Annotated in this window: 149 protein-coding genes, 3 tRNA genes and 1 pseudogene (1 of these 153 only partly in view); 107 read left to right on the top strand and 46 right to left on the bottom strand. The window is 43.2% G+C overall.

The genetic code is table 11. From position 1 onward, the window contains the following. Nucleotides 1-184: 184 nt before the first annotated feature. From EOD41_RS20730 to EOD41_RS10800, 17 genes are all read left to right on the top strand, one after another. Nucleotides 185-346, top strand: coding sequence for a hypothetical protein (locus EOD41_RS20730; protein WP_164849920.1), 162 nt, complete (start codon nucleotides 185-187; stop codon nucleotides 344-346). Between the two features lie 99 nt (nucleotides 347-445). Continuing rightward, nucleotides 446-640, top strand: a complete 195-nt coding sequence (locus tag EOD41_RS10875; RefSeq protein WP_127704822.1) for a hypothetical protein — start codon at nucleotides 446-448, stop codon at nucleotides 638-640. A 19-nt stretch (nucleotides 641-659) separates the two neighbouring features. Further along, nucleotides 660-3,629, top strand: coding sequence for a primase-helicase family protein (locus EOD41_RS10870; protein ID WP_127704821.1), 2,970 nt, complete (start codon nucleotides 660-662; stop codon nucleotides 3,627-3,629). A 74-nt stretch (nucleotides 3,630-3,703) separates the two neighbouring features. Continuing rightward, entirely contained in the window at nucleotides 3,704-3,988 is a 285-nt protein-coding gene (locus EOD41_RS10865; protein WP_127704820.1) for a hypothetical protein, read from the top strand. After that, nucleotides 3,976-4,386 carry a DUF2528 family protein gene (locus EOD41_RS10860; protein ID WP_127704819.1) on the top strand — a complete coding sequence of 137 codons (411 nt, stop codon included), beginning with the start codon at nucleotides 3,976-3,978 and terminating at the stop codon, nucleotides 4,384-4,386. Before EOD41_RS10865 ends, EOD41_RS10860 begins: the two co-directional genes overlap by 13 nt. Further along, a complete protein-coding gene (locus EOD41_RS10855; protein ID WP_127704818.1) occupies nucleotides 4,383-4,670 on the top strand; it encodes a hypothetical protein in 288 nt (95 codons plus the stop codon). Before EOD41_RS10860 ends, EOD41_RS10855 begins: the two co-directional genes overlap by 4 nt. After that, on the top strand, nucleotides 4,667-5,101 hold the full coding sequence (locus EOD41_RS10850) for a hypothetical protein (RefSeq protein ID WP_127704817.1): 435 nt from the start codon (nucleotides 4,667-4,669) through the stop codon (nucleotides 5,099-5,101). Before EOD41_RS10855 ends, EOD41_RS10850 begins: the two co-directional genes overlap by 4 nt. Before the next feature lies 1 nt (nucleotide 5,102). Then, complete coding sequence (locus EOD41_RS10845) at nucleotides 5,103-5,738, top strand: J domain-containing protein (protein ID WP_127704816.1); 636 nt, start codon at nucleotides 5,103-5,105, stop codon at nucleotides 5,736-5,738. Further along, on the top strand, nucleotides 5,735-5,992 hold the full coding sequence (locus EOD41_RS10840) for a hypothetical protein (RefSeq protein WP_127704815.1): 258 nt from the start codon (nucleotides 5,735-5,737) through the stop codon (nucleotides 5,990-5,992). The genes EOD41_RS10845 and EOD41_RS10840 overlap by 4 nt, the downstream gene beginning before the upstream one ends. A 480-nt stretch (nucleotides 5,993-6,472) precedes the next feature. Then, nucleotides 6,473-6,775 (top strand): hypothetical protein, encoded by a 303-nt coding sequence (locus tag EOD41_RS10835; RefSeq protein ID WP_127704814.1) that lies wholly within the window; start codon nucleotides 6,473-6,475, stop codon nucleotides 6,773-6,775. Between the two features lie 101 nt (nucleotides 6,776-6,876). Next, nucleotides 6,877-7,410 (top strand): hypothetical protein, encoded by a 534-nt coding sequence (locus EOD41_RS10830; protein ID WP_127704813.1) that lies wholly within the window; start codon nucleotides 6,877-6,879, stop codon nucleotides 7,408-7,410. A gap of 119 nt (nucleotides 7,411-7,529) precedes the next feature. Further along, nucleotides 7,530-8,006 carry a hypothetical protein gene (locus EOD41_RS10825; protein WP_127704812.1) on the top strand — a complete coding sequence of 159 codons (477 nt, stop codon included), beginning with the start codon at nucleotides 7,530-7,532 and terminating at the stop codon, nucleotides 8,004-8,006. 40 nt (nucleotides 8,007-8,046) lie between these two features. Continuing rightward, nucleotides 8,047-9,231 carry a head maturation protease, ClpP-related gene (locus EOD41_RS10820; protein ID WP_127704811.1) on the top strand — a complete coding sequence of 395 codons (1,185 nt, stop codon included), beginning with the start codon at nucleotides 8,047-8,049 and terminating at the stop codon, nucleotides 9,229-9,231. A gap of 5 nt (nucleotides 9,232-9,236) precedes the next feature. Continuing rightward, complete coding sequence (locus EOD41_RS10815; protein WP_127704810.1) at nucleotides 9,237-10,328, top strand: hypothetical protein; 1,092 nt, start codon at nucleotides 9,237-9,239, stop codon at nucleotides 10,326-10,328. A 2-nt stretch (nucleotides 10,329-10,330) separates the two neighbouring features. Continuing rightward, entirely contained in the window at nucleotides 10,331-10,759 is a 429-nt protein-coding gene (locus tag EOD41_RS10810; RefSeq protein ID WP_127704809.1) for a hypothetical protein, read from the top strand. 3 nt (nucleotides 10,760-10,762) lie between these two features. After that, a complete protein-coding gene (locus EOD41_RS10805; RefSeq protein ID WP_127704808.1) occupies nucleotides 10,763-11,317 on the top strand; it encodes a hypothetical protein in 555 nt (184 codons plus the stop codon). Further along, nucleotides 11,317-11,517 (top strand): hypothetical protein, encoded by a 201-nt coding sequence (locus EOD41_RS10800; RefSeq protein WP_127704807.1) that lies wholly within the window; start codon nucleotides 11,317-11,319, stop codon nucleotides 11,515-11,517. Before EOD41_RS10805 ends, EOD41_RS10800 begins: the two co-directional genes overlap by 1 nt. 62 nt (nucleotides 11,518-11,579) lie before the next feature. Here the strand turns inward: EOD41_RS10800 and EOD41_RS10795 are convergent, their stop codons facing one another. Continuing rightward, nucleotides 11,580-12,320 (bottom strand): hypothetical protein, encoded by a 741-nt coding sequence (locus EOD41_RS10795; RefSeq protein WP_127704806.1) that lies wholly within the window; start codon nucleotides 12,318-12,320, stop codon nucleotides 11,580-11,582. Nucleotides 12,321-12,417: 97 nt separating this feature from the next. Here EOD41_RS10795 and EOD41_RS10790 point away from each other — a divergent pair, with 97 nt between their 5' ends. After that, a complete protein-coding gene (locus tag EOD41_RS10790) occupies nucleotides 12,418-12,816 on the top strand; it encodes a hypothetical protein (protein ID WP_127704805.1) in 399 nt (132 codons plus the stop codon). A 63-nt stretch (nucleotides 12,817-12,879) separates the two neighbouring features. On the opposite strand, the gene EOD41_RS10785 is transcribed toward EOD41_RS10790, so the two are convergent. Together EOD41_RS10785 and EOD41_RS10780 are read right to left on the bottom strand one after the other, a co-directional pair. Next, entirely contained in the window at nucleotides 12,880-13,800 is a 921-nt protein-coding gene (locus tag EOD41_RS10785; protein ID WP_127704804.1) for a hypothetical protein, read from the bottom strand. Between the two features lie 61 nt (nucleotides 13,801-13,861). Further along, the gene (locus EOD41_RS10780; RefSeq protein WP_127704803.1) at nucleotides 13,862-14,590 is read right to left on the bottom strand and encodes a hypothetical protein; all 729 of its coding nucleotides are present in this window, start codon (nucleotides 14,588-14,590) and stop codon (nucleotides 13,862-13,864) included. A gap of 93 nt (nucleotides 14,591-14,683) precedes the next feature. On the opposite strand from EOD41_RS10780, the gene EOD41_RS10775 reads away from it, so the two are divergent. The 4 genes from EOD41_RS10775 to EOD41_RS10760 are packed head-to-tail and all read left to right on the top strand — an operon-like array spanning nucleotide 14,684 to nucleotide 18,723. After that, entirely contained in the window at nucleotides 14,684-15,343 is a 660-nt protein-coding gene (locus tag EOD41_RS10775; RefSeq protein ID WP_127704802.1) for a hypothetical protein, read from the top strand. A 10-nt stretch (nucleotides 15,344-15,353) separates the two neighbouring features. Then, entirely contained in the window at nucleotides 15,354-15,965 is a 612-nt protein-coding gene (locus EOD41_RS10770) for a hypothetical protein (protein WP_127704801.1), read from the top strand. Next, entirely contained in the window at nucleotides 15,955-17,700 is a 1,746-nt protein-coding gene (locus EOD41_RS10765) for a hypothetical protein (RefSeq protein WP_127704800.1), read from the top strand. The genes EOD41_RS10770 and EOD41_RS10765 overlap by 11 nt, the downstream gene beginning before the upstream one ends. 36 nt (nucleotides 17,701-17,736) lie before the next feature. Next, the gene (locus EOD41_RS10760) at nucleotides 17,737-18,723 is read left to right on the top strand and encodes a HEPN domain-containing protein (protein WP_127704799.1); all 987 of its coding nucleotides are present in this window, start codon (nucleotides 17,737-17,739) and stop codon (nucleotides 18,721-18,723) included. An 85-nt stretch (nucleotides 18,724-18,808) separates the two neighbouring features. Here EOD41_RS10760 and EOD41_RS10755 read toward each other — a convergent pair whose 3' ends face one another. Continuing rightward, the gene (locus EOD41_RS10755; protein WP_127704798.1) at nucleotides 18,809-19,096 is read right to left on the bottom strand and encodes a hypothetical protein; all 288 of its coding nucleotides are present in this window, start codon (nucleotides 19,094-19,096) and stop codon (nucleotides 18,809-18,811) included. 114 nt (nucleotides 19,097-19,210) lie between these two features. On the opposite strand from EOD41_RS10755, the gene EOD41_RS10750 reads away from it, so the two are divergent. The 15 genes from EOD41_RS10750 to EOD41_RS10680 all read left to right on the top strand — a co-directional run bounded on the left by EOD41_RS10750 (nucleotide 19,211) and on the right by EOD41_RS10680 (nucleotide 35,037). Then, nucleotides 19,211-19,444, top strand: coding sequence for a hypothetical protein (locus EOD41_RS10750; RefSeq protein WP_127704797.1), 234 nt, complete (start codon nucleotides 19,211-19,213; stop codon nucleotides 19,442-19,444). 255 nt (nucleotides 19,445-19,699) lie between these two features. Beyond that, nucleotides 19,700-19,987: a hypothetical protein gene (locus EOD41_RS10745; RefSeq protein WP_240663341.1), complete on the top strand. Its 288-nt coding sequence runs from the start codon at nucleotides 19,700-19,702 to the stop codon at nucleotides 19,985-19,987. After that, on the top strand, nucleotides 19,965-21,350 hold the full coding sequence (locus EOD41_RS10740; RefSeq protein ID WP_127704796.1) for a hypothetical protein: 1,386 nt from the start codon (nucleotides 19,965-19,967) through the stop codon (nucleotides 21,348-21,350). Before EOD41_RS10745 ends, EOD41_RS10740 begins: the two co-directional genes overlap by 23 nt. Then, nucleotides 21,331-22,296, top strand: a complete 966-nt coding sequence (locus tag EOD41_RS10735) for a DUF6712 family protein (RefSeq protein WP_127704795.1) — start codon at nucleotides 21,331-21,333, stop codon at nucleotides 22,294-22,296. Before EOD41_RS10740 ends, EOD41_RS10735 begins: the two co-directional genes overlap by 20 nt. A gap of 2 nt (nucleotides 22,297-22,298) precedes the next feature. Next, entirely contained in the window at nucleotides 22,299-22,772 is a 474-nt protein-coding gene (locus tag EOD41_RS10730; RefSeq protein WP_127704794.1) for a DUF5675 family protein, read from the top strand. A gap of 10 nt (nucleotides 22,773-22,782) precedes the next feature. After that, nucleotides 22,783-23,007 (top strand): hypothetical protein, encoded by a 225-nt coding sequence (locus tag EOD41_RS10725; RefSeq protein ID WP_127704793.1) that lies wholly within the window; start codon nucleotides 22,783-22,785, stop codon nucleotides 23,005-23,007. Next, nucleotides 23,004-23,459 (top strand): hypothetical protein, encoded by a 456-nt coding sequence (locus EOD41_RS10720; RefSeq protein WP_127704792.1) that lies wholly within the window; start codon nucleotides 23,004-23,006, stop codon nucleotides 23,457-23,459. The genes EOD41_RS10725 and EOD41_RS10720 overlap by 4 nt, the downstream gene beginning before the upstream one ends. A gap of 133 nt (nucleotides 23,460-23,592) precedes the next feature. Beyond that, the gene (locus EOD41_RS10715) at nucleotides 23,593-24,378 is read left to right on the top strand and encodes a hypothetical protein (protein WP_127704791.1); all 786 of its coding nucleotides are present in this window, start codon (nucleotides 23,593-23,595) and stop codon (nucleotides 24,376-24,378) included. Nucleotides 24,379-24,382: 4 nt separating this feature from the next. After that, nucleotides 24,383-24,907: a hypothetical protein gene (locus EOD41_RS10710; protein WP_127704790.1), complete on the top strand. Its 525-nt coding sequence runs from the start codon at nucleotides 24,383-24,385 to the stop codon at nucleotides 24,905-24,907. A 1-nt stretch (nucleotide 24,908) separates the two neighbouring features. Then, complete coding sequence (locus tag EOD41_RS10705; protein WP_127704789.1) at nucleotides 24,909-26,516, top strand: hypothetical protein; 1,608 nt, start codon at nucleotides 24,909-24,911, stop codon at nucleotides 26,514-26,516. A 2-nt stretch (nucleotides 26,517-26,518) separates the two neighbouring features. Beyond that, the gene (locus EOD41_RS10700; RefSeq protein WP_127704788.1) at nucleotides 26,519-28,636 is read left to right on the top strand and encodes an SGNH/GDSL hydrolase family protein; all 2,118 of its coding nucleotides are present in this window, start codon (nucleotides 26,519-26,521) and stop codon (nucleotides 28,634-28,636) included. A gap of 102 nt (nucleotides 28,637-28,738) precedes the next feature. Next, nucleotides 28,739-30,784 carry a hypothetical protein gene (locus tag EOD41_RS10695; protein WP_127704787.1) on the top strand — a complete coding sequence of 682 codons (2,046 nt, stop codon included), beginning with the start codon at nucleotides 28,739-28,741 and terminating at the stop codon, nucleotides 30,782-30,784. A gap of 2 nt (nucleotides 30,785-30,786) precedes the next feature. Beyond that, entirely contained in the window at nucleotides 30,787-31,209 is a 423-nt protein-coding gene (locus EOD41_RS10690) for a hypothetical protein (RefSeq protein WP_127704786.1), read from the top strand. Then, entirely contained in the window at nucleotides 31,209-33,926 is a 2,718-nt protein-coding gene (locus EOD41_RS10685; protein WP_127704785.1) for a tape measure protein, read from the top strand. Before EOD41_RS10690 ends, EOD41_RS10685 begins: the two co-directional genes overlap by 1 nt. A gap of 853 nt (nucleotides 33,927-34,779) precedes the next feature. Further along, nucleotides 34,780-35,037 carry a hypothetical protein gene (locus EOD41_RS10680; protein ID WP_127704784.1) on the top strand — a complete coding sequence of 86 codons (258 nt, stop codon included), beginning with the start codon at nucleotides 34,780-34,782 and terminating at the stop codon, nucleotides 35,035-35,037. Nucleotides 35,038-35,262: 225 nt separating this feature from the next. Here EOD41_RS10680 and EOD41_RS10675 read toward each other — a convergent pair whose 3' ends face one another. The 3 genes from EOD41_RS10675 to hscB all read right to left on the bottom strand — a co-directional run bounded on the left by EOD41_RS10675 (nucleotide 35,263) and on the right by hscB (nucleotide 37,217). Beyond that, nucleotides 35,263-36,477: a site-specific integrase gene (locus EOD41_RS10675; protein ID WP_127704783.1), complete on the bottom strand. Its 1,215-nt coding sequence runs from the start codon at nucleotides 36,475-36,477 to the stop codon at nucleotides 35,263-35,265. Between the two features lie 120 nt (nucleotides 36,478-36,597). After that, nucleotides 36,598-36,681: transfer RNA gene (locus EOD41_RS10670), tRNA-Leu, on the bottom strand. 11 nt (nucleotides 36,682-36,692) lie between these two features. Then, entirely contained in the window at nucleotides 36,693-37,217 is a 525-nt protein-coding gene (hscB, locus tag EOD41_RS10665) for a Fe-S protein assembly co-chaperone HscB (protein WP_127704782.1), read from the bottom strand. A gap of 57 nt (nucleotides 37,218-37,274) precedes the next feature. Between hscB and EOD41_RS10660 the strand changes: the two genes are divergently transcribed. Next, a complete protein-coding gene (locus tag EOD41_RS10660) occupies nucleotides 37,275-37,538 on the top strand; it encodes a hypothetical protein (protein WP_127704781.1) in 264 nt (87 codons plus the stop codon). A gap of 206 nt (nucleotides 37,539-37,744) precedes the next feature. On the opposite strand, the gene EOD41_RS10655 is transcribed toward EOD41_RS10660, so the two are convergent. The 11 genes from EOD41_RS10655 to spt all read right to left on the bottom strand — a co-directional run bounded on the left by EOD41_RS10655 (nucleotide 37,745) and on the right by spt (nucleotide 49,618). Further along, entirely contained in the window at nucleotides 37,745-38,245 is a 501-nt protein-coding gene (locus EOD41_RS10655) for a CAP domain-containing protein (protein ID WP_205780541.1), read from the bottom strand. A gap of 99 nt (nucleotides 38,246-38,344) precedes the next feature. Beyond that, the gene (locus EOD41_RS10650) at nucleotides 38,345-39,025 is read right to left on the bottom strand and encodes a hypothetical protein (RefSeq protein WP_127704779.1); all 681 of its coding nucleotides are present in this window, start codon (nucleotides 39,023-39,025) and stop codon (nucleotides 38,345-38,347) included. A gap of 150 nt (nucleotides 39,026-39,175) precedes the next feature. Further along, the gene (locus EOD41_RS10645) at nucleotides 39,176-40,105 is read right to left on the bottom strand and encodes a phosphatase PAP2 family protein (protein ID WP_127704778.1); all 930 of its coding nucleotides are present in this window, start codon (nucleotides 40,103-40,105) and stop codon (nucleotides 39,176-39,178) included. A gap of 1 nt (nucleotide 40,106) precedes the next feature. Next, nucleotides 40,107-40,727: a sterol desaturase family protein gene (locus EOD41_RS10640; RefSeq protein ID WP_127704777.1), complete on the bottom strand. Its 621-nt coding sequence runs from the start codon at nucleotides 40,725-40,727 to the stop codon at nucleotides 40,107-40,109. A 216-nt stretch (nucleotides 40,728-40,943) separates the two neighbouring features. Further along, nucleotides 40,944-41,708 carry a CDP-alcohol phosphatidyltransferase family protein gene (locus EOD41_RS10635; protein WP_127704776.1) on the bottom strand — a complete coding sequence of 255 codons (765 nt, stop codon included), beginning with the start codon at nucleotides 41,706-41,708 and terminating at the stop codon, nucleotides 40,944-40,946. 18 nt (nucleotides 41,709-41,726) lie between these two features. After that, entirely contained in the window at nucleotides 41,727-44,291 is a 2,565-nt protein-coding gene (locus EOD41_RS10630; RefSeq protein ID WP_127704775.1) for a DUF5686 and carboxypeptidase-like regulatory domain-containing protein, read from the bottom strand. A 15-nt stretch (nucleotides 44,292-44,306) separates the two neighbouring features. Beyond that, nucleotides 44,307-44,678, bottom strand: coding sequence for a GtrA family protein (locus tag EOD41_RS10625; protein ID WP_127704774.1), 372 nt, complete (start codon nucleotides 44,676-44,678; stop codon nucleotides 44,307-44,309). Between the two features lie 200 nt (nucleotides 44,679-44,878). Continuing rightward, nucleotides 44,879-46,204 (bottom strand): inositol-3-phosphate synthase, encoded by a 1,326-nt coding sequence (locus EOD41_RS10620; protein ID WP_127704773.1) that lies wholly within the window; start codon nucleotides 46,202-46,204, stop codon nucleotides 44,879-44,881. A gap of 30 nt (nucleotides 46,205-46,234) precedes the next feature. Next, nucleotides 46,235-47,221, bottom strand: a complete 987-nt coding sequence (locus EOD41_RS10615; protein ID WP_127704772.1) for an NAD-dependent epimerase/dehydratase family protein — start codon at nucleotides 47,219-47,221, stop codon at nucleotides 46,235-46,237. Then, nucleotides 47,218-48,333: a hypothetical protein gene (locus EOD41_RS10610; protein ID WP_127704771.1), complete on the bottom strand. Its 1,116-nt coding sequence runs from the start codon at nucleotides 48,331-48,333 to the stop codon at nucleotides 47,218-47,220. The genes EOD41_RS10615 and EOD41_RS10610 overlap by 4 nt, the downstream gene beginning before the upstream one ends. 79 nt (nucleotides 48,334-48,412) lie before the next feature. Beyond that, nucleotides 48,413-49,618 (bottom strand): serine palmitoyltransferase, encoded by a 1,206-nt coding sequence (spt, locus tag EOD41_RS10605; RefSeq protein WP_127704770.1) that lies wholly within the window; start codon nucleotides 49,616-49,618, stop codon nucleotides 48,413-48,415. A gap of 353 nt (nucleotides 49,619-49,971) precedes the next feature. Here spt and EOD41_RS10600 point away from each other — a divergent pair, with 353 nt between their 5' ends. The 4 genes from EOD41_RS10600 (at nucleotide 49,972) to EOD41_RS10585 (ending at nucleotide 56,607) form a co-directional block, all read left to right on the top strand. After that, a complete protein-coding gene (locus EOD41_RS10600) occupies nucleotides 49,972-51,297 on the top strand; it encodes a TolC family protein (RefSeq protein ID WP_127704769.1) in 1,326 nt (441 codons plus the stop codon). 11 nt (nucleotides 51,298-51,308) lie between these two features. Next, nucleotides 51,309-52,445, top strand: a complete 1,137-nt coding sequence (locus EOD41_RS10595; RefSeq protein WP_127704768.1) for an efflux RND transporter periplasmic adaptor subunit — start codon at nucleotides 51,309-51,311, stop codon at nucleotides 52,443-52,445. Between the two features lie 61 nt (nucleotides 52,446-52,506). Then, a complete protein-coding gene (locus EOD41_RS10590) occupies nucleotides 52,507-55,686 on the top strand; it encodes an efflux RND transporter permease subunit (RefSeq protein WP_127704767.1) in 3,180 nt (1,059 codons plus the stop codon). 387 nt (nucleotides 55,687-56,073) lie between these two features. Further along, nucleotides 56,074-56,607: a hypothetical protein gene (locus EOD41_RS10585; RefSeq protein WP_127704766.1), complete on the top strand. Its 534-nt coding sequence runs from the start codon at nucleotides 56,074-56,076 to the stop codon at nucleotides 56,605-56,607. A 68-nt stretch (nucleotides 56,608-56,675) separates the two neighbouring features. Here EOD41_RS10585 and EOD41_RS10580 read toward each other — a convergent pair whose 3' ends face one another. Then, on the bottom strand, nucleotides 56,676-57,869 hold the full coding sequence (locus EOD41_RS10580) for a pyridoxal phosphate-dependent aminotransferase (RefSeq protein ID WP_205780540.1): 1,194 nt from the start codon (nucleotides 57,867-57,869) through the stop codon (nucleotides 56,676-56,678). Between the two features lie 93 nt (nucleotides 57,870-57,962). Between EOD41_RS10580 and EOD41_RS10575 the strand changes: the two genes are divergently transcribed. The 4 genes from EOD41_RS10575 to EOD41_RS10560 are packed head-to-tail and all read left to right on the top strand — an operon-like array spanning nucleotide 57,963 to nucleotide 61,254. Next, nucleotides 57,963-58,940: a cation diffusion facilitator family transporter gene (locus EOD41_RS10575; RefSeq protein WP_127704765.1), complete on the top strand. Its 978-nt coding sequence runs from the start codon at nucleotides 57,963-57,965 to the stop codon at nucleotides 58,938-58,940. Beyond that, nucleotides 58,937-59,398, top strand: coding sequence for an NUDIX domain-containing protein (locus EOD41_RS10570; protein WP_127704764.1), 462 nt, complete (start codon nucleotides 58,937-58,939; stop codon nucleotides 59,396-59,398). The genes EOD41_RS10575 and EOD41_RS10570 overlap by 4 nt, the downstream gene beginning before the upstream one ends. Further along, a complete protein-coding gene (bioA, locus tag EOD41_RS10565) occupies nucleotides 59,379-60,644 on the top strand; it encodes an adenosylmethionine--8-amino-7-oxononanoate transaminase (RefSeq protein ID WP_127704763.1) in 1,266 nt (421 codons plus the stop codon). The genes EOD41_RS10570 and bioA overlap by 20 nt, the downstream gene beginning before the upstream one ends. Before the next feature lie 4 nt (nucleotides 60,645-60,648). Beyond that, nucleotides 60,649-61,254 (top strand): hypothetical protein, encoded by a 606-nt coding sequence (locus EOD41_RS10560; RefSeq protein ID WP_205780539.1) that lies wholly within the window; start codon nucleotides 60,649-60,651, stop codon nucleotides 61,252-61,254. A gap of 177 nt (nucleotides 61,255-61,431) precedes the next feature. Here the strand turns inward: EOD41_RS10560 and EOD41_RS10555 are convergent, their stop codons facing one another. The 4 genes from EOD41_RS10555 to EOD41_RS10540 form a co-directional block, all read right to left on the bottom strand. Next, nucleotides 61,432-63,243, bottom strand: coding sequence for an LTA synthase family protein (locus EOD41_RS10555; RefSeq protein ID WP_164849919.1), 1,812 nt, complete (start codon nucleotides 63,241-63,243; stop codon nucleotides 61,432-61,434). Nucleotides 63,244-63,372: 129 nt separating this feature from the next. After that, entirely contained in the window at nucleotides 63,373-64,014 is a 642-nt protein-coding gene (locus EOD41_RS10550; protein ID WP_127704761.1) for a DUF4412 domain-containing protein, read from the bottom strand. Nucleotides 64,015-64,075: 61 nt separating this feature from the next. Then, a complete protein-coding gene (locus EOD41_RS10545; protein ID WP_127704760.1) occupies nucleotides 64,076-66,157 on the bottom strand; it encodes a ComEC/Rec2 family competence protein in 2,082 nt (693 codons plus the stop codon). A gap of 47 nt (nucleotides 66,158-66,204) precedes the next feature. Continuing rightward, nucleotides 66,205-66,540, bottom strand: a complete 336-nt coding sequence (locus EOD41_RS10540) for a MerR family transcriptional regulator (protein ID WP_127704759.1) — start codon at nucleotides 66,538-66,540, stop codon at nucleotides 66,205-66,207. 518 nt (nucleotides 66,541-67,058) lie between these two features. Here EOD41_RS10540 and EOD41_RS10535 point away from each other — a divergent pair. The 15 genes from EOD41_RS10535 (at nucleotide 67,059) to EOD41_RS10470 (ending at nucleotide 87,673) form a co-directional block, all read left to right on the top strand. Then, complete coding sequence (locus EOD41_RS10535; protein WP_127704758.1) at nucleotides 67,059-70,184, top strand: SusC/RagA family TonB-linked outer membrane protein; 3,126 nt, start codon at nucleotides 67,059-67,061, stop codon at nucleotides 70,182-70,184. A gap of 19 nt (nucleotides 70,185-70,203) precedes the next feature. After that, nucleotides 70,204-71,577, top strand: coding sequence for a RagB/SusD family nutrient uptake outer membrane protein (locus EOD41_RS10530; RefSeq protein WP_127704757.1), 1,374 nt, complete (start codon nucleotides 70,204-70,206; stop codon nucleotides 71,575-71,577). A 33-nt stretch (nucleotides 71,578-71,610) separates the two neighbouring features. After that, on the top strand, nucleotides 71,611-72,945 hold the full coding sequence (locus EOD41_RS10525) for a DoxX family protein (RefSeq protein ID WP_127704756.1): 1,335 nt from the start codon (nucleotides 71,611-71,613) through the stop codon (nucleotides 72,943-72,945). 3 nt (nucleotides 72,946-72,948) lie between these two features. Further along, on the top strand, nucleotides 72,949-74,238 hold the full coding sequence (locus EOD41_RS10520; RefSeq protein ID WP_205780538.1) for a hypothetical protein: 1,290 nt from the start codon (nucleotides 72,949-72,951) through the stop codon (nucleotides 74,236-74,238). After that, the gene (locus EOD41_RS20920) at nucleotides 74,214-74,360 is read left to right on the top strand and encodes a hypothetical protein (protein ID WP_205780537.1); all 147 of its coding nucleotides are present in this window, start codon (nucleotides 74,214-74,216) and stop codon (nucleotides 74,358-74,360) included. The genes EOD41_RS10520 and EOD41_RS20920 overlap by 25 nt, the downstream gene beginning before the upstream one ends. 13 nt (nucleotides 74,361-74,373) lie before the next feature. Beyond that, entirely contained in the window at nucleotides 74,374-75,897 is a 1,524-nt protein-coding gene (locus EOD41_RS10515; RefSeq protein WP_240663339.1) for a hypothetical protein, read from the top strand. Between the two features lie 47 nt (nucleotides 75,898-75,944). Further along, the gene (locus EOD41_RS10510) at nucleotides 75,945-77,192 is read left to right on the top strand and encodes a YeiH family protein (protein ID WP_127704755.1); all 1,248 of its coding nucleotides are present in this window, start codon (nucleotides 75,945-75,947) and stop codon (nucleotides 77,190-77,192) included. A gap of 5 nt (nucleotides 77,193-77,197) precedes the next feature. After that, entirely contained in the window at nucleotides 77,198-78,676 is a 1,479-nt protein-coding gene (locus tag EOD41_RS10505) for a phytoene desaturase family protein (RefSeq protein WP_127704754.1), read from the top strand. Between the two features lie 52 nt (nucleotides 78,677-78,728). Further along, nucleotides 78,729-78,800, top strand: a tRNA-Cys gene (locus EOD41_RS10500). 200 nt (nucleotides 78,801-79,000) lie between these two features. After that, nucleotides 79,001-79,600: a TetR/AcrR family transcriptional regulator gene (locus EOD41_RS10495; RefSeq protein ID WP_127704753.1), complete on the top strand. Its 600-nt coding sequence runs from the start codon at nucleotides 79,001-79,003 to the stop codon at nucleotides 79,598-79,600. A gap of 108 nt (nucleotides 79,601-79,708) precedes the next feature. After that, nucleotides 79,709-80,896 (top strand): efflux RND transporter periplasmic adaptor subunit, encoded by a 1,188-nt coding sequence (locus tag EOD41_RS10490; RefSeq protein WP_127704752.1) that lies wholly within the window; start codon nucleotides 79,709-79,711, stop codon nucleotides 80,894-80,896. Between the two features lie 77 nt (nucleotides 80,897-80,973). Further along, entirely contained in the window at nucleotides 80,974-84,153 is a 3,180-nt protein-coding gene (locus EOD41_RS10485) for an efflux RND transporter permease subunit (RefSeq protein ID WP_127704751.1), read from the top strand. Continuing rightward, complete coding sequence (locus EOD41_RS10480) at nucleotides 84,140-85,579, top strand: efflux transporter outer membrane subunit (protein ID WP_205780536.1); 1,440 nt, start codon at nucleotides 84,140-84,142, stop codon at nucleotides 85,577-85,579. Before EOD41_RS10485 ends, EOD41_RS10480 begins: the two co-directional genes overlap by 14 nt. A 170-nt stretch (nucleotides 85,580-85,749) precedes the next feature. After that, on the top strand, nucleotides 85,750-86,865 hold the full coding sequence (locus tag EOD41_RS10475) for a Zn-dependent alcohol dehydrogenase (RefSeq protein ID WP_127704750.1): 1,116 nt from the start codon (nucleotides 85,750-85,752) through the stop codon (nucleotides 86,863-86,865). A 1-nt stretch (nucleotide 86,866) separates the two neighbouring features. Beyond that, complete coding sequence (locus EOD41_RS10470; RefSeq protein ID WP_127704749.1) at nucleotides 86,867-87,673, top strand: alpha/beta hydrolase; 807 nt, start codon at nucleotides 86,867-86,869, stop codon at nucleotides 87,671-87,673. Between the two features lie 66 nt (nucleotides 87,674-87,739). Here the strand turns inward: EOD41_RS10470 and EOD41_RS10465 are convergent, their stop codons facing one another. The 6 genes from EOD41_RS10465 to EOD41_RS10440 all read right to left on the bottom strand — a co-directional run bounded on the left by EOD41_RS10465 (nucleotide 87,740) and on the right by EOD41_RS10440 (nucleotide 97,478). Next, on the bottom strand, nucleotides 87,740-88,642 hold the full coding sequence (locus tag EOD41_RS10465; protein ID WP_205780535.1) for a glycoside hydrolase family 16 protein: 903 nt from the start codon (nucleotides 88,640-88,642) through the stop codon (nucleotides 87,740-87,742). A gap of 98 nt (nucleotides 88,643-88,740) precedes the next feature. Further along, on the bottom strand, nucleotides 88,741-89,778 hold the full coding sequence (locus EOD41_RS10460) for a family 16 glycosylhydrolase (protein WP_127704748.1): 1,038 nt from the start codon (nucleotides 89,776-89,778) through the stop codon (nucleotides 88,741-88,743). A 7-nt stretch (nucleotides 89,779-89,785) separates the two neighbouring features. Beyond that, nucleotides 89,786-90,694, bottom strand: a complete 909-nt coding sequence (locus EOD41_RS10455; protein WP_127704747.1) for a PKD domain-containing protein — start codon at nucleotides 90,692-90,694, stop codon at nucleotides 89,786-89,788. A 17-nt stretch (nucleotides 90,695-90,711) separates the two neighbouring features. Continuing rightward, entirely contained in the window at nucleotides 90,712-92,793 is a 2,082-nt protein-coding gene (locus tag EOD41_RS10450) for a hypothetical protein (RefSeq protein ID WP_127704746.1), read from the bottom strand. Between the two features lie 27 nt (nucleotides 92,794-92,820). After that, complete coding sequence (locus tag EOD41_RS10445) at nucleotides 92,821-94,335, bottom strand: RagB/SusD family nutrient uptake outer membrane protein (RefSeq protein ID WP_127704745.1); 1,515 nt, start codon at nucleotides 94,333-94,335, stop codon at nucleotides 92,821-92,823. A 20-nt stretch (nucleotides 94,336-94,355) separates the two neighbouring features. Beyond that, nucleotides 94,356-97,478: a SusC/RagA family TonB-linked outer membrane protein gene (locus tag EOD41_RS10440; RefSeq protein ID WP_127704744.1), complete on the bottom strand. Its 3,123-nt coding sequence runs from the start codon at nucleotides 97,476-97,478 to the stop codon at nucleotides 94,356-94,358. A 389-nt stretch (nucleotides 97,479-97,867) separates the two neighbouring features. On the opposite strand from EOD41_RS10440, the gene EOD41_RS10435 reads away from it, so the two are divergent. Next, nucleotides 97,868-100,795 carry a triple tyrosine motif-containing protein gene (locus tag EOD41_RS10435; RefSeq protein WP_127704743.1) on the top strand — a complete coding sequence of 976 codons (2,928 nt, stop codon included), beginning with the start codon at nucleotides 97,868-97,870 and terminating at the stop codon, nucleotides 100,793-100,795. Nucleotides 100,796-100,892: 97 nt separating this feature from the next. Then, nucleotides 100,893-103,319, top strand: coding sequence for an outer membrane beta-barrel protein (locus tag EOD41_RS10430; protein ID WP_127704742.1), 2,427 nt, complete (start codon nucleotides 100,893-100,895; stop codon nucleotides 103,317-103,319). Nucleotides 103,320-103,323: 4 nt separating this feature from the next. On the opposite strand, the gene EOD41_RS10425 is transcribed toward EOD41_RS10430, so the two are convergent. Next, the gene (locus tag EOD41_RS10425) at nucleotides 103,324-104,193 is read right to left on the bottom strand and encodes an AraC family transcriptional regulator (RefSeq protein ID WP_164849918.1); all 870 of its coding nucleotides are present in this window, start codon (nucleotides 104,191-104,193) and stop codon (nucleotides 103,324-103,326) included. Between the two features lie 268 nt (nucleotides 104,194-104,461). Here EOD41_RS10425 and eat point away from each other — a divergent pair, with 268 nt between their 5' ends. From eat to eutC, 3 genes are read left to right on the top strand one after another with little or no spacing between them, the layout of a single operon-like run. Next, nucleotides 104,462-105,811: an ethanolamine permease gene (gene eat / locus EOD41_RS10420; protein WP_127704740.1), complete on the top strand. Its 1,350-nt coding sequence runs from the start codon at nucleotides 104,462-104,464 to the stop codon at nucleotides 105,809-105,811. A 3-nt stretch (nucleotides 105,812-105,814) separates the two neighbouring features. Next, entirely contained in the window at nucleotides 105,815-107,191 is a 1,377-nt protein-coding gene (locus tag EOD41_RS10415; RefSeq protein WP_127704739.1) for an ethanolamine ammonia-lyase subunit EutB, read from the top strand. Next, the gene (gene eutC, locus EOD41_RS10410; protein WP_127704738.1) at nucleotides 107,188-107,943 is read left to right on the top strand and encodes an ethanolamine ammonia-lyase subunit EutC; all 756 of its coding nucleotides are present in this window, start codon (nucleotides 107,188-107,190) and stop codon (nucleotides 107,941-107,943) included. Before EOD41_RS10415 ends, eutC begins: the two co-directional genes overlap by 4 nt. A 2-nt stretch (nucleotides 107,944-107,945) precedes the next feature. On the opposite strand, the gene EOD41_RS10405 is transcribed toward eutC, so the two are convergent. Then, nucleotides 107,946-108,449: a DUF4251 domain-containing protein gene (locus EOD41_RS10405; RefSeq protein ID WP_127704737.1), complete on the bottom strand. Its 504-nt coding sequence runs from the start codon at nucleotides 108,447-108,449 to the stop codon at nucleotides 107,946-107,948. Nucleotides 108,450-108,772: 323 nt separating this feature from the next. On the opposite strand from EOD41_RS10405, the gene EOD41_RS10400 reads away from it, so the two are divergent. The 8 genes from EOD41_RS10400 to EOD41_RS10360 all read left to right on the top strand — a co-directional run bounded on the left by EOD41_RS10400 (nucleotide 108,773) and on the right by EOD41_RS10360 (nucleotide 124,210). Continuing rightward, nucleotides 108,773-110,302, top strand: a complete 1,530-nt coding sequence (locus EOD41_RS10400; RefSeq protein ID WP_205780534.1) for a hypothetical protein — start codon at nucleotides 108,773-108,775, stop codon at nucleotides 110,300-110,302. Between the two features lie 18 nt (nucleotides 110,303-110,320). Next, entirely contained in the window at nucleotides 110,321-111,649 is a 1,329-nt protein-coding gene (locus EOD41_RS10390; RefSeq protein ID WP_127704736.1) for a GDSL-type esterase/lipase family protein, read from the top strand. A gap of 257 nt (nucleotides 111,650-111,906) precedes the next feature. Then, complete coding sequence (locus tag EOD41_RS10385) at nucleotides 111,907-115,011, top strand: SusC/RagA family TonB-linked outer membrane protein (protein ID WP_127704735.1); 3,105 nt, start codon at nucleotides 111,907-111,909, stop codon at nucleotides 115,009-115,011. Between the two features lie 4 nt (nucleotides 115,012-115,015). Next, nucleotides 115,016-116,803, top strand: a complete 1,788-nt coding sequence (locus tag EOD41_RS10380; protein WP_127704734.1) for a RagB/SusD family nutrient uptake outer membrane protein — start codon at nucleotides 115,016-115,018, stop codon at nucleotides 116,801-116,803. A 12-nt stretch (nucleotides 116,804-116,815) separates the two neighbouring features. Further along, the gene (locus tag EOD41_RS10375; RefSeq protein WP_127704733.1) at nucleotides 116,816-117,526 is read left to right on the top strand and encodes a DUF3823 domain-containing protein; all 711 of its coding nucleotides are present in this window, start codon (nucleotides 116,816-116,818) and stop codon (nucleotides 117,524-117,526) included. 152 nt (nucleotides 117,527-117,678) lie between these two features. Next, nucleotides 117,679-118,707: a GntR family transcriptional regulator gene (locus EOD41_RS10370; RefSeq protein ID WP_127704732.1), complete on the top strand. Its 1,029-nt coding sequence runs from the start codon at nucleotides 117,679-117,681 to the stop codon at nucleotides 118,705-118,707. Between the two features lie 140 nt (nucleotides 118,708-118,847). After that, a complete protein-coding gene (locus tag EOD41_RS10365) occupies nucleotides 118,848-121,514 on the top strand; it encodes an alpha-L-rhamnosidase (protein ID WP_127704731.1) in 2,667 nt (888 codons plus the stop codon). A 44-nt stretch (nucleotides 121,515-121,558) separates the two neighbouring features. Continuing rightward, nucleotides 121,559-124,210 (top strand): glycoside hydrolase family 78 protein, encoded by a 2,652-nt coding sequence (locus EOD41_RS10360; RefSeq protein WP_127704730.1) that lies wholly within the window; start codon nucleotides 121,559-121,561, stop codon nucleotides 124,208-124,210. A 16-nt stretch (nucleotides 124,211-124,226) separates the two neighbouring features. On the opposite strand, the gene EOD41_RS10355 is transcribed toward EOD41_RS10360, so the two are convergent. From EOD41_RS10355 to rhaT, 4 genes are all read right to left on the bottom strand, one after another. Then, nucleotides 124,227-125,612: an FGGY-family carbohydrate kinase gene (locus EOD41_RS10355; protein ID WP_127704729.1), complete on the bottom strand. Its 1,386-nt coding sequence runs from the start codon at nucleotides 125,610-125,612 to the stop codon at nucleotides 124,227-124,229. Nucleotide 125,613: 1 nt separating this feature from the next. Then, a complete protein-coding gene (locus tag EOD41_RS10350) occupies nucleotides 125,614-126,888 on the bottom strand; it encodes a TIM barrel protein (protein ID WP_127704728.1) in 1,275 nt (424 codons plus the stop codon). Nucleotides 126,889-126,950: 62 nt separating this feature from the next. Beyond that, a complete protein-coding gene (locus EOD41_RS10345; RefSeq protein WP_127704727.1) occupies nucleotides 126,951-129,071 on the bottom strand; it encodes a bifunctional aldolase/short-chain dehydrogenase in 2,121 nt (706 codons plus the stop codon). Nucleotides 129,072-129,096: 25 nt separating this feature from the next. Further along, nucleotides 129,097-130,176, bottom strand: a complete 1,080-nt coding sequence (gene rhaT, locus EOD41_RS10340) for an L-rhamnose/proton symporter RhaT (RefSeq protein ID WP_127704726.1) — start codon at nucleotides 130,174-130,176, stop codon at nucleotides 129,097-129,099. Nucleotides 130,177-130,433: 257 nt separating this feature from the next. On the opposite strand from rhaT, the gene EOD41_RS10335 reads away from it, so the two are divergent. Next, nucleotides 130,434-130,507 (top strand) — tRNA-Pro (locus tag EOD41_RS10335). 299 nt (nucleotides 130,508-130,806) lie between these two features. Further along, on the top strand, nucleotides 130,807-131,667 hold the full coding sequence (locus EOD41_RS10330; protein WP_127704725.1) for a site-specific integrase: 861 nt from the start codon (nucleotides 130,807-130,809) through the stop codon (nucleotides 131,665-131,667). Between the two features lie 34 nt (nucleotides 131,668-131,701). Here the strand turns inward: EOD41_RS10330 and EOD41_RS10325 are convergent, their stop codons facing one another. After that, on the bottom strand, nucleotides 131,702-132,598 hold the full coding sequence (locus tag EOD41_RS10325; RefSeq protein WP_127704724.1) for a helix-turn-helix domain-containing protein: 897 nt from the start codon (nucleotides 132,596-132,598) through the stop codon (nucleotides 131,702-131,704). Nucleotides 132,599-132,731: 133 nt separating this feature from the next. Between EOD41_RS10325 and EOD41_RS10320 the strand changes: the two genes are divergently transcribed. Next, a complete protein-coding gene (locus EOD41_RS10320) occupies nucleotides 132,732-133,715 on the top strand; it encodes an aldo/keto reductase (protein WP_127704723.1) in 984 nt (327 codons plus the stop codon). A gap of 146 nt (nucleotides 133,716-133,861) precedes the next feature. Here the strand turns inward: EOD41_RS10320 and EOD41_RS10315 are convergent, their stop codons facing one another. Together EOD41_RS10315 and EOD41_RS10310 are read right to left on the bottom strand one after the other, a co-directional pair. Then, the gene (locus EOD41_RS10315; protein WP_127704722.1) at nucleotides 133,862-134,992 is read right to left on the bottom strand and encodes an FAD-dependent monooxygenase; all 1,131 of its coding nucleotides are present in this window, start codon (nucleotides 134,990-134,992) and stop codon (nucleotides 133,862-133,864) included. 32 nt (nucleotides 134,993-135,024) lie between these two features. Then, a complete protein-coding gene (locus EOD41_RS10310; protein WP_205780533.1) occupies nucleotides 135,025-135,921 on the bottom strand; it encodes a helix-turn-helix domain-containing protein in 897 nt (298 codons plus the stop codon). A 61-nt stretch (nucleotides 135,922-135,982) separates the two neighbouring features. On the opposite strand from EOD41_RS10310, the gene EOD41_RS10305 reads away from it, so the two are divergent. The 6 genes from EOD41_RS10305 (at nucleotide 135,983) to EOD41_RS10280 (ending at nucleotide 140,789) form a co-directional block, all read left to right on the top strand. Further along, nucleotides 135,983-136,855 (top strand): helix-turn-helix domain-containing protein, encoded by an 873-nt coding sequence (locus tag EOD41_RS10305; RefSeq protein ID WP_164849917.1) that lies wholly within the window; start codon nucleotides 135,983-135,985, stop codon nucleotides 136,853-136,855. 72 nt (nucleotides 136,856-136,927) lie between these two features. Beyond that, nucleotides 136,928-137,467: a YbhB/YbcL family Raf kinase inhibitor-like protein gene (locus tag EOD41_RS10300; protein ID WP_127704720.1), complete on the top strand. Its 540-nt coding sequence runs from the start codon at nucleotides 136,928-136,930 to the stop codon at nucleotides 137,465-137,467. A 1-nt stretch (nucleotide 137,468) separates the two neighbouring features. Beyond that, entirely contained in the window at nucleotides 137,469-138,389 is a 921-nt protein-coding gene (locus tag EOD41_RS10295) for a ketopantoate reductase family protein (protein ID WP_127704719.1), read from the top strand. Between the two features lie 3 nt (nucleotides 138,390-138,392). Next, nucleotides 138,393-139,856, top strand: coding sequence for an amino acid permease (locus EOD41_RS10290; protein WP_127704718.1), 1,464 nt, complete (start codon nucleotides 138,393-138,395; stop codon nucleotides 139,854-139,856). An 11-nt stretch (nucleotides 139,857-139,867) separates the two neighbouring features. After that, nucleotides 139,868-140,461 carry a DUF1572 domain-containing protein gene (locus tag EOD41_RS10285; protein ID WP_127704717.1) on the top strand — a complete coding sequence of 198 codons (594 nt, stop codon included), beginning with the start codon at nucleotides 139,868-139,870 and terminating at the stop codon, nucleotides 140,459-140,461. Then, entirely contained in the window at nucleotides 140,436-140,789 is a 354-nt protein-coding gene (locus EOD41_RS10280) for a nuclear transport factor 2 family protein (RefSeq protein WP_205780532.1), read from the top strand. Before EOD41_RS10285 ends, EOD41_RS10280 begins: the two co-directional genes overlap by 26 nt. Nucleotides 140,790-140,914: 125 nt before the next feature. On the opposite strand, the gene EOD41_RS10275 is transcribed toward EOD41_RS10280, so the two are convergent. Together EOD41_RS10275 and EOD41_RS10270 are read right to left on the bottom strand one after the other, a co-directional pair. After that, nucleotides 140,915-141,124, bottom strand: coding sequence for a hypothetical protein (locus tag EOD41_RS10275; RefSeq protein WP_127704716.1), 210 nt, complete (start codon nucleotides 141,122-141,124; stop codon nucleotides 140,915-140,917). 676 nt (nucleotides 141,125-141,800) lie between these two features. Continuing rightward, complete coding sequence (locus tag EOD41_RS10270; RefSeq protein WP_127704715.1) at nucleotides 141,801-144,566, bottom strand: substrate-binding domain-containing protein; 2,766 nt, start codon at nucleotides 144,564-144,566, stop codon at nucleotides 141,801-141,803. A 320-nt stretch (nucleotides 144,567-144,886) separates the two neighbouring features. Between EOD41_RS10270 and EOD41_RS10265 the strand changes: the two genes are divergently transcribed. From EOD41_RS10265 to EOD41_RS10220, 10 genes are all read left to right on the top strand, one after another. Continuing rightward, on the top strand, nucleotides 144,887-146,215 hold the full coding sequence (locus EOD41_RS10265) for a sugar porter family MFS transporter (RefSeq protein WP_127704714.1): 1,329 nt from the start codon (nucleotides 144,887-144,889) through the stop codon (nucleotides 146,213-146,215). Between the two features lies 1 nt (nucleotide 146,216). Beyond that, nucleotides 146,217-147,128 carry a carbohydrate kinase family protein gene (locus tag EOD41_RS10260; protein ID WP_127704713.1) on the top strand — a complete coding sequence of 304 codons (912 nt, stop codon included), beginning with the start codon at nucleotides 146,217-146,219 and terminating at the stop codon, nucleotides 147,126-147,128. A 33-nt stretch (nucleotides 147,129-147,161) separates the two neighbouring features. Next, complete coding sequence (locus tag EOD41_RS10255; protein WP_205780531.1) at nucleotides 147,162-148,748, top strand: glycoside hydrolase family 172 protein; 1,587 nt, start codon at nucleotides 147,162-147,164, stop codon at nucleotides 148,746-148,748. Nucleotides 148,749-148,793: 45 nt separating this feature from the next. After that, nucleotides 148,794-151,760, top strand: a complete 2,967-nt coding sequence (locus EOD41_RS10250; protein WP_127704712.1) for a SusC/RagA family TonB-linked outer membrane protein — start codon at nucleotides 148,794-148,796, stop codon at nucleotides 151,758-151,760. Between the two features lie 8 nt (nucleotides 151,761-151,768). Beyond that, complete coding sequence (locus EOD41_RS10245) at nucleotides 151,769-153,331, top strand: RagB/SusD family nutrient uptake outer membrane protein (protein WP_205780530.1); 1,563 nt, start codon at nucleotides 151,769-151,771, stop codon at nucleotides 153,329-153,331. 10 nt (nucleotides 153,332-153,341) lie between these two features. Beyond that, nucleotides 153,342-154,895 (top strand): DUF4185 domain-containing protein, encoded by a 1,554-nt coding sequence (locus EOD41_RS10240; protein ID WP_127704711.1) that lies wholly within the window; start codon nucleotides 153,342-153,344, stop codon nucleotides 154,893-154,895. 37 nt (nucleotides 154,896-154,932) lie between these two features. Then, the gene (locus EOD41_RS10235) at nucleotides 154,933-156,537 is read left to right on the top strand and encodes a DUF4185 domain-containing protein (protein WP_127704710.1); all 1,605 of its coding nucleotides are present in this window, start codon (nucleotides 154,933-154,935) and stop codon (nucleotides 156,535-156,537) included. A gap of 229 nt (nucleotides 156,538-156,766) precedes the next feature. Further along, the gene (locus EOD41_RS10230; protein ID WP_127704709.1) at nucleotides 156,767-157,246 is read left to right on the top strand and encodes a DUF4385 domain-containing protein; all 480 of its coding nucleotides are present in this window, start codon (nucleotides 156,767-156,769) and stop codon (nucleotides 157,244-157,246) included. Nucleotides 157,247-157,293: 47 nt separating this feature from the next. Beyond that, nucleotides 157,294-157,827 (top strand): 2'-5' RNA ligase family protein, encoded by a 534-nt coding sequence (locus EOD41_RS10225; protein ID WP_205780529.1) that lies wholly within the window; start codon nucleotides 157,294-157,296, stop codon nucleotides 157,825-157,827. Continuing rightward, a complete protein-coding gene (locus EOD41_RS10220) occupies nucleotides 157,802-158,218 on the top strand; it encodes a DUF5655 domain-containing protein (RefSeq protein WP_127704708.1) in 417 nt (138 codons plus the stop codon). The genes EOD41_RS10225 and EOD41_RS10220 overlap by 26 nt, the downstream gene beginning before the upstream one ends. A gap of 24 nt (nucleotides 158,219-158,242) precedes the next feature. Here EOD41_RS10220 and EOD41_RS10215 read toward each other — a convergent pair whose 3' ends face one another. Both EOD41_RS10215 and EOD41_RS10210 read right to left on the bottom strand, forming a co-directional pair. Next, nucleotides 158,243-158,689 carry a DinB family protein gene (locus EOD41_RS10215; RefSeq protein ID WP_127704707.1) on the bottom strand — a complete coding sequence of 149 codons (447 nt, stop codon included), beginning with the start codon at nucleotides 158,687-158,689 and terminating at the stop codon, nucleotides 158,243-158,245. 1 nt (nucleotide 158,690) lies between these two features. Next, nucleotides 158,691-158,924: a hypothetical protein gene (locus tag EOD41_RS10210; protein WP_164849916.1), complete on the bottom strand. Its 234-nt coding sequence runs from the start codon at nucleotides 158,922-158,924 to the stop codon at nucleotides 158,691-158,693. 213 nt (nucleotides 158,925-159,137) lie between these two features. On the opposite strand from EOD41_RS10210, the gene EOD41_RS20725 reads away from it, so the two are divergent. Further along, nucleotides 159,138-159,296, top strand: a complete 159-nt coding sequence (locus EOD41_RS20725) for a hypothetical protein (RefSeq protein ID WP_164849910.1) — start codon at nucleotides 159,138-159,140, stop codon at nucleotides 159,294-159,296. Nucleotides 159,297-159,303: 7 nt separating this feature from the next. Here the strand turns inward: EOD41_RS20725 and EOD41_RS21035 are convergent, their stop codons facing one another. Continuing rightward, nucleotides 159,304-159,867 carry a helix-turn-helix domain-containing protein gene (locus tag EOD41_RS21035; RefSeq protein WP_240663335.1) on the bottom strand — a complete coding sequence of 188 codons (564 nt, stop codon included), beginning with the start codon at nucleotides 159,865-159,867 and terminating at the stop codon, nucleotides 159,304-159,306. Between the two features lie 760 nt (nucleotides 159,868-160,627). Further along, nucleotides 160,628-161,056 (bottom strand): annotated as a pseudogene (locus EOD41_RS21160) (SDR family NAD(P)-dependent oxidoreductase). A 431-nt stretch (nucleotides 161,057-161,487) separates the two neighbouring features. On the opposite strand from EOD41_RS21160, the gene EOD41_RS10195 reads away from it, so the two are divergent. Then, nucleotides 161,488-163,122 (top strand): RICIN domain-containing protein, encoded by a 1,635-nt coding sequence (locus EOD41_RS10195; protein ID WP_127704705.1) that lies wholly within the window; start codon nucleotides 161,488-161,490, stop codon nucleotides 163,120-163,122. Nucleotides 163,123-163,255: 133 nt separating this feature from the next. Further along, the gene (locus EOD41_RS10190; protein WP_127704704.1) at nucleotides 163,256-164,908 is read left to right on the top strand and encodes an RICIN domain-containing protein; all 1,653 of its coding nucleotides are present in this window, start codon (nucleotides 163,256-163,258) and stop codon (nucleotides 164,906-164,908) included. A gap of 106 nt (nucleotides 164,909-165,014) precedes the next feature. On the opposite strand, the gene EOD41_RS10185 is transcribed toward EOD41_RS10190, so the two are convergent. Further along, the gene (locus tag EOD41_RS10185) at nucleotides 165,015-168,953 is read right to left on the bottom strand and encodes a hybrid sensor histidine kinase/response regulator transcription factor (RefSeq protein WP_127704703.1); all 3,939 of its coding nucleotides are present in this window, start codon (nucleotides 168,951-168,953) and stop codon (nucleotides 165,015-165,017) included. Nucleotides 168,954-169,392: 439 nt separating this feature from the next. Here EOD41_RS10185 and EOD41_RS10180 point away from each other — a divergent pair, with 439 nt between their 5' ends. Together EOD41_RS10180 and EOD41_RS10175 are read left to right on the top strand one after the other, a co-directional pair. Then, complete coding sequence (locus EOD41_RS10180) at nucleotides 169,393-170,154, top strand: SGNH/GDSL hydrolase family protein (RefSeq protein WP_205780527.1); 762 nt, start codon at nucleotides 169,393-169,395, stop codon at nucleotides 170,152-170,154. After that, nucleotides 170,154-172,301: a glycoside hydrolase family 31 protein gene (locus tag EOD41_RS10175; protein WP_127704702.1), complete on the top strand. Its 2,148-nt coding sequence runs from the start codon at nucleotides 170,154-170,156 to the stop codon at nucleotides 172,299-172,301. Before EOD41_RS10180 ends, EOD41_RS10175 begins: the two co-directional genes overlap by 1 nt. Nucleotides 172,302-172,584: 283 nt before the next feature. On the opposite strand, the gene EOD41_RS10170 is transcribed toward EOD41_RS10175, so the two are convergent. Further along, nucleotides 172,585-172,860, bottom strand: a complete 276-nt coding sequence (locus EOD41_RS10170; RefSeq protein WP_127704701.1) for a hypothetical protein — start codon at nucleotides 172,858-172,860, stop codon at nucleotides 172,585-172,587. A gap of 75 nt (nucleotides 172,861-172,935) precedes the next feature. Here EOD41_RS10170 and EOD41_RS10165 point away from each other — a divergent pair, with 75 nt between their 5' ends. The 9 genes from EOD41_RS10165 to EOD41_RS10125 all read left to right on the top strand — a co-directional run. Then, nucleotides 172,936-174,720 carry a RagB/SusD family nutrient uptake outer membrane protein gene (locus EOD41_RS10165; RefSeq protein ID WP_127704700.1) on the top strand — a complete coding sequence of 595 codons (1,785 nt, stop codon included), beginning with the start codon at nucleotides 172,936-172,938 and terminating at the stop codon, nucleotides 174,718-174,720. 6 nt (nucleotides 174,721-174,726) lie between these two features. Then, nucleotides 174,727-175,182, top strand: coding sequence for a DUF5004 domain-containing protein (locus EOD41_RS10160; protein WP_127704699.1), 456 nt, complete (start codon nucleotides 174,727-174,729; stop codon nucleotides 175,180-175,182). A gap of 9 nt (nucleotides 175,183-175,191) precedes the next feature. After that, complete coding sequence (locus EOD41_RS10155) at nucleotides 175,192-176,202, top strand: DUF4961 domain-containing protein (RefSeq protein WP_127704698.1); 1,011 nt, start codon at nucleotides 175,192-175,194, stop codon at nucleotides 176,200-176,202. A gap of 20 nt (nucleotides 176,203-176,222) precedes the next feature. Continuing rightward, complete coding sequence (locus EOD41_RS10150; RefSeq protein ID WP_127704697.1) at nucleotides 176,223-177,323, top strand: glycoside hydrolase family 43 protein; 1,101 nt, start codon at nucleotides 176,223-176,225, stop codon at nucleotides 177,321-177,323. Nucleotides 177,324-177,424: 101 nt separating this feature from the next. Beyond that, complete coding sequence (locus EOD41_RS10145; protein ID WP_164849915.1) at nucleotides 177,425-180,460, top strand: SusC/RagA family TonB-linked outer membrane protein; 3,036 nt, start codon at nucleotides 177,425-177,427, stop codon at nucleotides 180,458-180,460. A 4-nt stretch (nucleotides 180,461-180,464) separates the two neighbouring features. Then, a complete protein-coding gene (locus EOD41_RS10140) occupies nucleotides 180,465-182,225 on the top strand; it encodes a RagB/SusD family nutrient uptake outer membrane protein (RefSeq protein WP_240663323.1) in 1,761 nt (586 codons plus the stop codon). A gap of 41 nt (nucleotides 182,226-182,266) precedes the next feature. After that, nucleotides 182,267-185,317, top strand: a complete 3,051-nt coding sequence (locus EOD41_RS10135; RefSeq protein WP_127704695.1) for a SusC/RagA family TonB-linked outer membrane protein — start codon at nucleotides 182,267-182,269, stop codon at nucleotides 185,315-185,317. A 75-nt stretch (nucleotides 185,318-185,392) separates the two neighbouring features. Next, on the top strand, nucleotides 185,393-186,877 hold the full coding sequence (locus EOD41_RS10130; RefSeq protein ID WP_127704694.1) for an SGNH/GDSL hydrolase family protein: 1,485 nt from the start codon (nucleotides 185,393-185,395) through the stop codon (nucleotides 186,875-186,877). Nucleotides 186,878-187,049: 172 nt separating this feature from the next. Continuing rightward, nucleotides 187,050-187,110 carry the 5' end (the start) of a sialate O-acetylesterase gene (locus EOD41_RS10125; RefSeq protein ID WP_164849914.1) on the top strand. It continues 1,331 nt past the right edge of the window, so the window shows 61 of its 1,392 coding nt (coding positions 1-61); its start codon is at nucleotides 187,050-187,052; its stop codon lies beyond the right edge, outside the window.

The following is a 187,110-nucleotide window of genomic DNA, read 5'->3' as shown; positions in this document are numbered from 1 at the left end:
ATGCTTTATCAAGTTGCGGGATAATGTTTACATCTGCACTGTTCTGTTCTTTCATAAATGTCCTCCTTTTTTATAGAGAAGACATTTTTATAAGCCTGGGTGTTTCTTGAATCATATCACTTAGGTTGAATGCCGGTGCGCGCGATGCAATCCGGCATTTATTAAACGCTAATTGTAAATCGAAATGGAAATCAAACATGTGATCATCGTTTTTACCGTTGCCGGCTTATTTGCCCTTTTTGGCAGCATCATGAAGGCTCAGGACAACATGCGCCGCAAACGCCACTATCATCAGTTTAAAAAGACGCAAAATGAGAAAGCTGCTTTGCTTGATCGGCCTGCATAGCTGGACCGATGTACGCCGATACTTCAGGCGCTGCGCCTATTGCCCACACAAAGAAATGAGAGTACCATATAGTATGAAGTGGTTTAAAATATAACTGCTATGCCTAAAATCACCGCCAACCACGAAATTGATATCACGCCTGAGCGCTTTTTAAAAGCGTGTACAGATATGGAACTGTTTGAGCTTGACCTGCTATTGCAAAGCCCTCGCTTTGCTAATCGCATCAGCAAGCTAACAAACGACCTTAAGCAGGAAAACGCTGAGTCGCCTGCATTACCCTCGCCTAATAACTAAAACTATATAAACCCGCTAAATGCAATCTAACAACTACATCGAGGCCCAGGATATTTTGAACGCTACAAATGGCGGCCTTGATATCATCCTTGAGCTGTATCCGCAAGCTCTCGGAAGCGACACCGATAGGCGCCGCAAATTCAAACTGAGGGATGACGAAAAAACAGCCTCGGCCAGCCTCAAAAAAGCTGATGATGGCAACTGGCTCGTTACCGACTTCGGCGGTGATCAGCAGCCGCGTAACGCCGTCCAGTGCTACATGCTCGAGCGCAACCTGGACTACGTGGCCACGCTGAAAGAACTTGCCGCAAAGTTTAACCTTACAACAGATCGCCCTGCTTCAGCAATCACCGCGACCTACAGCGAAGCGCCGGCCGGCCCGGATGATGCTGAGGGTACCTGGAGTTGGGACGTTCGAAAAGAGTTCACGGACGTAGACATTGAAACCATTGTCAGCAAGAAAGTACTTGATCACGTTGGCTGGACAATCAAACCGCCGGCTGACAAATCAAAAGCCGAGCTTAACAAAGAAGCCTACGCAAAGATTCGCGGTGCGTTTAACCGGTACCGGTGGCATTCCCTGGTAAGCTATTCTATTGTAAAGAACCGCAAGAAGATGACGTTCTCAGCCACTGATCAGTATCCCATCTATCTGATCGACGAAGGAAGCCACCAAAAGCTTTATCAGCCAAAGCATCCCGATAAAGGCAAGCGCTTCCTTTACATGGGTACCAAGCCTAAAGACTTTATTCACGGCTATGAGCAGCTAAATGATGAGTACAAAAAAAAGAAAGCCGCAATCGAGGCCCAGAAAAATGAAGCGGCTGAAGACGAAGATCGCACCGGCGAAAAGAAAGAGAAATCAGGCAAGAATGATCCCAAACACGACGAGATCATTATCTGCTCAGGCGGATCTGATGCCATAAACGTCGCGTTGCTCGGCTACAAGGTGATTTGGCTTAACAGTGAAACCGCAGGCCTGCCGCAATACCGGTACGATAAGCTGATGATCATCTGCAAAAAGCTTTACCAGTTGCCGGATATCGACAACACCGGCAAACGAGCAGCGCACGAGCTCGCCATGAAATATCTCGACCTATACACGATCGAGCTGCCTGAAGAGCTAAAGAAGCACCGCGACGCGCGTGGGAACCCTTGCAAGGATGTGCGCGACTACCTTAATCACTACGACTATAAAGGCTTTAAAAAGCAGTTCGATTCGGCATTGCCATACCGGTTCTGGGAGCGCAAAGCCCGGTATATTGGCAGAGGTGATGACCGCGTGCTTGCCGGTTGGGATTATGATTTCGACAACGTTCAGGCATACAACTTCCTTGCTAAAAATGGCTTTGGCCGGTTACGTGTCGGCGATAAAACATCCGATTATATATACATCCGGAAACAAGGCAACGTGGTTACCGAGGTTGATTCGAACGATGTGAAAAACTTTGTTCACGGCTTCCTGCGGGAACGGATGCACGATAAAGATCTGCGTAACGCTATGTACCGTACCACGCAGCTCAGCGAGGGTTCGCTGAGCAATATGGATGTGATGGACATAGATTTTTGTGACAACACCCGCGAATCGCAGTTTGTATTCTTTTCAAATATTACTGCCGAAGTAAGCGCAGCGCAAATTAAGCTACACAAACCAGGAGAGATTGACCGCTTCATTTGGGCGGAGTACCGCTTGCCTAACCGCCTGGAAACAAATGAAAAGCCGCCGTTCACCATCACGCGGGACGAGTTGGGCGAATATGATATCGAGATCCACGATAAGAACTGCTTTTTTTTAAAGTACCTGGTACAAACCAGCCGCGTACATTGGCGTAAGGAACTTGAAGAGCGCCTGGCGCCAGCTGAGGCTGAAGAGTACAAAAAGAAACATCATATCGATATCGCCGGGCCAAACCTTTTGCCCGAAGAAATTGAAGAGCAAAAGCAGCACCTGATCAATAAAATATTTGCCATTGGCTTTCTGATGCACCGTCACCGGATTCGTGAAAAAGGATGGTTTGTGTGGGCTATGGATAACAAGATCAATGAAGACGGTAAAAGCCACGGCGGTTCAGGTAAGTCTATATTGTTCGATGTGGTGATGCGGGCCATGCTGCCAAAGAACTTTTACATCAAAGGCCGGAACCCGAAGATCAATGAAGACGCGCACATTTACGAGGGTGTTACAGAGCATCATCAGTACATCCTGATTGATGACGCTTACGAGTTTTTTAAGATCGAGAACTTTTATACCGACTTCACCGGTGATATCAAGGTTAACCCGAAAGGTAAAAAGCAGTACACCATACCGTTTAAGAACGCTCCGAAATTCGCTATCACCAGTAACTATACCCCGCGCGATATCAGCCCGAGTGCTAACCGCCGGATGATCTATACCGCTTTTAGTGATTATTTCCACGATAAGGGCGAGAACGATGATTACAACGAACAGCGCGATCCAAAGAACGACCTGGGCGTATCATTCTTTGATGACTTCGATCCGTCAGACTGGAGCCGCATGTATAACACCATACTGCACTGCCTGCATTTTTACCTTGGTGTGCCTGAGAAGATCAAGCCGGCAATGGAGAACGTCAACAAACGGCAGCTGCTTACGGTGATGGGTAACCTGCACGATTGGGCGCTGGTGTATTTCAGCGAAGAGAGCGGGCGCCTTGATACATTCTTTGTACGTGAAGTAGCCTATACCGATTACATACGCTACAACGGCAGCAAAGTATCCGCTCAAAACTTCCTGGGCAAAATGAAGGCGTTTTGCCGTTACTACGGCTATGTATTAAATCCGAAAGAATTCCAGGATAAAAAAGGCAAGATCATTAAAAAGGTCGAGGTGAAAACCTACAACTCAAAAACCGAAGCCTGGGAAGCTGTGCCCGGTGTGCCTAAAGAAGCTAAAGAGGTATTTTATATACAAACCAAGGATGAGCTTGATCCGCAGCCACCGCAAACGGATGAGAAGCTGCCCTGGTAAAAATAAACCACCCCGGCGCTGATTCCGGGATGGCTCAATAAGTAATAAATAGAAATCAAACAAAAGTAAAGATCATGGACAACATCAGAGAAAAAATTTTATCCGATGCAAAATTCAACACCGAAAATGCCGCCGCCGGCTATCCGTTAATTGACGAAACCACCGACGAAATAGGTCAGCGCTGGACGCGCCTCGAAAGCTTCGGCGACCTGGTGAGTATGACAGACGTCATGCACCCGGTGTACGTCGATATTTTAAACGACGCTGCAGACAAGCAACGTGTCGCGAGGGATATTGCCGACGGTGTAACGTTTGCATTTTGGTTTGACGCTAATGGTAAATTGTTATGGGAACGATAAAAACCTACACAATTAATCACGGCCCAACCTGGTGGGAGTGCCAAGTGGCCATTGATCACAGTTTCATTGTAAAAGTGCCTGTACCGGAAAGCGATCAGCCCGAAGACTGGACAATGGAAAAAACAATGCGTGAAATGATAATGCATTGGACTGGAGGCGCCGGTTGGTTGAAAGAAAACGACGGTGATATCACGAAAACATTTCTTCAACAGCTTGCAGCAGAAATACAGCAGATACAATGCGAAAATAATTATACCCTGGAAGGTGTAATAGAAGAGTTTGTCAACCGTGAAGGCTGGTGGCCAATGGATGGCAGCTGCGGCGTACAAATACTGGAAGTAGAAGATTTTGAATTTTTAATGAACGAGTACGAGGTAATGGAGGAACAGCAATTATGAAAAAGCTTAAGAAAACCACACATAAGCCGGTACCGGTACCGCATAATGCACCGCTATGGCAGGACTGGTACGGCTTGTTTAAAGAGTTTTTCACCGAAAATCCTGATAACCTGGTTACCTACGTACCCGACGCGAAGTCGCTTGTCTGCAACCTTGAGGCACGCTTCAAAGGCAACTACGATGTCTATGAGATACAAAAGAAGCTTGATGCCTGCTATAAAAAGGTAAAGGACAAAGGTTACGAATTTTTAAGGTCGGATTTTATTAAGGAGGTTGAACCATGACAGCAGACGAAATAAAAAATTTCTTTTCAGGCATTGACCTTAAAGTTTCAGTGACTGAAATGGCAGGCGACAGCAACCTGCACACCATCGAATACCAGGAAGGCCGCATGCCGGCGCACCGGTTGCCGGCATTGCTCGAGCATTACTTCGGTACCGTCGAGCCTATTGAATTTGGCGCATGCGTTGTTTTTCTGGATGATTTTCAATCAGAAGGTTATGGTTATACCGGTGTTTGTGAGCGCTGCGGCTGCTCACAGCACGACGTTTGTATTGACGAGCATAGCGATCCGTGCTATTGGGTAGACGGGAACCTTTGCAGCGCGTGTGCTACCAATCACGAGCTGCAGCAGGTATATGCTGATGCAGCCAGTGATTCAGCTAAATTTTGGACTGGCCAATTATTAAGAATTAGAAATCCAAACATAAATTAACATGGAACGCTACCCATTAAATTGGCCGGCCAACAAACCGCGTACGGCCGCAGCTGAGAGAAAGTCGGCTGCATTTAACAAAGCAGGAAAGCCGGTATCGGTTGCCGAGGGCGTAAAACGTGTCGAAGCTGAACTCGATAGTTACACAAAGGTCGGCCGACCATATCGTGTACCACTGGATACCGTGATCATAAGCACAAACTTAAGTACCGGCGTAAAAGGCAAGCCGCTTTCGAGCCTTCCAGAGCCGGCAGATCCTGGTGTAGCTGTGTACTTCCAGTTGGATGGCCGCGACTATTGCCTGCCATGTGATAAATGGAACCGTGTCGGTGATAACCTAGCCGCTATTGCTGCACACATTAACGCGCTGCGTGGTATCGAACGTTGGGGCGTTGGTCAGCAACATGACGTTTACACCGGCTTTAAAGCATTGCCTGAAAATGCCAGTCCTGGTAACGGTAATCACTGGACACTGGTATTCGGCCTTGATGCAGATGCCATGATCGATGTGGTTAAAGACTGCTTTAAACAAATGGCGCAGCGCTACCATCCAGACAAGCCGCACGGCAATGAGAATATCTTCAAACAGGTTAATGAAGCATGGAATCAGTTTAAGAAGGAACGTGGATTGAAATGATCACAGAATTACCAATGGAGGTGAGGTTGCATAGCTGGTGGAAGACGAATGACGACACCGACCGGCTGTTTGTGATCACATCCATCCCTATAAACTGGACAGTAAGCAACCAGGTGTTTTACCCACGTGTAGAGCTGCTTGAATATGGCTTCGACGAGCCGAACAAAATTGACACCGGTATATTTATCGAACAATTTAAATCAGGCCGCATAAAGCCTGTAAATGTGTTTCCCCGGGCGTTATCCGAACGCTGACATTTGCATATAACCGGCCATTGTCCCGGTCGCACAGATCTACGCTATTCTCAGCGCGTCAAAACCTCCCCGCACCCCTCCAATCATCGTACTTAACAACAACGTACAGCCGGCATAGTCCGGCTGTACACCTTTAAGGGCACCCGCCGCCGCTGCGGCCATGGTTTCCTTTGCAAACCTGTAGGTAAAAACTGAATATTTTTTATTAACTTCTTAACTTATAAGAGTTACGACTATTAAACTCCAAAAAATCAGCGTTTTATAAGTTAAAGAGTTAATAAATTTTTCTTAACTAAAGATTAGAGTTAATAAAAATTATTAACCATAAGGCCGGTTAATAAAATTGATTTTGCCCGGTTAATCTTTTTTTGAACTTGGTTAATAAATTAACTGGCTGTAAATGTGTGAGTTAATAAGTTAAAAATAAGTTTGCGGTTTGCCGCGCCTCAGCCTTGGTGAGAAAATTATTTACATTTGAATATGCGTCTTCGTGTGATAAAAGAAGCCAGTTCAAACCGCGACCTGATTGTCAATAAAGAAGGTACGCTCGAGATTGCCGTTTACCACCTCGTTATTGAGCAGCTGCACCAAGCGCCGGACCTTGTTTACCTTTTTGGCGATGATCATGGCGACCATTTAGCGTTTGAGATCCGTAAAGGAAATTTTGATGATGAATCGCTTGCTGATGCGATTACCTGGTATGCTGCCGAGCGTCTTGATCACCCTGGAATGGAAGTTTTGCTCGATGATCCTCGGCCAAATCACAATCGTTTATTTAATTAACCGGGTTAAACCTTTGATAACCTGTAAATTCTAAGCCGTAACATTTCTATTACGCAAATTTTTGTATTATATTTAAGCTCCCTTTTTTAATTAAATAAACTATGATCCTAAAGGTACAGGTAAAGCCGTACGTTAAGAAGTTTATTGTCTCAAGATATCGCCAGGAGATCTGGGAAATAAGCAGACAAGACAGAATTGGTAAAATGTTCTATCACCTCCTGGAGCCGATGCCAAAGCTCTACAAAAGAACAAACCTCGAGCTGGGCGACCTGCTGCTGGTGGAGATCAGCGATGAGTACGCAACCCGCCAGGGCTGTCATCTACCTGTCGACTCGATTTTAGAATTCAACGATTCGATATATCTCGAGCTCATTGAGGAGATTGCCATCTATGCATTCCAGGTAAAAAACAAAGTGGGCCTGAAGAAATACAAGGAACTCTATGTAAAACATAAAACCTCGACCAGGAATCGCACCTACGTTTTACAGGATCCTGATATCTCTCAATACTTCGAAAAAAGAGAGGTTATTTATGACATTTTGAAACTTTATGGCATCACGGAAGACGATCTTCCCTTTGATACAGTAAAAAAAGCCTGGCAGCGCCTAAAGTTGCCGATGTTAAACGCTTCATAATGAACTATTTAATACCATTTTTGGGAAAAGTGTCCCGTAATACAACCGTTTTTATACCCTAATCAGGCACTTTTTTGCATGTCCTTTAATACAAACCCGCGTCATGGCACATTTACACCATGGCAATTAAACGCTTTCTCGGCGAGAATTACGGTTCCCTTCACTATATAGAATATGTACCTGCGTGGCAGGTATTGTCGTTCACTCCATCTTCTGATCGCAAGATACCGGCAGCCGGCATCCAGTTTTATCCTGGATACGGTTGGCAAAGCATTTATTGCACCCGTGATACGATGGGATACCGGCAAGTGCAGGAAAATAGCGTCAACGGTGAAAGCTATAGTCATTCAGTGGTCGGTTTTGTTCCTGGTGATGAAGAGTCCGTCGACGAAGGCCTCGCAGATCTGCACGGCCGGCAGCGCTACCTGCTCCGGATCACCCGTCCAAACGGCCTGGTCAAAATAATCGGGACGCCTAACGAGCCGCTCGAGGTTGTGCAGGATGCAAACACCCAAACCACCGTACCCGGCCGCGCCGGTACCGCGCTCACTTTCTCCGGTAAGACACTGCGTCGCGCGCTGATCGTGACGCCGTAGCTGTCCTTTAAAGCAATTTTTCAGCCTGTAGAATTGTATCGTGGCAAAGAAATTCATACCCGTTTATAATATAGCGCCTAAGAACGCTAAAGAAGTCGACATCATGATATATGGTGTGATCGGCGCTTCCTATTGGGAAGAAGGCAATACCGGCCGCAAGTTCGTAACGGACTTTAAAGAGCTGGAGAAAACTTATGACAGGATAAATGTCAAGATCAATTCTCCGGGTGGCTCCGTATGGGACGGCCTGCCGATGTTCAATGCTATTAAGGCATCTAAGAAGGATGTTCATACCTATGTTGATGGTATAGCTTACTCCATGGGCGCAATGATAGCGCTGGCCGGCCACACGGTACATGCCGCCAAAGGATCACTCATTTTATTGCATAATGTATCAGGCGTAGCATTCGGCAATGCCAGGGATATGCGCAAAACCGCTGATGAGATGGATATATACGATGATGTATTAAGCCAGCTGATCGCAGATAAAACCGGTAAAACGCTCGAAGCGGTAAAAAAAGAGTGGATGAACTACGATGACAACCTGATGTCGGCTCAAACTGCTTTTGACGCCAAGTTGGTTGATGTTCTTGAAACTTACGAGGCTGATAATGTGCCTGAAGACGTCCGCAATATGAAGCATGAAGATCTGATGGCTTATTACACACCTCAAAATGCCATTCTATCGCCGATAGATCTTGGCGATATCGCCAACCAGGTAAGCGAAATTCTCGCAAAACAACAACCTCAAAATCAACAAAATCAACAAAATACAGACATGGACATTTTCGGATCGAAATTCAAGAAGCTGAATGCTTTAAAGAATAAGAAAGCGGAAGATATCACTCCTGAAGATATTCAGGATGTCGCCGATGAGTTGGAAGCCAATGGCATCACTAACGTGGTGATCATTTCGGCCGCTCACTTTACCCAGGCGAACGATAACGCTGATACAATCAGCAACGCTTTAGAAGCTGCTAACAAGGCATTGGGTAAAGAAAAACAAAAAACTAACCTGGCCGAGGCTATTACCGCGCTTATCACTGAGCGTGATGAAGCTAACGATCGCGCTGAAGAGTACGGCGAGCAACCAGGTGAAAAACCTTCAAACGCCAAATCAAAAAAAGAAAGCGAAGGCGATGCTGGTAAAGAACCGGTAGGGGATGAGCGCTTCCTAACCGATGTGGATGACGAGGTAGACGCATTAGACAACTTACTTAAATAATAAAAATGGCAAGAAACCCCGTTTTAAGTGCTTTAGCCGCGTATGGTGGTGAGTACGAAAAGAAACTTTTTGGTAAGCTGTACCGTGGCCTGACAGCTGCAAAACAGCTTACCCTGGTTGAAGATGTTAAAAATAAGGTAACCTTAACCGGCTTAAGGATTGGTAACGGAGCGAAACCTGGTACCGGTGTCTTTAAACCTAAAGGTGATGATATCATCTTCGAACCTCGCGTACTGGAAGTACAGGAGTTCCAACGCGATATCCAAATATTTCCAAAAGATTTCCGCACCAGCTTCATGGCTGCGATGCGCGGTCGTGGCGAGAACGCAAAAAATAAAAAGGTTCCGTTTGTAGATTACATCTGGGATCAGGTTGTAGCGCAAATAGGCTCCGAAATAAACCGCCGCGCGATTTATTTCGGCGTTGGTAAAGAGGCTTTCACCACTTTTGATGCCGGTGCTACTTATGCCATTGGTGACCGCGTTAAAATAGCGCATGCTGACGGTGAGATCGAATATTTCCGTTGTAAAGCAGCTACAACTGCCGGTCAAACACCTTACACGCATCCTGCGAAGTGGGTAAACAACAATGTCGAGGCAATATGCGAAGGTTTCGGTCCTAAAATCGTCGCCGGTATTAATGCAGGCGATATTAATCCTGTGACTACCGGTGCTATAACCACATCTTCAGGCGCGTATGCTCAATTCAAAAAAATGTGGCGCGCTCAGGACGAAGAGATCCGTGACAATGATCAGATCCTTTGCCCTACATTCTGCTCATTCACCGATTACGACCTGTTGGTTGATGATCATGAAGAAAAAGTTGGTAAATACACCGATGTAGATCCGGAAACCGGTTTAAGGTTCTTGAAAGGTACCGACCGTCGCAACCCGATCATTCCTGCTCTTTGGTTAGGTGGTGCCCGCCGTCTGATCAACGTACCGACTGCAGAAATGCTTGTAGGTACCGATCTGTTGAGCGACATGAATAACATTAACACCATCGAGCAGATGTACCATCTGGACGCTGGTATCACCGGCTTAATAGGTACGCAGATCCGCGACCTAAGCAAACTAAGGGTTTCAGACCAATCATAACCATGTCGAAAACAAAAATATTAACCTTCGCCGTCCTGGGGGCGGCGTTGGTTGAGTTGATTAATAAAAGCGAAGGGGATGTTAAAAAAGGCCTTGAAGCATTTAAGGTTGATTTTGATAGCCTTGATTCACTGTATGTTCTAAAAACTGATTACGATGGTAAGCTCTTGCTTATCGATCAGCTGGAGAAAACGTTGGGCGAAGAGCGCGAGCAAAGCTTAACTGTAATCGATGGTTTGAAAGAGCAGCTTGAAGCCGCTTTAGAGCAAAAAGCCGTGAAGGAAAACTTCCTGACTGTTAAAGTCAAGAATGTAAACTACCGTATCAACCATGGTAGCCATCCCCACACTGCAAAGGATCTGTCGGAAAATCCCGAACTGGCAGCCGAGATCCTTAAAATTTCGGGACAAAACGCTTTAACTAAATTGTAAGCTATGCCATCGCTAGATATAGTTGATATGGTATACCAGGACGGTGTGCCAAATCCCTCAGGCCTTGCTACAATGCACGGTATTGCTTTGATGAGTTACTTTGCAGCTGCAGGTATTAAAACACCTGATGCAATTAACGATGGTGACGCTACAGCAGCATCTGTCGGCGCTATCAGCACTCCTCACGTCTTTGCCGTCGGTAAATGCATGAAAAAGCTTTACGGTACACAAAACAAAGGTGAGGCTAAAGAGGAAGCAGTAGGGGATGAGGATAGCACGGCAACAAAATCGTCTATTACCATCATGGTACCAGGTTCGACCGCTGAAATGAACGCTATGAAGAAAAAGCTGAACGCTTCACACGGTTTGTTATTCGTATCTCAGGCTGATGGCCAGGTTAGGCAGTACGGTTCTGAATTATTCCCATGTCACTTCCGTGTAAGTTGGGGTACTGGTACCAACGAAAGTTATCGCGGTTACACTATCACCGCAACCTGCTACGGTGACTCGGTGATCTATACACCAGGCTTAAACTTTACACCTGCAGAAGCTCCATAATGAAAAAGCAGCTGCAAAACGATGTTGCCGGCAAATACCAGGTACTGGAAGGCCACGGCGTTGGTGAGTACCAGTACAGAGGCGAAACAGTGCATCTTGATGCGCTGAGCCTGCCGGAAGCTGATAGGCTTGTGTCCAAAGGCTTCCCGTACCTGGTAACGCTGCCGGTTAAAACTAAAGCAGTTCGCAAAAGAAAATAATCTTTTCTCTTTTAATAATTGGTTATTAAATCCCCAAAGCGCGAGTCTGAGGGGATTTTTTTTTATTCAAACTTAAGATTTGAAATCTTCAAACTTTGAAGCGTAAGTGAATCGTTAGTTTCTACAAATATGACTTTGTCGCTAATAATTCCAGTTTTAGGAGAAAAAGGCTTACCAATTAATTTCTCGCCAGATTTGCCAATGATTAGAATATCGCGAGCTTTTCCAATGACGAAATAATCACTCTTAATCTTGGCATTTATCCTCGCTGCAAGTATGCTTACCCCAGCCAAAGTGACTACTAATGCTGATGCTATAATGAAATTATTAAGTTGTTTCCAAGACACCGCCTTCATCACAACTTGTAAAGGATCATCAATACCTGGTAACATTCCTTTTTTTATAACATAGATTAATAAAAAAAACATTGGGTTAAAGCACATCAAAAAGATGTAATAACCTTGCGATTGTAGATCCTCAGCAGGAGATAATATAATCCAAATTATATTCATAGAATTGAGTAAGAAATAAATTAGAATAGAGGTGTCGCTGATAAGCAAAAAATGCTTGAATAGATAGAAGATTATACAATATACCAATAACGGAATAAGCAGCAAGCCAATCATAGTTTGCGCAAAATTGACAAGATCTGAAGTGGATGTTTCAATGAAAATTGTCGGGTACTTATAAAGACGTGCCGTCTCGTACCCGTAAATCTGACTACAGATATAAAGAAGTGCCGTTGCTAAAGCTAATGCGACTCCGTTATCTAAAATTTTTGATATAAGGTTTTGGTTGTTCATGTTTAAAGCTAATAACAATTGTCCTTTTATACAAAGCTGACTTTTCGAGTTTTATGATCACTTAATTAATCATAAAACGAATGAAAATTTAAACCACATGAAACGCTACATCGCAATTATCGCGTTAGGCGCCGCCATTGGCTTGTCAGCATTATGCTGCACGCCGGCGCTGGCTTCACCAGGTGAGGCCCCGCATTACAAAGAAGTAAAAGCAAAATCATTACTTGAGATTGATGCACCAGGTGCTGTACAGGAAACAATTTCACTACCGGTAATTGCAATCAGCCTGGAGGCCGCTGCGCCTGCAATGTTGCCTGCTCGACAACCGCAGGTACCTGTTACCAGGTTATTTTATATCGACCGAACTTTCGGTATGAATACGCTGCATAAAATACAGCCAAACGAAGCAATAAATCACATTAGGAGTTGGCAGGCACAGCGCATACTACGATATATTAACACTGAAGCATTATCCCGTTACGGATCGCCTAATTAATACAACCAGATAGATGTTCTAAATCCCGACACGACGCCGGGATTTTTTGTTTTATATCTTGCTCTAATTTAATTCTTTGATTTCCGTTCCTCCAAAAACAAGCTCGGCTAAGATCATTCCGTCATATTGTGTTGTTTTTATGCCATCACTATGAACCTCTATTTTAAACGTTTTACTTTCGGCCGTTCCAATCTTGTTAAGATAATTTATCTTCAATTTAGCTTTTGGAAAAATATCGAAAAATTTTTCTGTTGGTAATTGTGTAGATAGGGTGCCACTTTTGTTTTTTTCTGTCCAGTGTTTAAACCCATAAACTAAACAATATAAATAAGCCAACGGAATATTAATAAAATGACCTTCTGAACCGGTATTATAGGGTAGTAATAGTTCAATCCTGCCTGTTAAGTGCTTTATTTCAAATTGCTTATTTATGTATTTATCGTAAAATATAATCTTATCCTCTTTAATGTGATAAGATAGAGTTGAATATGTCTTTAGAAAGTTATCGATAGCAACCATATCGAGAATCCAGGTGTACTGCAATTGTTTCGCTGCCCCATTGCCGGGGTTGACAATCAGAATACTGTTGTCATGATGACTAGTTATAGTAGGATAAAGATTGCCATCTGAATTATTTACGTAAGCTAAAACGGACCAAAATGTATTTTTTATAACTAAATCAGCCCTGTAACTTAGTTTTATTTGCTCATCAAGTAGCTCGCGTGTGGCAATCAATTCTTCCTTTTGCGATTCGAATGTGAGAAAAACAACCCATAAAGTTACACCAGCTAACAGAGTTCCGATTAAGCCGCCTACAAAGGTGCCAAATGCAGATAATGCATCCGCGTTTATTTCGCCATTGGTATTAAGTCGACCGTCGATTACGTAAACGGCAACTGTCGTAAAAAGAATTGCAATCGAAATAAGAAAAGTGATTATAACGACATGTTGGATTTTGATTGATTTAATTAAAAAGCGCTTCATTATCAGTTTTATCTGTTTGTATCCCTTTATCTGTAATCGAATTGCAGTCAAAAAATTAATTTTATTGCCGTAACTTACCTATATCCACAGTTATACCTCCTCCGCGTTGTGCCAATATGACGAAGCCCTTAATAATGTTTGATGATGCAGGTATGACTTGGCCAAAACCAACCCGGTATCCTCTTTTCGTTAAAAAATCATGTATTTGTTCCGCGACTTTTGGTGCATCACAATAAGGCAGTTGGCTTATTGTGACCCCCTTATAGGTCGCACTATCTACGCGAAGTTTTTCAATCTCATAAAAAATTTCGGTTAAATCGGCGTCAGTGAGCAAAAAGTCCTTGTTTATATTGACATCTCCATTTACACCATTATTATCGCCGTAGACAATATGACCTTTTTCACCCATTATGCCATTATTTACACCATTGTTGGTGTAAGCTTCATTTTTTCCATTTATATTTTGCTGAACATTCGAAGTTGAAGGTGTAAAGAACGGAATTTTTTTATCCTTTAGTTGAACTATTGGGGTGATTCGTGAAGTATCAGCCAGCGAAAATTGCGATTGCCTTTTCTTTACGATTTTCGACGAATCGGCCATTTTTTGATCCAAATTTGTCTCCCACCATAGAAACTTATAATGGTCGGTTGTACAGCAGTCTTTATATATAAACTTACCACCAACAATTAACGTAATTGTCGCGAATACGAAAACGATAGCGAAGATCATCCATTTTAGAAACTTAGGAAGCTGCGTATAAATAGTACTTAGAAAGTCTGGTTGACCCATATATGATAAAGTATTAAGTTGGTTAGATAAACTATTGTAAATATCAATATTCCTGTCCTTTAATGCAACTGGCAACCATGGCAACTTTATACCATGGCAAAAACGGCAACCGCCTGGTTATCCGGCGACCAGGATTACCACGAAGGACTTGAAATATTAAAACTTACTGGTGCATCCGCTTTCATGCTCGGGCTACTCAACTCCGGGCCTGACAATTACAATACACCTAAATTAAAACAGGAACTTGAGATAATAGCCGGCAACGAGGTAATCGAATCATTGATTGAGGTAACGCCGGTACCGCCGGTGACAGAACCGCCTGCAGCGTCAGAGCAATACACTCCGAATAACAACCTGGAGAAAAAGCTGCGCATTGACGGAATGATCAGACAGTTATTTAAAGAGATCACCCATTTGCATGGCAAACTTTCCGTAGTGCCTGAAGGTGATGAGCTCTTTCAAATAGCCAAGCAGATCAAAATAAAAAAGCTTAAAAAGCAGGATCTGTTCGATCAGCTGCACTACTTCAATGAAAACGGTGTGTGGTTTGATAACAAGCCACAAGATGATCCAGACCCTGAGAATCTCGAACAGGCAATCAAAAATTTGATGTCTCAGCGTTCAAAAGTTAAGCCGCATTTAAAAAAACCACTGCCGGCCGATGTAAGAGAACGTTACGAAAAGAAAATAGCTGCATTGACTGCCAAGATCGAGGCGCTAATTAAAAAACGTCCTGATGGCCAAGAAGCGTGACGCATTGAGAATGTTGCCGGCATACGATCCGGATAACAATATCGGCGCCGTCGACCGGGTGCGATTTGCTATGATGCATAATCGCATGGAAGCACTGCACGCCGACGAACGCGAGCAGTATAACCGCTGGTGCCAGATTGATGACTGGTTTCGAAGCAAACGGTTTGTCAATGATCAGGGCAAAGAGGAAGTTGTTGTCGGCCGGCGCAAGATCCGTAACCTGGTAATGGTTAAATACAAAGTTAGTTGGGATACAGCTGAGCGTGCCATTCAAAATGCCATTAAGCTATTTACGCCTGCCGACGACGAAAAGGAATACAAGCGTTCTGTTTACCTGGAAGATCTTGAGCAAAAGGCCGAGGAGGCCGCAGGAGCGGGTGAATATGGTGCCTACGCCTCAATAATGAAACTTGCCGGTGACTGGCGGAAGTTTGATAAAGAGCCAGTCGAAGAGCAGCTGGATAAGTTCCAGGCCTTCCAATTTATTATCGAATATAATCCGGAAGCGATCGGCCTTAAAACCATTGAAAATAAGGATCAAATTTTTGCTCGTTGGCAGAAACGGAAAGCAACCGAGAAGATGGCACTGGATGCCGAGGAGGTAGAGTACGATGATATCTAATGAGCTGAAGGAAAAACTTGTTCACGAGGTTCAGCAAAAGATCACACACTTTAACATTCCGCAGCAAAAGGCGATCATAGTCAACGCAAATATTATCGTTGCAATTGTAGGCCGTGCCGGTGGTAAAACGCATGGATTCATTTCACCTACCGCGATCCGGAATGTAAAAGGTATGCCGCGCGGTGGTACCGGCTTTGTCGGGCCTACGTATATAAAGCTTGAGAATGACCTGATACCGGCGCTCACAAAAGCCCTGGAAAAATTTGGTTTCTATGAAGGTGTTGATTATTGGGTAGGCCAGTCAATTCCTAAAAGTGTAAAGCACGAAGATCCTTTCGAATGTCCCCGCAATCCTCAATACTCAATCTTTTGGCGCAATGGACACATATTCCGGATCATAGGCCTTGACAGAAAAGACAGTGGTAATGCGCAATCAAACGATTTTATAATCAATGACGAGGCAAAATTTACCAATAGGGACGCGTTCAATTCTCGTATAGTACCGACTAACCGTGGTAACGAGGATGTTTTCGGGCACCTGCACTACCATCACGGCATACTGTTCTGTTCAGACATGCCGACGAGCCCGGAAAGCCAGTGGCTGTTCGAGTATGAGGAGAAGATGGATCCGGAGCAGATCGACCTGATCGTAAGCTATGATCATGCCCTGCGCGAATACATCAAGCAAATAGTTGACGAGCTGCTTGCTGCTGAGCCTGGACTATCCCAACAGGTAAAGTTTAACCGTGAATTACTGCTATCAGAAATGCGTAACCTGGTAGCTAAAGGAAAGCTTCATGAGGCACTTGAGAAACGCTTCAGGAAAGAGCTGCAACGCCTGGATGGAATTTTATTCGAATTGCGCAGGGAGGCCGTTTACTTCGTTGAGGCTTCAACCCTTGATAACATTGACGTAGTAACTGAACGGTACCTGCGCCAAATGAAGCAAGTTCTTACTCCCCGTCAATTCAATGCTTCGATACTGAATATCCGCGAAGTTGGTGCCGAAGATAAGTTTTACGCCAACTTCGACGAGGTAAAGCACACTTATGTGTCTGTTAACTACGAGTACACGGATAACTACCGAGGCAAAGAACTGCCGCAGCCCTGGAGGAAAGATAAAGATGTCGATATCACCCGGGGGCTCGACATTTCCTGTGATTGGGGCGGAAAGATAAACTGCGCGGCGATCGGGCAGGAGTTCCCGAAAGAGTTCCGTGTGTTGAACGGTATCTTCGTGAAAAAACCTAAACGAATTATTCACCTGGCTAAAGCAATCAACGCTTATTACATCGGGTATCCGGTAAAGAAGATAAGATTTTACTATGACCATACAGCTACCAAAGATGATGCGAGTAACGAGGATCCGTATTGGAAGGACTTCGAAAACGCAATGGTAGATCTTGGCTGGAGAGTTGAAAGCATTTATATCGGTGGTACTGCCAGCCAGGACTCCCGATATAAATTGTTCGGCCGTGTTTATGCGGAAGATGATCCCGATACGAAGCCGATGCGCATCAATCGTAATAATTGTGGCGATATGATCACTGCAATCAATTCAGCCGGTAGTTATGAAGAAAAAGAAAAGATAAAAAAGGATAAGAAGCCGGAGCGATCTAAGTTAGTTCCCCCAGAGCATGCCACTCACCAGACGGACGCATTGGATAACTTATATATTGGCGTTTTCCAAAACCGCCTCGGCTCAAACGATTACGAACCGGATTACACCATGTAATTCTAAAAGTTCTTACTTTTAACAAACTTTAAAATTATGGACAAGCCGAATATATTGGTGTTTTCTCAAATAAAGTATCTTGAATATAAGGGTAAGCCGTTCAATGTGAATGATTTTACCATCGATGAGGATATACAACAATCACCTATCGCCTCTGTTCTCAAATTTCAAAGGGTAAAAAATATTATGGGGGAACTAGCCTACTTTTCGTACAAGGAAGACAAACACCCATGCATTTTTGTGAGCGAAGTAGGCTCGTTAACCGACATCATATTACGAGAGCGGTTTACAAATTCTTTAAACCTAATAAGTTTGCTTTTCTGGCTTGTAAAAGATTCAAGCATAAATATTCAATCTATTTACATCACGGATACGAACAACGGCACATTGACTATGACTCCGTCGATTGATCGGTTTACTACCTCGGGTGGCGTAAAAGGAAACGTAGTATTTACAGAAGAAGAAATTGAACAGGTAATAAAATGGAGCAATCTATTATCTCGTTATTTAGTATCTAATGATGACCATGTTCAGCGACTTTCAAGTAAAACTGAGGAAAAGAGATCTAAGGTATTTGAATCATTTTTTAAAAACGAAAATAGAATACACCGAGCTATGAGATTTTTAGTTATAGCGCGCGAAAGTTATACTCTTCAAAGCAAGATAGCTTATTACGTAAATGTACTTGAGACGTTGTTTTCTACCAATGACATGGAGCTTAAACACAGAATCAGCGAGAGAGCAGCCTTTTTTATAGGCACAACCGGTAAGGAACGTATAGAAGTTTACGAGCTTGTTGGTAAATGTTATGATATTAGGTCTTCATATTTCCATGGAAATAAAATGTCCGACTTACATCAAAATTACCAGGAGCGAGCTGCAAGACTTGATAGCCTTCTAAGACAACTTATTCAAAAAATTATCATGATAGAAAATCCGATATTTTTGAAAAATAACGATGCCATTACAGAATATTTTAAAGTATTAATACTTCAAGGGTTTGAAGCTTCTCCTGAGGGATAAGATTGTCTTTTGATTAGCTGCAGTATCGCAAATTATTTCGATGTGACTGGTATTGACCAGCCTCGCATTTTACTTCGATGAAAGTTTAGATATCTTCGGGCAACTCGCCATGTTCTTTAAGTTTAATTATAACGAATTCGGTTACCTCATCAGTCGGTTCCGGGTGGTCAACTATTGCCTGGACGTGATCGTTCCAATCACGCACTGCTTCGTCTACAGAACAACCGCAACCAAATACACCGTCCTGAGGATCCGGGCCAAGCAGGGCGCAGTAAGAATCGCCGTCCTTAAACACTACGGGATTAAAAATTGCAGCGTAACCGGTTAGATCCGCTTTCACTACATACTGATCATCAACGTGCATCTGTTTCATGCTACAACAACATTTTGGCATTGATTCGGTTTCAGTGGAATTTTTTCAACAACGGGATACAGCTAAGCATAATCTTTCCAATATTTGCTAATATTTTTAGTTTTATATGATGTGATGAGAAAGCTGCGTAAGGTGTATGTGATAGTAGAAAATAATAGAATCTTTGGCTCGAATAATTTTGAAGCCGTTGATTTGTATCGAAGTAAAAGTTACGCCGATTCCGTTTGCGCCAGTAAAAATCGAATGGCACTTGATGATGCGAACAAATTCTGGAATAAAAACGAACCTGTAAAAAAATATCATGTGCATGCTTTTTACCTTCTGCATGAAGATTTGTTAAAAGAGTAGGGGGCAACCGGTGCAAAACATCTCCCGTCATTACTCCGCATTCAAAAAAGCTTACTTCTTTAAACTCCAATGAGATAAACCTCGTTTTCAAAAGAAAAAGTTTGTTTCTCGGCAAAATCACCCCGTCACGCGCTGTCGGCAACCGGCAACTTTGAGCCCCCCGTGCCGATATATGATTCGGGGGTGCCGGCATCCCAGGGCCTTGCCGTTCGAGTGTCCTTTAATACAAACCGCTTCGAAGGCAACTTTGGATCAATGGGACATATATCATTGGACGAGGTACTGGCAACTATGGGTAAGGTTGATAAGAAAGGCAAGCCGATCCCCTTCAGCATTACAGCAGTGACATGCGACCTCGAGCGCAACCGCGGCGGCGAACGCCACGAGTATCCTAAGGCCGTGCTCACGACACCAGGCGGTGGCAAAAAGCAATACCACAACCGCAACAGCACAAGGCGCATCAAGCTGATACCATCAGACCAGATCCGCACGATAGATCCCCTTTTAATTACACGATTCAATGGCAAAGAAGTTTACCTCTAAGGTTGACCCGACCGAGACTTATAGTATCGGCTCGACGGTTGACTTTCTGCCGGGCGCAAGTATCCTGTTAGTAGATGATCAGCCGGGCGCCAAGCCATCATTGCCACAGCTTAAAGACTTTGCCAGTGATGATATCATACGCTGGGGGCCGCAGAATAACCTGCCGCAATGGGTGATCAAGCAGGCCAATAAGTCACCGGAGTTACTGGCCCTTATTCAGTTCGTGGTGTACTTCATGTACGGCAGTGGTCTTACCTACGAAGTATTCGACGAGCACACCGGCAAAGGCAGGCCTGAATATATTGAAGGCTATGATCAGGAGATCGAGGATTTTATCGCGGCCAATGCGCTTAGCGATTACCTGCTCGAAAGTATCATCGATCTGGTATGGTTTAACCATGCGTTTTCCGAGTGCATACTAAATAAGAAGCGCAGCAAGATCGTGCAGATGGTACAGCAGGAGGCCGCTTATTGCCGCTTCAGCAAGCCCGGCGCTAAAGGCTACAGCGAAATGGTTTACATCAATGCTAACTGGCCGTATGCTTCAGCTGATGACGAGCTGACTATTCCGATCGACTGCATCAACCGCCGCGACCTTAATCTGGTTAATACAGTTCGCAATGCGGATTACTACAAGTTTATGTATCCGGTTGCTATGCCTGGCCCTGGCAACTTAATTTACCAGAACACCAACTGGCACTCTTTATTCGAATCAGGATATTACGATGTAAGCATCCTGGTGCCGGTACTGAAGCGTGCCCTGATGACGTACACGATGACCATTAAGTACATCATTAAAGTACCTCAGGAATTTTGGGTAGCACACGCCAAAGAAAAAGGTAAGGTGTGGGAGGATCTTAAGTACGAAGAAAGAAAAGCAATCCGGAAAGATATCAGGGATGATATGAATAAGTTCCTTACCGGCGCCGAGAATGCCGGCAAGTCGTTTATATCAACGTTTGGCTGGGATAAACAAAATAAATGCGAAATACCTGGTATCTCAATCGACGCCCTTGATGATAAAATGAAGGACGGCGTTTGGATCGCTGATGCGGCTGAAGCTTCATCACAATTCATCCGGGCACACAACCTGGTACCGGCAATCGTAGGCCATTTAACCGGCAAAGGCATGGGCGCAGGTTCCGGATCAGATGTGCGCGTTCATGGTAACGTACAAAATAAGCTCATGGCATCGCGCCGTGACCTGATACTTAAACCGCTACAATTTACAGCTAACTATAACGGCTGGACACAGCGCCTGAAGGGTTTCCGCTGGAAAATAAAAGAATTCCAGTTTGATACACTCGACGTCAATCACTCAACTACTAACGAAGTAACAAGCAATGCCGAACCTGATCAATAATAGCGCCGAGCTGAAAGCCAACTTTGGCGCGCTCAGCTTAAGTTTTACATGGGTCAATATCTCCAGCTTTGTTGAAGATGTCGAGCGTGATATCATTGCTGAGGCTATTGGCTTTGATGCCCTGGAGTATTTTATAACCAATAGCAGCTCGCTCACCGGTGTTCGTAAACAGGCGCTTATTTTATTGCAGCGATCGGTAAGTTATTTAACCATCCACCGGTGGAGCCACACAGCGCTATACCAGTTTGAAGACAAAGCGCTTTATGTCGCTAAAAGCACCGGCGGTGCCGTGATCAGCGACAAGAAGCTGAAGGATCTGCGCGTGTTCTGCGAAGAGCAGGGCTTCATATTCCTGGATAAAGCTATCGACCTGATGGAACGTAACCTGGTTGAGTTTCCTGATTATGCAGATTCGGGTACCCGTCAGGATCTGCTGCAGGGTTTCATAAAAACCGCCGCCGACTTTAGTAAGTACCGCAATATCCGAAGTTCACGCATCACCTTCCTGAGCGTGTATGCTGATATGCTCGAGGTTCAGGATCAGCAGTTGCCAAACTACATGACCCCGGCTTATTATGCCGTGTACAAAGAAAAATACCTGGACGGCGAATTAAGCCTTGATGAGCAAAAACTGCTGCCATTGATAAAAAAGGCGGTTGCCATGCTTACAGTTGCCGAGGCCTGCAAGCATTTGCCGGTGAAAGTTACCGGTGATGGCCTTTTCATTAACCGGTACAACAACTCGATCGATTACGAGATGGCGGATCCCGCTGCAGCCGCTCAGGTGCAATTCCTTCAGGATGATCACCAGGATCGGGGAGAACGTGCATTAAACAAACTCAAAGAATTTATAACTGATAACCCTCTGTTTTTCCCTGGCTATGTTGCACCGACGGCGAGCAACATTCAGCTGAATGACGAATGCAGCGGAATCGTAATGTTTTAGCTATGCAAGTATGGAATTTAACGGTGCGCCGCAAATGGTACACCAACAACACAACCACAGGCGAACTGTACATTAACGGCTCTTTCTTTTGCTATACACTGGAAGATGTTTGCCGCGACCTTAACCGCGACGGCGACCTGAACGATCCGGGCGAAAAAAAGGTGCCGGGCAAAACGTGCATCCCCGCCGGCCGGTACCAGGTGATTATCGACATGAGTTACCGGTTTAGAAAACTGATGCCGCTACTTATTGGTATACTTGGCTTTGCTGGCATACGCATACATGCCGGCAACTACGCAGTTGATACCGACGGCTGCATACTGTTAGGATCAACCCGCTCAATTGACTTTGTCGGCAACTCGCGCGACACTTTCGCCAAATTCATGGTGCGCCTGCAGTTGCTGCTTAAAACCGGCAAAGTGTACATAACAATTATTGACGAACCGGTAAACGGGCCGGTTAAACAAGCCGCTTAACCTTATCATCATGTTTACAGCAATTTGTGTTTACCTGTCAAAAAAGCCGTGGATCGGCATGGCAGCTTCAGCCGGTAGTACCTTTTTGGGATGGTTCCGGCATTTTCTTACTGACGAATCTATAACTAAGATCGGCAGCTCTTTGGGTATATGGATCGGTGTGCTGATCGGGATACTCACTGTCTTTATAAAAGTTTTCGAAGCGTACCTCAAATTTAAAAATCAGATAAAATGAAAAAACTATTGAAAGTCCTTTCAGGTATTGTTACCTGGATCAAAAATCTGTTTGCCGAGTTGCCGGCCGATCTTAAAAAGGCGGTTGAGCTTGGTGTTATCGTTACCGAAAACCTTAAGCTTTTAATTGATTCGCCGGTGGCCGATGTGGCGACCGCTCTTATACCAGGGAATGCAGATGATAAGGTTAAAGATTGGTTACGTGCAAATCTTCCCGGCATATTGGTTAAGCTTAAGCTGATAGCGGCGTTTAATGTTCACGAACCATTCGAGCAGATCATATTACGCGCTTCCAAAGCAATACAGGATCTTGATACAGATGCAAAGAGCGCCTTTCTCCATAACCTCGCTATCCTGATAGCCAAAGCTCGCGCCGATGGTAAGCTTACCTGGTCGGATGGTGTGTACTTGCTTGAGTGGGTTTACCAGGAACGTAAAAAACAAGCAGCATGACGGATCCCTTTAACATCATAACCGTGATATGCACTGTCATTATATTGGCAGTCATTACTTACAACTACTTCAAGTACCGCGCTTACTAACTGTCCTTTAATACAACCCTGGTGCATGGCAATTTCGAATTGTCATGCACCATATCAGTATAAACGACATCAAGTACCAGGCGCCTGCAAGTTGGGACGAGCTGACGGCAGCGACGCTTTTACGCCTGGCGATCAACTTCCACTTTATACCTGAGCATCGGCAGCACCAACGAGACTATTACATGGTTTACGGGCTGTTCAACATGCCTGAAATTTTAAAACTTCCAAATTACCTAAAGGATCAGCTGGTACCATTGATCACCTGGGTATATGAAAAACCACTCATAAAAGCATGGATAATCAAAAAGCTACGTATTAGTGGTGAATCTTATTACGGGCCAAAAGATCGCCTCGCTAACCTAACCGCTGAAGAGTTTATGTTCTGCGAAGGTGCTTATCAGCGTTACCTGGGTAGTAACGATTACAAATACCTGGATATTCTTATAGCGGTGCTTTATCAAAAAAAGCACTGGTTTACGGGAAACCGAAAAAAATATTCAATGGAAAGTGCCGGAGAGCATGAGCGACACTTCAAAGGCCTGAAAAAATATGTTAAGCGCGCCATAGCGATCAACTATGCCGGTTGCCGTAATTTTATTATACAAGCCTTTCCTTATATCTGGAAGGAGTCTGAAGAAACTACAGCTATCGATGCCGGTACCGGCACGCAAATAACCAATTGGGCTTCCCTTTTTCACGATGTAGCCGGCGACAAGTTTGGCTATTATGACGAAGTGCTGCAAACCAATATATGGCTTGTGCTGATGGACATGAACAAAAAGTCGAAGTACAACGAAGAGCTCGAAGAAAAATTAAGATCAAACCGCTAATACCATGTCAGAACAGTTCCTGGACGAATACTTTGAAAATATTGCGGCAAAGCTGAAGGAAATTCAGCACACCGAAAATGAGCCGGCGTTCTACCGTATAACCGATCCGTATAATCTCGACGAGTTTGATGACGCGGTAAAAAGCATGGGAAAGCCAGTTTGCTTGCTGCTCGAGATTGGCGATGGCGAGATCGGTGAATGGGATAGCCAAAAAGATATGCCGAGAATCGGCCTGCACGTATTGGCAAAATGCGATGGATCCCGTGCCGGTATTAGGCAGGCCCGTGACCAGGCTAAAGAGATACTGCTGAAGATCGTTTCCAGGATGCGCCGCGATGCCCAGGACCACTGGGATGATCAGGGCGCTCACATCATCGGGGCGCTGAAAGCTGCCAAGGTAGTTTTCAGTACGGCTATCAAGTTTACCAATATGACCGCGGTAGACGGCAACTGGTACGGCAAAAGCTTTTGGTTTGAATTTAAGGCGCCGGTAAACTTGGTATATAACGAGGGGGATTGGATCGAATAGCATGGGAGTATCATTAACAAAAGCGCCGCCGCGAGTTGCATTTAGCCGCAACCCAAATCCTATCGAGCTGTACAGTGATGATATCCTGGACAATGCCGGCGCAACAGCAACATGTATTATCAAATTTAACGGAACGGTATTGCCGGCGGCAGATCTAAAACTGACCTGGGCCGGAGCTGATCTTACATTTAAAGCTGCAATATCGCCGAATACGTCCGGGCTTCAATACCCATCGGGTGACGGATCAGAAGCGCACGTGCGCTCAGTTATCACTTGGTTACAAAGTAACTATTATATAAATCGGGACTTTAATCTCGCATATACATTCTATTCGGCAGCTCATAGCATTTCCGTTGTAGCAAAACAGAAAGGCAAGATCTTTAACATGTCACCATGGACTGCAGGCAATCTTGCGGTGATTATCGGTAACACGGGTATCGACATCGCTTACAAACCTAATTTCAACCATTTCCTCGAAGTTTGGAAAGTCGGCGCTTTAAAACCTCTGTTTGACCGCGCTCTAAGTTTGGATATCCCTGTTACCGGTAAAACCATAAAAGACTTGTCGGGAGTACTCAATCCGCATCTAAAATATGATAAGCCTGATCTTACCTCGGTATGGCAAGTATGTAGCACATCAGTGTTAAGATATTACCTCAAGTACATGCAATATTATGGTGAAACACCTGAATTTAAAGCGATCGCCATAACGGAAGAATATCTGGTATGTCTTGGAGGGTATAGTAAGCAAGCGCTCAGCCAAATTACTAATACCGATCACCTGGAAAACTACCTATTGCCTGGGCCAACATTATATAAAGTTCAGCGATGGTTTGAAAGTTACCCGGTCGATAATATTGAGGTTAACACGAACCAGCCGCAGTTTCTGTACTTTTTGAATATGCGCAATGTTGCTGAGCAGTTGGACATTCGGGTACAAGTATTCCTTTCTGATGGCACCACGGATATTAAAATAATCGCTGGCGGAACGGTTCAACCCCTTGAAAAGGTAAGTGTAAGTACGGGGTATCAGCAGCTCGGCCTACAGGCCTACACCACATCTCTAAGAAACATTACCAGGTATGAAGTGCAACTGATTGAGCGTACATCAGGTGATTCGCGAACAGTTGCCAAAACTTATATAGTCAATCGTGACTATCAGGATTACACCAGGTATATTCTATACGGTGATAGCGCCGGCAACTTCAAAACGCTACGGGCTAACGGAAAGAGTATTCCAAAGACAGAAATTACCGACAGTGAAGCACAAGCCATCGAATCACTCGAGACGCCAACTGATGGTAATTTCATAAGGTATGATGTAAAGATGGTTGAATCAGACACACTGCAATCCGGATACATCGCCGGTGATGTGAATTGCCTTAAAGAGCTTGTAATATCCCGAGAAGCATATCGCGTGTTCGGCAATACACTTATCCCGATCAAGATTACCTCTAAAAACTTTGATCCGAAACAAGACGCCGTAAACCTCAAAGCTGCCAAGATTGAGTACCGCCTGGCTTTCGATGAAGAAAATTACACCGGCAGCACCGGCGCACTGATTGTGCCGGACTTGAGCCGACCAACAAACCCCATAAACGACATATAGATATGACTGGTACTATTGACGAACTGAAAAAGTTCTTTTATGAAAAAAACGAAACCCTAAGTAAAGAGGAGGTGTTAGCAGGCTTTGAACAAGTAACAAATAGTAATAAAGGCCCGGCTATAGTAACTACAAATCCGGCAACAATAGGCGCTATTAAGGTAGGTGATCGTTGGGATGTTAAACCAAACACAGGGCCTTACACTTACTTCGATAATTTATCGATCCCTGCCAAAGTTGGAACCCAATATGTCAGCCAGCCTTATTTTATCAGGAATGCAACCGCTTGGGAAGCGAAATGGTTACTGGTGGATGCCCCCGTCCTAACCGACTATACGCAAAAAACTGAATTCGATCCAGTTAAAGCACAAGTTGACAATCTCGCTGCGCTATTAGATGAAGCGCCGTTACTACTGCCTTCGCAGGATTCATCTGTTACCGCCGAAAGGCTGGTAGCTACTTATGATGGCTATATAAACGCAGCCGGGTATACAGCGAGTGCGCAGTTCAAAACCTTTGTTTATTCGCTAAAGGATATTTACAGCTTAAGAATTGTTGCATCAAGCACAGGTTCCAACACTTATATAGCTGCCGTCTATGATAGCTATACAGCATTTTTACCTGCAAATAGAAAAGAGCTTATAAAACTTAGCAATTCCAACACCACGCCTTCTACAATAGACGCGACGTACATAGTTAGCAATGAGACATATTTTTTAGCGATTTGCTATAAGATTGATACAGGAAGCGCTGCCTTATCTGAATGGACATCCAACATATTGGACAAAGACATACTGTATAAGCGCAATACAAACGAAGTTTTAAACGCTGAATTCACGCCACTATCAATAATCAACAATACTTATTTAGGTGCGGCAGGAGGTGGCTTTTCGCTTGCCGGTTATCATATCTATGTGTACGAGGTGAAAGCAGGTGACCTTTATCGGATACGCGGAGCTGCTAAGGGTAACTCGTCAAGAATATACGCATTTTCAACATCCTCAACACCAGTGTCAAGCGCGGTTGTAGAGTTGGGTGATGCAACAGTAAATATTGCGGGTGGTAAGTTTATTGATAAGCTTATAAAAGTGCCCGTAGGAGCGCTTTACCTGCATGTGACGCGCGATACGCTTAACACTACCGATTTAAGTACGGTTTATAAGTTATCGCCGATGAACACTGCCATTGCAACAAACACTTTTGCAATAGGCAAGGGCAATGCGTCATATGAAGCCATGACTGCGCTAAACAATAAATTAGCGCAACAATATCCGCAGCAATGGATAAACGTAAACGCAGGTATTAATAACCGTTACGATTTTGGAAACATGAAAGTGTCCGCACCTTTCACGGTTCCTGCTCTTTACGGCAGCGTGGATATTTCTGTAACTAATGTTTCACTCATTACGGTTGGAATACTCATTTGCGTTGGAACGAAAACAAATTTCGACGTTTACAGGGTTAGCGCAATCAATGGCCTGGTTGTAACATGTGCCTTAGTGCAAAATAACACTGGCAACATAGGCGTGACGTTACAGGTGAGCGCATCCTGGGTTAATTCAGGACTAACATCCTCGGACACTTTAAGCGTCTATACCTATGTGGATATATTGGCCTACTTAAGTAATGAGATACCGACTTCGGCCACTTTTGATAACCTGCATCCTACTACGGCAGTCTATAACATAATAGGTGATATTATTGCCTCGCGCATAAACGTAATGTTTGGAAAGCCACCACGCATCATATTTAATGGCGATAGCTTTACCGCCGGTACAAATGCGGTGTATCCGACAAGGATAAGCCAAACCTTAGGCTCGACGCGTGTAAATTTAGCAATAGGAGGCGCCCGTATAGAGCATATATTGGACAGGTTTTTAACTTATATGGCTACTTATACACCGGTTGCAGGGGACTTGTTTTTGTTCTATATGGGCACAAATAACCTGATCGCGCTTGATAACGAAGTTGCCGACCCTCAATTAATGTTGTATAATAACTCCTATAGTTCTGTCTTTTTAGACGCGTTGGAGCGTATAAGCGCTGCGTTGCCATTAGGCAACTGGATGGTGTGTAGCGGACATGGTTACACGTATAACTATAAGGAAAAAAGCAAGCTGTAACTCATAACGTAAATAATCTAAGCGACCAGGCCTTGTTTTATCTCGGCGCCTGAGTTCATAATCAAGATAGATAGCTTTTAAAATCGAAACAGTACCATAAAAATGATCCGTATAGTTAACAACGCCGGCCTGGTGCTGCAGCTAACGCCTGATGTATCCGTTACCATTGAGAAGATCAACCCGCTTTTTAATGACGCGGATAAGTTGCTCGCGGATGTCGGCTATTCATTCAAGGCGCCTTTTACAGAAAATAACCTGGTGTTCTTTAATCTGTCGCACCTGGTTGAAGCAAGTACAAGCAGTTATACTATGCCGGCGAAGTTATATGCTGATGAATTTTTAATGGTTACCGGCAACATCCGGTACCGTGTAGATACTGACGGTTTTGAGTGCAACCTCGAGCCTAATGTAACGGCGCTTTCTACACTTATTAAAACAACCAGGCTTACAGAGATCCGCGGCGATGACGGTGATTACAACATTAATACCGAGGATGCAATGGAGGCGCTCATGCTTGACACGGTTGAGCATCCTGAAAGTTATAATTATTTCTACCTGCCGATATGGAATTCGGTCTTTGGTGGCGTTGAAGAAACCCCAACGTTTTCCTATCCTTCTATAAATTATTGGAACTATGCGACGCACAAATTTGTAGCAAGACGTCCGGATTATATTAGTAACCCCTACGCCTGGAATTACGCGCAAAGTCCTTTCTTTAAGTTGAAGTATATAGTAAAGAAAGTTGCCGAATTTTTGGGGCTACAGGTTGCCGGTGAATTCTTTACTGATCCGGATATCGACAGAATATGCATTTACACCAGGCGTTCTGATACAGAGCCGGTGCGATTTCCGTGGCCGGCCTATATGCCGAACATGCTGATTTCCGAATTTTTTAAGCAAATCAGGGAACGGTTGCATCTGGCACTTGACTTTAATTTAAGTACAAACACACTTACAGTAGAAACTTTCAAAAGCATCTACAACCGGAAGGACGGCATTGATCTGACACCTTACATTCTTAAAGGTATAGAACAAGAAATACCTGAAGAGCGGGGATACACGGTATGGCTTAAACCTGATGAGCAGGATGATGCCATGCTGATGGAAACTGAATTTGGTAGCCAGCGTCCGCCAAATGAAAAGTTGATAATAGGCGATGGAAAAACGGAAGTGGAACTTGAATGCACCACGACCAATATGTTCGAGAACTTCTATGGTGATGTTGCGTTGCGGCAGCCCTTTGTTAAGCAAGGCACGTTGAATTGGTTTTTGTTTGCTTACGGCATACCAAATGCAAATATGAACCTTCCCGAAAACGAACGGGTAGATTATGCGAACGGCATACACTATGAAGATGTAAATGATCCGACTTCGATAAACACTTGGCCGCTGCGATTATTAAAATATGAGGGTTTCAAGCCGATCGGAGATACCGGCTATGACCTGCCGAGCGTAACTAATATGCCGCTTGATAAGGATGACGAAATGTACTACCGGTTCATGAACGATGCAAAACCGTTAAGAATACCGGCAGCAATACCGCCAAGTATTTTGGCATCGTATAAAACAACTGATAAGTATTACTTCCGCACAGACGGACTTAATACTATAGAGTTGATCCAGCAAAAATTTCAACTGTCGTATAATAATTCGACAGACAGGGTATTGACAAAGATCTACGCCAAGGCAATTGGTTTTGATTATAAAACAAACGTAACTGTAGCTGAAGTAGCGGACGCAAACGATGTTTTAAACACCGATGAAAATAACCTGGTGCCAAAGGGGATGTATATCAAAGCATATTTTGATCCAGACCTGCACGGCATTACCGATGTGAAGGTTGGCGCGGTAACAACCTATTCAGATACGACGCGGCCGGTTTACAATGAAGACACCATCAAGATATCGACTACTCCCAAAGGAACCGGCGGCAGCGCTATCATTATAAAGGCGATATCCGGCTTGCCTTTGCAACAGCACGAGTTGGCCGACCTGAAGATAAAAGTGTATAGTGGCAAGCCGCGCATCCTGGAAACTAACGAAGGGATCCGCTATAATTTCCAGCAGGAGAATGATTACCACTACGTGATCCTTCCGCGCAATTCAAGGCTTACCAGGTACTACAACTATTACATGATTTATTATTAACCATGGCTAACAATACCGATGCACCTTTCCGGATCGATCTCAACACCGAGCAGTTTGCGAAAGAATGGGCTCAGGTTGCCTGGGACAAATTACTGCAGGCCCTGGATAAATATGACATTGGTGAGCTTGATGGCCCCCTATGGAAGAGCATACAAACACAGGTTATCGCAAATAACGGCGATGCGCAAAAGGTAATTACAAAAATGCTGCAGTATGGTCGGTTCCGCGACATGCGCGTCGGTCGCGGTGTTAACCTTGGCCAGTACCGTAGCAGGGATAACAAGCGGAAAAAGGCGCCGTGGTTCTCAAAAACATATTATTCGCAGGTCAAACGGTTCATCGAACTGTATGCCCTTCATTTTAACAAAGTCGTCATGCCTCAAATTACTGAAGGGTTATCAGGCGATATATCAATGGAATTATAATGGCTGGATTAGATCAACAAAGTGTAATAAACCTCGTCATAAATGGTCAGCGTGCACGTGCAAGTGCCGACGAGATAGCTGTTGCCTTAAACGGCGTTCGAGCCGCCAGGCGAAGGCTACGTGAGGAAGAAGATCCTGCGCGATATAGAGAGCTGACTAACCAGCAGCGGGCCCTCACAAATGCCGCACGTGAATACCGGCTTGAAGTGGATCGTAATGCCAATGAGCAGAAAAGCTTTTTCGCTGATTTTCGAAGAGGCTTTATGGAAATAAATGGACTCGCGGGAAATGTAGCTTTAGGTACGCTAATGGCCAATGGTATCATGGCAGGAGTTGGTGCGTTAAAGTCACTTATAAGTTCAGTGATCCAAACTTACACTGTATTTGAAAAATTTGATGCAGTGCTAACCAACGCATTAGGTGATGCCGGCAGCAGTCGCCGTGCATTAAATAACTTGCAAAAATTTGCCGCTGAAACCCCGTTCAGCCTGGAAGAGCTAACAAGCGCCTATGTCAAGTTTGTGAACCGTGGTATTATTCCATCTATGGATGAAATGCGGGAAATGGGAGATCTGGCAGCCTCACAAGGAAAAACATTTGATCAACTTGCGGAAGCTATTCTTGACGCAACCACCGGTGAATTTGAACGCATGAAAGAATTCGGTATCCGTGCTCAAAAGGATGGCGATACAGTTAAACTATCATTTAAGGGAATCACGTTAGAAGTACAAAACAGCGAAGAAGCGATTAAAAACGCCATACTCACTTTTGGTAAGATGGATGGTGTCGCCGGCGGCATGGAAAAAATGTCAAAAACGGTAGGTGGAGGTATCGCCAATATAAGCGACAATTGGGACCGACTGTTGAGTACGTTAGGTTCACGAACCGGCGGCTGGCTTCAATCTGCTGTCAGCGCGTTAAATGATCACCTTAACATGCTTGTGGATGCTGTAAAAAGTGCTGATCAACGCATGAAAGAGGACGCGGATAATTATGCGGAAACTGCACTCAAAAGTTTTAACAAGCATAATCAACAGGAGCAGCTTGCAATATATGAAGGTACAAGGCTAAGGATCAATGATATCGAACAGCAACTGGCCAGGCTTGATGCTCGCTACAAGGTGATACGTTTGCAACGCGGAACTGGCGAAGAGCGGGAGTATATTGAAAATGAACAGCACGACCTTGAATTAACATTGCATCGTGAGCAGGCTTTTGTTGAGGCTGTTGACGCTGATCGTAAACAGAAAGCGGCTGCTGAGGTACGCAAACGGGAGCAGGAGCGGCTTAAAGAAGAGGCAGACAGGAAAGAGGCAGCAAAAAAATATCAGCAATCACTTGGTCAGTATGAATCGGAATTAGAATCGATCCGCAGTTCTTACACAGCGCTGGCAGCTGTCGCGCAAAAAGGCACGATTGATGAACTGGACGCTCAGCTTGCAGTGATTGATGACAAGTACAAAAAATTGCTTGAAAAACTTCAAAAGCTTGCCAAAGATCCGCATGCCAGCGCGTCTGACAAGAAAGAGATCGGTAGCATGATCAAAAATCTCCCTGGCTTAAAAAAACAGGAGAAGATACAGGCAGAGGAAAAGAACAATCAGCAGCAAGATAAAGAAGACAGTAACGCAATTGCCAGTGCTTACCGCGAAGGCGAAGCCAACATAAACAACTACTATGATGATGCCGGCAACAAACTGAACGATGACCAGGCAGCAGCATTACAGCTTGCGTCTACTGAAGAGCAGCGCATTCAAATAAAGCAGGAGTTTCAGGCAAAAGAACTGGATCTACAATTGATGCACTACCAGGCATTGTTGACATACCAGGAACAATTTGGCGGTTCTACTGCGGAGATTGAAGCTAAAATATCAAAGCAAAAGCTTGCGATAGCCGAAAACGATATTAAGAATAAGCAGGATTCAGTAAATAAACAAAATGCCCTTGAAGAAAAGCGCCTGGAGTATGCTACTCAAATAACCAACGGACTGGCAAGCTTGATCGAAGTTACTATGGGTAATAGTAAGCTGGGTATTATGTTTCAACGTACGCTTACTATAGCTCAAATGGCTATTGATACAGCAACTGCTATTTCTGCTGTTACAGCAAATAATGCAAAAACGTCATTAACGCCAATTGATTATGCTATCAGGGTAGCGGCGGCAATTGTCACGGTGATGGCAAACATGGCCAGGGCACAGGCAGCTATTAAAAGCGCCGACAATGTACCGGAGCCGAAGGCAACTAAAAAAGCGCGTAAAGGCGCATTCATACAAACCGGTCCGACGCATGAGCAGGGTGGAATATCTGTTTATGACAACAAAGCCGGCAAGGAGTTGCTGGAAATGGAACGAGATGAATATATCGCTGTTTACAGCGGCGCAGCGTATCGTAATAATAAAGAGCTGATTGATAAGTTAATGTTCAACTCCATGTATAACAACGGCGCCAGCGTCAATGTATCAAGCGTATCCCGTGCTATCACCATGGCCCGGCAAGGTGCGTTTATCCAGGCGCCAGGATATTCGAGCAATTCAACTAATCCGACAACGGCACCAATGAGTTTTGTAAATGATAACAGCGAGCTCATTGCGGCGGTTAATGCTCTTAATAACAACTTTGAAAAGTTTGCGCGTAAGCCGTGGGCTTTCCCGGTGCTTGACCTGGAAGAGGAGCAAAAGAAAATTGAGAAAATCAGGCAGCAGGCAACAATGTGATGATTTTGTATATTTGATTGATCAAACCTTCACATGAAGAAATACTTATTACTACTTCTAACAACAGTTTTCCTAATCTCCTGCAAAAAGTCGTCGTGCTATAAATGCCGGTTCAGAACCTTCACCCATGCCAGCAATGACACAACTATTATCAGGTCGTTTTCCGAGAAAGCTTTGTGCAATATGTCTGTTAAGGAAATTAACCAGCTGCTCGACGCCGGCAACTATAGCGAGGTTATTCAACAGGACACGATCACCATTACTAAAAACTATTATACCGAGTGTGATCAGTAATAATAGCTGCAGTATCGCATAAAACTTCGATGCTGGCCATGGTGGCTTGTTTTTGCCGCGTATTCTATTTACGTTAGCTAAAACTTAAACTTTGCCAATGATTCTAAAACCGAAAATTTTTGTTTGCGCATTATTAATAACTGCAAGCCAGTTTATCAGCTGCAAAAAGTTAAAATATTGCTGGACGTGCCATCATTCTATACGTGTCACTGCTGAAAAGCAAACCAGTACATCGGAAAGCTCAATTCAATTTTGCGATAAAACTAAAGACGATATAGAAGAATACAGAAAAAACAATGCTAAAACCAAGGTAGACTGGATAAATGGAGTTAAAGTCACTACTACAACCTTCATTGAGTGCCATAAGGATCGTTCATCCGATTAATTAATTTGTTTTTTTCAACTATGTTTTGCACGTTTGTAGTGCGAACACAGTTGAGGTGTAACTCAACAAAAATATTTCTTGATAAACCCAGGCATACCGGTGAAAGTCCGGCGACCCTTCCGTTAACTCGGCTGTGTTCGCGGTGACCTGGGCATTATCGCTAATTTTTCTAAAATGCGAACACAGAAAAATCAAACTCCACTGGCCCGTACCGAGGCCTGGGATCAACTGCAAGATCAATTACAGCACCTTATTACCGCCGATGACAAGCTTGCCGGTATGAGCGAATCACTTCTATCGTTATTAATGCATAATTCCGATTACCTGGCTGCGGAGCAAACACATAGTCTACTCGAGCTGCTCCACTTTATAAGTGTAGGTTTAATCGTTCAGGGGCAAATGCGGAAGGAGGTGCACGATGCCATCCACTGAAGGACAAATTAAATATTGGAAGCGGCGCGCTAAACAAGCGGAGGCCACCCTAAAAAATGAAGCCCACATTAATAGTTTTATGATAAGGTGGTTAAAGCGTGTACATCCGGAAGTGCATAAACAAATGCACGAGTACTATACGGCCCAGACAGAGGTACGACGTTTAACGTACTTTACCGCAGTCAAAAAGCGACTATCCGAACAATAATTTACAGCTCCGGCACATCACCGGGGCTTTCTTTTTACGAAGAGATCATTGAACCCTTCTTGTATCTTGTTTACCGACGCCGTTTTGTACTCGTCGTCTAAGTGTGCGTACCTGGTTGTTGTATCAAGCTTACTGTGCCCCATTATTTCCTGTAAAGCTTTCAGGTTGCCCATTGTAGTCATAAACAGATAACCATAAGTATGCCGGCCAACATGGCTTGTTAGCCGTTTTTTAATACCAGCTTTGCGAGCGATCGCTTTAAGTTTTTCATTGTACTCCGCTTCGTTAGGCAATTCAAAATATTTATCCAGTGTATTGCTTACAAAATTCATCGCCATAGGCATAATGGGTACGTGTACCCACTTGCCTTTCTTTTCATTTTTTTTGGGTATAAAATCAAGGTACCCGTCAGAAAGTTGCCATTTTGCATTTACGCGGTAAACGTCAGATATCCTTAACGACGTGAAGCATTGAAATAAAAAAGCGCGCAGCACCGTCAGTTCGGTGTCGAGCAAATTGCCTGACCGAAGCAAGATAATAAGCAATCGAACCTCGTCTTTTGTGAGAAAGGTAGTATTCCAGGTTGGTAGCGGATTGGGAAAGCCAGCAACGGCTTCGTCTACGTGCAGCATCGGTTCAAGCCGGGAAAATTGCAAATAAGCTTTCAATGATTTTATGATACTCCATACACCCCCGGGGCTGTAGCCCTCAGCTACCAGGTGCGTTTTAAAGCGCTTCATCCACTTAACGTCGAGCTGATCAAACGGCCAGCACTTATCAAAGGCTTCCATTGCTGCCACTGCGGAGTTGTGATTAAGATAGCTACGCTTTCCAATCTCTTTGCGTTTGTAGCGTATAACTATCTCATTGCGCATCCACGATACCAAGTTTGCTTTTTTATCACCGGTGGTCACTTCCCGTGTAAAAGTTACCAGGTCAATGGGGGCTTGCTTCATTCGGTACCTAATCACAACCTCGTTATACTTGCCCATCGTATCCAGGATGATCATATTAAGATCGTTCACTTCCTGATCACCGCGTTTTTTAGGCAATAGCGTACCTGCTGCAAGATCAATTCGATCTGCAGGCCATTTGAGTTTTAAAGGAAATTCTTTATGGCGGCTGTTTAAAATTACCTGTAGGTACAGCGATGCCAAGCCATTAGCTGCGATACGTTTTTTGTTGTACCACAGTTTGACACTGAAGTTGTACATATCACCTGAATTATTCATGTCGGAATAATGTCGGAATGATTAGCACCCAATAAGCTAAGGAAAGAGAAAGCAAAATGCCTTTTAGAGCATTTTAAAAGGGATTCTGGAATTGTCAAAATTCCAGAATCCCAACTTGTGTACCCAGAGCCGGGGTCGAACCGGCACGGCCTTGCGGCCACAGGTGTTTGAGACCAGCGCGTCTACCGATTCCGCCATCTGGGCATTTATTCTTTTCAGAACCGGGCTGCAAATGTATCTAAACTCTCTCTAATTCGCAACAGGTATTTTTGCCTGTAGTATAAATTTACTATTTCGCTCAGCCGGTCTTCTTTTGCTGTATAGTTAAGGGTAGGGTAATTTGCAGTTAATTCAGATATTTCCCGTACTATATCACCCTCAACGGCAGCAGCTTCGGCACTTATTGCCGCCAACTGGTCGGCATTCTCTATTTCCATTAAGCGCTCGTTAATATCCATCATTTCCATTAAAAAATCTGCAGGAAGTTGTGGTTTGGCGCCTTCTTCAAGCAAGCCATGCTCTTTTAAAATATATTCAAGTCGTTTTGCAGGGTCAGCAAGGGTTTGATACGCCTTGTTATTTAATGTTGAAAGCTCAAGTATTTCCTGTTGCCTATCTTCGTCCTCAGTAGCATGAAAATCAGGATGATACTGTTTACTTAACGCGTAAAATTGTTTTTTAAGCGCGCCTTCATCAATTAAAAATGATTCGGGTATATTATAAAACTCAAAATAGTTCATACTTGTAAAATTACTACTTTTAGTGAGTGTACGTAACCGTAACCAATTTATAAAATCATGACAGAAGCAAAAACCATACATCTTAACACATCAGGCGGAACAATTGAATTAATTATCACACCGGTAATTGAAACTTTTGGCGGGGCATCATATCTTACAGGTATTTATAAGGTGCATGAGGGGCCTGTAGGAATGGGTGAAGTTATGTATGATACCGAAACAGACAATTGGGAGTATACTGGTATTGGCGACCTGACACATGAGCAGCAGCAGCAATTGGTTAATTTCATTAAAGCAGAAACAAAGAAAGAGGAACACTAAATATTCTTCCCGGTAAATGATTGGGTAGCTTAGGAAGGCTATTCGCATCAGATATTATCGATTTGGTATTGATTAGCGTTACGCGGGGTAGCCAAACTAAGCATTACAAGTAAGCTGCCGATGTGCAGTGTAAGATTATTGCAATATCGGGCAAATCTTTATTGATAGACGGAGCTGAACTTGTAAGGTGAATAACAAAGTATTAACTATCCTCTTTTCTGAATTATTCGGGCACCTTTTTTTATCATGAGTTGCTGCTCAGGAGTAAACGTTTCCCTCCCGCCGAAATCCTGCACCCAGTATTTGTTGTGCCAGGCTACGCCTATCTCTTTAAACTCCGGATTCATCAGGTTACGGCAGTGGCCTTCACTTTTAAACCAGCCGTTTTGTACTTCCTCGATGCTTTGCTGCCCGTAAGCAATGTTTTCACCAATAACAAAGCTTCTAAACCCTTTAAAAGTGTAGCCTGCAGTCGTTATCCGGTCCTGTATTTTACGTCCGTCTTTACTTTGATGGCTAAAATAATGCTTTCTATACATATCTTCAGCATGGCCTTGCGCGGCCTTTTCCAATAACTCATTCCAAACCAGTGGTGGGGCCGGTGGCATTTGTTGTGTGCCGCATTTACAGCCTTGCTGCCTGATTTTATTTATACGTGTTAAAAATTCGTTCCTGAAATCTATACTATCACCTTTTGATGCGCTCATGCTGCTTAAGCAAAATACTAACGTCAGCATACAGGTGCTCTTCCATATCATCCTCATCATATGTATGAGACAATACACGAAGCAAGTAGTTTAACCGAATTATAACGATGCTAATTTTTTTGTGGCGTCAGCTTTTATCGCCTTATTCTTTTTAGTATTAGCAGCTGTGATAGCTGTTAAAGCCGCGGTTGATTTGCGGGTTGATTTTTTCATTTTAACAGTTGCTGTCAGATTTTTCTTTTTTAACAGCCTTTTGGTTTGTGCTTCTTTAACCGAATCAGGCATATAAGTATAACCATTGCTGGCAATGTATGCCGCTTCGTTTATGTCCTGTTCGGCAAGTTTGTACTCTTTTAAAGCGTTCTTTATAGCGGCAAGCTGCTTGAGGGATTGAATAATATTTGGCACATCTGATTTAATGCGCGAGAGGTTATTTGATTGTAAGGTAAACCACTTAGCCTGGCTATACCGCTGTTGTTTCAGGTATAACTTTGATAAATAATCAAATGCTGTACGCATACCCGTAGTATCGCTGTACTTACTATATACCTGTAAGGCCTGCATCGAGTTTATAAGCGCTTCGTTTTGATACATCATTCTTTTAACACGGTTGCTTATTGTATCATACTTTAAATATTCAGCTGCAAGCTGGGCATATATAGGGGCGCGTAATGAATCATTTTGAGTATTTTTAAGCTTCATGCGAAGGCTATCAAGATCGCCTGCAAAAGAAAACTTTGAAACGGCTAAAAACAGTAAAGAAATGAAAAAGTGTTTCATGCTACTGCAAGCGCAAATAACATGCCTTAATGCCCCAATATTTCAATAAGTGTTTAAAACGTATGTTGAAGTAAAATAATTAATTTGTTATTAAACAGATGTGCTGTATATACTATACACAATTATGGGTAATATAATTTTTAGTACATGTTATTCTATGTACCGGGCGTAGTTATTAATAAATCTGCTTACAGACGGTATCCGCGCAATAATCGTTTCAAATAGTAATATACCAACCAGCGCACAAACAACTCCAAATATTACATCAAGCACATAATGATGACTGGTATATACAGCTGAAAACCAAATGCCAACCATCACAGTAGCAAAAAATATATTAACTAAGCCCAGTTTGTTGCGCAGGCCATAAAACAACACAATAACAGGGTACGACGAGTGCAATGAAGGCATCGCGGCAAAAACGTTTGATCCTTTAGCGTAAATCGATTTAAATATGCCGGTGTTAAAAAACTCGTCGAACTTTGCAAGCCCTGCCGTATTACCAGGCGTACCTTTTATAAATTCAAAACCATGAAACTGTACATACCACGGTGGTGCAGCAGGAAAGGTGTAATACGCCACAAACCCCAGCAGGTTCACAAAAAAGAAGGTTAGCAAAAAACAAATGAACTGCTTGCGGTTCCTGAAAAACAGGAACACAGCGAATGCCATTGGCACAGGTATCCAGCATAAATAAAAAATGCCTGTAATTATATTAAAAAAAGTATTGTTATGTACGCGCCAATATTCATTAGGTGTTAGTATGGCCTCATTGGTATGAATGCCGAAGGTATGCTTTTCAAAATTATAAAGGTCGGCAATGTGTACAGTGTTGTAATTATAATTAGGAAAGGCCTTCATATAATCATACACTATCCAATACACAATAAATATTGAAAAGCCAATAATGAACTTACGACTTATGGGAGTAGCATAGTAAAACAGGTGAAACAGCAGTACAAGCACCACCTGATCGGTTTTAAAACCAACAAGCAACCACGATAAAAGCAAGTAAACTATAGAAAGTACCGAAACAGTAATAACCGATTTAGGTGTAACTGCGTTTGCAGTTTTTAGCATGTTACTTTTTTATGAAGTCTGAACGAAATACTTTGTCCCACAATGGCGAACTTACACCATAGCCTTTTGAAGGGTCAGAGTAATGGTGCAGCATGTGGTGCTGCTTTATTTTTTTCCAGAAAGCACCTTTAAAGTTGAAATGATGGATGGCGTAGTGCGAAATATCATATACCAAGTATCCCAAAATAAATCCAGGGAAAAATGCATTTACATAACCAAAAGGAAGCAACCATTTAAACAAAAAATAAAAACCGGTTGCCAGCGGGATACTTGCTGATGGCGGCATTACCAAACGCTTGGCATCGCTTGGGTAATCGTGGTGAACACCATGAAATATAAAGTGCAGACGTAAAGCCCATGGCGCTTTTGGCACAAAGTGAAAAACAAAGCGGTGCAAAATATATTCAGTAAAAGTCCAAACAAATAAACCACCCAATATCAATCCGAAAAAGGTGCCTATGTTAAGGCCATCTACTGCAAAAGCATAGTAAATGCACACAGCAATTACAGGAATATAAATTATCAAAGGAACATAAAAAGATACCTTTGACAAGCTTTCGAGAAAATCATTTTTAAACATCCTCACCGACTCGGGCGAGTTAGATACAAAGTTTCGTTTCATGGCCGTTCAGGGGTAAAACATCAATAATTTTATTACCTGGGGCTGTATCAATACCTTTTGTTCCATGTATAACACATTAGGCATCTTCACATACAACTTTATCAGGATATGTTAGGATGACCTGCCTTTAGAAATAGATACGAAGATAGGATATTTCTGCCAGTTCGTACCACTAATGTTAATGTAATTTGACGTTTTACAGTAATGTGAAAATTGCTATTCCTGATCTTTTTGCTCAAATGATCTTTGGCCAAACTCCTTTTCCATAAGCGCCTTTTTTGCTTCGCGAAGTCTGTTAAAAGCCGTTATATTAGTTAATATGGCCAGTAAAGTTATAGGCAAGGTAAATATCGACATAGTTTCAAACACGTGATATTTTATGCCCGGAACATATAATTTATAGTCACCACCAATGTAGTTTGATAGTATGCCGCATAACAACGCACACAAACCAATGGTAACTACCCGCTCGGGGCGCTGCATTAAACCGCCTTTACATTCAACACCCAGCCCTTCGGCACGGGCGCGCACATAGCTCACCATCATCGAACCTATCATAGCAACAAAAGCGAATAAAGAACTTAAAAAGTAGTGATGCGCTACAAGGTAGTAACAAATTCCTAAAAACATAATTAGCTCACTGTATCTGTCCAACACTGAATCATACAGTGCTCCAAAAGTTGATTTCATATTGCCTAAGCGTGCTACCTGCCCGTCAAGCATATCAAACAGACCTGCAAACAGTATAAGCCCGCCGGCCCAGCCTACATAAGTGAAATCTATGCGTGCGCCGGTTTCGGCACCTGCAATAAATATAACAGCTACACCAATATTTAGTATAAAGCCTATTGATGTTACGGCATTAGGGGTTAGGCCTATTTTAATAAGTACCTTTACAAAGGGGTCAATAACTTTATAAATCCCCAATTGCAGGCTGGTACGTAATGTAGTGGTTGTAGTTGTGGTGGTTTGTTGTGCCATAAATAATTTGTTATAGCGTTAAAAATCAAATGATATCCTGGCACGCACACCCCATTCAGCAACGTTTGGGTTGTCCAGGTAGTTAAATCTTTTCACAAGGTCGACACGTATAAATTTAAAAATATTTTCAATACCAACGCTTCCTTCAACATATGGAGTTTTCCCCAATGAATAAGTCACCGGCTGGCCGTTTTCATCTTTTGGAAACTCATATAAATCGCTGTGTAAAACCGGGTTGTTCTCGTCACGCAGCCCTCCATATAAAGCTTTAAAGGAGACAACTTCGCGCCATTTTAGTTTTTTGAATAACGGGATTTTGTTGAAGAAGAAGCCATAGAAGTGCTGGTCTATACTTACCGACTGATAATGGTCACTCACAAACTCCATAAAGTTCATTAAGTTGTATGAGTTGATATTGTAAGCAAATGTTTGGTTAGCTCGGTGAATTACCAGCAGGGGATAAGGAACCTTGCCAAATATCTGCCCGGCCTCCAAGCCTATATCAGCATAACCAAATACCGATAGAAACAGGTGTTTATCAACACGTCCAACTAATTTATCATAGTTATATTCGCCACCAAACAGCCCTTTAACACCGCGTGTATATCGCAAACTCAAAATAGGGTACTTAGTAATTACCGGCGTGCGGTAAATTTTACCCTGATAAAATTCTTCGTGCGGTGCATAGCGCAAATTTAAGCTAAGCTCACTGGTGGTTAGCAGATGGTCGTTTACAAGGCCTGCGGGTGTTAAAGTATTAAAATATAAACCGCCAGCTGGCTCCTGTGTCCATTTTGTAAAGCCTAAATTGTATGAAAAGTGATTTTCAAATTCGCGAACATAATCAAAATTATAAAAATCGTTGTACAGGTATTTATCATTTACGCCGCGCTTGAAGGATAACAGGAAGTTATCCTCTCGAATAAAGTCAAGCTCGAGCCCCGGTATTTTAACATCGCGTTGAAAGCTTGCTCTTAAGTAATGTTGAGGGAATTTATATATAAGCTTGTTTTTACCTGCCAGTGAATAGGTTGCCGATCCAAAAAATTTCCATCGTTCATCATTAAAACCATATGCACCATAAGTTTCAAACATAAGGCGTTTGCTAAATTCGGGGGTAGTACGTCCGCCAACCCTAAGCCTGAATCCTTCTACAGGATTAAAACTGTAAAAAGTACTGGCGGGGCCAACTTCAAATTTACCGAAACCCTTATATCCGAACAAAAAAACTGATGCAATATCAACCATACGCCGGTAAGATGGCATATTGGTTAAGCTGTCGATATTTTTGTAAACTTTTGATTCGGCAACCGATAATGTATCCAAACGATTCTGCCGCCAAAAGTCATCGCTGCGATGTTTAGCCTCGTCAGATACAAGGCTTGATTCGTGCCGGTAGGCTGTATCGGGCAACGGCTTATTAATTATATAATTGTCAAAGGTTAACGTTCGTATGCCGAATAGCCCTCCTTTTTTGTCTTTATTCAATCCAAAATCGGCCATCGTGTTACTTCGCTTAAGGTGATAACGGCCATCAGGGTTCTGCTCAAAATCAAGGTCAACCCGCATTGATTTAACAAAGTTAAGGTTGATGTTTTTGTTGATATTCAATACTGCCCGTTGTACCGCGTAGTTACCGTCAAGAGTGATATAAATCATCCCTTCAAAAAGCATATCGTTAGTATTACGCGGTGTAAAGCTTAATTCAACCAGTTTTTCATTCTTTTCAGTGGTAATAGTATCTGTAATAAAAAATTTATAAAAAGTAGGTGATGCACCGGCAATCGGGCTTAAAAACATGTTAGTAAGCAGAAAAATATTATTGTCGTAAATATTCACCTCGGCATACATATGTTTAAAGTAACCGCCTATACCTTCGGTATCAAAGGCAGCGCCAAAGTTTACCCCTTTTTCACCCAAAACCACAGTGCGGGTATCCTTTGGATTTTTACGATAATATGTTTGAGATACTTTTTCGTTTAAATAAAAGGGAAGCAGTCTTTTACCGGGTACTGTTGTACTGTCCTGATTATCAAAAATAAACTTATACTTTCTGAAAAATTTCTTCTCAGGTATTTTGGTAGAAACGTTAAGGAACGAGAACTGCATCTTGTCGTAGGTTTTGTATTCAACGTAATTGTAGTTCTCGGGCTGGTTTTTTTCTTTGTTTTCGATAACCTTGCGTATCAGTTCAACTGCAGGGTTGTTTTTATTGGTATAACGGGTTCTTTTAGCTCCTTTTACCACTACCTCGTCAAGTTCCTGAGCTTCAGGAGTGAGGCGTATGGTAATTTCTTGGGTAGCTCCTGGGGTAATTGATATAATATTTGTTTTGTATCCAATAAACGATGCCTGCAGCCGTGATTGCGCCTTAACGCTTATCAGTGAAAATTTTCCGTCAGAATTGGTGGTTAAACCAATTGTAGTACCCGGAAATGCTACAGACGCAAAAGGAATTGGCTTTTTAGTACGGGCATCAACAACGCTGCCGCTAACAACAGTCCGTTGTGCACATGCTGTTACAGTGCCGAAGATAAAAAACAGAAATAAGTATAGTTTTTTGTAACTAAATGTATAAACCATGTAATGTAAACGCAATTATGCAAACACAAACTTTTTTTGCATGACGTAGTTGTAACCAATACCCACTACAAGAGAGACGATTATCTTGGAGATATATTTGTCGATATGAAAAAAATCCACAAATAAATAAACGCCACCGTTGTTAAGTCCTAAATTTCCCATCCAAACCAAAATGTATTTAACCATTTGTTTAGGGGCATTTTTTTCTTGAGCGTCAAACACCCAGAAGCGCCCCAACGCGAAGTTTGTTACCCCGCCGGCTACCGTACCTGTAAAGTTTGAATAAACGTACCAAAGATGAAAAAAATGATTGCAAACAATTGTGGTTGTAAAGTCAATAATTGTCGATATTAACGACGAAGCCTGCGCCTTTACAAAAGTTGCCATATTTATTAAAACTTATTATACTGCAGGCAGTATGTTAAATGCCACTTATCAGTATTAATAATTGTACCAGCTGATAGTTTGTGTTTTATTAGATCAGCAAAAGGCCGCAAAGTTACAAAAACGCTTTAATTAATAAGATATAAATAAAGCCCGACTGAAACTATGTTTAGTCGGGCTTTATTTATTGAGCGAAGAAGAAGCTAGTAGTTGCTTTCTACTAATTCTTCATAATAATCCAAACCAAGGTGAGTAATTAAATCTTCACCCATCAGGTAACGTAGAGTGTTTTCTAATTTGATCAATTGTTTAAACACGTCATTCTCTGCTGGTAAGCCCGGCGCGGTTTGCGGGCTTTTCAGGTAGAATGATAACCATTCCTGAATACCGCTCATGCCGGCACGTTTGGCAAAATCGCTAAACAGGGCCAGGTCAAGAACAATTGGCGCCGCTAAAATTGAGTCGCGGCAAAGGAAGTTGATCTTGATCTGCATTTTGTAGCCTAACCAGCCAAAGATGTCGATGTTATCCCAGCTTTCTTTGTTATCGCCATGCGGAGGATAGTAGTTGATACGTATTTTGTGGAACAGGTCGCCATAAAGTTCAGGACTGTCTTGTGCATTAAGGATATCAGTTAACACGCTTTCTTTTGATACTTCTTTAGTTTTGAAGTTTTCCGGATCATCAAGCACTAAACCATCACGGTTACCCAGGATGTTTGTAGAGAACCAGCCTTTTACACCTAAAGCACGGATAGCTAAGCCTGGTGCCAAAATAGTTTTCATCAGGGTTTGACCTGTTTTGAAATCTTTACCGGCAATAGGAGTTTGTGTTTGTTTTGCTAACTCCACCATTGCAGGGATATCAACAGTTAGGTTAGGGGCGCCGTTAGCAAAAGGCACGCCTAATTTCAATGCAGCATAAGCATATAGCATTGACGGAGCAATACGCTTGTCGTCATTTTTTAAAGCTTCTTCAAAAGCTTCAAGGCTGTTATGGATATCAATAGGTTCATTGTAAACCTCGGTTGAAGCACACCAAACAATAACCACACGGTCAAGGCCATTTTGCTCTTTAAAGTTGGTGATGTCTTCCATCAGCTGCTGAGCAAGCTCATAACGGGTACCGGTTTTAACGTGAGTGCCATCAAGGTTTTTAGCGTAGCTGCGATCAAAAGCGGCTTTCATCGGAACAATTTTTTCCAATTCTTCCTTAACAGCCTCAATATGATGACGCTCTAACACCGCAGCTTTTGTTGCTGCCTCGTAAACGTTATCTGAGTAAACATCCCAGCCACCCCAAACTATATCATTAAGACCAGCCAGTGGCACAAAGTCCTTAATTTTTGGTTTACGGTTCTCGGTTCTTTTGCCTAAACGTATAGTGCCCATTTGGGTAAGCGAGCCAACGGGTTCTGATAATCCTTTTTTTACTGATTCAACACCCGCAATTAAGGTGGTTGCCACCGCGCCTAATCCCGGAAGTAAAATTCCTAATTTACCTTCAGCAGGTTTAATAATGTGTTTCATTTAATTGTTACTTTTATTTATCTGTGAGGTTTAAAGCCATTTATTTGCTTTATACCAGTTTAACGTTTCATGCAATCCTTTATCCAGATCATATTCAGGATAAAATCCCAGATCGTGCTTTGCCTGTTCAATATCGCAGTTCCAGTTTGCGGCATTAAGCTCTTTTAGTTTTTCAATGTTTAACGCTGAAGCCTTATTTCGCATAGAGCTTACGCCTTGTGCAATTGCGGCTATCACTTTTACTAACCCTAAAGGCAGCGTTAATTTTAGTGCTGTCAAATTTAATATACTTTTTGTGATATTACCCAACGCATATTTGTCATAAAAATTTCCGTCGCTTATGTTATATGCCTTGCCATCGCCTGCATACAGCGCTTTTAAGCTTACTTTTGCCAAATCCTTTACGTAAATGAAAGTGAGCTTTTGCGCTTTTTTACCTATGTATGGCTCAATGCCTTTTCTAACCTGCTTAAAAAAGATGAAAATGTCTTTATCGCGCGGGCCGTAAACAGCCGTAGGTCTGATAATGGTAAAGTTTAAACCTTTTACGCTTTGTAATCGCTCTTCCGCATCAAGTTTACTACGACCGTAAGCTGTTACCGGATTTGGCTTTGTTTCAGGTGTAATTATGCCACTAAGTGTTTCAAGCGGACCTATAGCCGCAAGGCTGCTTATCAATACAAACTTTTTAAAGTTAGTATTGGCATTTACAGCTGCCTGCGCCAGGTTAAAAGTATAACGTGCGTTTATAACACTATACTCTTGCTGCGAACGGGCCTTGGTTACACCTGCCGCATGTATAATGTAATTTATACGGTATTCTTCAATTAGCTTTTGTAAGGACGATTGGCTGGAAAAATCGGGGTAAATATACTGTATTTCCAGATCTTTCAAATGATCTACCCGGCTGCTTTTTCTAACAGCGGCAAAAACCTCAAGATTATTCTTAAGCGCTTCTTCAATTAATGAAAACCCTACAAACCCGCTCGCACCGGTTATTAAAACCCTGTCCCTCATATAGTTTTTTCGTAAATACGGTAGGTTTTATACTGATCACCGCCAATGGCTTCAATAGCTCTGTTTACCATGTCATTGTGTTCAAGTGTCCAGCTGGCTTCGGCGTAATCAAGATTTTTACGACGGTACTCTTTGATGATATTACCATATAAGCAAGCCTCGATACCCATTTTACGGTAACCCTCAACAACCCCAAGCAGCATAATGCGGATACCCCGTATCTTGCTTTTATTAAGTAATAGCTTAAAAATGCCTGTAGGCAATAACCTGCCTTTTTTAATGGTTTTAAGTATCTGGTTAATATCGGGTATAGCTACGCCAAAACCAACAATCTTTCCGTTCTGCTCGGCCAGCACGCAAAAGTCCGGGTCGAGTATCATTTTAAGATCCTTAGCTGTATAATCAAACTCTTCGTTGGTCATTGGGAAAAAGCCAAGATTCTTATCCCAAGCCGTGTTGTAAACTTCACGGAGAGCAGCGGCTTCTTCTTTAAACTTTTTTAAATTGATTTTACGAATAATGATGTCGCTGCGCGTTAAGCGCTGCTGCAGCTTATCAAGCAATTGCAGCGATTTGTCGTTGTATTGCTGACCTGTCCAGCTATAGGCAAACAAATCAACCTGTTTTGTAAAACCAGCCCTTTCCAGGAGTTCAACGTAATACTCCGGGTTATAAGGCATCATTACAACCGGTGGCTTGTTAAAACCTTTTACTAAAAGGCCGCAGGTTTCGTTCGTTGATGGGTTTGCAGGCCCAACAAGTTTGGTAGCGCCCTTTTCTTTAAGCCAGTTTTTTGCCGACTCAAACAATGAGTTTGCAGTAGCCTGATCGTTTACGCAATCAAAAAAACCAAAAAAACCATCGCTTACGTTGTTAAACGTGTTATGGTTAGTATTCCATACAGCTGCAATCCGGCCTACAATCTTATCCCCATTATACGCCAAAAACGCCTGTAAAGTTGAGTGTTTGTAAAACGGATGAGTGGTTAGCAGGTCGCGTTGCGCAATAAACAGTTCCGGCACATAGTTCGGATCGTTTTTGTGTAACTCGTGCGGAAAATCAATAAACGCGGCAAGTTCTTTTTTCGACTTAACCGGAACTATCTGGCTCATGTTGATAGGGGTGTGGGGGATGAGGTGTTTTAATTGGAAACAAATAAGGCGTGCCTTGCGGCACACCTTTTATATTGTGTTATATTTTTTCTTTTATTGTTGTTACGCCAACATCCTTAAAGGCTTTGGCTATTTTTTCAACCGCCTCGTCTATCTGGTCGAATGTATGTGTGGCCATTAGCGAGAAGCGGAGCAGTGATGAGTCTGATGGTACTGCCGGAGACACAACCGGATTTACGAATATACCTTCGCGCTGGAGTTGGTTGGTTACCAGGAAGGTCTTATCATTATCACGTATATATATAGGTAATATCGGGCTTTCTGATGCGCCTATATCAAATCCTTCTTCAAGGAATAATTTGGTAGCGTAGTTGGTGTTATCCCAAAGTTTGGTTATACGTTCAGGTTCTGATTCGATGATATCAAGCGCGGCTATAACGCTGGCTACCGAACCCGGTGTCATGCTGGCGCTGAACATTAGCGAACGTGCACGATGCTTTAAATAATCAATTGTATCGGCGTCACTGGCAATAAAACCACCTAATGAGGCAAGTGATTTACTGAAGGTGCTCATAATCAGGTCAACCTCATCGGTTAAGCCGAAGTGTGACGCGGTACCTGAACCTTTTTCGCCGATAACACCTAAGCTGTGTGCATCGTCAACCATGATGTTTGCGCCATATTCTTCAGCCAGTTTTACAATTTCAGGCAATTTAACAATGTCGCCTTCCATGCTGAAGATACCGTCAACAACAATAACCTTAACAGCTTCTTCCGGAAGAATGCTCAGCTTGCGCTGAAGGTCGGCCATGTCATTGTGCGCGTACTTAATAACTTTTGAGAATGAAAGACGGCTGCCATCGATAAGCGAGGCATGGTCATATTCGTCGAGTATCAGATAATCGTTACGGCCTGTGATGCACGAAAGTACACCAAGGTTTACCTGGAAACCGGTGCTGAATAAAACGGCGGCTTCTTTGCCTACATAATTAGCCAAACGGTTTTCCAGTTCGATATGAATATCAAGCGTACCGTTTAAGAAACGAGAACCGGCACAACCCGTGCCGTATTTGTCAATTGCTTTTTTTGAAGCTTCTTTAATTTTAGGGTGATTGGTTAAACCTAAATAAGAGTTAGAACCAAACATGAGTACCCGCTGATTATTAATAATAACCTCAGTGTCCTGGCCCGATTCAATAGGCCTGAAAAAAGGATATAAGCCTTTTTCCCGGATCATATTCGCATCCTGGAACTGAGCAATTTTTTGGTGTAGTTTTTTACCCATGCATTAACCCTGCTTAAATTTTTTGTAAAAATAATATGAATAAGCAATATCACCACACGTTGCGGTGTAATTTTTTTAATACTGCTTATTAATCAGATTATTTAAAATCTAAAAGGCAAAGTAATCAAAAATTTTATTTAAAAATTGTCAAATTTTCAAAAATCATGATGGCGATGCCTTAAATAAGGAAAATAAATAATGTGCCAAAAAACGTAACATAACCTTTACGTAAATATTTTGTTGTTATTAATATTTTGGTCATATCAATAACATTTTAGTAAAATACAGGTTGATTATTGAGGATTTTATAGAAATTTTGCGGCTTCTTAATAATCATCGCGCTTTTCGCCAACATGAAAAAACACATATTAATAATACTCTGTCTTACACTGCCTGTCACTATTTTCGCGCAAACAACTGCCGATACCTTAAAAGGAAACCTTACTTTAAGGCAATGTATCGACTTTGCCCTGAAAAATCAGCCGGCTGTTAAACAAGCTGCCATTGATGAAGAAATAAACGAACGTGATATTCGTATTGGCCTGTCGGGCTGGCTTCCGCAGGTTAATGGTACCGGTACAGTACAACACTATTTTAAAGGTGGTCCGGTTGCCGGCGCGGCCAATATACCGGGCGGTGTAACTACTGATATCCGAAACCTTTCAAACCTTGGTGTACAGGCCACACAAACACTATATAATAATGATGTTTTCCTGGCATCGCGTACAGCACGTTTTTCAAGGCAATATTACCGCCAAAATTCACAGCTTAACCGCATTGATGTTGTATCAGAAGTAAGCAAGGCATTTTTTGATGTGCTGCTTTCTCAAAGGCAGCTAAGTATCACTAATGAAGACATCACCCGCCTGCAACGCAGTCTTAAAGATGCACGCAGCCGTTACGAAGCAGGTGTTACTGATAAAATTGACTTCAAACAAGCCACTATCGCGCTTAACAATGCCATGGTTACCCGCAAACAAACTACTGAGGCCATAAAAAGCCGCGAAGCATATCTGAAACAAATAATGGGTGTAAACGCTAATACCAATCTTTCTCTTCAGTATGATTCTGCACGTTATGTAGCCGAAGCAACTATTGATACCAACCAGATACTTGATGTTACCAAACGTATCGAGTATCAGCAACTGCTAACTACTAAATCGCTGCAAAACCTTAACGTAAGCTATTATAAGTGGGGTTTCCTTCCTTCATTATCGGCAGTGGGTGCATACAATTTGATTTATGCCAACAGCAGTTTATCAAACCTGTATGATAACACCTTCCCAAATGGGTATGTAGGTTTATCGCTTAGTATTCCTATTTTCCAGGGAACACGCCGTATTCAAAATCTAAGGAAGGCACGCTTGCAGGAAGAACGTGTTGATCAGGACATTATTAATGTAAAGAATGTAATTAATACTGAATATGTGCAGGCAATGGCTAATTATAAAAGCAATTACACTGCATGGGTGTTAACCAAACAAAACATGGAGCTGGCTCAGGATGTATTTAATGTAGTAAGTCTGCAGTACAGGGAAGGTATAAAAGTATACCTTGATGTTATTGTGGCCCAAACTGATTTACGCACAGCTCAACTTAATTATTACAACGCTTTATTTCAATTACTGTCAAGCAGGATAGATGTGGAACGCGCATCGGGCACGCTTGCAGTACAATAACCAAACCGGATATGAAAAATACATATATATATACACTGGCCACTGTGGCCATTTTAGCGGCAGGATGCGGCAGCAAGCAGGAGCAGCAGGCGCCACCGCCGGCAACACCTGTAAACGTAGCTGAAGCTAAACTTACACCTGCTGCTTATTATGACAAGTATCAGGGTAAGGTAGTAGCTTTAAATACTGTAGAGCTGCGTAGCCAGGTGCCGGGCTTTATTACAAATATATTTTTTAAAGAGGGCGATATAGTTAAAAAGGGTCAGCCTTTATATGAGATTGATCGCCGTAAATATTTAGCTGCTTACCAGCAGGCGCAAGCCAACGTGGTAAGTGCTCGCGCTAATCTTCTACGCGCGCAGAAAGATATTGACAGGTACAATATGCTGTTGAAAAACGATGCGGTTGCCCGTCAAACTGTTGATCAGGCCACCGCTACTTATGAAACAGCCAGAAGCCAGGTTGCAGTTGCAGTAGCTGCACAGGAAGCCGCCCGTACTGATCTTTCATATGCTACCATTACCGCGCCGTTTACCGGCCGTATCGGTATATCGCAGGTAAGGTTAGGTTCGCAGGTTACTCCGGGTTCAACATTGTTAAATACCATATCTGCAGAAAGCCCAGTTGCAGTTGAGATCGTAGTAAACGAGCAGGAGATAGACAGGTTTTATAAACTGCAGCAAGGCAGCAGCGATACTACCTTCAGGTTCCAGTTGGCTAATGGTACTACCTACAGCAAAACAGGTAAGCTGCTTACGATAGACAGGGGAGTGGACAATCAAACAGGTAGTGTGCGTGTACGTGTGCAGTTTCCTAACGATAGCCGCGAACTGCAGGACGGTATGAATGGCGTACTACAGGTGCTTAATCAAAACTCCGGAAATCGTATTCAAATTCCGTATAAAGCCATTACCGAGCAAATGGGTGAGTTTTTCGTTTTTGTTGCGAAAGACAGCATCGCCCTTCAAAGAAAAGTGGAGCTTGGCCCGCGTATTTCTGATAATATTATTATTACCAAAGGCCTTGAGCAAGGCGAAAATGTAATAACCGAAGGTTTCCAGCGCCTGCGCGATAGCAGCAAGATAATGCTTGGTCCGCCGCCTGCAGCTGCCGGTGCGCCGCAACAAGGTAAACCTGCGGGTAAATAATAACAAGGCATTGCCTTAAATAACAGCAGGTGTTTTCCTGCGGTGAATAAAGACTAATAGAATGATTGCAGAAACCTTTATAAAACGGCCTGTTACAGCCATTGTTATATCATTAGTAATTGTAATTGTTGGTACGCTGGCCATAACCTCATTGCCGGTAGGCCAGTATCCTGATATTACACCGCCAACCGTGCAGGTTACCGGTAACTATACTGGTGCCGACGCGCTCACGGTTGAGCAAACCGTTGCCACGCCTGTTGAGGTGCAGGTGAACGGTACGCCGGGCATGACCTACCTGCAAAGTAACAGTACCAGCAACGGGCAAATGAGCATGACGGTAAACTTTGAAGTAGGTACCGATATCAACATTGCCGCACTTGACGTACAAAACCGTGTAGGTATTGCCTTGCCAACGCTTCCGCAGGAAGTGCAGCGTTTGGGCTTAACCGTGCGTAAACGTAACCCGAGTATATTAATGCTTGTGGCCATGTTTTCGCCAAAAGGTAGTCACGACGTAACCTTTGTAGACAACTTTACTAACATATTTGTTAAAGACGCGCTATTACGTACAAAAGGTGTGGGCGACGTGTTTACACGTGCCGACGACTTTAGTATGCGTATATGGCTTAAACCTGATAAACTTGCCGCGCTTAACATGACGGCTGCCGATGTTACTGCTGCTTTGCAGGAACAAAACGCACAGGTAGCTGCCGGTACAGTAGGTTCAACCCCGCAGATGACAGGGCAGACTTTTGAGTACACCGTACTTGTAAAAGGCCGTTTAACCAACCAGAAAGAATTTGAAAACATCGTGGTAAAAACCATCCCGGAAACTGGCGCAGTTGTTTACCTGAAAGATGTAGCCCGTGTGCAGTTGGGTAAATTTAACTACTCGGGTAACTCATTTGTTGATGGTAACCGTGCATCATACCTGCTTATTTACCAGGCACCGGGCAGCAACGCTATCGAAACAGCCGATAATGTACAGGCTACGATGGAGCAGCTTAAGAAAACCTTCCCGGCTGATGTGGACTATGTAATCCCTTTCGAATCGGTAACTGTGGTTAAGGTATCGCTGCATGAGGTGATTGAAACATTAGTTATAGCCCTTGCGCTGGTAATTATCGTGGTGTTCCTGTTTTTGCAAAACTGGCGTACAACGCTTGTGCCGGTACTGGCAATTCCGGTTTCCATTGTGGGTACGTTTATTTTCTTCATTCCCCTTGGATTTACCATCAATACTTTAACATTATTCGGTTTCGTACTGGCAATTGGTATTGTGGTGGACGACGCTATTGTGGTGGTTGAAGCTGTGCAGCATTACATGGATGAGCAGGGTATGTCGCCAAGGGAAGCTACCATACATGCCATGCGTGATATTTCTGCGCCGGTAATAGCTATCGCGTTAATTTTGGCGGCGGTGTTTGTGCCGGTAGGCTTTGTGCCGGGCATTGTGGGCAGGCTTTACCAGCAATTCGCTATCACTATCGCTATATCGGTACTTATTTCTGCATTTGTGGCTTTGTCACTTACTCCGGCTTTATGTACACTGATATTGAAACCGCACAAGCTTGATCAAAACTCAAAAGGTCTTGATAGATTCTTTTTCAAATTCAATACTTGGTTTGACAAAGTTACCGGCCGTTATAAAAACGCGGTTGATAAAGGCATCAAGCATTCAAAGTTTGTTATAGTTATACTGATTTGTATTATAGTAGGTACAATATTCCTCTTCATGAAAAAACCATCAGGATTCATTCCATTGGAAGATGAGGGACGTATTTATGTAACCTATGATTTGCCTGAAGGCTCTTCAACCGAGCGCACTGTTGCGGTATTACATGAGGTAATGAAGACCCTGGATAGTATTCCGGCTATCAATCACTATGCAGCATTAGGTGGTTTGAACGCTGTGAACTTTGCTACCAAGTCAAACAGTGCTACAGTATTCGTTCAGCTAAAACCTTGGGACGAACGTGGAGACAAAAAAGATCAGGCTACCGCGCTGGTAGGTATGCTGCAGCAAAAACTATCTGCCAAGTTTAAGGAAGCCAGCGTGGTGGTTATTCAGCCGCCGGCAATCCCGGGTTTAGGTAACACCGGTGGTTTCTCGTTCATTTTACAGGAGCGTGAAGCAGGCGGTGACATTAAAAACTTTGAAAAAACACTACAAACGTTTGTGGGCGCTATAAACGGTCGCCCGGAAATAGCCCGAGCATTCTCGTTCTTTACAGCGCGGACACCGTCATACCAGCTGACTATTGATCGTGAAAAAGCCAAAAAGCTTGGTGTGCAACTAAGTGATGTAAATAACGCATTGCAAACGTATATGGGTAGTTCGTATATAAACGACTTTACCATTTATGGCCGTAACTTTAGGGTAGTTGCACAGGCTGATACAAATTACCGTACTAACATCGGTAACATCGGTCAGTACTTTGTACGTAACCGCAACGGCGAAATGGTGCCTTTGAGCACGCTTACCTCTTACAAAATGATTGAGAATGCCCCGCTGATATCACATTATAATCTGTTCCGTTCGGCCGAGATAAACGGCAGCACAAAACCGGGTTATAGTAGCGGTGACGCGATAAGGGCTTTACAGGAAACCGCAGCTCAGGTATTACCTGCAGGTTACGGATATGAGTTTTCGGGCCTTAGTCGTGAGGAGTTATTATCTGGTTCAAAAACGGTGTATATATTCCTATTGTCTATAGGGTTCGTATTTCTGTTCCTGGCAGCGTTGTACGAAAGCTGGTCGGTGCCGTTTTCGGTACTGCTTGCCGTACCGCTTGGCGCATTTGGCGCGATACTGTTCCTGTGGTTCTTCCCGTCGTTAAGTAATAACGTTTACGCACAAATTGGTTTGATTACCCTGATTGGCTTGGCTGCCAAGAACGCCATCCTGATTGTGGAGTTCGCTAAGGAACGTGTTGACAGAGGAATGAACCTTGAACAAGCAACCCTTGAAGCGGTAAGACTGCGTTTGCGACCGATAGTGATGACGTCACTGGCGTTTATATTAGGTGTTGTGCCGTTGTTATTTGCGTCAGGAGCGGGGGCGATGGCCCGTCAAACCATAGGGTGGACGGTATTTGGCGGTATGCTTGCCGCAACATCACTGGCGATATTTATCGTTCCGGTATTGTTCTACCTGATCACCCGATTTGCTTATGGTAAAGAGAAACTTGCCGAATTGGAGGCCAACTACAAGCCTGATTCGGAACATGGAGAGCATTAATAATAACGATTTAAATAAGAAACGCCCAGCACTACTGGGCGTTTCTTATTTAAATACTATTTCAATATGCTTCATATCAAAAAATACATATTTTAGATTTAAATATTCATATTATTATCATGAAAATTTAATGAAAATGTCAACTCAAACGGACAATTTGTAATATTATATATACAGTAGATATCTGACAAAATATCGCTGTACTGACAATAATAAATACTATCCTGCATACTTGTCATCTATTAGATTTTCTGCTATAACACATGCAGTTACATTTCTTCGCATAGTCATCGCATTATCACAACAACAGGATTGTATTAGGTTTGGCAAACTATTTGTTCATGTCATTCCGAAAAAATCTAAAATTATTTACAAAAAAACACAACAATGAAAAAGACAACTAAACTATTAGCAGCAGCCTTAACAGCCGTAGCTATATTTGTAGGAAGTAATGCAAATGCTCAAACTTCAGAAAAAAGCGCTTGGCGTTTAGGTTTTGGCCTTGAAGGTGGCATACCAACAGGAGATATTAAAGACTACAGTAGTTTCCAATTAGGTGGTACTGCACGTTTGCAATATGGCTTAAGTGACAATTTGGCGCTTACTTTAACCTCAGGTTATTATAACTTTTTTGGTAAAGAAGTAGAAATAGCCGGTGACAATTATGACGCTGAGGATGTAGGTATTATCCCTGTAAAATTAGGTATTAAAGCATTCTTCACAGATAATCTTTATTTTGGTGCAGAAGCAGGTGCTGGTTTTGCAACTAACGAAGGCAACAATACCAAGTTAATTTTAGCACCTGCTTTAGGCTGGGCTGATCAACACTGGGATTTCGGCGTAAAGTACGAAAACTTTTCGGGTAACAACAACAATTGGGGTGTAGTTGGCCTGCGTGTAGCGTACGGATTTGGTTTATAATAACCGAACAGCTAACGAAAAAGCCTCTCAGGATATCCTGAGAGGCTTTTTTGTTTAAGGTTTTATGCTTAGCTTAATTTTGCTAAAGCAGCTTTAATACGTCCCATGGCTTCAATCAACTTGTCTTCAGCAGCCGCGTATGACATACGAATAGACGTTTTATCGCCAAACGAATCACCGCCTACAGTTGAAACATGTGCTTCTTCAAGCAGGTAAATGCTCAGTTCGTTAGCATCGTTAATAGTTTTACCGTTGTAGCTTTTACCAAAGAACGATGTAACATCAGGAAAAAAGTAAAACGCTCCCTCTGGTAGGTTAACTTCTATCCCTTCAATATCCTTTAATAAGTTATACACAATATCACGGCGTTTACGGAAATCCTCACGCATTTCGTGTACGCTTTCCAAGCCACCCTCATAAGCTGCAATACCTGCACGCTGGGTAATAGAACACGTACCAGAAGTAATCTGTCCCTGCATTTTGTCACACGCTGCTGCTATCTCTTTGTTTGATGCGGTGTAGCCAATGCGCCAGCCTGTCATGGCATATGATTTTGAAAAGCCGTTGATGATGATCACACGGTCTTTTATCGAATCAAATTGTGCTATTGACTCATGCTTGTCAACAAAGTTGATATGCTCGTATATCTCGTCAGATATAATGTAAATTTCAGGATGTTTCTCAAATACTTTTGCCAACGCTTCCAGCTCATCTTTGCTGTATACGCTACCAGTTGGATTACAAGGAGACGAGAACATGAATAGCTTGCTTTTTGGTGTAATAGCAGCTTCCAGTTGCTCGGCGGTAATTTTAAAGTTTGATTCGGCAGTAGTGTTAATAAAAACGCTTTTGCCTTCGGCAAGCTTTACTACTTCTGAATATGATACCCAATAAGGCGTAGGAATTATCACCTCTTCGCCCGGGTTAACTAAACACAATACTGCGTTGGCAATCGCCTGCTTAGCGCCGGTTGAAACTACTATCTGGCTTATATCATAGTCAAGATTATTCTCGTTTTTCAGCTTGGCAACAATAGCTTTGCGCAAGTCAGGATATCCTGATACTGGAGTATAATACGTATAATTTTCATCCATTGCCTTCTTGGCGGCATCCTTTATATATTCAGGGGTATGAAAATCCGGTTCGCCAAAGCTAAGGTTAATCACATCGACACCTTTCGCGGCTAATTCACGGCCCAGTTTGGCCATTTTAATCGTTGCCGATTCAGACAGGTTCTGTATCCTGTTACTTAATGTAGTCATAATGTTTACGTTATCGCGGTGGCAAATATAGAAAATTACTTTACTGCTATTTACGCATGTTATTCATAAATTTGACGTTTAATTAAAAAGGCCTTGCATCAACAAAAACGCATAATACTTATCTCGCTTATAACCGGAATAGTGCTGATGATGGCCAAGTTCCTCGCCTACTTTTTAACATCCTCAAATTTTATACTTACCGATGCTGCCGAGAGCATTGTAAACGTTGTTGCCAGTTCGTTCGCGTTCTTTAGCATTTATCTTTCTGCGCTACCGCGCGATGAGAATCACCCGTACGGACATGGAAAGGTGGAGTATTTTTCGGTTTTTCTGGAAGGCGGATTAATTGTTATCGCGGGTATACTTATCGTGGTGAAATCGGTTTACAGCCTGCTTGAGCCGCATGCTATTAATGATATTTTAACAGGTGCAATTATCATCGGTATAACCGGGGCTGTGAATGGTGGTTTGGGATATTATATGATACAGCAGGGTAAAAAGCTGCCATCTATTACCCTTGAGGCCGATGGCCGGCATTTGCTTACTGACATGGTAACCAGCCTGGGTTTAGTGGTTGGGCTTCTGCTAATTTATTTTACCGATATTTTATGGCTGGACAGCGGCTTATCAATAGTTGTAGGTTTGTACATTGTTTTTACGGGTTACAAACTGTTGCGTAAATCAATAGCCGGGTTAATGGATGAAACTGATTTCGGCGTAGTAACCAATATTCTTAAAGTACTGAATGATAAGCGTAAAGAGGAATGGATAGATATTCACAATCTTCGCGCACAAAAATATGGCAGCGAACTTCATATCGACTGTCACCTTACCCTGCCGAATTACTTCGACCTTAACCGTGTGCATGAGGAAGTGTCACTGGTTGATAAGATGATCAATACGGAAGCGGGAGTGAAGACAGAACTATTTATACATACCGACCCTTGCCTGCCGGAATGCTGTCATTATTGCAGTATGCCCAACTGCCCTATACGGTTTGAACCAAAACGTGTACAAATTGAATGGACACTGGATAAGGTTATGCGTAATAAAAAACATTTCGACCTATGAGTACTCATAATGTGCGTGTTTACGGCTTGCTGGTGAATGATAAGGGCGAAGTTTTGCTTAGCGACGAGCAGGAATACAACATGCAATTTACTAAGTTTCCGGGTGGGGGACTTGAATATGGCGAGGGATTGATTGATGGTCTTAAACGCGAGTTTATGGAAGAGTGCGCAATGGAAATAGAAGTGCTTAGCCATTTTTATACGACTGATTTCTTCATAAAATCGGCATTTAATGATACGCAGATCATTAGCGTATATTACCTGGTAAAAAATATAGATGCGTTTATCCTGCCCATAAAAACAAAGGTTTTTGATTTTGATGGGGATAGTACAGCCGACGTGCTGCAATCATTCCGCTGGATTAAGATAAGTGAGTTAAACCCTGATGATGTAACCTTTCCGATAGATCAACATGTGGCGGGACTTTTGAAAAAGTATTATGAATCTGACAGAACGTGATAAAAAAGTAATATGGCATCCATACACACAAATGCAAACCGCTTTGCCGCATATACCCATTGTGCGTGGCGAGGGAACTTGCGTGTATGACGCCGATGAAAAAAAATATATTGACGCGGTATCATCATGGTGGGTAAATATCCACGGGCATGCGCACCCGTACATTGCCCAAAAGGTAGCTGAACAGTTAACCAAACTGGAGCATGTAATATTTGCCGGCTTTACCCATGAACCGGCTGTTGAACTTGCCGAACGTTTGCTGGCCATACTTCCACCTAATCAACAAAAGGTTTTTTATTCAGACAACGGGTCGACGGCCGTAGAAGTAGCTATAAAAATGTGCCTGCAATACTGGCACAACAAAGGCGAGCAGCGCACTAAAATACTGGCTTTCAAAAATGCTTATCATGGCGATACGTTCGGTGCCATGTCGGTAAGCGGGCGTAGTGCTTTTACAGCCGCTTTTGATAGTTTGCTTTTTGAGGTAGAGTTTATCGATTTGCCGGATAAAGACAATATTGATAGTCTTAAATCTCAAGTCTCAAATCTTAAATCTGAATTAGCCTGTTTTATTTTCGAGCCGCTGGTGCAAGGTTCGGCAGGAATGATCATGTATGAGGCTGAGTATCTAAATGAATTGATCTCACATTGCCGCGAAGAAGGTGTGCTGACTATTGACGATGAAGTATTTACCGGTTTCGGACGTACCGGCAAACCGTTTGCCTGCAACCATTTAACCGAACAACCTGATATTATGTGTTTTTCAAAAGGCATTACAGGCGGTACCATGGCTTTCGGATTGACTACTTGTACCCAGGATATATATGATGCGTTCCTGTCGGAAGACAAACTGAAAACGCTATTTCACGGGCACTCGTACACTGCTAACCCGGTAGCTTGTGCCGCTTCGCTGGCAAGCCTTGATTTGTTTTTGGCACCGGGAACCACTCAAAATATTCAACGCATAGCGGATAGCCATGCCATTTTCGCTGAAAAGATAAAACTTCACCACAAGATTAAGAATGTAAGGCAAACAGGCACCATACTGGCTATGGAGTGGGAAACAGGCAATAATACATCGTACTTCAGTTCGCTGCGCGATACCTTGTATAAGTATTTTTTGGACGCTGGTATTATTATGCGCCCACTTGGAAACATCATTTACATTTTACCCCCGTATTGCATTACCGATGCCGAACTGGCTTATATTTACAGTAAAATTGAAGACGCTTTAGAGGCGATTTAAGCTTATGGAACTGAGTACTATATTACCAAGAATAGTTGGCGACAACGTATTGCATGCCAAGTTGTTAAATACCTTGTCGCTAATGGAAAATACTGGTGCCCGCAAAATTTCAGCTTGTGAAGACCCGGTTTTTGTTACGCAGATTATACTTAAACATGCCGCCGAAGAGCACCGCCACGCTTTTTTCCTTAAGAAACAAATTGACAAAACAAATCAGCAATTGCCTACTTACGCGGCCGACTATTTATTAGCTCCGGCTTACAGCAAATTTTACCTGAACAGCCTGGACATTGCCTTGTCTCGCTATTTAAAAAGTGAACTTGGTTTGAGCGGAGGTCAATTACGTTTTGGTGCTTACTTGTTGGTTACTTATGCCATTGAAGTTCGTGCTGATGAACTTTATCCGATATATCAGCAAGCGCTTAATGATGCGGGCAGCAAAGTAAATGTAAGATCGATTATTGTTGAGGAAGAAGGCCACCTTGAAGAAATGCTGAAACAGATGAAAGATACCTGGCCCGACTGGGAGCGCCATGCAAATAAAGCCGTTGAAATTGAAACCGGTTTGTTTAACGACTGGGTTGTAGCGTTGGGGAAAGAAGTAGCTTAAGCCACCCAAAAGCAAGAGTGATCCCGAAATAAAAATGTCATTTCGACTGTAGGGAGAAATCTTCTAAAAGTAGAAAGAGCCTTGCGGGTTCAGAAGATATCTCCTCGTACCTCGTCGATATGACATCTTTTTGGATTGTTTAAGCCCTTTCCCTTAATAAATAATTATTAGGCTCGCTTATAACTTCATATACTCTGTAAAAGCACGCTGCATAAACGCCTTGCCATAAAACAGGGCATTATCGGTTAATTCCTTTCGAGCGTTTTTATCGGCAATGTAAATTACACGGTTACCTGAGCTATCGTACGATACCACCTGGCCAGGCAGCATAAAGCCGAAACCATTATCCCAGTCGAAAAAAGCAAATGGTTTGCTATATGGGTTCAACAGGTTTTTAGACCAGTGAAATTTATCATTTTTGATATCCAATTGAGCTAACAAGGTAGCTGCAATATCTGTTTGGCCGCCCAGTTTTTTTACCCTTGTACCTTTATACTCAGCTTTTATTACATCGCCGAAAAACAACAGCGGAATATGGTATTTTTCAGGTTCGAACGGGTCGGCATGATTTAGAGGCAGGCGGTGGCCATGATCGGCAACGATTATAAACAAGGTGTTCTTATACCATGGCTGTTTTTTAGCATTATCCAGATATTCTTTTAAGCTGGCATCGGTATAGTAAGCAGTGCTTCTGAACTTATTGCTCAAGTCTTCACCCGGAAAGCGAGAGGGTACAGGAAGCTCAAATGGTTCGTGGTTGCTGAGCGTTTGCAGGTAGCTGAAAAATGGCTGTTGCGTATTTTTCAAAAATTCAAGGTTGCGCTTCATTACCACATCGTCATGCGCTCCCCATTTTGAGTTCATATCCTTGGCCTTAAAGCTGCGCTTTTCTATCAGGTCATCCGTTTCATGACTTAACAAGTATGCCTTAAAGTTCATAAACTCGCTTTCGCCGCCATAAAAATATGATGTTGTATAACCCCTGTCATGAAAGATATTGCTTAACGCCGGCAGGTGCGCCTGCTTATCATTATCTACAATAACAGTACGTATGGCCTGTGACGGAAAAGCACTTAATATAGCCACAATACCCTTATCGGTACGGTCGCCGGCGGCGTAAACGCTGTCGAATAACACACCCTGTTTAGCCAGTACTTCAAAGTTTGGTGCATCGCCTTTTTCCCCGCCTAACGATTCAATCAGGTCAGCTGTAAAGCTTTCCAACTGAATCATTACAATGTTAGGACGTTTGGTGGTTAATATTTGTATTGTAGTATCTTTTTCAACTTTATATAAGCTATCGCGAACAGCAAGTGCCTGCTCATCAGTCATGAAAGTATAGGGGTTGTACGGCGTTTTGAAGTTTTCGACTGTATTATGCAGCAGGTTCCATTCAGTATTCAACGCACTTTGATTAAGTATTTGCTTATCGCTGAAATAGGCCATGCTCTGGTTCATTGGCGCAACCTGTAAACCGCCACGTATCAGCATCACATCTAACCCTGCCAATAGCACTATACCAATGATTTTAACATATACAGGCGCAGTCGGCTTGCGGAAGTTATAATCAATAATAAAATTTGATAGAATTATGCCAAGCACAAACAATATCGCCCAGATAAGCAGGCTTAAACCGATAGGGGATGAACCGGTAGAAGCAACGGCCTCTGATGGAGAGTGATATAATGTATCAAATACCCTGAAACTAATTTTGGTTCCCCATTCACGAAAAATGTTCAGGTTAAGGATGCTTATCAACGAAATAATAAATACGCAGAAATAAACATAAGTGCGTAGCCAAACGCTTTTAACGGTAGTTTTTGGTATAAACCAGTTGATAATAAATACCAGTAACGGCAGAATGGCGATATATCCGGCGGCTGAAGCATCAATGCGGATGCCGTAAAGAAAAGTTTGGAGTATCTCTGAAAAGGAAACTTTGGTCAGTTTGTCGGCAAAGTAAAGCTCAAAGGTTGCCCGCGTTATCACTGCGAAAACCAGCCAGAAAACAATAAACCGGATTAAACTAAAAAGGCTTCTTAACATTACAGGCGGCAAAAATAGTTATTTGCCTGAATGTTAAGAAGCCTTTACTAAATTGTTAATCGTAAGTGACAATTAGTTGCCACCCATCGATTTTAGCTCGGTAAGCGTCATTCTATCAAAACCGGCAGGAATGCCAAATGTACCGGCAGGTACTTTATCCGCTGCAATGGTTTTTAAAGTTACATTAATAGCTGCACCCATTTGTACAGTAGTAAATTGTACGGGTACGCCACCTGCGCCTTCAAACAGTTTGGTTAACATGCCCGGAGGTACAGTAATATCGTTAGTTACCCATGCATCAAAGTTGCTGCCGCTTTTAGGATCTTTAACGGTTACTTTTTTGCATTTAAAGCCACTAATCTCTTTTGTTTCAGTGGTTGGGGTAAAAGTAAATTTAGGCTGCTCTGCTTTACCTTCTTCAATTTCAGCAGGAGTAGCTATAGCCGCTTTGCGCATATTAGCTACTGGCACGTCAACCAGTACTGCCAGGTAGTTGCCGGCTTTGGTAGTGATAATTTTTATATCTGCAGGACCTTGCTGCGCGCTATATAAGCTGCTATCGCCCCTGAAATATGTTTTTGCCTCAATTTCACCTTGCGGGGAATTAACACTGTAAGTAATAACACCTTCAGTGTAGGTTTTTTGAGCGCTTGCAGTTAAAGCGAATGCCGAAAATGCAAGGCAAAACGCTGTTTTAAAGATCGTACTGTTCATTTGAGTTGTTTTGTTATCAGCCAAGTTAAGCTATAAATGCTGTATTTGAAATAATAATTAATTATTTTTTCCTGTTAGATGCCAATACAAACGCTTTGTTACGCCTTAATATTTTACAGTTAATATTTTGCGTTTTTGCTTTCACAACAAGCTTTTCAGAAAAGCTGTTGCTTACCGTATTACCGGTAATAAAGGTAGTGGCCTTCAAGGTATTATTTAATACGTTCTTGTGGTTAGCCATGAAATAATAAATATCTGCATCAGGATACCGGCCGGTGTCTTTATTTATTAGATAGATGCTTTGGTTAATAAACTTAATTGAATCACCATGCTTAGTAAAAAAAGTATTTGAGACATCTTTATCCATGCCGATGAGAGTTAACCTGTTGACATCACAACTGTCAAGATAAGGTTGCACCGAATATTTAAAGGCTTTATCATCAGCAGATAAGTCTGTCAACACAACGGCTTGTTTGCCATTACGAAATACAATACAATTACCGTTTCTGATACTTGCGAAAACCATTTCTGATGAGTGAGAAAGCGTATAATTTTTTATACCCACCAATACAATAAACGTGATTACTAAGCCGGTAAATAAATAAATCAGTCTTTTCCCTGTTTTACGCAGGTAAATAAACAGCATAATTACTATAGCATATAGCAAGATGTACTCAAACCGTGTAAGCCATATCTTATCAATAACTGATAACGGGGCGTGTTCTATAACGGTCAAACCATGATTTGTGAACAAGATCAGTTTTTCGAGCACATAACCAAGCCATTTGGTCAGGATGAAATTAGTTGGCAGTAACAGGTATAAGATACCGCCATACATAATCAATGCCGACGGCAGTAATATAAATAAGTTGCTTATCAAAAAGTAAACCGGTACCTGGTGAAAATAATAAGTGCTTAATGGTAATGCTGCCAGTTGCGCCGCTATTGAGGCCGAGCATACCAGCCACAGCTTATCTGCCCATTTATTTTTAATGATGATTTTTTTATAGATAACAGGCTGTAATAATATAAGTCCTGCGACGGCTAAGTACGACAACTGGAAACCGGCATCGGTAATTAACAAAGGGTTAAATAGCAGCATAACAAATGCTGAAAAAGCCAATATGTTAAGCGTATTGATATACCTGCTATATGTTTTACCCGATACGATGAGCGAAAGCATTACCGCCGCTCTGCAAACCGGCGGCGAAAAACCTGTCAGTAAAGCATAACCCCATATAGATATAATGATAATAATCGCCTGTATTATTCTGCCATGTTTAAACCTGGTTAAAAATGACAGCAGGAATAGCAGCACAATATATACCAAGCCTACATGTGCGCCGGATACCGACAACACATGGGTAGTTCCTGTTTTAGAATAAGCCTGCAAAATGTCATCGCTTAACTGCGCTTTGTAACCTAATATCAATGTCGATGCAATCGCTGCGGCTTCTTGATTTGTAATGTTAGTCTGCAACTTTGTAACCAGCCGCTGCCTAAGTTTTAGCGCGTAGGCGATAAGCGGGTTGCCCTGACCTTCTTTAAATTTTACATACTGACCTTTGTATAAATATGCCTGATGGTAAATATTTTTATTAGCCAGGAAGGCTTTGTAATTAAATTCAGCCGGGTTAAGCGGCGCACTTACCTCGTTATATTTTGCTTTAATCAGCAGTACATCGCCATAAGTAATATTAGCTGTAGTGTCTTTTATGTAAATAAGTATTTTACCTGAAGTATGTAATGGGTTTGTTTTATTGAACAGCTGCTTAACTTCGGCTGTGAAGCGTACAGTGCCGTTTTTAACAAGCGGTTCTTCAATAATTTTTATTAGCAGTTCATCGGCTTTCTTAAACGAGAAGTGGTCTTTATGATTCATGCCCTTGTTTACACCTACGTTTAATACACCCACAATAAATAGAAACACAAAAAGCAATACACCGCCAAGCCAATTGGCTTTGTATATTCGTAAAGGTTTGTAAAGAAAATTAATCAGGATAAAGGCCGCCGCTAAAACAGCCGCTATCATTAAATAATTAACTGTATTGGTAGCATCAAAACCAAGGCCCGCGCCAATGCCAATACAATACGGAAGAAGTAGAAAAATAAAAGGTAAAGTCCCGGTGTATCTGACGGTCATGTAAGGTATTCGGCAGGTTTCCGGTAAAGATAATATTTAAGGGAAACTTACAACTGATCGCGTACCTCGAGTAAAAAACTTTTTAGGTGTTCAAGCGCGTCAATCACACGCTGGTTTTCCCTTGTACTGCCCATATTATTTTTCATATGTTCTTTGGCGCCATTCAGGGTATAACCTTTATCTTTTATCAGGTGAAAAATGATTTTCAGGTTCTCAATATCCTCGGGTGTAAAGTACCTGTTGCCTTTTTTATTCTTCTTAGGTTGCAGTATATCAAACTCTTTCTCGTAAAATCTAAGCATTGACTGGTTTACGCCAAACATGGCTGATACTTCACCCATGGTATAGTACATCTTACTGATTTCACGTTCTTTATAAGGCATATTCAAAAGTAACGGTTTATGCTGAAAAAAGAAAAGTCAACGTAATAAATAGGTGAGGAAATAAAAATTTTTATAAAAAAATATAAAGTCTATAGGTTTAGTAGATTTTATTTGTATGTTTGTGACGCTTTACCACAAGTACACAATTTAAAATGAAAAATTCGTCACATAACGGTCGCTTTGAAATGTTAAATATTGGCATCAGTATTTACAGCTGCTGTATGTGTTGCTGTTGCTAATTCCCCAGCCACAGTACTTAAACTGCCCAACGTCCAGGCAGTATTGATTCTTAAAAATAATTTCTAAAAATATTATTGGTGGCAGTTCTGCATGGAAATGCTGCAAAGCTCGCTCAAAAAAAAGGAGGTGACGGAATAAAATCTTTATAAAACAGAGTTGTAAAAACAACAAAGGAGATGCGCAAGGCATCCCCCCAGGAATAATTAAAATCGAATGAAAACAGGCAGTCAATTGGCGTTGCACCTGAATCATAACATATAATTAAACATTGTAAAAGTATGCAAAAAAAGCACAATGCAAAGCTGTACACCAAGGCTTTGCAAAGCCCGCCTGCGTTACTGCTTGCAGCAAAGCAAGATGGTAACAGTTGGGCAACTGAACTGAAAATCTTACTAATAACGGCCATAGCGGCACTTTTATTACCGGCACTGGCATCGGCTCAAACAACACCGCTTATCAACTCAAAGCTATCGGGACGTGTGGTTGATGGAAAAACTAAAGAACCACTTCCGGGCGCTACCGTTGCAATTAAAGGTACAACCCATACGGTTGCTACTGATGCTAACGGTCATTTCAATTTTGTAACCGGGCAAAAATTCCCTTATACGCTGATCGTATCTTACATCGGTTATAAATCGCAGGAAATTATCGCCAATGGCGAAACCATTGAGATTGGACTTGAAGCATCAGCAAGCCAGCTTAATGATGTGGTGGTAGTAGGGTATGGCACACAGCAGCGCCGGGATGTGGTAAGTGCCGTTACCAAGATCGATCCGGCATCAACAAAAAATATCCCTGAAGGAAGTTTTGACGCGCAGCTGCAGGGCAAGGCTGCCGGTGTACAAATCAATTCAAACATAGGCGTACCAGGTTCTGATCTTTACATCCGTGTACGTGGCGCTACCTCCATAAACGCGAATAATGGTCCGCTGTATATTATTGATGGTGTGTTTGTTAACAGCAAGTCGTTACAAGGTATTGCACAAGACAGGGCTACTTCGCCACTGGCCGACCTTAACCCCAACGATATTCAGAGTATCGAGGTATTAAAGGATGCATCGGCGATTGCCATCTATGGTTCAAGGGGTGCCAACGGGGTTATCATTGTTACTACCAAAAAAGGTAACTACGGACAAAAAACCAAAATAGAATTTAACGCTTCAGAAGGTTTTGCCAATGCGCCTGCCGACAGGGTTTGGAAAACCACTACCGGACCCGAGCATGCTTTGCTGGTGAACGAGTATAGCCGCAATATGGGCAAGCCGGAACCATTCAGGCCGAAAGACGTGATAATTAACGGCGTTGCCGGTCGTGGTTTGCCTGAAGAGCAGCCTACGTACGACCGTATGAGCTACCTTAACCGGACCGCCGCACTAAGAGATTATAACATTGCTATAAGCGGTGGTTCTGAGCAAACAAGGTTTTACCTGGGTGGTGGTTACACCAAGCAGGAGTCAATTTGGAAACCAATGGGTTTTGAGCGTCAAAGCTTAAAGATAAACCTCGATCATAAAATAAATAGCAAGGTATCAATAGGTACCACAAACTCGCTTAGCCGCAGTTACCGCGACCAGGCGCGTCCCGCAAACGGTGGTAATGGTACGCTGCTGCAGGCCTCGTTAAATATTCCTACCTATCTGCCAATTTTTGATGATGCCGGTCAACCATTGCGCTGGGTGAATTTTGACAACATTGCCACGCTAACCAGCAGGGTTAACCTGTGGTCAACCAGTTTGCATTATATCGGCAGTACTTATATTGATGTGGATATATTGAAGAACCTGAAGTTCCGCTCGAGCGTGTCTGTTGATTATAACAACTATGATGAGAACGAATACTGGCAAAAAAATACCATTTTAGGTAACGCTAATGGCAAGGGTTCGCAAAGTATAACCGCTTTAGCGTCCCTGATAAATGAGCAAACTTTAACTTACAACACTAAAATTGATAAGCACAGTTTTAATGTGCTGGTAGGTAATACTATACAAAGCACTACAGTAAAAAATGTAAGCGCTACCGGTATAAACTTCCCAAGCGACGCTTATACGCAGATAAAAGATGCCGCTACGCAAACGGCCACGCAAGGCCGTTCTATTAGCAGACTTGCCTCGTTTTTTGGTCGTTTAGGATACGATTACGATAAAAAGTATTACGTAGAGTTAACCGCACGTGCCGATGGTTCGTCAAAGTTTGCAAAAAAATGGGGTTACTTCCCGGGTGTGGGCGTATCATGGCGTGCAAGTGAAGAGAACTTCCTAAAAAATGTTGAACAGATAAGCAACCTGAAACTACGTGCAAGCTATGGTAGCGTGGGCAACCAGGAGGGTATTGATGACTTTGCGTCATTGGGCTTATGGAGCGGTGGTTACGGCTATGCCGATAACCTTGGCGGTGCCGAAAATCCGGGTACAGGGCCTTATCAGCTGGCAAATCCAAACCTTACATGGGAGCGTACTACGCAGTTTAGTACAGGGATTGATCTGGGTTTGTTTAATGACAGGCTTGCCATTGAGTTCAACTATTACAGTAAAATCACCAGCGATTTGTTGCTGAAAGTGCCACTCGCCGCAATAACAGGTTATCCAACATACTTTAACAACTTTGCACAAATCAGCAACAAAGGTTTTGAGTTGGCTATCAACTCAACCAATATAAAAACCGAAGGCTTTAGCTGGCGCACTGATTTCAACATCTCGCAAAACAAGAACAATGTTGATAAGATAAACGCCGATATTCCGTTTGCCGGCCGCGATTTGATCCGGATACAACAGGGAAAACCGCTTTACTCATATTGGTTGTACAACCAATTGTATGTTGATCCGCAAACAGGTGATGCCGTGTTTGAAGATGTTAACAAGGACGGCAAGATAACTGCCGATGACCGCCAGATAGGCGGCAGCATTTGGCCGAAATTTTTCGGCGGGTTTACCAACAGCTTTAGCTATAAAAATTTCGACCTGAATATTTTCTTTACCTTCTCATTCGGTAATAAAGTATGGAACCACAACCGTATGCTGGGTGAAACAGGTGGTACGCTCGATGCCAACCGTGTATTGCTTGCTTCGCAGCTTGACCGCTGGACAACGCCCGGACAAATTACGGATGTGCCGCGCCTAACCGACGCTAATTACTCAAGGCAGGAGAACAGCCGCTTTTTGGAAGATGGATCTTTTGTAAGATTGAGATCATTAAACCTGGGCTATACCTTCCCCGTTAGCCTTACATCGAAAGCTAAAATACAAAAACTGCGCATCTACGCCAGTGGTAACAACCTGTTGCTGTTCACAAAATATACAGGCGCCGATCCGGAGTCAAACATCGGGCAGGACAACATACAAGGATATGATTACGGTGTTCCGCCGCAGCCGCGCGCGTTCCAGTTCGGTTTGAATTTAACGCTATAATCAATAAGGAGATACAGAAATGAAGATATATAAATATATAACACTGTCGTTGATAGCTGCCTTGCCGCTGTCGTCGTGCAATAAATTTTTAGATACACAGCCGGTAAACTATGTAAAGGACGACAATACAATTTTCGACCTTACCTCGGCGCAATCAGCTTTGCGTGGCGTGTACCGCCAGTTAGGTTCAACAGGTTATTACGGCGAAACCTATGTTACGCTGGGATATTTTCCAAGTGGTGACGTAAAGAACCTTACTACCGGCGGTGCGGCTAACCTGGTTACTGTAAACTTCCGTGCTGATGATGTTAACTTCAACACTGCCTGGACGGCCATTTATTATACCATCAACCGTGCAAACAATGTAATCACAAAAGTGCCCTCATTAGTTGGCCCGGCATTTACCCAGGCGCAGAATGATCAGATTGTCGGCGAAGCTAAATTTATTCGTGCGTTGGCATATTTTGATATCGCCCGTGCATGGGGCGGGGCGCAGATCGTGCTGGCGCCTACGACATCCATAGATGCACTGCCAAACGTAAAGCGCAGCACCACTGAGCAAACTTATGCCCAGGTAGAACAGGATCTTAATGACGCTGAAGCGCTTTTGCCTAATACTTTAAACCGTATCCGCACTACAAAGCGTACCGTTTGGGCACTTAAGGCCAGGCTTTACCTCTACCGTAAAGATTGGGCAAAAGCTGAAGAGTACGCAACCAAGCTTATCGAATCAACCGATTATGAATTGTTAAAGCCTTTCAGCAGCTGGTTTGCCAACGATGTGGTAGGTACGCGAGAATCAATATTCGAACTGGAATATAGCGCGGCTAACCCAAGTACTATAAGGCAGCAAATGCAGCATTCAACCAACGGTGGTACTTACCGCTACGCGCCTACCGACAAGTTTGTGCAATTGCTAAACGATCCTGCTGTTTCAGGCGGCCGCAGCGCATTGATTGGCAAAGTAACACAGGCCGGAACTACCTTATGGTTTGGTAACCTGTACTACCGTAAAAACTCAACAGATCCAGCTTATGTGCTGCGTATTGCCGAGCAATACCTGATACGTGCCGAAGCAAGAGCGCATTTAGGCAAGGTAGAAGGTACAGACGGCGGCCTTGCCGACCTGAACAAAGTGCGTGAGCGCGCCGAAGTTGCAGCGTTACCACTTACTACAGCCGACGATTTATTGCTGGCAATAGAAAACGAACGCCGTGTCGAGTTTGCCTGGGAAGCACACCGCTGGTTTGACCTTGCCCGCACTGGCCGTGCTAAAACAGTGCTTGAGGCTATCGACCCGAACATTAAGGTTGACGCGAATGAGAATGTTTTCCCGATACCGGTGACACAAATACAACTGGATAAAAATTTAGAGCAAAACCCCGGTTACTAAACAACTGATAGCAAACCATAAAACCATATTGATATGAGTTTTTTTAATATATCTAATGGACGCCATTCCGAATGGAAAGGATATGAAAAAGCAGCATTACGTTTCTTTTTCATCTATTTCATCATCCAGGCAGTACCGCTCGACTGGAAGTTTTACCGCCATTTGTTCAGCATAAACTGGCTGCATTTGAACTTTTACGATCTGTTCAGCCTTTCTAAATATGCCCCGCAATTCTTCGGTATATCCGGTTTTGGCAACTGGCTGATAGCTGCGGCTATTGCTGCCGTAGGTGCTATCATTTGGCAGTTCGCGCAAAAACGCGAACCTGATTATGATAACCTGCATTATTGGCTGCGAGTGATACTGCGTTACCGCCTGGCTATCGGCATTATCGCTTACGGGTTGATCAAGTTGTTTCCGCTGCAAATGCCTTATCCGTCATTAAGCAACCTGCACACCAACTACGGCGATTTCTTTGCCTGGAAGATATATTTTCATACCATCGGTATAACGCAAGGTTACGAGGCGTTTTTAGGGTTGGTTGAAATATTGGCCAGTGTGCTGCTGTTCTTCAGACGTACTACCACCTTCGGCACAGGTATTATCCTTGGCTTTACCGGTAACGTACTGGCAGCCAACTTTGCCTACGATGCCGGCGAACAAGTGTACAGTGCTTATCTGGTTGTGATTGCCTTGTTCCTTTTTGTATATGACGTACCTCGTTTGTTCAATCTGCTAATTCAGCAACAATATACTATTGCCAATAAGTTTGAACCTGTTTTTGCTGATCGTAACCTGAAAAAGCTACGCATCGGTCTGCGTGTAATCTTTGTAGCATTTGTAGTGCTGCTTGGCTTTACTACTTACGCCAACTATGTTAACGGGCCTTACAAATTGCCCCAAACCCCCGGTATAAAAGGCAGCTATGGTTATTACAACGTAAAAGAGTTCAGGTTTAATGGGCAAACTATCCCATACTCAACTACCGATAGTAACCGCTGGCAAAACGTAGTGTTTGAGAAATGGGCTACCATTAGCATAAAAATAGCAAAGCCTATTAAGCCGGATAACGATACCGGCGAAGGATATTACGAAAATGATATCGACCGCAACTTTGAGTCCGCAGGGGTTGGGGGCCGCAAGTACTATGCTTATACACCTGATAGCCTTTCGAGAACCATCGTGCTAAAAAATAAGAACAAAAATTATAAAGAGGAGGGCTTTAAGCTAACCTATTCTCAGCCTAATGATTCTACCATCATTTTAAAAGGTGTAAACGAGAAAAAGGATTCGGTATATGCCGAGCTTAATCGTATTAATCGTAAATACCTGTTGTTTGAAGGCCGTCGTAAACCAATAAAACTATAAAGTATGGCAACTGCAGACGTTTTGGTAGCCGAGGCCCCGGTACAAGCAAAAAAGCAACCTGTAAAAACACAGGCACCGGTATGGACGGAGTATGAAAAAATTGCTTTCCGCATCTTCTTTATTTTCTTTTTCATCCTTACGGTTCCGTTTGACCGTGAATATTTTAAACAATGGTTTGATATTGACTGGTCTAACCCTCATATACGTGATCTTGGTGGCTTAGGTGGTTATGGCTACCGGTTTACTACAATAAACTCAGAGAGCGGCATATTGGGGTTAGCCAGTTATGTTAACTGGGGCATTTCGCTGGTAATAGGTGTAGTTGGTGGTTTGATATGGACACTGCTTGATCGTAAATCAACCAACTACCGAGTGCTGTATTATTTTATTACTGTTGCAGTTACCTATGCCATGATAACACGTTTGCAGGGGCTTACTTTTTCAAAGATATTCCCGTCGCAAATGCCGCCGCTTGCCGAAACGCAGCTGAACACACCTTTCGGCGATTTTGTAGCGCAAAAGCTTTATTGGATTCAACTAAGCTTTATTCCTGCTTATGAAGTGTTTTTAGGCTTCGCTGAACTGCTGGTAATGACGCTGTTGTTCTTCAGACAGACCCGCGCGTTTGGAGCAGCGTTGGCCGTAGCCATGATTGGCAACATCGCCATATCAAACCATGTGTATGACGGCGGCGTGCATGTGCTGGCATCATTTTACGCACTGGGCGGCATGTTTGTATTATGGCCATATCTGCGTCCGATATGGGACCTGCTTATCAGGCAGAAAAACTCCGTTGTCACTTTTTACCAGTATCCGTTTAATAAATCATGGCAAAAAGCGATAAGGTACGGCCTTAAGACATTTACCTTAGCTATTTTCTTTGTGTTAAGCGCTTACCTGCATCATGATAATTATGTGCACGACTCATATAAAGTACCTGCACGCGCCGGGTTGACCAACTCGAAAGGCTTGTATGAAGTAACCGAGTTCAAGGTAAACGGTCAGGATATCCCATATTCACCGCTTGATTCGCTACGCTGGCAGGATGTAACGTTCGAAAAATGGTCGACAATATCCTATACCGTTTTTAATACCTTCAACATTCATGGTGAAGCGGGAAGGGGTAAGCAATTTAAAGATGTTGACCGTACTTATGAGTCGGCAGGTACCGGCGGCGGCAGGCGTCATTATTATTATGAGGCCGATACAGTAAAGAAAACACTTGTACTGTTCAACAAAAAAAAAAGTACGTTGATGAGCGCCTGTACTTGCATTACGAAAGGCCAACGATAAGCCGCATTATTTTATCAGGTACCGATCAGTACAAAAACAACATTTACGTAGTGCTCGATAAGAAAGACAAGAAATATCCATTATATGAAGGCAGGCGCGCCGCGCTTACCTATCAACCATAAAATAACTACCACCATGGCTGATATTATTACAGAACCGCAGGTTGAAAAACAGGAAAAGTTAAAGGAGATATCCCAGCCTGCTTATGAGTTTAACGAGTGGACAAATACCCAGAAGCTTGCGTTTCGCGTAGCATTCATATTTTTTGGTTTGTTTGCCATACCGCTCGATCTTGGTTTTTACCAATACTTATGGACTATTGATTATTCCCATTTAACCTATAGAGAAATCAACGAGTCGATAGCGTTCTTTAACCCGCAGTTTATTAATATTTTTTCTGAGGGTGGCTTCTTCGGGTACGAAAGTTATGTGAACTGGCCGTTTGTATTGCTGATAGCTATTACCGGCGCAGCCATTTGGACATCGCTCGATAAAAAAAGTAAAGAATACAACAACCTGTATTATTGGGTTAGGGTACTGGTAACTTATCGCGTTGCTTATGCCGCCATTGCATGGGGATATAAAAAGCTGTTCATCATGCAGATGCCGGCCGGTAACGAAGGTTTATATAACACTGAGTTCATTGATTTCTTCGCGAAGCGCCTGTATTGGGAAGCCATAGGCGTAGCTACCAAATATGAGTTCTTTTTGGGTTTTGCCGAATTTATAGGTGGTTTTTTGCTGCTGTTCCGCAAAACAAGAGGGATTGGCGCGGCGATCACTTTTGTGGTATTCGGCAACATTGCCATTGCCAACCATGCTTATGATATTGGCGAACATGTACCAAGCGCAGGGCTTGCTTTGCTTTCATTGTTCCTGATGTGGTATGATCTGCCAGCTATATGGAACCTGATAGTAAACCAGGTGAACACTCGCGTGGTGCATTATTACCCTGTGTTTAAACAAAAATGGCAAAACTATATCCGCCTGGCTATAAAATGGAGCGGTAACTTTGTGTACGTGATCTTGTTTTTCGCGCTTGAGGTTTACGGTTATACCCATAATGATTTTTACAAGCTGCCCAATACCCCCGGCCTTCCGGGCAGCAAGGGTTATTACAATGTAACCGAGTTTAAACTGAACGGAAAAGTTGTGCCGTATTCACCGCTTGACCCAAAACGCTGGCAGGATGCCGCTTTTGAAGAATGGTCGTCGCTCAGCTTTAAAGTGTACAACCGTCCGCAGCAAATTGAAATGTTCGCCGCGGGGAGTTACCCACGCAACGACGAGGTGTATGACGGTAAATGGTATTTCGATTGGCGAGGCGACATAAGGCGTTTTGGCAATACTTCGAAAAAGAAAAAATATGATTCCGAAAAACGTGATCTTAATATAACCTGGGAACTATCAGGCTTAGGCGGTCGCCAGTATTACCATTACAAAGCTGATACGGTTAACCATGTATTGCATCTGATCAATAAAAACAAGGCTAACCGCGACCAAGCCCAGGAACTGCATTACAGCCGCCCGACAAAAGACAGGATAATCCTATGGGGGACAAATGAGTTTAAGGATTCGATATATGTAGTGCTTGATCGTGCGCATCTTCAGTATCCGCTTAAAAAGGGTCGCCATGCAAACTTGTCGTACACGCCTTAACATTTAACTTTACAAAAATTACATAACCACCAATCTAAAAATTTCAAATGAGTAAAAGTTTAATACCGGAAGACTGGGCCATTGTGCTAATGGGTTTCATTATTATCGGCCTGTCGCTGGCAGGCGTAATACTTGCAGCACCCGAGTACAACTGGACTACTTCTGCCGATCTAACCACTAAAGTATTAGCTGCAGATAATCTGCTTAAAATTGTATGGCAATTTGCTTTTGTATACGTTGTTGCCGTGCTTGGCGCAGTGCTAACCGGAAAGCCGGTTGCAAACACGCTTAAGGCATTTCCGTTTATTTACCTGTTAACAGTACTGGCGCTTATTATAGCCGGAAACAGTGCGGTTAAGAATTACAACCTTGAAGCGGTTATCTTCAGTTTAATAATAGGTTTGCTTATAGGCAACCTGTTCAAGCTGCCGCAATGGTTTAAAGATGCTTTGACATCAGAGTTTTTTGTAAAGATCGGCCTGATACTTTTAGGTACCACCATCATATTTGCTGATATCTTAAAAGCCGGTTCGCTGGGGCTGATACAGGCTTTGGCGGTTGTCGTATCGGTGTGGTACTTTTCGTACTGGGTATGCAAGCGCCTTAAAATTGATGAAGAGCTTAGCATGATGCTGTCGAGCGCAGTATCAATCTGCGGGGTTTCGGCAGCTATAGCTACCTCAGGTGCAATTAAGGGTGATTCAAAAAAGCTTTCACTGGTTATATCACTTGTACTAATCACCGCTGTACCAATGATGGTATTTATGCCTTACATTGCTAAAGCACTTAACCTGTCGCAGGAAGTAACCGGCGCCTGGCTTGGCGGCAGTATTGATACAACCGGGGCTGTTGTAGCATCGGGTACGCTGGTAGGAGAGACGGCGTTGAAGATCAGCACCATTGTTAAATTCTCGCAGAACGTATTGCTGGGCATTGCCGCTTTTGCTATCTCGGTTTACTGGACGTACACAAAACACCCGGCATCAAAAGATAAAGAGAATAAACCAACCCTTGCCGTAATATGGGAGCGCTTTCCTAAGTTTGTGATCGGCTTTATCGCGGCATCGGTACTGTTTTCATTCTTTTTGTCTGCGGATGCCATAGCGCCGGTAAAGGCGCCGCTTAAAAATCTGCAGGGATTATGGTTCGCGCTGGCGTTTACAAGCATTGGTTTGGAGACAAACTTCCGCGACCTGGTGAACAAAGAAAGCCGAAAACCGATATACGCTTTTTTAGTAGCACAAGGTTTTAACGTTGTAGTGACGCTGGCGATAGCCTATGTTTTATTCAAATAATTAATATGCCCCTCGCAAAACGCGATTATGATGCTATAGTTGTTGGTTCCGGACCAAACGGGCTGGCGGCGGCTATTGCGTTGCAGCAGCAGGGCTTACAGGTTTTGCTTATTGAAGGCAAGGATACAGTTGGTGGCGGCCTGCGCACTGCCGAACTCACCTTACCAGGCTTTAAGCATGATATCTGCTCGGCTATACACCCTATGGCTGCCGGATCCCCGTTTTTCAAAACCTTGCCGTTGCACGAGCACGGTCTTGAGTTTATTTTACCTGATATTGATGCCGCCCACCCGCTTGATGATGGTACTGCAGGTGTGTTGCTGCATTCGCTTGAAGAAACAGCAAACGCCTTGGGTGAGGACAGGGAGACTTACTTAAGACTGATTGCACCACTGGTAAAAAGCTGGCCCGACCTGGCACCTGATGTGCTCGGTCCGTTGCATTTTCCAAATAAGCCCCTTGCGCTGGCACAGTTTGGTTTATCAGCCTTGCAGCCGGCAACATTGCTGGCAAAGCAGTTTAAAACCGACAAAGGGAAGGCATTATTCGCCGGGATGGCGGCACACAGCATACAACCGTTAAGTAACCTTGCCACATCAGCCATAGCATTGGTGCTGATGGCCAACGCGCATCTGGGTGGATGGGTGATACCAAAAGGCGGCTCGCAGCAAATAGCCAACGCACTGGCAAGTTATTTTACATCTTTAGGCGGTACAATACAGCTGAATACTTATGTGAAGTCCTTAAAGGAACTGCCATCGGCGCATGCTGTTTTGTTTGATGTAACGCCGAAACAACTGCTGCAAATAGCCGGACATAAGTTTTCAAGTCTGTACAAATGGCAACTTGAACGCTACCGTTATGGCGATGGCGTTTTCAAGGTAGATTGGGCGTTGGATGCGCCGGTGCCTTTCACTAATAAAGAATGTCGTAGAGCAGGTACGGTTCATCTGGGTGGTACATTAAGCGAGATCGTACTGTCAGAAAAAGCATCGTACAAAGGTTATCATTCGCCGTCGCCGTATGTATTGCTGGCTCAGCAAAGTTTGTTTGATGATACCCGCGCACCTGCAGGCAAGCACACAGCGTGGGCTTACTGTCATGTACCCAACGGTTCGACAAAAGACATGACGGTAACCATTGAAAAACAGATCGAACGTTTTGCGCCGGGTTTCAGAGACAGGATACTGGCAAAACATACTTTTAATACCAAGCAGATAAACGAGCATAACCCAAATTACATAGGCGGCGATATTAACGGCGGTATCATCGATATCGGCCAGCTGTTTACACGCCCGGCCTTGCGCTGGTCGCCATATAAAACGTCGGCTAAAGGGTTATATATCTGTTCATCATCTACGCCGCCGGGTGGCGGGGTGCATGGTATGTGCGGCTACTATGCGGCGAAGCGCGCATTGCAGGACATATTTAAATTAAAGCCGGCAGAGCTTAACACTTTGCCGCATAAACAACTTGACTATTAACTGATCCATAAAAACGGCCGGCCTGCCTGTAGAAGGGCAGTCGGTTTATTAAGGCGGAGTGGCCGAGTGGTTAGGCGGAAGTCTGCAAAACTTTTTACAACGGTTCGAATCCGTTCTCACGCCTCGATTTGTAAATCAATCAAACCGGCAATTAGGGTAAATTTGCTGAAAAGGCAGCTCATAAACGGACTGCTTTTTTATGAAATTGCCAAAAAGCGCCGGCAATTGTCATGAAACTTCAACAAAACAGCATCCTTTATTATAAACACTTGCAACTTAATTTAAAACGTTGTTATCTTTGCTAACACTGTTAGGGAAATAGCAATGGGAATTTTAGAACGCAGGCAGCGGCAGAAAGATGAAGTGCGGAATGATATAATTTACGCGGCGTGGGATATGGTACAGAAAGAAGGTTGGGACAAGCTCTCCATCCGGAAAATAGCTGATGCCATTGAATATAGCGTACCTGTTATCTACGATCATTTTGAAAATAAGGAAGCGATATTACTTGAGTTCGCTAAAAAAGGCTTCAAGAAATTATCGGTTAAAATAATAGAAGCTAAAGACGCGCACAAAGACCCGGCCGACCAGATAAGGGCAATGGCCGATGCTTACTGGGATTTTGCTTTTAACAATACACAGCTTTACCAGCTGATGTTTGGTATAGGGATGGCCAGCTGCGAAATTGGAAAAGCAATGCCCGAGCAGGATAAGTTCAGGCTGATAGTTATGGAGCCGATAGAGGCGCTGATTAAAAATAGTGGCAGAGAAGACGTCAATTCGTGTTTAAAGTATCATACATTTTGGTCGGTTATGCATGGTTTGATATCTATAAAATTAATGGGCAACCCCGCCATTGATGCCGAACTGAACAAAATAGTGCTTGACGACGCTATCGCCGGCTTTATAAAAAATTTGAGTTAGAAATTTTTTTCTGCCTATACCTAACACCGTTAGGAAAATTAACAATGTTTAAACATTGATATAATAACTAATAAATACACATAGCAATAAACTTTAACAATTATATATATGGAAACGCTAAGCAAAATCACCCACTCGATTAAACAGAACCTGGTTCTCTTTATATCGCTGGCAGCCATGGTGCTGTACAGCAGTTGCGGTACTTCAAATGCCGGTAATGGGGCCGGAGCTCCGCCTCCGCCCGAATTGCCTGTTATCACAGTATCGGCACAACCGGTAACCACTTACAGCGAATACACAGCAAGCCTGCAAGGTACACGCGATATCGAGATCCGCCCGCAGGTTGATGGCTACCTTGAAGCCATTAATGTTGATGAAGGCGCTTATGTGCACAAAGGTCAGGTTTTATTCAGAATTGATGCCCGCCCTTATGCCGAGCAGCTTAATACAGCAAACGCTATACTTTTATCGGCTAAAGCTGCATTGGCTAACGCCGATATCAACGTAAAAAAGCTTACCCCGCTGGTACAAAACAACGTGATCTCTGATGTTCAGCTTCAACAGGCTAAAGCCGCTTATGATGCTGCAGCAGCAAACGTTGCACAGGCAAAAGCGCAGGTACAATCAGCAAAAATCAACCTTGATTACACACGTGTAACCGCGCCTGCTGATGGCTTTATAGGCAAAATACCTTTTAAAACAGGAAGCCTTGCCAGCAAAGTACAGGTAGAACCTTTGACAGTACTCTCTGAAAACAAAACAGTGCATGCTTATTTCACCATGAGCGAGGTTGACTTTATCAAGTTTAAAGAAACGTTCGCCGGAAACAGCATCCAGGAGAAAATAAGCCACATGCCTGCCGTTGAACTGATACTTGCCGACAATGCCCCACATCCATTAAAAGGAAAGGTAGAACTAGCTGAAGGACAATTTGATAAAACAAACGGTACCATCAGCTTCAGGGCTACTTTTGATAATGCTAACGGGCTGCTACGCTCGGGTAACACCGGCAAAATCAGGATACCAAGCATAAGCTCGTCATCACTGGTTGTTCCGCAGGAAGCAACTTTTGAAGTGCAGGACAAAGTATTTGTTTACGCGCTTACCGACAGCAACAAGGTTGTAGGCACACCGTTAACTGTAACCGGCACCAGCGGACGCTTCTACGTAGTATCAAAAGGAATAAAAAGCGGAGACAAGATTGTTTACAAAGGTATTGACAGGTTAAGAGACGGTATGGTGATAAAACCAACTGTTGTGCCTGCCGACAGCCTGCTAAAAACGGCTTCGCTGTAAGCAACCGCTCTAACAACATAACAACACCTTATTAACTGCATTCCCGGCTACGGCTGGGAGTGCTTAATACCACAATCATGCTTAAAAGATTCATAGAAAGGCCCGTCCTTTCAACAGTTATCTCCATACTGCTGCTGCTGTTGGGGATCATATCACTGCTGGGTTTGCCTATCACACAATTCCCGGATATTGCGCCGCCAACGGTGCAGGTAACCGCCTCATATCCGGGTGCAAACGCCGAGGTAGTGGCCCGTTCGGTTGCTACGCCGATAGAGGAAGCCGTGAACGGTGTGGAGAACATGACCTACATGACATCAAACTCCAGCAACGACGGCTCGATGACGCTAAACGTTTACTTCAGCCAGGGTACCGATCCTGATATTGCCGCGGTAAACGTGCAGAACCGTGTATCAAAGGCCCTTAGCCAAATACCTCAGGAAGCTGTGCAAACCGGTGTATCAACACAAAAGGTACAAAACAGTATCATTATGTTTATTGCCCTTGCAAGTAAAGACACCACTTATAATGAGACCTTCCTGCAAAACTATATCAAAATTAACCTTGTACCTCAGTTACAGCGTATCCCGGGTGTAGGACAGGCTCAGCCATTTGGTACACACGATTATTCGATGCGTATATGGCTTAAACCCGACAGACTTACTGCCTATAACCTTACTCCGCAGGATGTTACCGGCGCTATCAAAGACCAGAGTTTAGAGGCAGCGCCCGGCCGCTTAGGTGAAAGCAGCAAAGAAGTGTTTGAGTACGTTTTAAAATATAAAGGGAAACTGAATAAGGTAAAAGATTACGAAAACATCATTATAAAGGCTAACGCCGATGGTTCGATGATTAAGCTTAGCGACGTTGCACGCGTTGAGTTTGGATCATATACCTATTCATCGAACAGTATTTTGAACGGCGGCCCAACATCAGGTGTGGCGGTATTTCAAACAGCCGGTTCAAATGCTAACGATATCTTAACCGAGGCAAAACGTCTTATCGACGAGTTTGCTACAACATTGCCAAAAGGCGTTGAGCCGGTGGTAATGTACAACTCAAAAGAGTTTCTGGATGCGTCTATCGAGCAGGTACAGCATACGCTGATAGAAGCGTTCGTACTGGTATTTATCGTTGTGTTCATTTTCCTTCAGGATTTCCGTTCAACACTTATCCCCGCCATAGCTGTGCCTGTGGCTATTGTTGGTACGTTCTTCTTCATGAACCTGTTTGGTTTCAGTATTAACCTGCTTACACTGTTCGCACTGGTGCTGGCAATTGGTATAGTAGTGGATGATGCCATTGTGGTAGTCGAGGCGGTACACGCCAAGATGGAAAGTACCACGTTGAGTGCCCGTGCAGCTACGCTTGAATCGATGAGCGAGATATCAGGCGCGATCGTGTCCATTACACTGGTTATGGCGGCGGTGTTTATACCGGTAGGGTTTATGCAAGGCCCGGCAGGGGTATTTTACCGGCAGTTCGCCTTTACGCTTGCTATCGCGATCTTAATTTCGGCGGTTAATGCGTTGACATTGAGTCCGGCGTTAAGTGCATTGTTCCTGAAAAACAACCATGCGCACGACGGTGAAGGCCATCCGGTAAAACAAGGCTTTGGCAAACGCTTTTTTACAGCGTTCAACACTGCTTTCAACGCCATGACGGATAAGTACATCCGCTCAATACAGTTCCTTATCAAACGCAAATGGGTAGGATTATCTGGTTTGGCATTGGTTTCGGTAGTCACTTTTATCATGATAAAAAAGACACCTACCGGCTTTATCCCTACTGAAGACCAGGGCTTCCTGCTTTATGCGGTGAACACGCCTCCGGGCAGCTCGCTTGAGCAAACCCGCCGTGCGATGAAAGAGATCGATAACATCGTTAAGAACGATCCGATTACTAAAAACCATTACCAGGTAGAGGGTTTGAACTTTATTTCTAATGCTAATGCTTCTTCATACGGTGCAGGTTTCATCAGGATGAAACCACAGGAAGAGCGCGGAGCGGTGAAAGACCTGAACCAGATTACCTCGCTGATGACCCAAAAGGTGGCACAGCAGGTAAAAGGTGGTAGCGCGTTCTTCTTTACCTTTCCAACCATACAGGGCTTTGGTAACGTAAGCGGTTTTGAGTTTATGCTGCAGGATAAAACCAGCGGTACCATGGGTAAGCTTGATTCAACCACGAAAGCATTTTTAGGCGCCCTGATGCAAAGACCAGAAATTGCTTATGCATTTACCACCTTCGCCGCAGGCAACCCGCAATATCAGCTGGATGTTGACAATGCTAAAGCACGCCAGTTAGGTGTACAAGTGAGCGACTTGTTATCAACCTTACAAGTGTACTACGGCAGTAGTTTTGTAAGCGACTTTAACCGCTTTGGTAAATATTACCGCGTAATGGTGCAGGCTGATGCTACATACCGTAACAACCCTACATCGCTAAACGACATATTTGTGAAGAACAGCAGCGGCGAAATGGTGCCTGCAAACTCGCTGGTAACGCTAAAACGCGTGTACGGCCCTGAAACGGTTACCCGTAACAACCTGTTTAATGCGGTTACCATTAACGGTGTGCCAAAACCCGGCTACAGTACCGGTGACGCTATCAAGGCTATCGAAGAAACTGCTAAACAAACACTGCCACGTGGCTTCGGCTACGAGTGGACAGGTATGACACGTGAAGAGATTAATTCAGGTTCACAGATACTATTAATATTTGTGATGAGTATGATTTTCGTGTACTTCCTGCTGGCGGCTCAGTACGAAAGTTATATACTTCCGCTGGCGGTTATCCTTACTATTCCGCTGGGTGTGTTCGGGGTAATGCTGTTCATTAATTTGATGGGTATCGATAACAACATCTATGTACAGGTGTGTTTGATCATGCTCATCGGGTTGCTGGCCAAGAACGCCATCTTGATTGTGGAGTACGCTGTACAACGCCGTAAGGCAGGCATGGCACTTGTTGCCGCCGCGCTTGAAGCTTCAAGGCTTAGGCTTCGCCCGATATTGATGACCTCATTTGCATTCATTGTTGGTTTGATACCACTGATGCGTGCAAGCGGCGCTTCGGCTTTGGGTAACAAATCCATCGGTACAGGCGCGGTAGGCGGTATGCTTACCGGTGTGGTACTTGGCGTATTTGTGATACCTGTACTGTTTGTCATCTTCCAGGCACTGCAGGAAAAAGTTACCGGCACTCCTAAAACGCTGGCAAAAGTAAACGAGGGAGAATTAGAATATGAAAACGCCTGATTTAACCATTATCATCATGAAACAGAATAAATCCATCATATATGCTTCATTATTGCTCGCGCTGTTCGTCAGCGCGTGCAAGGTGGGCAAAAACTACGAAAGGCCAGCGGTACAATTGCCGGGGCAGTTTGCCGGTGCGCCGTCTGCTGATACCAGCAGCATTGCCGACCTGCAGTGGAAACAGTTTTTTACCGATACCACGCTTCAAGGCCTTATCGACAAAGGCATAAAATATAATTACGACTTGCAGATTGCTATAAAGCGCATTGATATTGCGCAGCAGCAATTAAAACAGGCAAAACTGCAATGGCTGCCACAACTGAACCTTCAGGTAACTGGCCAGTACAATCGCCCTTCAGACAACAGTTTGAATGGACTTAGCACCAGCAGTTTTTTAGGTAGCAACCACGTTGAAAACTACAATGCTAACCTAAATCTCTCATGGGAGATTGATACCTGGGGTAAGATACGCAGGCAAAAAGAAGCTGCTTTAGCGCAATACCTGCAAACATTTGAGGGCACCCGCGCTGTGCAAACGCAGTTGGTTGCCGATATTGCACAAGGTTATTACAACCTGCTGATGCTTGACAGGCAGCTTAATATTGCAAAACAGAACCTTGCCTTTAGCGACAGCACGCTTAAGCTAACGCAATTGCTTAAAAATGCCGGTGAAGTGAATCAGCTCGCTGTACAACAAGCCGACGCGCAACGACAGACAACGGCATTACTGATACCTCAGCTTGAACAAAGCATCGCTATACAGGAAAATGCCCTGCAGGAACTAACCGGCCAACTACCCGGAAGCATCCCCCGTAACCCGGCGCAGTTGCAGGAGTTTAATGATACCCGCTCAGGGCTTCCGGCTAAATTGTTAAGCCGCCGGCCTGACGTTAAGTCGGCCGAAATGGGGCTTGCGGCTGCCAACGCGAGGGTAGGTGTGGCACAGAGTAATATGTATCCATCGCTTACCATTACTGCCGCGGGTGGTTTGGAAAGTTTTAAGGCTGATAACTGGTTTACCGTTCCGGGTTCTGTATTTGGTTTGGCAGCGGGTACTGTACTGCAGCCGATATTCAGAAACCGTACTCTGAAAACTCAGTTTGAAGTGGCCAAAATTCAGCGCGAACAGGCGGTACTGCAGTTCAGGCAATCGGTATTGAACGCCGTAGGTGAAGTTAGCAATGCCCTTGTTCAAACTGAAAAGCTTCAGCAGCAAAAGCAAATAGCCAATACACAGGTAACTACCCTGCGTGCGGCTATCAGAAATGCGCAATTACTGTTCAAGAGCGATATGGCTAATTACCTTGAGGTAATTACAGCCCAAACCAACGCCTTGCAAGCTGAACTTAACCTTGCCAGCGTTGAACGCCAGCAGCAAGGCGCAAACATTGAACTGTACCGGGCGCTTGGCGGCGGTTGGAGATAATAAGATCTGCCTTATCTAAATATAGTTTTAAAGTTTGGAGCTCCGGGATTTTATTTCCGGGGCTCTTTTTGTATCTATCCGAACAAAATAAGCCACTTATTCAGCAATTTTTGATAATAAACAAATTGCATTATATGAAGATATTTGGCGGCAACTAATTATATATCACTATGCCTATTGTTTGTAAAGCCGCCGTTTCAAACGGGAAAGGAAATTTTACCATTGAAGAAATTGAAGTTCATGAACCTGGCGCTGATGAGGTGATTGTTAAGATACAGGCTGCCGGGCTTTGTCATACCGATAAAGATTCGCTTGAATGGGGCAAGCCCATGATCATCGGTCATGAAGGTGCGGGTATTATTCATCAGTTAGGTTCGGCGGTTACCGGTTTTTCAGTAGGTGATAGCGTGCTGCTAAATTGGGCAACTCCATGCGGACAGTGCTTTCAGTGCCTTGAAGGTAATCAGAATATTTGCGAACGGCAATCGCCGGTGGTTGCAGGCGGTAACGGGTATTCACCCGGACATTCACACCTCGAAGCTACCACATGGAACGGCAAGCCAATAGAGCGCTCGTTCAACCTGGGCACAATTTCTGAATACACCGTGGTTAAATCATCAGCCATCGTAAAAAACCATTCCGAAAAAATGTCATTCCAGGCAGCAAGCATTATCGGCTGCGGAGTAATGACGGGTTATGGCTCGGCGGTAAATGTGGCTAAAGTTAAGGCCGGCTCGTCAGTTGCCGTACTTGGCTCGGGCGGGGTGGGGCTTAATGTTATACAAGGCGCCCGTATATCCGGCGCAACAAAGATCATCGCCGTAGATATCAACCCTGAAAGGCTGGCTATGGCGGTTAAATTTGGGGCGACACACACTGTTCAGCCCGACCGGAATGACACTGGATTACTAAAAGCATCCGAAGAAGTAAGACTATTAACCGATGGTAGGGGAGCCGACTACTCATTTGAATGTACTGCCATACCCGAACTTGGCGCTGCCCCTTTAGCCATGGTGCGTAACGGCGGTACGGCGTTACAGGTAAGCGGTATTGAGCAGGATATTACCATTGATATGAAGCTGTTTGAGTGGGACAAAATCTACATGAACCCGTTGTATGGCAAGTGCCGTCCGCAGATAGACTTCCCTAAAATAATCGACCTGTACGACAGAGGGTTACTGATGCTTGAAGAAATGGTCACCCGCACTTATCCGCTTGAAAAACTGGCCGACGCTTTTGATGATATGCTGAAAGGCAGGAACGCTAAAGGAGTAATCGTTTTCTAATATGTCGAAATTCAGAACAATAGAAATAACCGACCCCAAATATGAAGCAGATAACCTGCGCTTCATCGTTTTAAAATCTGAGAACTTAAAAGGACGCGGAGATATCTGCGTGTATGTTCCGCCGCAGGCGAAGGCAGGAGCGGTGCTGCCTGTGGTGATACTATTACACGGTGTTTACGGCAGCTTTTGGGCATGGACACACAGCGCAGGCGTTCATTTTCAGTTGAACGATATGATCAATCGTGGTGAGTTGCCACCTATGATACTGGCCATGCCGTCGGACGGTTTATGGGGTGATGGCTCGGGATATCTTCCGCATAGCGGATATGATTTTGAGAAATGGATAGCCGAAGATGTGCCTCAAGCGTTGATGGAAAAATTAGATTGTGTAACCGAAGATTCCCCCTTTTTTGTAGCCGGATTATCTATGGGTGGATACGGTGCTCTGCGTATCGGTGTAAAATATCATCATCGTTTTATGGGGATATCGGGGCACTCGTCAATCACCTCGCTAATGCAAATGAAACTATTTGTCGAGGAAGATTTGTCGGTATATAAACAAGCTGATCCTGATGATGAGGGCGTATATCAAACTATCCTGCGTTATAAAGATTCCCTTCCACCATTGCGTTTCGATTGTGGCGAGGCTGATCAACTGATTGAGCATAACCGCATGCTGCATTTGCAGTTGCAGGCGGCCGAGATCGGCCATACATACGAGGAATTTCCAGGCGGGCACGAGTGGCCTTACTGGACTCAGCATATAGGCAAATCGCTGCGCTTTTTTGCGGAGCTTTTAAAATTTTAAGGTAATAAAAAAACCAGCCTTAAAAAGGCTGGTTACACACATTATTTAAATTAACCAAAAGAACATTTACTTTTCATCGTAGCTGGTAATTTTTACCCAGTCAACCAGCATTTTAGCTTTGTTTTCTTTAACCAGTTGCAGGCTGCTTTCAGGCATACCAAAGTAAGGCTGCTTTACGCCGTTTACCTTTACAGGGTAGGCGCCGCCTAAAGCATAATTCAATATCAGGTACTTTTTAGTGTCAAAAGCCCATTTGCCATAGTGTTCAACCATTTTGCGGTTAACCCTGAACATAAGTTTCCCGTCATACTTAAAAAGCATTTCGTTGGGTGTCCAGTCTACAGCGTAAATGTGCCAGCTTGTGGCATCTTTACCTTTTTCAAAATACTGGCGATTAACAAAAGGGGTTTCGCCGCTATAACCAGGACCGTGCACAGCAGCGCTCGCCCAGTCTTTTTCGCCTACGTATTCCATAATATCTATCTCGCCGGTTTCAGGCCAGGTATCATTACCCAGCAGCCACCAGGCCGGCCATAAGCCATCGCCTTCGGTAACCTTTATACGGGCTTCGGCTGTGCCGTAGGTAAAGTCGAACTTTCCTTTTGTGTTTACCCTGCCCGATATGAAATTGAAGTTACGCCCGTCGGTAGTTTTAAACCCGGGAGACGATTGCGGGCGAAGTACTAAAGCGCCATTTTCGGCCCCTTCGGCAGCGCTGCCGCTTACTGTATATATGGTTGCCGAAGAATCAACGTATGCCTGCAATTCATTGTTAACATGTATGCCGGTAACTTCGGCATTCCATTTTGCACGGTCGAGCCCTTTTGCTGAAAAGTCGTCAAAAAACAGCACTTTTCCTTTTCCCGGTGCTTGAGCGTAAGTTTCCTTAGGCGCCGAACAAGCAATGTATAACATACCGGTAGCAGCAAGCCCCGCAATGCAGGAATATAATTTTTTGTTATTTATCATATATAAGATATAGTGGCTATGCAGTTACACACGTTTAGCTAACCGCCTTCTGTGTAAACAGAAGGCGGCGCAGTGGTAAAAGAATACCGGTTTTGTTGTTATTGATAAACCCTTACATAATCCACTTCCATTGACGAGCTATTGTAATTTGGATTAATAGCTCCGCCGAAAGTGCCGCCCATGGCAACATTCAGGATAATGAAGAAATCATGGTTAAAAGGTATGGTATTATTATTCGGGAATGTATAGAACAGCGTATCATCAACATAAAACTTGATAGCCGTTGCCGACCACTCCGCTTTGTACACATGAAACTCAGTACTGGCATTGCTGATAGTGGTGTTTTTGCTGTCACCGTTACCGCCCGAATGTCCCGGATGATGCAAGGTTGAATAGATCTTGTTAGGCTCATTACCCTTGTACTCCATAACATCTATTTCCCCGCACACAGGCCATCCCACAGTACTAAAATTACTTCCAAGCATCCATATGGCAGGCCATACACCACCGCCCGAAGGTAATTTCGCTTTTACCTCAAGTGTACCGTAAGTAAAGTCAAACTTACCTTTTGTTAGCAGCCTTGCTGATGTAAAGGCACTTCCGCTGAAGTTTTCACGCTTCGCTGTGATCTTCAATACACCATTGGCCACAACCACATTTTCAGGACGGTTAGTGTAATACTGTTGCTCATTATTGCCCCAGCCGCCATCACCGGTACCCAAATCATAACCCCATTTGGTAGCGTCGGGCGCGCCCGGCGTGTTGAATTCGTCGCTCCATTTTAATGATGCGCTAACGGTAACAACTACCTGCAGTGATTTCGAAATGGTTTTGTTGCTTTTGCTTTTGGCAATAACATTTACAGTATAAGTGCCCGATTGAGGGTATTTATAAGTAACCACACCTGAAGCAACCGTCTGGTAGGTGCCATTGCCAAAATCGTAATCATACGACGCTGCGTTTTTAGCGGTGGCTGTAAACGTTACGGTGCCGCTGTTATCGCTGCTTACTGTTGATACAACATTCAAATCGGTAGGAACAACGGGAGCGACTTCATTAGTCCCCCCGTTGCTTTTTGAGCAATACGTAAGCAGCGTAGCCGCCAGTAAAAAAATAGATGCCCGTATAAATTTCATAATATACTTATTGTTTAACTTTTAATTTCTGGTACCATGCAAGCCCGTCTTGTCCGATGTTACGCAGGTGGATTTGAGTATCTGTAATTGACAGTATTTCATACTCAGTACCGCCTGTACCAAAGTTGATCAACCCGTTGCCCGGTACTGTGAACTGAACGCGGGTAGAATTTTCAGTTGTTGAAGCCGATGTCGCGTCCATAAAGCTTAATCTTCTTGGTGCGGCTACATCAAAATCATAGCAATCGTCGCCGCCACTTGTGCCATAAAACGCGGTTGCCGCAGCAGTGAAAAACGACTGGCCTTTGTTATCAATAGTCATGCTGATATTGTTGTTGGCATCGGCCGAGAAGGTGATCTCGTCGTCATACAAACATTCGGCACGCTGGTTTGGGGTAGCCTCATAATAGCTTGGCCAAAACAGGTCGGTAGGACCTACGCCAACGTGGCCCGGAGTTTCCCTGTCGGTAACCCAAACCTTTGATGAGCCAGGGCCGCCGGTGAGCGCCTCAACTATGTAGGTTGGTATCTCAAAGGCAACAAACACCGTCACTTTTTTGCTGATTGTTGAAGTTGCCCCGCCTGTACCAATGGCGTTTACGGTAATAATATAATCGGCAGTGCCCGGGTTGGTATACTTATAGTTGATCACCCCTGATGGTACCATTTTGGCAGCTTTGCCATCGCCGAAATCAATTTTATAGCTGATAGCATCCTGTGATGTTACATTAATAGCAACGGTTCCTTTACCATCACCATTAGGATTAGCCTCGTCAACACCCTCAACTGTAGCTGTAAGATTGAGGTTTGAAGGTGTTTTAAGGTCGCCGAATGAATATTGGTTCTTTTTACACCCGAAAAAGCCGAGCGTAGCTGCAACCAAAACCAGCGCTGTTATTTTTATGTTGATTTTCATGATCTTTAGTTTTTTGGTTAGTTAAGTGTGATATCATCAAAGAACCAGGTGAAGTTGGCTGAGCCGTCGCCTGATGTGCCATTGTCGAATATCAATACCACTTTCTGATAGCTGTTTGCTGTGTTAATGGCACTGTAATCAAACGTCAGATCTTCCCATGTGTTAGCCTGGGTAGTAAGCACTTCTTTTTCGAAGCTGATGCCGCCGTTGGTTAAATTCTCAACTTTCAGAAGCACTTTGGCACCCACACGCGGCGAGTACACCTTCATTTTGAAGGTCTTTTTTGTTGAAAAATCAATAGGATGATCAAGCGATAGCACGCTGCCACCATAGGTTTGACCGGCAAATTTTATCATCCTTCCAACCTTGTCGCTGGTATTGATACCGGTTTTATGCGGATTATCAACAATGGTTACGTTACCGCCTTCAAAGTCAGTAAAGGCATAGTTAAGCGAACCTTCAAACGACAGCGGGATATCAACCGAAGTTGGGTCGCCTGACACGAACATCACATCATCCCAGTAAAACTGTTTGCCATTACCTGCTACGTTAAAGTCAAAGAACAGCGAGGCTTTGTCATAATTAAACGCAGGGTTAAGGGCCGGTGTACCTGATGAGTTGTTGTTGAAATCAAACGTTAGAGTTTCCCATGCATTAGCCTTGGTGGTAACAGCATCCGTTTCAACTGAGTTAGCGCCGTTGCCATGCTCTTCAACTTTCAGTTTGATGGTTAAGCCTGCAGCCGGAGAGTACACACGCACCGTCATTTTTGATTTTGCTGCGGTAAGCGGTATGCGGCTTGCGAAACCAGCAGGCGTACCAATGGTTGTACCAGCCCATGTTTCGGCGCCGTTTGGCTTAGTGGTTAATTTAACCTTGTTGGCAGCATTGGTCGGGTCAACAGCATCAACGGTTTGGTTGTTACCGAAATCAGTGGTAGTATAATTAACAGTCGGTACATCAAAAGTTACCGGCAGATCAATTTGTGTCAGTGAGGGCACAAATTTCAGGTCGTCCATGTAGAAAGTTTTACCGCTGCCAGTCGCGCCGAAGTCAAAGAACACGCTTGCCTTGTCGTAAACGGTCGCGTTGTTCAATGCCGGTGTACCTGCTGAATTGTTATTAAAGTCGAATGTCAGGGTTTCCCATGCATTGGCTTTGGTTGTTACAGCGTCAGTTTCAACTGAATTAGCGCTGGTTGTATGGTCTTCTAATTTCAGCTTAATGGTTAAACCCGCGGCAGGAGAATATATCCGCATACTCATTTTCGAGTTGTTGATTTTCAGCGGCACTGGTGTAGCGAAGCCATTAGCTGTACCCAATGTGGTACCCGCCCAAACTTCGGCACCGCCCGGTTTAACTACTTTAAGCACTTTGTTGCCGGCATCCGCAGGGTCGGTTTCTATTGATGAAATGTTACCGCCGAAGTTGCTCATGGTATAATCAAAGTTCGGGTCGTCAAAGCCAACCGGCAGGTCAAGCTGTTTGCCAACTTTAATGGTTTGTGTGGTTTCGGTAGTGGCTGCGCCGCCGCTAAGGGCTACTACACGTATGGTGTATTCGCCTGCGCTGGCATAATTGTGCGCTACCGACTGGCCTTCCAATACCGGATCAAACGGTTCCGGCTCGGTGCTGCTATCGCCCCAATACACTCTGAACAAGGTTTCAAATGATGCCTTAGCACTTACGCTAACGTTTAATCCGTTAATTACAGGGGTGATCTGCAAATCCTCCGGCGCTTTAAACGATACAGTAAGTTGTTGCGTGGTTTCAGTAGTTTCGCCATTAAGGCCATGGCCAACAATTTTTACCGTGTAAACACCTTCAGCATAATTATGCTGGGTACTTTGACCTGCATTTACTTTTACCGGTTCGGCAGTGGCGTCACCAAGGTAAATGTCGTATGAGGCAACGCCTTCCCCGTTGGGGATAATAGTTACCAAACCTGTATTATCCTGGGTTATATTAAACATCACCGATAATTTATCAGGCGACGAAATACCGTTTACAAAGGAAGTATCGTCAAAGCTTTCCTTCTTACATCCGGCCAGCACGGCAACCAAAAGCGCTATGCTGAGAAAATATCTTATTGTCTTCATAATTTCTTTTTTAATAGTTAAAATGAATTAATAGCCGGGATTTTGTGTTAAGCCTGATCCGGTTACCTCACGTTGAGGTATCGGGAACACTTCATTTTTACCCGCCTGAAAACCATCAATAAATGAAGCTGCCTGCCCGGTGCGCACCAGGTCAAAAAAGCGGTCTCCTTCCATTGCAAGTTCCAGTCTTCTTTCCCTCCATATAGCTTCAGTTAATGCATTGCCTGAAGCAGTAACATTGTGTGTATTGTCACCAAAAGCACGCTCACGTACTTCGTTAAGATATTGCTGTGATTTCGAAGTATTAGGGCTGCTTGATCTGTTTATCGCTTCGGCTGCCATCAGTAACACATCAGCATAGCGGATTATCCTGAAATTGTTAAGGTAGTTTAACTCCACTTGGCCTGATGTTTCACCTTTACGCGGAAGATATTTAGCGTTATAAAAACCGGTGTTTTTATAAGGCGCTACCTGGTAGGTAATACCATATTCAGGATGGGCAGCTGCGTAAGCGTCTATATCCAGTATGGTAGCTTCTTTACGTTGATCTCCTGCCTGATAAGCGTCGGCTAAATCCTGAGTTGGCAAATTGGTGCTCCATCCCGGCGCATACGGCATAGCCGCCGAGCCGTTCAGGCCGCGGATACCGTTTTGCTGCACTGCATAATTGCCCTGACCGCGGTTATAACCACCCCAGTTATAGTAAGGAGAGTTATTAGTGTATTGTATCTCGAAAACTGATTCGGGCCCGTTCTCACCCGCGGCAAGGAACATCGAAGCAAAGTCATCAACCAGGGTAAATGCGTTTGCATTAATGATGCTTTCCAATACAGTAGCAGCCTGATCAAATTTTTCTTCATACAGTAAAACCTTACCTAATAAAGCCTGAGCAGCATATTTTGTAACACGGCCTTTTTGCACCTGTGTAGGCGGAAGTACAGCTATTGCCGCGTTAAGGTCGGCTTCTATTTGAGCATAAACGTCGGCTTTTGGGGCACGTTGTAAGGTGCCCGAGTCGTCAAAGTCCAAACGCCTGTCAACAAAAAGCGGTACATCGCCCCACATGCGTACAAGTGTGAAATAGTAGTATGCACGCAAAAAATACACCTCACCATAAAGCGCCTCTTTTCCCGCAAAATCAACAGTCTCGCCGGCTTTATTAGTATTTTTATATTGATGCAGATAGTTTGCACGGTTTACGCCTTCATAAGCAACTCTCCATAAGTCTTCTATAGTTTCATTGTTTGGCGTAATGGTATAATCGTCAACCTGCTGAAGCGCAGGTACGTCTGACGCCGCCTCACCACCAGCTACAGAGTTATCTGAACCGATATCGCCAATAGGCACCACCTGGTTTAACCACTGTAAGGGTGTGTAAACACTGATTGCCATTGTACGGTAATCGGTTTCTTTTTTAAGATAATCAAGATCGGTTATGGCAAATTCGTCGTGAGGATCATAATCCACCCATTTGTTACACGAAGGCATAGTCATGGCAACAATTACAACCATGGCCATTAATTTTATATATCTTTTCTTCATTGTCGTAGTTGTTAAATACATTATAATCTGATATCAAGGCCAACTGAATAAGTTCTTGGCTGCGGATAGGTACCCCTGTCAACGCCTGTTTCACCAACGGCAGCACCATTTTGTATCTCCGGATCGAAACCTGTGTACTTGGTAAATACAAGCGCATTACGCACCTGCGCGTAAAGCCTTACATTCCGGAAAACTTTAGTAAATGAGGTAGGGAAGGTATATCCTAATTGCACATTTTTAAGTTTCACAAAGCTGCCGTCTTCAACATATCTGTCAGACACGCGAATGTTGCTGTTTGCATCAGTAAATGAATAACGAGGATTTTTCGCATCGTTGGTGCTACCTTCGCCTGTCCAGCGGCCAAGTACACTGCGATCTTTATTGGTATAGTTTTGGTTGCGTTCGTAAGCACGGTAAATGTCATTACCTACCGATACATATGTAAAGGCTGTAAAGTCGAAATTTTTATAACTCATATTAATATTCCAGCCCAAAGTAAAGTCAGGAAACGGATTGCCTATCTTAGTTTGGTCGGCAGCAGTTATTGCACCGTCACCGTTTATATCCACAAAACGAATATCGCCCGGTTGTGCGCCTGATTGGGTAGGGGCTGCCGCGATTTCAGCCGCATTTTGAAATAAACCATCGGTTTTGTAACCATAGAAATACCATGGCGAGTAACCTTTTTCAAAAACTGTAACCGTTTGCGATTGTCCGTTAAAATATGAGCCACCAAGAATGCGGCCTGTACCTTCGCTATTAGTTGCGGTAACCAGGTTTTTTGAAGTGGTAAATGTAAAGGTATTACCCAATTTAAAATTACTACCTATATTTTCATTATAGCTAAGTGTTAAATCAAAACCAGTAGTTTTGGTAGTGCCTACGTTAGCGTCAGGCGTTGGCCTGGTGCCTTGTCCGTAAAGTGATTCGAACGGAAGGAATATGATACCGTCAACGTCTTTACGGAAATAGTCGGCAGACAAGGATATTTTATTGTCCCACACAGTTAAGTCAAAGCCGATATTAGATTGCACCTGACCTTCCCAGCGAAGGCTTAAGTTTGCTACCTTTGCTATAGTTGAACCCGGATAGAATATATTATCAAAGTTGTATCCGTTACTGTTTACAGGAACGCCATAATCAGGTCCGCCGGTTGCTATTTTTGTAAAAGTTGGGCCGATGTTGCCATCACTGCCTGATGAGCCGTAGCTACCACGAATTTTTAACAGGTTAATAAACGGAACTTTAAAAAAGTCTTCTTCAGTAACTACCCATCCTAATGAACCGGCATAAAAGTTAGCGAATTTGTTATTTGCGCCGAATACGTACGAACCATCGCGGCGGGCCGAGAACGATGCCAGATAACGGCCTTTATAATCATAATTTATGCGGCCGAAATAAGACAAGTTGCGACGGAAACTTTGGTAGTAATACCCATCACGGGCTGTCAGGTTGTCTTCAGTATTAATACCTGTAGCTGCTGTAAAATCAGCAAATTCCCATGAGTTGAAAGGTACATCCTGTCTGCTTGCGCCGGCGGCATTGTTAGTTGATTTTGCCATTGAGTAACCCAATACAGTTTCAAAACTGTGATCTTCAGCAATCTTAAAATTATAATTGGCAAAAGTTTCCCAAGTCCAGTTAAAGTTGCTGGCTTTTTCGTGCGCAACGCTGTTGTGCCTATCGGTTAATGCCTGCCCGTCTACACCCATGGTGTTATCAACGTTAAACGGACCATAGAATGCCAGCGGAGTGAAGCTTTTTGAATTAGCATCATATTTGGTGTAACCGTAACGGCTGGTCAGTTTCAGGCCTTTGATAATTTCATATTGTAATTCAAACTTCCCGTACAGCTTATTGCCGGTATTTTTGTTGTATGTATTGTCGAGGCGTGTAAGCGGGTTAAAAATTTCTGAAAGTATGCGTGTGCTGTAACCGTAAGTGCCCGGCATTGTCGGATCATCATTATAAACAGATACAGTAGGATCGAAGTTGATGGCGTTACCGATTACACTGTTGAATGAGTTTTCCTGTACACCTTTTGAAGCGAGGAGAACGTCAGTAGCGTTCACAATAAACTTCACATTTTTTGCCAGTTGAAAATCAAGGTTTGCGGTGAAGTTACCGCGTTCAAACTTTGATTTATCAATACCACCAACTATACCACCCTGGCCAAGATAGCCTGCTGATAAGAAATATGATACCTTTTCGCTGCCGCCAGATGCTGTAAGGTTATGTGTTTGCAGCGGGGCAGTTTTAAATATTTCGTTTTGCCAATTGGTGCCAACGCCTAATACTGAAAGGTCAGGGAAAATTATATTTCCGCCGGATGCAGTACTGCCTTCGTTAATGATAGCGCCATATTCAGAAGCGTTTAATACAGGAAGTGTACGCATAACCTCCTGTACCCCATAGTTGCTGCTTATTGAGATGTCATTACGTTGATTGCGTTTGCCACTTTTAGTTGTAACGGCAATAACACCATTACCACCTTTTACACCATAAATGGCAATTGTAGCAGCATCTTTCAATATGCTGATTGATTCAATGTCAAGAGGGTTTATTGAGTTGAAGTCATCAAGAGTTTGCACTACACCATCAACAATCACCAATGGTTGAGTACCATTGTATGATGGAATACCACGTATTAACACAACAGGTTTTGCACCAGGTGAGCCGTTTTGAATTACATTTACACCAGCTGCACGGCCTTGTAAGGCTTCCTCTACACGTGATGGGCGCAATTTTTCTATATCGGCGCTTTTAACAGTTGATATAGCGCCCGATACCTTAGTGATTTTTTGTGTGCCGTAGCCTATTACCACTACTTCTTCAAGGGTAGTGTTTTCTTCAAGTACAAAATTTACTTCACCACTTTGGCTAACGGCTCTTTCAACCGTGCCCATACCTATAAATGATACAAGAAGTGTCGCGCCTGTTTGCGGTACACTTATGGTGTAACGTCCGTTAGCATCGGTCATGGTGCCGTTGGTGGTGCCTTTTACAGTGATAGACGCGCCGGGTAATGGCTCGCCCGCTTTGCTGGTTACTTTACCACTAAGGCTTAATGTTTGCGAATAAGCATTATTAATAAAGCATATAAGCAAAGCCATGCCCAAACATAATTTGAGTTTCAATTGCATATAATTTGATTTTTAGGTTTAAATACTGTCCGTCTTCGCAAGCTAAGTCGCAAAGATCAATTGGTTATTAAATCGGAATGAGTTCACCGTTCACGGTGGGAACTGCGATGATTGCGGGTGCTGTTTGCAGCGTACTGCGTGGCCATGCATAATAAATAAGCAAGACACATTTGCGTAAAATGTAATCATAATGATGTGTTATAATTGGTTTATAAAAATGATGCGGTGCATCGGGTTTACGGGGTCAAATGTATATGCATTAGGCAAAATCAGTATAAAAAAGCACTACATCACTACCACACAGGTATGAAAATTCTGCATTGACGATGGTTTTTCACTACATCTTTAATACATTTATCCCTCTGTTGTAACCACAACATAAACCGAATATGTTTCTACGCCTTGTTTTATCAGTGTTATTTGCCCTGGCAGGTTATGATGTTTTTGCGCAAGCTTTTATCGGTCAGCGCGAAACCGTTAATTATCAGAAGAAGCAATACAACGCAGGTACACAAAACTGGAAAATAAGGCAGGACGCCCAGGGGCGTATGTACTTTGCTAATAACGAAGGCGTACTGGTTTTTGATGGTGCGTACTGGCAGCTGTATCCTTTGCCAAATAAAACCATTGTATGGTCAATTGAATTTGGTGCCGATAAAAAGCTGTATGCCGGCGGGCAGGATGAAGTGGGTTACGTTTCGCCCGGCAAAAGCGGGCGGCTCGAGTTTACCTCGCTAAAAAACCTGCTGCCAAAAAATGAGCAGAACTTTTCAGACATATGGGATATTGTAGTTTATGCTAATGAAATCTTTTTCCGTTCACGGTTTAAGATATTTAAGTACAGTAATAACCGTATGACCATCTACCCGGCGTCATCCTCATGGCTGTCAATGGGAATGTACAACGGGAATTTGATAGCACATGATGATCAGCGCGGTTTATTATCTTATAAAGCCAATAAATGGCAAACCTTTATTCCTGCAGATGAATTGCCGCCTAACTTTTATATAACGGCGACATCTTCTTATGGCAAAAACGCCAGCTTGATAGCCACTGCCCGAAGCGGCGTGTATGTTCTTGAAGGCAAGCAATTGCGAAATCTTCAGTTGTCAGGGTTCGGTATAAATAATCGTGAGCATTTTTCGGCGGCGGTGGCGCTTAGCGATAGTACTTTTCTGCTCAGCACCTATTCAAATGGCGTATACCAGCTCGACAAGAACGGCACGGTAACCGAAAATATTTCGAAAAAAGATGGGCTGCAAAACAGCAATGTACGCTGTATGTACCTCGACCACGATAACAACGTATGGCTGGGGCTTGATAACGGGATAGACTTTATTGCCTATAACAACGCGGTTAAGCATGTAAATCCCGCGGCTTTCAAGGATGGCGGCGGCTTTTCAATGGTGAAATACGGCAATAGCTTATACTTCGGCTTATCCAACGGGGTGTACCAGTTGCAACTACCTGCCAGGCCTGCGGCCGACCTTAGCTATGCTAAAAATGAACTTAAAACCTTGTACGAGGGCCTTACCTGGAACCTATCGGTAGTAAACAATCACCTGTTTTCTGGAAATGATGATGCCGCGTATGAGATAAAGCAGGGTAAAATGCTGCCAGTAAGCAAAAGCGCCGGGTACTGGATATACCAACCATTGGTGACCGGCATAGGTAATTTTATTGCAGCGGGTAATTATTATGGTGTCAGGCTGATTGAGGATAAGGCTGGTGTACTTACCGACAAAGGAAATATAGGGAACTTCAAAGAGTCGGCGAGGTACCTTGAGATCGACGCCGATAACACCATCTGGACATCTCACCCTTACCGTGGCGTTTATAAGTTAAGCCTGAACAGTCCTCATGCAAAGATATATACTTCGGCTAATGGTTTGCCTTCAACGCTCAACAACTTTGTTTTCAAGATCAGGAACCAGGTTGTTATTGCTACCGAAAAAGGTATTTATGAGTATGATAAGAATACCGACAAGTTTAAACCGTCGGCAGCTTATAAAGAGATATTCGGCAGCAGGGCGCTTCGTTATCTGAAAGAAGATCCTGCCGGGAACATCTGGTTTGTTGAAGGCAAAAGGATAGGGGTGGTTGATCATTCGTCGGCAAAGCAAAATATTATATATATACCCGAGTTGGAACGCCGCATTTTAAGCGGGTTTGAAAACGTTTGCGCTATCGACAGTAACAATATTTTTGTGGGCGGCGAGAACGGGTATTATCATATCAACTTCGCCCGGTACAAGCAAAATATCCGACCGTTGCGCGCATACATCCGTAGGGTGAAGGCTATTTCTGATACCGACAGCCTGCTTTTTGGCGGCTATTTCGGTAATGTCAACGAGAACAAAAAACAGCAATCGGCCACAATACCGTCGCTTGGTTATTTGTGGAACTCGCTGCATTTCGAATATTCTTCGCCGATTTTTGAAGAACGCTCAAACGTTGAATACAGCTATTACCTGGAAGGCTTTGATAAGGAGTGGTCGGCATGGTCTAAAAAGACCGAAAAGGATTATACCAACTTACCTGCCGGGAATTACATTTTTAAAATAAAAGCTCGTAATCATTTGAATAACGAGTCAAAGATCAGCAAGTATTCATTTACCATTACGCCGCCCTGGTATGCTACAATCTGGGCATTCATTATTTATGCCGCCCTTATTATTTACCTGCTGTATTATTTCTACAAACGACAGGAAAAAAGGCACATACTCGCTAAGGAAAAAGAACTCCTGCAACAGCGTGAACAAAACGAAGAAGAACAGCGCCGCATGGCCTACCTGCATCAACTTGAACTGGAGATATCTGAAAAGGAACTGGTGAAACTGCGTAATGAAAAGCTGGAAAGTGAAATTGAGTTTAAAAACTCTGAACTGGCTTCGTCGGCCATGAACCTGGTGCAAAAGAAAGAATTCCTGTTAAAAGTTAAGGAAGAATTGCAGCGTTTAAACCAGTCAGGTAAAGACATGGTAGAAACTACCGAAATCAAAAAGATACTTCGTCTTCTATCCGAAGAGAAAAAGGTGAACGAGGAATGGGAGCAGTTTTCGGTGCACTTTAATAAGGTGCATGCCGATTTTCTCAACGTGATAAAAGAGCGTTATCCGGCCATCAACCAGCAGGAATTGAAATTATGCGCCTACCTTATCATGAACTTATCAAGCAAAGAGATAGCGCAGCTGATGGCCATATCGGTACGCGGTGTAGAGATCAGCCGTTACCGCCTGCGCAAAAAATTGCAGATACCTACTGAAGTAAACTTGTTCGAGTTTTTATTTGAGATACAGCGCGAGTGTATGAAATAAATGATACGAGTGCTTTACCGAAATTTACCCCCGCTGGTGGTATAAATTGAACTTTGCTCAAGAGGTATCTTGGCGGCACTGATCCTCATAATCCACCATGACGAATTTTTTAAAGGCAGCGTGCTTTTTAGCGCTGCAACTTTTATGTGTAAATGTTTATTCGCAAGCACTTACCGGTAACCGGTTTGATATCACCATAACCGACGACAAATCGCAGTCAATTCCCGGCGCTACGGTAAAAATGTTGAAAGATACCATTACGGTTAAAACCACTGTCAGTAATGGTAATGGCATCGCCGGTTTTACTGATATTCCTGATGGTACTTATACTTTTAAAATAAGTTATACCGGTTTCAAAGTTGTTATAACCAAACCCTACATCTTTCCTTCAACAACTAAAAGTGATAAAGTGGTACTGCAAGCCGAAAGCACGGCATTGCAGGAAGTAAGTGTAACCGGCCGTATACCTTTCGCGCAGCAAAAAAATGGTAAAACGGTGCTGAACGTCGACGCGTCGCCTACTAATACGGGTTTAACAGTGCTTGAAGTGCTTGAGAAATCGCCGGGTGTCACTGTCGACCGTAACGGCGGCATCACCCTGCAGGGCAAAGCCGGTGTGCTGGTGATGATTGATGATAAACCAACCTACCTCTCGGGCGCCGACCTGAACAACCTGCTCGGCAGTATGAACAGCGCCCAGGTAGCGCAAATAGAGCTGATGCCCAATCCGCCTGCAAAGTATGATGCGGCAGGCAACGCGGGTATTATCAACATAAAAACCAAAAAGAACAAACAGCAGGGTTTCAACGGTTCGGTAACCACATCAGCGGGCTATGGTGTATATCCCAAAAACAACAATAATTTGGTATTGAATTACCGGACAGGAAAAGTAAATACCTTCCTTAATTATAATATGACGCTGGTTGAATACCTTACGGATATTTATGCCCTGCGGAAGTATTATGACGCTGATAACAACCTTACTTCCATGCTCGATCAGCCAACTTATTTTTCCGGCGTCTTTATAAATAACACCGTTAAAACCGGGCTCGATTATTATGTTACACCAAAAACCACCATCGGCTTTGTATTGGGCGGAACTGCAGTTAAGCGCCGTGGCAATAACAAAGCTACTGCTACATGGTTAAGTCAAGCAGGAGAGGTTGATTCAGTTATCACTACTTTAAATAAAAGCAACAGCAAATTCCGTAACGGGTCGGTCAACCTGAGTGCGCGCCATGCTATTTCTGCCACGCAGGATATCGCTGTGGATGTTGACTGGTTGCATTACACCATTGAAAGCGATCAGAATTTTAACAACAGCCTTGTTGCCGATGATGGTTATGTGGAACTTTCACGTGGTAACATTCCTACCACAATCAATATCCGGTCGGCTAAGGCAGATTATAGCATTAAAGGAAAAAACGACGCGGTTTTTCAGTTAGGGTGGAAATCATCGCTGAACAGTACAGACAATACCGCATCGTACGAAAATTTTACCGGCGGGCAATGGCTAACCGATTATTCCAAAACTAACCGGTTTTTGTATGATGAGAACATACAGGCGCTGTATAGTACTTACGAGCGGAAATTTGGTAAACTAAGCCTTCAGGCCTGTCTTCGTTATGAACATACGGGTTACAACGCCCATCAACTGGGTAATGCCATGCAGAAGGATTCGGCATTCACACGAACTTACAGCAACCTGTTCCCAAGCGGGTATGTTACTTATCAGGCCGATTCTGTTAACAGCTTTACCCTTACGGCGGGGCGGCGTATAGACAGGCCGGCCTTTCAAAACCTTAATCCGTTTTATTTTATCATCAATAAATATACCTATCAAACGGGTAATCCCTTTATACTGCCGCAGTTTAGCTGGAATTTTGAAGTGAGCCATCAGTTTAAAGAACTGCTTACTACAACAGTATCATATAGCAACATAAACAATTATTTCTCACAGATATTTCTTGCTGATGAAGCCAAAGGAGTGCTGCTATATACACAGGGTAATGTAGGCAGCGCACACAATATTGGTGTATCCACATCTGTAAACCTCTCGCCGTTTAAGTGGTGGACGTTTATGACTCAGGCAGTTTATAACTACAAACAGCTTAAAGGCTTTAACGGCAATAATTTTACTACTGATATTAACCAGTTGAACGTAAACTCAACAAGCCAGTTCATGTTTGGCAGGTACACTGCTGAACTTTCGGGCTTTTATACTACCCGTGCACGAAATGATGTGCAGGAACTGCTGTACCCAACCGGTCAGGTTTCGGTAGGCCTGTCGGCGCCAATACTTAATAAAAAAGGCACATTGAAGTTTAGCGCGAGAGATTTATTTTACACCAATGCCATGGAGGGCCTTACCTCGTTCCCCAATGCTACCGAGTATTTTAAGCTGATGCGTGATAGCCGGGTGTTCACCCTGTCGTTCACTTACAGGTTTGGTAAATCTTTCAAAACAGGAAAACGCACAAGCGGAAGCGCGGCCGATGAAATGGAACGTGTAGGTAATGGCTAATTGGTTATGAGTTTGAGTACTCTTTAAAATATTGCAGAGGGCTTTTTTTGATGATGAATTTAAAACAGCGATTGAAGTTTGAAAGATTGTGAAAACCACTTTCATAACATACCCGGCTTATGCTCATTCTGTTTTGAATTAGTAGTTTACACGCGTAGCCAACCCGTACTTCGGTAAGAAACTGCCAGTATGTTTTTAGCGTGCGGGTTTTAAAGTAACGGCAAAATGAGTGAGGACTCAAATTTACAGCCGCGGCAATTTCGTTTATGGTAAGTTTGCGTTTAAAGTTAGCGAAGGTATAATTAAATATATCGTTGATCTTATCTGAATTGTTCACATAAACCGCTTTTGCAAAACCGGTGCTTGACAGGGTGACACAACTGTCAGACGAAGCTATAAGTTCAAGCATATGCAGCAGGTACTCTATGCGTTTAATGCCACTTGCCTGCAGTGTCTGTTCTATTTTATGTTGAAGCGCTTCACGTGTTTGCCCTTTTATTTTTAGGCCAAGTTTTGCTTTGTCAAACAGTTCACGTAAACATTTAAGTTCGGGTAGGTTCCCAAATGTGTTTCCCCAGAAATTCTCATCAAAATGTATAGCTATGGTTTCAATGTGCAGATCAGAGTGTTGGGTGAAATATTCCGCGCAATTGCGCCACATATGAGGCAGGTTAGCGCCCAGCAGAACGATGTCGCCATCTTCAAAATCTTCCATGCTGTCGCCTACCATGCATATACCGCGCCCTTTGCGTATCATGGTAAGCTCAAGCTCCGGGTGATAATGCCAGCGGTTGTACATGTATGGCAAAATATCCTCGCGTACACTAAAAGAGCAGTCTTTAGCGACATCTACTTTACAAAGAATTGCTTTCAAGTTATTTAATTGGTTATAGCCTTTGGGCAAGGCCATGCCAATATAAATATCATTTGCTTTATAATAAATATTTAACTGCAAATAGTGTTGACGGTGTTGACTGGTGTTGACTGGTGTTGACCGGTGTTGACAGGTGTTGACGGTGTTGACCGGTGTTGACGGTGTTGATGGTGTTGACTCTGTTGGCGTCAACACCTAAAAAGAGTGTTGCTTTGTAACATAACTTTCAATAAATTAAGGCGGTAATAAAATAAGCACAGCAAACCGCATGCACAGCCCCGGCACTGAACAATTAAAGCGTGTATTAAAGCCTGTACATTTATGGGCTATTGCCGTTGGATTGGTTATCTCGGGTGAGTATTTTGGCTGGAACTATGGCTGGAAGGACGCGGGCACCGTCGGGTTTCTGATTACTACCGGCGTGGTAACGGTAATGTATATCACCTTCATTTTCAGCTTTACGGAACTTACAGCCGCCATACCCAATGCCGGCGGCGCCTTTACCTATGCCTACCGTGCCCTCGGCCCCCTCGGCGGACTGGTTGCTGGCTATGCCACGCTTGTTGAGTTTCTGATTGCCATACCGGCCATTGCGCTTGCGTTGGGAAGTTACATGCACTTTTTGTACCCGCCATTACCGGTGCTGCAGGTAGCTATTGCCTTTAATGTTGTATTTGTGTTGTTGAACATCTCCGGCATAAAGGAGTCGGCTATGTTTTCGGTGTTCATAACGCTGCTGGCTGTGGCAGAATTGCTGCTGTTTTTGGGTATCATAGCGCCATCTTTTAAAATGGAAAACTATATGGCCAACTCTACGCCAGTTAAGTGGGGCGGGGTAGTGGCGGCACTGCCTTTCGCGGTATGGTTTTATTTGGCGATTGAAGGCGTTGCCATGGTAGCCGAAGAAGTTAAAGACCCTAAAAAGAACATCCCGCGTGGCTACATCTCTGCACTGGCGACATTGGTGCTACTGGCTTTAGGCGTAATGGTGCTAACCGGTGGCATAACCGACTGGCGCACACTAAGCAATCTTGATTATCCTTTACCTGAGGCGATCGCCATTGTGCTTGGCCGAGCCAGCGGGTGGACGAAAGTATTTGCCAGCATCGGCTTATTCGGGTTGGTCGCTTCGCTGCATGGCATTATACTAGCTTCATCAAGACAAGTGTTTGCCATGGCCCGTGAAGGTTACTTACCGAAGCAGTTATCAGTAATAAGTCACCGCTTTAAAACTCCGCATTGGGCTATTGTAGCCTCAGGGATAGTGAGTATTATTACACTGTGTACCGGCAAAACCAATGATATCATCATCCTGTCGGTTATGGGTGCGGTGGTGATGTATATCATAAGTATGGTCAGTTTGTTTGCATTGAGGCGGAAAGAACCAACCCTCGACAGGCCTTTCGTGTCGCCTTTCTATCCGGGATTTCCGGTTGTAGCTTTGTTGATAGCCGCTATCTGCATGGCAGGCATTATGTACTACAACTTTATCATCAGCCTGATATTTTTCGGCGGCCTTATCATAGTCGGGTTAATATTCATTGCTATGGGCAAGCATAAAGAAAGTGCCGGCACTGTGCCTGTTGAAGAACCTTTTGCAGACATAAAATCTGAATAAGCCATGAGTTACCGGTACACCATACAAAATAAAGTTTACCGGTTTGATAACCTGAAAGAGTTGCTTGCCAAAGCATCTCCTTATCGCAGCGGCGACGCGCTGGCCGGTATAGCAGCAGAAACTTATGAGGAGCGAGTAGCTGCGCAAATAGTACTTGCCGATGTTCCCTTAAAGGCTTTTCTTAATGAAAGCATAATTCCTTACGAGGAAGATGAGATTACCCGTCTTATTATTGACAGCCATGATACCATAGCGTTTGCACAAATAAGTCACCTCACTGTAGGTGAGTTTCGCGACTGGCTGCTGAGTGATGAGGTTGATTGCAATATCTTAAAATCGGTGTCAAAAGGCATTACACCTGAAATGGCCGCCGCGGTTTCTAAGATTATGCGCAACCAGGACATGATCGCAGTAGCAAAAAAATGCGAAGTGATTACTAAATTCCGCAATACGATTGGTTTGAAAGGCCGTTTTTCTACCCGACTGCAGCCAAATCACCCGACAGACGATCCGAAAGGAATAATGGCCAGCATAATAGACGGTCTGCTTTATGGCAGCGGCGATGCGTGTATTGGCATAAACCCGGCTACTGATAGTCCGGCGAATACTTTGCAACTGCTTAAAATATTAGATGCTCTAAGGCTACAGTTTGACATACCGACACAATCATGTGTGCTCACGCACATTACTACCACTATCGAATTGGCAAGCGCCGGCATGCCGGTCGACCTTTGTTTTCAATCAATTGGCGGAACTGAGCTAACAAACAAAAGTTTCGGCATCAACCTGTCAGTTATTGAAGAAGCACATCGGGCCACATTGGCATTGGGCCGCGGCACCGTTGGCAATAATGTAATGTACTTCGAAACGGGGCAGGGAAGTTCGCTTTCAGCAAACGCACATCATGGTGTTGACCAGCAAACTTGTGAAGCAAGGGCATATGGTGTGGCACGTAATTTTAATCCACTGCTGGTAAATACGGTTGTCGGTTTTATTGGCCCAGAATATTTGTATGATGGTAAGCAAATTATTCGCGCAGCTTTAGAAGACCATTTTTGCGGAAAACTGCTCGGCCTGCCAATGGGGGTTGATGTTTGCTATACAAACCATGCTGAAGCCGATCAGGACGATATAGATAACCTTTTAACATTACTTGGCGTTGCAGGCTGCAATTTTATTATGGGCATACCCGGCAGTGACGATATTATGCTGAATTATCAATCTACATCATTTCACGATGCGTTGTATATCCGGCAAATGCTGGGCTTTCGGCCGGCGCCCGAGTTTGAACAATGGTTACTTAAGCAGGATATAATAAACGAACAGGGTGTACTGATAGCCGGCGCGTCCAACCGGTTGTTACAAGCGGCAAAATTATGAGTGAGGAACCTGAATACCATAATGCTTGGAAAGCATTGCGGATACATACCCGTGCAAGAATTGGCATTGGCAGGACAGGCAGCGGCATTCCTGTTAAAGAATCGCTTGAGTTTAGATTGGCTCATGCACACGCACGTGATGCTGTTTATTCTAAGCTCGACACCGAAAAGTTAACTGCCTCGCTTGTGCAATTTAAATTACCTATATTACATCTGGAAAGCCGGGCAAATTATAGAGAGCTGTACTTGCAGCGGCCTGACTTGGGAAGATTATTGGATGATGCATCTGCACAGCAATTACAGAATCATGTAGGCCAGACAGATATAGCTGTTATTATTGCCGATGGTTTGTCTGCTTACGCGGTAAACAGTAACGCTGTATTATTGCTTGAGGCATTGTTGCCAATGTTAACTGATGCAAAACTTACTGTGGCTCCCATTGCTTTGGTTGAACATGGCCGCGTAGCCGTAGGCGATGTTGTGGCTTCGATCCTGAACGCGAAGCTATCACTGATGTTGATAGGTGAAAGACCGGGCCTGAGCTCGTCAGATAGTATGGGGGCATATCTTACCTATAATCCAAAACCGGGGCTAACAGATGAAGCCCGCAACTGCGTATCAAATATTCGCCCCGAAGGTTTGCCATATGATCAGGCCGCCCGAAAGCTTTACAATTTGATACAGCAGGCTTTCAGGCGGAAATTATCTGGTGTGCAATTAAAGGACAACACAGCCACAGGCTATTTCCCTTAGCATTATTTGTTGTCGGTAACAATATTTCCATAAAAAGTTATCGCATCGCGAAAATTACCTACTGTAACTAAAGTTGCGCTGCCATTTGGTGAAATATCAAGTGTTATGCGGTTAGCTTTGTCAGTATCCTTTATTATTATTGTTACCCGCCAGCCACCCTTTTTCTTGGTGGTGGTTTTATAATCAAACTTTGTAGAAGTGAACTTTAAGCCGCCATCATTAGAATTTATAGGGGCTTTCATATAAACCCTGCCAAAAAAGGGAAGATAAGCTATTACCGAATCCTTTTTAACTCGCAAATCATAATCATTGGTTACAATAGGGCGGCCCGGGCCTTGCAACGGAATCATATAGGTAGCTTTAAAAGTATAATTTACTGAATCAATTTTATTCATAACCGCCAGTTCCTTAGCGGCTTTTTTATCTGCCTTGCTGTTTTGAGCACTTACTGCATTCACACTTAATAGCATTAAAGCAGCGATGACTATGTTTAATAATGTTTTCATTGAATAATTATATTATGTTAGACTATTTAGCAGCAATAAAGTTTATGCGTTTTTATAATCAGATGCAAATAATAATCCAATTCCATAATGAAATCATAAAAAATTGAAAGTCGCTTAAGGCAGCTGTTATTTATCCATTTTAACCACCGCATCAGGCGGTAAGTAAATAGTAATACAACAGCTAATTAAGTGGAAGGCTCTCCCTTGATAGCAATATTTTCCTCATAATATGTTTTTTAATTAATTACTAATTAATAGTTAATCCGCTTAAATTTCTTTGTCTTCATAATCAACCAAATTATAACCATTTAACCAAAATTAGTATGAAGAAGAAATTTCTTGTATGTGGTATCCTTTTGGGTATTACAGCTGTAAGCTGCTCTAAGAAAGAGTTTAGCAAAGCCGACAGCGTAGCCAGAAACACATCGTTAATCACAAGCGCATCGCCGGCGGGCGATGTTGTGGGCAAGGTTGTAACCGGCTACCAGGGCTGGTTTACCGCCGCGGGCGACGGGTCTCCGCAAAATACATGGGGGCACCAAAACCTTGAATGCTGGCCTGACGTGCGCGAGTACACAACCACTTACCAAACCACGCATCCGAATTTAGGCAATGGGCAGCCTGCAAAAATGTTTTCGGCGTGGGATCAATCAACCGTCAACAAACATTTTCAATGGATGCAGCAATATGATATTGACTGCGCCGCAGTGCAACGCTTTTGTAATGAGATAACACCCGGCAGTACCATCAAGGCTTTCAGGGACGGCATAGCCACACGGGCTAAAAATGCAGCTCAAACCTATAACCGCAAGTTCTACATCATGTATGACGCTTCGGGCTGGGGGAACCTTGCCGCCATTAAAACCGACTGGACAAATACTATTGCTGCTACTGGCGGGCTAAATCTCCTCGCCTCATCCGCTTACGCAAAGCAAAACGGAAAGCCGGTAGTGTCAATTTACGGCTTAGGTTATGCCAGCCACCCGTCAAGCGAAGCCGACGCGTTAGACCTGATCAACTGGTTTAAAGCACAAGGGTGCTACGTAATTGGGTCCGTTCCCGGCCAATGGCGTACCGGTACCGGTGATTCAAAAGCCGGCTTTATTAATGCTTATAAGGCATTCAACATGATCTCGGGGTGGGCCGTTGGGCGTGTTGTTGACGCAAGCTACACACCTTGGGTAACCGGCGACCGCGATTTTTGTAATGCCAATGGTATGGATTATCAGCCATGCGTTTATCCCGGCACATCATTTTATAACACAAATGGTCCTGCATCACCACAAAACCAATTTCCGCGCAATCATGGCGATTTCTTATGGTCGCAGTTTGCCGTAATCAAAAACGCAGGCGTTGGAAATGTTTATGTGGCTATGTTTGATGAGTTAAATGAAGCTACACAAATATTTAAAACCGCCGAAAACGCCTCAATGGCTCCGGCAGGTCAATGGTTTCTGAATCTGGATGCCGATGGTGTGGCGGTATCATCTGACTTCTATTTGCGTTTAACCGGCGATGGAGGTAAAATGTTGAAAGGCTTGCTGCCTTACAGCGCGTCGCACCCAACGTCGCATACCATTACAAGCGGCGTTACCTTTTATGCAAACACAAGTTATGGTGGTGCTGCCAGCCAGGTATTACCGGTTGGAACCTACACATTATCGCAGCTGGCAGCCCGCGGCATGCCTAATGATTGGGCTTCATCAGTAAAAGTACCTTCCGGGCGCACGCTTATTATGTATTCTGATGACAACTTCACAGGCCAATCATGGACAAGAACGTCAGATACTCCTGATTTTACTACCCTAAGTCCATCTGCTAATGATATGGTATCATCAGTAAAAGTGCAATAACAATAAGCAAATATTACAATGAAAAAGATGAATTTCTTGTTTATTGCAATCTTAGTTGCATCGTCGATGTTAATGGGTTGTGCAAAAGAGAAAATGCTGGCAACTAAATCTGTTGCTAAAAAAGAACCCAAATTGCGCGTTAACGCCGCCGGTGATTTAAGCGACGCCAACATTAAATATTTTGGGCGCTGGGATTTTAGTAGCAGCACGCAGTATGTAAGTTATTGGGGCGGTGCTTATATAAAAGTAAGGTTTACCGGAACAACTGTAAAAGTAAAAGTTGGCAATACCAGCAACTTCTACGCTAAAATTGATAATGGCGCATGGGTTAGTTATATAGGCGTTACCGGGACTATTAATTTAACTCCCACGGCTCTTGCTGCCGGAACACATTCACTAAGTGTTGCCCAGGGTAAAGATTACGATTATGTATTTAATTTTCAAGGGCTGATACTTGATGCCGGTGCTACTACCAGTGCACCATCAGTGGGTGCGAACCTTATCGAATACATTGGCGATTCTATTACCACAGGCTATACCGACCCGCAGGCAAATGTGTCGGCTTATGGCTGGGTATTGTCTGAAAGTTTGGGTGCCGAACATACGCAGATTTCTTATCCGGGTATCAATTTAACCAGCGGTTACACTGGTGGTACTGGTATGGATGTACAGTATTTTAAGAGACAATCCTTCGCTTACCCCTCATCGCCTAATTGGAATTTTGCCACTTATACGCCAAAGGCTATTGTAATCAATCTGGGAACAAATGATAATTCAAACAACGTACCTGATGCTGCATTTCAAAGCACTTATACTACATTCCTGGCTAACATACGTGCGCAGTTCCCAAATGCAGAAATCATCGTGCTAAGAACGTTTCTGAATTTAAAAACCGCACCCACTGTGGCTGCTGTAGCCGCGCGCGTTGCTGCTGGCGATAACAGGGTACATTACGTTAATACCGATGGCTGGTTAACTCCCGGATCATCTGATTATACAGACGGATTGCATCCAAGCGTTGCAGGGAATATCAAGGTAGCAAACAGATTAAAACCAATACTGTCAACATATATAACAGGCGGTGTAACGTTTTATCAGGATACCCAATACGCGGCTGGCGCCAGCCAGGTTTTAACAGTAGGTAATTATACACTGTCACAATTAGCCGCTTTAGGTATGCCAAATGACTGGGCTTCATCAGTAAGAGTACCCGCCGGACGCACGCTTATTATGTATTCTGATGACAACTTCACAGGCCAGTCGTGGACAAGGACGTCAGATACGCCTGATTTTACGGCCTTAAGTCCATCTGCGAATGATATGGTATCATCAGTAAAAGTTCAATAATTATAATGTTTAACTAAACGGGCGGAAAACCTGTCCCGTTTAGTTAATCTGTAATCAAATACAGCAAATTATATACATTAACAAGTATTATTTTGCTACTATAAACCGCATTAAATGATCAAATTAAAATATTTAATTATCTGTTTGTCAATTATTTAATAACATGCTATGCCTTTCTAATACAAATTTAATACTTTGCTAATCTGCCCTGATTTCTTTGCTATTCAGTTAACAAACCAAAATTTAAACCCAAAAGCATGAAAAGAATTTTATTCATCTTGTTGATGTGGTGCACCGTCTTGTCTGTTCATGGGCAAAGCGTCACCATCAATGGTAAAGTCCTTGACGACACCGGCCAGCCACTGGGCGGCGCAGTTGTTAAAGTGAGCGGAACAAGTATCGCTACAGCTACTTCCGCCGAAGGAACTTTTACTTTAAATGTAGCCAGCTCATCAGCCACATTGGTAATTAATTATGTAGGCTACGAAACGCAAACCCTGCCTTTAAACGGCAGCACTAATGTAACCGTAACACTTAAGCCCGCAAGCACCGGCCTGGAAGAGGTTGTTGTTGTAGGTTACGGGTCGCAAAAAAAGGTATCACTTACCGGAGCGGTATCATCCATTAACGGGAAAGATATCGTGACAACCAAAAACGAGAACGTATTCAACTCGTTAACAGGTAAGATACCAGGTTTAAACATCGCACAAAAAAGCAGCGAACCGGGCTCGTTTAACACCATCCTTAGCATTCGTGGTTCAAGCAGAAACCCGCTGATTATTATTGATGGTGTGCCACGCGGAAGCCTTGAGCGCCTTGACCCAAATGACATTGATAACATTTCGGTGTTGAAAGATGCATCAGCAGCTATTTATGGTGTGCGCGCCGCGGATGGTGTGATATTGGTTACCACAAAATCAGGTAAAAAAGGAAAGGTAGAACTTACATATACCGGAAATTATGGCGTTCAACGCCCGGCCGGTTTAGAAAATACGGTTGACGCTATTGAGTACATGACATTGATGAACGAGAAGTTTGGTCATAGTCTGGATAACCCTACCGTACGCTTTAACGATGCCGATTTTGAATTGTACCGCAGCGGCGCCAAAACCACTACCGATTGGTATGCGCCGGTTTTAGATCGGTCGGTACCGCAAAACCAGCATAACATTACCGCAACAGGTGGTTCAGATAATAGCAATTATTATTTAAGCTTAGGCCATTTAAGCCAGCAGGGCTTTTGGAAAAGCGGCGATTTGAATTACGAGAAATATAACTTTCGCTCAAATGTTACCGCTAAAATAGCAAAAGGCCTTACCGCCGAAATGCGCCTTTCAGGTATTAAAGATACCAAGAACCAGCCGTGGACTGACACTTGGTTAATGTTCAAGAGTATATTTGGCCAACTACCCCTTACCGACCTTTACGCCAACAACAACCCTGCATACCCCGGTGCCGCGCGTGATGATAATAACCCCTTGGTTACCAGCCGTGCCGATTTAACAGGTTATAAACGTTATGACAACAGCATATTTCAGGGATCGGTGAGTTTGAATTATGAAATACCTTTTGTGCCCGGGTTGGCGGCACGTGCCTTTTACAGTTACGACAATAACGTTTCTGAATACAAAGGATACCAGTTGCCGTTCCAATTGTACACTTATGATCCGGAAACTCAGGTTTACAGCAGTAAAACGTTTTCAACCCCAATGGGCATATCAAGAGGTTTTGGCCGTGGTTCAACCAACCTTATGCAGTGGCAGTTAAATTATAATCGCAGTTTTGGGAAACATACCGTTGGTGCGCTTGCGCTTTATGAAGAAACCACCGGTAAGGGCGATAACTTTAACGGCTATCGCGAACTGGCTTTCAAAATTGATCAACTATTCGCAGGTAACTCAACCAACCAGACCGCTACGCAGGATGCCGGCGGATTATCTGACTGGGCCCGGAAAGCGTTGGTAGGCCGTTTAAATTATGAATTTGATTCGCGCTACCTGGCCACATTCAGTTTCCGTTACGATGGTTCATCACGTTTTCGTAACGACCAGCAGTGGGGCCTTTTCCCAAGCGCCGAAGTAGGCTGGCGTATATCTGAAGAACAATTTTTCAAAAATACCTCTGCCTTGTCATTCATTAACAATTTCAAACTACGTGGATCATACGGTGTGCTGGGTAATGAGGATGCAGTAAACTACCAGTTTTTGTCAGGTTATAATTTTCCATCAGGCTTTTATCTGTGGAATGGCCAGCTGATAAATGGTTTGGCGGATAAAGGCTTACCAAATACCAGCATTACATGGTACACTTACAGAACAACAAACATCGGCCTTGATCTGGACATGTGGCAGGGAAAATTAGGTGTACAACTGGATGTGTTCAGAAGAGATGGTAAAGACTTGCTGGGCAGCAGGCTTGGTACATTGCCGGGCACTGTTGGCGCATCTTTACCGCAGGAGAATCTGAACAGCGACCGTACACAAGGCATAGAATTAAACCTGACTCATCGCAATATAATAGGCGAGGTGGGTTATAACATTGGCCTTAACGTTGGTTATGCGCGCACAAAATTAAGGTATCAGGAGGTTGGTGAATTTGGTAACGCTTATGATAACTGGCGCAATAATCCAACAAACCGTTACAACGATATTTGGTGGGGACTTGGCTATGAAGGCCAGTTTCAAACTTATGATGAAATATACAATTCGCCGGTTAACTACGGTGGTGGTAACCGCGGTGCCCTGCCCGGCGACTATAAATATACCGACTGGAATGAAGACGGTATTATTGACGGCTGGGATGAGCACCCTATCGCTACGCGAGGTATCCAGGAAAATGATGTAACACAAAGGAATATACCAAAAGTAAACTTTGGCTTCAACTTATCTGCCACTTATAAAGGCATAGATTTAAGCATGTTATGGCAGGGAGCTGCTCTGGTAAATGTTGATTATCCGGAAATGCTGAAAGAGCCGCTTGCCTTTGGCGGAAGCGCCAGCGCGTTAACTATGTTTTTAGACAGGTGGCACCCCGAAAACCCAAGCGACGACATTTATAATCCGAATACAAAATGGATACCGGGCTACTACGCATACACCGGTACTGTAGCTGCAAGTAATTCTGAGCGATCAGTTGTAAACGCGTCTTATTTACGTTTAAAAAGCGTTGAACTTGGCTACACCTTGCCTGTAAGTTTAACAAACAGAGTAGGGGTTAAGCGCGCCAGATTTTATGTTAACGGATACAACTTATTAACCTTCACTGGTGTAAGAGGCCTTGATCCTGAGCATACATCAGATATATACGGATATACCTATCCGATGAACAAAACTTACAATGCTGGTATAATCATTAGTTTCTAATACGATGAAATATTTAAAAAGATTTATAGTGCTCCTGTCGGTAATTACGGCCACAGGATGTAATAAGCTGGATATTGCCCCGGTAAATATTCTGAAAGACGAAGACGTATTTAGTACCGATGCCGGTGTTGGGGCTTACATGGTACCTATTTATGCTAACCTGCCTATAGAGGATTTCAGGTATAACTTTGCCCAGGGCTTTAACCAGTTCCCGCCGTTCCCGGCTTTGGGCCTGTTTACAGCCGAAATGCTGCAGGTTGATTATGTTTTCAGAGGTTCAATTGAAAGCGGAAGCTTCGGCTACTGGCCTTATGGCGATATCCGCAAAATAAATTACCTTTTGAAAACACTTCCGGCTAACGCGTCAAACTTTTCAGAAGCGCAGGCTAACGCTTACCTTGGCGAAGCCCACTTTTTGAGAGCATATTTTTATTTTGACCTTGTAAAACGCTACGGCGGCGTTCCCATTATTAAAGAACCGCAAGACCCATTCAATTCAACGCAAGACGAATTGCGCGTGCCACGAAGCAGTGAAGAGGACGTTTACAAATTTGTAGAGGAAGAGCTGAACCTTGCTATTGAACTAATGCCCGATGTTACTCCTGATAAAATAGTTAAGGGCCGCGCAAATAAAAATGTCGCTTTAGCACTAAAATCACGTGCGATGCTTTATGCAGGTAGCATAGCTAAGTACGGCAGTATCCAGCTAAATGGTTTATTAGGTATTCCGGCAACCGAAGCGACAGCATATTTTCAAAAAGCATATGATGCAGCTGTGGCGCTTGAAGGTAAATACAGTTTATACAGGGCCAATGCCGATAAATATCAAAATTATGTGAATTTGTTTTTGGACGAAAACAGCACCGAGAACATCTTCATAAAAGATTATAAATACCCTGAAATGACCCACTCGTGGGATGCATTGAACGCACCAAAGCAATTTGTTAGCGGTTATGGCTCATTTGTTAACCCGACGCTTGACTATGTTGAACTGTTTGGTGAATTGCCGGTTAATGATGCTAACGGCTTTCCAAGACGCTTTACCCAGCGGATAGACTTGTTTGCAAATACTGAACCTCGCTTGCGTGCTACTGTTATATTTCCCGGTGATACTTTCCGTGGGGAAGTGATTGATGTGCAGCGCGGTATATATCCGTCATACGTAAACGGCGATGATGCAAGCAACAACGCCGCGTTAAAAACAGCCGGAAGTACGGATGTACTATACAACGGTAAACGTGTAGTTGGTTTAAGCGGTATGGGCATTGGCGGATCTACCGGTACAGGTTTTTTTGTAAGGAAATATCAAAACTCCAATTTAGCGCAGGCCGATTTAGCACTATGGCGGTCAGACCAGGCGTGGATAGATATCCGTTACGCCGAGGTTTTACTTAATAAGGCCGAAGCAGGTGTTGAGTTGGGTACATCAGCATCGCTTGCTAAAGCTTTGGAAGCTATGAATGACATAAGGGATCGTGCCGGTGCACCAACTTTGACGTCTAACCAGCTTACACGTGATGTGGTGCGTATTGAACGCCGGAAAGAGTTGGCTTTTGAAAATCACAGCTGGTGGGACTTAAGAAGATGGCGTACTGCCGATCAGGAGTTTAATAACCGGATATACAAGGCTCTGTTCCCGTACTACGTATTTGATGAAAATAGATACATTTTCAAAAAAGACGACGAAATAACAAAGTCGAGGTTTACTTTCCAGATCAGGTTTTACTACGAACCAATTCCGGGCGGAGAGATCAACAAGAACCCGTTACTTGTGCAAAATCCACTTTATTAAAAGCTACATATAATGAAAAGAAACAGAATATATATTGCTATTATACTTTTGGCCACTGTTGTATTAGGCAGTTGCAATAAAGTAGATGATTATGCTGAGCCGGAAGAAACACTTACCGGCAAAATAATCGATGTCGAAACCGGCGAACCCCTATACACCGAACAGCCTGACGGTACCAGGATAAAATTGCTGCAAACAGATTGGAATGACAATCCGCTGCCTCAGTATTTTTGGGTAAAGCCCGACGGAACCTTCAGAAATACAAAGATTTTCAAAGGAAAGTATGAAGTAACCCCTGTTGATGGCCCGTTTGTACCGCTTACAGAACCACAAACTATTGATTTGGCAGGTGAAAAAGATCTTACCTTCAAAGTGCTCCCATTTTTGAGAGTAAAATTAGGAGATGTATCTGTAAACGGTACTACCGTAATTGTCAACTATACTATTGCGCGGCCTGCCGGTGCAGGTACTTTCAAAATTACTGATGCAAAAGTGTTTGTGTCAACCACATCACAGGCTACTAATGCTTCGTTTGATAACAAGCTTACACAAACTAACAACTTACAAGGCACCGCTGATGATGAAATTTTGGGTACCAACTATACAGCCAGTATAACACTACCTGAAAAAAGGAGCTTTTACATAAGAGTAGGCGCTCGATCAGAAGATAACGTTTCAAGACGTTATAATTATACTGAGGCAGTGAAGGTAGATATACCATAACTTTAATAAGCCGTGTTATGCTAAACATAACACGGCTTTAAGATTTGTAACAATATCTTTAACAAGTTTGAGATATGATACTTAGCTTTTGAATCATTGCTTAAAAATAAATTATTGTTAATATTCCTTAGTTTAGTGCCTTTTATAAGGCTATGCGAAACTTTCTTAAAATATTATCAATTGATGAATACAGCATTACACCAAAGTATCTGCAACTGGTAAATGATTTTGTAGCAGGCATAGAAAATGGCCTTGTGCAGCCTGGTGACCTGCTGCCCTCGATTAATGATCTCAGCTTCGGATTAGATACTTCGCGTAGCACTATTGAACGCTTTTATAACGAACTAAAAAAAAGTGGCATTATAGGTACAATTCCCGGAAAGGGCGCCTATGTGCTCGATCAAAAATTAGCTCATCAACTTAAAATACTTCTATTATTTAATAAGCTGAGTACGCATAAAAAAATTATTTACGATGCGTTTGCCGAAACGCTGAAGGGTAAGGCTGCGATAGACTTTTATGTTTACAATAATGACTTCCATCTTTTTAAAAAAATACTTACCGAAAAGATGGATAAAGGCTACAATAAGATAGTTGTTGTTCCTTACTTTTTTGATAATGAAGACAAAGCAGCACAGTTATTAGACAGTATTCCAAAAGACAAACTTATTATCATGGATAAGTTGATGGAAAACGTTACCGGTGACTATGCAGCCATATACGAAGATTTTGAAGCGGATATTTACAAAGCCTTGGTAAACCTGCTTAACGCTTTAAAGAAATATCAAACTATTAAAATTATATTCCCGGAAAGCACTTACTATTCAAAAGGTATTATACAGGGGTTCAGGAATTTTTGCCTCGACTATTTTTTTGAATACGAAATACTTCCTGACATTAGCAAAGAAATTATACAGCCCAAAACCGTTTATATCAACATTGTTGAAGATGATTTAGTATTACTTATTCAGCGTATTAAAAAAACCGGTTATGATATAGGGACGGATGTAGGCATAATATCTTACAACGAGACAGCCATTAAGCAGGTTATTTTGAATGGTATTACAACAATTTCAACAAGTTTTGAAACACTAGGCGCCAAAACCGCCGAAGTTGTACTGAATAATGACCATGAACACTACGCCGTGCCGTTCACAGTAAACTTAAGGGCATCGTTATAGATTATGGACAAGACAGTGCAGGATAGTTACCATGTCTTGTGTGTTTAATTTGCTTCCTTGAATCAATTATTTCCGGATGACGAACATTTGGAAAGATACCTTCGGCCTAAAACATTAATTTATTGGTCTGCCTGTATAATATGACATTTGCAAAAAACCGTTTAACTGTATTATTTACAATTATACTTACAACGAAGCTTAGTGTACTAAGTGCGGCTTCTGTAAGTAATTTGCGCACTGAATATCTTACAAATCCTATAGGTTTAGATACTGAACACCCAAGGTTGACATGGATGTTGAACGATAACAGACAGGGTGCCAAACAAACCGCTTATTGTATTTTGGTTGGTACCGATTCGCTGTCAGTTTTGAGTGGCAGGGGCAATTTTTGGTCAACCGCAAAAATAACCACTTCAGATATACTGGTAGTTTACCATGGCAAAGCGCTTACACCTTACACAAAATATTATTGGAAAGTTGAGCTGTGGGATAAGGATAATCAAAAGCTGGCACCATCAGCAGTAAACACCTTTGAAACAGGTATGATGAACCAACATAACTGGAGAGGTAACTGGATAAGCGATAATAATGGTATAGATGTACGCCCTGCTCCTTATTTCAGAAAAAAATTTAACACCGATAAAACTATTCAATCGGGACGCGCATACATAGCTGTAGCCGGGTTGTATGAGCTATACATAAATGGGAACAAAATTGGCAACCACCGTTTAGACCCTATGTACACCCGTTTTGACCGGCGAAACCTTTATGTCACTTATGATGTAACCAAAAATCTGCAGAGAGGTGAAAACGCTGTAGGTGTAATACTTGGTAACGGCTGGTATAATCATCAGCCGCTTGCCGTTTGGAATTTTGACCGTGCACCATGGCGGCAAAGACCTGCTTTCTGTATGGATATACGAATAACTTATACCGACGGCACAACAGAGGTGATATCTACCAATAATACCTGGAAAACTAAAACCGGGCCCATTATATCAAACAACATTTATACCGGCGAACACTACGACAGTCGTTTAGAAATACCCGGATGGAATACCGCAGCATTTGAAGATAAAAACTGGGATGGTGTTATTTTACGTAGCGCGCCTTCAAAACAAATTGCTGCACAAGTTATGGAACCTATTCGTAATGTTGAAGAAATTGCGGACAAAACGCTTAAAAAGCTCAATGATACCACTTATTTAGTCGACTTAGGCAGGACTATTGCCGGGGTAACCAAAGTGAAGCTGAACGGTGAAAGCGGTACAGTGATAAGGATAAAACATGGCGAACGGTTAGATAAGAATGGACGTTTGGATATGTCAAATATAGATATCTACTACAGGCCGAAGGATGACAGCGATCCGTTTCAAACCGACATAATTATACTTAACGGAAAGCAGGTTGAGTTTATGCCGAAGTTCAATTATAAAGGGTTCCAATACGTTGAAATTACAAGCAGCAAGCCAATCCCCTTAAATAAAGAAGATATTACGGGCTATTTTATGCATAGTGATGTAAAGCCTGTTGGGAAATTAAGTTCATCAAATTTGCTGATTGACAAAATATGGTGGGCAGCCAACAACTCGTATCTAAGTAATCTTTTTGGTTACCCTACCGATTGCCCCCAACGTGAAAAGAACGGGTGGACAGGGGATGGGCATTTCGCTGTAGAAACGGGATTGTTTAACTTTGATGGGATAACCGTTTACGAGAAATGGCTGGCTGATCATCGTGACGAACAGCAGCCGAATGGTGTATTGCCGGATATAATTCCAACGGGTGGCTGGGGCTATGGCACTGCAAACGGTACCGACTGGACAAGCACCATCGCCATCATTCCGTGGAATATTTATATGTTTTATGGCGACAATAAGGCACTGGCCGATAATTACAACAATATAAAGGCTTATGTAAATTATGTAGCAAGCATCAGTCCGGAAGGGCTTACAACCTTCGGCCGGGGGGATTGGGTGCCGGTGAAATCACAATCATCATTGGAGTATACTTCGTCCGTTTATTTTTATACCGATGCTGTAATTCTTGCAAAAGCTGCTAAGCTATTCGGTAAAACAAATGACTATGAGTATTATTCGGCGCTCGCAGAAAAGATAAAAAAAGCCATCAACAACAAATACTTTAACAAGCAAACCTGCCTGTACGGAAGCGGCGTGCAAACCGAACTCAGTATGGCGTTGCAATGGAACATTGTGCCAAAAGAATACAGGCTGCGATTAGCCGAAAATCTTGCAAAAAGGGTAGCAGCAGACGGTATGCACCTTGATGTTGGTGTTTTGGGCGCAAAAGCTATTTTGAATGCATTAAGTGATAACGGCCAGGCTGAAACTGCTTATAAGTTAGCCGCTCAAGATACTTATCCTTCATGGGGATGGTGGATTGTAAATGGCGCTACCACGCTGTATGAAAACTGGGACATCAATGCTACGAGAGATATCTCACAAAACCATATGATGTTTGGCGAAGTAGGCGGTTGGTTTTTTAAAGGTTTAGGCGGTATCAAGCCTGATGAAAATCATCCAGGGTTTAAAAGCATAGTGCTGCATCCAAATTTTGTAAGCGGCCTAAACAATTTTACCGCCGAGCATGAAGGGCCATATGGCAAAATTATTTCCTCATGGAAACGCATAGGTGCTGCGATTGAATATACAGTAGTGGTACCGGCAAATTCTTCAGCTGATTTAAGGTTAGCGTTAGCTTCGAGTCAAAAGGCTTATTTAAATGATCGTCCGGTAAGTACAGAATATCATATAGATGCAGGCACTTATAAATTTGTTATAAAGTAAGTTACCTATATCCACATTATGCCTCACCAATCAAACCTTTAATTATGAAATTAAGCTTCTCCTTAAAACTAATCGGTTTACTTATACTGGTTTCTCATTTCTCAGCATCCGCTCAAAAACTAAGCGTAACAGATTTGCAGATAGAACACCAGGTAAATCCGCTGGCTGTTGAACCTGCTATACCGCGTATGAGCTGGAAATTAGTTTCTGCCGGAAAAGATGTTTTTCAAAAGTCATATGAGATTAGGGTAAGCACCGATGCAAAACAGTTACTTAAGGGTAACAACTTGCTGTGGAATGATACAAAGATTACCGACCAGTCTGTTTTAATTGATTATGCAGGTCCGGCATTAAAGGCAGGGCAGCGTTATTACTGGCAGGTAAGAGTAAAAGATAATCACGGCAATACTTCAGCGTGGAGTAGTGTGCAATATTGGCAAATGGGCCTTAAGCCCGCCGACTGGAAAGCCAAGTGGATAGCTGTGCAAGGTAAGGATACAGCCCAGGCAAGCCCTATGTTCAGGAAGGAGTTTAATCTGAACAAAACCGTACTGTCAGCTACGGCATATATAACCGCAAAAGGACTTTATGAAGCATATATTAATGGACAAAAAGTAGGCGACGCTTATTTTACACCCGGTTGGACGAGTTATAAAGATCATCTACAATATCAAGCGTATGATGTGACGACATTGATCAGAAAAGGTGCAAACGCATTCTCAGCGATACTTGCCGATGGCTGGTATAAAGGCCGCGTTGCATTTAACGATCGTGTATCGTTTTATGGCGACACACGTGCATTGTTAATGCAGGTTGAGGTTGAATACACCGACGGAACGCATGAAACACTAATAACCGACGGTAGCTGGAAAACCGCTTATGGGGCGTTATTAAAATCAAGCCATTATGATGGTGAAATATATGATGCCAGAAAGGAAAAAACCGGTTGGAATGGAGTCGGGTATAAAGAAGATAATACATGGAGCGCTGTAAGCTTGCCTGATTATGGATACAATAATCTTGTAGGCATGAGCGGGCCAATGGTACGTAAACACGAACGCATCAAGGCACTTAAAGTATTCAAAACCCCACAGGGTGATGTAGTTGCCGACTTTGGCCAAAACCTTGTTGGCTGGGTAGAGCTGCATACAAAAGGGCCTGCCGGTACCAGGATCACGTTAAGCCACACCGAAGTTTTAGATAAAGCAGGAAATTTTTATACAGAAAATCTTCGTTCGGCAAAACAGCAAAATACTTATTACCTTAAAGGAAACCAGGAGGAAATATTTTCACCTCATTTTAGTTTTCAGGGTTTTAGATATGTGAAGATAGAAGGGTATCCGCAAGAATTAAAACCGGAAGACCTGACAGCAGTTGTGCTTCACTCTGATATGACGCCTACCGGTACTTTCGAAACATCTAACCCTTTGCTTAACCAATTGCAGCACAACATTACCTGGGGGCAAAAAGGCAACTTTGTTGATGTGCCTACCGACTGCCCTCAGCGCGATGAGCGTTTAGGCTGGACAGGTGATGCGCAGGCATTTTATAATACAGCGGCATATAATATGAATGTGAGCGGTTTCTTCACCAAGTGGCTGAAGGATGTTAAAGCGGATCAGCACAAAGATGGCAGCATACCGTTTGTTATACCTGACGTTTTGAACCCAAGTGATGCCGGGGCAGCCGGTTGGGGTGATGTGGCCACTATAATACCATGGGGAATGTATGTTACTTATGGCGATAAACGTATACTGGAAACGCAGTATGACAGCATGAAGGCCTGGGTCGATTTTATTACATCACGTTCAAGAGATAACTTATGGAATACCGGTTTCCATTTTGGCGACTGGCTGTTTTACCGCCCGGATGATGATAACGACGGTAGGGCTGCGGTAACTGATAAATATATGATAGCGCAATGCTTTTATGCCAATTCAACACAGTTATTAATAAACGCAGCACAAGTGTTGGGTAAAAAAGAAGAGCAGGAAAAATACTCCGCATTGTTGAACGATATCAAAAAGGCTTACGTAAATGAGTACCTAACACCAAGCGGCAGGCTGGTATCATCTACACAAACGGCTTATGTACTCGCCTTGCAATTTGATATGCTGCCTGAAAATTTACGTGAGCAGGCAGCCGAAAGACTTGTTGCTAACATAAAAAATTATGGCAGCCATCTAACTACCGGCTTTTTAGGAACTCCTTACTTATGCCATGTTTTAAGCAGGTTTGGGCATATTGACGTTGCTTACGACTTGCTAATGCAGGAAACTTATCCATCATGGTTATATCCGGTAAAAATGGGCGCCACTACTATATGGGAACGATGGGATGGAATCAAACCTGATGGAAGTTTTCAAACCCCGAATATGAACTCGTACAATCATTATGCGTATGGCGCTATTGGCGATTGGATGTATAAAAATATTGCAGGCATTCAGGCAGCCGCACCCGGTTATAAAAAGATCATCATAAAACCAACTGTTGGCGGTAAGCTTACCTGGGCCGAAGGTTCATATAACAGCGACTACGGAATAATTCGCAACAAGTGGAAAATTGAGGATAACAAGTTTAAGCTTACAGTTACCATTCCGCCAAACACTACTGCCGACGTTTTTGTACCAAATGCAAAAGGTGAGGCATACAAACAGTTTCAGATAACAAGCGGTGAATATACTTTCGAACAATGATCTAAGCACAAAGTGCTTAGATCATTGTAGGGTGTTTCAAAGAATAATATTTTAGTTCGATAAGATCTGTTGGCTGGGGCTTGGAGTTCCAGGCATTGTGAATGGCCAATGCGGTTCCAACAGCTGTGGCTTGTGCCATTGAAGCGGCAAAAATTTCCATTTCAGGAAATGCCGATGCCAGTAGTTGCATAAACACAGGGTTCTTGCTAAAGCCACCATCAACAAATATGCGTTTTACCGGTGCGCCTTTTAATATTAATGATGTTGATGCTTTTTGCTGTTGTATTATATCGCGCATTAGCTGATGATAAGCTTCCATGTCGTTGGTAAACTCTGTTAAATCGCGCCCACCAAACGCGATTGGCTCAACATTAGCACTATGATTTTCTTGTGCCGGATACTTTTTTTCAAGTAGGGCTATAATGCTTGCGTCGAACTCAGCTCGTTTATAGCTTGCTGTGTTTTGGCCAAAATATTCGCCAATACGCTTTACCTGCTGTTCATACTCATAACCTGCAAATAAACGTGATGCTTTAACAGGCAATCCTTTATATTGTATGTAGTTAAGACAGTCGTTTTTCAATTCATCAGCCGTTAGCGGCGTATGGTCGACGGGGTTAAGACTAATGCTCCATGTCCCGGTTGAAAGCAGTACAAATGGCTCGTGAAAGTTTACCAGGTAGGGTATAAGCGCCGCCGAACTATCGTGCAAACCAACACCAACTTGAAGTGTTTTTTCTTCAAAATTAGCCGTCATCACTTCATCACCGGGAACAATAGGTGCAAATTTTTCTTTTATGCCTTCCTGATGAACCCAATGATGATAATCATTATTAGCGAAATTCCAAAGCGCTGTATGGCAGCCAATGCTGGTCATGTCGGTAAAGGCTTTGCCCGTTAATAAATAGCTCAAGTATTGTGGCAAATGAAGAGCAAACTTCACGTGCTTATAAACTTCAGGTTGCTGGTTTTTTAACCGGTAAACTTGCAAACCAGAGTTAAGGCTTGCAAGGGCAGGAGAGGCTGTTTGCATGGCAATCTCTTCTTCACTTCCATAAGTTTGATAAAAATGTTCTTTTATATCTTCAGGATATGCTTTTAAGTAGTTGTATAGCGGTGTTAATGCTTCGCCTTTATCATCAATATAAACAAAACTTGCACCGTAGGTAGAAAAGTTTACTGCTTTGATATCGAACTCTTTAAGGTTAAATACCTCACGCATAGAATTAAATACAGACTGGCGAAGGCTTTCAAGGTTTTCACATGGATCGCCATCCTCATCCGTGATTTCATTAAAGCGTGCCGATTTTTCGTACACAATCTTATAGTGCTCGTCAAACAGGAACAGTTTTTTGTTGGTCTTTCCTACATCAAATACGGCAATAACAGGTGTGGCTCCCATATTATAAACCGGTGGCAACTGTTTTTAGTCCGCGTTCTTTAATCAATTCGCCCCGTACATTAAGTTTTCTGAATGCACTAACCGGATCTATAACACCGCCGGCTCTTAGCCTTGCCTCAGCTAATAAAGGCCTTACGTCGGTTCGGTAAGCGCTTTGAAGTATATCCTGGGCCTTCACAACATCATTGTTTAACTGGGCATCCTTTAGTACTTTGTAATCAACCAGTAATGCCTGAGCATAAGCGATCTTGATGGCTTCTACCGATTGCAGCAAGTCTTCAATAGGGTCTTTCACGTTATGCGACGCGTCAATCATCCAACCTATACCGGTAGCATGGTCAAGTCCACGCGCATCCATACCTTCAACCAGTTCGTTAAATATCAGGAACAACTGGTATGGGTTGATACTACCAACCGTAAGATCGTCATCACCATACTTTGAATCGTTAAAGTGAAAGCCCGCGAGTTTGCCTTCCATCAGCAGTAATGATACTATTTGCTCAATGTTGGTGTTGGGCAGATGGTGGCCCAGGTCGACAAGCGTACTTGCTTTATCACCAAGTTTTGATGCCAGCAGGTACGACTGCCCCCAATCGCCAATAGTGGTAGAATAGAAATTAGGCTCGTATGGCTTATATTCTACCCAAACTTTCCAGTCATCAGGCAAAGCCGTATAAATTTCCTGAAGGCTCTCTAAAGTATTTTGAAACGCGTTACGAAAGTTAAGCTGGCCCGGGAAATTGGAGCCATCAGCCAGCCAAACCGATAGGGCTTTCGAGCCAAGCTCAACTCCGTAATTAATAACCTGAATATTGTGTTCAACCGCCTGCTGGCGTACTGATTTATCAACATGATGCAGTGAACCAAATTTGTAGCTTAATGCCTGATCTTTTTGATCCTGAAAAGTATTTGAGTTAACCGCGTCGAAATGTAAACCCAGTTGCGCTGCCAGCGCTTTTACAGATGCCGCGTTATCAGGGATATCCCATGGAATATGAAGCGATATGGAATTACTTGAGCGGTTAAGCGCATGAATTAAGCCCACGTCCTCAATTTTTTCTTCAAGGCTGCGTGGCTCGCCGCCACCCGAGAAGCGGCCAAAGCGGGTACCGCCTGTACCTAAAGCCCAGCTTGGTATGGCTATGTTGAACGCTTCAAGTTTTTTAACTACCTCTTCAGCGTTCTTAACTTCGCCCGAGATATAGTTAAACTTACGCTGATGCGAAGGGAGTGCGTCCTGGTTAAGGTCTTGTATCTGATGCTTCTCTAATTGCATAATTGGTTGTAAATTGGTTTATATAGCAAAGCGGGCCGAAACCCGCTTTGCTAAAATTAGCATTATCTTACAAATCCGGCAGCAACACCGCCGTCAACGTTTATTACATTACCTGTTGATTTGTTAAGCAGGCCGCCGGTAATGGCAACACAGGCATTAGCAATATCTTCCGGCAGGATTATCTCATTCAATAAAGTACGTTTTGCGTAGTACGCCGGTAGTTCCTCAACGGTAACACCATAAGCCTTGGCACGTCCTTCAGCCCATCCGCCGGCCCAAATGTTGCTGTCACTGATAACGGCGTCAGGGTTGACTACATTGACACGTATCTTATCAGCCCCTAATTCGGCAGCGTTTAACCTGCTTAAGTGCAGTTGTGCCGCTTTCGCGCTGCCGTAACCCGCATTGTTAGGACCGCTTACCAATGCGTTTTTGCTAACAATGTTAATTATATCTCCACCAATATCCTGCTTTTTCATAACAGATACGGCAGCTTGTGTTACAAAGAACTGGCCTTTAACCAATACGTCGTACAGCAAATCCCAGTCTTTTTCGGTATGATCGGCAATGGTTTTTGATATCGATAAGCCGGCATTGTTTACAATGATGTCAACACCACCAAAAGCAAGGGCAGCGGTATCAAAGGCGGCTTTTATCTGGTTAGCGCTGGTTACATCCAAAACAGCGGTTGTATAAGCATCTTTACCAAACTGTGCCTTAAACTCTTCTGCAGCGCCTTCCAAACGCTCAGCGTTCATGTCATTCAAAATTACTACGGCACCTTCCTGTACAAATTTTTTGGCAATCGCTTTACCAATACCACCCGCACTGCCGGTTACCAGCGCAACACGGCCTGAAAGAATTTTCGATTTCGGCATGCGCTGCAATTTTGCTTCCTCAAGTAGCCAGTATTCAATATCAAAGGCTTCCTGACGTGGGAGTGAAGTGTACTCTGATATCGCCTCGGCACCTTTCATCACGTTGATTGCGTTGATATAGAACTCGGCGGCAACACGCGCAGTTTGCTTGTCCTTTGCGAAAGTAAACATACCCACACCCGGATAAAGGATTACCACCGGATTGGCATCACGAATGGCAGGGCTGTTATCATGTTTGCAGGTGTTGTAATAGTCGGCGTACATCTGGCGGTAAGCTTCAAAAGCAGGTGCCAGTTGTTCTTTAAGCGCGGTAACGTCGCTCAGTTCGGCATTTTTGTCAAGCTCCAGTACCAGCGGACTAATTTTGGTACGCAAAAAGTGGTCGGGACAACTGGTGCCAAGCGGTGCCAGGCGGTCAAGGTCGTTGGAGTTGATGTATTCCAATACACGGGTATCATCAGTAAAATGGCCAATCATTTTGGTTTGTGATGAACAGAAACCACGCAGCACCGGCGCTAAAGCAGCGGCTTGTTTTTTACGGGCATCAGCATCAAGGCTTTCCAATTTCTGACCGCCGAAAGTCGGACCTTTTTTGCCGTAGTTCTGCTCGAGGTATTCAGCGCATTTTTCAATTACTTCAAGGGTATTAATGTAGCTTTCGTAAGCCGTATCGCCCCAGGTAAATAAACCATGCGAACCCAGCATAATGCCGCGGATACCCGGATTAGCGTCCAGGCAAGCTTTCAATTGTAAGCCAAGCTCAAAACCTGGTTTTTTCCATTCCACCCAGCCAATGGTACCGCCAAACAGTTCTTCGGTTATTTTTCTACCATCCTTAGCAGCCGCGATAGCGATAGCCGCATCCGGGTGCAGGTGATCAATATGTGCGAATGGCAGGAAACCATGCAACGGCGTATCAATAGACGGAGCTTTTGACGACAGGTCGAAAATACAGTGATTGAACAATTCAACCATCTCGTCTTCGAATTCAACACCGCGGTAAATATTTTTCAGGCTGCGCAGGCGATCTACATATAGAGCCGCAAGACCGCTTTTCTTTAATGTGCCTAAGTCGCCACCTGAGCCTTTTACCCACATCACTTCAACGTCCTGACCGGTAAGCGGGTCTTTCGCTGTTACTTTGCAAGAGGTGTTGCCACCGCCATAGTTAGTAAGGCGAAGATCGGCGCCCAGCAGGTTTGAGCGATATATTAAGAGGGCCACCTCATCGCCGGCAAGTTTCGCCGCCTCGGCTTCGTCCCACAAATAACTTACATGTTTAAATTGAGTTGCACTAACAGACATATTGTTTATTCTACTTATTTATTTTTTATTTTAATGAATTACCATACCCTACCAGCAATACGGATACTATTATGGTAAGTATACCGGCCACCAATGTTCCAACGGCCTTTTTGCTTACGCCTTTCCACTCTTTTAAGGCAAGTCCCCAAAGGTTGGCTATCAGGATGATTGATGCCATGTGCAGTATCCACGAACTGGCTCCATTACCCATTTTGCTTTCACCCATGCCATAAAAAAAGAACTGCAGGAACCAAGTTGTACCCGCAAGGGCCGAAAAGATGTAGTTTTTTAAAAGGGGAGTGGTGTTGTCGGTATAATTTTCGAAGGTTTTATTTCGTGCATTCAATATCATGCACCATACAAAGTTAGTGGTTAATCCGCCCCACAGTATCACCACATAGGTAACATTATTTGAGAACAGGAAGTTACCCTGACCCGGATGTTTCAACTGCCAGGCTGCGTTAGCTACTTCTGCCATGCTTTTACCTGCCTCAATACCGAAATTGAAGCAAGCGCTTAATACACCTGATATAATAGCTACCAGTATACCCAGGCCGAAGCGGTATTCTTTGTTTTCATTTTCAGCTTGCTTGTTGGCTGCTAAGTCACGCTCTTTAAGCGTACCGGCACGGCCGCAGATAACTATGCCGATAACGCATACTAATATGCCCAATACTACCATTTGCCCCCAGTGGCTGTTAAGCATACTGGTTATAGTGTCTTTTCCTTCGGCAGGAAAAAAGTTATAATACACAGAGGGTATTAAAGAACCAAAAACCGCGCATAAGCCAAGTATAATAGTGCTGCCTAAAGAAACGCCCAAATAGCGTACACCCAAGCCATACGTTAAACCGCCAATACCCCATAGTAACCCGAAAAAGTAGGTAAGAAATAATATCTGACCATTAGTTGATGCAATGATCTCTGTAAAATTGGGTATAGTTAACCATGCTGCAACCGGTGGGACGATCAGCCAGGAGAAAATACCGCCGACTATCCAGAAGCTTTCCCAGGCCCAGCCCTTTACTTTTTTATAGGGAATGTAAAAACTACCAGAGGCAAAACCACCAATAAAGTGATAAATAATACCAAAAATAACCTGCATATACTTCTTTTAGATTTATCAGCGTTAGCTTAAAACGTTGCCTAAATTATACAAGGGCGTGTGGCTAACTGTCATCAACCGTCTTGCGAAAGAGGAGTGCTCTACAGTAGCAACCGTTAATTATATTGAATATAACGCATACCAAGGCACATTTTAGTCATTTAAAAAAATAAGTAAGTGATTGTCAGCCGTTCCGCAACGTTTTGAAAAAAAGATTTGGAAGCAATTCAATAAATCGTACTTTTGCAGTCCCCAATCGGGATGTAGCGTAGCCCGGTATCGCGCCACATTTGGGATGTGGAGGCCGCAGGTTCGAATCCTGCCATCCCGACTTTTACAGTCTAAACACCGGCAAAACCCCTTAAATTGTATGATTTAAGGGGTTTTTCATTTTCAGACCCTCCAATTTATCTAAGTAAAACCAAGCTAAAAGGGACCTATTCGGTGACCTATTTTCATTCTGTATTTTTGGTTTAATTATCTGTTAAATTACTGTTTGTCAATTACTTATGTAATTCATCTTGATGCCTTTTGATTTGATTTGCTACTAACCTTGTTTTTATAGTGGTTTCTAAGTCAGTGACAGATCATGAAAAAGGTATTAAAAAGATGCTTTAAAAACTATCTTTTATGAATACAAACACCGTTAACAACACTTTTGGAGTGAATTTTTATCTGAAAAAGAACAAGGCAACGAAGGCCGGGCTTTGCCCAATTTACGCCCGTATTACCGTGAATGGCAAGCGACGGGAACTATCAGTTAAGCGCTCCGTCGATCCGGTCAACTGGAATGCCGCCAAGGGAATGCCGAAGGGCTTCCGTGAGGACATTATCAAACTGCAAAAATACCTCGACCGCTTTAAATCCGATATCGTAGAAAACTACCAGGATCTGTTCCTGCAAAAAAAACTGATTACCACGGATGTATTGAAGGGCATCATGACCGGTGGCAATCAATCTGAATTTACACTGTCCAAACTGATGCAATACCACAATAAGCAGCAGAAGATGGTATTGGAGTGGGGCACGATGAAGAACTATGGCACTACTGAAAAATATGTATTGAAATTTCTGCAAGAAAAATTTAACACTACCGACAAGTACCTCGCGGAGCTAAATTACCAGTTCATCACAGATTTTGAATATTACTTGCGCGGATTAAAGGACAAGAATAATAAATCCGCACTAAGCAATAACGGCGTGATGAAGCATTTGGAACGCCTGCGCAAAATGGTCAACCTGGCTTTCCGACTGGAATGGATCGAAAGGAACCCGTTTGTCGCCCATAAATTGAGATTTGAAAAAACACAACGGCAACACCTGACCTCTGATGAGTTAAAAAGGCTTGAAACACAAAAGCTATCGCTGGACCGTCATAAATCCGTTAGGGATATGTTTGTATTCAGTTGTTACACCGGTTTGGCCTTTACGGATGTCATGAACCTGACAAAGCAAACCTTATTAAAGGTAAAGACGGTGAACTATGGTTAAGTACGATCAACCGAATAAACGCGAGTTTGTTGGCTTAGTTTAATTGGCGGTATTCAAGTGGCGTTTGCCCAACGCGCTGCTTGAATAACCGAGTAAAGTGCTGGGGATATTTAAATCCAAGTTCGTAGGCAATGTCGCTTACCGATTTCTTAGCATCAAAGATGCGCAATTTAGCCGCTTCGATCAATTTGGCCTGTATGTGTTCATGCGCCGATAGGCCGGTCTCTCTTTTAATCAGATCGCCGAAATAATTGGCCGATAAGTTCAGCTTTTCAGCGCAGTAAGCCACCGAAGGAAATCCCAGTTCTTTCGCCTGCCCGGAATGGATATAATCATTCAGTAAAATATCAAACCGCTCAATAACACCTTTATTGGCCTGTTCCCGGGTGATAAATTGCCTGTCATAGAAGCGGATGCTGTAATTCAGAAAAAGCTCAATCGTGTTAACGATCAGCGTACGGCTGAATTTGTCGACACCCTGCTCCAGTTCATACGCGATCTTGCTAAAAAGGTCCAAAACGATCTGTTGCTCTTTTTCCGAAATATGTAACGCCTCCCTGACGTCGTAAGAAAAAAAGGAATAGTCATGCATATGCTGGGACAGTGCGGTTCCTTTGATCAGATCTGCGTGAAAGAGCAACGCCCAGCCTTTCGGCTCCCGATCTCCGCTGACCACCTGTTTGCCCACGATCTGGCCGGGCGCCACAAAAACCAAAGTGCCTTCCTGATAGTCGTAGTAACTGCGGCCATAACGCAGTTCGCCGCATTTTGTCTGTTTCAGGTAAACCGCATATAAACCGAAATTATATGTCTTTGCAGGCATCGGTCTTGCGGCCGACAGATCGATCACGGATACAAGCGGGTGTAGCGTGGTAACGCCGCGCAGTTTATTATATTGATCTACGGTTTCAATTCTGGCTATCTCTTCCATATTTCAAATTTAGCTATTTATCGGGCGCCCGGCTACCCACCTGTAAAAATGGTAGTTGTTACCGTGTTCTGTATAAGCCAGGTATGGAAAAACTGCAGGATATTTGTAACATTGAATTAATACATCATATACTATGCAAAAGAGAAAATTAGGAATAAGTGGTTTGGAGGTTTCAGCGCTGGGCCTGGGCTGTATGGGGCTTAGCTTTGGCTACGGACCAGCCACAGAAAGATCAGCAGCCATAAAATTGATTCGCAGAGCGGTGGAACTCGGTGTTAACTTCTTCGACAGCGCTGAGGCTTATGGACCTTATACCAATGAAGAACTGCTGGGCGAAGCCCTGGCTCCCTTTCGTGATGAAGTGGTGATCGCCACGAAATTCGGTTTTAAAAATGCCACCACTGCGCAGGGAACAGACAGTCGCCCCGAAAACATCCGCGCCCATACGGAAGCGGCCTTGAAACGTTTAGCTACCGACCGGATCGATCTGCTGTACCAGCACCGTGTTGACCCGAAGGTACCGATGGAAGACGTAGCCGGCACGGTTAAAGATCTCATCGCAGAAGGTAAAGTAAAATATTTTGGCATGTCTGAAGCCAGTGCAGACAGCATTCGCAAGGCCCATGCGGTGCACCCGGTAGCCGCCCTGCAAAGCGAATACTCCTTATGGTGGCGCGAACCCGAAAAAGAAATATTCCCGGTACTGGAGGAACTGGGTATTGGTTTCGTTCCGTTCAGCCCTTTGGGCAGAGGTTTCCTGACCGGCGCAATCAACGCGGAAACGGCTTTCAGTGAGAACGATGTTCGCAAGCTCGTACCGCGCTTCAGTGAGGAAAGCCGCAAAGCCAATCAAAAGTTGATCGATGCGTTAGCAGGCATATCCACTAGTAAAAATGTCACCAACGCGCAGGTGGCCATTGCCTGGCTATTGGCGCAAAAGCCATGGATCGTACCCATACCCGGCACCACTAAGATCAGCCGCCTGGAAGAGAATATGGCCGCTGCGAAGCTCGCATTAACCGAACATGACCTGCAAGACATTGAAAGTGCTTTAAGTGTGATCAAAGTTATGGGTGACCGATACTCACAGCAAATGCAAAGCATGGTGGGTAAATAACAGATCCGTTGTTCAGAGAAATCTTTGTTATTAGTATAAAAACCATTGTTTGTAGCGGGGTAAGTTACCTACAGGTAAGCTTACCCCCGCTACTTTTGTCTGCCCCTGACGGTTTTAAGCTTTATGTGATTCTTCGACGATGAAACTTAAAACAGCCTCGCTTCTCTGTTGCGTTCACGGATCTCGTCATCGGTCTTTAGCATAAAGTTTTCTTTCACGTTGCTTTCTGCCATCGCCTGAACGTTTTCAATAAAAGGCCGCAATTTCGCTTCATATGCTTTGAAGGCCGCCCGATAGTCCCCCTCGTGTTGCTGCAGCGCCTCAGCCACTGCGGCCGCACCCAGTACGGACAAGGACCCGCCCTGACCCGCTGCGGGTGAGGCGCAGTAAGCGGCATCGCCAACCAGTGCTTCACGGCCCTTTGACCAGCAAGGCATTTTGATTTGACAGAACTTGTCGAAATAAAAATTGCCTGAACGGTTAACTTCTTCCAGCAGTTCATTGATCCGCCAACCTTTACCGGCAAATTGATCAGTGATCATTTGCTGCTGCTGTACTGCATCCCGGTAGTCGTAAGTTACCTCTTGCTCAGAAATATAAGTAAAAACAATGTCCGTCTTGCCATTATAGGCATTCAACATAACCGACCGGTAAGGGATCCGATACATTTGCATTGTCCGTTCCGGAACCAGCAAGCCCGGCACGATACTTATGGAAAAATAAGCACCAAGAAAGACAGTGTAGTTATTTTCCGGCCCAAACCAGTGCTTACGGACATTAGAATGTGAACCGTCGCAGCCGATCACCAGGTCAAATGTTCGCGGCGCAGCATGCTTAAATGAAACGAACATCGCGTCATCTTGTTCCTTTAAGGCAGTAACACTATCACTGAAAAGGAATTCTACTCTCTCACCTAATGCGATGAGCATTACCTCCACAAATTTGTCACGCTCTATCTCTATTTGTTCGCTTTCCGCAACTTGCTCGTTCTTCGCGTCATTTAAAACCATGCTACCCTCAGTCACATCATCGGCATTTTTGAATTCGACACGGTCGACGCCAAGCTGATGGCTTTTAAATTGCTCATAAAGGCCCATGCGTTTAGTAATGTGTACGGCTTCGGCGGTCAGGTCGACCGCGCCGCCCGCTGTCCGGGGCGCTGCAGCCGTTTCTACTACGGTCACCTGGTATCCGATATGATCCAGCCACCAGGCAGTGGACAGGCCGGCAATGCTTGCGCCGGAAACAAGTATCCTTTGATCTTTTATTGCTTTCATGCTTTGATTTTAAAAGCACAAAACTGGAGAAGTTAAACCGTTGAGGATAGAACAATTGCGACAAAATCATCACCTAGCCTTTCTTTACGCGCTTTTGTTTGTCTGGCAAAAGCGGCAGCAGTCAAGCCACTATAACGCTTAAATTCGCGATTAAGATGGGATTGATCCGCATATCCAAGCTCGTGAGCCAGCCCGGCGATACCAGTTTCAGGTGCGCACCATAGGCGGTCTCGCGCTTGCTCGAAACGCATCAGCCCCGATACGTCTTTAACCGTATGCCCTGACGACGCTTTAAATTTCCGTTCCAACGTGCGTACGGTTGAATGAGCTGCTTCAGCGACTTCAGTGACCGGCAACATACCATTACCCTCTAACATGGCTCTGCCTGCTTTGACTATTAAAGCACTAATGTTTGATGTCGTTTGCCTGGTCAGGAACCAGTCTCTAACCATGCCTAACGCTTCGGCAATTTTATCTTGTTGAAGTAAAAGCCCTAATTGATTTTGCAAGGAAGCAATAGGGTGCGCTGAACTGCCGATAACACCGCCTTTCATGGGTGCCAGGTTAAGCAGGTCATACACTGCCCAAGGACGGCATTTAATGCCAATAATTTTGAGCCGGTTCTTTGCGTAAAAATGAACCGTTTGCCCCAACAATCCCACAATAAATGGAGATGGCATCGGTTGCTGCGAATTGCCTTGTTCCAAAAGCAGTTCGGTCCCGAAATAGAAAATAATCTCTGCGTTTCCGTCTGGCAGCACCTCCAATGCCGCAGGCACAGGGCCAAACTCCCGCTCCAGATACCAAAATCCGTGTATCTGGTCTTTAACTTCATCAGGCGCGTTCAGTTCCAGGTGTTGCATCATTAAAAGTAAGACGAATGAGAAATATAGAAAATTTAAATAATATGAAGAGCGGTTTTGATACATATTGCTTATGGTGTTTTACTTAAAGCGATAAAGATCTGAGAAGTAATTAATAACCTTTATTTTGGTAGCTTTAATAATCATTTATTACTTTAATGAACTAATGCAGGTTTTCCAAGTTCCCGATATTGTTAAAGGTCATCCTCAGATCGAGGCCGGCGATATTCGTTTTGTTGATTACCGCGACAAAGGCGGTCCGTTCCGGAACCGTGTATTGTTCAAGACATTCGCCTTCAGTTTCGTTCAGCATGGCCAAAAGCATATTTACCGAGCCGAAGGCAGTACCATTTTGCGATCAGGACAAGGCATGCTGATACCTGAAGGCCATTCCATCATAGCCGAGCATAGTGATTCCAATGAGCCATATAACAGCATCATCATTTTCTTTCCGGCATCGCTCGGACAGGAGTTTATTGCTTCCAGGGAGCACCAGGAACTGGGTAAAGAAATTGCGCCCTATATTCATTTCGAGATCGACGGTTACATTGATGAGTACGTAAAAAGTCTTAAAGCGCTTATCTTTCGCGGGCAAAAGCTTTCTTCGGAATTAGCGATGATCAAAGTAAACGAACTGTTGACGGCCTTGTATGATCTTTATCCACACCTGCTCATATCACTGTTCGGCGGGCGGCGAGACCTCTCATTAAAGAACCTGATTGAGCAAAACCTGCTCAAAGAACTTAGCGTGGAAGAATTAGCCTTCTTGGCCAACCGCAGCGTCTCGTCCTTTAAGCGCGACTTCATCAAAATGTACGGTGTACCCCCGCAACAATACATTCGCGACCGCAAACTGGAGATTGCCGGAAAGGAGTTGTTAAAAGGAAGATCTGCCAGTGAACTTTACCTTGATTTCGGCTACCAGCATCTGTCAAATTTTAATACGGCATTTAAACGGAAATTCGGGGTAACGCCATCAACATACCGATCTATCGCCTGATCTGGACTTTGCGCAAAATGATCTGGACTTTGCGCAATAACAGAATGATACAGTCACAGCCCATATTTGGGTATGAAAAAGATCTTCACCCTTATTAGCTTCGTTACTTTTTATACCAGTATTTTTGCGCAAACATTTACACTGGCCAGTAAAGACCTTGGCGGGCAGTTCACCAATGAATTCGTGGCCGGTAACTTTGGTTGCAATGGTAAAAACCTTTCTCCGGAACTACACTGGTCAAACCCGCCAGCCGGAACCAAAGGCTTTGCCGTTACCATGTACGACCCGGATGCGCCTACCGGCAGCGGGTTCTGGCATTGGGTAGTCATCAATCTACCGGCTTCTACCTCGCAGCTCAGCCAGGGTGCCGGCAATGCCGATCTTAAATTGTTACCTGCCGGCAGTCTGCAGGGGCAGAATGATACCGGCTCACAAGGCTACCAGGGCCCTTGTCCCGACGACGACACACCGCATCGCTATCTCATTACGGTTTATGCTTTGAATACCGACAAGCTTTCGGCACCGCCAAACGCAACCGCAGCTTTAACGGGTTTCCTGCTGAACAAAGCCTCGATTGCTAAAGCATCCCTTATCGTGTATTGCAAAAAATAATATGGCAGCGCGTATTCATGTAATTGGCGCCGGCGCTATAGGCAAAGCATTGGCTGTTTGCCTTGCCAATGCAGGCAGAGATATTATCTTGATCAGGGGCAGCAAGGATGACCAGCCTGACGAGGTGGAAAGCATTCGGTTAAACTTATCCGACGGCTCGATGCTACAGGCTAATCTGAAAATAAAAACCTTCAGCGCGATAAAAGAAGCGGACGGTATTTTCGTGGTGGCCAGTAAATCTTTAGCGAATGAAGGGATCGCAGACAAGCTGCAAAAGCTAGCGATCAACGCACCTGTAGTGCTGCTGCAAAACGGCCTGAACATTGAACGACCGTTCCTGAGCAAAGGCTTCCGGAACTTATACCGCTGCGTTTTACTGGCGACCAGCCAGTTTGAGACTACTGACGCATTGCGGTTCCGGCCGGTAGCTGCCAGTCCCATTGGAAGCATTGATAGTGAAGCCGCTTTCAATGAAGTTGTTGTTGACCAGCTTCATACTAACTGGTTCCCGTTCATACGGGTAGATCATATCCATAAAATGGTCTGGCAAAAGGCTATCGTCAACTGCGTTTTCAATTCGGTTTGTCCTTTACTGGAAGTGGATAACGGCGTATTCCACCGTGAACCTGCGGCGATGCAATTAGCGGACTACATTATTGAGGAATGTATTCTGATAGCGGATCATTCGGGATTGTCACTAAGGTTGGAAGACATAAGGAACACCTTGCTATCGATCAGCCGTGCTTCGGACGGACAATTCATTTCCACCTTACAGGATATTAGGAATCACCGGCCCACAGAAATTGAAACGTTAAACCTTGAAGTGGCCGCCATTGCCAGATCGTTAGGTCTGGAAGACAAAGTAGCCATCACCCGCACATTAGGCGAACTTACTGCACTTAAATCATACTTAAACCGCTGATCTATGCCATCCATTTGGAGAAAGAAATCTATAAAACTATTACTTGAAGAAACAGGTGAAAGCAAAGGCCTTAAAAGAACGCTTACCGCCTGGTCGCTCATTGCACTCGGCATCGGAGCGGTTATCGGCTCCGGCTTATTTGTGAGTACGGCTACCGCGATAGCTGATGATGCCGGCCCATCCGTTACCATAGCTTTTTTTGTAGCTGCCCTTGGCTGCGCCTTAAGCGGCTTTTCTTATGCCGAACTGGCCTCGGCTATACCCGTATCCGGTAGCGCCTATACGTACACTTATGCCACCATGGGCGAGCTCGTCGCCTGGATCATTGGCTGGGACCTCATTTTGGAATATGCCGTAGGCGCGGCTACCGTTGCCATTTCCTGGAGCCAGTACCTAAACAACTTGCTGGTTAATGTGCTGCATTTACCGGCCATTCCGTACGCACTCTCACATTCGCCGTTTCAACATGCGGCAACGGGTGAACAAGGACTTATCAACCTGCCTGCGCTGATCATCATTGTGCTGGTGAGTCTACTTCTGATCAAAGGAACACACGAATCTGCGCTGGTAAACGGTGTCATCGTGATCATTAAAGTAAGCATCGTGATCCTCATCATAGTACTTGGTTGGAGCTTTATTAATCCTGCCAATCATGTTCCCTATATCCCTGCTGCTAGCAGCTATACGGATGAACAGGGCTTTACACATAAGTTCGGTGGTATAGAAGGCATCCTAGCTGCAGCCGGAACCGTGTTTTTCGCATTTATCGGCTTTGATGCGGTAAGCACAACGGCGCAGGAAACCATCAACCCTAAACGCGACATGCCGATAGGCATTTTAGGAACGCTTGCTTTTTGCGCCGTGCTCTATATCCTTTTCGGCCATGTATTGTCGGGATTGGGCAGTGTTAATGATTTTCGCACCAGCGGGAAAGAAGCGTCGGTCGCTTTTGCCATTCAACGCTATATGCCGGGTTATGGCTGGCTGGCGCAGCTGGTAACTGTAGCGTTGTTGGCCGGCTTCTCCTCGGTCATCCTGGCCATGCTGATGGGCCAGTCTCGGGTTTTCTATGCGATGGGCAAAGATGGTTTGTTGCCGGGCTATTTTTCAACCCTCCATCCGAAATTCCACACGCCCTATAAAGCCAATATCGTTATCATGATCCTCGTTGGCTTATTCGCCGCTTTTGTGCCAGGTACCGTTGTTGGCCATATGAGCAGTATTGGCACCTTGTTCGCCTTCATTCTCGTTAGTGTGTCGGTAATCATTCTGCGGAAAAGAGAACCTAACCTTGAACGTCAATTTAAAGCGCCATGGGTGCCGTTCATACCGTTGCTGGGCATTGCATTCTGTGGCGCGATGATCTATGGGTTAGGCTGGACCAACTGGCTGAGATTATTTGTGTGGTTGATCATCGGGATTGTTATTTATTTTGGCTACGGTCGTAAAAACAGTAAATTAAGATAAAAGACTTGCTTATGGATAATGAATATCTGCAAAGCGCTATCAAGCAGTTTGAGTATTACAAGCTGTTAGGCGAAAGAACATTTGAGCAATTGACCGACGAACAACTCTTTTGGCAAGCTAATGAAGAGAGCAATAGCATTGCGGTGATCGTTAAACACCTGTCCGGCAATATGCTGAGCAGATGGACCGACCTGTTGACCACAGATGGCGAAAAACCATGGCGCGACCGGGATGCGGAGTTTGAAAATGACCTTACTACCCGAAGCCAGGTAACAGCTTGCTGGGATAAGGGCTGGGAAATGCTGCTGAACACCTTAAAGGCATTGCAACCCGCGGACCTGGACAGGATCGTTTACATCCGCAATCAGGGCCACACGGTATTAGAGGCGATCAACCGGCAGCTGGCACATTACCCTTATCATGTTGGGCAGATCGCTTTTATCGGAAAAATGCGTGCTGATCATTGGACTTCATTGTCGATACCGAAGGGCCGATCAACGGGTTACAACAGCGAAAAGTTTAGCCAGCCACAGGCAAGGCAACATTTCACCGATCAAATATTAAATAGAAAGACTAACCATGATGACACAGCAAAAGGCGAATGAATTTGCCAAACAATGGATAGAGGCCTGGAACAGTCATGACCTTGACCGGATCATGGCGCAGTATGCTGAAGAGGTGGAATTCAATTCACCTATGATCATATCGCTGGGAATGAACGATGATGGCCGGATTATGGGCAAAACCATATTAAGACAATATTTCGAGAAGGGACTTAACGCTTACCCCGAATTGAACTTCAAGCTGCACTATGTTTTTTGCGGGATTGATTCCCTGGTTATTAAGTATGAAAGCGTGAACGGAAAACCGGCAGCAGAGGTCATGCAGTTGAATGCTACGTCCCGGGCTAGCCATGTAACATGCCACTATTAAACAAGTCAAGGGTAGGGGTGGAGAATTCGCTGATATTGCAACAATGACCATGCGGTTCTTCTGCGGAGCGGCGAGCACAAAAGGCACATCTTTCAGTTCAGGCCGGCGGCGCGCCAGCCCGTCCGTTAGCAAATGCCGGAACCAGGTTGCCATAAAACGCATTTGCATCGCTCAACCCAGCTGCCTGTCTGCCCGTTCCGTACTTTCAGCAGATCGACCTGCCAGCGCATAAACCCCGTACCCGGCAGTCCGTTAAGGTCAGCGCTTTGCAGGGACCGTACCTGCCAGCGCGCGGCACAGGCCGTAGAACCAAATTTACCCGCGTTCCGCAGCACAACCCTGTGACCCGACTGTGTTCAACAGCCAGCTGGAATCGCCGTGATTGCCGGAAATCCATCTCCCGGAGTTCGCAGATTACGGCTGTGAGCCCAGGGCATTTTAATGCTTCTTCCATAACCCATAGGGTATCTTTGTTATTCATCAGGCTAAGAAAGATAACCTGGTACGGCTCAACGCCAAAAGAGGACAGGGCGGGAGCGAACAAACGTCGCTCACGGCCAATCCAGATACAGGCCCCGCTGGGCGGAATCAATACGGATAATATGCCCGAGACCAGCCCGCGGAACCGGTAGCCTGCTCGCTGCTGGCGCAAACCAGTTCGTGCACGCTGCTTTTGGGAATACACCGTTCGGGAAACACTTTCCAGCGGCCCCAGCCCAAGCTGTGCACGCCGGCCACTCTGCGGCGGTTTGTAATCTTCCCATTTCAGGATATCCTGCCGAAGATGGTACTTTTTTTATAATAACTATGAGCAAAGACATGCCTCGATTGTAAACTTGATTTGGTGTGTAACATGGAAACGGGACGTGCTAGGCTTTCGCCTGCCAATGCTAACCCATGAGGAACCCGAGCTGGATATCAGCGAAATCATTGTTATGGATCCTGACAATACGTTCTATATGCGGATGGGCAGCGATGCGATGACAGAAGATAGAATAAGATAATTGCCACTTATGCCTTTTTAAACTCACTTGGTGTTTTTCCATACTTTGATTTGAAAACCGTAGCAAAGTAATTTGGGTTGGAGAAACCAACCATATAGGTTACTTCTGAAATTGTCAAATCTTCGGTACTTAATAAAAACTGAGCCTTTTTTAATCTCCTGTTTAAAATATAATCAGAGATATTACAATCCAATAAAGCCTTTACTTTACGGTATAATTGCATTCTGGAAATCCCTAATAGTTTACAGATATCTTCTATGCTGAATCTTTCATTAGCTAGATTTTGTTCAACTATTGCAGAGAGATCGCTTAAGAACTTTTTATCGAGCGTTTTGGTTGTGCGTGTCTTATCTATTGAATTTAAATCAGTTGAAAAATGTTTCTTTAAGATAATTCTGTTCCGAAGCAGGTTGCTAATGCCCGCCAACAGATAATCTATATGGAAAGGCTTACTTATGTAAAGGTCCGCCATCGCATTCATTCCTGAAATCTGCTGATCAATACTTGCTTGAGCGGTCAGTAAAATAACAGGGATATGGGAAGTCCGGAAATCGGATTTCAGGATTTTCGTGATCTCTTTACCGGAATAACCCGGCAGGACGACATCAGAGATCACAATATCGGGAACCTTTTCGTAAGCCTGTGAAAGGCCGTCATTTCCGTTTATCGCGGTAAAGACATCATAATGTAGTGAAAGCTGATCTTGCAGATAATTGAGCAGATCCGCGTTGTCTTCAATGATTAATACCGAGATGTCTTTCGGAAAGTCAAGGGTTATGGCGGGTGTATTCGAAGACACGCGTTCGAGATCGGCCTTATACGTGTTGAGCTCTTCCACATTGATCGTCCTATCTGCTCCGGCGGTCACTTTTTCGGAAACATCCAAATGACTGTCTCCGAGCGGCAAGGTAATTGTAAAACTGGTGCCCTTCCATTTCTGGCTTTTTACATCAATGTTTCCATGGTGCAGCATCACTATTTCCCTTGAAAGGGATAAACCGATCCCTGAACCGTTTATAGGTGCATTATCGGCCTGGTAAAATTGGTCGAAAATCAAGGCAACATCCTCCGGTGACATTCCGATACCGGTATCTTCAACGGTCACTATCACATGATTTGTCTCGTTGGTACTTATTTTTACGGTTACTTTTCCCTGGGACGTGCTGCATTTTATAGCGTTGGCAATAAGGTTAAAGAAAACCTTGTCCAGCATATTCACATCAAACCATACATTAAGTTTCCGCTCTGTTGTGAAAAAAAACAGGTGAATATCATGCTGCTGCGCATGAATACGAAAGTTTTCGACGATTTCGCGGACATAACTTACGATATTATTTTCCGTAGCTTTTATTTTTTGTTTGTCTATTTCAATTTTGCGATAGTCTATCAACTGATTTACCAGACGCAAAAGCCGGTGTGCGTTCTGGCTTACCAGTTTTAAATTTTTTTCAGCCTTTAAAGTCAACTTTTCTTTTGTTAAAACATCAGACAAGGGTGAAAGCATTAGTGTTAACGGAGTACGAAATTCATGCGAAATATTGGTAAAGAAGTTCAACCTGCCCTCCATTGCGGCTTCAGCTTTCGCCGACATTTCAATTAACTGATTTCGCTGGTTTTGTATTTCAAAGTTTTTTGCTTCCAGGCTAATGTTGATCTTTCTGTTTTCCTTTGATGATATAAAAACGAGGCCGCCTAAAATCAGCGCTAACACTAAAGAAATAACCACAATGTTCAAAATAATCTGCTGGCTTTTATAAATAGATACCTGTTCTGCAATCAGCTTTTGTTGCTTTTCAATGTCAACCTGCTGACTTGTTATTTTGCTGTATTGCATTTTCATCAGCTCGACATTATTGGAATCTACAATCAGCGATTTAAGTATATTATCCTTAACGAAGGGCTCATTATTTAATATCTTAAAAGCCGTTACAACAGCTTCTTTGCCGCATGTAGGATACACCACGCTTGCAGTCAGGAGCCGATCACTTACCATCTCCATACCGCCCCCCGGCCCGGGAAGAGCGTCTACGCCAATGATTTTTACCTTACCAGCGCCATCCAATGTCCTGAAGACATTTCTTGCACCAACGCCCATGTCATCATTGTGGGCAAAGACGGCATTGATGTCAGCAAGCGATCCTGTTCTCGCTTTCAAGCGTTTCTCTGCGATATCCTTTAACCAGTTTCCGGATAACCGCTGTTTAAGTTTTATATGCGGAAACAGCTTGATACCGTCTCTGAATCCACGCTCACGCTCTATCGCCGGTGATGAGCCCGCCAAACCCATAACTTCTATCACTTTTATATTCCCTTTGAAAGTGGTACCTAAATAGTTTGCAGCCATTCGGCCCAATTCATAATTATCGGCGCCTATATAGGCGGTATATTGTGATGAGGAAGTTTTTCTGTCTATTATAATCGTTGGGATTCCCTTATCGTAGGCTTCTTTTACAACGATGGCAAGCGGGTGCACCTCATTTGGTGAAATGATTAACACATCGATTTTCGAATTTAACATCTTCCGGACTTGCTCAATCTGAAGTTTACTGTTTCCTTTAGCATCGGCATATATGAAATTCACATTGCTGTGTAGCGACAATTCGGTTTTCATTTCATATAACATGGTTCTGCGCCAAAGATCAAGGCCGGTACATTGCGAAAAGCCTATAGTGTACTTCTTTTCCTGATGACTGCTGCCGCAACTGCTAAATAATATGATTACGATAATCAGGGGAAACCATACCGGCCTAACCGAACAGTTCTTTAAGATCATAATATGGAAGTTTATAATGGTTAACTAAACAGGCTGAAGGCTCGGCCTGCATAAATATAGCAATAAACCAATGGCGTCGTCAACGTACAACCCAATTAAAAATTCATTTAGGGGGTCTATACGATACATAAACAAAGATTGTGGTTACATACGCAAAGGCGCACTCAGGTGTATTTTCGATATTTTAAAAATAATCAGTTGAAAATAAGGATTTTATAACTTGTGTAAGCAGCCTGCTGGTTTTTGAAATTATTTCAATACCGCGCGCCGGCAGAGGACTGTACCTTGCAACCATCAATCTCTTATAACCCTTTTTAATTATGAACAAAAACTCTGTTGTGGCGTGGTCCATGGTTGTTGCTTTAGGTGGTTTCCTTTTCGGTTTTGATACTGCAGTAATTTCAGGTGCAGAAAAAGCTATTCAGCATTACTGGAATCTCTCGGTATTTGAACACGGGCTCACCATATCCATTGCCTTATTCGGAACGGTAATAGGGTCAATTTTTGGTTCCAGACCATCTGATTACTTTGGCAGAAAAAATACACTTCTTTTTGTGGCAATAGCTTATTTGCTGTCATCCGTTGGTACAGCAATTACATCTAACTGGATAATTTTCCTTTCTTTCAGGTTTCTGGGCGGTTTAGGCGTAGGTGCCTCATCTGTTACTGCCCCTATTTATATTTCAGAGGTTTCTCCAGCAGCGAAGCGGGGAAAACTTGTTGGTTTGTTTCAGTTTAATGTCGTTTTGGGAATACTGATTTCTTATTTATCAAATTACTTAATTAGCCAAATGGGAGATAGCTCGTGGCGCCTTATGCTTGGAATACAGGCGTTGCCGTCACTCGTCTTCCTGGTGCTGATAAAATTTATACCGGAAAGCCCACGTTGGTTGATCGTAAAAAAAGATGATGTGCAGCGTGCTGTTGCCATATTACAAGTCATTAATCCAATAGGATATCAGGACGATCTGGTTGCCATTCAAAACTCCAGGCACGACAATGTTGGTAAGATGTCCGGTCGCTTATTTTCAGGCCAGTACAAAACACCTGTAATACTCGCGGTTGTTTTTGCCTTTTTTAATCAGGTGTCCGGAATAAACGCTATCATTTATTACGCTCCGAGAATATTTGAAATGGCCGGGCTTGGGGCGCACTCCTCGCTGTTATCAACTGTAGGTATCGGCATGATCAATTTTATTTTCACCCTTTTGGCAATTAACGTTATAGACAAGGTTGGCCGCAAAAAACTCATGTTGATAGGGTCGGTTGGCCTGATCGCCTCGCTCGCTCTGGTGGCTTCAACATTTCACTCAGGTAAATTCGACGGATTTGCCATCCCCATGTATATTATGATCTTTATCGCCTTTTTCGCATTTTCCCAAGGCGCTGTGATCTGGGTATTTATTTCAGAGATATTTCCGAATCAGGTAAGGGCAAAAGGACAAACCCTTGGAAGTTCCACGCATTGGATAATGGCAGCGATTATCGCATTCTCATTTCCCTATCTGGCCGAAAAGCTGGGTGGCACGATAACTTTCTCATTTTTTGCAACCATGATGATATTGCAATTAATATTCGTGTGGCGCTGGATGCCGGAGACTAAAGGAAAATCATTGGAACAAATGGACACTCAACTTATCATACACTAATATGGACAACGCTGCTCATATACCGGCAATATGTTTTGGAGAAGTACTTTGGGATGTGCTTCCGCAAGGCCCGCAACCTGGTGGTGCCGCATTAAATGTGGCTTATCATTTAAGAAAGATGGGAATTGAAAGCGGATTGGCGAGCCGTATCGGCAAAGATATACAAGGAGAAAATCTGGAGAAGCTGCTGGATTTGTGGGGTATAAAAAAACATTTGTTGCAATTTGATGAACATTATCCAACGAGCGAGGTAATTGCCACCTTAAACGAATACAATGAAGCATCGTATGAGATTGTATTTCCGGTGGCCTGGGATTTTATCAGTGACAGTAAATCAATAACCGCAGCCATTAAATCAACAACTTACGTTATTTACGGAAGCCTGGCTTGCCGAAATCAGGTGACAAGAGATACACTCCTGGATATACTTGAGAAGGAATCGATAAAAGTACTGGATATTAATTTAAGGCCGCCATATATTGACAGGGCACTTTTGATTGAATTGCTGAACAGGGCGAATATTGCCAAACTGAATCATACGGAATTAGAATCGGTTCAAAGCCTGTTTCAGGGCAGGTATTCTCACGAAACGTCTCAGGTAAAGTTTGTGCAGGAGAGATTCAACATTCCGGAGATCGTTATTACGAAAGGCGAATTCGGCGCGTCGTATTATAAAAATAATGAAGCTTATCATGTTGCCGGCTATGAAGTTGATGTGAAGGATACTGTGGGCAGCGGCGACGCTTTTTTAGCCGCATTTATCGCCAACCATTATTTGAATGAAAGTCCTGTAACTATTTTGAAGAATGCCATGTCGATGGGAGGGTTTGTCGCAACAAAACCAGGTGGCTGTCCGGAATACAAGTTTTCTGAATATGTTACTTTTCGCGAACAACTTTTTTCCGGCGTATAACAGATAACGATTATACATACTAAATATAAACCAATGAGCAGAATCAATAACCTTGTTTTTTTAATGTGCTGTATGTTTTTACCCTATTCAGTATGCTTGGCGCAGCAAAAGCCTGTAGGTAAGAACAAAGTGACCCTGGCGTCGCTGTTAGAAGAAATGATATCATTTGACAGCCAGGTGAATTATCCCGTTCAGTCATATACCTGCAAGCAAGTGAGCAGTTATGACAGGCGTACGATAAGTCCTGACAAACCCGGATGGTTCGCCAACGACGATGGTGCCGGCTATGTACGCCTGGATAGTATCAACGGGCGAAAAGAAAAAGTGATGTTTGAAGCCGAAGGACCCGGCGTTGTGACACGTATATGGATGACTACACTGATAAAAAACGGTGTTTTGCGCTTCTATTTTGATGGCAGTAAAATTCCTGCATTCGAAATCCAGGGTTATGACATGAATAAGACGCCCTTTTATGCCGGGAAGGCTTTATCGCTGACACATACGCACTATACACCGGAAGGTAAAGGCGGAAATACCTTCATGCTTCCCCTGCCTTATCAAAAAAGTTGCCGTATCACATTTGAAGAGCCTGATTACAGTAAAAAGATACCCCGTTATTATCATATCAACTATCGTACATATAAACCCGGCACGCAAGTGCAAACCTTTACATTGGCCGAAGCAGCAAGTTTACAAAGTAGGATAGAAGACGTAAACAGCCGGCTATTAAACCCGCCAACTTTTACAGGGGGCGAAAAACAATCACTTTCAGCACAGATTGATTCCGGCGAACGTGTATCGATTGACTTGCCTAAAGGGACATTTGCAATAAAAAATCTTGCTATTGACATAAAAGGGAACAAAGGCGATTACGGAATCATGATGCGCAACGTAATTTTGAAAATCAAGTTTGACGGAAAGGAAACGGTAAGGGTACCACTAAGTGATTTTTCGGGTGCGGGATTTGGCTCGCGTAAAGTTGATAGTTGGTATATCAGTGCGGATGGCAAAGGATCGGTAACCAGCCGCTGGGTGATGCCTTATAAATCTAGTGCACAAATTGAACTGGAAAACTTATCTCCGTTTCCTGTTACCGCATCGGTAATACTGAACTGCGCGCCGTGGAGCTGGGGAGCAAACACCTTATACTTTCATACCTCATGGAAGGAAGAGAAGAATATCCCGCTGAACAATCAATATGACAACGACAGTGAAAACCTTGACTGGAACTTTGTAACCCTAAGCGGCCGCGGAATATACAAAGGCGATTTGATGACGCTGTTTAACTATGCGCCTGATTGGTACGGTGAAGGTGATGAAAAGATATGGGTTGACGATGATAAGTTTCCTTCATTTATAGGCACCGGCACAGAAGACTATTACAACTGTTCATGGGCGCCGGTGGTTCCGTTTTACACACCTTTTGGCGGTGCCCCGCGCGCCGACAATACCAGTTCATATGGTTATAATTCATTCCTCAGAACAAGAAATCTTGACAATATACTTTTTACCAGGCAACTGAAATTTGATCTGGAGATGCTGAGCTGGAATAAGGGGAAGGAAGATTGTTCAACCACTGTTTTCTGGTATGGCGACGCTGGTTCATCAGCCAAAAAGTGACCGCTTACATAACAGACGAAAAATTAAAACCCAATAAATTTAAATATGAGACAAATTTACATTTCGGCCATAATGCTATGCTTATGCCTGAATTTTTGCCCGCCGGTGCATGCCAATGCGCTTATATTACATGCGGGTCATGCTACGGCACCTATAACAATAACCGGCCAGGTCACCGGCCCTGACGGACAGCCTCTTCCCGGTGTGTCGGTGTCTGAAACAGGAACTAAAAATGCCACGTCAACCAGCGCCCAGGGTTATTACATCATTAAGGTAGATAACCCTAACGCGATATTGCGTTTTTCATTTGTTGGAATGAAACCACAGGATATAGCTGTCGCGGGAAGGCAGACAATTGACATACAATTTGAAAGTAGCAGCGTCGAATTGCAGGAAGTGACAGTTTCTATAGGATATGGCAGTATTCGCAAAGAGGAAGTTACCAGCTCTGTCGCACGCGTGGGATCAGATGACTTTGTTAAGGGACTGGTTACCTCCCCACTTGACCTGTTGAGAGGCAAGATTGCCGGTTTAGCGATCTCACATACATCGGGTAACCCAGCAAATCAAAATGTCGACATTATGCTGAGAGGTGTATCAACATTGGCGGCGTCCGCTTCGCCGCTGATTGTTATCGACGGAATTACCGGCGGAAGCCTTAATGCCGTAAATCCTGACAATATTGAAAGCATTACCGTGTTGAAAGATGGTTCTGCAGCGGCCATATACGGTACGCAGGGAACAAACGGCGTCATAATCATTACCACAAAAACGCCAACTGCAGGTAAAGCTACGGTTACATACAACGGGTATGCCTCCATTGATAAAATAAGAAACCCTTTAAAAATCTTAACCGCAGCGGATGTACGCCGCTATAAGCAGGATCCGGCATTCAGCACAATAAATGATTATGGGTCGTCAACTGATTGGCTCAAAGAAATTACCGGTACGCCTGTAAGCCAGGTACATGACCTGTCTGTGAGTGGTGGTAACCGTAATACAAGCTATGTAGGTGATGTTTCATTAAGACAGCAAAACGGCGTGATAAACGAAACCAGTAAGCGATCACTTATTACAACTTTCAGGGTGAACCATGCTATGTTCGATGATAAATTGAAGCTTAATTTCAATATCAGCAACAATGTCGTGACGGATCATCAAGTGCCTGTTGAAACATACGCAAACGCGTTGCTTCGTAGCCCGACACTATCTGTTTATAATGACGATGGTTCATACAGGGAACTCAATAACACAGGTATCAACCCTGTTGGCTTAGTCAACGAAGCCAAAGGAAGCAATGAATACAACCAGCTGATGATGAATGGCAAGATAGCCATACGTCCTGTAAAATCACTAGAACTGAGCGCGATGGGCGCTTATCAAAACGACTACAATATTTACAATTACAGTACCACCTTCCGTTCATATGCGGCGACTTTAGGCGGCCGCAACGGTGAGGCTTATTTGAATGGTGGCCGGGGTGAAAATAAAAACCTGGAGTTGCAGGCTAATTATTCCAAAACTTTCAGCAAGCACATTATCAACGCGATGCTTGGCTACTCTTATCAGGATTATACCAAAGAGGCCTGGGGAATGAGTGCCAACAACTTTCCTTTAGACATTTTCGGAGCATGGAATATCGGCTCTGCAAACTCAATTAAACAGGGGCTTGCACAGTTAAGCAGCAACAAATTTTCATGGAAGCTGATTGCATTTTTTGGCAGGATAAATTACAATTTTGATGATAAGTACCTGGTCATGGCAAGTTTGCGTAGGGAGGGCTCATCTAAGTTCGGCGTCAACAATAAATGGGGATATTTTCCGGCGGTTTCCGCCGGGTGGCGTATCAGCAATGAATCTTTCATGAAAGACGTTTCATTCATAAACGATTTAAAACTGCGCGCCGGCTTCGGCATTACCGGTACAGCTCCTACAGACGCCTATCTGTCATTAACTACTTACCGGTTTGATCCGAGCATCGCCATGTACGATAACGGACAGTGGGTGAGCGCCCTGGTGCCGTCAAGTAACCCAAACCCAAATCTAAAGTGGGAACGTAAAAGAGAAATAAATGTCGGGTTAGACTTCACTTTATTCAATAAAGTATTTAATGGAAGTATTGATGTTTACCATCGACGTACCAACGACTTGCTGTACACCTATAGTGTACCTGTTCCGCCAAATATATATAACAGCATTTTTGCTAACGTAGGCTCAATAAGCAATAAAGGTATTGAGTTTGCAGGCAGCGTGCAATTGATCAATAAAGATAAGTTCTCATGGAGCGTATTGGGAAATGTATCGTACAATCAGAATAAGGTGATATCATTGTCAGGGGATGTGTATAAGCGCGACTACCTCAATGTAGGTGAAACTGGCGAGCCCATTCAAACCTATACCCACAGAATAGAATCCGGCCAAGCTTTAGGGAATTTTTATGCCTGGGAAGTAAGCGGCCTGAAACCGGTCGGTAACCAATGGCAGGTCGTTGGAGCAGGTGACGACAGCCCCGGCGAACAGCAGAAAAAAATTGTTGGTAACGGTATGCCAAAAGTCTTTTCAGGCCTGACCACTAACCTGCGCTACGGTAACCTGGATATGACGGTTGCCTTGCGGGGCACCTTTGGTTTTGATATCCTGAATCAATATCGTATGCAGCGCGAAACGCTGTCATGGATACAAACTTATAACCTGCCGCAATCGGCATTTGATAAACCATTTGGCGGAAACGATTACAACACCGCTCCGCCAATCTATTCAAACTATTATATTGAAAAGGGAAATTTTGTGAAGCTGGACAACGTGGCCATCGGTTATTCATTTACTATTAAAAATCAACCTTATTTAAAAAGGGCAAGAATATACCTATCTGGTCAAAACCTGGCTACTATAACCGGGTACAAGGGTATGGATCCCGAGGTGGCCGTCTCAGGAGTTACCCCCGGTGTAGACGTACTGAAAAATTATCCTAACGTAACCACCTATCTGGTTGGCCTGAATCTTAACTTTTAATACAGATCATGATGAAAAAAATATTTAATATACTATTGCTTGCAGGTACGCTGTTTACCAGTATTTCTTGTACCAAGCTTGACGAAAAAGTGTACAGTACCATTACGCCAGATAAACTGTCGGGTAAAGACCTGGTTTATCAGTTGGCGCCTATTTACGGCCAATATCGGTGGCTGCTTGAATACCAAAGTCTTTGGGACATGTCCGAACAATCAACCGATGCCTGGGTTACGCCAACCAATGCCGACGGTGGCTGGTATGACGGCGGCAAATGGCAACGTCTGCATCAACATACGTGGACAGCCTATGACCCGCATATGGAGAGTATATGGAATGCGCTGTATTATGGCGTCAGCACTTGTAACCGTGTTATCTACCAAATACAAAGCAATGGCGGTCTTACTGCCGATGATGAAAAGATTGTATCAGAAATTAAGGTGGCGCGCGCTTATTACTATTATCAGCTATGCTCACTGTATGGCAACGTTCCTATAGTTGATAAATTTGATCAGCCTGAAAACTATCTTCCTGCTACCAATACAAGGGCGCAGGTGTTGAATTTCATCGTTACCGATTTAAGGGCCAATATGGATAATTTAAGCGATGCGCCCAATTTTGGCAGGTTCAATAAATGGTCTGCTAAACACCTGCTTGCCAAAGCCTATCAAAATTCGCAGGCCTGGATTGGTGTTGACAAAACCGACAGTTGCCTGATACAGTGTAATGATATTATTGCCTCGGGTAAATACTCGCTCGACGCCAGTTATGCGCATGTATTCAGCCTGAGTAATTCGACATCTCCGGAAGTAATTCTGGCATTCCCAAATGATGAAAAGAACGGAGTGCCTATCTGCTGGCCTTGTTATATTCAAACACGTCATGGTTTGAACGGGCCTTCATTTAACGCTTCATCTCCGGGTTTTAACGGTTTACGCGCCGGCCCTTCTTTTGTCGACACCTATGATGAAAGTGACAAACGCCGTGCGAATAACTTTGCTCAGGGCCAGCAATATAATTTATCTACGGGAGCGCCGATCATGTCAACTGATGGCAGCACGCCGCTGATATATACAAAGAACATTTCAAGCTTTACATCGGCGGGTGAATTTGACGGTTATCGTTTTTCTAAATATGAGATTAAAATCGGCCAGAAAACGGAAACAGATCAGGATTGGGTTGCTTTCCGGTATGGCGAAACACTGATGATGAAGGCCGAATGCCTGTTGCGAAAAGGCGATTACCAGGGTGCTGCCGAAATTGTGAACCAAGTACGTGCCAGAAGTTTTGATGCCAGCGTGCCTGATGCGGTTAAAATAATTACTGCGGCGCAATTATCTGCCAATGCAGTGGTTGATGGGGTTTCAGTACCTGACGGAGTGTTTCTGAACGAACTGGGCCGCGAATTCGCGGGCGAGATGTTACGAAGGGAGCAGTTATTAAGATGGGGTTTATTTAACAAAGGCACCTGGAGCTTTTTCATACCTACTAATGACGATAATCTGAATATTTATCCTATACCCCAGACACAGCTTCAAGCCAACAATAAACTTGTGCAAAATCCGGGATACTAAAGTTGAAAATATGAAAAACCCGTTAATGCAAACGCTTATTGCTGTAATATTCATATTCGTTATGTATGGAACGGCGGGTGCGAAAGCACCTGCGCAACAGCAAGGCGATACGATTACCGCAGCGCTGCCTGTAAATGTTAAAACCGTGGCGCGTGTAAGCGGAGTAGCAGGCGCAGAAGACAAACTTTTCAATCCTAATAATACGTTTCGCGACTATGGCATTTTTACCACCGATATAGGGATTATGTGGGAAACTGGAACAGGCGCTGTGATGATGGCGTTTGGCGATAACTTCGGGGAAAAGCAAAGTAACTGGAAATCGAACGCGGCAGCTATTTCTGCCGATAAAAACCTGGCCGATGGATTAACGATTACAAAGTTCATAACCGATAGCGGAAAAGTAAAAGAACTGGTTATATCCGGGCAAAAAAAAGGACAGGATAAACATGCAGCCGATTATGAAGTTACCTGTATACCCACCGGGGGTATTGCCGTTAATAAACGGCAGTTTATCAATTACATGAGTGTGCATCAGTGGGCGCTTAACGGGGATAACGACCAGTGGCTTTTAAATAAGAGCGAACTTATATACTCGGATGATTTCGGTAAAAACTGGACAAAATCAGGCGTACAATGGGATGGAAAAGGGAATTTCGCCCAAACCGCCTATTTAAAAAAAGACGGCAAAGTGTATATGTTTGGCACACCTGCAGGCAGGTATGGAAACGTATTTCTTTCCCGGGTTGATGAAGCTGAGATTTTAAACAAGCCGGCTTATGAGTATTGGAACGGAAGTACTTGGGTAAAAGCAGAAACCGGGGCAAAAGCCATAACAGTCGGTACCACGGCAGAGATGTCTGTTATCTACAGCAGTTATTATAAACGATATTTTATGGTTTATCTATCTGTAGGCAGGCGGGCCATCGTTTTCAGGGATGCCGAAGGTATTACCGGCGAATGGTCAGGCGAGAAAATAATTATGCCTGAAGATGGCAACGCTTTATACGCGCCGTACTTCCATCCGTATTCCGCTAACACAAAAGATATCTACTTTATCATATCCCATGCTGCACCCATCTGGAATATGTTTTTAGTTAAAGCCGGTATAAGCCAGGATCCTGCCGGGTTTAATTTGATCGGGGAGGGTGGATTTGAAGATTACCCCGACAATAACATCAGCTTCCGGTCTCCCTGGTATTTACCGGGATCAACAGCGACGGCGGACAGCAGAAGCGGTAAGGTCGCATGTAAACTCGACAATCCGGAAACAGGTGTTTTTAAAGATGCGGCTCTGCAAACAGTAGCTGTAAAACCTAATACAAAATATACACTTACAGGGTGGGCAAAGGCATCGGGCGACCATTTCAAAAATGCATATTTCGGCGTCAGAAGGGAAGACGGAACCATTAAAGATTTTAATCCGGCACTCAATACCGGTTGGACAAAAATATCGATGACCTTCAACTCGGGAAACAACAACACGGTAAATGTATTTTTCGGCTTTTGGGGAGAAAAGGACGCGTCAACAATTATAGATGATATTAAACTCACACCATATCCATAAACTAATCCGCTAATTTAAACCCAATCATTTAAAAATTATGAGAACCAAATTAATTGCTGCCATTGCAGCGATAGGCCTGGCCTATCGCTGTAGAAAAGAGTTTACACCCGTAGACAAGATAGCGCACGGGCTAAGTCCAAGTCTTGCACCTATTGATGTACACGATACTATGTCGGTATCGCCAACAGGAACCACCACAATTATCGCGAGACAATTAGGGGTGCCTATTACGGGTGAAGGATTGTTTTTACCAAATGGTAATACGAACACTACCTGGGGACTTAGCGAGACAGACATGAACATTATGTTTGAAACCGACAACCATGAAATCGCTTCCGTATTCGGCGATAACTTCCGGACAAGTGACGGCAATAACCGGCTCGACTGGAAGTCAAACGCGATGGCCTTTTCCAGTGACCGTGACTTGAGGGACGGTATGACCTACTCCAGTTTTGTCGCCCAGGGTAGTGGAATCCAGGAATTGATTGATGTTGACCCGGGTGAAACAACAAAGATACCGACCGCTGCGATTAGCATTGACGGCAGGATGTATATCCATTACATGGCGGTACTTAACGATTGGAACGAGCCATCCGGGACACCTAACGATAACGATGAATGGACATTGAGTTATGGCGAAATAGCTTATTCTGACGATTACGGGCAGAACTGGATCAAATCAGGCACCAAGTGGGCGGCTACAAGTAATTTTGCTCAGGCGGCCTACCTGAAAGATGCGAACTATTTGTACATGTTCGGTACGCAGCATGGTCGTCATGGTAAAGTTTATCTGGCACGTGTCCTTCAGTCAGATGTATTGGTGAAATCATCTTACCGTTATTATACCGGCAACGGCAATAGTTCGAGTACCAGCACCACAGATTGGAGCGCTAACGAGGCAGATGCACGCCCGGTAACACCAAATGAAACATCCGAATTTTCCGTAGCGTACAGCACCCGCTATAAACGTTATTTTATGATGTATCTTTCCATTCCACGCCGTGCAATTGTTTTTCGTGATGCGAAGGACGTAACCGGTCCATGGTCTGAAGAAAAAGTCATTGCCGAAAATGTTATAAACGGTCAAACGAATTGGTCATATGCAGCGTATTTCCATCCTTGGTCTATGGGCGGCGATGACCTATACTTTGTAGTTTCCCATACCAACCCGAAATGGTCGGTTTTCATGTATCATACAAAGATCGGGCAAAAGCGGTTTAACATGGTTTCCGAGGGAGACTTTGAAGAGTTTCCTTCCGAGGCAATTGGCTATCAAACGCAATGGAAAGTACCAAACTCAGTAAGTGCCGCAGGTTATAACAGCCCTACCGGCTGCAAACTTGCCAACAGTACGTCCAGTCCTGTTGAGGTGGCAGTGCAAACCATTGCGGTAAAAAAGAATACGACGTACAAAGTTACGGCCATGGCTAAAGCCAGTACTACTGTTACCGGCATGTATTTCGGCATAAGGCGGGCAGATGGTACTTTCGATGATTATGCGCCAAGTTTAAACACGAACTGGCAAAAAATATCCCGGAATGTTACCACCGGAAACAACACGAGTGTGGACGTGAGGGCAGTGCTTTTTGGTGCTCCAGGTGTTGATGTTACGATTGATAATGTAACGATGGAGCCATTGTAAGCACAATTGCTGACAAATTACCTGTCAATTTTAATCAAATGCCCTTATGAATGATATAAGGGCATTTTTATGTTTTAGGATTACAACTGGCCCGAATGTGACCATTCCTGTTAACCCCGAATGAGCGCTGCCGCCATTGTAAGTGCGTTCTACTTATTAATAGTGATCATTACAGCAAATTATGGCAAGCTGTCACTAACATTCATTCGGTTAGGTTGTTCTGCAAAAGATGGCACAGCCAAATTACCTTAATTTTGATAAAAGATCGTATGCCTGGAAACCGGAGATCGATTACCGGCAGCAGCCGGAATTGTACCGGGTGGGTAAAGGTGAGCAAGGGGTGCTGATCTGTGAGCCGTACAAAAGCGAGATTGGACAGTATTGGCGGTTCCGGACAAAAATGATTGCGGAAGAAAGCAGCGAAAAGATATTTGAATTGTTTGAAAAGTATTTAGCGGCCGGGGATTTTGTAGGTGCCGATATGTCGCGGAAGTACTTACAGATGGGCTACACGCGGGCCCGGCGCTACGCCAATTATAAGGGCGGCAGAAAATATGATGCTGAACGGGATTATGCTTTATTGGAGCGTGGAACGGGAGACCCGGGAAAAGCCGAAGCGGCTTTGGTCTTTTATGAAAAATGGAAGGAAGCTGAGGCAAACCTCGTATATTCAGCAATGAAAAGTGACTGGAAACATGCAAAAGGTTAAAAAGCCAAACCTGCCTGAAGGACTTTTTCTCCCGGCGCAGCAGACAAATGCAGATGAAACAAAAGCCATTGATATTAACTTTGCGGCTGGATGCGGAAAGCCAGGCTTTCTTCGGTGGTCTGCGTCAACGTTATTTCCCCCGGGAGCGCAACCACCTGGAAGCGCATCTGACCTTATTTCACCAGTTGCCCGAAGAAGCAGCGACGCGGCAATATTTGGAGGAATTGCGTCAAAAAGCTTTTGAATTGCAGGTGACCTGCTTGAGGCACCTGGGTGTGGGGGTCGCCTATGTGCTTCAATGCGACAGGCTGTTTGCATTACATCGGGAATTAAGTGCCCGCTTCCGGGCGGCGTTGATTGCGCAGGACCGGTATCCGTTCAGACCGTACATTACGGTACAGAACAAAGTGTCGCCTGAGGTATCAAAAGCTTTACTGGCAGAATTGAGCCAAAGTTTCCGGCCGTTTACCGTGGCTGCTACCGGCATGGATTTGTGGGAGTATCTGGGCGGACCGTGGAAGCATACTGGTTTTTATAAATTTAATGAATTGAAGGATGAGCTGGACCTGTCCGAAGTGTGACCGTGAATTACCCTGGAAGGACTACCGGCATTATTGCGCCCGGGTAAGCCTCGACAGTTTGTTCGAGGGCCGCTCGCCTGAACTGATGCTGGCGTTCGATAAGATACTTGCGGAAGTCGCCGATTGGGAAAAAGTCCTGGTGGGCGTGACACCCAATTGTATTGTGTTTACTCGCCGGGTTGGCTTCCTGATCATCCGGCCGATGAAGAAATGGCTGGACATTAAGTTCTATTCTGCGGCGGCGCGCCCGGAGAAACCGGTGATTAAAAGTGTGGCCTCGGGCAAAAAATTTGAGAACCATGTCCGCGTGAATTCCGTGGAAGATATCCGGCCGGGATTGTTCGTCTATATCAGGGAATCGTATGAACTGATGCGCAAAAAAATAAATTAGTTATTATGTAATTTCAGCTTTTTATTACCGGTCGAGTAAACGCCTGTGGTAATTCACCTGTCCCAGATGGTAGCTCAGGTGCATAGCCAGGTGCACCAGGAAGAATTCTGTTGTCATCTGTGCGTCGTTCACCAACTGCGGGTATTCATCCAGTAAAGTTTTTTCGGTCAGCGAACCGAGCACCTTGTCTACTACCGCAGCTGTCTCCTTTATCTGCGCAATCAGTTCTACCCGCGGGACGTCTTTTAATGCAAATTCCGCCGGCCGCTTACGTACATAGCCTGTATGCCCGAGTACCGCGCCGATATAGGTATTCAGATTTCCTATTAGGTGCAGGCTCAGATTGCCCGCTGAATTCAGGATATTACCGTCAATCCGCCAGATGTTCGCTTCATGATGATAGGAGGCTAGTTCGTCTTTGAGCTTTCCAAGGTCCCGGCTGAAAAGTGTTCGCAGCGTCTCCGTAAACATGTTAAAAAAGGTTAAGTTGTTCTAAATAAGGTACCAGCAACTGCTTGCCGGTAAATGAACGAAAATCCGTAATTTTATTCGACTGCGGGTCATAAAAGGCTTCCACATAGCATCCCGGCAGCGAATACAACTGGATACGACGGCCATCAGCCTCACGGTAAGCAAGGAAAGTCCCGCGCCATACTGCTTCTGCTTTTTCCGTCAGGTCAAGGGCTTCAAATTCATACAGTGTCATTGCTTCAAAAATAACAATTAATGGCATATGGGCCGTTATTGATAACTTTCCGGTTACTACTCAATAGTACGTTTTAATTCTTCAAAGTCTGTCGTGGATACACGGGAGACTTTTTATCAAAGGAGCACTTCTTGCCATTAAGATATGCTATGATAGTCATACTGTTGTTATAATGGTCTGAACCCTGTTTAGAATCGGAACTCATACGCCATAATGTTGCTTGCAAAGAATAAACGTTTACAATTTAAACTAAGCGCTACAAAATCGATCACAGGACACTTGCTGGGCGCTGCCAGTGCAATAGAAGCTACCATGAGCAATACTTTTGACTTTGGTGGCCATAACAGTATTGTGGCGTTTAAAAAGGTTTGATAAGCAATCAGTTCAATAATTGTTTCCGGAACTCGACCGGGCTAACACCGGTTTCTTTTTTGAACAACCTGGAAAAATAAGGGAGGTTTTCAAAACCCAGGGTATAGGCAATTTCGGAAACATTCAGGTCTTCACCTTTCAGGCGGTTTTTGGCCTCATTAATCAGGTAAATGTGTATGAGTTCGATGGCTGTTTTACCGGTTTCCTGTTTCAGCATATCGCTCAGGTAGCGCGGCGACAGGTTGAGTTGCGCGGCTAATGTAGTCACTGTAGGTAAGCCTGAAGTAAGCAGTGCGCCCTTTTCAGAATATGCGGAAAGTGCCTCGTTAAACCTTGACACTTTTTTTCCGGAAATCTCAGCGCGGTTAATAAACTGGCGTTTGTAAAACCGCTGCGCATATTTCAGCATCGAATCAATGCGTGCCAGTATAATTTCGCGGCTGTATTCGTCCGGGTTATCCTTGTATTCGGCTTCAATGGTAAAGAACAGATCCCAGATAATCTTTTCCTCCCGCGGAGAAACATGCAGCGCCTCATCCGTTTCATAATGAAAAAAGGAATATCTTTCCAATTGATTATGCAGAATATGGCCGGAAAGAAATCCTCATGAATAAAAATGATAAACGCATCTTCTTCAAACTGCGTATTCCGGAATTCAATGATCTGCCTGGGCTTAACAAACATCATGCTGCCAATATCATGGTCATACCTGGTACGTCCGTACATGATAACGCCGGATTTTAATTTTTTAAAGCCAATCATATAAAAGTCCCAAGTAAATGCCCGGTTGCCAAGCCCGCAGGTTTGGGTGCAGCGATAAACGCTGAACAACGGGTTTTCGGTGCCGGAAAGCCATTGGAACGGTGCATCTCCGCTAAGCTTTTAAAGTGTTGCATGTTATACTAATTCAAACAATCTACACCAAAGGATGGTGCAGATTTGTCAGGGTGATACCATTATTTACCTTGAGCAGCGGCAGAAATTTCTTACCATTGTTCCCACTCAGCAAAGCGGCTCTCATAAACTTGTTTTACCCATGGGTAGGCTTGGTTACCAAGGAACAGGCGCAATGGTGGATTTTCGATATCGATCAATTGCAACACGGCTGGTGTAGTCGCTTCCGGCACACCCCATATATCTCCGCTAACTCCTTCCTGGAATGCAGCGCGAATGCTATCATAAACCGGATCAGCGACAGATTGTACAGCCGAAGCGCCGCTCCAGTCGGTAGCAAAGCCATTCGGCTCAACAAGCGTTACTTTAATGCCGAAACCTTTAACTTCCGGCGTCAGTGTTTCACTTAAAGTTCAACCGCAAATTTTTGATGCATTTTACAAACCTAGTACGGGCAGCGTAACCAAACCCAATACGCTTGATAGCTGAAGGATATGACCATGTCCCTGTTCGCGCATTACAGGTAGAACGGCTTGGGTAAGCCATAATAAACCAAAAAAGTTTGTTTACATTTGTTCACGCGCTTCCTGCTCGCTGGTTTCCTCTACCGTGCCGAACAAGCCATAGCCAGCGTTGTTAATCAGCACATCAATACTGCCGAAATGAGCTTTAGCTTTTGCGATAGCTGCGAAATCGGCCTCCCGGTCGTTCACGTTTAACTGCAGCGACTGCCTTGCTGCATCCTGTTGTCGCAGGTAGGGTGGTGCCTCTACATAGTTGTGAAAATTTTGCGGTGTTTTCGTGAAGATGTTCTGGCCATCTGGCGTTGGCGTATATATATGCTTTTTTCGGGTTTCCGCCTGCAATTACTTTTATTCAGCCACAGCAGTGCAGGCAGCAAAGAAGATTCATCAACTACTTGTAGCTTTTGAGGCGCTGGACTGATGAAAGTAATTCAAAATCTGCCGTTGATCATTCGTGACATAACAATCAAAACGCGTAACAAACTAATTATAAAGTAAAGACAGATAATGCGTTATCTGCTTTTTGTATATTTTATGGCTGAAATTCAGATACAGGATAAAAGTTAAAAATTATTCTGATGCATGTTTAATTTAATGTGACTTTAAGTTTCTAAAAAGGAATTTTTAGTTTCACTATGAAGGCTCAAATTCTTCAATTTTGAGATGTCAGTTTGGATTTACCTTCAAGAAAAGTACCTAAAATAATTCGGACACTTTTCTATTAAGCGACTACTTTGCTTTTAAACCAATTTAAAAATAACCAATTAAAAACTATGAAAAGAACAGTAATTATGCTGTCTGCGCTCGCAGCGTTGTTTGCAGCACAGAGTTGCAAAAAGAATGAAAGCTTTAAAGTTCAAACAATCTCAAATTTAAACTCAACAAAAAGAATCAATGGGCCTGTTAGCGATTATGGTGAGTACAAAATATCTTGTGTTACGGGCGGCAAGTTTATTGAGGTAAATGGCAATCCTTCAGCTAATCAAAAGTTCCAGGAATTGCAGACACTTGGTCAATGGCAAGCCACTGCAGACGATGAAGTGGACGGCTGGCAACGTTGGTATACTGTTTATGTAACTACGGTAGGGGGGGTAAAATACTATAATCTACGTAACTCTTTTAGTGGTAAAGTAATCCAGTCACCTAACAACTCATCTGGATCGCAACTGCAGCAAGCGCGCACACCTTTGTTAGGATTGCCGGATAATCAGCTTTGGCGCATTACCGAAATAGGTACCACCGGCCAGTACAACATTGTAAATAAAGGCAACGGGCTGGCAATTGCCAACGCGGGCGGGTCAACCAGTAACGGTACTGCTATCATTCAGGAATCTCCTAATAGTGACAACCGTCAAAAATGGGTATTCACTATTCGTTTCCCAAGCACTTACAGGGATGATTATGCAAACAGGATTTTTGAGCGCAACAGCACCTCGTTAGGGTCTGTGGCATTTGATCAGGGAACAAGTATTCCACTAAGCTGGAGTGGAAACGCAGGTAAAGTGCTTTGGGTAACTCAAGATGCTTTTGATGGTTCTGTGCTGCAATCAAACAGCCAGTTCAACTGTAATCAAATTTTTCAGTACGGTAACTCTATGTTCCTGCAAAACAATATTTATGACTGGAGCAGCTCCGGAGCTAACATAACCCGTAACGGCAATAAACAAGTGGTAGATAAACAGCCGGGCCTTAACTTTGCATGGCCAAGCGTAGGGGTTGAAATAGGCAACCACGTTTATATACATGTTGGCGAAGGCAACGCAGGTGTTAGCGTTAACAGCCAAAGTATTTGGGACTTTACCGAAACCACCGGTACTGCCTGGACAGGTACGCGCCTGGCACCGGCAAATATGAGCAATCAAACCAATATCAATTATGTAGTAGGGATGGTAAAATCAGGCACAGATGTGTATTCTTTTGGTGCTGGTCCTGGTAATGGTGTTTATGTAGCCCGCTGGCCGCAATCAAATCCAAACTCATGGTCTTTCTGGAATGGCAGCAGCTGGGTAGGTACACCTACAACAGCTACCTCGGCAAAAATTGCTACCGGTTTAGATAATACCACAATCAGCTTCTGCAACGGTAAGTATGTGATGATGACCATGACACAAGGGTTTATATGTGGTACAACCCGTGAAATTTATATCTCTACGTCTACAAGCCCTACCGGTCCGTTCACTTCACCAATCAAGGTTTATACTATTAAAGAATATATCAATGGTAACTATGCGCGCTACTATACACCGCAAATTCATCCGGAACATAATAACGGCAAAAATGAATTGCTATTAAGCTATTGCCTTAATTTTGACGCCTGTGGGCAGGGAGCATGTAATGGTGCTTACAAAGATCCGTACTACTATCGACCCAAATTTATCAGGGTGCCTTATTCTAAAATAGGGCTCTGATTTAATAGTTGATGATAAGCTACTAAGTTTATATATAAGTTACCTTTTTATGTGGGATGGCTTATAGCTGTTTCCGCAATGCTTATACCAACTACGCAACAGCACACTAAAAACCTAACGTTAACTAACAGAAATGAAAATTAAAACATTTATTTACGCCGCAACTTTGATTATAATAGGCGAAGGATGTCAAAAAACTGAGCCAGCAAAAAACAGTCAGGACAACTCTGCGGCACCCGTAACAAACATTGCAAATTCATCCGGTTTAAAAGCGAACGTGGCCCCGGGAGAATATTTTACTTACCAGGTAATTAACTCAATTAACGGAAAAAGTGCGCGGATTTCAAAATTTTCATTGGATAACGGTGGCACTGTTGAACTGGCTGACTATAATGATGCTTCACACCAAAAATGGCGTATTACGTATGTGGGCGATGGCTTTTACAAAATAATGAATTTGGGTAGCGGCAAAATGCTGCAAGCCTACAACGCTGATGGCAAGCAGGTAGTTATACAAAATTCCTCTAACAACACTGACGCTCAATTGTGGCAACTTTCGCCGGTAAATAATAAAATTTACAAAGCAATAAGCAAGCTAAATGGATTAGCTATTACAGGGAATACGACGGGCCCAAGCCTATTAGAGCCGTATACCGGGAAGGCCTCTCAACAGTGGGGTTACAACGTGCTGCCTAACGACAGCTACCGCGACGATGCCGTAGTGAACTTCTTTCATCGAACCAATAAGGCTCAGGGATCAGTAGCGTTTGACCAGGGTAACAGCATTCCGCTAACATGGGGACCTAACGCGGGCAAGGTTTTATGGATAGCCGAAGATTCGTTTGACGGTATACGTCTAAAAGATAATGGTAACCTGATGTGTGGTTTTTTCCAATACAACAACTCAGTTTTGATACAACCTGCCAACCGTAGCTGGAATCCGGAACTTACGGATAACCTAACCATTAGCAACAGCACCGCCGGAAGGCCTCGCCAGGTTTTTAATGCACAGCCGGGAACGGATTTAACGTGGCCGGGAGTAGGAGTTGAAGTAGGTAATAAGGTATATTTGTATGGTGCCGAATTAAAAAGCCTAAAACTTGTGCATCAAGCTTTGTATGAAATGGTACAAAGTGAATCAAATAACGGATGGACAATTAACAGGCATTTGCCAACCGGAATGGATCAGGCAAACGTAGTTTACTCAGAAGGTATGGTTAAGCCAGGTGATGGATATGTTTATGTTTATGGCAATATGGGTGTATTTGTTGTTAAATATATTTATGTGGCCAGATTCAAGGAGAGTGATCCGCTTAAGTGGACTTTTTGGGATGGAAGCAATTGGGTTGACAAACAGCCAATAACTAAACCTACCACCAAAGAAGCGTTGCATTTCGTAGGAAAAGGTGAGGATGTGGCGGCTTATGCAAATACTGCTATATCATACCATAACGGCAAATACATTATGATGCAGATGGATTTCGGTTATGGCTGTGACAACCCTGACCATAATATTTATATATCAACGTCTACGTCACCCACTGGACCTTTTACACAGAAGAAAAAAGTGTTCACTATTGAGGACCGTTATCGTGGTCACATCGCCAGGTTTTACACAGCAGCCATTCACCCTGAGTTTGAAAATGGAAACAAGGAGTTGCTACTTACTTATTGCCTTAACTTTGGTGGTTGTAGCACTGGTGATGACTGTCTTAACGGCGAGCTTGATTCACGGCAATACCAAATTAAAGGTGTAAGAGTACCATATTCTCTTATCGGTTTATAACAAATAAAATACTTATTATATAGCCTGACTACATTAGTCAGGCTTTTGCATTTAACGCCTATAACATGGAAATTATAATATTTAGAAGAGTTTTATGATTAAGAAATTAAGCGATTTTATTTTCTTTCTTAAGGCTCTTAACAAACTCGGATGGCGACATGCCAAATTGTTTGTTGAAATTTCGTGTGAACACAATACGAGAATTAAACCCTACCATATCAGCTATTTCATATAACTTATTATTATTCTGCTGAATCAGTTCGGCTGCTTTCTTTAAGCGAATGATATTTATCATTTCGCCCGGCGAAAGATTGCATACAGCTTTTATTTTTCTGAACAGGTTGGCGCGGCTCATGTTCATAAAGTCTGCCAGCATAGCTATATCGAGGTCAGGATCGGCCATGTGTGCAAGTATCGTACTGTTTAAGTTATTTAAAAATATTTCGTCAGCTTTTGAATGGGCCATAGTGCCTACTCCGGCTAACGGCGTTTTGGCAAAAAACTGCTGCTGTTGTAAACGGTTAAATAATAAACTGGCAACTTGTGCTTTTAAATGGTAGGTGGAAAAGGGCTTTTCCATATAGGCGTCTGCGCCCGTTTCCAGTCCCTCAATTTTTGACTGAAGTGTGCTTTTTGCAGTAAGTAATATAAGTGGAATATGACTTAATTCGATATTTGTTTTTAAGTATTTGCATAAAGCAATACCATCCATAATTGGCATCATTACATCACTAACTATCAGTTGAACCGTATGTTGTTGCAGAACACTTATAGCTTCTTCGCCATTAGATGCGTTTAACACCTCATATTCACTGGCAAGGTCATGCACTAAAAAGCTCATTAAATCCTTGTTGTCCTCAACTACTAAAATTGTAGGACGTGTTTTTGTGCCTTCCGGTAAGGCATCAAATACGTTCGGCTCGTGCGGACTTTCTACCAGGTCGAACTCATTTTCCTGATGTACTGGTAGCGTTAAGCTGAAAGTGTTTTTACTATTTCCGGGATGTAGTACCAGTTTGCCGTGATGTAATTCTGTTAATGATCGTGCCAGCGCCAGTCCTATACCATTTCCCGCTTTCTTGTCGGTGTCAGGAATGCGATAAAAAGGCTCAAAGATTTTATCTTTATATTTGGCGGGTATTACATAACCGTCATTTTCTACTTCTAGCGTAATCCCATAATCATCATTATTTGCTAATGATACGTGTACAACAGTTGCGCTGTATTTTATAGCATTACTTATGATGTTGCTTATTATTTTATCAACAGCTTCAGCATCAGCATAGATCATCAATGGCTGCTTTTGTATGCTGATGGTGTACTTAAGTTGACTTTGCAGTGCTGTAAGTTTAAACCTTGAAAAAATGTCGTTTAGCAGTTGAGCGATATCTACCTTTACAAAGTTTAATCTAAACCCCTCTTGTTCAGATTTTCTGAAGTCTAACAACTGGTTGGTTAACTTAAGTAGCCTCACTGTACTTTTATCCATCAGCTTGGCGTTGTAATGGATTTCGTTAAGATCATCAGAGTTTTGGATGTTTTCTAACGGGGCCGTAATAAGAGTTAGCGGGGTACGTATCTCATGGGCTATGTTTGTGAAAAACTCAATCTTTGATTCGTATATCTTTTTATCTTTCTCTATTTCAAGCAGTTCAAACCTTCGTTTATTAGCTGCTTCAATTTTTCTTAAATAGTTTTTTAAAATGTAGTATGCTAAGCCGACTGTTACGCAGATGTAAAATGCTATAGCCCATGTACTTTTCCAAAACGGCGGCGATATGATAATTTCTAAAGTTTTCTCAGTCTGATTCGGTGTGTCATGCTGCAGGGCTGCTTTTATTCTAAAAGTATAACTTCCGGGAGCTAAATTAGTGAAGTACACTCTGCGATTTGATTCTAAACGGTTCCATTTTTTGTCCACTCCCTCTAATTTATATTGATAGGCTATCATGTGGGATAATGGGTAGGAGAGAGACGCGAAATCAATACTTAGGTTTGATTGGTTATAATTTAATTTGACTTTATCAGTATAAATTATTGATTTTGTTAAAGGTGTATTTACACTTATCGTTACATCTTTGTTGTTTATTTGAATGCCTGTTATATACAAGGGTGGCGATATATTGTTGTAAGATATCTTACTTGGATTAAAGCTTACCATTCCCTGTGTGCCGCCGAAATATAAGTTACCGGTGTTGTCTTTATAACCTGAATTGTAATTGAACTGATCGCTAACCAAACCATTTGATTTGGTAAATACAAGTGTCTTCTTATTAAGTGGGTTAAATTGGATTATACCTTTTGATGTTGATATCCAAAGTGTCTTTTGCTTATCTTCAAGTATTTTAAAGGTATTGTTGCTAGGAAATCCATTCTCCATTGTAAATTTTTCAGCCTTGCCGGTTCGCGGGTTAAATTTACCTATTCCTCCACTTTCGCTGGATAACCATATATTATTGTAGCTATCCTCTAAAATGCTTGTTACGGTATTGTTATTTCGCCCGGTGTTTGAAAAATCAATAGGCATGGCTTTCCCTTGATTTGTGTGTGTATCAAAATAATAAACACCCGAAATGTAGCAACCTATCCACAAGTTGCCATTGTGATCCTCCAAAATACAAGATGTGTAAAAATCAGGTAAAGCTGTTACCCGGTTAAATTGTTTGATGGTGAAATCGTACAAGTACAAACCACCAGATGTACCTGCGTATATTTTGCCATTTCGGGTTTTATATAGGAAAGTTATCAGGTTACTGTTTAAATCGTGCTTACCAGTGCCTCGTTTATAGCTGCGTAATATCGTTTTAGTTCTTACATCTATAACATCTAAACCCTTCTCGATACGGCCTATCCATAACTCATTACCCACCTGCAAAATTGCTGAAATGCTTTTATAAGGGATAGGATAGCGGGTGAAAATACGGCTTTTAGTATCTAATTTGTACAATCCTTCATCCTCTGTTCCAACCCACAAACCACCACCCTCACGCGTAGATATTTGTCCTACAACATTGCCGTTAGGGTACTCTTTATCAGCATAAGTAAACCTTTCAAAAATGGCGTTCGCTTTATTATAGTAATCTACACCGCCAAAGTTTGTTCCAATCCAAATTCCGCCCTGGTTATCTTTACAAAATGTATTAACGACATTGTCTGACAAGGAGAATACATCGTTATTGGCTTTTGTTATGTTGTTGATGGCGCCAGTTTTAATATTATAAATTAAAATTCCCGAATTAGTGCCAAACCAAAATTCGTTATCAGCTATTTTTAAAATATCATTGGTATAAACGTTTAAAGGCTCTCCCTTATCAGTTACAACATCCCTATATGTAAACGTTTTTTTGTCAAAAATCTTTACGCCCTGATAGCGTGTTCCTATAATAATATGTCCGTTTCCATCATCGCAAATTTTGGTTATTTGTTTGTTAGCTACTTTAGGCGAATTTTTAAATACATCATATGTTAAAAGAATATTTCTTTCTTCATTATAACTGGCAAGTAACCCCAAACTCGTGGCAAACCATATTTCACCTTCCTTATTACTAATAAGCGTTGCCATTTGTATAGCCGGAGGCATTATCATAGTTAGTCTGTTTGCCGACATCTTATATCTGCACAAATAACCTCCGGAAATAAACCATAGATTGCCCTTACTGTCGCTTGTTATACTGCCTATCCATTTGCCGTAAGTTGGAGTAACCAGTGTGAACTCTTCTGTTAAGGACTTATAGCAATACAAGCCATTGTGGGTTCCTACCCACATATTTCCAGCTTTATCTTCATACAACGCACTGATGAAGTTATTGCCAATTGTTTTGGAGTTGTTGTAGATGTTTCGGAATATTTTGAAGTTTTTGCCATCAAAACGATTTAACCCGTCAAGTGTGCCGAACCACATAAAACCCTTGCTATCCTGTAAACTACAAAAAACTGTATTATAGGAAAGTCCATTCTCAGCTTTATAGTGCTTAAAAGAATATTCTTGGCCAATTGCAAATTTTGCTAAAAGTAGGCCTGCAAAAAATAAACAGAAGTGCTTCAATCCAGTGGTTTATAAAATTAATCACATACGTACTGTGCATACATGTGAGCTGTAATATCACAGTGATTGTATAGCAAATATATGCATACAGGCTGTATTTATTCAATCATTAAGGTGAATTCATTCAGGCTTTTTAATCAGAGAACCCAATGCCAAATACTATGGTAAATAATGATGCTTTTTGTATCAAAAATGAGATGATTGGTTTCCCTCTCAGCGTCTGATTACACGTTTTTTTGAGGCTGAAAAACATACAAATATAGTTACGAAAATTGAGGTTGTACTTAGAATTATCAGTTGAATAACCTTCTTATACAAGGACAAATATTATAAGCAAGAAATAGGAGGCGAGGGACAGTGAAGGGATATATCTGATAATTGAATATGTATAAAACGATTTGTGAAAGTAGCCGGGCTTTGTAAAGAATAAAATAATAATATGAAAGGACTAAAATTTTTAACGATTTGCTTATTCGGCATGTTTTATTTACCAATAGCAAATGCGCAAGAGAAAACCGACGAACAGAAACAGGCAGAGGCTTGGGAAAATTTTCAAAAGATGATTGAAAAGAGGCATCACAACGATTGGGCTTGGCTGGACAGATACAGAGCTGATAACGCTAAAATTGATTTGAGTAATAGCAAGACAAGAGTTGTGTTTATGGGTAACTCGATTACCGATGGATGGGACGAAGCTGATCCTGGATTTTTTGAAAGCAATCCGTTTATTAACAGAGGCATTGGCGGGCAAACTACGCCACAAATGTTGGTGCGTTTTAGAGCCGATGTAATTAATCTTAAACCTAAAGCAGTAGTAATATTAGCAGGTGTAAATGATATAGCAGGCAATACTGGTCCGTCAACCTTAGAAATGATAGAAGACAATTTAATGTCTATGACAGAATTAGCAAGAGCTAATGGGATAAAGGTAATTTTATGTTCGTTGCTGCCAGCAATTGATTTTCCCTGGGCACCCGGCAAGCAACCCGCTCCAAAAATTATCGAACTAAACAGCTGGATAAAGAGGTATGCGGCAGCGAATAACTTTTCTTACGTAGATTATCATTCCGCTATGGCCGACGAAAAAGGAGGCCTAAAAAAAGAATATACGAAAGATGGGGTACACCCAACAGTAGAAGGATATGCTGTAATGAAACCGTTGGTTTTAGAAGCAATTAATAAGGTACTAAAGACTAAATAATGAATAGGATTGTTTTTAGCGTACTTTTTTGTCTGCCGGTTTTGTTACTTAAAATGGGCTTTGCCCAAACCTCCGTTAAAGAACCAGCAAATGGAGTATACAAAATTTCTGAAGGGGTTATTGAAAAATATACTCCTGAATGTTTCAGAGAAGAAAAAGCTGATATAAATGCCCTGAAACAATTGTCCAAAGGAAATATACCCTTCAATATCAGTGATATTAACGTAAGTGTTGACAGCCGCGGCTGCAAAATAGCCATACCGCTGGGTGAAGGAGAACAACTATATGGATTTGGATTGCAAGTGGGCTCTTTTAATCAGAACGGGCTCAGAAAAATGCCTATTGTAAATGATTACCCGTTAAATAACTTAGGTTATACACATGCTCCTTTACCATTTTACGTATCCAATAAGGGGTATGCAATCTTAGTAAATACATCCAGGTATACAACATTTTATTGCGGAAGTAATCAACCTAAGAGAAAGCAAAATATCGATACTGATATCCCTGCAGAGACTAAGCTTTCTGTGGAAGAGCTTTACCAAACAAAAGTTTCAGGACGAAATAACGTATTAGTAGATATTAAGGGGGCGAAGGGAATTGAGATATACGTTTTTTCGGGGCCTGATATGCTTACGGCTATACAACGTTACAACTTGTTTGCAGGTGGCGGGGCATTACCAGCCATGTGGGGGCTGGGGATTAAATACAGGGTAAAAGCCGATTTCAAACAAACCGATATATTAAATGCCGTTGACTATTTTAGAGAGAAACATATCCCGGTTAACGTTATCGGGTTAGAACCTCACTGGCAAACTGCAGCATATCCGTGTTCGTTTGTGTGGGATAAAGCCTTCTTTCCAAATCCTAAAGAAATGGTAAGCCAGCTTAATGCCAAGGGACTACAGGTTAATTTGTGGGAGCATGCATTCGTATCAAATCAATCGCCACTATATAAACCGTTATACGACCGCTCCGGAGACTATATGGCATTTCATGGTTTAGTTCCGGATTTTGTAGATAAACCTACAAGAGACATTTTTGCTAAACATCACAAAGATAGCCTTTTAAGTGTTGGTGTAAGTGGCTTTAAAATGGACGAGTGCGATAACTCAGATTTGAGCAGAGGTGATGCACGATGGAGTTTTCCGGAAATGACCAAGTTTCCATCAGGTATAGATGGAGAACAAATGCACCAGTTATTTGGCTTACTATATCAAAAAACCATCTATAATTTATTTAAAGAAGGTAATCAACGAACATATCTGGATGTAAGATCTTCAAATGCATTTGCGTCACCATATCCTGTGGCGCTTTACAGTGATACTTATGATCACAAACAATATATCGAAATGATTTCGAACGCTGGTTTTTCAGGATTGCTGTGGTCGCCGGAAGTAAGGGAGTCTAATTCCTTTAAAGAATTAGTTATGCGGAGCCAGACAGCGGTTTTATCTGCGCAAGCGTTGTTTAATAGCTGGTACCTGCAGTATCCGCCATGGTTGCAATTTGATAAGGGTAAAAATAACAGAGGCGAGTTACTTGAAGATAAAGAAGCCAATGAACAAGTAATACGAACACTTTTTAAATTCAGGATGAGCCTTATTCCATACCTATACAATGCATTTTATCAATATCAATCAAAAGGTATCCCTCCCTTCAGGGCATTAATCGTTGATTATCCTGAAGATGAAAAAGTCTTCAATTTATCAGACGAGTATATGATTGGCGAAAGTTTGTTAGCAGCACCGTTTAGTGGCAATGCAGAAACCAGAAAAGTTTATCTCCCTAAAGGTGTTTGGTACAACTTTAACACTAATGAAAAGTTAATTGGTGGCAAAGAGTACACGCTTAAGTTTGAATATGACAAGTTACCTCTTTTTGTAAAGGCTGAAACGATTTTACCAATGGCAAGGCCCGTGGACTTCATTAGTAATGACACCCAATTTGACCTTACCTGTTATGTATATGGAAGCGGCAAAACAAAATCTTATCTGTTTGAAGACGACGGAACAACCTTTGACTATCTAAATGGTAAAATGAATATCGTAGAATTAAGGGCCGAAAATGGCAAAATAATGGTAACAAGAAACGGGAAATTTAAATCGAAAAGGTTTAATGTGATCAAAACAATTTTTATTAAGTAGTATGGAACTTTATCCGTGTTTAAGCTAAAGAAATGATGTTATTGATATTATTTGTATCTAAAATGAGCTAATTAGTTTCCCTCTTATCCGGCCTTTAACTGTTCCTTTGAAACCAATTTAATATCAATTATTATTCCGAATTGGATTATATAAAACCAGCAGTGTTGTTTAAAATTTCAATGAAAAAGCATTGCCAGTTATATATAAAAGCCAAACGATAAATAACCGATTACAACCAATTAATCTAAATGAGAATTTTTAATGGATTTTATTCTACTGAGAGTTATCTGCCATCATTTTCTTCAAAGAATATATCTTTTTTAGTTCGCTTGGCAGTTGCAGCAACGCTGGTGGCATTGCTGGCTATTTCGCAAAGTTGTTCGAAAAAATCTTTGTCGAAAACAATAGATGCTACGGTTAAAATTAATGACGATCGCATAGTAGAATTGTCGCTGTCATGCAGTGTACAGGTGGGTGAAACACTTTTTGGTATTCCTAAGAAATTTATACTATAACCGTAAACCTTAAACCCGGTGCCATTTTTACCGGCATTAAACATATATAAACTCGTTGACGGCGCATTTCAAATAACGCTGTACGCTTCTGATTAAGTACTAACAATTACTTTATATAAATGAATAAAGCATTCTGTTTTATAGCTGCATGTATAGCTTTAGTGACTGTATCATGTAAAAAGCAAAGTTTTTTAGATGCTGTTGCTGTTACCGACCTTAACGAGGCCACAGTTTTTGCTGACAGCGCACGTACGATGGATTTTTTGGCAAATATTTATAATGGTGTCGATTTCAGTTTTAGTTCAAGGCGTTTTAGTGACGGCGGTGCACGTACAGGCATGGCCGCAGCTACTGATGAAGCTGAAGGCCCGGTAAACTTATCGGATAACACTTACCTGCAGTTTGTTAACGGCACGGTGAATCCCAGCACTATAAAAGACGATGTTTACAAAACCTGCTACCAATATGTACGTGCGGTTAACCAGCTGGTAGCACATATAGATACTGCTAAATTTTCAGTGTCACAACGCAGCAGGGTAAAAGGCGAGGCTATATTCTTAAGGGGATGGTATTATTTTTTATTGCTTAAACATTATGGCGGTGTGCCAATTGTGGGGGACACGATTTATCAGCGTAACCAGCCCATATCAACCAAACGCGCAACGTTTGAACAAACTGTTAACTATATAGTTAGCCAATGCGATCAGGCAAAAGCCCTATTAAGCAGACAATACAACAGCCTTGATTTTGGCCGTGTCACTACCGGCGCCTGCCAGGGACTTAAATCCCGTGTATTGCTTTATGCGGCCAGCCCATTGTACAACGATGATGGTTCAATACCCGGACAAACACCTGTTGATATGATGGCGGGTGAAAATAAAGCGCTGGTTGGTTATTATCCAAAACCATCAAGCGATCAAGCTAAAGCCCGCTGGAGACTTGCGCTTGCGGCGGCCGATAGCGTAATGAAAATGGGTTATGCGTTAAATACTACTGAAGGTACAGACGCGCCGCCGGGCGCCGGCTTCTACAGAACATTTACTAATAAGCTGAGTAATGAATTAATATTTTTCAGAACAGTTGTTGGCCAAAGTATAGAGGAAGACTGGTCGCCACCAACCCGCAGAGGTATTGCCAACATGCAGGGAACTTATCCATATCAGCAAATGGTAGATGCCTTCCCAATGATTAATGGCAAAGACATTACCGACCCAACGTCGGGATATAAAGCTAGTGACCCTTATGTTAACCGCGATCCAAGGCTTAACTATACTGTTATCCATAATTTAACGCCAAAGGCGCTTTATGTAGGTTCCGGTTTTTCTTTACAGCCTGTCCAGATATATTTTAGTTCTCCAACGCTTGACAGGATAGGACTTGGTACTTCAACAGGTTATTATACAAATAAAATGCTACGCGATTCAACTGACGCTAATTATTTGTTCAGCTACGGCGAACGCGCTTACCCGCTTATACGCTATGCAGAGATCTTGTTAAACTGGGCGGAGGCTAAAAATGAAGCCGACGGACCAAGTGCAGATGTATTGCAAAAACTGAAAGACATACGTGAACGTGCAGGTATTATTGCCGGTAGTGATGGTAATTATGGTTTAAAGCCCAACATGACGCAGCAAGAAATGCGCGCAGCTATACAACACGAGCGTAGAATTGAGCTTGCTTTTGAAGAACACCGCTTTTGGGACGTAAGGCGCTGGAAAATTGCGCCTCAAACAGAAAGCAAATTAATGAGTGGCATGCAGGTGCAGCAACAGGCCAATGGGACTTACACTTATCAGCTTTTTTCTGTCCGTCAACATACTTTTAATCCCAAAACGTATTTATGGGCATTCCCACAACACGAGATTTCTAAACCAGGTGGCCTTGTGCAAAATCCCGGATATTAATTAAATATGAAAAATATATACTTAAAAAAAAATGCAGCGTTGGCATTTTACTTAGCAATGTTATGCCTGATGGCGTCATGCAGGAGCAGTAAACTTGATTTAGTTGAGCCCAAAAAGGACATCAGCGGCGAGTGGGCAATTGTTAAGATTACGCAGAACGGTGTCGATATTACAGATTATGCCGATTTCAGCAACTTCCGTATAAATTTTAAAAGCGATAACACTTACACACTGGTCGGCGAATATCCTTTTTTAACGTATGCTCCCGGCAAGTGGGCGTTTAACGACCCGCAGTACCCGTTTTCCATGACTTTGACACCTTCTGATACCAATCTGCCGGTATCATCCCAGCTTGCATTTCCGATAGTGGGGGCAGGTTATCAAATGGGCCTGAGTTTCGCATTGGGCTGCGAAGGAGTTAATCAAAACACGTATCAGTACACATTTAAAAAGGTCAAATAATAAACAGGAATGAAAGGAAATATCAAAATACATAAGTCTGTAAAATACGTGGCCGCTATTTTTAGTGTGTTGAGTATTTTAATCATACAATCATGTATTGATGCGATCACGACAGTCGAAGAACCTGAAAGTGCAAGGGCGGGCGAGATGATTACCCTGAAATTTAAGGTAAACATTACCTCCAATGCTTTGGGTGATATCGATCCGACTAACCTGTACGTGGGTTTTTTAGTACCAAGGAGCTGGAACGCCACAAGAGGAAACAACACAACAATATCATATACAAGCTCCATTGGTAATGGCCGGTTTGTGTTGCTGGATAACAGTGTAAAAGTTCCAAATTCGGCATTTCCGGATTTGAGTTATCCGGAATATCTAAAAACTATTTACAGAGCCGGCAACAATTTTATAGATGACCATGAGTGGATTGTTTATAAAAGTGATAAGCAGTACGTGCTAAAGTCGGGCCAGTCAATTCAGCCAACTATAACTATACAAACCAAAGTAGGCCCGCAGGCGCTTTCTACTAAGTTTGCCTACTTTGCAACATACAATGGTGCAGGTGCAGGTCAGGGAGGTGATGATAGCAAAGTGTATCTAAGCACCAGCTGTTTTGATGTAATTGGCGGCACCGGTGACTTTATTGATTTCTGTACGAAGCCATTGGCAAATGCCTCTCCATTAGCCGCATCCGATAAAGACTTACTAACATTTGATTTTGATAATGATTTGCTGCCAACAAAGCTAACCGGTATCAACGATGTTTACTTGTGCCTTGAGGCCACAACTACTGATAACAGGGTTATTACTAAATGCGGCGGTGACGATGCTTCAAAATTAAAGTTGATAGCTAATGATGAGTATAGGCTGGTGATATATCCCCGCACATATTTCGCCTTGACGAAAAACGAAAATCTGAAACAGATACGCTACCTGGTGATCAACAAAGATGGCTCAAAGAGAGCGGGCAAACGAGGTGGCGAAGAGCCTTTTGTATACAAATTCACGCCTTGCAATTAAGAAACCGATTAGTAGTTATAATGAAATATTTTACAAGAATATATATAGTTTTTACCAGTGCAGTCCTCCTTGCCGGATGCGCTAAAGAACATGCGCCAAACCTTGACGCTCAATATCAAAACGCCGATACAATAACCAGGTTTATCAACCCCATAAAGAAATCGGCATTAGATCCTTACGTGACGTTTAAGGACGGTTTTTACTATTACATGAGCACCGGATCTAACTACTTAACATTGTCACGTTTGCGTGAAATGATATTCTTAGACCAAGCTTATTCAAAAACAATCTATACACCGCCTGCCGATTCTGCTTTTAACACCAATGTATCAAAACCCGAAATTCATTTTTTAGACGGCAAGTGGTATGTGTACTTTTCGGCAGATAACGGGCAGCCCATTAACAGGCGTATTTACGCAATTGAAAACAATTCGATAGATCCTTTACTCGGCAACTGGGAATTTAAAGGAAAAGTTGCTGATCCCGCTGCCGACTTCGTAGCTACAGACGGCTCGGTATTGGAATACGACGGCCAACTTTACTTTCTATGGTCGGGCTTTAAAACAACGCCAACTTCTGAAACTACTATAGAACGCGGATTATATATCGCTAAAATGAAAAACCCTTATACGCTTGAGGGCGGAAGGGTATTAATATCAGATCCAACCAAAAGCTGGGAGCGAGATCAATATATTGAGGACGGTAAAACTTTCAGAGTTGCTATTGACCAAAACCCTCAGGTAATTAAAAATTCAGCAGGTGATGTATTTATATCTTTTACGGCTGGTCCATGCCAAACAGATAACATATCGTTAGGTCTGCTATCGCTTAAAAGCGGCGCCGATCCTATGATTGCATCTAACTGGGTAAAATCTTCTTTACCTGTTTTTTCCTCATCCCGCGATGCGTACGGTCCTGCATTTAATGGCTTTTTTAAGTCTGCCGATGGTAAGGAAGACTGGATTATTTATAATGCAAATTTACTACCGGGGCAGGGGTGTGGTACAACACGTTCGCCACGCATTCAAAAATTTTCGTGGAATAGTGATGGCACCCCAAATTTCGGAACGCCAGCAGGCACGACACTTGGTACGGATTCGTTATCGCGCCCGTCAAAATAATAGCATAAACAACCAAATTAACCTTCGCAATAATTAAACCCGAATTTATGTTTTATTGCTACTTTAAAAGATATACTGTACTAATCACCACAGCATTTTGTTTGCTTGTTCACAAGTCTTACAGCGCTGAAATTTCCGAACGAAAACCATATAGCACAGCTGCCGATACAATTAAAGGTATTGTTTTTGATGAGTTTGACCGTGAAATAAAAGGTGTAAAAATCACTAACACTGATAATGCCTCTGCAACGGCTGTATCTGGCGCTGATGGAAAGTTTACTATCGACGGAGTTGTGGGTAATAGCCTCTTGTTTAACCATCCTGATTATAATGTAGTTAAGCAAAAGGTAAAAGGGGATAGCCTTAGCGTGCGGCTGGTAAAAACTTACCTGAAACAACCCGACACGATAGATGTACTATATGGAAAAATCTCGGCCGGAAATAACCTTGGCGCAATCGCCACTATTTATACAAATCAAATAACTACAGTACCGGCAACAATTTTCCCTTATGCATTAGCGGGTCGTTTACCGGGTATGTATGCTACACAGACATCTGGCTACCGAAGCGTTAATCAAACCGATGCTTTAACTGGGACGTTCGTTGGTTCAATACCTACTTCTACCGGTTTGCCGGAGCCCAGTGATAACAACGAGTTTAATTTAACGCTGCGTGGACAAAACGGGCCTGTAACCGTAATTGACGGTGTACAACGCGAGTTTTCATCATTAGAATTTGAAAACATTGAATCGATATCTGTGCTTAAAGATGCACTTTCAACCATATTGCTTGGCCAGCGCAGTTCAAAAGGTATATTGTTGATTACGACTAAGAAGCCGGTTGCAGGGCCGCCTCGTATATCATTCACAGCCCAAACTGCTATACAGCAGCCGTTAAAGTTACCAACACCGCTGCCGGCCTACCAATATGCCTACTTATATAATGAAGCCCTTCAAAACAACGGCAGTGCACCGGTTTATACTGATGAAGACTTTAATGCTTACCGCAATGGCAGCGATCCGGTAGGTCATCCTGATGTAAACTGGTTTAACACTTTACTGCGTAAAAGCTCGCCAATGCGTAAATACAATTTAAGTGTTGATGGCGGTAGCAATAAGGCGCGTTACGTGGTGTCTTTAGGCTACCTTAATCAGCAGGGTATGTTTAAGGACTATAAAAAAGAGAATTACAACACCAATACTGAGTTTAGCCGCTATACTATTAACACTAATGTTGATGTAGATCTTAGCAATAAGTTTAACGTGTCGTTGCAATTGTTTGGCCGCATACAAACTGGTAATCAGCCGGGCGCCACTACCGGCACTATTTTAAGCGGTTTGTACAATACACCCAATAACGCTTACCCCATTTACAATAAAGATGGAAGTTATGGCGGCACAAATGATTTTAAAACAAACTTATTTAGCCAGTTAACACAATCAGGATATAAAATTGACAACACTCGTGACGTCATGGTCAACCTTGACCTAACCTATAAATTTGACGATTTTGTTAAAGGGTTATGGGCTAAAGTAAAGGGTAATTTATCCACCGGCGAAAGCTCTGTAACAGATAGGAGCAAAGCTTCATCCGTATATGAGCAGATTATAACTGCCAATGGCGATACTATTTACAACAGGTACGGTAATCCTACAGATCAAGGAAACAATTTTGCATTGGTATCAAGCTCTCAGTTTTGGTATGCACAACTATCAACAGGTATAGACAGGTCTTTCGGCTTAAATAACGTCTCTGTTATGTTAATGGCCGACCAGCGCCGCGCAACCGTAAATTTTGACTTACCGGGTACTTACACAAATATAGCCGGCAAAGCCACCTATAACTATAATGACAAGTATTACGCTGAGGCAGCACTGAACTACAGCGGGTACGACCGTTATGAGCCTGGTAAACGTTTTGGCTTGTTCTATGCAGCCGGACTTGGATGGAAGCTATCTGAAGAGAATTTCATAAAAGATAATGCATCGTGGATAAATTTATTAAAGTTACGTGCTACATATGGCCAAACCGGTAATGCTAACATCGGTTATTACACCTACCGCACTTCGTATGAGAGCGGTAACGAATACCTTTTTGGCTCAGACAACCCGCCGATAACAGTTGGCGGACTACGCGAAAAGCAAACATTGGTTACCGTAGGTGCCACATGGGAAAAAGCACGCAAGCTTAACGTGGGTATTGATCTGAATATACTTAACAACAGCTTGCAGTTCAGCGCTGATTTTTATCGCGACAGGTATTTTGACCTGATGCAACAACGCGGAACCAGTTCATCACTGATAGGTGCAGTTTTTCCAAGCGAAAACGTCGGCATTAACCTTTATACCGGGGCAGAGCTATCGGTTACCTATCAAAATCATCATAACGATTTCAATTATTTCATCACCGCCAACGGCTCTTTGGAGCAATCAAAAGTGATTTTTGCTGATGAGATTCAACGTGTTAACAACTTTAACCGCCGTACCGGCCAGGCAGTTGGCAGGAATTTCGGTTTTATAGCAACCGGTATTATACAAACAGAAGAAGAAGCCGCTAACAGCCCTTCTATTGAAGGTTATACGTTGAAACCTGGTGATTTAAAGTTAGCCGATCTGGATAATAACGGCGTTATTAATGATTACGATCAAACGCCTATTGGTACCGGCAAGCCACGATTGTATTATGGTACTACACTGGGTTTTAGCTACAAAGGTTTTGACTTTAGCGTACTGTTTCAAGGTGTAGGCAACCGGGTTATCAACCAGTATTTTCAGTTAGATGCTAACAGACAAGGCTTCACTGATTTGTTAGGCCGCTGGACACCCAGTAATGCACAAACTGCCACGCTACCAAGACTGGTTATTGGTTCGAACTTGAATAACACACCAAGTTTTGGTGTAATAGGGCGCACGTTTTACCAGCAATCAGGTAATTACTTCCGCATAAAGAATGTGGATATAGGCTACAATTTTCCAAACAAGCTTGTCAGTCGCATTGGCATCACAGGATTGCGGGTATTTGTAAACGGTTTGAACCTATATACATTTTCAGGTAACGATAGCATAGACCCTGAGCTAAATGGTGCCGTGTATCCTATCCAAAGGGTATTCAATACCGGTGTTAACATTAAATTATAACGTAATGAACAGCATGAAAAATACCTTTTTATACTTATTCTCATTAATTGCGTTCCTTTCTGTTTTCAGTACTTCATGCAAAAAAAGTCTTGAAGCGGAGCCGTTAGAGCAGTTATCGCCCGATTATGTTTGGGATACGCAAGATTCTGCAGGTGTAAATGCCTCTCGTGTACTAAATGATATTTATAGCGAAATACCTAACGGTGGAAATAGGGTGTTTTCTTTTACCTCTACCGAACCAGGAAGTGATTTTTTAGATGCCGCTACCGATGATGCCGTATCATCATACCCTTCTGCTACGTCTGTTGAGCAAATAGCTACTGGTACCGGTATAACACCATTCCGTAATTTGGAATCAAGTACTGACATATGGGCAGGAAGTTACAGGGCCATTCGTAAGGCAAATATTTTTATGGCAAACATTGATAAAGTGCCGCTTGCCGGAACCATATCAGGAAACCGGCCATTACGATCGGCCTGGAAAGCGGAAGCAAGATTTCTAAGAGCCTTATTTTACTTTGAATTAGTAAAACGGTGGGGTGGGGTGCCAATAGTAGGCGACGAGGTAAGGCAAATTACTGATGATGTGTTGTTGCCCCGCAACTCCTTTTCTGATTGTGTTGAATATATTGTTAAAGAATGTGATGCTGCAAAAGACAGCTTACGATACGACCCGATAGATAACTCAAATTTCGGCCGCGTAACACGTGGTACCGCAATGGCTTTAAAGGCGCGCGTGTTGTTATACGCTGCCAGCCAATTATACAACGGTGGTAATATTGGCCAGAATGCCGAGCAGCGCTTGGTGGCGGGTTATGAAAGCGAACAGGCATCAAGATGGAAACGTGCTGCCGACGCGGCGGCAGATATAGTTGCGCTAAACGTATTTAACTTACAGAGCGACTTGGTAAATACCTTTATAGTAGCCAATAATAATGAAGTTATTTTCGCCCGTAATAATGGGTATAGTACGGCTTATGAAACTGCAAACGGTCCTATAGGCTTTACCGGTAATGCCACAGGCAACAGCCGCACCAGCCCAACGCAAGAATTTGTTGATTGCTTTACCATGAAGAATGGTAAACCAATTACCGACCCTACCTCAGGCTACAACCCAAACAATCCTTACGTTAACCGCGATCCAAGGCTTGACTCAACAATATTGCATGAGGGTTCAAGGTGGTTAAGTACCACTATTGAAACTTTCGAAGGTGGTCGTAATAAACCTGGCGGCAGCAAAGTGCAAACTAAAACAAGCTATTACCTGCGTAAATTCATGGGGCATTTTAAAAATCAAACAGTTTACTCGGCACATCCACGAAATTTTGTGATGTTCAGATTGGCCGAAGTGTATTTGAATTATGCCGAAGCTGAAAATGAATTTTCGGGACCAACACCCAACGTATATAATGCCCTATATGCCATTCGCAAAAGAGCAGGGATATCACCAGGGTCAGGCGATTATGGTATACCCGCCGGCCTTAGTAAGGATGCGATGCGTGAAATTATTCGAAATGAGCGTCGTGTTGAGCTTGCCTTTGAAGAACACCGTTACTGGGATATACGACGCTGGAAAATTGCTGCCGATCTGGCTAAAAATCCGCTTCACGGCTTAAGGATCACAAGGTCTGAAGTTGTTGGCAGTATCAACGGAACTAAAGTTGAAGTACTGAAGCCGTTCTTCGAAACGAAAATGTACCTGTACCCGATTTCCCAAGCTGAAAGGGATAAAAACAAAAACCTTATTCAAAATCCGGGATGGTAAATAAAATACCTGTCGCAATTATAAATATGGCTCAACCAATTATGAGAAAATTAATACGTTTAGTACAGATTGTTATATTTTTTATCCCGATAGTTGCTTATTCACAACAAGCTGCGGTTACCGGGGTAGTAAAAGACGCTTCAGGATCACTACCGGGCGTTACCGTAATTGAAAAAGGACTGCCCACGAACGGTGTGAGTACTGACGCGGAAGGGAAATTCAAAATTATTTTAAAAGGAAATTCTAATGTGCTTGTGTTTCGTGCTGTTGGATATGTAACACGTGAGATAAAAGTTGCCAACACCACTTCATCTATAGAAGTTAAATTACAAACCAGTGCCCAGGGGCTTGATGAAGTTGTGGTTGTGGGCTATGGTACTCGTACACGTATTACCAATACGGGCGCAGTAAGTACCATATCTGCTGATAAGATCAGAAATATACCAACTTCAAGTGTTCAAAACACACTTGCCGGACGTGTTCCCGGATTTTTCTCACAGCAGCGTTCGGGCCAGCCGGGTAAAGATGCTTCAGACTTTTTTATACGTGGCGTAAGCTCGCTTAACGCCGACGGTAACCGCCCGCTGATAGTGGTGGATGATATTGAGTATACCTACGAGCAGTTGTCGCAAATTAATGTAAACGAAATTGAAAACATATCAATACTGAAGGATGCGTCTACCACTGCAATTTACGGTATTAAAGGGGCAAATGGTGTGTTGGTAGTACGAACCCGCAGGGGCACTATTGGCGACCCGAAAGTAACAATACGCGTAGAAACAGGATTGCAAACACCGATAAAAAAACCAGTGTTTTTAGATTCGTACAATACGGCTGTCCTACGCAACGAGGCGTTAAGTAATGATGGTTTCCCTGCCCAATTTTCGCAAAATGATCTCGATCTGTTTAAAAGCGGCGCCGACGAGTTTGGCCATCCTGACGTAAATTGGTATAATGAAATATTTAAGCCCAGGGCCAGCCAGTCAAATGCTAATATTGACATATCCGGCGGTACACCCCGAGCTAAATATTTTATATCGGGAGGGGCCTTTACACAAGACGGTGCTGTTAAAGATTTTGCAACGGAAAGAAGCGAAGTAAACAGTAATTATTTTTATAAACGATACAATTTTCGTACAAACCTTGACTTGCAGGCAACCAAAACTCTTACATTCAGGGTTGACCTTACCGGCAGATTTGGGGAGATTAATGAGCCGTACGCCGCGAGTAACTTGTTAGGAGAGATTTATAACTATGAGCGTACTACGCCATATGGCGCACCTTTTCTCAATCCAAACGGAAGTTATGCTTACAACAGGTATTCTACCAATTATTTGCCCACCATTAACAGCCGTTTAGCTACGCAGGGTTATAACCGAACAAGAAGAACAGATTTTAATATTTTGCTCGAAGCAAATCAAAAGCTGGATGTTATAACATCAGGTTTATCGGCTAAAGTACGTGTTTCTTACGCAAGCACTTCTGACATATATCGCGGTTTAACTCGCGAAACAAATATTCCTGTTTACCTTTACACACCAGCAACAGGTTCAAGAGCCGAATCTTACGTGCGCCCACCAGGTGGCCCATTTGTGCTTTCTCAGTTTTTTTTGCGTGCGGGTAACAGTAATTCATACAAATCAGTTAACCTGCAGGGCTTTATCAATTACGACCGTACTTTCGGTAAAAACCATGTTTACTCGTTGTTGCTATATAACAGGAACAGCCAGAATAATAAATCGGACCTGCCTACTAACTACCTTGGTTATAGCGGGCGTGTAGGTTACGAATTTGACCAAAAGTATCTGTTTGACGTTAACGTTGCTTACAACGGTTCAGACAGGTTTGCCAAACATTTTGGTTTATTTCCTGCTGTATCAACAGGTTGGAATATCTCAAGGGAAAAATTCTTTAAAAACAATATAAAATTTGTAAGCCTTTTAAAGATACGGGGTTCATACGGCTTGGTTGGTTCAGACGCTACGCCGGGTAACAAATACCTGTATCAGCAAACTTACAGCCGTGGTGGCAGCTATAAATTTGGCGAAAGCAGTGTTGATTTTGTAGGTATCCTTGAAGGTGCCCTTGGCAATTCTTTCGTTACGTGGGAAAAGCAGCGTCAAATGGATATCGGTATCGATTTGAACGCATTTAATGATAAAATCACCCTCACTGCCGATTACTTTCGCAACGTAAGATACGATCAGTTGGTTGACCGTAAATCGGTATCAGAAGCATTAGGTGTAGGATTACCTAAAGAGAACCTGGGCAAGGTACTTAACCGTGGTTTTGACGGAACTATTACTTACAATGGGGCTATACATGCTGTGCAGTATAATGTGGGTGTTGTATTTTCATACGCCAAGAACAAAATTTTATATTTTGACGAGCCCGCGCCTGATTATCCCCGGTTATTGGAAACAGGCCGTCCGCTTGGTCAGCCGTTTGGATATACCTGGATAGGTTTTTATAAGGACGAGGCAGATGTAGCCAACAGCCCTAAACCCGCTACCGGGCAGGCCAAACCGGGCGATTTAAAATATGCTGATTTAAATGGAGATAATATTATTGACCAAAAGGATAAAGGCGCTATTGGCAAACCAAATTTGCAAAATCTAACCTTTGGATTACCAATAGGTGTGCATTACAAAGGTTTTGATGCAAACATCTTAATCCAGGGCTCATTAAATTACAGCCTTATCTTAACTAACCAGGCAATTGAACCTTTCCAAAGCCAGTTACAGCCTATCCATCAGCAAAGATGGACGCCACAAACAAGTGATATTGCACAGTTTCCCAGGTTGACCACTATCAGGAATACTATTAATAGCCCATCTGCTTACCCGTCAGACTTTTGGCTTATAGATGCGCAATTTATAAGGCTTAAAACTGTCGAGTTAAGTTATTCCCTTCCAGAAAAGTTACTGCCTTTTAAAATTGATAACGCTCGGATTTATTTAAGTGGCTATAACCTGTTGACCTGGACAAACTATTCACTTTATCAGCAGGACCCAGAAGTGGCAAGTAACTCAGTTGGGGATTCATATTTAAACCAACGGGTTGTAAACCTTGGAGTACAGCTTGGATTTTAGCATAAATCTCTATAAGAAAGGAAAAGTTCAATTGTCTTAAACTACTATTAAACAAGAATAACAATCATAATTAAAATGAATCAATTAAATAAGAGTAGTTTGTATGCCTCTTCGGCGCGTAACTCTGTACATTTTACTGCCCGGGTTTTTCTTTTCTTTTTGGCAGTTGTATTCGCTCTGTTTGTGCAAGGCTGCTCAAATAAAACTATGCGGAAAGTTTCTCCGGGTAAAAAAGCATTTTCAGCCAAAATATTTAAACAGAATGACAGGGTAATGTTTGTAGGCAACAGCATAACCCATGGCGGACGTTACCATGATTATATATGGTTATATTATATGACACGCTTTCCCAATCTCCGTTTTACCATTCTAAATGGTGGTGTCGGGGGGGATATTATAGCCAATATCAACAACCGTTTGGAGGAAGATATTTTTACTAAAAAACCTAATACTATTATCCTGACGTTCGGCATGAACGATTCAGGTTATTTCCAATACATGACATCTGACGTCGCTAAGGTTTCAGACAGGTTGGTTTTCCAATCCGACAGCGCGTTTAAATTGGTTATCAATAAACTTAATCAGCATCCCGAGATCAAAAAGATTCTGATGTCAGGCTCGCCATATGATCTTACCACCACGGGCGTGAAGAATGAAGGTTGGAAACCAAAATCTGCTACTTTCGAAAGAATAGTACAAATTCAGATTGCAGCGGCTAAAGCTAATAACTGGCCATTTGTAGACATCTATCATCAGATGGAACAACTGAACAACGAGAACCAGAAAACCGATCCTAACTTTACCCTGAGTGGTACAGGTGACAGGATCCACCCTGAATCATACGGACACCTGGTTTGGGCATATCTTTACCTATGTGACCAGGGCCTTAAAGGCTTACCGGTTGCAGACTTCACCGTGGATGCAGCGCAAAAGCGAACCACCGAAACAAGTAACTGCACCATTAATAATATAGCCGGCGATCAAAATAACCTAAGTTTTAATTACTTGGCTAAATCATTGCCTTTCCCAATTGATGAGGAAAAGCACAATGGGGATAAGCAAGCCGCGTCGGCCGCTTTAAAATACATCCCCTTGATGGATGATCTTAACCGGGAAATGCTGCGAGTTAAAAATCTTACGGGCAAAAATTATGAGCTAAAAATTGATGGAAAGCTCATGGCACGTTTCGCAGCTGCAGATCTGGCTAACGGCATTAATATGGCTATGATAAAAACTACTCCTCAATATCTACAGGCCATGCAAATTCTTAAACTGAATGAAGAGCGGGGCACAGTAGAACGTGAAACACGGGATTATGCTGTTCAGGTATATAATTTTGCCCGTGCTAACGGCATAAAAAACGACCAGGATACTGCGTCCTGGGCTAAAATGCGGGAATTGAAAAAGACCAATGGATGGATCAACAATGATCTATATGAGCGTGGCAGTAATCCGGCAACACAAAAGGCGTGGCAGGATAAAATGGATGGTTTGATAAATCATATTTATGCCAGTAACAAACCGGTGAACCATAAAATTGAGTTGATAAAAGTTGATTGAAACAATCTGAACAGAACAGATGAGTATATATTTAACACAAGTCCACCCTATAAGAATTTATCGATTTTTATTTTTATGGTTAATATTATTCAGCCCTTTCGCTTCCATTGCACATGTTGCATCTGTTGATTCGGTGGTTAGGTTCAGTCTGGCTTCGCCTTTACAAAGCAATATGGTTATTCAGCAAAATAAGCCATTTAAAATATGGGGGCATATAAAAGCCGGGGAAACCG

Origin of the sequence: Mucilaginibacter limnophilus, assembly GCF_004005815.1 — a bacterium.
In the GTDB taxonomy this organism is placed as follows: Bacteria; Bacteroidota; Bacteroidia; order Sphingobacteriales; family Sphingobacteriaceae; genus Mucilaginibacter; species Mucilaginibacter limnophilus.
Note: the sequence above shows the minus strand (reverse complement) of the source record. Positions and strands in the feature narration are given on the sequence as shown.

What these genes read in the sequence shown, in the direction of transcription:
- EOD41_RS20730 (WP_164849920.1), top strand. Translation starts at nt 185, where the DNA reads ATGGAAATCAAACATGTGATCATCGTTTTTACCGTTGCCGGCTTATTT.
- EOD41_RS10875 (WP_127704822.1), top strand. Translation starts at nt 446, where the DNA reads ATGCCTAAAATCACCGCCAACCACGAAATTGATATCACGCCTGAGCGC.
- EOD41_RS10870 (WP_127704821.1), top strand. Translation starts at nt 660, where the DNA reads ATGCAATCTAACAACTACATCGAGGCCCAGGATATTTTGAACGCTACA.
- EOD41_RS10865 (WP_127704820.1), top strand. Translation starts at nt 3,704, where the DNA reads ATGGACAACATCAGAGAAAAAATTTTATCCGATGCAAAATTCAACACC.
- EOD41_RS10860 (WP_127704819.1), top strand. Translation starts at nt 3,976, where the DNA reads ATGGGAACGATAAAAACCTACACAATTAATCACGGCCCAACCTGGTGG.
- EOD41_RS10855 (WP_127704818.1), top strand. Translation starts at nt 4,383, where the DNA reads ATGAAAAAGCTTAAGAAAACCACACATAAGCCGGTACCGGTACCGCAT.
- EOD41_RS10850 (WP_127704817.1), top strand. Translation starts at nt 4,667, where the DNA reads ATGACAGCAGACGAAATAAAAAATTTCTTTTCAGGCATTGACCTTAAA.
- EOD41_RS10845 (WP_127704816.1), top strand. Translation starts at nt 5,103, where the DNA reads ATGGAACGCTACCCATTAAATTGGCCGGCCAACAAACCGCGTACGGCC.
- EOD41_RS10840 (WP_127704815.1), top strand. Translation starts at nt 5,735, where the DNA reads ATGATCACAGAATTACCAATGGAGGTGAGGTTGCATAGCTGGTGGAAG.
- EOD41_RS10835 (WP_127704814.1), top strand. Translation starts at nt 6,473, where the DNA reads ATGCGTCTTCGTGTGATAAAAGAAGCCAGTTCAAACCGCGACCTGATT.
- EOD41_RS10830 (WP_127704813.1), top strand. Translation starts at nt 6,877, where the DNA reads ATGATCCTAAAGGTACAGGTAAAGCCGTACGTTAAGAAGTTTATTGTC.
- EOD41_RS10825 (WP_127704812.1), top strand. Translation starts at nt 7,530, where the DNA reads ATGGCAATTAAACGCTTTCTCGGCGAGAATTACGGTTCCCTTCACTAT.
- EOD41_RS10815 (WP_127704810.1), top strand. Translation starts at nt 9,237, where the DNA reads ATGGCAAGAAACCCCGTTTTAAGTGCTTTAGCCGCGTATGGTGGTGAG.
- EOD41_RS10810 (WP_127704809.1), top strand. Translation starts at nt 10,331, where the DNA reads ATGTCGAAAACAAAAATATTAACCTTCGCCGTCCTGGGGGCGGCGTTG.
- EOD41_RS10805 (WP_127704808.1), top strand. Translation starts at nt 10,763, where the DNA reads ATGCCATCGCTAGATATAGTTGATATGGTATACCAGGACGGTGTGCCA.
- EOD41_RS10800 (WP_127704807.1), top strand. Translation starts at nt 11,317, where the DNA reads ATGAAAAAGCAGCTGCAAAACGATGTTGCCGGCAAATACCAGGTACTG.
- EOD41_RS10795 (WP_127704806.1), bottom strand. Translation starts at nt 12,320, where the DNA reads ATGAACAACCAAAACCTTATATCAAAAATTTTAGATAACGGAGTCGCA.
- EOD41_RS10790 (WP_127704805.1), top strand. Translation starts at nt 12,418, where the DNA reads ATGAAACGCTACATCGCAATTATCGCGTTAGGCGCCGCCATTGGCTTG.
- EOD41_RS10785 (WP_127704804.1), bottom strand. Translation starts at nt 13,800, where the DNA reads ATGAAGCGCTTTTTAATTAAATCAATCAAAATCCAACATGTCGTTATA.
- EOD41_RS10780 (WP_127704803.1), bottom strand. Translation starts at nt 14,590, where the DNA reads ATGGGTCAACCAGACTTTCTAAGTACTATTTATACGCAGCTTCCTAAG.
- EOD41_RS10775 (WP_127704802.1), top strand. Translation starts at nt 14,684, where the DNA reads ATGGCAAAAACGGCAACCGCCTGGTTATCCGGCGACCAGGATTACCAC.
- EOD41_RS10770 (WP_127704801.1), top strand. Translation starts at nt 15,354, where the DNA reads ATGTTGCCGGCATACGATCCGGATAACAATATCGGCGCCGTCGACCGG.
- EOD41_RS10765 (WP_127704800.1), top strand. Translation starts at nt 15,955, where the DNA reads ATGATATCTAATGAGCTGAAGGAAAAACTTGTTCACGAGGTTCAGCAA.
- EOD41_RS10760 (WP_127704799.1), top strand. Translation starts at nt 17,737, where the DNA reads ATGGACAAGCCGAATATATTGGTGTTTTCTCAAATAAAGTATCTTGAA.
- EOD41_RS10755 (WP_127704798.1), bottom strand. Translation starts at nt 19,096, where the DNA reads ATGAAACAGATGCACGTTGATGATCAGTATGTAGTGAAAGCGGATCTA.
- EOD41_RS10750 (WP_127704797.1), top strand. Translation starts at nt 19,211, where the DNA reads ATGAGAAAGCTGCGTAAGGTGTATGTGATAGTAGAAAATAATAGAATC.
- EOD41_RS10745 (WP_240663341.1), top strand. Translation starts at nt 19,700, where the DNA reads ATGGGACATATATCATTGGACGAGGTACTGGCAACTATGGGTAAGGTT.
- EOD41_RS10740 (WP_127704796.1), top strand. Translation starts at nt 19,965, where the DNA reads ATGGCAAAGAAGTTTACCTCTAAGGTTGACCCGACCGAGACTTATAGT.
- EOD41_RS10735 (WP_127704795.1), top strand. Translation starts at nt 21,331, where the DNA reads ATGCCGAACCTGATCAATAATAGCGCCGAGCTGAAAGCCAACTTTGGC.
- EOD41_RS10730 (WP_127704794.1), top strand. Translation starts at nt 22,299, where the DNA reads ATGCAAGTATGGAATTTAACGGTGCGCCGCAAATGGTACACCAACAAC.
- EOD41_RS10725 (WP_127704793.1), top strand. Translation starts at nt 22,783, where the DNA reads ATGTTTACAGCAATTTGTGTTTACCTGTCAAAAAAGCCGTGGATCGGC.
- EOD41_RS10720 (WP_127704792.1), top strand. Translation starts at nt 23,004, where the DNA reads ATGAAAAAACTATTGAAAGTCCTTTCAGGTATTGTTACCTGGATCAAA.
- EOD41_RS10715 (WP_127704791.1), top strand. Translation starts at nt 23,593, where the DNA reads ATGCACCATATCAGTATAAACGACATCAAGTACCAGGCGCCTGCAAGT.
- EOD41_RS10710 (WP_127704790.1), top strand. Translation starts at nt 24,383, where the DNA reads ATGTCAGAACAGTTCCTGGACGAATACTTTGAAAATATTGCGGCAAAG.
- EOD41_RS10705 (WP_127704789.1), top strand. Translation starts at nt 24,909, where the DNA reads ATGGGAGTATCATTAACAAAAGCGCCGCCGCGAGTTGCATTTAGCCGC.
- EOD41_RS10700 (WP_127704788.1), top strand. Translation starts at nt 26,519, where the DNA reads ATGACTGGTACTATTGACGAACTGAAAAAGTTCTTTTATGAAAAAAAC.
- EOD41_RS10695 (WP_127704787.1), top strand. Translation starts at nt 28,739, where the DNA reads ATGATCCGTATAGTTAACAACGCCGGCCTGGTGCTGCAGCTAACGCCT.
- EOD41_RS10690 (WP_127704786.1), top strand. Translation starts at nt 30,787, where the DNA reads ATGGCTAACAATACCGATGCACCTTTCCGGATCGATCTCAACACCGAG.
- EOD41_RS10685 (WP_127704785.1), top strand. Translation starts at nt 31,209, where the DNA reads ATGGCTGGATTAGATCAACAAAGTGTAATAAACCTCGTCATAAATGGT.
- EOD41_RS10680 (WP_127704784.1), top strand. Translation starts at nt 34,780, where the DNA reads ATGCGAACACAGAAAAATCAAACTCCACTGGCCCGTACCGAGGCCTGG.
- EOD41_RS10675 (WP_127704783.1), bottom strand. Translation starts at nt 36,477, where the DNA reads ATGAATAATTCAGGTGATATGTACAACTTCAGTGTCAAACTGTGGTAC.
- hscB (WP_127704782.1), bottom strand. Translation starts at nt 37,217, where the DNA reads ATGAACTATTTTGAGTTTTATAATATACCCGAATCATTTTTAATTGAT.
- EOD41_RS10660 (WP_127704781.1), top strand. Translation starts at nt 37,275, where the DNA reads ATGACAGAAGCAAAAACCATACATCTTAACACATCAGGCGGAACAATT.
- EOD41_RS10655 (WP_205780541.1), bottom strand. Translation starts at nt 38,245, where the DNA reads ATGAGCGCATCAAAAGGTGATAGTATAGATTTCAGGAACGAATTTTTA.
- EOD41_RS10650 (WP_127704779.1), bottom strand. Translation starts at nt 39,025, where the DNA reads ATGAAACACTTTTTCATTTCTTTACTGTTTTTAGCCGTTTCAAAGTTT.
- EOD41_RS10645 (WP_127704778.1), bottom strand. Translation starts at nt 40,105, where the DNA reads ATGCTAAAAACTGCAAACGCAGTTACACCTAAATCGGTTATTACTGTT.
- EOD41_RS10640 (WP_127704777.1), bottom strand. Translation starts at nt 40,727, where the DNA reads ATGAAACGAAACTTTGTATCTAACTCGCCCGAGTCGGTGAGGATGTTT.
- EOD41_RS10635 (WP_127704776.1), bottom strand. Translation starts at nt 41,708, where the DNA reads ATGGCACAACAAACCACCACAACTACAACCACTACATTACGTACCAGC.
- EOD41_RS10630 (WP_127704775.1), bottom strand. Translation starts at nt 44,291, where the DNA reads ATGGTTTATACATTTAGTTACAAAAAACTATACTTATTTCTGTTTTTT.
- EOD41_RS10625 (WP_127704774.1), bottom strand. Translation starts at nt 44,678, where the DNA reads ATGGCAACTTTTGTAAAGGCGCAGGCTTCGTCGTTAATATCGACAATT.
- EOD41_RS10620 (WP_127704773.1), bottom strand. Translation starts at nt 46,204, where the DNA reads ATGAAACACATTATTAAACCTGCTGAAGGTAAATTAGGAATTTTACTT.
- EOD41_RS10615 (WP_127704772.1), bottom strand. Translation starts at nt 47,221, where the DNA reads ATGAGGGACAGGGTTTTAATAACCGGTGCGAGCGGGTTTGTAGGGTTT.
- EOD41_RS10610 (WP_127704771.1), bottom strand. Translation starts at nt 48,333, where the DNA reads ATGAGCCAGATAGTTCCGGTTAAGTCGAAAAAAGAACTTGCCGCGTTT.
- spt (WP_127704770.1), bottom strand. Translation starts at nt 49,618, where the DNA reads ATGGGTAAAAAACTACACCAAAAAATTGCTCAGTTCCAGGATGCGAAT.
- EOD41_RS10600 (WP_127704769.1), top strand. Translation starts at nt 49,972, where the DNA reads ATGAAAAAACACATATTAATAATACTCTGTCTTACACTGCCTGTCACT.
- EOD41_RS10595 (WP_127704768.1), top strand. Translation starts at nt 51,309, where the DNA reads ATGAAAAATACATATATATATACACTGGCCACTGTGGCCATTTTAGCG.
- EOD41_RS10590 (WP_127704767.1), top strand. Translation starts at nt 52,507, where the DNA reads ATGATTGCAGAAACCTTTATAAAACGGCCTGTTACAGCCATTGTTATA.
- EOD41_RS10585 (WP_127704766.1), top strand. Translation starts at nt 56,074, where the DNA reads ATGAAAAAGACAACTAAACTATTAGCAGCAGCCTTAACAGCCGTAGCT.
- EOD41_RS10580 (WP_205780540.1), bottom strand. Translation starts at nt 57,869, where the DNA reads ATGACTACATTAAGTAACAGGATACAGAACCTGTCTGAATCGGCAACG.
- EOD41_RS10570 (WP_127704764.1), top strand. Translation starts at nt 58,937, where the DNA reads ATGAGTACTCATAATGTGCGTGTTTACGGCTTGCTGGTGAATGATAAG.
- bioA (WP_127704763.1), top strand. Translation starts at nt 59,379, where the DNA reads ATGAATCTGACAGAACGTGATAAAAAAGTAATATGGCATCCATACACA.
- EOD41_RS10560 (WP_205780539.1), top strand. Translation starts at nt 60,649, where the DNA reads ATGGAACTGAGTACTATATTACCAAGAATAGTTGGCGACAACGTATTG.
- EOD41_RS10550 (WP_127704761.1), bottom strand. Translation starts at nt 64,014, where the DNA reads ATGAACAGTACGATCTTTAAAACAGCGTTTTGCCTTGCATTTTCGGCA.
- EOD41_RS10545 (WP_127704760.1), bottom strand. Translation starts at nt 66,157, where the DNA reads ATGACCGTCAGATACACCGGGACTTTACCTTTTATTTTTCTACTTCTT.
- EOD41_RS10540 (WP_127704759.1), bottom strand. Translation starts at nt 66,540, where the DNA reads ATGCCTTATAAAGAACGTGAAATCAGTAAGATGTACTATACCATGGGT.
- EOD41_RS10535 (WP_127704758.1), top strand. Translation starts at nt 67,059, where the DNA reads ATGCAAAAAAAGCACAATGCAAAGCTGTACACCAAGGCTTTGCAAAGC.
- EOD41_RS10530 (WP_127704757.1), top strand. Translation starts at nt 70,204, where the DNA reads ATGAAGATATATAAATATATAACACTGTCGTTGATAGCTGCCTTGCCG.
- EOD41_RS10525 (WP_127704756.1), top strand. Translation starts at nt 71,611, where the DNA reads ATGAGTTTTTTTAATATATCTAATGGACGCCATTCCGAATGGAAAGGA.
- EOD41_RS10520 (WP_205780538.1), top strand. Translation starts at nt 72,949, where the DNA reads ATGGCAACTGCAGACGTTTTGGTAGCCGAGGCCCCGGTACAAGCAAAA.
- EOD41_RS10515 (WP_240663339.1), top strand. Translation starts at nt 74,374, where the DNA reads ATGGCTGATATTATTACAGAACCGCAGGTTGAAAAACAGGAAAAGTTA.
- EOD41_RS10510 (WP_127704755.1), top strand. Translation starts at nt 75,945, where the DNA reads ATGAGTAAAAGTTTAATACCGGAAGACTGGGCCATTGTGCTAATGGGT.
- EOD41_RS10505 (WP_127704754.1), top strand. Translation starts at nt 77,198, where the DNA reads ATGCCCCTCGCAAAACGCGATTATGATGCTATAGTTGTTGGTTCCGGA.
- EOD41_RS10495 (WP_127704753.1), top strand. Translation starts at nt 79,001, where the DNA reads ATGGGAATTTTAGAACGCAGGCAGCGGCAGAAAGATGAAGTGCGGAAT.
- EOD41_RS10490 (WP_127704752.1), top strand. Translation starts at nt 79,709, where the DNA reads ATGGAAACGCTAAGCAAAATCACCCACTCGATTAAACAGAACCTGGTT.
- EOD41_RS10485 (WP_127704751.1), top strand. Translation starts at nt 80,974, where the DNA reads ATGCTTAAAAGATTCATAGAAAGGCCCGTCCTTTCAACAGTTATCTCC.
- EOD41_RS10480 (WP_205780536.1), top strand. Translation starts at nt 84,140, where the DNA reads ATGAAAACGCCTGATTTAACCATTATCATCATGAAACAGAATAAATCC.
- EOD41_RS10475 (WP_127704750.1), top strand. Translation starts at nt 85,750, where the DNA reads ATGCCTATTGTTTGTAAAGCCGCCGTTTCAAACGGGAAAGGAAATTTT.
- EOD41_RS10470 (WP_127704749.1), top strand. Translation starts at nt 86,867, where the DNA reads ATGTCGAAATTCAGAACAATAGAAATAACCGACCCCAAATATGAAGCA.
- EOD41_RS10465 (WP_205780535.1), bottom strand. Translation starts at nt 88,642, where the DNA reads ATGATAAATAACAAAAAATTATATTCCTGCATTGCGGGGCTTGCTGCT.
- EOD41_RS10460 (WP_127704748.1), bottom strand. Translation starts at nt 89,778, where the DNA reads ATGAAATTTATACGGGCATCTATTTTTTTACTGGCGGCTACGCTGCTT.
- EOD41_RS10455 (WP_127704747.1), bottom strand. Translation starts at nt 90,694, where the DNA reads ATGAAAATCAACATAAAAATAACAGCGCTGGTTTTGGTTGCAGCTACG.
- EOD41_RS10450 (WP_127704746.1), bottom strand. Translation starts at nt 92,793, where the DNA reads ATGAAGACAATAAGATATTTTCTCAGCATAGCGCTTTTGGTTGCCGTG.
- EOD41_RS10445 (WP_127704745.1), bottom strand. Translation starts at nt 94,335, where the DNA reads ATGAAGAAAAGATATATAAAATTAATGGCCATGGTTGTAATTGTTGCC.
- EOD41_RS10440 (WP_127704744.1), bottom strand. Translation starts at nt 97,478, where the DNA reads ATGCAATTGAAACTCAAATTATGTTTGGGCATGGCTTTGCTTATATGC.
- EOD41_RS10435 (WP_127704743.1), top strand. Translation starts at nt 97,868, where the DNA reads ATGTTTCTACGCCTTGTTTTATCAGTGTTATTTGCCCTGGCAGGTTAT.
- EOD41_RS10430 (WP_127704742.1), top strand. Translation starts at nt 100,893, where the DNA reads ATGACGAATTTTTTAAAGGCAGCGTGCTTTTTAGCGCTGCAACTTTTA.
- eat (WP_127704740.1), top strand. Translation starts at nt 104,462, where the DNA reads ATGCACAGCCCCGGCACTGAACAATTAAAGCGTGTATTAAAGCCTGTA.
- EOD41_RS10415 (WP_127704739.1), top strand. Translation starts at nt 105,815, where the DNA reads ATGAGTTACCGGTACACCATACAAAATAAAGTTTACCGGTTTGATAAC.
- eutC (WP_127704738.1), top strand. Translation starts at nt 107,188, where the DNA reads ATGAGTGAGGAACCTGAATACCATAATGCTTGGAAAGCATTGCGGATA.
- EOD41_RS10405 (WP_127704737.1), bottom strand. Translation starts at nt 108,449, where the DNA reads ATGAAAACATTATTAAACATAGTCATCGCTGCTTTAATGCTATTAAGT.
- EOD41_RS10400 (WP_205780534.1), top strand. Translation starts at nt 108,773, where the DNA reads ATGAAGAAGAAATTTCTTGTATGTGGTATCCTTTTGGGTATTACAGCT.
- EOD41_RS10390 (WP_127704736.1), top strand. Translation starts at nt 110,321, where the DNA reads ATGAAAAAGATGAATTTCTTGTTTATTGCAATCTTAGTTGCATCGTCG.
- EOD41_RS10385 (WP_127704735.1), top strand. Translation starts at nt 111,907, where the DNA reads ATGAAAAGAATTTTATTCATCTTGTTGATGTGGTGCACCGTCTTGTCT.
- EOD41_RS10380 (WP_127704734.1), top strand. Translation starts at nt 115,016, where the DNA reads ATGAAATATTTAAAAAGATTTATAGTGCTCCTGTCGGTAATTACGGCC.
- EOD41_RS10375 (WP_127704733.1), top strand. Translation starts at nt 116,816, where the DNA reads ATGAAAAGAAACAGAATATATATTGCTATTATACTTTTGGCCACTGTT.
- EOD41_RS10370 (WP_127704732.1), top strand. Translation starts at nt 117,679, where the DNA reads ATGCGAAACTTTCTTAAAATATTATCAATTGATGAATACAGCATTACA.
- EOD41_RS10365 (WP_127704731.1), top strand. Translation starts at nt 118,848, where the DNA reads ATGACATTTGCAAAAAACCGTTTAACTGTATTATTTACAATTATACTT.
- EOD41_RS10360 (WP_127704730.1), top strand. Translation starts at nt 121,559, where the DNA reads ATGAAATTAAGCTTCTCCTTAAAACTAATCGGTTTACTTATACTGGTT.
- EOD41_RS10355 (WP_127704729.1), bottom strand. Translation starts at nt 125,612, where the DNA reads ATGGGAGCCACACCTGTTATTGCCGTATTTGATGTAGGAAAGACCAAC.
- EOD41_RS10350 (WP_127704728.1), bottom strand. Translation starts at nt 126,888, where the DNA reads ATGCAATTAGAGAAGCATCAGATACAAGACCTTAACCAGGACGCACTC.
- EOD41_RS10345 (WP_127704727.1), bottom strand. Translation starts at nt 129,071, where the DNA reads ATGTCTGTTAGTGCAACTCAATTTAAACATGTAAGTTATTTGTGGGAC.
- rhaT (WP_127704726.1), bottom strand. Translation starts at nt 130,176, where the DNA reads ATGCAGGTTATTTTTGGTATTATTTATCACTTTATTGGTGGTTTTGCC.
- EOD41_RS10330 (WP_127704725.1), top strand. Translation starts at nt 130,807, where the DNA reads ATGAATACAAACACCGTTAACAACACTTTTGGAGTGAATTTTTATCTG.
- EOD41_RS10325 (WP_127704724.1), bottom strand. Translation starts at nt 132,598, where the DNA reads ATGGAAGAGATAGCCAGAATTGAAACCGTAGATCAATATAATAAACTG.
- EOD41_RS10320 (WP_127704723.1), top strand. Translation starts at nt 132,732, where the DNA reads ATGCAAAAGAGAAAATTAGGAATAAGTGGTTTGGAGGTTTCAGCGCTG.
- EOD41_RS10315 (WP_127704722.1), bottom strand. Translation starts at nt 134,992, where the DNA reads ATGAAAGCAATAAAAGATCAAAGGATACTTGTTTCCGGCGCAAGCATT.
- EOD41_RS10310 (WP_205780533.1), bottom strand. Translation starts at nt 135,921, where the DNA reads ATGTATCAAAACCGCTCTTCATATTATTTAAATTTTCTATATTTCTCA.
- EOD41_RS10300 (WP_127704720.1), top strand. Translation starts at nt 136,928, where the DNA reads ATGAAAAAGATCTTCACCCTTATTAGCTTCGTTACTTTTTATACCAGT.
- EOD41_RS10295 (WP_127704719.1), top strand. Translation starts at nt 137,469, where the DNA reads ATGGCAGCGCGTATTCATGTAATTGGCGCCGGCGCTATAGGCAAAGCA.
- EOD41_RS10290 (WP_127704718.1), top strand. Translation starts at nt 138,393, where the DNA reads ATGCCATCCATTTGGAGAAAGAAATCTATAAAACTATTACTTGAAGAA.
- EOD41_RS10285 (WP_127704717.1), top strand. Translation starts at nt 139,868, where the DNA reads ATGGATAATGAATATCTGCAAAGCGCTATCAAGCAGTTTGAGTATTAC.
- EOD41_RS10280 (WP_205780532.1), top strand. Translation starts at nt 140,436, where the DNA reads ATGATGACACAGCAAAAGGCGAATGAATTTGCCAAACAATGGATAGAG.
- EOD41_RS10270 (WP_127704715.1), bottom strand. Translation starts at nt 144,566, where the DNA reads ATGATCTTAAAGAACTGTTCGGTTAGGCCGGTATGGTTTCCCCTGATT.
- EOD41_RS10265 (WP_127704714.1), top strand. Translation starts at nt 144,887, where the DNA reads ATGAACAAAAACTCTGTTGTGGCGTGGTCCATGGTTGTTGCTTTAGGT.
- EOD41_RS10260 (WP_127704713.1), top strand. Translation starts at nt 146,217, where the DNA reads ATGGACAACGCTGCTCATATACCGGCAATATGTTTTGGAGAAGTACTT.
- EOD41_RS10255 (WP_205780531.1), top strand. Translation starts at nt 147,162, where the DNA reads ATGAGCAGAATCAATAACCTTGTTTTTTTAATGTGCTGTATGTTTTTA.
- EOD41_RS10250 (WP_127704712.1), top strand. Translation starts at nt 148,794, where the DNA reads ATGAGACAAATTTACATTTCGGCCATAATGCTATGCTTATGCCTGAAT.
- EOD41_RS10245 (WP_205780530.1), top strand. Translation starts at nt 151,769, where the DNA reads ATGATGAAAAAAATATTTAATATACTATTGCTTGCAGGTACGCTGTTT.
- EOD41_RS10240 (WP_127704711.1), top strand. Translation starts at nt 153,342, where the DNA reads ATGAAAAACCCGTTAATGCAAACGCTTATTGCTGTAATATTCATATTC.
- EOD41_RS10235 (WP_127704710.1), top strand. Translation starts at nt 154,933, where the DNA reads ATGAGAACCAAATTAATTGCTGCCATTGCAGCGATAGGCCTGGCCTAT.
- EOD41_RS10230 (WP_127704709.1), top strand. Translation starts at nt 156,767, where the DNA reads ATGGCACAGCCAAATTACCTTAATTTTGATAAAAGATCGTATGCCTGG.
- EOD41_RS10225 (WP_205780529.1), top strand. Translation starts at nt 157,294, where the DNA reads ATGCAGATGAAACAAAAGCCATTGATATTAACTTTGCGGCTGGATGCG.
- EOD41_RS10220 (WP_127704708.1), top strand. Translation starts at nt 157,802, where the DNA reads ATGAGCTGGACCTGTCCGAAGTGTGACCGTGAATTACCCTGGAAGGAC.
- EOD41_RS10215 (WP_127704707.1), bottom strand. Translation starts at nt 158,689, where the DNA reads ATGTTTACGGAGACGCTGCGAACACTTTTCAGCCGGGACCTTGGAAAG.
- EOD41_RS10210 (WP_164849916.1), bottom strand. Translation starts at nt 158,924, where the DNA reads ATGACACTGTATGAATTTGAAGCCCTTGACCTGACGGAAAAAGCAGAA.
- EOD41_RS20725 (WP_164849910.1), top strand. Translation starts at nt 159,138, where the DNA reads ATGTTGCTTGCAAAGAATAAACGTTTACAATTTAAACTAAGCGCTACA.
- EOD41_RS10195 (WP_127704705.1), top strand. Translation starts at nt 161,488, where the DNA reads ATGAAAAGAACAGTAATTATGCTGTCTGCGCTCGCAGCGTTGTTTGCA.
- EOD41_RS10190 (WP_127704704.1), top strand. Translation starts at nt 163,256, where the DNA reads ATGAAAATTAAAACATTTATTTACGCCGCAACTTTGATTATAATAGGC.
- EOD41_RS10180 (WP_205780527.1), top strand. Translation starts at nt 169,393, where the DNA reads ATGAAAGGACTAAAATTTTTAACGATTTGCTTATTCGGCATGTTTTAT.
- EOD41_RS10175 (WP_127704702.1), top strand. Translation starts at nt 170,154, where the DNA reads ATGAATAGGATTGTTTTTAGCGTACTTTTTTGTCTGCCGGTTTTGTTA.
- EOD41_RS10170 (WP_127704701.1), bottom strand. Translation starts at nt 172,860, where the DNA reads ATGTTTAATGCCGGTAAAAATGGCACCGGGTTTAAGGTTTACGGTTAT.
- EOD41_RS10165 (WP_127704700.1), top strand. Translation starts at nt 172,936, where the DNA reads ATGAATAAAGCATTCTGTTTTATAGCTGCATGTATAGCTTTAGTGACT.
- EOD41_RS10160 (WP_127704699.1), top strand. Translation starts at nt 174,727, where the DNA reads ATGAAAAATATATACTTAAAAAAAAATGCAGCGTTGGCATTTTACTTA.
- EOD41_RS10155 (WP_127704698.1), top strand. Translation starts at nt 175,192, where the DNA reads ATGAAAGGAAATATCAAAATACATAAGTCTGTAAAATACGTGGCCGCT.
- EOD41_RS10150 (WP_127704697.1), top strand. Translation starts at nt 176,223, where the DNA reads ATGAAATATTTTACAAGAATATATATAGTTTTTACCAGTGCAGTCCTC.
- EOD41_RS10140 (WP_240663323.1), top strand. Translation starts at nt 180,465, where the DNA reads ATGAACAGCATGAAAAATACCTTTTTATACTTATTCTCATTAATTGCG.
- EOD41_RS10135 (WP_127704695.1), top strand. Translation starts at nt 182,267, where the DNA reads ATGAGAAAATTAATACGTTTAGTACAGATTGTTATATTTTTTATCCCG.
- EOD41_RS10130 (WP_127704694.1), top strand. Translation starts at nt 185,393, where the DNA reads ATGAATCAATTAAATAAGAGTAGTTTGTATGCCTCTTCGGCGCGTAAC.